This window comes from Rhizobium sp. BK312 (genome assembly GCF_014193605.1).
Lineage (GTDB): Bacteria > Pseudomonadota > Alphaproteobacteria > Rhizobiales > Rhizobiaceae > Rhizobium.
Genome location: NZ_JACHZP010000008.1, coordinates 56,985 through 286,004, shown reverse-complemented (window position 1 = coordinate 286,004; position 229,020 = coordinate 56,985). Strand labels below are relative to the sequence as shown.

The 229,020-nt window shown below is 60.2% G+C and carries 211 protein-coding genes, 3 tRNA genes and 3 pseudogenes (2 of these 217 running past the window's edge); 115 read left to right on the top strand and 102 right to left on the bottom strand.

Features of this window, described 5'->3' with window-relative positions:
• Positions 1–1,085, top strand: the 3' portion of a protein-coding gene (locus FHT85_RS22830; protein ID WP_112410012.1) for an elongation factor G. It extends 853 nt beyond the left edge of the window; the window shows 1,085 of its 1,938 coding nt (coding positions 854–1,938); its start codon lies beyond the left edge, outside the window; its stop codon occupies positions 1,083–1,085.
• 74 nt (positions 1,086–1,159) lie between these two features.
• On the opposite strand, the gene rpmE is transcribed toward FHT85_RS22830, so the two are convergent.
• Positions 1,160–1,381: a 50S ribosomal protein L31 gene (gene rpmE / locus FHT85_RS22825; protein ID WP_015341030.1), complete on the bottom strand. Its 222-nt coding sequence runs from the start codon at positions 1,379–1,381 to the stop codon at positions 1,160–1,162.
• Positions 1,382–1,555: 174 nt separating this feature from the next.
• Here rpmE and FHT85_RS22820 point away from each other — a divergent pair, with 174 nt between their 5' ends.
• The 4 genes from FHT85_RS22820 (at position 1,556) to FHT85_RS22805 (ending at position 5,506) form a co-directional block, all read left to right on the top strand.
• On the top strand, positions 1,556–3,376 hold the full coding sequence (locus tag FHT85_RS22820) for an ABC transporter transmembrane domain-containing protein (protein ID WP_409527347.1): 1,821 nt from the start codon (positions 1,556–1,558) through the stop codon (positions 3,374–3,376).
• Positions 3,377–3,477: 101 nt separating this feature from the next.
• Positions 3,478–3,666, top strand: a complete 189-nt coding sequence (locus FHT85_RS22815; protein WP_015341032.1) for a YegP family protein — start codon at positions 3,478–3,480, stop codon at positions 3,664–3,666.
• A gap of 248 nt (positions 3,667–3,914) precedes the next feature.
• Positions 3,915–4,253, top strand: coding sequence for a YciI family protein (locus FHT85_RS22810; RefSeq protein WP_112335089.1), 339 nt, complete (start codon positions 3,915–3,917; stop codon positions 4,251–4,253).
• 5 nt (positions 4,254–4,258) lie between these two features.
• Positions 4,259–5,506 carry an RNA polymerase sigma factor gene (locus FHT85_RS22805; RefSeq protein WP_112335090.1) on the top strand — a complete coding sequence of 416 codons (1,248 nt, stop codon included), beginning with the start codon at positions 4,259–4,261 and terminating at the stop codon, positions 5,504–5,506.
• A gap of 4 nt (positions 5,507–5,510) precedes the next feature.
• Here the strand turns inward: FHT85_RS22805 and FHT85_RS22800 are convergent, their stop codons facing one another.
• The 5 genes from FHT85_RS22800 to FHT85_RS22780 form a co-directional block, all read right to left on the bottom strand.
• The gene (locus FHT85_RS22800) at positions 5,511–6,542 is read right to left on the bottom strand and encodes a peptidoglycan -binding protein (protein ID WP_112335091.1); all 1,032 of its coding nucleotides are present in this window, start codon (positions 6,540–6,542) and stop codon (positions 5,511–5,513) included.
• 3 nt (positions 6,543–6,545) lie between these two features.
• Entirely contained in the window at positions 6,546–7,589 is a 1,044-nt protein-coding gene (locus FHT85_RS22795; RefSeq protein WP_041677656.1) for a hypothetical protein, read from the bottom strand.
• 133 nt (positions 7,590–7,722) lie between these two features.
• On the bottom strand, positions 7,723–8,523 hold the full coding sequence (locus FHT85_RS22790; RefSeq protein WP_112410014.1) for an inositol monophosphatase family protein: 801 nt from the start codon (positions 8,521–8,523) through the stop codon (positions 7,723–7,725).
• 191 nt (positions 8,524–8,714) lie between these two features.
• Complete coding sequence (locus FHT85_RS22785; protein ID WP_112399748.1) at positions 8,715–9,935, bottom strand: tetratricopeptide repeat protein; 1,221 nt, start codon at positions 9,933–9,935, stop codon at positions 8,715–8,717.
• Between the two features lie 9 nt (positions 9,936–9,944).
• Positions 9,945–10,598 carry a thiamine phosphate synthase gene (locus FHT85_RS22780; RefSeq protein WP_112335297.1) on the bottom strand — a complete coding sequence of 218 codons (654 nt, stop codon included), beginning with the start codon at positions 10,596–10,598 and terminating at the stop codon, positions 9,945–9,947.
• Positions 10,599–10,820: 222 nt separating this feature from the next.
• On the opposite strand from FHT85_RS22780, the gene FHT85_RS22775 reads away from it, so the two are divergent.
• Positions 10,821–11,081 carry an ArsR/SmtB family transcription factor gene (locus FHT85_RS22775; RefSeq protein WP_015341040.1) on the top strand — a complete coding sequence of 87 codons (261 nt, stop codon included), beginning with the start codon at positions 10,821–10,823 and terminating at the stop codon, positions 11,079–11,081.
• A gap of 348 nt (positions 11,082–11,429) precedes the next feature.
• Here FHT85_RS22775 and FHT85_RS22770 read toward each other — a convergent pair whose 3' ends face one another.
• Complete coding sequence (locus FHT85_RS22770) at positions 11,430–11,603, bottom strand: YdcH family protein (RefSeq protein ID WP_015341041.1); 174 nt, start codon at positions 11,601–11,603, stop codon at positions 11,430–11,432.
• A gap of 230 nt (positions 11,604–11,833) precedes the next feature.
• Between FHT85_RS22770 and FHT85_RS22765 the strand changes: the two genes are divergently transcribed.
• From FHT85_RS22765 to FHT85_RS22740, 6 genes are all read left to right on the top strand, one after another.
• On the top strand, positions 11,834–12,037 hold the full coding sequence (locus FHT85_RS22765; protein WP_015341042.1) for a YdcH family protein: 204 nt from the start codon (positions 11,834–11,836) through the stop codon (positions 12,035–12,037).
• Positions 12,038–12,053: 16 nt separating this feature from the next.
• Positions 12,054–12,551, top strand: a complete 498-nt coding sequence (gene purE / locus FHT85_RS22760) for a 5-(carboxyamino)imidazole ribonucleotide mutase (RefSeq protein WP_112335093.1) — start codon at positions 12,054–12,056, stop codon at positions 12,549–12,551.
• The gene (locus FHT85_RS22755) at positions 12,548–13,606 is read left to right on the top strand and encodes a 5-(carboxyamino)imidazole ribonucleotide synthase (protein WP_112410015.1); all 1,059 of its coding nucleotides are present in this window, start codon (positions 12,548–12,550) and stop codon (positions 13,604–13,606) included. Before purE ends, FHT85_RS22755 begins: the two co-directional genes overlap by 4 nt.
• 151 nt (positions 13,607–13,757) lie before the next feature.
• On the top strand, positions 13,758–13,883 hold the full coding sequence (gene ykgO / locus FHT85_RS22750; protein WP_003582204.1) for a type B 50S ribosomal protein L36: 126 nt from the start codon (positions 13,758–13,760) through the stop codon (positions 13,881–13,883).
• A gap of 90 nt (positions 13,884–13,973) precedes the next feature.
• Complete coding sequence (locus FHT85_RS22745) at positions 13,974–14,603, top strand: hypothetical protein (protein WP_112335095.1); 630 nt, start codon at positions 13,974–13,976, stop codon at positions 14,601–14,603.
• 99 nt (positions 14,604–14,702) lie between these two features.
• Positions 14,703–15,752 (top strand): alpha/beta fold hydrolase, encoded by a 1,050-nt coding sequence (locus FHT85_RS22740; protein ID WP_112410016.1) that lies wholly within the window; start codon positions 14,703–14,705, stop codon positions 15,750–15,752.
• On the opposite strand, the gene FHT85_RS22735 is transcribed toward FHT85_RS22740, so the two are convergent.
• Positions 15,731–16,672: a LysR substrate-binding domain-containing protein gene (locus FHT85_RS22735; RefSeq protein ID WP_112410017.1), complete on the bottom strand. Its 942-nt coding sequence runs from the start codon at positions 16,670–16,672 to the stop codon at positions 15,731–15,733. The two genes, FHT85_RS22740 and FHT85_RS22735, sit on opposite strands and share 22 nt — an antisense overlap.
• A 111-nt stretch (positions 16,673–16,783) precedes the next feature.
• On the opposite strand from FHT85_RS22735, the gene FHT85_RS22730 reads away from it, so the two are divergent.
• From FHT85_RS22730 to FHT85_RS22715, 4 genes are all read left to right on the top strand, one after another.
• On the top strand, positions 16,784–17,176 hold the full coding sequence (locus FHT85_RS22730) for a tautomerase family protein (protein WP_112335098.1): 393 nt from the start codon (positions 16,784–16,786) through the stop codon (positions 17,174–17,176).
• A gap of 5 nt (positions 17,177–17,181) precedes the next feature.
• Complete coding sequence (locus FHT85_RS22725) at positions 17,182–17,577, top strand: cupin domain-containing protein (RefSeq protein ID WP_112335099.1); 396 nt, start codon at positions 17,182–17,184, stop codon at positions 17,575–17,577.
• A gap of 3 nt (positions 17,578–17,580) precedes the next feature.
• Positions 17,581–18,153, top strand: a complete 573-nt coding sequence (locus FHT85_RS22720) for a DUF4865 family protein (protein ID WP_112335100.1) — start codon at positions 17,581–17,583, stop codon at positions 18,151–18,153.
• Positions 18,154–18,241: 88 nt separating this feature from the next.
• A complete protein-coding gene (locus tag FHT85_RS22715; protein WP_112335101.1) occupies positions 18,242–19,213 on the top strand; it encodes a threonine/serine dehydratase in 972 nt (323 codons plus the stop codon).
• Positions 19,214–19,216: 3 nt separating this feature from the next.
• On the opposite strand, the gene FHT85_RS22710 is transcribed toward FHT85_RS22715, so the two are convergent.
• The 4 genes from FHT85_RS22710 to FHT85_RS22695 form a co-directional block, all read right to left on the bottom strand.
• Positions 19,217–19,852 carry a LysE family translocator gene (locus FHT85_RS22710; protein ID WP_112335102.1) on the bottom strand — a complete coding sequence of 212 codons (636 nt, stop codon included), beginning with the start codon at positions 19,850–19,852 and terminating at the stop codon, positions 19,217–19,219.
• Between the two features lie 134 nt (positions 19,853–19,986).
• Positions 19,987–20,868: an NAD(P)-dependent oxidoreductase gene (locus FHT85_RS22705; RefSeq protein ID WP_112335103.1), complete on the bottom strand. Its 882-nt coding sequence runs from the start codon at positions 20,866–20,868 to the stop codon at positions 19,987–19,989.
• A gap of 126 nt (positions 20,869–20,994) precedes the next feature.
• Positions 20,995–22,434: a pyruvate kinase gene (gene pyk, locus FHT85_RS22700; protein WP_015341054.1), complete on the bottom strand. Its 1,440-nt coding sequence runs from the start codon at positions 22,432–22,434 to the stop codon at positions 20,995–20,997.
• Positions 22,434–22,922, bottom strand: coding sequence for a DUF1036 domain-containing protein (locus FHT85_RS22695; protein ID WP_069613236.1), 489 nt, complete (start codon positions 22,920–22,922; stop codon positions 22,434–22,436). Before FHT85_RS22695 ends, pyk begins: the two co-directional genes overlap by 1 nt.
• A gap of 204 nt (positions 22,923–23,126) precedes the next feature.
• On the opposite strand from FHT85_RS22695, the gene FHT85_RS22690 reads away from it, so the two are divergent.
• The 3 genes from FHT85_RS22690 (at position 23,127) to FHT85_RS22680 (ending at position 24,678) form a co-directional block, all read left to right on the top strand.
• Positions 23,127–23,921, top strand: coding sequence for an N-formylglutamate amidohydrolase (locus tag FHT85_RS22690; RefSeq protein WP_112335104.1), 795 nt, complete (start codon positions 23,127–23,129; stop codon positions 23,919–23,921).
• Positions 23,922–23,948: 27 nt separating this feature from the next.
• Positions 23,949–24,254 carry a DUF1244 domain-containing protein gene (locus FHT85_RS22685; RefSeq protein WP_112335105.1) on the top strand — a complete coding sequence of 102 codons (306 nt, stop codon included), beginning with the start codon at positions 23,949–23,951 and terminating at the stop codon, positions 24,252–24,254.
• A 172-nt stretch (positions 24,255–24,426) separates the two neighbouring features.
• Positions 24,427–24,678 (top strand): DUF2312 domain-containing protein, encoded by a 252-nt coding sequence (locus tag FHT85_RS22680; protein WP_015341059.1) that lies wholly within the window; start codon positions 24,427–24,429, stop codon positions 24,676–24,678.
• A 66-nt stretch (positions 24,679–24,744) separates the two neighbouring features.
• On the opposite strand, the gene FHT85_RS22675 is transcribed toward FHT85_RS22680, so the two are convergent.
• The 4 genes from FHT85_RS22675 to FHT85_RS22660 all read right to left on the bottom strand — a co-directional run bounded on the left by FHT85_RS22675 (position 24,745) and on the right by FHT85_RS22660 (position 29,573).
• Positions 24,745–25,797 carry a nitronate monooxygenase family protein gene (locus FHT85_RS22675; protein ID WP_183774337.1) on the bottom strand — a complete coding sequence of 351 codons (1,053 nt, stop codon included), beginning with the start codon at positions 25,795–25,797 and terminating at the stop codon, positions 24,745–24,747.
• A gap of 97 nt (positions 25,798–25,894) precedes the next feature.
• Positions 25,895–26,821 (bottom strand): NAD(P)-dependent oxidoreductase, encoded by a 927-nt coding sequence (locus tag FHT85_RS22670; RefSeq protein WP_112410019.1) that lies wholly within the window; start codon positions 26,819–26,821, stop codon positions 25,895–25,897.
• A gap of 200 nt (positions 26,822–27,021) precedes the next feature.
• Complete coding sequence (locus FHT85_RS22665) at positions 27,022–28,119, bottom strand: branched-chain amino acid aminotransferase (RefSeq protein WP_112410020.1); 1,098 nt, start codon at positions 28,117–28,119, stop codon at positions 27,022–27,024.
• Between the two features lie 191 nt (positions 28,120–28,310).
• Positions 28,311–29,573, bottom strand: coding sequence for a flavin monoamine oxidase family protein (locus FHT85_RS22660; protein WP_112410021.1), 1,263 nt, complete (start codon positions 29,571–29,573; stop codon positions 28,311–28,313).
• A 347-nt stretch (positions 29,574–29,920) separates the two neighbouring features.
• Between FHT85_RS22660 and FHT85_RS22655 the strand changes: the two genes are divergently transcribed.
• Positions 29,921–30,115, top strand: a complete 195-nt coding sequence (locus FHT85_RS22655; RefSeq protein ID WP_112410022.1) for a hypothetical protein — start codon at positions 29,921–29,923, stop codon at positions 30,113–30,115.
• A 124-nt stretch (positions 30,116–30,239) separates the two neighbouring features.
• Here the strand turns inward: FHT85_RS22655 and FHT85_RS22650 are convergent, their stop codons facing one another.
• The 6 genes and pseudogenes from FHT85_RS22650 to FHT85_RS22630 form a co-directional block, all read right to left on the bottom strand.
• A complete protein-coding gene (locus FHT85_RS22650) occupies positions 30,240–30,941 on the bottom strand; it encodes a polysaccharide deacetylase family protein (RefSeq protein WP_112410023.1) in 702 nt (233 codons plus the stop codon).
• 11 nt (positions 30,942–30,952) lie between these two features.
• Positions 30,953–31,795 carry a glycosyltransferase family 25 protein gene (locus FHT85_RS22645; RefSeq protein WP_112410024.1) on the bottom strand — a complete coding sequence of 281 codons (843 nt, stop codon included), beginning with the start codon at positions 31,793–31,795 and terminating at the stop codon, positions 30,953–30,955.
• A 124-nt stretch (positions 31,796–31,919) separates the two neighbouring features.
• Positions 31,920–32,537 (bottom strand): hypothetical protein, encoded by a 618-nt coding sequence (locus FHT85_RS22640; RefSeq protein WP_112410025.1) that lies wholly within the window; start codon positions 32,535–32,537, stop codon positions 31,920–31,922.
• A 279-nt stretch (positions 32,538–32,816) separates the two neighbouring features.
• Positions 32,817–34,769 (bottom strand): DUF882 domain-containing protein, encoded by a 1,953-nt coding sequence (locus tag FHT85_RS22635; protein ID WP_112410026.1) that lies wholly within the window; start codon positions 34,767–34,769, stop codon positions 32,817–32,819.
• A gap of 175 nt (positions 34,770–34,944) precedes the next feature.
• Positions 34,945–35,154: pseudogene (locus FHT85_RS31010) on the bottom strand (helix-turn-helix domain-containing protein); the annotation flags it as partial.
• A 119-nt stretch (positions 35,155–35,273) separates the two neighbouring features.
• Positions 35,274–36,525, bottom strand: a pseudogene (locus tag FHT85_RS22630) (sigma-54-dependent transcriptional regulator); the annotation flags it as partial.
• A gap of 220 nt (positions 36,526–36,745) precedes the next feature.
• On the opposite strand from FHT85_RS22630, the gene FHT85_RS22625 reads away from it, so the two are divergent.
• The 9 genes from FHT85_RS22625 to hemH all read left to right on the top strand — a co-directional run bounded on the left by FHT85_RS22625 (position 36,746) and on the right by hemH (position 46,956).
• Positions 36,746–38,590 (top strand): M3 family oligoendopeptidase, encoded by a 1,845-nt coding sequence (locus FHT85_RS22625; protein ID WP_112335116.1) that lies wholly within the window; start codon positions 36,746–36,748, stop codon positions 38,588–38,590.
• 276 nt (positions 38,591–38,866) lie between these two features.
• Complete coding sequence (locus FHT85_RS22620) at positions 38,867–40,027, top strand: aminodeoxychorismate synthase component I (RefSeq protein WP_112410028.1); 1,161 nt, start codon at positions 38,867–38,869, stop codon at positions 40,025–40,027.
• Positions 40,012–40,653, top strand: a complete 642-nt coding sequence (locus FHT85_RS22615) for an aminotransferase class IV family protein (RefSeq protein ID WP_112335118.1) — start codon at positions 40,012–40,014, stop codon at positions 40,651–40,653. Before FHT85_RS22620 ends, FHT85_RS22615 begins: the two co-directional genes overlap by 16 nt.
• A 4-nt stretch (positions 40,654–40,657) precedes the next feature.
• Positions 40,658–40,942 carry a YciI family protein gene (locus tag FHT85_RS22610; RefSeq protein ID WP_112335119.1) on the top strand — a complete coding sequence of 95 codons (285 nt, stop codon included), beginning with the start codon at positions 40,658–40,660 and terminating at the stop codon, positions 40,940–40,942.
• A 266-nt stretch (positions 40,943–41,208) separates the two neighbouring features.
• Complete coding sequence (locus FHT85_RS22605) at positions 41,209–42,660, top strand: homospermidine synthase (RefSeq protein WP_112410029.1); 1,452 nt, start codon at positions 41,209–41,211, stop codon at positions 42,658–42,660.
• A 180-nt stretch (positions 42,661–42,840) separates the two neighbouring features.
• Positions 42,841–43,230 carry a hypothetical protein gene (locus FHT85_RS22600; protein WP_015341076.1) on the top strand — a complete coding sequence of 130 codons (390 nt, stop codon included), beginning with the start codon at positions 42,841–42,843 and terminating at the stop codon, positions 43,228–43,230.
• A 28-nt stretch (positions 43,231–43,258) separates the two neighbouring features.
• Entirely contained in the window at positions 43,259–43,582 is a 324-nt protein-coding gene (locus tag FHT85_RS22595; RefSeq protein WP_112335120.1) for a hypothetical protein, read from the top strand.
• 146 nt (positions 43,583–43,728) lie between these two features.
• Entirely contained in the window at positions 43,729–45,825 is a 2,097-nt protein-coding gene (locus FHT85_RS22590; protein ID WP_112335121.1) for a 5'-nucleotidase C-terminal domain-containing protein, read from the top strand.
• Between the two features lie 96 nt (positions 45,826–45,921).
• The gene (gene hemH, locus FHT85_RS22585; RefSeq protein WP_112335122.1) at positions 45,922–46,956 is read left to right on the top strand and encodes a ferrochelatase; all 1,035 of its coding nucleotides are present in this window, start codon (positions 45,922–45,924) and stop codon (positions 46,954–46,956) included.
• Positions 46,957–46,990: 34 nt separating this feature from the next.
• On the opposite strand, the gene FHT85_RS22580 is transcribed toward hemH, so the two are convergent.
• The gene (locus tag FHT85_RS22580; RefSeq protein ID WP_112335123.1) at positions 46,991–47,899 is read right to left on the bottom strand and encodes a S1C family serine protease; all 909 of its coding nucleotides are present in this window, start codon (positions 47,897–47,899) and stop codon (positions 46,991–46,993) included.
• A gap of 299 nt (positions 47,900–48,198) precedes the next feature.
• On the opposite strand from FHT85_RS22580, the gene FHT85_RS22575 reads away from it, so the two are divergent.
• Both FHT85_RS22575 and FHT85_RS22570 read left to right on the top strand, forming a co-directional pair.
• Positions 48,199–49,215 (top strand): SPFH domain-containing protein, encoded by a 1,017-nt coding sequence (locus FHT85_RS22575; RefSeq protein WP_112335124.1) that lies wholly within the window; start codon positions 48,199–48,201, stop codon positions 49,213–49,215.
• A 1-nt stretch (position 49,216) separates the two neighbouring features.
• Positions 49,217–49,675 (top strand): NfeD family protein, encoded by a 459-nt coding sequence (locus FHT85_RS22570; RefSeq protein WP_112335125.1) that lies wholly within the window; start codon positions 49,217–49,219, stop codon positions 49,673–49,675.
• Here FHT85_RS22570 and FHT85_RS22565 read toward each other — a convergent pair whose 3' ends face one another.
• Positions 49,676–50,671, bottom strand: a complete 996-nt coding sequence (locus tag FHT85_RS22565) for an SIS domain-containing protein (RefSeq protein WP_015341083.1) — start codon at positions 50,669–50,671, stop codon at positions 49,676–49,678.
• A 197-nt stretch (positions 50,672–50,868) separates the two neighbouring features.
• On the opposite strand from FHT85_RS22565, the gene FHT85_RS22560 reads away from it, so the two are divergent.
• Positions 50,869–52,386 (top strand): outer membrane beta-barrel protein, encoded by a 1,518-nt coding sequence (locus FHT85_RS22560; protein ID WP_112335126.1) that lies wholly within the window; start codon positions 50,869–50,871, stop codon positions 52,384–52,386.
• A 90-nt stretch (positions 52,387–52,476) separates the two neighbouring features.
• On the opposite strand, the gene galU is transcribed toward FHT85_RS22560, so the two are convergent.
• The gene (gene galU / locus FHT85_RS22555) at positions 52,477–53,364 is read right to left on the bottom strand and encodes a UTP--glucose-1-phosphate uridylyltransferase GalU (protein ID WP_112335127.1); all 888 of its coding nucleotides are present in this window, start codon (positions 53,362–53,364) and stop codon (positions 52,477–52,479) included.
• Positions 53,365–53,567: 203 nt separating this feature from the next.
• Between galU and FHT85_RS22550 the strand changes: the two genes are divergently transcribed.
• From FHT85_RS22550 to FHT85_RS22540, 3 genes are all read left to right on the top strand, one after another.
• Positions 53,568–54,791, top strand: coding sequence for a lytic murein transglycosylase (locus FHT85_RS22550; protein WP_112335128.1), 1,224 nt, complete (start codon positions 53,568–53,570; stop codon positions 54,789–54,791).
• A gap of 79 nt (positions 54,792–54,870) precedes the next feature.
• The gene (locus FHT85_RS22545) at positions 54,871–56,061 is read left to right on the top strand and encodes a DUF459 domain-containing protein (protein WP_112335129.1); all 1,191 of its coding nucleotides are present in this window, start codon (positions 54,871–54,873) and stop codon (positions 56,059–56,061) included.
• Between the two features lie 239 nt (positions 56,062–56,300).
• Positions 56,301–57,050 (top strand): aminoacyl--tRNA ligase-related protein, encoded by a 750-nt coding sequence (locus FHT85_RS22540; RefSeq protein WP_112410030.1) that lies wholly within the window; start codon positions 56,301–56,303, stop codon positions 57,048–57,050.
• Between the two features lie 64 nt (positions 57,051–57,114).
• Here the strand turns inward: FHT85_RS22540 and FHT85_RS22535 are convergent, their stop codons facing one another.
• Positions 57,115–58,569 (bottom strand): glutamate synthase subunit beta, encoded by a 1,455-nt coding sequence (locus tag FHT85_RS22535; protein WP_112335131.1) that lies wholly within the window; start codon positions 58,567–58,569, stop codon positions 57,115–57,117.
• Between the two features lie 177 nt (positions 58,570–58,746).
• Positions 58,747–63,471 (bottom strand): glutamate synthase large subunit, encoded by a 4,725-nt coding sequence (gene gltB / locus FHT85_RS22530; protein ID WP_112420272.1) that lies wholly within the window; start codon positions 63,469–63,471, stop codon positions 58,747–58,749.
• Positions 63,472–64,038: 567 nt separating this feature from the next.
• Between gltB and FHT85_RS22525 the strand changes: the two genes are divergently transcribed.
• Positions 64,039–65,085, top strand: a complete 1,047-nt coding sequence (locus FHT85_RS22525) for a threonine aldolase family protein (RefSeq protein ID WP_112335133.1) — start codon at positions 64,039–64,041, stop codon at positions 65,083–65,085.
• Positions 65,086–65,452: 367 nt separating this feature from the next.
• On the opposite strand, the gene FHT85_RS22520 is transcribed toward FHT85_RS22525, so the two are convergent.
• A complete protein-coding gene (locus FHT85_RS22520) occupies positions 65,453–66,310 on the bottom strand; it encodes a LysR substrate-binding domain-containing protein (protein ID WP_112335134.1) in 858 nt (285 codons plus the stop codon).
• Positions 66,311–66,416: 106 nt separating this feature from the next.
• Here FHT85_RS22520 and FHT85_RS22515 point away from each other — a divergent pair, with 106 nt between their 5' ends.
• Positions 66,417–67,442, top strand: coding sequence for a bile acid:sodium symporter family protein (locus FHT85_RS22515; RefSeq protein ID WP_112335135.1), 1,026 nt, complete (start codon positions 66,417–66,419; stop codon positions 67,440–67,442).
• Between the two features lie 130 nt (positions 67,443–67,572).
• Here the strand turns inward: FHT85_RS22515 and FHT85_RS22510 are convergent, their stop codons facing one another.
• Positions 67,573–68,037, bottom strand: a complete 465-nt coding sequence (locus FHT85_RS22510) for an Hsp20 family protein (RefSeq protein ID WP_015341097.1) — start codon at positions 68,035–68,037, stop codon at positions 67,573–67,575.
• 355 nt (positions 68,038–68,392) lie between these two features.
• The gene (locus FHT85_RS22505; RefSeq protein WP_112335136.1) at positions 68,393–68,809 is read right to left on the bottom strand and encodes a DUF2000 domain-containing protein; all 417 of its coding nucleotides are present in this window, start codon (positions 68,807–68,809) and stop codon (positions 68,393–68,395) included.
• 130 nt (positions 68,810–68,939) lie between these two features.
• On the opposite strand from FHT85_RS22505, the gene FHT85_RS22500 reads away from it, so the two are divergent.
• From FHT85_RS22500 to FHT85_RS22490, 3 genes are all read left to right on the top strand, one after another.
• Positions 68,940–69,419 carry an Lrp/AsnC family transcriptional regulator gene (locus tag FHT85_RS22500; protein WP_112335298.1) on the top strand — a complete coding sequence of 160 codons (480 nt, stop codon included), beginning with the start codon at positions 68,940–68,942 and terminating at the stop codon, positions 69,417–69,419.
• A gap of 132 nt (positions 69,420–69,551) precedes the next feature.
• The gene (locus FHT85_RS22495) at positions 69,552–70,619 is read left to right on the top strand and encodes a cyclic nucleotide-gated ion channel (protein WP_112335137.1); all 1,068 of its coding nucleotides are present in this window, start codon (positions 69,552–69,554) and stop codon (positions 70,617–70,619) included.
• Positions 70,620–70,791: 172 nt separating this feature from the next.
• Positions 70,792–71,730 (top strand): LysR family transcriptional regulator, encoded by a 939-nt coding sequence (locus FHT85_RS22490; protein WP_112335138.1) that lies wholly within the window; start codon positions 70,792–70,794, stop codon positions 71,728–71,730.
• On the opposite strand, the gene FHT85_RS22485 is transcribed toward FHT85_RS22490, so the two are convergent.
• Positions 71,681–72,415, bottom strand: a complete 735-nt coding sequence (locus FHT85_RS22485; protein ID WP_112335139.1) for an SDR family oxidoreductase — start codon at positions 72,413–72,415, stop codon at positions 71,681–71,683. The two genes, FHT85_RS22490 and FHT85_RS22485, sit on opposite strands and share 50 nt — an antisense overlap.
• 220 nt (positions 72,416–72,635) lie before the next feature.
• Between FHT85_RS22485 and FHT85_RS22480 the strand changes: the two genes are divergently transcribed.
• Positions 72,636–73,610, top strand: a complete 975-nt coding sequence (locus FHT85_RS22480; RefSeq protein WP_112335140.1) for an alpha/beta fold hydrolase — start codon at positions 72,636–72,638, stop codon at positions 73,608–73,610.
• Positions 73,611–73,615: 5 nt separating this feature from the next.
• Here the strand turns inward: FHT85_RS22480 and hisN are convergent, their stop codons facing one another.
• Together hisN and FHT85_RS22470 are read right to left on the bottom strand one after the other, a co-directional pair.
• Positions 73,616–74,389, bottom strand: a complete 774-nt coding sequence (gene hisN / locus FHT85_RS22475) for a histidinol-phosphatase (RefSeq protein WP_112335141.1) — start codon at positions 74,387–74,389, stop codon at positions 73,616–73,618.
• A gap of 340 nt (positions 74,390–74,729) precedes the next feature.
• The gene (locus tag FHT85_RS22470) at positions 74,730–75,629 is read right to left on the bottom strand and encodes an N-formylglutamate amidohydrolase (RefSeq protein ID WP_246780057.1); all 900 of its coding nucleotides are present in this window, start codon (positions 75,627–75,629) and stop codon (positions 74,730–74,732) included.
• A gap of 272 nt (positions 75,630–75,901) precedes the next feature.
• On the opposite strand from FHT85_RS22470, the gene cpdR1 reads away from it, so the two are divergent.
• Together cpdR1 and FHT85_RS22460 are read left to right on the top strand one after the other, a co-directional pair.
• The gene (gene cpdR1, locus FHT85_RS22465; protein WP_004117561.1) at positions 75,902–76,264 is read left to right on the top strand and encodes a response regulator CpdR1; all 363 of its coding nucleotides are present in this window, start codon (positions 75,902–75,904) and stop codon (positions 76,262–76,264) included.
• Positions 76,265–76,348: 84 nt separating this feature from the next.
• A tRNA-Val gene (locus FHT85_RS22460) sits at positions 76,349–76,423 on the top strand.
• A gap of 138 nt (positions 76,424–76,561) precedes the next feature.
• Here the strand turns inward: FHT85_RS22460 and FHT85_RS22455 are convergent.
• On the bottom strand, positions 76,562–76,873 hold the full coding sequence (locus FHT85_RS22455; RefSeq protein WP_041677664.1) for a hypothetical protein: 312 nt from the start codon (positions 76,871–76,873) through the stop codon (positions 76,562–76,564).
• A 214-nt stretch (positions 76,874–77,087) separates the two neighbouring features.
• Here FHT85_RS22455 and FHT85_RS22450 point away from each other — a divergent pair, with 214 nt between their 5' ends.
• Entirely contained in the window at positions 77,088–77,333 is a 246-nt protein-coding gene (locus tag FHT85_RS22450; protein ID WP_112335142.1) for a hypothetical protein, read from the top strand.
• Between the two features lie 177 nt (positions 77,334–77,510).
• The gene (locus tag FHT85_RS22445; RefSeq protein WP_112335143.1) at positions 77,511–77,987 is read left to right on the top strand and encodes a hypothetical protein; all 477 of its coding nucleotides are present in this window, start codon (positions 77,511–77,513) and stop codon (positions 77,985–77,987) included.
• A gap of 30 nt (positions 77,988–78,017) precedes the next feature.
• On the opposite strand, the gene FHT85_RS30595 is transcribed toward FHT85_RS22445, so the two are convergent.
• A complete protein-coding gene (locus FHT85_RS30595) occupies positions 78,018–78,269 on the bottom strand; it encodes a hypothetical protein (protein ID WP_112335144.1) in 252 nt (83 codons plus the stop codon).
• Between the two features lie 414 nt (positions 78,270–78,683).
• Between FHT85_RS30595 and FHT85_RS22440 the strand changes: the two genes are divergently transcribed.
• The 13 genes from FHT85_RS22440 (at position 78,684) to FHT85_RS22380 (ending at position 101,732) form a co-directional block, all read left to right on the top strand.
• Positions 78,684–79,784, top strand: coding sequence for a DUF475 domain-containing protein (locus tag FHT85_RS22440; protein WP_112335145.1), 1,101 nt, complete (start codon positions 78,684–78,686; stop codon positions 79,782–79,784).
• Positions 79,785–80,072: 288 nt separating this feature from the next.
• Complete coding sequence (locus FHT85_RS22435) at positions 80,073–81,500, top strand: mannose-1-phosphate guanylyltransferase/mannose-6-phosphate isomerase (RefSeq protein ID WP_112335146.1); 1,428 nt, start codon at positions 80,073–80,075, stop codon at positions 81,498–81,500.
• 178 nt (positions 81,501–81,678) lie between these two features.
• A complete protein-coding gene (locus FHT85_RS22430; protein ID WP_112335147.1) occupies positions 81,679–84,999 on the top strand; it encodes a DUF2126 domain-containing protein in 3,321 nt (1,106 codons plus the stop codon).
• A 13-nt stretch (positions 85,000–85,012) separates the two neighbouring features.
• Positions 85,013–87,430, top strand: a complete 2,418-nt coding sequence (locus FHT85_RS22425; RefSeq protein WP_112335148.1) for a circularly permuted type 2 ATP-grasp protein — start codon at positions 85,013–85,015, stop codon at positions 87,428–87,430.
• Between the two features lie 5 nt (positions 87,431–87,435).
• Positions 87,436–88,314, top strand: coding sequence for a transglutaminase domain-containing protein (locus tag FHT85_RS22420; RefSeq protein ID WP_112335149.1), 879 nt, complete (start codon positions 87,436–87,438; stop codon positions 88,312–88,314).
• Between the two features lie 148 nt (positions 88,315–88,462).
• Positions 88,463–89,671, top strand: coding sequence for a TadE/TadG family type IV pilus assembly protein (locus FHT85_RS22415; RefSeq protein ID WP_246780056.1), 1,209 nt, complete (start codon positions 88,463–88,465; stop codon positions 89,669–89,671).
• Between the two features lie 287 nt (positions 89,672–89,958).
• A complete protein-coding gene (locus FHT85_RS22410) occupies positions 89,959–92,421 on the top strand; it encodes a glycogen/starch/alpha-glucan phosphorylase (RefSeq protein WP_112410032.1) in 2,463 nt (820 codons plus the stop codon).
• Positions 92,418–94,625 carry a 1,4-alpha-glucan branching protein GlgB gene (gene glgB, locus FHT85_RS22405; protein WP_112335151.1) on the top strand — a complete coding sequence of 736 codons (2,208 nt, stop codon included), beginning with the start codon at positions 92,418–92,420 and terminating at the stop codon, positions 94,623–94,625. Before FHT85_RS22410 ends, glgB begins: the two co-directional genes overlap by 4 nt.
• A gap of 26 nt (positions 94,626–94,651) precedes the next feature.
• The gene (gene glgC / locus FHT85_RS22400) at positions 94,652–95,914 is read left to right on the top strand and encodes a glucose-1-phosphate adenylyltransferase (protein ID WP_015341117.1); all 1,263 of its coding nucleotides are present in this window, start codon (positions 94,652–94,654) and stop codon (positions 95,912–95,914) included.
• A 3-nt stretch (positions 95,915–95,917) separates the two neighbouring features.
• Entirely contained in the window at positions 95,918–97,360 is a 1,443-nt protein-coding gene (gene glgA / locus FHT85_RS22395) for a glycogen synthase GlgA (RefSeq protein WP_112335152.1), read from the top strand.
• Positions 97,361–97,364: 4 nt separating this feature from the next.
• Positions 97,365–98,993: an alpha-D-glucose phosphate-specific phosphoglucomutase gene (locus FHT85_RS22390; RefSeq protein WP_112335153.1), complete on the top strand. Its 1,629-nt coding sequence runs from the start codon at positions 97,365–97,367 to the stop codon at positions 98,991–98,993.
• A 212-nt stretch (positions 98,994–99,205) separates the two neighbouring features.
• Positions 99,206–101,176 (top strand): glycogen debranching protein GlgX, encoded by a 1,971-nt coding sequence (gene glgX / locus FHT85_RS22385; protein WP_112410033.1) that lies wholly within the window; start codon positions 99,206–99,208, stop codon positions 101,174–101,176.
• 67 nt (positions 101,177–101,243) lie between these two features.
• Complete coding sequence (locus FHT85_RS22380; RefSeq protein WP_015341121.1) at positions 101,244–101,732, top strand: MaoC family dehydratase; 489 nt, start codon at positions 101,244–101,246, stop codon at positions 101,730–101,732.
• Here FHT85_RS22380 and FHT85_RS22375 read toward each other — a convergent pair.
• Genes FHT85_RS22375 through FHT85_RS22355 form a run of 5 tightly spaced genes read right to left on the bottom strand, consistent with a single transcriptional unit; the run spans position 101,729 to position 107,316 of the window.
• The gene (locus tag FHT85_RS22375) at positions 101,729–102,277 is read right to left on the bottom strand and encodes a sarcosine oxidase subunit gamma (RefSeq protein WP_112410034.1); all 549 of its coding nucleotides are present in this window, start codon (positions 102,275–102,277) and stop codon (positions 101,729–101,731) included. The genes FHT85_RS22380 and FHT85_RS22375 overlap by 4 nt on opposite strands.
• Complete coding sequence (locus FHT85_RS22370) at positions 102,270–105,266, bottom strand: sarcosine oxidase subunit alpha (RefSeq protein ID WP_112335156.1); 2,997 nt, start codon at positions 105,264–105,266, stop codon at positions 102,270–102,272. The genes FHT85_RS22375 and FHT85_RS22370 overlap by 8 nt, the downstream gene beginning before the upstream one ends.
• Positions 105,263–105,628, bottom strand: coding sequence for a sarcosine oxidase subunit delta (locus FHT85_RS22365; RefSeq protein WP_112400687.1), 366 nt, complete (start codon positions 105,626–105,628; stop codon positions 105,263–105,265). Before FHT85_RS22365 ends, FHT85_RS22370 begins: the two co-directional genes overlap by 4 nt.
• Before the next feature lie 15 nt (positions 105,629–105,643).
• Positions 105,644–106,063, bottom strand: coding sequence for a hypothetical protein (locus FHT85_RS22360; protein WP_112410035.1), 420 nt, complete (start codon positions 106,061–106,063; stop codon positions 105,644–105,646).
• Positions 106,063–107,316: a sarcosine oxidase subunit beta family protein gene (locus tag FHT85_RS22355; RefSeq protein WP_112335159.1), complete on the bottom strand. Its 1,254-nt coding sequence runs from the start codon at positions 107,314–107,316 to the stop codon at positions 106,063–106,065. Before FHT85_RS22355 ends, FHT85_RS22360 begins: the two co-directional genes overlap by 1 nt.
• Before the next feature lie 302 nt (positions 107,317–107,618).
• On the opposite strand from FHT85_RS22355, the gene FHT85_RS22350 reads away from it, so the two are divergent.
• From FHT85_RS22350 to FHT85_RS22330, 5 genes are all read left to right on the top strand, one after another.
• Entirely contained in the window at positions 107,619–107,813 is a 195-nt protein-coding gene (locus FHT85_RS22350) for a hypothetical protein (RefSeq protein ID WP_162705907.1), read from the top strand.
• 286 nt (positions 107,814–108,099) lie between these two features.
• Complete coding sequence (gene rpsU / locus FHT85_RS22345; protein WP_004117638.1) at positions 108,100–108,312, top strand: 30S ribosomal protein S21; 213 nt, start codon at positions 108,100–108,102, stop codon at positions 108,310–108,312.
• 138 nt (positions 108,313–108,450) lie between these two features.
• A complete protein-coding gene (locus FHT85_RS22340) occupies positions 108,451–109,326 on the top strand; it encodes a tetratricopeptide repeat protein (protein ID WP_112335161.1) in 876 nt (291 codons plus the stop codon).
• A 166-nt stretch (positions 109,327–109,492) separates the two neighbouring features.
• Positions 109,493–110,563, top strand: coding sequence for an NAD(P)/FAD-dependent oxidoreductase (locus FHT85_RS22335; RefSeq protein ID WP_112335162.1), 1,071 nt, complete (start codon positions 109,493–109,495; stop codon positions 110,561–110,563).
• Positions 110,564–110,814: 251 nt separating this feature from the next.
• On the top strand, positions 110,815–112,470 hold the full coding sequence (locus FHT85_RS22330) for a sensor histidine kinase (RefSeq protein ID WP_112335301.1): 1,656 nt from the start codon (positions 110,815–110,817) through the stop codon (positions 112,468–112,470).
• A 138-nt stretch (positions 112,471–112,608) separates the two neighbouring features.
• Here FHT85_RS22330 and FHT85_RS22325 read toward each other — a convergent pair whose 3' ends face one another.
• The 6 genes from FHT85_RS22325 to FHT85_RS22300 form a co-directional block, all read right to left on the bottom strand.
• Positions 112,609–114,003: an NAD(P)(+) transhydrogenase (Re/Si-specific) subunit beta gene (locus FHT85_RS22325; protein WP_112335302.1), complete on the bottom strand. Its 1,395-nt coding sequence runs from the start codon at positions 114,001–114,003 to the stop codon at positions 112,609–112,611.
• A gap of 9 nt (positions 114,004–114,012) precedes the next feature.
• Positions 114,013–114,411 carry a proton-translocating transhydrogenase family protein gene (locus tag FHT85_RS22320; RefSeq protein WP_112400689.1) on the bottom strand — a complete coding sequence of 133 codons (399 nt, stop codon included), beginning with the start codon at positions 114,409–114,411 and terminating at the stop codon, positions 114,013–114,015.
• A gap of 1 nt (position 114,412) precedes the next feature.
• Positions 114,413–115,576, bottom strand: coding sequence for a Re/Si-specific NAD(P)(+) transhydrogenase subunit alpha (locus FHT85_RS22315; RefSeq protein ID WP_112335164.1), 1,164 nt, complete (start codon positions 115,574–115,576; stop codon positions 114,413–114,415).
• A 110-nt stretch (positions 115,577–115,686) separates the two neighbouring features.
• Positions 115,687–115,911 carry an aa3-type cytochrome c oxidase subunit IV gene (locus FHT85_RS22310; protein ID WP_041677669.1) on the bottom strand — a complete coding sequence of 75 codons (225 nt, stop codon included), beginning with the start codon at positions 115,909–115,911 and terminating at the stop codon, positions 115,687–115,689.
• Between the two features lie 230 nt (positions 115,912–116,141).
• The gene (locus tag FHT85_RS22305) at positions 116,142–118,457 is read right to left on the bottom strand and encodes a putative bifunctional diguanylate cyclase/phosphodiesterase (RefSeq protein ID WP_112335165.1); all 2,316 of its coding nucleotides are present in this window, start codon (positions 118,455–118,457) and stop codon (positions 116,142–116,144) included.
• Positions 118,458–118,685: 228 nt separating this feature from the next.
• The gene (locus FHT85_RS22300; protein WP_112335166.1) at positions 118,686–119,792 is read right to left on the bottom strand and encodes a TRAP transporter substrate-binding protein; all 1,107 of its coding nucleotides are present in this window, start codon (positions 119,790–119,792) and stop codon (positions 118,686–118,688) included.
• A gap of 295 nt (positions 119,793–120,087) precedes the next feature.
• Between FHT85_RS22300 and FHT85_RS22295 the strand changes: the two genes are divergently transcribed.
• A complete protein-coding gene (locus tag FHT85_RS22295) occupies positions 120,088–120,876 on the top strand; it encodes a gamma-glutamyl-gamma-aminobutyrate hydrolase family protein (protein ID WP_112335167.1) in 789 nt (262 codons plus the stop codon).
• Here the strand turns inward: FHT85_RS22295 and FHT85_RS22290 are convergent, their stop codons facing one another.
• From FHT85_RS22290 to FHT85_RS22280, 3 genes are all read right to left on the bottom strand, one after another.
• The gene (locus tag FHT85_RS22290) at positions 120,877–121,845 is read right to left on the bottom strand and encodes a 2-hydroxyacid dehydrogenase (protein ID WP_112410036.1); all 969 of its coding nucleotides are present in this window, start codon (positions 121,843–121,845) and stop codon (positions 120,877–120,879) included.
• A gap of 42 nt (positions 121,846–121,887) precedes the next feature.
• A complete protein-coding gene (locus FHT85_RS22285) occupies positions 121,888–122,907 on the bottom strand; it encodes a LacI family DNA-binding transcriptional regulator (RefSeq protein WP_112335169.1) in 1,020 nt (339 codons plus the stop codon).
• A 118-nt stretch (positions 122,908–123,025) separates the two neighbouring features.
• A complete protein-coding gene (locus tag FHT85_RS22280) occupies positions 123,026–123,538 on the bottom strand; it encodes a MarR family winged helix-turn-helix transcriptional regulator (RefSeq protein WP_106998929.1) in 513 nt (170 codons plus the stop codon).
• 86 nt (positions 123,539–123,624) lie between these two features.
• Here FHT85_RS22280 and FHT85_RS22275 point away from each other — a divergent pair, with 86 nt between their 5' ends.
• From FHT85_RS22275 to FHT85_RS22250, 6 genes are all read left to right on the top strand, one after another.
• Positions 123,625–124,416 (top strand): creatininase family protein, encoded by a 792-nt coding sequence (locus tag FHT85_RS22275; RefSeq protein ID WP_112410037.1) that lies wholly within the window; start codon positions 123,625–123,627, stop codon positions 124,414–124,416.
• 140 nt (positions 124,417–124,556) lie between these two features.
• A complete protein-coding gene (locus FHT85_RS22270) occupies positions 124,557–125,651 on the top strand; it encodes a CobW family GTP-binding protein (RefSeq protein ID WP_112335171.1) in 1,095 nt (364 codons plus the stop codon).
• Entirely contained in the window at positions 125,651–126,640 is a 990-nt protein-coding gene (locus FHT85_RS22265) for a WD40 repeat domain-containing protein (RefSeq protein ID WP_112335172.1), read from the top strand. The genes FHT85_RS22270 and FHT85_RS22265 overlap by 1 nt, the downstream gene beginning before the upstream one ends.
• Before the next feature lie 77 nt (positions 126,641–126,717).
• On the top strand, positions 126,718–127,533 hold the full coding sequence (cysE, locus tag FHT85_RS22260) for a serine O-acetyltransferase (protein ID WP_112410127.1): 816 nt from the start codon (positions 126,718–126,720) through the stop codon (positions 127,531–127,533).
• A gap of 300 nt (positions 127,534–127,833) precedes the next feature.
• Positions 127,834–129,462 (top strand): phospholipase C, encoded by a 1,629-nt coding sequence (locus tag FHT85_RS22255; protein ID WP_112410128.1) that lies wholly within the window; start codon positions 127,834–127,836, stop codon positions 129,460–129,462.
• 19 nt (positions 129,463–129,481) lie between these two features.
• Positions 129,482–130,861, top strand: coding sequence for a cytochrome-c peroxidase (locus tag FHT85_RS22250; RefSeq protein WP_112410038.1), 1,380 nt, complete (start codon positions 129,482–129,484; stop codon positions 130,859–130,861).
• Positions 130,862–130,918: 57 nt separating this feature from the next.
• Here FHT85_RS22250 and FHT85_RS22245 read toward each other — a convergent pair whose 3' ends face one another.
• Both FHT85_RS22245 and odc2 read right to left on the bottom strand, forming a co-directional pair.
• A complete protein-coding gene (locus FHT85_RS22245; protein WP_112410039.1) occupies positions 130,919–131,509 on the bottom strand; it encodes a GNAT family N-acetyltransferase in 591 nt (196 codons plus the stop codon).
• A 94-nt stretch (positions 131,510–131,603) separates the two neighbouring features.
• Positions 131,604–132,737, bottom strand: coding sequence for an ornithine/lysine decarboxylase (gene odc2, locus FHT85_RS22240; protein WP_112410040.1), 1,134 nt, complete (start codon positions 132,735–132,737; stop codon positions 131,604–131,606).
• A 528-nt stretch (positions 132,738–133,265) separates the two neighbouring features.
• Here odc2 and FHT85_RS22235 point away from each other — a divergent pair.
• The 3 genes from FHT85_RS22235 to FHT85_RS22225 all read left to right on the top strand — a co-directional run bounded on the left by FHT85_RS22235 (position 133,266) and on the right by FHT85_RS22225 (position 136,015).
• Positions 133,266–134,159: a LysR family transcriptional regulator gene (locus tag FHT85_RS22235; protein ID WP_112410041.1), complete on the top strand. Its 894-nt coding sequence runs from the start codon at positions 133,266–133,268 to the stop codon at positions 134,157–134,159.
• A 90-nt stretch (positions 134,160–134,249) separates the two neighbouring features.
• A complete protein-coding gene (locus FHT85_RS22230) occupies positions 134,250–134,909 on the top strand; it encodes a DUF1007 family protein (RefSeq protein WP_183774334.1) in 660 nt (219 codons plus the stop codon).
• The gene (locus FHT85_RS22225; protein WP_112410042.1) at positions 134,903–136,015 is read left to right on the top strand and encodes a nickel/cobalt transporter; all 1,113 of its coding nucleotides are present in this window, start codon (positions 134,903–134,905) and stop codon (positions 136,013–136,015) included. Before FHT85_RS22230 ends, FHT85_RS22225 begins: the two co-directional genes overlap by 7 nt.
• A gap of 43 nt (positions 136,016–136,058) precedes the next feature.
• Here the strand turns inward: FHT85_RS22225 and FHT85_RS22220 are convergent, their stop codons facing one another.
• The 3 genes from FHT85_RS22220 to FHT85_RS22210 all read right to left on the bottom strand — a co-directional run bounded on the left by FHT85_RS22220 (position 136,059) and on the right by FHT85_RS22210 (position 137,841).
• Positions 136,059–136,274 carry a hypothetical protein gene (locus FHT85_RS22220; RefSeq protein WP_183774331.1) on the bottom strand — a complete coding sequence of 72 codons (216 nt, stop codon included), beginning with the start codon at positions 136,272–136,274 and terminating at the stop codon, positions 136,059–136,061.
• A gap of 81 nt (positions 136,275–136,355) precedes the next feature.
• Positions 136,356–137,069 carry a tellurite resistance TerB family protein gene (locus FHT85_RS22215; RefSeq protein WP_112335180.1) on the bottom strand — a complete coding sequence of 238 codons (714 nt, stop codon included), beginning with the start codon at positions 137,067–137,069 and terminating at the stop codon, positions 136,356–136,358.
• Between the two features lie 133 nt (positions 137,070–137,202).
• A complete protein-coding gene (locus FHT85_RS22210; protein WP_069613321.1) occupies positions 137,203–137,841 on the bottom strand; it encodes a 2-dehydro-3-deoxy-phosphogluconate aldolase in 639 nt (212 codons plus the stop codon).
• Positions 137,842–138,001: 160 nt separating this feature from the next.
• On the opposite strand from FHT85_RS22210, the gene FHT85_RS22205 reads away from it, so the two are divergent.
• Together FHT85_RS22205 and FHT85_RS22200 are read left to right on the top strand one after the other, a co-directional pair.
• Positions 138,002–138,487: a CYTH domain-containing protein gene (locus FHT85_RS22205; protein WP_112335181.1), complete on the top strand. Its 486-nt coding sequence runs from the start codon at positions 138,002–138,004 to the stop codon at positions 138,485–138,487.
• Positions 138,465–139,376, top strand: coding sequence for a CHAD domain-containing protein (locus FHT85_RS22200; protein WP_112335182.1), 912 nt, complete (start codon positions 138,465–138,467; stop codon positions 139,374–139,376). The genes FHT85_RS22205 and FHT85_RS22200 overlap by 23 nt, the downstream gene beginning before the upstream one ends.
• Before the next feature lie 53 nt (positions 139,377–139,429).
• Here FHT85_RS22200 and FHT85_RS22195 read toward each other — a convergent pair whose 3' ends face one another.
• Positions 139,430–140,944 (bottom strand): FAD-dependent oxidoreductase, encoded by a 1,515-nt coding sequence (locus tag FHT85_RS22195; protein WP_112410044.1) that lies wholly within the window; start codon positions 140,942–140,944, stop codon positions 139,430–139,432.
• A 49-nt stretch (positions 140,945–140,993) separates the two neighbouring features.
• Between FHT85_RS22195 and FHT85_RS22190 the strand changes: the two genes are divergently transcribed.
• Together FHT85_RS22190 and FHT85_RS22185 are read left to right on the top strand one after the other, a co-directional pair.
• Positions 140,994–141,479, top strand: coding sequence for a MarR family winged helix-turn-helix transcriptional regulator (locus FHT85_RS22190; RefSeq protein ID WP_112335184.1), 486 nt, complete (start codon positions 140,994–140,996; stop codon positions 141,477–141,479).
• A gap of 132 nt (positions 141,480–141,611) precedes the next feature.
• The gene (locus FHT85_RS22185) at positions 141,612–142,544 is read left to right on the top strand and encodes a rhodanese-related sulfurtransferase (RefSeq protein WP_405047989.1); all 933 of its coding nucleotides are present in this window, start codon (positions 141,612–141,614) and stop codon (positions 142,542–142,544) included.
• A gap of 67 nt (positions 142,545–142,611) precedes the next feature.
• On the opposite strand, the gene FHT85_RS22180 is transcribed toward FHT85_RS22185, so the two are convergent.
• The 3 genes from FHT85_RS22180 to FHT85_RS22170 form a co-directional block, all read right to left on the bottom strand.
• The gene (locus tag FHT85_RS22180; RefSeq protein ID WP_112410045.1) at positions 142,612–144,822 is read right to left on the bottom strand and encodes a putative bifunctional diguanylate cyclase/phosphodiesterase; all 2,211 of its coding nucleotides are present in this window, start codon (positions 144,820–144,822) and stop codon (positions 142,612–142,614) included.
• 110 nt (positions 144,823–144,932) lie between these two features.
• Entirely contained in the window at positions 144,933–145,481 is a 549-nt protein-coding gene (locus FHT85_RS22175) for an NADPH-dependent FMN reductase (protein WP_183774328.1), read from the bottom strand.
• 71 nt (positions 145,482–145,552) lie between these two features.
• The gene (locus FHT85_RS22170) at positions 145,553–146,926 is read right to left on the bottom strand and encodes a GH1 family beta-glucosidase (protein WP_112410046.1); all 1,374 of its coding nucleotides are present in this window, start codon (positions 146,924–146,926) and stop codon (positions 145,553–145,555) included.
• 236 nt (positions 146,927–147,162) lie between these two features.
• On the opposite strand from FHT85_RS22170, the gene FHT85_RS22165 reads away from it, so the two are divergent.
• The gene (locus tag FHT85_RS22165; protein ID WP_112410047.1) at positions 147,163–147,567 is read left to right on the top strand and encodes a DoxX family protein; all 405 of its coding nucleotides are present in this window, start codon (positions 147,163–147,165) and stop codon (positions 147,565–147,567) included.
• A gap of 47 nt (positions 147,568–147,614) precedes the next feature.
• Here the strand turns inward: FHT85_RS22165 and FHT85_RS22160 are convergent, their stop codons facing one another.
• The 5 genes from FHT85_RS22160 to FHT85_RS22140 all read right to left on the bottom strand — a co-directional run bounded on the left by FHT85_RS22160 (position 147,615) and on the right by FHT85_RS22140 (position 153,953).
• Complete coding sequence (locus tag FHT85_RS22160) at positions 147,615–148,802, bottom strand: Gfo/Idh/MocA family protein (RefSeq protein ID WP_112335189.1); 1,188 nt, start codon at positions 148,800–148,802, stop codon at positions 147,615–147,617.
• Positions 148,803–149,023: 221 nt separating this feature from the next.
• Positions 149,024–150,076 carry a sugar phosphate isomerase/epimerase family protein gene (locus tag FHT85_RS22155; protein WP_112335190.1) on the bottom strand — a complete coding sequence of 351 codons (1,053 nt, stop codon included), beginning with the start codon at positions 150,074–150,076 and terminating at the stop codon, positions 149,024–149,026.
• A gap of 266 nt (positions 150,077–150,342) precedes the next feature.
• Positions 150,343–151,290 (bottom strand): substrate-binding domain-containing protein, encoded by a 948-nt coding sequence (locus FHT85_RS22150; protein WP_112335191.1) that lies wholly within the window; start codon positions 151,288–151,290, stop codon positions 150,343–150,345.
• Positions 151,291–151,358: 68 nt separating this feature from the next.
• Positions 151,359–152,369: an ABC transporter permease gene (locus tag FHT85_RS22145; protein ID WP_112410048.1), complete on the bottom strand. Its 1,011-nt coding sequence runs from the start codon at positions 152,367–152,369 to the stop codon at positions 151,359–151,361.
• A gap of 60 nt (positions 152,370–152,429) precedes the next feature.
• Positions 152,430–153,953: a sugar ABC transporter ATP-binding protein gene (locus FHT85_RS22140; RefSeq protein ID WP_112410049.1), complete on the bottom strand. Its 1,524-nt coding sequence runs from the start codon at positions 153,951–153,953 to the stop codon at positions 152,430–152,432.
• A gap of 165 nt (positions 153,954–154,118) precedes the next feature.
• Here FHT85_RS22140 and FHT85_RS22135 point away from each other — a divergent pair, with 165 nt between their 5' ends.
• A complete protein-coding gene (locus FHT85_RS22135) occupies positions 154,119–155,144 on the top strand; it encodes a LacI family DNA-binding transcriptional regulator (RefSeq protein WP_112400711.1) in 1,026 nt (341 codons plus the stop codon).
• A 12-nt stretch (positions 155,145–155,156) separates the two neighbouring features.
• Positions 155,157–155,561, top strand: a complete 405-nt coding sequence (locus FHT85_RS22130; RefSeq protein ID WP_112410130.1) for a VOC family protein — start codon at positions 155,157–155,159, stop codon at positions 155,559–155,561.
• On the opposite strand, the gene xylA is transcribed toward FHT85_RS22130, so the two are convergent.
• The 5 genes from xylA to FHT85_RS22105 all read right to left on the bottom strand — a co-directional run bounded on the left by xylA (position 155,552) and on the right by FHT85_RS22105 (position 162,554).
• Positions 155,552–156,862, bottom strand: a complete 1,311-nt coding sequence (gene xylA / locus FHT85_RS22125) for a xylose isomerase (RefSeq protein WP_112410050.1) — start codon at positions 156,860–156,862, stop codon at positions 155,552–155,554. The genes FHT85_RS22130 and xylA overlap by 10 nt on opposite strands.
• Positions 156,863–157,034: 172 nt before the next feature.
• On the bottom strand, positions 157,035–158,492 hold the full coding sequence (gene xylB / locus FHT85_RS22120) for a xylulokinase (RefSeq protein ID WP_112335197.1): 1,458 nt from the start codon (positions 158,490–158,492) through the stop codon (positions 157,035–157,037).
• A 37-nt stretch (positions 158,493–158,529) separates the two neighbouring features.
• A complete protein-coding gene (locus FHT85_RS22115) occupies positions 158,530–159,555 on the bottom strand; it encodes a LacI family DNA-binding transcriptional regulator (protein ID WP_112410051.1) in 1,026 nt (341 codons plus the stop codon).
• Positions 159,556–159,702: 147 nt separating this feature from the next.
• Entirely contained in the window at positions 159,703–161,307 is a 1,605-nt protein-coding gene (locus FHT85_RS22110) for a DHA2 family efflux MFS transporter permease subunit (protein ID WP_112335199.1), read from the bottom strand.
• A gap of 26 nt (positions 161,308–161,333) precedes the next feature.
• On the bottom strand, positions 161,334–162,554 hold the full coding sequence (locus FHT85_RS22105; RefSeq protein WP_112410052.1) for an HlyD family secretion protein: 1,221 nt from the start codon (positions 162,552–162,554) through the stop codon (positions 161,334–161,336).
• Between the two features lie 180 nt (positions 162,555–162,734).
• On the opposite strand from FHT85_RS22105, the gene FHT85_RS22100 reads away from it, so the two are divergent.
• From FHT85_RS22100 to FHT85_RS22090, 3 genes are all read left to right on the top strand, one after another.
• Positions 162,735–163,415, top strand: coding sequence for a TetR/AcrR family transcriptional regulator (locus FHT85_RS22100; RefSeq protein ID WP_041677674.1), 681 nt, complete (start codon positions 162,735–162,737; stop codon positions 163,413–163,415).
• A 116-nt stretch (positions 163,416–163,531) separates the two neighbouring features.
• Complete coding sequence (locus FHT85_RS22095) at positions 163,532–164,371, top strand: GyrI-like domain-containing protein (RefSeq protein ID WP_112410053.1); 840 nt, start codon at positions 163,532–163,534, stop codon at positions 164,369–164,371.
• Between the two features lie 157 nt (positions 164,372–164,528).
• Positions 164,529–165,272: a TerC family protein gene (locus FHT85_RS22090; protein WP_112410054.1), complete on the top strand. Its 744-nt coding sequence runs from the start codon at positions 164,529–164,531 to the stop codon at positions 165,270–165,272.
• A gap of 44 nt (positions 165,273–165,316) precedes the next feature.
• Here the strand turns inward: FHT85_RS22090 and FHT85_RS22085 are convergent, their stop codons facing one another.
• Positions 165,317–165,727, bottom strand: coding sequence for a hypothetical protein (locus FHT85_RS22085; RefSeq protein ID WP_112400719.1), 411 nt, complete (start codon positions 165,725–165,727; stop codon positions 165,317–165,319).
• A gap of 360 nt (positions 165,728–166,087) precedes the next feature.
• Between FHT85_RS22085 and gltX the strand changes: the two genes are divergently transcribed.
• From gltX to FHT85_RS22070, 3 genes are read left to right on the top strand one after another with little or no spacing between them, the layout of a single operon-like run.
• A complete protein-coding gene (gene gltX, locus FHT85_RS22080; RefSeq protein WP_112400720.1) occupies positions 166,088–167,545 on the top strand; it encodes a glutamate--tRNA ligase in 1,458 nt (485 codons plus the stop codon).
• Positions 167,546–167,561: 16 nt separating this feature from the next.
• Positions 167,562–169,058, top strand: coding sequence for a lysine--tRNA ligase (gene lysS / locus FHT85_RS22075; protein WP_112410055.1), 1,497 nt, complete (start codon positions 167,562–167,564; stop codon positions 169,056–169,058).
• A 52-nt stretch (positions 169,059–169,110) separates the two neighbouring features.
• Complete coding sequence (locus FHT85_RS22070) at positions 169,111–169,377, top strand: hypothetical protein (RefSeq protein ID WP_015341182.1); 267 nt, start codon at positions 169,111–169,113, stop codon at positions 169,375–169,377.
• Positions 169,378–169,418: 41 nt separating this feature from the next.
• Here FHT85_RS22070 and FHT85_RS22065 read toward each other — a convergent pair whose 3' ends face one another.
• Positions 169,419–170,255, bottom strand: coding sequence for a hypothetical protein (locus FHT85_RS22065; RefSeq protein ID WP_112410056.1), 837 nt, complete (start codon positions 170,253–170,255; stop codon positions 169,419–169,421).
• 195 nt (positions 170,256–170,450) lie between these two features.
• On the opposite strand from FHT85_RS22065, the gene FHT85_RS22060 reads away from it, so the two are divergent.
• The 7 genes from FHT85_RS22060 to FHT85_RS22030 all read left to right on the top strand — a co-directional run bounded on the left by FHT85_RS22060 (position 170,451) and on the right by FHT85_RS22030 (position 177,465).
• Positions 170,451–171,359 (top strand): LysR family transcriptional regulator, encoded by a 909-nt coding sequence (locus tag FHT85_RS22060; RefSeq protein WP_015341184.1) that lies wholly within the window; start codon positions 170,451–170,453, stop codon positions 171,357–171,359.
• Positions 171,360–171,529: 170 nt separating this feature from the next.
• A complete protein-coding gene (locus FHT85_RS22055; RefSeq protein ID WP_112400723.1) occupies positions 171,530–172,690 on the top strand; it encodes an ABC transporter substrate-binding protein in 1,161 nt (386 codons plus the stop codon).
• A 188-nt stretch (positions 172,691–172,878) separates the two neighbouring features.
• Complete coding sequence (locus FHT85_RS22050; protein ID WP_112410057.1) at positions 172,879–173,865, top strand: ABC transporter ATP-binding protein; 987 nt, start codon at positions 172,879–172,881, stop codon at positions 173,863–173,865.
• Positions 173,862–174,836 (top strand): ABC transporter permease, encoded by a 975-nt coding sequence (locus FHT85_RS22045; protein ID WP_112410058.1) that lies wholly within the window; start codon positions 173,862–173,864, stop codon positions 174,834–174,836. The genes FHT85_RS22050 and FHT85_RS22045 overlap by 4 nt, the downstream gene beginning before the upstream one ends.
• Positions 174,826–175,641 (top strand): ABC transporter permease, encoded by an 816-nt coding sequence (locus FHT85_RS22040; RefSeq protein ID WP_112410059.1) that lies wholly within the window; start codon positions 174,826–174,828, stop codon positions 175,639–175,641. The genes FHT85_RS22045 and FHT85_RS22040 overlap by 11 nt, the downstream gene beginning before the upstream one ends.
• A 13-nt stretch (positions 175,642–175,654) precedes the next feature.
• On the top strand, positions 175,655–177,082 hold the full coding sequence (locus tag FHT85_RS22035) for a gamma-aminobutyraldehyde dehydrogenase (RefSeq protein ID WP_112410060.1): 1,428 nt from the start codon (positions 175,655–175,657) through the stop codon (positions 177,080–177,082).
• Between the two features lie 209 nt (positions 177,083–177,291).
• On the top strand, positions 177,292–177,465 hold the full coding sequence (locus FHT85_RS22030; protein WP_037196276.1) for a DUF1328 domain-containing protein: 174 nt from the start codon (positions 177,292–177,294) through the stop codon (positions 177,463–177,465).
• A gap of 32 nt (positions 177,466–177,497) precedes the next feature.
• Here FHT85_RS22030 and FHT85_RS22025 read toward each other — a convergent pair whose 3' ends face one another.
• Positions 177,498–178,172 carry a DUF1345 domain-containing protein gene (locus tag FHT85_RS22025; RefSeq protein WP_112400725.1) on the bottom strand — a complete coding sequence of 225 codons (675 nt, stop codon included), beginning with the start codon at positions 178,170–178,172 and terminating at the stop codon, positions 177,498–177,500.
• A gap of 106 nt (positions 178,173–178,278) precedes the next feature.
• On the bottom strand, positions 178,279–179,010 hold the full coding sequence (locus FHT85_RS22020) for an SDR family oxidoreductase (protein ID WP_112410131.1): 732 nt from the start codon (positions 179,008–179,010) through the stop codon (positions 178,279–178,281).
• Between the two features lie 367 nt (positions 179,011–179,377).
• Between FHT85_RS22020 and FHT85_RS22015 the strand changes: the two genes are divergently transcribed.
• Both FHT85_RS22015 and FHT85_RS22010 read left to right on the top strand, forming a co-directional pair.
• Complete coding sequence (locus tag FHT85_RS22015) at positions 179,378–180,169, top strand: IclR family transcriptional regulator (RefSeq protein ID WP_112335214.1); 792 nt, start codon at positions 179,378–179,380, stop codon at positions 180,167–180,169.
• A 65-nt stretch (positions 180,170–180,234) separates the two neighbouring features.
• Positions 180,235–181,071 carry an amidohydrolase family protein gene (locus FHT85_RS22010; RefSeq protein WP_112400727.1) on the top strand — a complete coding sequence of 279 codons (837 nt, stop codon included), beginning with the start codon at positions 180,235–180,237 and terminating at the stop codon, positions 181,069–181,071.
• 125 nt (positions 181,072–181,196) lie between these two features.
• Here FHT85_RS22010 and tal read toward each other — a convergent pair whose 3' ends face one another.
• Positions 181,197–182,162 (bottom strand): transaldolase, encoded by a 966-nt coding sequence (gene tal / locus FHT85_RS22005; protein WP_112335216.1) that lies wholly within the window; start codon positions 182,160–182,162, stop codon positions 181,197–181,199.
• Between the two features lie 499 nt (positions 182,163–182,661).
• Here tal and FHT85_RS22000 point away from each other — a divergent pair, with 499 nt between their 5' ends.
• Complete coding sequence (locus FHT85_RS22000; RefSeq protein ID WP_112410061.1) at positions 182,662–183,651, top strand: sugar-binding transcriptional regulator; 990 nt, start codon at positions 182,662–182,664, stop codon at positions 183,649–183,651.
• A 66-nt stretch (positions 183,652–183,717) separates the two neighbouring features.
• Here the strand turns inward: FHT85_RS22000 and FHT85_RS21995 are convergent, their stop codons facing one another.
• Complete coding sequence (locus FHT85_RS21995) at positions 183,718–184,590, bottom strand: methylated-DNA--[protein]-cysteine S-methyltransferase (protein ID WP_112400729.1); 873 nt, start codon at positions 184,588–184,590, stop codon at positions 183,718–183,720.
• Positions 184,591–184,701: 111 nt separating this feature from the next.
• Positions 184,702–185,205, bottom strand: a complete 504-nt coding sequence (locus FHT85_RS21990) for a DUF2244 domain-containing protein (protein WP_112400730.1) — start codon at positions 185,203–185,205, stop codon at positions 184,702–184,704.
• A 22-nt stretch (positions 185,206–185,227) separates the two neighbouring features.
• Here FHT85_RS21990 and nth point away from each other — a divergent pair, with 22 nt between their 5' ends.
• Positions 185,228–186,007 carry an endonuclease III gene (nth, locus tag FHT85_RS21985; protein WP_183774325.1) on the top strand — a complete coding sequence of 260 codons (780 nt, stop codon included), beginning with the start codon at positions 185,228–185,230 and terminating at the stop codon, positions 186,005–186,007.
• On the opposite strand, the gene FHT85_RS21980 is transcribed toward nth, so the two are convergent.
• Complete coding sequence (locus FHT85_RS21980; RefSeq protein WP_112410062.1) at positions 186,004–186,726, bottom strand: sulfate transporter family protein; 723 nt, start codon at positions 186,724–186,726, stop codon at positions 186,004–186,006. The genes nth and FHT85_RS21980 overlap by 4 nt on opposite strands.
• 253 nt (positions 186,727–186,979) lie before the next feature.
• On the opposite strand from FHT85_RS21980, the gene FHT85_RS21975 reads away from it, so the two are divergent.
• Positions 186,980–187,831 (top strand): MurR/RpiR family transcriptional regulator, encoded by an 852-nt coding sequence (locus FHT85_RS21975; RefSeq protein ID WP_183774322.1) that lies wholly within the window; start codon positions 186,980–186,982, stop codon positions 187,829–187,831.
• A gap of 5 nt (positions 187,832–187,836) precedes the next feature.
• Here the strand turns inward: FHT85_RS21975 and FHT85_RS21970 are convergent, their stop codons facing one another.
• The 9 genes from FHT85_RS21970 to FHT85_RS21930 form a co-directional block, all read right to left on the bottom strand.
• A complete protein-coding gene (locus FHT85_RS21970) occupies positions 187,837–189,420 on the bottom strand; it encodes an FGGY-family carbohydrate kinase (protein WP_112410063.1) in 1,584 nt (527 codons plus the stop codon).
• Between the two features lie 20 nt (positions 189,421–189,440).
• On the bottom strand, positions 189,441–190,115 hold the full coding sequence (locus FHT85_RS21965; RefSeq protein WP_112335223.1) for an HAD family hydrolase: 675 nt from the start codon (positions 190,113–190,115) through the stop codon (positions 189,441–189,443).
• 100 nt (positions 190,116–190,215) lie between these two features.
• Positions 190,216–191,697, bottom strand: coding sequence for a mannitol dehydrogenase family protein (locus FHT85_RS21960; RefSeq protein ID WP_112410064.1), 1,482 nt, complete (start codon positions 191,695–191,697; stop codon positions 190,216–190,218).
• A 146-nt stretch (positions 191,698–191,843) separates the two neighbouring features.
• A complete protein-coding gene (locus FHT85_RS21955) occupies positions 191,844–192,848 on the bottom strand; it encodes an ABC transporter ATP-binding protein (RefSeq protein WP_112410065.1) in 1,005 nt (334 codons plus the stop codon).
• Positions 192,849–192,859: 11 nt separating this feature from the next.
• Positions 192,860–193,702, bottom strand: a complete 843-nt coding sequence (locus FHT85_RS21950) for a carbohydrate ABC transporter permease (protein WP_112410066.1) — start codon at positions 193,700–193,702, stop codon at positions 192,860–192,862.
• 1 nt (position 193,703) lies between these two features.
• Positions 193,704–194,576, bottom strand: a complete 873-nt coding sequence (locus FHT85_RS21945; protein ID WP_015341208.1) for a carbohydrate ABC transporter permease — start codon at positions 194,574–194,576, stop codon at positions 193,704–193,706.
• A 145-nt stretch (positions 194,577–194,721) separates the two neighbouring features.
• Positions 194,722–196,038 carry an ABC transporter substrate-binding protein gene (locus FHT85_RS21940; RefSeq protein ID WP_112335307.1) on the bottom strand — a complete coding sequence of 439 codons (1,317 nt, stop codon included), beginning with the start codon at positions 196,036–196,038 and terminating at the stop codon, positions 194,722–194,724.
• Between the two features lie 145 nt (positions 196,039–196,183).
• A complete protein-coding gene (locus tag FHT85_RS21935; RefSeq protein ID WP_015341210.1) occupies positions 196,184–197,137 on the bottom strand; it encodes a sugar-binding transcriptional regulator in 954 nt (317 codons plus the stop codon).
• Between the two features lie 55 nt (positions 197,138–197,192).
• A complete protein-coding gene (locus FHT85_RS21930; RefSeq protein ID WP_015341211.1) occupies positions 197,193–197,648 on the bottom strand; it encodes an RbsD/FucU family protein in 456 nt (151 codons plus the stop codon).
• 216 nt (positions 197,649–197,864) lie between these two features.
• Here FHT85_RS21930 and FHT85_RS21925 point away from each other — a divergent pair, with 216 nt between their 5' ends.
• The 6 genes from FHT85_RS21925 to FHT85_RS21900 all read left to right on the top strand — a co-directional run bounded on the left by FHT85_RS21925 (position 197,865) and on the right by FHT85_RS21900 (position 203,298).
• Positions 197,865–198,524: a response regulator transcription factor gene (locus tag FHT85_RS21925; protein ID WP_112410067.1), complete on the top strand. Its 660-nt coding sequence runs from the start codon at positions 197,865–197,867 to the stop codon at positions 198,522–198,524.
• Complete coding sequence (locus FHT85_RS21920; protein WP_112335228.1) at positions 198,521–199,882, top strand: ATP-binding protein; 1,362 nt, start codon at positions 198,521–198,523, stop codon at positions 199,880–199,882. Before FHT85_RS21925 ends, FHT85_RS21920 begins: the two co-directional genes overlap by 4 nt.
• A gap of 101 nt (positions 199,883–199,983) precedes the next feature.
• Positions 199,984–200,910, top strand: coding sequence for an ROK family protein (locus FHT85_RS21915; protein ID WP_112410069.1), 927 nt, complete (start codon positions 199,984–199,986; stop codon positions 200,908–200,910).
• A complete protein-coding gene (locus tag FHT85_RS21910; RefSeq protein WP_112410070.1) occupies positions 200,900–201,610 on the top strand; it encodes a copper homeostasis protein CutC in 711 nt (236 codons plus the stop codon). The genes FHT85_RS21915 and FHT85_RS21910 overlap by 11 nt, the downstream gene beginning before the upstream one ends.
• A 229-nt stretch (positions 201,611–201,839) precedes the next feature.
• Complete coding sequence (locus FHT85_RS21905; RefSeq protein ID WP_112410071.1) at positions 201,840–202,721, top strand: DUF6030 family protein; 882 nt, start codon at positions 201,840–201,842, stop codon at positions 202,719–202,721.
• Positions 202,722–202,833: 112 nt separating this feature from the next.
• Entirely contained in the window at positions 202,834–203,298 is a 465-nt protein-coding gene (locus tag FHT85_RS21900) for a hypothetical protein (protein WP_112410072.1), read from the top strand.
• 71 nt (positions 203,299–203,369) lie between these two features.
• Here the strand turns inward: FHT85_RS21900 and FHT85_RS21895 are convergent, their stop codons facing one another.
• Entirely contained in the window at positions 203,370–203,510 is a 141-nt protein-coding gene (locus tag FHT85_RS21895; protein ID WP_183774319.1) for a hypothetical protein, read from the bottom strand.
• Positions 203,511–203,565: 55 nt separating this feature from the next.
• On the opposite strand from FHT85_RS21895, the gene FHT85_RS21890 reads away from it, so the two are divergent.
• Positions 203,566–205,011, top strand: coding sequence for a DHA2 family efflux MFS transporter permease subunit (locus tag FHT85_RS21890; RefSeq protein ID WP_112410074.1), 1,446 nt, complete (start codon positions 203,566–203,568; stop codon positions 205,009–205,011).
• 17 nt (positions 205,012–205,028) lie between these two features.
• On the opposite strand, the gene FHT85_RS21885 is transcribed toward FHT85_RS21890, so the two are convergent.
• Genes FHT85_RS21885 through FHT85_RS21875 form a run of 3 tightly spaced genes read right to left on the bottom strand, consistent with a single transcriptional unit; the run spans position 205,029 to position 209,815 of the window.
• Positions 205,029–206,579: a SpoVR family protein gene (locus FHT85_RS21885; protein ID WP_112410133.1), complete on the bottom strand. Its 1,551-nt coding sequence runs from the start codon at positions 206,577–206,579 to the stop codon at positions 205,029–205,031.
• Positions 206,579–207,850, bottom strand: coding sequence for a YeaH/YhbH family protein (locus FHT85_RS21880; protein WP_112335235.1), 1,272 nt, complete (start codon positions 207,848–207,850; stop codon positions 206,579–206,581). Before FHT85_RS21880 ends, FHT85_RS21885 begins: the two co-directional genes overlap by 1 nt.
• An 18-nt stretch (positions 207,851–207,868) precedes the next feature.
• The gene (locus FHT85_RS21875; RefSeq protein ID WP_112335236.1) at positions 207,869–209,815 is read right to left on the bottom strand and encodes a PrkA family serine protein kinase; all 1,947 of its coding nucleotides are present in this window, start codon (positions 209,813–209,815) and stop codon (positions 207,869–207,871) included.
• 441 nt (positions 209,816–210,256) lie between these two features.
• Between FHT85_RS21875 and FHT85_RS21870 the strand changes: the two are divergent.
• A pseudogene (locus FHT85_RS21870) lies at positions 210,257–210,391 on the top strand (IS3 family transposase); the annotation flags it as partial.
• Positions 210,392–211,003: 612 nt separating this feature from the next.
• On the top strand, positions 211,004–211,243 hold the full coding sequence (locus FHT85_RS21865; RefSeq protein WP_183774317.1) for a hypothetical protein: 240 nt from the start codon (positions 211,004–211,006) through the stop codon (positions 211,241–211,243).
• A gap of 210 nt (positions 211,244–211,453) precedes the next feature.
• Here the strand turns inward: FHT85_RS21865 and FHT85_RS21860 are convergent.
• From FHT85_RS21860 to FHT85_RS21815, 10 genes are all read right to left on the bottom strand, one after another.
• Positions 211,454–211,529: transfer RNA gene (locus FHT85_RS21860), tRNA-Phe, on the bottom strand.
• 196 nt (positions 211,530–211,725) lie between these two features.
• Entirely contained in the window at positions 211,726–211,941 is a 216-nt protein-coding gene (gene yacG, locus FHT85_RS21855) for a DNA gyrase inhibitor YacG (protein ID WP_112410076.1), read from the bottom strand.
• 5 nt (positions 211,942–211,946) lie between these two features.
• Positions 211,947–212,567: a Maf-like protein gene (locus FHT85_RS21850; protein ID WP_112410077.1), complete on the bottom strand. Its 621-nt coding sequence runs from the start codon at positions 212,565–212,567 to the stop codon at positions 211,947–211,949.
• 90 nt (positions 212,568–212,657) lie between these two features.
• Positions 212,658–212,876 (bottom strand): translation initiation factor IF-1, encoded by a 219-nt coding sequence (infA, locus tag FHT85_RS21845; RefSeq protein WP_004117876.1) that lies wholly within the window; start codon positions 212,874–212,876, stop codon positions 212,658–212,660.
• Positions 212,877–213,018: 142 nt separating this feature from the next.
• Complete coding sequence (locus tag FHT85_RS21840; protein ID WP_015341223.1) at positions 213,019–213,501, bottom strand: low molecular weight phosphatase family protein; 483 nt, start codon at positions 213,499–213,501, stop codon at positions 213,019–213,021.
• Positions 213,502–213,506: 5 nt separating this feature from the next.
• The gene (locus tag FHT85_RS21835) at positions 213,507–213,980 is read right to left on the bottom strand and encodes a UPF0262 family protein (protein WP_106998999.1); all 474 of its coding nucleotides are present in this window, start codon (positions 213,978–213,980) and stop codon (positions 213,507–213,509) included.
• Between the two features lie 3 nt (positions 213,981–213,983).
• Positions 213,984–215,282, bottom strand: a complete 1,299-nt coding sequence (hisD, locus tag FHT85_RS21830; protein ID WP_112410078.1) for a histidinol dehydrogenase — start codon at positions 215,280–215,282, stop codon at positions 213,984–213,986.
• Positions 215,283–215,340: 58 nt separating this feature from the next.
• Entirely contained in the window at positions 215,341–215,784 is a 444-nt protein-coding gene (locus tag FHT85_RS21825; RefSeq protein ID WP_112410079.1) for a DUF2948 family protein, read from the bottom strand.
• A 333-nt stretch (positions 215,785–216,117) separates the two neighbouring features.
• Entirely contained in the window at positions 216,118–217,410 is a 1,293-nt protein-coding gene (murA, locus tag FHT85_RS21820) for a UDP-N-acetylglucosamine 1-carboxyvinyltransferase (RefSeq protein ID WP_112410080.1), read from the bottom strand.
• A gap of 159 nt (positions 217,411–217,569) precedes the next feature.
• Positions 217,570–217,854 carry a hypothetical protein gene (locus FHT85_RS21815; protein ID WP_409527346.1) on the bottom strand — a complete coding sequence of 95 codons (285 nt, stop codon included), beginning with the start codon at positions 217,852–217,854 and terminating at the stop codon, positions 217,570–217,572.
• 155 nt (positions 217,855–218,009) lie between these two features.
• Here FHT85_RS21815 and FHT85_RS21810 point away from each other — a divergent pair.
• A tRNA-Thr gene (locus FHT85_RS21810) sits at positions 218,010–218,084 on the top strand.
• Between the two features lie 135 nt (positions 218,085–218,219).
• Here the strand turns inward: FHT85_RS21810 and FHT85_RS21805 are convergent.
• Positions 218,220–218,918, bottom strand: coding sequence for a hypothetical protein (locus FHT85_RS21805; protein WP_112410081.1), 699 nt, complete (start codon positions 218,916–218,918; stop codon positions 218,220–218,222).
• A gap of 138 nt (positions 218,919–219,056) precedes the next feature.
• Here FHT85_RS21805 and FHT85_RS21800 point away from each other — a divergent pair, with 138 nt between their 5' ends.
• From FHT85_RS21800 to FHT85_RS21790, 3 genes are all read left to right on the top strand, one after another.
• Positions 219,057–219,623 carry a hypothetical protein gene (locus FHT85_RS21800; protein WP_162709584.1) on the top strand — a complete coding sequence of 189 codons (567 nt, stop codon included), beginning with the start codon at positions 219,057–219,059 and terminating at the stop codon, positions 219,621–219,623.
• A gap of 191 nt (positions 219,624–219,814) precedes the next feature.
• Positions 219,815–220,396, top strand: coding sequence for a hypothetical protein (locus tag FHT85_RS21795; protein WP_162709586.1), 582 nt, complete (start codon positions 219,815–219,817; stop codon positions 220,394–220,396).
• A 229-nt stretch (positions 220,397–220,625) separates the two neighbouring features.
• The gene (locus FHT85_RS21790; RefSeq protein WP_112410084.1) at positions 220,626–221,690 is read left to right on the top strand and encodes a D-alanine--D-alanine ligase family protein; all 1,065 of its coding nucleotides are present in this window, start codon (positions 220,626–220,628) and stop codon (positions 221,688–221,690) included.
• Positions 221,691–221,715: 25 nt separating this feature from the next.
• On the opposite strand, the gene FHT85_RS21785 is transcribed toward FHT85_RS21790, so the two are convergent.
• On the bottom strand, positions 221,716–222,063 hold the full coding sequence (locus FHT85_RS21785; protein WP_112410135.1) for a CAP-Gly domain protein: 348 nt from the start codon (positions 222,061–222,063) through the stop codon (positions 221,716–221,718).
• 458 nt (positions 222,064–222,521) lie between these two features.
• On the opposite strand from FHT85_RS21785, the gene FHT85_RS21780 reads away from it, so the two are divergent.
• The 4 genes from FHT85_RS21780 (at position 222,522) to FHT85_RS21765 (ending at position 226,274) form a co-directional block, all read left to right on the top strand.
• Positions 222,522–223,706 carry a four-carbon acid sugar kinase family protein gene (locus FHT85_RS21780; RefSeq protein ID WP_112410085.1) on the top strand — a complete coding sequence of 395 codons (1,185 nt, stop codon included), beginning with the start codon at positions 222,522–222,524 and terminating at the stop codon, positions 223,704–223,706.
• Complete coding sequence (gene pdxA, locus FHT85_RS21775) at positions 223,703–224,716, top strand: 4-hydroxythreonine-4-phosphate dehydrogenase PdxA (protein WP_112410086.1); 1,014 nt, start codon at positions 223,703–223,705, stop codon at positions 224,714–224,716. The genes FHT85_RS21780 and pdxA overlap by 4 nt, the downstream gene beginning before the upstream one ends.
• 109 nt (positions 224,717–224,825) lie before the next feature.
• A complete protein-coding gene (locus FHT85_RS21770) occupies positions 224,826–225,299 on the top strand; it encodes a VOC family protein (RefSeq protein WP_112410087.1) in 474 nt (157 codons plus the stop codon).
• Positions 225,300–225,530: 231 nt separating this feature from the next.
• Positions 225,531–226,274, top strand: coding sequence for a metallophosphoesterase (locus tag FHT85_RS21765; protein ID WP_112410088.1), 744 nt, complete (start codon positions 225,531–225,533; stop codon positions 226,272–226,274).
• A gap of 56 nt (positions 226,275–226,330) precedes the next feature.
• Here the strand turns inward: FHT85_RS21765 and FHT85_RS21760 are convergent, their stop codons facing one another.
• Positions 226,331–229,020 carry the 3' portion of an efflux RND transporter permease subunit gene (locus FHT85_RS21760; protein ID WP_112410089.1) on the bottom strand. 469 nt of this gene lie beyond the right edge of the window, so only the last 2,690 of its 3,159 coding nucleotides appear in the window; its start codon lies beyond the right edge, outside the window; the stop codon is at positions 226,331–226,333.

The window sequence follows — 229,020 nt, the reverse complement described above, 5'->3', positions numbered from 1 at the left end:
GCCTTCGCGACGATATCGAAACCACGAACGGCCCGGCAAAGATCAGCAGCCTCCAGCTCTTCCGGGATGGCAAGGCGGAAAAGGTCGCGCAGATCAGCGCCGGACAGATCGCCAAGGTCGGCGGTCTTCCGAACGCCCGTATCGGCGATTGGATCGGCATCGAAAGCCGGCCAGGCACGCTTCGCCACTTTGCGCCGCCCACTTTGGAAACCCGCATCCGCCCGATGCGCCCTTCGGAAAATGCAGCACTCTGGCTAGCTCTGGCGCAACTTGCAGAACAGGATCCGCTCATCAACCTGCGCTCCAACGAGGAAACCGGCGAGATATACGTCTCACTCTATGGCGAAGTGCAGAAGGAGGTCATCCAGGCAACGCTCTCCACGGAATTCGGCTTGGATATAGCTTTCGAGGAAAGCACCGTCATCTATGTCGAAAGGCTGGCTGGAACGGGAAGCGCGGTTGAGCACATATTCAAGGAGCCCAATCCGTTTCTCGCAACAGTCGGCTTGCGCGTCGAGCCGCGACCGGAAGGCGCCGGCAACAACTTTGCCCTGGAAGTAGATGTCGGCCAGATGCCCGCAAGCTTCTACCGGGCAGTCGAGGAAGCCACGTTCGAAACACTCAAGGAAGGTCTTTTCGGCTGGCAGATCATCGACTGCCATGTCGCCATGACGGCGGCTCGACAGACTTCGCCGGCGAGCACGGCGGTGGATTTCCGCAAACTGACGCCATTGGTGCTTGCATCAGCGCTTTCATCGGCACAAACGATCCTCTGCGAACCCATCGAGCATTTTCACGTCGAGATACCGGCAACGGCTTTGGCTGGTGTGCACAGCCTGCTCGCAAAATCCGGCGCCTCGATGAGAAAATCGCTGATCGACGAAGGACTGGCCCGGCTGGAAGGCACGGTGGCATCATCGATGATCCAGACGCTCCAAAGGCAATTGCCGGGATTGTCGGGCGGAGCCGGCGTCCTGGAACACGCCTTCGATCACTATGCGCCACTATCGGGTCCGCACCGTGTACGGGAGCGCGCAGCCGTAAATCCGTTCGACCGTGCCGATTACCTGCGGCGTGTGGGATGAGGAACGAGGCTCCGTATCAACGCAAAAAAGCCCGGCAAAACCGGGCTCTTTTCAAGCGGCAAATCGCAATGCGATTAGATGCCGAGACCGCCGAAGCGCTTGTTGAACTTCGAAACACGGCCGGCACGGTCCATCAGCTGCTGGTTGCCGCCGGTCCAAGCCGGATGGGACTTGGAATCGATTTCGAGGTTCATGACAGCGCCTTCAGAACCCCAGGTCGAGCGGGTTTCATATTCGGTACCGTCGGTCATGACTACCTTGATGGTGTGATAGTCGGGATGAATGTTGGCCTTCATAACAATCTTCCTGTCATGCCAGGGTCCATTTGTCGCAAGGCATTGCGGCAACCGAACCGATTGAATAAATGAAGCCGCAGTCCGTTAAAGGCCACGGCTTCCAATTAAGATGGCGTGCCTATACATGAAGGCAGCGGCGATAACAAGGGGCGAAACGCCGAGTCCCTTGCTGATATGGGGATTGGAGACGACTTGTCAGAAACTGGCCAGGCTGAGGAAAAGAAAACCCGTTCAATCCGTCCCCTCGGACGACTGACGCCATACCTCAGGCGATATCGAGGCATGGTGGCCGGGGCAATCATATCGCTCGTCATCGCTGCCGTTACCTCGCTTGCTTTGCCAGTCGCCGTCCGCCGCATGATCGATCACGGCTTCGATCAAGCCGACCGCGCTCTGATCGACAGTTATTTCGTAGCGATCATGATCATGGCGCTGCTGCTCGCGGCTGCGAGCGCGCTGCGCTATTATTTCGTCATCTCCATCGGCGAGCGCATCGTCGCCGACATGCGCCGCGAAGTCTTCGATCACGTGACGCGGCTGTCGCCCTCCTTCTTCGATGTCAATCAATCGGGCGAGATCGTCTCGCGGCTGACGGCCGATACCACGCAGATCAAGTCCGCAGTCGGCGCCACGGCCTCGGTCGCGCTGCGCAACCTGATCCTCTGTCTTGGCGCCGTGATCATGATGATCGTCACCAGCCCGAAACTCTCCAGCATCGTCCTGATCGCGATCCCGATCATCGTCCTGCCGCTGGTCAGTTTCGGCCGTTCCGTACGCAAGCGCTCGCGGGCCGCGCAGGAGACGCTGGCGCAGGCATCGGCCTATGCCAACGAGACCATCGCGGCCAACCGCACCATCCAGGCCTATAATGGCGAGGACGCAGCGGCGCAGCGCTATGGCAGCGCCGTCGAGGATGCCTATCAGGCGGCGCGAGCGGCGATCAAATCCCGTTCGCTGCTGACGGGCTTCGCCATCGCCATGGTTTTCGGTAGCATCGTCGCGGTTCTCTGGGTCGGTGCGCAGAATGTTCTCGCCGGCACGATGTCGGCCGGCACGCTCGGCCAGTTCCTGCTCTATTCCGTCATCGCCGGCTCCTCGCTCGGCTCGCTGTCGGAAGTCTGGGGCGAGCTCTCCCAGGCCGCAGGTGCTGCCGATCGCCTGGGCGAGCTCCTTGCAGAAGTCTCACCCATTGCCGCCCCGGCCAATCCCCTGCCCTTGCCACAGCCGCCGCAGGGCCGGGTGGAATTTTCCGACGTCCATTTCTCTTACCCGTCACGACCGAACAGATCGGCACTGCACGGGCTCTCCTTCTCCGTGAAGCCGGGGGAGACGGTCGCGATCGTCGGCGCATCGGGTGCCGGCAAGAGCACCATCTTTTCGCTACTGCTGCGCTTCTACGATCCGCAGAAGGGCCGCGTTGCCCTGGATGGTGTCGATGCACGCGACGTGCTGCCGGATGCGCTGCGCGAACGCATCGCCATCGTCCCTCAGGATACGACGATCTTCGCCGCCTCCATCCATGACAATATCGCCTTCGGCCGCCCGGGCGCCTCGCGCGACGAAGTACGCGCCGCCGCGATTGCCGCGCAGGCGGACGAGTTCATTTCGCGCCTCGAAATGGGCTATGATACGCAGGTCGGCGAACGCGGCGTCACCCTTTCCGGCGGCCAGCGCCAACGTGTCGCCATCGCCCGCGCCATCTTGAAGAACGCGCCTATCCTGCTGCTCGATGAAGCGACCTCTGCGCTCGATGCCGAAAGCGAGACCCTTGTTCAGAAGGCGCTGGAGGGCTTGATGGAGGCGCGCACGACCCTCGTCATCGCCCATCGCCTGGCGACCGTGCTCAAGGCCGACCGCATTCTGGTGCTGGATCAGGGCCGCATCGTCGAGGAAGGTACGCACCAGAGCCTGATCCGTCACGGCGGCATCTACGCCAAGCTCGCGCGCCTGCAATTCGATGCCGGCATCGAGGACCACATGCTCGTCGCGAAATAGCGGGCAAGTCGTCTCAAATACAACCTTGTGGAAATAGTTTCAAAGTTGAGCTAGATTTTCAGCGTTATCCCGCGCTGACGCGATTCTAGGAGACGTGCACCATGTATAAATTTGAAGTCTACAAGGACAAGGCCGGCGAGTTTCGCTTCCGCTTCAAGGCCTCGAACGGCGAAACCATGTTCGGTTCGGAAGGCTATAAGGCAAAGGCCTCGGCCCTGCATGCTATCGAATCGATCAAGGCTCACGTTGGCGGCGCCGTCATCGACGACCAGACCACCGCTACCGCATAATTTTCGCGTCACGCACTTGCTGCAAAGCCATTAACGGCCGGCTGCCCTTTGGGCATGCCGGTCGTTTTGATTTTTCTGCGGCGAATTTCAAGAAATCTTTTCGCGAGTGTCGAATTCACTCAGGCCCGCGGCTCATTATCTCGAAGCGGCAGGAAGCCGTTTTGCCAGCGGTGTTGTATATTCCGGCATTCAGCTTTCGGGGTACGCCGTCCGGCCATCGTCAAAACTGCAAATGGGAGACCCATCTCATGCAATATGCTTTGATCATCCGTGAATCAGCCGAGGATTTTGGGCGTCGCGCCGATCCGACCTATAAGAACGGCTGGATCGCCTACACCCAGGCGCTTGTCCAGGCCGGCATCATGACGGGAGGCGCGGGATTGACGGCGCCCGAGACGGCAACGGTTGTCCGTCGCCAGGGCGAGGACCATGAAGTAAAGGACGGTCCCTTCCCTGAAGGTAAGGAGCAGCTTGGCGGCTTCTACCTGATCGATGTGCCGGATCTCGATGCCGCGCTGGAATGGGCGCTGCGCGTCCCGATCTCCCAGCAAGGTTCAGTCGAGATACGGCCGCGATTGCAGATGTAGCCATCATGGAGTTGGATGCCGGACGCGCCGCCGAGCAAACGGCGCGTCAATCCTATGGCAAGCTGATCGCCTTTCTCGCCGCGCGCTTCCGCGACGTGCCGGCGGCCGAGGATGCTTTGTCGGATGCGATCGCGGCAGCGTTGAGCACCTGGCCGGAACGCGGCATTCCCGACAATCCGGAGGCCTGGCTGCTGGTTGCAGCCAAGCGTAACCTCCTTCGCCGCGTCAGGCACGAGAACGTCAGGGCCGGAGCGCGCGACAGGATCATGATGGCCTTCGAAGAAGCGGAGGAACGCATGAATGCCGACAATTCCACCTTTCCGGATGAGCGCCTGAAGCTCCTCTTCGTCTGCGCCCATCCGGCTCTGGATCGCTCGGCTCACACCCCGCTGATGCTGCAATCCGTGCTGGCCGTCGATGCCGCAACCATAGCCAAGGCCTTCCTCGTTTCGCCGCAAGCCATGAGCCAGCGGCTGGTACGGGCAAAAATCAAAATCCGCGACGCACATATTCCCTTCATCGTTCCGGAGCGGTCCGCACTGCCGGACCGATTGGAAAGCGTGCTCTCGGCGATATATGCAGCCTATGGCCTCGGCTGGGACGGTGTCGACGGAGAGATCGGCAAGCAAAGATCTTTAGCGGATGAAGCCATCTGGCTCGGCCGCACGCTGCTTGCGACCATGCCCGAGGAACCGGAGGCGGCAGGCTTGTTGTCGCTGATGCTCTACAGCCAATCCCGTCGTGAAGCGCGGCGCGACGCGAATGGACGATATGTCCCTCTCGACCAGCAGGACATGGCCCTTTGGGACGTCGAAATGATCGCGGAAGCCGACAATCTATTACGAAAGACGGGTGCATTCGAGCGCTTCGGCCCCTTCCAGTGTCAGGCTGCGATCCAGTCCGTGCATGCCGACCGGCGACGCTCGGGCATCACTGACTGGGCAGCTCTGGCCAAGCTTTATCAGGCGCTCGTTATGATGAAACCGACCGTCGGCGCCCGCGTCAGCTATGCCGCGGTGACGGGCAAAGTGGAAGGTCCTGCTGCGGGATTGGCTCTCCTTGACCGGATAGCCGAGCGCGAAATCGTCAACTATCAGCCCTATTGGGCCGTGCGCGCCCACCTGCTGACCGAAGCCGAAGATGAAGAAAACGCCTCCCACGCATACCGCACCGCGATCGGCCTCAGCGACAGCGAAGCCGTGCGGCAATTCCTGCAGGCACGCCTCGATGGCATCGCATCGCCGAAGCGATGATCGATTACTTCTCCGTCAGCTTCAGCTCGATGCGGCGGTTGGTGGCGCGAGCATCCGGCGTATCGCCCGGTGCGATCGGCTGGAATTCGCCGAAGCCGGCAGCGACGAGCCTGTCGGCGGGCACACCCTGCGAGATCAGGAACTTGACGACCGCGATGGCGCGCGCCGACGACAGAGCCCAGTTGTCCGGGTAACGGCCATTGCCCGAAAGCGGCACATTGTCGGTGTGGCCATCGACGCGCAGTACCCAATTGATCTCGGGCGGAATTTCCTTGGAAAGATCGATGAGAGCTGTGGCAAGCTTGGTCATCTCCGCCTGGCCCGCCGGATTGAGATCGGCAGCGCCGGACGGGAAAAGCACCTCGGACTGGAACACGAAGCGGTCACCGACGATGCGGATATTATCCCGATCCGAAAGGATCTCGCGCAAGCGGCCGAAGAAGTCGGAACGATAGCGGTTCAGTTCCTGTACGCGCTGTGCCAGCGCCACGTTCAGCCGCCGGCCGAGATCGGCAATCTTCACCTGCGATGACTGATCTTTGGCTTCTGATGCCTGAAGGGCAGCTTCGATAGCGGCGATCTGGTTGCGCAGGGCGGCAATCTGCTGATTGAGGAGATCGACCTGGCTCATCGCCCGTGCGCTCACCTGCTTCTGATCGTCAAGCTCCTGCGAAAGCGATCCAGCCCGCTTTTCCGCAGCCTGGCTGCTGCCGGAGCCTGCTGCGAGAAGGTCTTGCAGCCGCGAGCGCTCAGTCTCCGCCGAGGATAGCGATGCCTGAAGATTGGCGACAGCATCCTCCAGATCCTGTTTGCCGCTTTTTTCCAGTGCCAGCTGCTGCACCAGATCGTTGATGCGGCTGTTGAGGCGATTGAGCACTTCGTCACGCCCGGAAATTTCGCGGCTGAGGATGAATTGGCCAACGACGAATACCGTCAGCAGGAACATGATCGCCATGAGCAGCGTGGACAGCGCATCGACGAAACCGGGCCAATAGTCGACGCTTCTCTGGTGGCGTCGGTTGCGGGCGAGCGCCATGGCTTACTTGCTCCCGGTCTTCTCGGTATGGCTGATCCGGTCGGCGAGGCGGTCGAGCGTGCGGCGCATCGATTTCGCCTCTTCCTGCTGGGCCTCGATCCAGTCGCGCAGCATCTGCTGTTCGTTACGCATGTTCTTGACCAGGCCCTGAATGCCTTCGGCGAGGTTCGCCATCGCGGTCACCGAGCGTTGACCACCACCCTCCTCGGCGATCTTGCGCAGATAGTCGGAAAGCGCACGTACATCCTCGGAGGAGGCGCCGGCGGCATTTTCGATGACCGGCGTGATATCGGAACCGACATCCGTGACCGAGGAAAGCCAGTTCTCGAGCTCGGTGTAGAAACGGTTCTGAGCACGGCCGGCCTGGAGATCGAGGAAGCCGAGGATTAGTGAGCCGGAAAGGCCGAGCAGAGAGGAGGAGAAGGCCGTGCCCATACCCACAAGCGGGCCGGAAAGACCCGATTTCAAGGCGCTCAGAATGTCACCTGAGTCGCCGGTGCCCGCGTCGAGGCCCTGAATGACGTCATTGATCGAGCCGATCGTACCGATCAGACCCCAGAATGTGCCGAGCAGGCCGAGAAAGACGAGGAGGCCGATAAGATAGCGTGAGGTGTCCCGCGATTCGTCGAGGCGTGTGGCGATCGAGTCGAGGATCGAGCGCAGCGTCGCCGTGGAAAGCTGCATCGCACGGCGATTGCCGAGCAGCGCCCGCATCGGCGCCAGCAGCCGCGGGTTACGACCGACCTTGTCCGCATTGCCGACTGCGCGGAAGTGATTGAACCAGCGAACCTCAGGTCTCAGCATCAGCACATGGTTGAATACCAGCAGAATGCCGACGACCAGCACACCGACGATCAGGCCGTTGAGGCCGGGATTGTGCAGGAACGCGACCTGAGCCTGACGGAAAAGGATAGCCACGATAAAGCCGACGATGACGAGGAAAAGCACCATCGTCCAGAAAAAGGCCATCGGGCTCGAGAGCTTATAGGCGTAGCTGCCCGACACATTGTCGGTCGATCCCAGATCCGCCAATTTCACATTTTCCATTGCACGCTCCGCCACCGCATTTTCCGCAGGCGAGACTAGAGCAACATTGTGCCGAATTGAAGAGACGGAAAGCACAAAACAGCCCGTTGGCAACAGACCGTTTTATCCCTCGAAAAGGCGAATGGGGGATGACTTATTTCGTCGGGACCGGCCGCTTGACAACTTCGGCGAGCGCCTTCTGGATAAGCTCGTTGCCACAAATGATCGATTTCGTTGCGAACATCTCGGTACCGCCGTGGAAATCCGATACGAAGCCGCCGGCTTCGCGGATCAGCAGAATGCCGGCTGCGATATCCCAGGAAGACAGGCCGGTTTCCCAGAAGCCGTCGAAGCGACCCGCGGCCACATAGGCAAGATCGAGCGATGCGGAACCGAGACGGCGGACACCGGCGACCTCGCCCATGACATGGCGCAGCTCGACGAGGAACTTGCCGTGATTGCCCCGGCCGAGATGCGGAACGCCGCAGCCGATGACGCTGTCCGACAATACGCGGCGCGAAGCCACGCGCAGGCGGCGGTCATTGAGGAATGCGCCACCACCGCGCTCGGTCGTATAGAGTTCGTCGGTGGCCGGATTGAAGATGACGCCGGCAACGATCTCGTCGTTGCGCTCAAGCGCGATCGAGACCGCAAACAGCGGAATGCCGTGCAGGAAATTGGTGGTGCCGTCGAGCGGATCGACGATCCAGCGATGGGCGCCATCCGTGCCCTTGACCTCTTCGCCTTCCTCGCCGAGGAAACCGTAGGTCGGGCGGGCCTTCAACAGCTCGTCGCGGATGATCTTCTGCGCCTTCAGGTCCGCCTGGCTGACGAAATCGCCCGGTCCCTTCACCGACACCTGCAGGTTCTGCACTTCGCCGAAATCGCGGCTGAGCGACTTGCCTGCCTTGAGGGCAGCCTGAACCATGACATTGAGAAGAGCAGAACGGGCCATCGGGGTTCCTTGGATAATGCAGAAAGCGCTGACCGGGCCCGAAAGCAGGCACCGACGGAGCAGGAGCGTCAGCGGAAATAAAGATTGGCGGCCTCAAGACCATAAAATCGCGGGAATTTCAAGTGGTGAGGCTGTGGCAGACGCAAACTGACTTCAGATCAGCTCCGCCAAGGCTCAATCCGACACCTTTATTATCGCGCGCGCCGATACTTGTTGGCTGCGTCGATGGCCGCCTTCTGCTGGTAGTCCTCGATCCCTTGATAGAAATCCTCAAGCTCGGGGTCTTTCAGGCCGGCACGACGCGAAATGACATACCAGGTGGCGGCAGCCACCGGATCCTGCTTCGTGCCGATGGCGTTGATATAAAGATGCGCCAATTTGTTTTGCGCGACGACGTTGCCGCGATAGGCTGCGACCCGCATCCAGTTAAAGCCGTTTTCGAGGTCCTGCGCGCCGCCGGTGCCGTTGATCAGCCAGATGCCCATGTCGAGCTGTGCAGTATCGAAGCCGGCATTGGCGGCACGCGACAGCCACTCGCGTGCGCGCGCCTTCTTTTCCGGCGGCAGATCGGGAAGGTTCAGATAGAGCTGCGAAACGGCATACTGCGCGTCGGCAATGCCCTGCTGCGCAGACTTTTCATAATAGGGAAGCGCCATCTGCAGACCCTTCGGGCCTGGATTTTCGGCCGTCAGCATCTGGGCGACATTGAATTCCGCCGAAGGCTGACCCGCATCGGCCGCCTTCTTCATCCATTCATCGGCCTTCTTCTGATCGCGGGGCACTTCGCGGCCCTCCATCAGGATCAGCGCGTATTTGAACATCGCCGTGGGATCACCGCCCTCGGCCGCCTTGCTGTACCAGAAGGCGGCGTCCTTCGTATCGCGCTTGACGCCCAGGCCCTGTGCCATCAGCTCCGCGATCAAGGTCTGTGCGGCCGGATCGCCGAGCTGCGCCCGCGGCAATGCTTTCTGAAAAGCTGTCAGGTAATAGCCGCGTTGGAAGGCACCATAGGCATCATCCACCTTGCCGGTGAAAGGCTTTTCCGGCGGCAGGTCCGGCAAATTTGCCCCCATGCGCTCGAAAACGCCAACGCCCTGGGATGGCTTGATGTCGCTATCGGCTTTCGGCTCTGCGCCCGGCTGAATCTTTTCAGTCTTGAAAGTGCCGGCATCGGCGCCCAGGGGCCGGGTCATGACATTATCGTTGTGCTGCGGTGCATCCGGCACGGTTGTGTCGTCATCGGATTGCGCATTGTCTTCCGGTCGCGCGCCCTTCTCCGCCGGCTGCGAAACACCCGGCAGGGACGTACTGTCATTGCCGGATTGCGCCGCGGCCAGCAACGGGAATGCTGCAAGCCCGGCTGCCAGCACGGCAAGGAAGGATCGATGGCGGAATCGAGGCGCTGACGACATGAATCGCTATCAATCCTCAAACCGTGGCGCTTTTTCGTCCAGAAGCGCATTCACTTCCGCAACGATGGACGGGGCGGCGGCGGGATCGGCAAAGACCGCCTTGTGCAGCGCCACGAACTCGGCGCCGGTGAGCGCCACCTCCAGCGCCGACTTCGGATCGGTGCCGCCCATGACGATACAGGGAATTTCGATCATCGAAGCCCACCATTCGCCGAGCGCCAGATTTTTCGGATGCGCCTCGGGCTTGATGTCGCCATCGAGCTTGCCGAAGAAGATATAGTCCGGCCTGAGCTCGCCGACCTCCAGTGCGCTGTGCCTATCGGCCGCGCTGCCGCCACCGACGATCAGCTTCGGCACGAATTTTTCGACGGCTTCCGTAAGCTCGGTAATATTGCCGGCAATGTGCAGCCCGTCGGCCTTGGCACGCCCTGCCACGCGGCTGTCACCGGCGACGAGCGCTGCCGCACCCGCGGCCTGAATGACCGGCACGAGCTTTTCCGCATGTTTCTGGAAGGTACCGTCATCAAGACCATATTGAGGAATGATCACCGAAGCGACGTCCCCACCCCTCAGGGCATCGGCCACTGCCGTCGCCCGCTGCTCGATATCGGCAATGTCGGGAACGATGAGTACGAGGCGGCAACGATCTTCGGGCACGGTCATGCGAGCTTCCATGGTTTCGGCCTCCATCGTCAGCGATGGCGCACCGGTTCGATAATCGTGAGTAAATCCGTTAGCTCTCTCTGACAAGGGGCAGCGGCCGAAACGGGCAGTTCGCGATGAAGGACATCGGGCACGCCACCTCCGCGAGCGGCCATTCGCACAATATATCATGCAGCGCACAATTAACTTGCCGCCCTTGGGCGTTTGACGTAGCTTTCCGCCATGTCGACCATGGATCCTTTCGCAGCCATCGCGGACCCGAACCGGCGTCATCTGCTGGAGGAATTGCGCCGCGCACCCAAGACGGTCAACGAACTGGCGCAGGGCCTGCCAATCAGCCGCCCGGCCGTCTCGCAGCATCTCAAGGCGCTGCTCGACAGCAACCTCGTTTCCGTCACCAATGAAGGCACGAAGCGCATTTATGCGGTCAACAGCCGCGGTTTCGACAAGTTGAATCTATGGCTGGATCAATTCTGGTCCTGAAACGGCTTTTCCGCTTTCATTATACTTGGAAATTTGCGGAATTTGGTAGCTGATAGCGTCAGCTATGACGACGCGCAAAGCGGCTCTTCGAGTTAAGTCCGCGGTCGAAACGACATGACCTCCGGATGAGCGAGTGCCGCGACCACAACGAGCCGAGAGTCGCCAACGACGGCATTTTTTGCATAAGATGGGAAAATTGCGCCAACCTCTACCCCTAACGCTACGAAGCTGGCGCATCCGTTTTTGACGGAAATGCTCATCGATCCTGACTGGGAATTTGCCTCAAGACCTTTCGATCTGCCTCTCTTGCCCCAAGATCGATGGCTTTTTGAACTTTGGAACGTTGCCTCAGTGAACGGAGGAACGCAGACGCTGGATTTCGTCCTTGACGCGCAGTTTCCTGCGTTTGATGTCGGCTATTTCCGTATCATTGCTAGAGGGAGATGAGATTGCCGCATGCAGCGCCTCCTCGAGCGCGACATGTTTCTTTTCGAGCGATTCAAGATGTGCTTGAACAGTCATATGACCCTTCCTTCCTCTGAAGAGCCCTGACCATCCATTCGCCAAGGCTCTAGGTGTCAACCTTCTCACTGTGCCATAAGATCGAGCCTTTGTCGAAGGCGAAAACGTGGCCTGTAGGCGGCAAATTCGTGATGAAGGATAACTTCCCGTTATCGCCATTTGGTGATAGGAGCTTGCGGAATTCAGGAGGCGGAATGAATGCGATTCCGCGATATGCTGGGGAAATGAACATGGCCGATCAGGAACAGGCGGAAATCAGGCTGATCGTGGCGCGGCTGCGCCAGGAACACGAGGATTATGATGCCGCAATCAATGCCATGATCGAGACGGGCTGCGATGCCCTTCGTATCCAGCGCATGAAAAAGAAGAAGCTCGTCATCAAGGACAAGCTGACCAAGCTGGAAGACCAGATCATCCCCGACATCATCGCCTGAGGAGCACAACGCAACGATGCTGACCGAAAGACCGCCTGTCGCCATCATCATGGGAAGCCAGTCTGACTGGGAGACCATGAAGAATGCTGCGGACACCCTGGAAGCGCTTGAGATTACCTATGATGCGCGCATCATTTCCGCGCATCGTACGCCGGACAGGCTGGTGAGCTTCGCCAAGGGCGCGAGGGACGAGGGTTTCAAGGTCATTATCGCGGGCGCCGGCGGCGCAGCGCATCTGCCGGGCATGGCGGCTTCTATGACGCCTCTTCCGGTCTTCGGCGTGCCGGTTCAGTCACGCGCGCTCTCCGGTCAGGACAGCCTTCTTTCGATCGTGCAGATGCCGGCCGGCATTCCCGTCGGCACGCTCGCGATCGGTAAGGCCGGCGCGGTCAATGCCGCCCTTCTCGCTGCCGCCGTCCTGGCGCTCGGCGACGAAGAGATTGCCGACCGGCTCGACGAATGGCGCACGCGCCAGAGCGCCGCCGTTGCCGAATATCCGATGGACGACCTATGAACGCGAAGACAATTGGTATCATCGGCGGCGGCCAGCTCGGCCGCATGCTGGCCATGGCGGCTGCGCGCCTGAATTTTCGCACCGTCGTCCTCGAGCCCCAAGCCGACTGTCCGGCAGCCCACGTTGCCAACGAACAGATCACAGCCGCCTATGACGATGCGGCCGCCCTTGCCGAGCTGGCGAAGCGCTGCGATGTCGTGACCTATGAGTTCGAAAACGTGCCCGTAACCGCCGCCGAGGATCTTGCCTTGCAGGTAACGGTCTATCCGCCGCCCAAGGCGCTTGAAATGGCGCAGGACCGACTGACCGAAAAGAGCTTCATCAACGGCTGCGGCATTCCGACGGCCCGCTTCCATGCCGTCGACAGCCAAGAGGATCTGGAAAAGGCGCTAGCGGATTTCGGCGGTCAGGGCGTGCTGAAGACGCGCCGCCTCGGCTATGACGGCAAAGGCCAGCGCGTCTATCGCTCCGCCGCCGACAGCCCCGAAGGCGGCTACGCGGCCTTGGGCAGCGTTCCGTTGATTCTGGAAAGCTTCGTATCCTTCGAGCGCGAGGTTTCCATCATCGCCGCCCGCGGCAGCGACGGAAAGGTCGCCTGCTACGATCCGGCAGAGAACGTCCATCGCAACGGCATTCTCCACACCTCCACGCTGCCGGCGAGCATTTCGCAAGAGACGGCGAACGCCGCTCGCGATGCTGCGGAGAAGATATTGACGGCGCTCGGCTATGTCGGCGTCATCGGCATCGAGTTCTTCGTGCTTGCCGATGGCAGTCTGATCGCCAACGAAATGGCGCCGCGCGTCCACAATTCCGGCCACTGGACGGAGGCCGCCTGCGTCATCTCGCAATTCGAGCAGCATATCCGCGCCGTCGCCGGCCTGCCGCTCGGAAATCCCGATCGTCATTCGGACTGCGTCATGACGAATCTGATCGGCGACGACATCCTGGCACTGCCGGAATGGCTGCGCCTTGACGACACGCTGGTGCATCTCTATGGCAAGACCGAAGCCCGGCCGGGCCGCAAGATGGGGCATGTTACACAGCTTCTGCGCTGAGATCAGCGGGAAAAAGCCCTGACATGGTTGACAGCGCACGGCCGACAGGTTATTTGCTCCCCACCCTAAAGAGCGCGCCCTGAGCGCGCTTTTGATTGTTAAAGACCCGGGCGAATGTGACATTCCCCCTCAGAGATCGCGGATCAGAAAAATGAAGATCAAGAATTCGCTCAAGTCGCTCAAGGCGCGCCACCGTGACAACCGTCTCGTCCGCCGCAAGGGCCGCATCTACATCATCAACAAGCTGAACCCGCGCTACAAGGCTCGCCAGGGCTGATACAGCGCGCGGCTCCGGTCCCATGGATCGGGCCTCAGTTTTAGTTGATCGCATCAAATTTGTTTTGATCTTCGACATTGGCGGGCTACTATGCCCGCCATGCGCGTTTTTGCTTTGTCATATCTAGCCCTGCCGATTCTGTTTGCTCTGACTGCCTCTGCACCCCATGCGGCGCCGGCTGATGAACCAAACCCTGTGGAAAAGCAGCATCAGGGCAATTCCTCCGGCACCCTGTCGTCCAAGCAGCAGCTCGACAATCTGTTCATGGCGCTGAGGCGGCAGCGCGATCCCGACCAGGCAAGCCTGATTGCGGACCAGATCAATGCCCAGTTCGCCGATTCCGGCAGCGCCACCATCAATCTCCTGATGCAATGGGCCGACAAGGCCATTCAGGACAAGCGCAATGCCGCCGCGATGGATTATCTCGATCAGGTGATCTCGCTGAAGCCTGACTATGTCGAAGGCTGGAACCGACGCGCCACGCTCAATTTCGCGATCGGCGACTATCGCAAGTCGATGGAAGACATCAATCAGGTGCTGCGCATCGAGCCGCGCCATTTCGGAGCGCTGGCCGGCATGGCGGCGATGCTGACCGAACGCGGCAACGATGCTCTCGCCCTTAAGGCCTGGCAGCGCTTTCTCGAAGTCTATCCTGCGAATCGATCGGCCCAGGAGGAAGCGGACAAGCTCTCGGAAAAGATTGCCGGCAGCCGCACCTGATTTTCCGCCCCGGTTTCCCGGCGGAAATCGCATTTGGAGGGATGAAAAGCAGCCATATCGCGCTAGATTAGCGCCTTAAGATATTTGATCCGTGCCGCAATGATCGATTCTCTGTTCATCGTCATCATTCTCCTTATCGTTCTCGCCGCGGGCTTTTCCGCCTACAAGACCCGCGCCATCGAGCAGGCCTATCCCAATATTGGCGAACTTACCGATATTGGCGGCTACCGCCTCAACGCGGTCCATTTGCCGCGCCCGGCAACGGCTGATCTGCCGGCTCTGGTCTTTATCCATGGGGCCAGCGGCAATCTGCGCGACCAGTTCGAGGCCTTTGCGGCACCTTTATCTGGCCGCGCCGAAATGCTGTTCGTCGACCGCCCCGGTCACGGCTATTCCGAACGCGGGCCGGCCGAAAACGCGGTGCCCTCCGGCCAAGCCGATGCGATCGCGAAGCTGATGGACAAGCGCGGCATCAAGAGCGCCATCATCGTCGGTCACTCCTTCGGTGGTGCGATCGCAACCGCCTTCGGCATGCGGCACCCCGAAAAGACGAAGGGACTACTGTTTCTGGCGCCAGCCACCCATCCTTGGCCCGGTGGCATCGACTGGTATTATACGCTCGCCGCCCTGCCCGTTCTGGGCTGGCTTTTTACTCAAATCCTTGTCATTCCACTCGGCTTACGTCGAGTGGAAAGCGGCACGCTCAGCATCTTCCGCCCCAACGAACGGCCGGCGGATTATATAATGAAGACGGCACCGGAGCTGGTGCTGCGGCCGCAAACCTTTCGCAACAATGCGATCGACGTGGTCAATCTCTTTGCCTATGTCTCGGCCCATGCGCCGCGCTATAGCGAGATCAAGGCGCCTACGGTCATCATCACCGGCGACAGTGACGATATCGTGCTCGAGGAATTGCATTCGCGCGGCCTTGCCCGGGATATCCCTGGCGCCGAACTCGTCACCATCCGCAATCTTGGCCACAAGCCGGATTATGTCACGACGGACGTCGCAATCGCCGCCATGGAACGGCTGGCAGGCCAGCCGCGCGATCTGCAAGTGCTTGCCGCACAGGCGGAAATCCGCATCAGCGACCTCGGCAGCGAAGTTTCCACGCGACAGCCCTCTTCTCAGGCCATGACGACATCCTGACCAGACACATCCTCGAATATGCGGCTCTGCGGCACCGCCTCGATGGTCTGCCGCACCGCCTGCAGCATGATCGACGCCAAGCGCTCCGTTGCCGGGCTCCCTTCCGCCTCGGCACGATGGAGCACGAGATCGAGCGTCGGCAAAGCCGGCAAGCCCACCTCTCCCGGCGTCAATTGCCGTACCTTTGGCGGCAGGCCGAGCGGCGTGCGCAGCGTCAGGCCAAGACCTGCCGCCGTCGCAGCCCAAAGCCCGCCGAGGCTCGGGCTGACAAAGGATATTCGCCAGCCAATGCCGGCGCGATCGAGCGTCTTCGTGGCGATGTTGCGCAGCAAACAAGGCGCCTCAAGCGAGGCGAGCGGCATGGCCTCGCCGCCATCGGCGTGCCATTGCATGTCGCCACCGGCCGGGCCGACCCAGCAGAGCGGGACTTCAGCTATACGGTCCGTATAAGCCGTGCGGAAACCATCGCTCCAGGCAAGCGCCAGATCGAGCTTGCCTGACGTCACCCGCTCCACAAGTTCCGCGTTGCGCACGACACGCGCCTCGATACGCACCTTGGGATGTGCACGGGCGAAGCGGCCCAATACGTCCGGCAGCAGCGTCTCGCCGAAATCCTCTTGCAGCCCCAGGCGCACCCAGCCTTCAAGCTCGGTCCCATGCAGCGCCGTGGCGGCCTCGTCGTTCAGATCCAGCAGCCGCCGTGCATAGCCAAGCATCGTCTCGCCGGCCTCCGTCAGCGCCAGTCCCCGGCCCGCCTTGCGGAAGATCGGCGTGCCCGCCTGCTCCTCCAGCTTTTTCAGCTGGGCACTGATCGCCGAGGTGGAACGCCCGAGCCGGTCTGCCGCCTTGGCATAGCTGCCGAGATCCATGCCAGTGACGAAGCTGCGCAGCACATCGAGATCGAAGATGATTTTTCGCATCGATAATCATCCATATTTTTGGGACTATACATCCATAATTATCTGATTTTCAGGATGATTATCCACTGGCATTCTATGCTCGTCAAGTGACACGGAAACAGGAGCAATCCCATGCCATTCACCCGCATCACCCTTCTGCGCGGCAAGTCGCCTGAATATCTCAAGGCACTTTCGGATAATTTCCACCGCGCTCTGATCGAAGCCTTCGAGGTGCCGCCGACCGATCGCTTCCAGTCCATTCACCAGCTGGAGCCGCATGAGCTCATCTTCGATCGCACCTATTTCGCCAGCACTCCGCGTTCGGACGATTACGTCTTCTTCGACGTCACCATCGGCAAGCCGCGCAGCACCGAGGTCAAGAAAGCCTTCTATCGCCGGGTCGCCGAACTGCTTGCCGATGCACCAGGCGTTCGCCCCGAGGACATCATGATCACCATCACGACTGCGACGCGCGAGGATTGGTCCTTCTCCGATGGTCGCGCGCAAATGATCGAACAGGTCTGAGAGCCATGCCGCAGACCACATCAACCCAATCGCCGACCATACATCGCGCCGGCACGAATATGCGCGCATCGCCCGAGGGCATCGCTACCGCCTCTTTCCTGGTGGAGTCCCTTGTGGAGAACGCTGAAAACGGCGGGCTCACCGCCATGCGCTGCGCGCTCGAGCCCGGCGTGATGACGCGTTGGCACACGCATCCGCATGGGCAGATCCTCTATGTTCTGTCCGGCGTCGGACTTGCAGAACGCTTCGGCGGCCCGGCCGAGGAACTGCGCGCCGGCGACTGCATCAGCTTCGCGCCGAACGAACGCCATCGCCACGGTGCGGCGCCGGAAAATGCCTTCTCCTATATCAGCATCCAGGCGGCGCAAGATGGAAGCGCCGTAACCTGGCTGGAGGAATGACCGATGATCGCCATGCAATATAACTTCCCCCTACCCGCGGATTACGACATGGCGATCATCGATCACCGTATCCGTGAAAAAGGTCCCCTGCTCGACAATCTCCCGGGCCTGAAGTTCAAGGCCTACCTGACGGCGAGAAAGGGCGATGCCGTCACGGGGAGCCGACAGAACTTCTACTCGCCCTTCTATGTTTGGCAGCAAGAAGAAGGACTGAGCGACTTCGTCTCTGGCCCAGGCTTCTCAGCCCTGACCGAGAACTTCGGCCGCCCTCAGGTCGATACCTGGATCGCATGGCACACCGAGACATCTGCGGATATTCGCAGCGCCAAGTTCGCAACGCGCGAGGTGGTCGCGATCGACGCCGAAACATCGCTTGCCGAACTCCGCGCAAACGAGACTGAGGCAGCAGCGCAGGCCATATCGAACGGTGAAGCCCTCGCCTCGGTCGCCGCCTTCGAGCCGACCCACTGGACGCTGGTGCGCTTCCGCCTGCTGGCCGAGCCGCCGAAAGACCCGGGCCTATCCGGGGTCCAAGCCTACAATGTCGGACATCTTTCGCTGCCTGGCGTCGCCTGAAGTGTCATGGAGACAATCTCCTTGTTTTAAAGGAAAGGCCGGAGCTTTATGGATGGAAAGTCTTTCTGAATCCGAAGAGTGATCCCCCATGGTCGATATCGCAATGATCGAAGCCGCCCGCGCTCGCCTCGGCGGCCGGGCGCGCCGCACGCCGCTGCTCTCCTCGCCCTTTCTCGATGAGATTGCCGGACGCCGCCTGTTCGTGAAGGCGGAATGCCTGCAGCATTCCGGTTCCTTCAAGTTCCGCGGCGGCTGGTCGGCTGTTTCGGCGCTGGAGCCAACCGTGCGCGCCAGAGGCGTTATCGCCTTCTCCTCCGGCAACCACGCACAGGGCGTGGCGCTGGCTGCAAAGCTGCACGGCGTTCCGGCTGTCATCATCATGCCAACCGACGCCCCGAAGCTGAAGATCGCCAACACCCGCGCCTTCGGCGCCGAGGTCGTGCTCTATGACCGCATCAAGGAAGATCGCGACGAGATCGGTGCCCGTATTTCCAAGGAGCGAGGCCTGACGCTCATCAAGCCCTTCGACGAGCCGCAGGTGATCGCCGGCCAGGGAACAACCGGGCTGGAGATCGCAGAGCAGGCTGCCGAGGAAGGCATCGAAACTGCCGACGTGCTGGTCCCCTGCGGTGGCGGTGGCCTGACCTCGGGAATCGCACTGGCGCTCGAATCCCGCGCTCCGGGCCTGAAGGCGCGCCCATGCGAGCCCGAAAATTTCGATGATACCACCCGTTCACTCGCCTCGGGCAAGATCGAGCACAACGCCGCGCTGCAAGGCTCGATCTGCGACGCCATCATCACGCCGCAGCCGGGCAACATTACTTTTCCGATCCTGAAGCGCCTCTGCGGCCCCGGCCTCGTCGTGACGGATGAAGAGGCGCAAAAGGCCATGGCCCTCGCCTTCACCCGCCTGAAGATCGTCGTGGAACCAGGCGGCGCCGTCGCGCTTGCAGCAGCGCTTTTCCACGGCAAGGGCATCGACGGTGATACGGTGATCGCCGTCACCTCTGGCGGCAATGTCGATCAGGATGTTTTCGAGGCGGCGTTGAGCCGCCACTAGTCCTCAGTTGACGGCGCGACGATAGAGCGCCAGCGAGCCGGCAAGAGCCAAAAGCGCGCCGCCGCAGGCGCGCTCAAGCCATTTCGCCCCTTCCGACTTCAGGACGCGGACGGCATGAGAGCCGAACACCGCATAGCCGAGCATGATCATGAAATCGAGCGCGGCGAAGATCGCGCCGAGCACGATATATTGCTGCATCTGCGGCGCCGAAGGGTCGATGAACTGCGGCAGGAACGCCGAGAAGAAGAGATAGCCCTTCGGATTGGTCACGGCGACCAGGAAGCTCTTCAGCCCAATGGAGAAAGCGGTTCCCTTAGATTGGCTCGCACTCGCCTGCAATGCGCCGTCGATGCTCCCCTTCGAGCGCAGCATCATGATACCGAGAAAGGCGAGATAGGCCGCACCCACCCATTTCAGAGCCGAAAACCAGAATTCGGAGGCAGCCAGCAAGGCGCCGAGGCCGATGGCGACGGCACTGATTAGCACCGCGTCGGAAAGAACGGCTCCCACCATGCCGGGCAAGGCGCGCCTGATGCCGAAGCGCGAGCCATTGGTCAGCGCCAGAAGCACAGTCGGCCCTGGCGTCGCGATACCGATAAAGGAGACGGCGGCAAAGGCGAGCAGCGTGGTGAGATGCATGATGTCCCTCCTCTGGAAGAGAGGAAGATTGCATGTGGTGTGGTGGTTAGCAAGTGTTTGCTTGCTTCCGGCTGCCGCACCTCTGATATTCCTACCTCTCTCCGCAAAATCGAGTGTGGATGGGACGCCTCGATTTACTCCACCAAACCCGCATCTTTCGCCGCCAGCGCGCCAATCGCCGACCAGTCCAGTTCCTCTCCGCCATGCGCCAGCAGGTTGAGGAACCGATCACGCAGCAGGCTCGCCAGCGGCAGCGGCACGTTCAGCGCCTCACCGGCAGCCAAAGCCAGCCGAATATCCTTTTGACCGAGCGGCGCGGTGAAACCCGCCGGCTTGAACTTGCGATCCGCAATTAGCCCGCCATAGGTCTTGTAAACAGGCGCGTTGAACAGCGTCGAGGTCAAGAGATCGAGATAGGCATGCCGGTCGACACCACCCTTTTCGACCAACGCCATGGCCTCGCCCAGCGACTCGATGACCGAAGCGATGAGGAAATTGCCGCTGAGTTTGACGAGATTGGCCGCCTTCGGCTCCTCGCCGAGGACGAAGGTGCGCTGACCGATGGCGTCGAAAAGCGGCGTGACCGTTTGAATCGCATCAGGCGCACCCGCGGCTGCAACGAAGAGCTTTGCCGCAGCCGCCGCTTCCGGGCGGCCGAAGACGGGCGCTGCCACGAAGTGCTGACCTGCCGCGGCATGTTCCCTCGTCAGCCTTTCCGACATGGCGACGCTGATCGTGCTGGCGGAAATGTGAACTGCACCCTTGCCAAGGCTTGCCAGAACGCCGCCATCGCCATGGACGACCGCCGACAGCGCATCGTCATGCGCGAGCATGGTGAAGACAGCCTCGCCGCCGCACGCTTCCGCCACGGTCGCCGCAACCTTGGCGCCCTCGGCGGCCAGAGCCTCGGCCTTGTCGCGCGAACGATTGTAGACGGTCACGTCATGCCCGGCCTTGATGAGATTAGTGGCCATGGCGCTGCCCATCTGGCCCAATCCGATAAATCCGACTTTCATTGGCATATTTCCTTCTCAATCCGCCTGCTTGGAGATTGCAGGCGCTTCGGCTTCAAGAAAAAACCCGCCGTCTTTCGACAGCGGGTTTCGGATGTTTGAGGTGCTGCCGCAATCGGATGTCGGCAATCACACGCCCGACTGGCCGTCCGAACCGATATAGGCAATGCGCAACATGTTGGTGGCGCCCGGCGTGCCGAGCGGCACACCGGCCGAAATGATGATGCGGTCGCCCGGCTTGCCGAAGCCTTCTTCGGCGACGATACGGCAGGCATTGTTGACCATGTCGTCGAGGTCGGTCGCATCGTGCGTGACGACGCAATGCATGCCCCAGACGACGGACAGACGGCGTGCCGTCTGGATGATCGGCGAAAGCGCCAGGATCGGAACCTGCGGACGCTCGCGCGAGGCGCGAAGGCCGGTCGTACCGGAGGACGTGTAGCAGACGATGGCGGCGAGCTTTAGCGTCTCGGCGATCTGGCGGGCAGCGAGCGAGATCGCGTCGGCGCCAGTTGCCTCAGGCAAAGCGCGCTGGGCATAGATAATGCCAGGATAATGCGGCTCGCGCTCGATGGTGCCGGCAATCGAGGCCATCATGGAAACGGCTTCGACCGGATAGTCACCGGACGCGGATTCGGCCGAGAGCATAACGGCATCGGCGCCTTCGAAAACGGCGGTCGCGACGTCGGAGACTTCGGCGCGGGTCGGGACCGGCGCGGAGATCATCGATTCCAGCATCTGCGTGGCGACGACCACCGGCTTGCCGGAGCGGCGGCAGGCGCGGATCAGCTGCTTCTGGATACCCGGAACGGCTTCCAGCGGCATTTCAACGCCGAGGTCGCCACGGGCCACCATCAGTGCGTCGGAAAGCTCGATGATTTCCTCGATGCGCTCGACAGCCTGCGGCTTCTCGATCTTCGACATCAGCCCAACGCGGCCGTGCGAGATCTTGCGAACTTCCGTCAGGTCTTCCGGGCGCTGGATGAAGGAGAGCGCGACCCAGTCGACTTCATTGGTCGCGAGAACGGCGTCGAGGTCGGCGCGGTCCTTGTCGGTCAGCGCGCCGACGCCGAGCAGGGTATCGGGCAGGCTGACGCCCTTGCGGTCGGAAATCTTGGTGCCCGAAATGACAGTCGTGACGATGCTCTTGCCGTCGCACTTTTCGGCACGCAGCGCCAGCTTGCCGTCATCAATCAGCAGGCGGTGGCCGGGTTGAACCGATTCCAGGATTTCCGGATGCGGCAGGTAGACACGCGTGTTGTCGCCGGGGATATCCTGATTGTCGAGCGTGAAAGTCTGACCGGGCTTAAGATCGACCTTGGTGTCAGCAAACTTGCCAACGCGCAGCTTGGGACCCTGCAAGTCAGCGAGAATGCCGATCGGCCGACCACAGCGAGCTTCGACGGCGCGAATGCGCTGGATCAGCGTGCGCATCACATCATGGCTGGCGTGGCTCATGTTGATGCGGAACAGGTCCGCGCCGGCCTCGTGAAGCTTCTGGATCATTTCCTCCGAAGAGGAAGCCGGACCGAGCGTTGCGAGGATTTTGACTTTTCGGTTTCGTCTCATCAATTCTGGCTTTCTTGGCTGCCCGAGGGCTCGGAAAGCTGAACCATCCAGCTCGCCTGGCGCCCGGTGTCGTATTCCTTGAATCCCATCTTCTGATAGCCACGAGCGTAGCAATCCTTGACACCTGGGATTTTGAATTCATTTTCCGCCACGCACATTTCGACGTCGCCCGTCCAGCGGCCGCCGCGGGCCGCATCTTCTGCGTAGAGATAATAATAGCGGGATTGAAGCGGCCCCTCGATCAAAGTCGCGCAGGTATTGGCCGGAATTTGCCACCAACCCTCCGTCACCCAGCCGTCCTTGGCGCGATAGCCGATCGCAACGCCGACAAGATTCTGCGTACCGTTGCACGTTCGGAAATCGGCATGGGCCGCATTCGGCATGAAGAAGAACGGCGCTGCCGCAGCGAGAATGAGGAAGGCGATTCGGGCGAGCGGGCCTGACCGCTTAACGAAACGTGGCGCGACTTGGCTGGACACGGCTTCCAATTGGCTCCCGGTTATTCGTTGTTGCGTCTTCTTGCGCTGCCATCCCATGAATGTCAACGCAACTCTAATCGATTATATTTTCTTCACGGGATGGTGGCGGCACCATGCGCCGCCCCTCATCCGATCGAAGCTGCAAACCTTGCACCTTCCATCCGCACATGCAATCAAACAAAGAGTTGAAAATTTCAATAATCGACAATCCGCATGACTGATTTCAGACCGTTTGAATTTATACCCGGCAATCGTGACAAAGGCATGGTCATTCTCGGCGATCACGCCATGCGGCGCCTGCCCGAGCGTTATGGCAGCCTCGGCCTGCCGGAGACCGCCTTCTCCCGCCACATCGCCTACGACATCGGCATCGAAGGCCTCTGCCGTCATCTCTGCGCGCGGCTGGACGTGCCGGGCGTGCTTGGCGGCTTTTCCCGTCTGCTGATCGATCCGAACCGCGGCGAAGACGACCCGACGCTCATCATGAAAATATCGGATGGCGCGATCATCCCAGGTAATCATCCAATCACGGATGAAGAATGGAACTACCGTATAGAAGCCTTCCATCGGCCCTATCATGAAGCGGTCGACGAAACGATCTCCGCCGTGGCCGCGGCAACGGGCAAGGCACCCCTGGTTTTCTCGATGCACTCCTTCACGCCGGCTTGGAAAGGTGTGCCGCGTCCCTGGCATGCAAGCGTACTCTGGGACAGCGACGATCGTGCCGTCGTGCCGCTCCTTGCAAAGCTCGGCGCCGATACCGATCTCGTTATCGGAGACAATGAACCGTATGACGGTGCGCTGCGCAACGACACCATGTTCCGCCATTGCATGATGAAGGGCATTGCGCATGCGCTGCTGGAGGTCCGGCAGGATCTGATCGGCGACGAGGCCGGCATTGTCGAATGGGCCGATCGCCTGGCGCCGATCTTCGCGGAGATCAATGCCGATCCGTCGCTCCATGAATATAGGCGATACCCTTCGCGCACCGGCCCCTATGAGGCGTGAACCGGCAAGCGAATTGAGGAGAAAGAGATGACCACGCTCACCAAGGAACAAGAGACCGAGCTTGAGGCCGCTGCCTTCCGCCGCCTCGTTGCGCATTTGCGCGAACGCAGCGACGTTCAGAACATCGACCTGATGAACCTCGCCGGCTTCTGCCGCAACTGCCTCTCGAACTGGTATCGCGAAGCGGCCGAAGAGGCGGGCCTGCCCGTCAGCAAGGACGAGTCGCGCGAAGTGATCTATGGCATGCCCTACGAGGATTGGAAGAACCTGCACCAGAAAGAAGCCTCTCCTGTGCAAAAAGCCGCTTTCGAGCAAAACAAGCCGAAAGATTAACGCTCCCTTCACCAATTCGGCTTGACCTTGCGCGCCATTCGCGGCACGTCAACTGCCCGATCGAATTCGAAATCCCGCGCAAGCCCTGAAGCGATGTGCCCCTATCGGTGACCGACCGATCTCATCTGCGACGGGCTGCAAGCGACCCTTTGAGACCCTTTAGGAGAAGTGCATGGAAGAGAACAGCGTCGAGAACGTGGCCGCGGCGGAACTGCGTCAATTCATCGAGCGCATCGAGCGCCTCGAAGAAGAAAAGGCCGCGATTGGCAGCGACATCAAGGATGTCATGGGCGAGGCCAAGGGCCGCGGCTACGACACCAAGGCAATCCGCACCATCATTCGCCTTCGCAAAAAGGACGCGAACGAACGCCTGGAAGAAGAATCCATCCTGCAGACCTACATGGCCGCACTCGGCATGGAATAATCGAGACTTCTGAGCCTCGCAGAACGATCAGGAGCCGGCTTGCCGGCTCCTTTCTTTTTGAGCGCATCACTCGGCGAAAAGACGACCGATCAATTCGGCGGCACTCCCCTGCCACAGCTCGCCCTTGCCGGTTCCCGACCAGAGAGACAGGAAATCCGGTAATCCCTTCGCCGTCGACGCAGCGCGTATGTCCCGCGTAAACTTGTTTTGCGCCGGAAAGGGAAGAATGGCATCAGGTTTTCCATCCATCTCATCCATGAAGCGGTTCTCGATCCCTCGCGCAAAGCGGCCCGAAAAGGCGCGCGTCGTTCGCGTCCTTCGCTCCGGCGTTTCCAGCAGCTTCCTGCGATAGGGTGCCGAGGTTCCGGCTTCCACGCAGGTGAGGAAGGCCGTGCCCATCTGCACGGCCCGCGCTCCCGCCTGCAGCGCCGCCCGGATATCGCTGGGGGTCATGATGCCGCCGGCTGCGATCAACGGCAAACGAATGGTGCCGACGCATTGCACCAGAAGATCGCGCATCCCGATTTCCGGGTCTGCTGCCTTGGCATCGAAAATGCCGCGATGACCGCCCGCTTCGAAACCCTGCAGCACGACCGCATCCACGCCGCTCTCTTCCAACGCCCTCGCCTCGTCGAGTGTCGTCGCCGTGCCGATCAGCGGAATACCAGCCTTCTTCGCTTCCCGTACATAGCCGGCCGGCAACACGCCGAAGACGAAACTGAAACAAGCCGGCTTGATGCGCAAAACCGCTTCGAACTGCGCATCGAAATCCTCTTCATAGGGAGGCACAAGCTGCGGTGAAGGCAGCTCCAACTCCCGGCGATATCGTGCGGTCGCCGCAGCCGCGCGCTCGACCCGATCAGTGGCAACTTCCGGGATTGAGTGCGGAATGAAGAGATTGATCGAAAACGGCCTGTCGGTCCGTTGACGCACCTGAGCTGCAAAGGCTTCGATCGCCGCGGCGTTTAGATAGGCGCCGCCCATGGCGCCGAGCGAGCCTGCGGCAGAAGCCGCCGCCACCAGCTCCACCGACGAAGGACCGCCCGCCATCGGCGCGACGATCAACGGATGCTTCAAACCGAGTTGTTGAAAAAGATTGCTGTCCATAGGGGCAGACATGTCCGGCGTCCTTTCAGAAATGTCTGTTCAGGTCTCCATGCAAAATAGGTGCCGCAAGACGGCTTCCCAAGCGTGAGCTTGACGAAATTTAGGTCTATCAGCTCCGCCTGAGCGCTTCGGTGCGGGCCTCGATGGCCGCAACCACCGACACCATGTCGAGCCGGCCGTTGCCAAGTTCGACGCTCTCGCCATAAAGAGTACGGCAGACATCAAGGACCGGCGATGCCATGCTGACGGCACGAGCCGCCTCGACAATCAGTTTCGTGCTGTTGAACGCATCGGCTGTCGCCGCTTGCACTGAAAAATCCCGCGCAACAAGCTTCGGAATTTTCACGCGCGTCAGATCGCTGGCCATCGGGCCGGAATCGATCGCAGCCTGAAAAGTTTCGAGATCGAGGCCGTTCCGCTCGGCGAAATGCGAGGCTTCGGCGAGACCCGCCAGCATCGTGCAAAGGTAGAGGTTGACGGTCAGCTTCATCAGCAGCGCATTGCCGACCGGACCGCACAGGATCGTTTCGCGGCACATAGGCGCAAGCAGCGGCCGCACCTCGACAACCGTGTCCGCATCGCCGCCGAGCAGCGCGACCAGCTGTGCTGTCTCGGCAGGCTTCCGCGAGCCCGAAACCGGGGCTTCGACATAGCGCCCACCGGCTGCGAGAATATCGGTGGCAAGCGCGCGCGAATAGTCGGGCGGATTGGAGCCCATCGACACGACGATATGGCCGGCAACCAGCTTGGCGAAGTCCGGTGTCCCGCGCCGCAGCACCTCGTCCAGCACAGTTTCGTTGACTAGCATCAGGATGACGATGCGCGTGCGTTCGAACACCTCTTCTACACTTACGGCGACCGTCGCACCTGCCTCGCGCAACGGATCAACCGCTGCCGGCGATCTGTTCCAAACGACAAGCCTGGTGCCTGCCTTTGCGAGATTGAGGGCCATCGGCTGGCCCATGACGCCGAGACCGACAAAGCCGATCTCCTCGCCCGGCTCGACGCCGGGACGCTCGCTGACGTTGCTCATCATAACAACTCCGATGGTTCGGGTGACTATGCGAACTCTGGAGCAATTCCAGGAAAAGTGCGCAGCGGTTTTCCATCCGGAATTGCGTGAAACAAAGAGATCGAGCGGTTCAGATATTTCACGAAAAGCTGAACCGCTCTTGAGTCAGAAGCCGGCGGGAGAGCTCACATGCCTTCTCCCGCCGAATATCGGTCATTCTTCGCTTAGAACAGGCGGTCCAGCCACTCGTTCTTGTCGGGCGCGCGGCCGAACTGAATATCGGTCAGCGCTGCCTTCAGGCGCTGCGTCGTAGCACCGGCATTGCCGTCGCCGATGGTGAAGCTGTGCTTGCGGCCCTTCACCTTGCCGATCGGAGTCACGACAGCCGCCGTGCCGCAGGCGAAGGATTCGCGCAGGCGCCCGCTCGCGGCATCCGCCTGCCATTGCTCGATCGAATAGGGCTCTTCGCGTACCGTCAAACCCATGTCGCGGCCGAGCTTGATCAGCGAATCGCGGGTAATGCCCGGCAGAATCGTGCCGGTGAGCGGCGGCGTCTGCAGCGATCCGTCATCGAAGACGAAGAAGACGTTCATGCCGCCAAGCTCCTCGATCCAGCGCTTTTCGACGGCATCGAGGAAGACGACCTGATCGCAGCCTTCGCGCTGGCCCTCAGCCAATGCGGCAAGACTTGCGGCGTAGTTGCCGCCACACTTGGCCGCACCCGTGCCGCCCGGCGCGGCGCGGGTGAAATTCTCGGAGACCCAGAGCGTGACGGCCGATCCGCCGCCCTTAAAAAAGGAGGCGACGGGGGAGGCAATGACGCAATAGATATATTCTGCCGACGGTTTTGTGCCGAGAGCGACTTCGGTGCCGATCAGGAACGGCCGGAGATAGAGCGATGCCCCTTCCGCGGTCGGGATCCATTCGCGCTCGATCTTGACCAGCTCGCGTACGGACTCGACAAAAAGCTCTTCCGGCAAGCGCGGCATCGCCAGCCGTTCGGCCGAATTCTGGAAACGGCGCGCATTGGCGCTCGGGCGGAAAAGGGCGGCCCCGCCATCCGGCAGGTGATAGGCCTTCATGCCTTCGAAGATTTCCTGGGCATAATGAAGCACCACGGTTGCCGGATCGAGAGCAAGCGCCTTGCGCGGCTCGATCTTGGCGCTGTGCCAGCCACGGTCCTGCGAGTAGCGGATCGTTACCATGTGATCGGTGAAGATGCGGCCGAAGCCCGGGTTCTGCAACAGCGCTTCCCGCTCGCTCGCCGTCGCGGGATTGGGGTTTTTCTGGATGTCGAAGGTTAATGTTTCGCCGGTGCTCATGGCTCCTCCAATGCTTCTTTTGCTGCGGCCTTCGCCGCCCATCTCCCGAAGGATGGTGTAAATCAAATCGGGTGGTATTTGATTGCGTTTACGCCTGTTCTCACGCAAGTTTAAGAGCGATTTGCATAAAATTACGAGGCGAATCGCTATTTCTCGCCTGGAAGCTGGCTATCGGTCTCATGGGGCTTCCATCACAGCGTTTTCGCGATGGCTTCGGCGGCAGCCGCGCCGGTTTCATAGGCGCCGTGCGCGGTAGAATAACGCGTCTTCGAACAGGCTTCTCCGGCGAAGAACAAGTGCTCGTTGTGAGGAGCGGCAAGGACGCTGCGCAGGTCGGAAGCGCCGGGCGTCGCATAGGAATAAGAACCACCGAAGAAAGGCTCACCCGCCCAGGCTGACGCAGCCAGCGGCGACAGCGTCTTGCCGACATCGGCACCGAAGACGCGCTTTAACTGCTCCACCGAAAAATCAAACATCGCATCGACGCCCTGGCGCTCCAGATCGAGCGCGAGGTCGGCAGCGAAATAGGCCTCGATGACCGGCGCACCGAATGGCTTCAGCTGATAGGCGCCCGTCCGGCGGCTATGCTGCGATCCCGTCACATGCGTGTCCTCCGGAAACATCGCCGGCTCGGCAACACGAAGGAAAAGCTTGTTTGCCAGGCCGAGCGGCAGGCGGGACGCCGCCTCGATCTTTTCCGGCAAAGGCGGCCAGAAGGCGATGCGTTCGGCCGCAAGCACATTGGTTGAAACTGTGACGATGACAGCCTTCGCCCGCAGCTCACCCTTGCCTGTCGAAAGCACGATATGGCCGGCGCCGCTGTGGTCGATGCGGCGGACCTCGGCGCCGACAACGGTCGGCATCGGCAGACCGTAGGTGGCGATCAAGGTGCCGTAGCCCTGTCGCACGCGCCAGTCAGGACCGGGGCCGGGATCGTAGCGGCCAAGATCGATCACCGAAGACTTGTCGAGCTCTCCCCCGGTCATGAAGGCGCCGACGGCGTAAATCCTTTCATTCCACGGATCATCAGGAGACAACATGGCCGAGAGATCGGCGTCCGCATCGCCCTCATACTCATAGACCCGCCCGAAAAAGTCGTTGACGGCGGCAGCGGCGGCTTTTGCATCGGGATCGTTCTGTTCCAACCGATGGCCGCCATCGCTCCAGGGCGCAGGCGTGCGATCGACGGTCAGGCCTACTTCCTCGGCAATATCAGTCCAGGCATTGGTGCGCGCGCCATGCAGCCAGCCGCAGCCAAGATCGAGCGCGGCGGCGTCGGTGCCGAACGGATGGATTGAGCGGGCGCGGCCGCCGACGCGATCGGAGGCTTCGAGCAAGACGATCGAGAGATCCGGCCGAAGCAATTGCAGCTGCCGGGCTGCAGCTACGCCGGCTGCGCCGGCGCCGATCACGGCAACGTCGACCTCGCCGCCTCTCCAGGATTCGATGGGCATTCCAATTCCCCTTCGCGCAAGCACCGGAGCGTGACCGAGCCTCGCGACTTGGTGATGTGAGGCTCGCCAATCCGCCGGCGCGAGCCCTGTCAATCATCTGTAGCCGACCTCGGCGCGGCCTGTAAACGGTGACAATGGTGGGCATACCAAATTGCCGCATTGAGCCCAAATGACGAATGTCGTACGTGCTTCATCGAGGCAGATAATGAGGAAGATCGTGCGGAAACCGACCTTCACAACAACACTTTCGACCGCGACGCGTAATATTGGAGGCGCTTGTGCCAACACAGCTCAATAAGACGGCAGCCGGACGTCGGGCTTCTTTCAAGTCGCGTCAGGAAACACCGATGTTCACGAAGGAGTGGTCCATCCCCGCGATCCTCACCGTCTTCCTGCTCGGCGTCTGCGGTCTGATCGCCTATTTCACCTGGACCCTCATGCCGCCGGCGGCGACAGCACAGAATCATGTCGGTGGAGCTGCCATACTCAGCGACAGCAGTGCTCATCCGACGGCCAATTCCGCGCCCCAAAAACAGAAGTAGCAGGCGCAGCGGCCGATAAGGCAGAAATGAAGACTAAGATGCGTGGGCGCCGTACTTTCTGCCGCCGGCCATAAGACCGACGGCAGTTACAGCTTTACGGTAGCACCCTGATTACAGAGACTCGTTATCCGAGGGCACATTTCCTGACGAAATGCAGCCAGCTGTCGTTGCGCCGGATAGTGGCGCGCGGCAAGCCGAAGGGATCGTCGCTTGATCGCGCCCGACCGCGTCGTGTCGTCGTTGCGGCGCTGTAACCGGCTTCATAGGCAAGCACGCGGTCGAGCGGTGTTTCGTCGCCATAGGGGAAGCAGAAGGACGAGATTCCCTCATCCAGCAAATCTTCGAGCAGCTCGCGCGAATGCGTGATCTGACGGCGTGCCTCTTCCATGGGCAATTGCGGCAGGCGGACGTGATCGAGCGTGTGCGATCCCACCTCGTGCCCCAGACTGTGCCAGCGCTTCAGCTGCTCGACCGACATGCAAGGCGCCTGCGCCACGCCAAGGGGGACGTCCCAGACATTGCTGCCGCCGATCTGGTTTGCCACGACGAAATTCGTGGCGGTAAAGCCGAACTCCTGCAGCACGGGCAAGGCATTCTCATAAACATTGGCATAGCTGTCATCGAAGGTGATGGCGGCGACTTTGCCGGTCTTCTCGCCGCGGATGTAAGGCATTGCCTCGCGCAGCGATACACCCTTAATTCCAAGCCTTTTCAGCCATTCCATCTGACGATGGAAAGCTTCTGGGTGGACGACCATGCTTCTGAACGGTGCCTTGCGCGACGGCGGCACCGCAATCTGATGATATGCGAGGATCGGAACGGCCACGATGGATGATCTCAGATGATGCGGCGCGAGCGAAGCGCGATCTTGGCACGATAGAGTGGCCGCAACACCTCTCTGGAGAGTGTTTCCGTCAATGTCTTGCGGCTTTTGATCGTGCTACCGCCGAGCTCGGGAGAGATTTCACGCACACCGCCGGGCAAGACCGAAAGCGGCGACACGCGGGTAAACCAGCTCATCTGCACGGTGGTATCGACGGGCCGATCGAAAATGGCGGTCGCCTCCAGTAGGCGGATGGCAGCATCGCGGCTGACAAGCTGTGCCACCATGCCAAGCCCAATCCGCGTCGGCTGAATGACATTGGTCGCTCCCTGGGACAGAACACATCTGCCATGCTCCTTGCCCATGCGAAACGGGAAGCGAATAAACGAACCTGGCTTCAGGCAGGCCTTGGCGGCGGCAAAAGCGGCATGGAACGCATCGTCGATCTCGACGTCGTCTTCGAAGACAAGGCCGGCATCGATGCCCTGCTCGACGATGGCGGCCCAAGCCTTACGGTGCGACAGAAAGCAGGCGATCTCGCCCGCGCTCATGGCAAACGGATAATATGGCTTCTGGAGCCGAGGACGGTAGACATTGTCGATCTCGGCGAAACTCAGAGCGCGGCCATCGACTGCCTCAATGACCTCACTCTGCACCGGAAGCTTTGCAACAAGCCTTTCAACCTGGGGCATGCGATCGCGGGCGCGAGCGAGATGGATGATGAAGCCACGAATGACAGGTTGGCCGGGCGTGTCCAGAACGGTACCGACCGAATTGGGCGCAGGAGCGAACTCGAATCCCGTGTGAGATCTTTCGAGCGGCATCGCCGAAGACGGGTTGAATTCGTGGGCTTGCATGAATGAATACCTCGAGGTCATATTTCGCGAGGCTCTAGCAACCCTGAATGAAAGCGAGCTTAGGCAAACCTGAGGCCAAACTGAAAATGGTTGTTTTCAACTGGTCTGAACAACTGAAGGAAGGCTAAACGAGCACGCTGATGCGGCCGCTCGCCATTTTGTCTTCAACCCAGCGGCGCTCGTCCAGCCAGGCATGGCGTTTCCACCCTTCCCAGCTGAAACCGCACAGCTTCACCTCCCACTCGTCGGCAGGCAATCGTGACAGCACATATCGGATGCCGAAGAAGCCGGTGCTCGGAAAGAGCTGGTGCATGCGGCATTGGCTCACGCCGAGTTCCTCGCAGCCCTCGATGTAGAATTGCGGCGGCATGATGCGGATTTCCTTGCCGGCCGCGCCGACCAATTCGATCGTCCGCATCGTCCAATCGCTTCTCCTGCCTTTGAGGCGCGAGAGAAGATTGGGCTTGGGGTGATATTTGCGGATGATATCGGGATGATAGGCCAGCACGACCTCTTTGGCGGCCGTGAAAGTCGGGCTTGTCAGAAAGGCCGGGTCCGTCAATCGGCGCTGCATCGGCTTGCTGGAAGCTGCAAGCATGAGAATATCCGTGCGTGAGCCGCTCATCCCGATCGAGGCTTTCGGCTCGTTGAAGCGCATTGCGAATTCAGCATTGTCCACGACCTCGGAAAGGTCGCGCTGCAGCTTGCCATTGCCGATGATGATTGCCGTCTTTCGGGTCAAATATGAGTATCCATCAGATCTGAAATCGTCGACCTAACGAAGCCAAATGAAGCCAAACTGAAGACGGATGAGGGGAAGGATGCATAAAAGCTGACACGAACCTGAAAGCCATCGCGATGTCACCCACACGCAACAGCAGCGCCAGAGGACCATGCGTCAGCTCAGATTTGTGTGGGGCTTGAGAGTGCAAGAAACCGATTGCGAACGCAAAGAGGTCACATCTTGCCGAATCAAAAAGGAGCCCAAACGGGCTCCCGAAACAATGACGGTTTGTCTGGTCTATTCGACCGAATTAAATTTCTTAACCTGAAGGAAATTCACTGCGCTTCCGCTGAAGCGTTCGGGATCGATCGACGCGGTCTGTACCTTGAAGCCATCCGTGTAAACGGCAGTCGGCTGGGCACGAAGCGTCGGGCTCACGAAGCGCGGAGCCTTGACCGGGCGGTTCACGATCTCGACCCGAGCCTTTGCGATCGCCCATTGCGAGATCATCTTATCCGTCAGCGTCGGCGCAGTTGTCACAGTTGCACGGCCCGAATCGGCCACGACGGCATCCTGCTTGTTCGGCCGGCCGCCCTTGGTCGCAATGCCAGCGGCAATCGGGCGTTCCTGCGGCGTTGTCGGCTCGAAACCGTCGTTGAAGCGACGGCTGCTGGCCTTCACCTCACTGCGAACCGGCGCGAGTGCGGCCACCTGCATCGGCATTTGCTGGGTCGGCCTCTGCTGCGGCAGGACGGAGGCAATTGCCTGCACCGCATCGTTACCGGCAGCCAGACCATTGTCTGCCGCGGGCAGCTGATCCTTAGACGCGACGTTGTTCGACGGTTGGGTCATCGCAACCGCATTGTTGGCATCCGATCGATCCGGACGGCTCTGCTCCAGAGCCGCAATGACCGAAGGCGAAAGTGCGCCTGCATCGGCTTGGTCGTCGGCAGCCTCCTGATCCGCATCGGCTGATGCCAGCAGGCTTTCGGCCAATTCCGGACGCTGCGCCGGCACCGGAACGGCAGCCAACTGGCCTTTCATGTCAGCCTCGGCCGATGCCACTTCGGCATCGCCGGGTGAGCGGCGGTCAAGCAAGGACGGCACCGGCACATGATAGGAGCGAAGATCGGCATATTGCGGCTGATCTCCCGTATCCGGCATGGCGGCGGCAAGCGCATCCTGAGCAGCGTTGCGAGACGGCGAAACGAGAGCGGAAGCAACATCGCTGCCGGCAGGCTGACTACCGAATGCCGGGCGAACCTGCGGAACGGGCGCGTTTACGCTGGCGACCTGAACCTGGGCAGGAGCCGGAGCAGCGCCATCGTCACCATCATCGCTGGCGGCTGGAGCGGGCTGGCCTTTGCGAACAGCCGAAGCGACAGCCACCGGTGCTGCCGCCGTGCCGGTATCCGCGTTATCCTCTTCCTCATCCGCACCACCGCCCCCGAACAGACGGGCAAAGAAGCCGCGGCGCGACGAAGAGGAGCTGGCGATCTGGATATCGTCGGACGACATGCGGCGCTTATAATCGGCGACTGCCTGCTGGTAACCCGGCAGCGGCCGGCCGTCGGCCGGAATATGCATCGTCTTGCCATCCGGGAAGAGGCGGACGAGATCCTGGCGATCCATGCGCGGCCATGCACGCACGCCGCCGACGTCCATATGGACGAAAGGCGAACCCGAAGTCGGATAATAGCCGACACCGCCCACCTGTAGCTTCATGCCGATTTCGCGCAGCTTGGAAAGCTTGACGTCCGGAAGATAGAAATCCATCGCGTTGCCGAGCATGTGCTGGCTCTTCTTGGCAACGCCGGTGTGGGCCGAACGCGTGCGCAGCATCTCGTTGGTGCCAGGCGAACGGAACCCGCAGATCACATAGATGAATTCGTGCGAACCGCTTTCGCGGTAGGCCTCCCAGATCAGATCGAACAGGCGCGGGTTCATCTTGGTGGGCTGATTCTTGCGCCAATCGCGCAGGATGCGGTTCAGCTTCTCCAGGCCGTCCGGATCGAACCTGCCGTTGCGCTTGTAGGTAATGACGGCCTTTTCGCCGGTGTGGACATAATAGATCTTCAGGCTGCGGGTTTCACCACCAGCCTGCGAGGGAGTACCGACGAAAACAGGAGTAGAAACGGCCAAAGCAAGGAGGCCAATGGCTGCTACCTTGGCCACCTTGCTAAATAGGTTAGAGCACGCAGAATGCCAGCTCAAGCTATTAGGCTTGGTATTTGCACTCAAATTCGGCAATTCGATCCCCGTCCGACAGACAATGTCGCATCGTGTTCCAAATGGCTGTCAATTGCGGTGACACGATGGCAAAAATGCCACACATGGTCGCCCCCTTCATACATGGTGAACGATGCACTAACAAGTGCTTTACGACGGGTAACAAAATATGCTTGCCTAAACGTTAAGCTTTTTCTCATGCCGCGCTTTTTTGCGGATCATCCGGGTCGATGCCATAGTCTTTCAACTTACGGTAGAGAGTTGAGCGCCCGATACCGAGCTTTCTCGCCACCTGACTCATCTGCCCGCGATAGAATTTAAGGGCGAATCGGATCAATTCTTCCTCTACATCCGCCAGTTTTCTTACATCGCCCAAGGTGTTCGTGCTGACGATGACGTTGTCGGAAGTACCGGCCGAGGCATCGGCGGAAGCAAGCGGAGGAGTTGCAGGCGATGCCTGCGCAACCCCGTAAGGGATCCGCTCGCTTCTTTCAGCCGCCAGAAGTCCAGCCGACGAGGCATGCGAATTATCCACAACCAAAGTCGGATGCTCGACGGCGAAATAACCCGGCAGCTGCGCGGCGATCTGCGGAAAATCCGTATCGAGCAATTCCGGTCCTTCGGACAGAACGACTGCGCGGAAGATCGCGTTTTCGAGCTGGCGGATATTGCCCGGCCAGTCATAGGCCGTCAGCAGGGCTAGAGCATCATTGCTGATACCAAGCGGGCGATCGAGCTTCTGCTCCAGTGCAAACCGGTCGGCGAAAGCGCGCGCCAGATGCGGGATGTCCTCCTTGCGGCGGCGCAGGGCCGGCATCGTAATCGGGAAGACATTGAGGCGATAGTAGAGATCCTCGCGGAATCGCCCTGCCTTGACCTCTTCGATCAGATCCTTGTTGGTGGCCGAGATCAGCCGGACATTGACCTTCTGAGCGACACGTGCGCCGACGGTCTCGATTTCGCCCTGCTGCACGGCGCGCAAAAGCTTGACCTGGACTTCCAGCGGCAGATCGCCGATTTCGTCGAGGAACAGCGTGCCACCATCGGCTTCCATGAATTTGCCGACATGGCGCTCGGTCGCCCCCGTGAATGCGCCTTTCTCGTGTCCGAAAAGGATGCTTTCGACGAGATTATGCGGGATCGCACCGCAATTGACGATCACGAACGGCTTGCCGGCACGATCGCTGGCGGCCTGAATGGCGCGAGCCACCAGTTCCTTGCCGACGCCCGATTCGCCTTCCAGCACCACCGGAATGCTCGATTGCGCCGCCCGATGGGCGAGATCGATCACGCGCATCATCGCCGGACTTGCCGAGACGATGTCGTCGAAGGAGATGCTGCTCGAGCGCGACTTGCGCCCGGCGCGGGCCTTCGCCTCGCGCTGGTCGAGCTTCAGGGCGTTGGCGATCGACGCAGCGATACGCTCTGGCGACACAGGCTTGACAACGAAATCGAAGGCGCCGGCGCGCATGGCCTGCACCACGGTATCGATGCCGCCCTGCCCGGTCTGCACGATGACGGGCAGGTCGATGCCCATATCGTTCAGAGCGCCCAGGAACTCGATGCCGTTCATTTCCGGCATCATGAGATCGAGCACGATCACATTAATCTGATCGTGGCCACGCTTCAGGAACTCCAGGCCGAGACGGCCATTTTCTGCCAAATGGGCAACGTGTCCGTGCCGCTCGATGGCATTCTTCAGCAGACGGCGTTGAATCGGATCATCCTCAACAACGAGAATCTGCGCGCCTCCCTTGGCGCTATTGTAAACGGTCATTGGTGCCTCACTTCATGCGAAACCTGACGCGGACATTCGCAGAAAGGCTTGAACATGAAGTTTTGCCAAACCATCGCATTTTAATCATTATGACGAATATAAAATCGCTTATGAATCAACGGCCGGCGCTGGAAAATCAGGCCTTGCGGTGGCCTTTCCAGCCCACTAGACACGAATGGATCGGACGATCCGAAAGATAAAAGCAGAGGAAATTTCGCCCATGAGCCCGACCTCGCTCCGCCACTCTCTTAACTTCTCCGCAAGCTCGGCCGCCGGCCAGGCGCTTGGCGAGCTGCCCGCCTGGAAGCTCAGCGATCTCTATCCGTCCGCGACCTCGCCGGAATTTCTTGGAGACATCGAAAAGGCCCGCAAGCTGGCCATTGCCTTCGAGGAAAAGTGGAAAGGCAAGCTGACCGAAGCCGCCGCCAAATCGGGTGATGCCGGCATCGGCGCCGCCATCAAGGAGTATGAGGCGCTTGACGATATCATGGGCCGCCTCGGCTCCTATGCCGGGCTCACCTATTTCACGAACACCATCGATCCGGCCAACGGCAAGCTCTATGGCGACGTCCAGGCAAAACTGACGGACTACGCCGCGCACCTGCTGTTCTTTCCGCTGGAATTGAACCGCATCGACGACGCAATCATGGATGCCTGCATGGTGAACGACGCCACCGCCGGTCACTACCGCCCGTGGATCGTCGATCTGCGCAAGGACAAGCCGCATCAGCTCGACGACAAGCTCGAGCAGTTGTTCCTGGAAAAGTCGATGACGAGCGCTGCCGCCTTCAACCGACTGTTCGACGAGACGATGGCAGAACTGCGCTTCGAGATCGACGGCGAGAAGCAGCCGTTGGAAGTGGCCTTGAACATGCTGCAGGAGCAGGACCCTGAAGTGCGTCGCAAGGCGGCCATGGCACTTGCCGAAACCTTCAAGGCGAACCTGCGCACCTTCACGCTGATCACCAATACGCTCGCCAAGGATAAGGAAATTTCCGACCGTTGGCGCGGTTTCGAGGATATTGCCGATAGCAGGCATCTCGCCAACCGCGTCGAGCGCGAGGTCGTCGATGCCTTGGCAGCCGCCGTGCGCGACGCCTATCCGCGCCTGTCGCATCGTTATTACAAGATGAAAGCCAAATGGCTCGGCATGGAGCAGATGAATTTCTGGGATCGTAACGCGCCGCTGCCGGAAACGCCAAATGCACTGATCCCCTGGACCGATGCGAAGGACACGGTTCTTTCGGCCTACGGCAATTTCGCGCCTGAAATGGCTGCGATCGCCAAGCGCTTTTTCGATGAGGAATGGATCGACGCGCCGGTACGTCCCGGCAAGGCGCCCGGTGCGTTCGCGCATCCGACCGTCCCGTCAGCCCATCCCTATGTCCTCGTCAATTACATGGGCAAGCCACGCGATGTCATGACGCTGGCGCATGAGCTCGGCCACGGCGTGCATCAGGTGCTGGCCGGCGGCCAGGGGGCGCTGATGTGCCAGACGCCGCTGACATTGGCGGAAACCGCATCCGTCTTCGGCGAGATGCTGACCTTCCGCGCGCTCCTCGACAAGACTACCGACAAGCGCGAACGCAAGGCCATGCTCGCCCAGAAGGTCGAGGACATGATCAATACGGTCGTGCGCCAGATCGCCTTCTACGAATTCGAGCGCAAGGTGCATACCGCCCGCAAGAATGGCGAACTGACATCGGACAATATCGGCGAGCTGTGGCTCTCCGTGCAGGAAGAGAGCCTAGGCCCGGCGATCAAGATCTCCGAGGGCTATGAGACCTATTGGGCCTATATCCCCCACTTCATCCACTCGCCTTTCTACGTCTATGCCTATGCCTTTGGCGATTGCCTGGTAAACTCGCTCTATGCGGTCTACCAGAACGCCGAAAAGGGCTTCCAGGACAAGTATTTCGAGCTCCTGAAGGCCGGCGGCACCAAGCACCACTCTGAGCTTCTGAAGCCTTTTGGCCTCGACGCGACCGATCCGTCGTTCTGGAGCAAGGGCCTGTCGATGATCGAAGGGCTGATCGATGAGTTGGAAGCGTTAGATAAGAACTGAAATCCCGTCTGCTCGTAGGAGCAGGTCAGGCATGTCTGCCATTGCCGCAACCGCGCGCATGGCCCCTCACCCCAACCCACTCCCCGCCTATGCGGGGAGAAGGAGCCGCGGCTCAGCCTTCGCATCATTTGGGCGCGAATGGCGCGGCAATGTCGGATCGATCCCCTCTCCCCGCCTGCGGGGAGAGGGCTAGGGTGAGGGGCCATACGCCTGGTTGCGGTAGGCACAACTAAAGCCTGACAATCAATATAACGAGAACCTGATCGAAATCCGCGCATGGTCGATGCCATACCCTACGTCCTCTTCAGGGACGACAGCACAGGACAGATGATGATCTTCGCCGAACCGGCCGAGATCATTATCGCCCATACACGCGCGCAATTTTTCGATGCCCTCGATCGGATGGAGGAGGCCAAGCGGCAAGGACAATGGCTTGCCGGCTATATCGCCTATGACGCCGGCCATCTCTTCGAGGAAAAACTCGTCCCTTTCGCCGAGGAGAACAGGGAAACGCCCCTGCTCTGCTTCGGCGTTTTCGACGGCCCTGCTGCGGGCGACCACCCGCTCTGCCAACCAGCCAAGCGCATGGAAAACCAGGAATTACTGACAGAGCCGAAAGCGGCCTGGAATTTCGAGACCTATCAGGAGCGCTTCGACAGGCTGCATCTGCATTTGCGCCTTGGCGACTGCTATCAAGCAAACCTTACCATGCCGATCCATGCGCGATGGAACGGTGATCCCCGCGCCGCCTTCTGGTCGCTGATCGAACGGCAGCCGGTGAAATACGGCGCACTCGTCGATCTCGGCGGTCCGATCATCCTGTCGCGCTCGCCGGAGCTTTTCTTCCGCACGGACGAGAACGGCTGGATCGAGACGCATCCGATGAAAGGCACGGCCAAGCGCGGTGCGAATGCCGCCGAGGACGAGCGCATTATCGCCGCCATGCTTGCCGACGAAAAGACGCAGGCCGAAAACCGTATGATCGTCGACCTCCTGCGCAACGATATCTCGCGCATCACCGAGGTCGGCACACTTGACGTGCCGAAGCTCTTCGAGATCGAGACCTATCCCACGCTCCATCAGATGGTCAGCCATGTCCAGGCGAAGCTGCGTCCGGGCATATCGATCCGCGATATCCTTACCGCACTTTTTCCCTGCGGCTCGATCACCGGTGCGCCGAAAATACGGGCGATGGAAATCCTGCACGATCTCGAAGACGGCCCGCGCGACGCCTATTGCGGCGCGATCGGCCTGATCTCGCCCGATGGAGCCATGCGCTTTTCGGTGGCGATCCGCACGATCACGCTTTTCGAAGACGGCCGCGCGGTGTTCAATGTCGGTGGGGGCATCGTCTTCGATTCGACGGCGGAAGCGGAATATGAGGAGTGCCTCCTCAAGGCGCGCTTCGCCGTGGGGGATAGATGGATCGACCGGTAGAGAATTTTTCCCTCATCGAGACGCTGCGCTTCGAGCCGGAAACCGGTTTCGTGCGCCTGCGCCTGCATCTTGCGCGGCTGCAGCGTTCCATCCGCCGTTTAGGCTTTGCAGCCCCGAAGAACGTGCTTGGAAAACTGGAACAGGCGGTTGCCGGCGCTGCCGCACCTTTGAGAGTTCGCCTCACTCTGGACCGCGAAGGGCAAGCGGAAGTGACGACGGCGCCGTTTGTCCCGCTTTTGCCTGACACCGTCTGGCGCTTGCGCATCGCTGCGACCCGGCTCGATTCCTCCGACAAGCTGCTGCGTTTTAAAACCACGCGACGTGGCATCTATGAAGCAGCCCGCGCGGAATGCCGGCCAGACGAGGCCGATGAAGTCCTGCTCCTGAATGAGAAGGACGAGGTGTGCGAGGGAACGATCACCTCGGTCTTCCTTGAGGACAGCGCGGACCTGCTCAGAACCCCTCCAATATCGGCCGGTCTGCTTGCCGGCGTCCTGCGCACCGAACTCATCTGCCAGCGCAAGGCCCGCGTCGGCCGCATCCGGCTCGACGACCTGAAAGATCGCCCCCTTTATGTCGGAAACTCCCTGCGCGGCCTGATCCGCGCACAACTCCTATGGAATTGATTGCATGTTCATTCTCTCGCTCACCTACCTCAAGGGCAATGACGAAGCCGACAAGCACATGCAGCCGCATATGGCCTGGGTGCAGGAGGGCTATGCCAGGGGCTGGTTCCTCGCTTCCGGCCGCAAGGTACCGCGCACAGGCGGCGTCATCTTCGCTCGTGGCGAGCGGGTGGAACTTGAAGCCTATGTCGCGGCCGACCCCTTCACGATCCACGGTGTCGCCATTTACGAAGTCCAGGAAATCGCCCTCACCACCGTCGTCGACGGGTTGGAAGGCCTGAAGGCCTAAGCGGCGGAAGGCGCTTGCCTGCTGCCCCATTCCGTTTATGTCAGCGAAAACCAACCTTGAGGGCAACAAACTCGTCGCATATGGCGTGTATGTTGCCCTCCACTTGACTTTGCCCGGCTAACCCTCAACAGCTCTTTATTGTGACATCAAATTATGATTAGAGCCGCTCACCTCGCGTTTTCGCGCAAACTCTGCCAGCGCTTTCGCGTAAACTCTAATTGAATTTCGTGAACCGAACGGCGTCCCGCCTTTCGAAGGAGAAAAGAATGACGAAACACAACTATCCGGTATATGCCGAAATTACCGGTCCGATCGTGATGATCGGCTTTGGCTCCATTGGCCGTGGCACCCTGCCCCTGATCGAGCGCCATTTCAAATTCGACAAGAGCCGGATGGTCGTCATTGACCCGCAGATGGATGCCGAGCACCTGGCGATCCTGGAAAAGCATGGCGTCCGCCATATCCAGGCCCATGTCACCAAGGACAATTACAAGGATCTCCTGAAGCCGCTTCTTACGGAAGGCGGCGGCCAGGGCTTCTGCGTCAACCTCTCGGTCGATACCGGCTCACTCGACCTGGTCAAGCTGTGCCGCAAGCTCGACGTTCTGTATATCGACACCGTTGTCGAGCCCTGGCTCGGCTTCTACTTCGACAAGGGCCTGAAGAACGCCGACCGCACCAACTATGCCCTGCGCGAAACCATGCGCAAGGAGAAGGAAAAGAACCCAGGTGGCGCGACGGCCGTTTCTACCTGCGGCGCCAATCCGGGCATGGTCTCCTGGTTCGTCAAGCAGGCGCTCGTCAATCTCGCCAAGGATATCGGCCTGAAGTTCGAAGAGCCGGATCAGCACGATCGCGAAGGCTGGGCAAAGCTGATGAAGAAGGTCGGCGTCAAGGGCGTTCACATCGCCGAGCGCGACACGCAGCGCACCAAGCATCCGAAGCCGCTCAACGTCTTCTGGAACACCTGGTCCGTAGAAGGCTTCATTTCCGAAGGTCTGCAGCCGGCCGAACTCGGCTGGGGCACCCATGAAGAATGGATGCCGAAGAACGCCAAGAAGCACAAGAAGGGCTGCAAGGCCGCCATCTATCTGGAGCAGCCGGGCGCCAATACCCGTGTGCGCACGTGGTGCCCGACCCCCGGCCCGCAATACGGCTTCCTCGTCACCCATAACGAGTCGATCTCGATCGCCGACTATTTCACCGTCCGCGACAAGGACAGCGAAGTCACTTTCCGCCCGACCTGCCATTACGCCTATCATCCGGCCAATGACGCCGTGCTCTCGCTCCACGAGATGTTCGGCAATGGCGGCACGCCGCAGCCGGTCCATCACGTTCTCGACGAGGACGAGCTGGAAGACGGCATCGACGAACTCGGCGTGCTGCTTTACGGCCATGCCAAGAATGCCTACTGGTACGGCTCGCGCCTGTCTCTCGAAGAGACCCGCCGCATCGCTCCCTACCAGAACGCCACCGGTCTGCAGGTGACGTCAGCCGTGCTCGCCGGCATGGTCTGGGCGCTGGAAAACCCGAAGGCCGGCATCGTGGAAGCCGACGAAATCGATTACAAGCGCTGCCTCGAAGTGCAGCTGCCCTATCTCGGCCCGGTCGAAGGTCACTACACCGACTGGACCCCGCTCGACGGCCGTCCGGGCCTCTTCCCGGAAGACATCGACACCAAAGACCCCTGGCAGTTCCGGAACATTCTAGTTCGCTGAGGGTATCGTGTCAGCTTGATGCCAGACCCGAATGCCCGCACAAGTCGTGCGGGCATTTTTGTTACGCAAGCCAGATAAATCAAGCAGATCGCCTGGAGCGTCTTGCTTTAGCCCGATGGTCGCGGCATCTTCCTTGCAACCGATACGCCTTTAGACCGCCTTCATTCGCGGGAGATATTTATGAAGATGAGAACCGTTCTTGCCCTCGTTGCCGCCGCCGCGGCCCTCTCCGCCTGCGTCGATTTCGGCGGCTCCAGACCGCCGCCGATGGGGATGAACCCGGGTGGCTCCCAGCCGCGCATGAATTCGGTGGAAGGAAGCTGGGCTGATTCGAACGGCCTGAATTCGACCTTCAATGGCGGCCGATTCGAAACGCATACCACTGATGGCACGAACCAGCAGATGGCCTCGGGAACCTATACGACCGATCCATCCGGCGTGATCCAGATCAACCTCTATTCGAACATCAAGCGCACATCATCGAAGGTGAATTGCTTCCTGGCCAATCCCAGCCAGCTCAATTGCACCTCCGAAACCGGTGGGCACTTCTCGCTCAATCGCCAGGGCTGATAGAGACCCGATGGACGGATAAGACATCATGCGCGGCATGCTGATCCTCTATCTGGCACTTGTCGCGGCATTGCCCGTCGCCATTATGGCGACGGTCCTCCCTGTAAACAGCTATCGGGCTCAGGGCATCGACGCCCTTGATTGCGACGGCCCAGCAAGCGTCCTCCTCTTCGCCATACCGGCTTTGCTCGTCTACGGGGTCGGCGCCATCCTGCTTTACCGGAGGCGGAATCGGCGCCTGCATCTTGTCGCCTTCCTCTGTTGTGCGCTCGTCTTCTGCTCCGTTGGCTGGAATGCCGCTGCGGCGCTGCGCGAATCCTATGGTGCAGCCTCCGTCGAAGCCTGCGCCTGATCTGGCGGGCCATTTCGCTTCTTTGTAAAATCCGAATGAAGCCAACAGCTTTTACTTGCGCTCGCTCCGCCGGGATGGAAACATCGGCATGGGGGACCGCCTCGGGCATTGGCGGGCCGGATTGCAATGACCAACAGGAGAAACAGATGAAGCAGCCCTTCGGAGTGGGTCTTTTGGCCGCCACGCTGCTGGCGCTGAGCACCAGCGCCGCCTTCGCGGACTATCAGCTCAACATCCTGCACTTCAACGATTTCCATTCGCGCGTGGAGTCGATCAACAAGTTCGACGCGACGTGCTCCGCAGAAGAAGAAGCCAAGAATGAGTGCTTCGGCGGCGCAGCCCGGCTGAAGACCATCATCGACCAGCGCCGCGCCGCGCTTGCCGGCCAGAACGTCCTCGTCCTCGATGCCGGCGACAACTTCCAGGGCTCCCTATTCTACACGACCTACAAGGGCGCTGCCGAAGTCGAATTCCTCAATGACATGAAGATCGATGCCATGACGGTCGGCAATCATGAGTTCGACGATGGCGAAGGCCCGCTTGCCGCTTTCCTCGACAAGGCGCAGTTCCCCGTCGTGACGGCCAATCTGGTGGTCGACGACCAGTCGAAGCTCGGCGAACGCATCAAGAAGTCGATCGTGCTCGATATCGGCGGCCAGAAGATCGGTATCGTCGGTGCGGTGACGACCGAAACACCGGAACTTGCCTCTCCAGGCCCGCATGTGAAGATCACCGACGATGCCGCCGCCATTAGCGCCGAAGTCGATGCCCTGAAATCGCAAGGCGTCAACAAGATCATCGCGCTCACTCATGTCGGCTATCCGCGCGATGTCGAGAAGATCGCCAAGATCGCCGGCGTCAGCGTCGTTGTCGGCGGCCACTCGCATACGCTCCTGTCGAATACCGATCCGAAGGCAGCCGGCCCCTACCCGACCATGGTCGACAATCCGGCCGGCTATAAAGTGCCTGTCGTACAGGCCGCGTCCTACAGCAAATATCTCGGCGACATCGTCGTCACCTTCGACGACAATGGCGCCGTCAAGGAAGCCAAGGGTGATCCGATCCTGCTTGATTCCTCCATCAAGCCCGATCCGATGATCCTTGCACGCGTGCAGGAGATGGCGAAACCGATCCAGGAACTGCGCAAGAAGATCATCGGCAATTCGCAGGAGCCGATCGAAGGCGCGCGTGAAGTCTGCCGCGTTCGGGAATGCTCGATGGGCAATCTCGTCGCCGATGCGATGCTCGACCGCACCAAGGCGCAAGGAATCTCCATTGCCATCCAGAACGGCGGCGGCTTGCGCGCCTCGATCGGCGCCGGCGACGTCAGCATGGGCGACGTGCTGACCGTGCTGCCTTTCCAGAACACGGTTGCGACCTTCCAGCTCACGGGAGCCGACGTGAAAGCGGCGCTCGAAAACGGCCTCAGCCAGATCGACGACGGCGCCGGCCGCTTCCCGCAGGTTGCCGGCCTCAAATACAGCTTCGACAAATCGAAGCCGCCGGGCAACCGTTTGGTCTCAGTCGAGGTGCAGGAAGGCACCGAGTTCAAGCCGATCGACCCGGAAAAGACCTACGGCGTTGTCAGCAACAACTATATGCGCGCCGGAGGTGACGGCTATACAGTCTTCGCCAAGGACGGCAAGAACGCCTATGACTTCGGCCCCAATCTGGAATCGGTGGTCGCCGACTATCTCGGCGCGCATAATCCCTACAAGCCCTACACGGACGGCCGCATAACCCAGATAACCGCGGCAGCGCCAGCTGCGCAGCCGGAACCCGCAAAGCCCGCCGATACCACGCAGACAGCACCGGAGCAGAAGCCGGCAGCAGCAGCTACGGGTGGCGGCGCCTCATCCACGACCACCCCTCCGGCCTCCTCACCTCCCACGGTGACAACGCCAACTACCACCATGCCGGCAAACCCGACCGCGACACCGTCCGCTCCGGCAAAATCGGATCCGGCAGCCTCGACACCCGCCACCTCAGCTCCAGCGGCGGAAACCCCGGCGACCTCCGCACCCACGGCCACAGCTCCGGCAACAGCGACGCCGGAGGCAAAGGGCAACGAACCGCCAAAGACACCCACAACCCACGTCGTCGTCGCCGGCGACACGCTCTGGGATCTCGCCAAGACCTATTATGGCAGCGCCAGCCGGTGGCACAAACTCGTGGCGGCCAACCGCAACATCAAGCCGCATCACCTGTCGGTCGGCGAAAAGTTGAAGATTCCGGCCAAGTAAGACGATTTGTCTCGCTTACTCCAGCCGGTCCGGGCTTTCCCGGACCGGCTTTTATTCTTATGTGAAGTGCTTCGTATCTTGAGAGGAATTCAATCGATGACAGCAGACCTGACCACGCTTTCACCCGGTCACCCCAGCGTGAAATACGGCAAGGTCGGCGTGCTGCTCGTCAATCTCGGAACGCCCGACGGCACCGATTATTCTTCGATGCGCCGCTACCTGCGCGAATTCCTGACCGACCGCCGCGTCATCGAGTGGTCGCGCTGGAAATGGTACCCGATCCTGTTCGGCATCGTGCTCAACACCCGGCCGCAGAAGGTCGGCAAGGCCTATGAGACGATCTGGAACAAGGACAAGAACGAGAGCTATCTGCGCACCTATACCCGTAACCAGTCAGACCTGATGGCCGAGCGCCTGCGCGACCTGCCCAACGTCAAGGTCGATTGGGCCATGCGCTATGGTCAGCCTTCGATCGCCGATCGCATTCAGGCGCTGAAGGACGACGGCTGCGAGCGCATCGTGCTCTTTCCGCTCTATCCGCAATATGCGGCTGCAACGACAGCGACGGTCAACGACAAGGCCTTCGAGAAGCTGCAGAAGATGCGCTGGCAGCCGGCCATCCGCACCGTGCCGCAATATCACGACGACGAGACCTATATCGAGGCGCTCGCCAATTCGGTCACCCGCCATCTATCGACGCTGGACTGGCAGCCCGAAAAGATCATCGCGTCCTTCCACGGCATACCAATGTCCTACTTCAAGCTCGGCGATCCCTATTACTGTTTCTGTCAGAAGACCGGCCGGTTGCTGCGCGAGAAGCTCGGCCTATCGGAAGACCAGTTCATGGTTACGTTCCAGTCCCGCTTCGGACCTGAGGAATGGCTGCAGCCATATACCGACAAGACCGTGGAAGAGCTTGCAAGAAACGGCACCAAGCGGATTGCCGTCCTCAATCCAGGCTTCGTCTCCGACTGCCTGGAGACGCTGGAAGAGATCGCCGAGCAGGCGGCTGAATCCTTCCACCACAATGGCGGCGATAAATTCACCCATATCCCCTGTCTCAACGACAGCGAAGACGGCATGAACGTGCTGGAGAAGGTGGTGCGGCGGGAGCTGCTCGGCTGGGCTTGAACGAAGCGCCGGGATTGATCCCGGCGACGCAATCCTACTGGAGCTGCGGCTTTCTGAGGAAGCTGCCGCGGTCGGCGGATTTGACGCGCAGCCAGGCCTCTCTTCCATCGCGCAATATACGCATGGGGATCTCGGAACCCGCCGGGCCGCTTTCCCAGATCTTGCGATAGAAATCGGCGAGCCCGTCGACCTCGCCATCGCGGATTTCGGAAATGACGTCGCCGCGACGCAAGCCCGCCTTGGCCGCCGGGCCGCCCTCCGCGACGCTCATGACGACGACTTCGCCATTGCTTTCGGCTGAGAAGGCACCGAGCCAGGGCCGCGGAGGCTTGTTGACCCGACCGCGCTTGATCAGATCGTCCAGGATCGGCATCAGCAGATTGATCGGCACGATCATGTTGATATCCGCGCTATCGCCCTTCTCCGTCGCCATCTGCAAGTGCAACGAGCCGATACCGAGAAGCTTGCCGTCTTCGTCAACAAGAGCCGCGCCGCCCCAGGAGGGATGGGCGGGCGCCGTGAAGATTGCCTCATCAAGCAGATATTCCCAATAGCCGGCAAATTCCTGCTTTGCGACGATCTTCGCCTCGACGAACTGACCGATCCCGTCAGCAACAACGACTTCATCACCGATCTCGGCCTTGTCGGCGTCGCCGAATTCGAGGGCGGGCACATCGAGAGGCCCGAGCGCTTGCACAAGACCAAATCCCGTTTCCTGATCGTAAGCGAGCGCATGGCCAGGCACGACACGGCCACTATTGGTCGTGAGCCAGACCTCTTCCGCTTCGGTAATCAGATAGCCGATCGTCAATACCAGGCCGTTACCGCGGATGACAACGCCACTGCCTTCCCTGCGGATGCCGAGCGTTGCCGCCGTAAAGGCGTCTTCCGGAATTGAGGCGTGCACGGCCACAACCGACCGCAAGGTCCTATCTAAGTTCATAGCTTCACCCTGATGATGCGCGATGGCTTGGCCCGAAAAGGCTGCGAGGCAGCGGAGCCGGAAATTCCATATAAGGTATGAATATCAATCGCCGGGCGCAAGACCCGGACGACGATTGCTTGATCGGCTCGCAGCAAAACGTCCGCTGTAGCCCCATTCCTCACTTGCTGAGAACATGCTAACCCACCACATCTGATTGAGCTGCCGCCTCATAAGCTCGACCGAGCATAGGGAGGCCGAATGGCAGCGGTTTGGGCGACGCGAACCTGTTGAGGCGGGTGCGTCCATGGAGGAGTTCGATGGTAGTCGGTGGTTTCAGCATCGTTGTGATCGCCTTGGTGATCTTCGTCGTTCTGGTGCTGTTCGCAGGCATCAAGACCGTACCACAAGGCTATCGGTACACAGTTCAGCGCTTCGGACGCTATATCCGAACGCTGGAACCGGGGCTCAATCTGATCGTACCCTTCATCGAAACAATCGGGGTGCGAATGAACGTGATGGAACAGGTGTTGGCCGTGCCGACCCAGGAAGTCATCACGAAGGACAATGCGAGCGTTTCCGCGGATGCGGTAGCATTCTTCCAGGTGTTGAATGCGGCGCAGGCTGCCTATCAGATCACCAATCTGGAAACCGCGATCCTCAACCTCACCAAGACGAATATCCGCTCCGTCATGGGCTCCATGGATCTTGATGAGCTCTTGTCTAATCGCGATGCCATCAACGAACGACTGCTGCGCGTGGTCGACGAGGCGGTGGAGCCCTGGGGCATCAAGGTAACGCGCGTCGAAATCAAGGACATTCAACCACCAAAAGACCTGGTTGACGCTATGGGCCGGCAGATGAAGGCGGAACGCGAAAAGCGCGCCCAGGTCCTGGAGGCGGAAGGTCTGCGCAACGCGCAAATTCTCCGCGCCGAGGGCGCGAAGCAGGCGGCCGTTTTGCAAGCCGAAGGTCAGCGCGAAGCAGCATTTCGCAATGCCGAAGCGCGCGAACGACTGGCCGAGGCCGAAGCCAAGGCGACCCGCGTGGTGTCCGAAGCGATTGCAGAAGGTAATGTGCAGGCAATCAACTACTTCATCGCCCAGAAATATACCGAAGCGCTGACTGCGATCGGCTCCGCGGGCAATTCCAAGATCGTGCTGATGCCGATGGAGGCAAGCTCCATTATCGGTTCTCTTGGTGGCATCGGCGCTATCGCCCGCGAAGTCTTCGGCGACAATGGCGATGGCAGCGGCACGCCGCAGCCACCCCGCCCGCGTTCCGGCCCTACCCGCACGACGCCTTCGATTAATCCGCTGACGCCGAAGGAGAGCTGACATGTTCGACAATCTCATCGTCGAACTCGGGCCTTGGAGCTGGTGGCTCGTGGGTTTGGTGCTGCTTGCCGCCGAACTGATCCTGCCCGGCTTCTTCCTGGTATGGATCGGGCTCGCCGCGATTATCGTCGGCGCCTTGTCGCTTCTGTTTTGGGAAAGCAGCTTCTGGGCCTGGCAGGTACAAGGATTGGTCTTCGCCGCCACAGCGGTGATCGTCGCCCTCATCGGCCGCCGCTATTTCTATAACAACAACCAGGCGACCGACGAGCCATTCCTGAACCAGCGCGGCGCCAGCCTGGTTGGCCGCACGGCAACACTCGACCAGCCGATTGCCGAAGGCCGCGGGCGCATTCGCCTGAACGATACCTATTGGACCGTCAGCGGGCCGGACCTGCCGGTCGGCACCCGCGTCAAAGTGGTCGCCAGCAACGGCCGCGACCTCACGGTCGAACCTGTCTGATTAGGCGACGCCGATCCGCAGCAGATCGTGGAAATGCACGACGCCGATCGGCCGGCGCGCTTCATCGATGACCATCAGAGCCGAGATATTGTGGCGGTTGAGCACGGCCATGGCACTCGTCGCCAGCGTCGTTTCCTTCACCGTTTTCGGATTGGGGGTCATCACCTCGTCGACCAGCTTCTCCGCAAGGCTGGTGCCGAGATTGCGGGCGATATCGCCATCGGTGACGATGCCGCACAGGCAACCATCATCATCGATCACGCCCACGCAGCCGAACCGCATCTTCGACAGCGTCATCGCCGCTTCCGGCATGCCGGTTCCAAGCTTAACGAGCGGCACGCTGTCGCCCTTGTGCATAATGTCGGCAACATGCGAGAGGCTGGCACCGAGCTTGCCGCCCGGATGAAAGGTACGGAAATCTTCGGCCGTAAAACCGCGCGCCTCCAGCAAGGCGACGGTCAGCGCATCGCCGATGGCAAGCTGCAGCAGCGTCGATGTCGTCGGCGCCAGCCCATGCGGGCAGGCCTCCTGCTCCTTGGGAAGCAGCAGCACCACATCCGATTCGCGCGCAAGCGTAGAAGTCTCGCCGGCAGTGATCGCAATCATGGGGATTGAGAAACGGCGTGAATAGCTGATGATGCCACGCAGTTCGGCGCTCTCGCCGCCCCACGATATGGCGATGATGACATCGTGCTGCGTGATCATGCCGAGATCGCCGTGATTGGCTTCGACCGGGTGCACGAAGAATGCCGGCGTACCCGTGGACGCCAGGCTTGCGGCGAGCTTGTTGCCGATATGGCCGCTCTTGCCGACGCCGGTGATCACCACACGGCCGGAAATATCGCCTATGATCTCCACCGCGCGGCTGAAAGGCTCGGCCAGACCGTTGGTCAGTGCGCGTTCCAGCGCTTCCATGCCCCGTCTCTCGGTCTCGATCGTTCGCATCGCGGATTCGATCGCACCATTCTCGATGAGTCTTACAGCTCTCTTGTTCATGAGCGAGGCCTAACGCTTTTCGGCAAATCTGTCCACCAAAGATCGACTTATAGCGATGCGACAGCCTGCAACATCTTCCCGACAAATATTCTCGAACCCGTTCTTGTTGCCATCGCTTGGCAACCAACCGTTAACCACGCGCCTTTACACTTGAGTAAGAATTTAGGTCATTTCCAGCAGGGTCAGATATAAACAACATGGGCATCGGCAAGGACAAGGCGGGTCATGGTGCCCTCCGGCTGACGGCATGGGCGAGTTCCGCCCTGCTCGGCTGGGGTATCGCATTTGCCCTTCCACTGCCGATCCATGCGCAATCATTGCCGCCAGATCAGAACCTCGACGATACCTTGCCTGCCCCGACATCGGCTTCCTCGACGGATCCGAGCGTCGCATCCACCGCCGACAGCCAGGCAACCGCACCGGCAAACCAGACATCGACCTCCAGCGACGCGCCATTGAACGCGCCGCTGCGCCTCACCGGCATCGACCCCACGACCACCGGCTCGACGCTGGATAACGACCTGCGCCGCGTGAATCAGCGGGAATCTGCCGTCGACGGTCTGAAGGCTCGCCAATATCGAGATCGCGCAGACGCCCAGGGTATACCGCTCGGCACCTTTACCCTGCGCCCCTCGATCAATCAGTCGGTCAATATCGAGCGGGATCGCACCGGCGACGTCAAGAACAACCGCACTTTCCTGCAGACCGACCTGCGCAGCACCCTGACATCGGATTGGGATCGCCACGCGCTGACCATCACCGGCGAAGGCGTCTGGCAGAGGAACGTCGGCGGCACGGGCGAAGAGAAACCGACAGTCAACCTCAATGCCGACCTGCGCCTGGATCTTCCCGCCGACACGACAGCACATGTCACCGCCGGCTATCAATTCTACCGCGAGGACACCAGCGATCCGAATGCGATCGCCGGCGCCTCGAAACAATCCGCCGTCAACCAATATACGGCCGGTCTCTCACTGGAACGCGATTTCGGCCTGCTGCGCGGCACGACGGCCGTGGCGCTGACACGCAGTGTCTATTCCAACGCCGTGCTTTCGGATGGGACGACGGTTACCCTTAGCGACCGCAACCAGACGGCCGGAACCTGGCGCGGCCGCATCGGGTACGAGCTATCGCCCGCCATCATTCCCTTCGTCGAAGTGGATCTCGGGCGCGCCGTCTACGACCAGACGCGCGACAGCAACGGTTATGCCCGCTCTAATCAGAGCTATGGCGGCAAGGGCGGCGTCGAAGTCGACCTCGGTGAAAAATTCAAGGGCGAGCTCGGCTTCGGCTACCAACACACGGAATTCGACGATTCGCGCCTGAGTTCGGTCGACTCGCCGACGATCGACGGCAGCCTCGCCTGGTCGCCACAGCGCGGCACCGATATCAGTGTCGGCCTTTCGACGACGGTCCAGCCTTCAACGACGGCCGGTCTCAGCGGCTACACCGCTTACCAACTGACGAGCACCGTGGCCCATCAGCTGCGCGACGATCTCACCGCCAAGCTGACGGGCGGAACGATCTGGCGCGACTACCCCTCCAATGGCAACGCGGCCGATGAAACCGAATATGACGCCGCCTTCGGCCTGACCTGGGGAATCAACCGTTACCTCGATCTCACCGGCAATGTCGGCTATCAACTGACGACCAGAGACGTTGGCGACAGCACCCGTCAACTCCAGGCGGGCATCGGTCTGACTGCGAAGCGTTGACGACCGCCCTCGCTTTTTGATGATTCTTCCGTTCAAACGAATTGAGGCCCGGCATGTGCCGGGCCTCAGCATATTCGGAAGTTCGATCACTTATTTCAGAGCAGCAACGAGCGCCTTAAAGTCTTCCTCGATGGTGGGGCGGATGTCGTCACGCGCCAAGGCAAAGGCGACGTTCGCGAGGATGAAGCCGTCCTTTGCACCGCAGTCGAACGTCTGGCCCCGGAAGTGATAGCCGGCGAAGTCCTGCATCTTGGCAAGCTTCAGCATGCCGTCCGTCAGCTGGATCTCGTTGCCGGCACCGCGCTCCTGGCTTTCCAGGATACGGAAGATTTCCGGCTGCAGGATGTAGCGGCCATTGATGAAGAAGTTGGAAGGAGCCGTACCCTTGGCCGGCTTCTCGACCATTTCGGTGATGCGGAAACCGCTGCCGATCGTCTCGCCGACGCCGACGATGCCGTATTTATGAGCCTGATCGGGCGCGCATTCTTCGACGGCGATGACATTGCCGCCGCTCTGCTCGTAAAGCTCGATCATGCCCTTCATGCAGCCCTTTTCGGCGCGCATGACCATGTCGGGCAGCAGCAGCGCAAAGGGTTCGTCACCGACGATCTCGCGGGCGCACCAGACGGCGTGGCCGAGACCGAGCGGCTCCTGCTGGCGCGTGAAGCTTGCCGTACCGGCCTTCGGCAGCAGGCCGCTCAGAAGCGACAGTTCGGCATTCTTGTTACGCTGACGCAACGTCTGCTCGAGCTCGAACTGGATGTCGAAATAATCCTCGATGACGTGCTTGCTGCGGCCGGTCACGAATACGAAATGCTCGATGCCTGCTTCCATCGCCTCGTCGACGACATACTGGATCACCGGCTTATCAACGACGGTCAGCATTTCCTTCGGCACCGCCTTGGTCGCCGGCAAGAACCGCGTCCCTAGTCCGGCGACCGGAAATACTGCCTTACGAACCTTCTTATGCTGTCCCACGCATACCTCCTGGGCATTAAATCAGTTGGCACAAAGCCATTCTAAAGGTCAGTAGATTAGATTTGCTACCGTTTTGCAAATAATGACTGACGCAAGCTTCCATGGTAAAGAATTTGTTGACTTCGTTCGTTTAGCGTCACGCATGGGCCGATGCCACACGCATCGCCGCACCGAAATCCAACGATTGATGGACAAGGCTGTAGATGACCGTAAACCGCAAACACTCCCTTCGTGGTCTCGCTCTGGCGCTCGCGCTCGGCGCCTTTGCGGGATTCCTTCCCGTTAACGCCAGCGCTGACCCTGGGTTCCAGAAATGGATCGCGGGCTTCTACGCTACCGCGGCAAAGAGCGGCATCACGCAATCCACGTATCGCAATGCATTTGCCGGCGTAACCGACCCGGACCCCACGGTGCTTGAAAAGGCGCAGTACCAGCCGGAATTCAAGTCCCAAATCTGGGATTACCTCGACTCCCGTGTCAATCCCTATACGGTCGATATTGGCCGCAAGATGGCGGTTAAGTACGGATCCACACTGCGCACGCTCGAACAGCATTTCGGCGTCGATCGCAATATCATACTAGCCATCTGGTCGATGGAGTCGAATTACGGCGAGGTTCTCGCCAAGAACGATCGGCTGCATTATGTGCCCCGCGCGCTGGCGACCCTTGCTTATGCCGATCCGAAGCGCGCGAATTATGCCAAGAAGCAGCTCATCGCCGCCCTGAAAATCCTGCAGAAGGGCGACATCTCCCGCAAGGACCTGAACGGATCCTGGGCCGGCGCCATGGGCCACACGCAGTTCATCCCGACGAGCTATCTGCTCTATGCAGTCGATGCCGACGGCAGTGGCCATGCCGATATCTGGAATTCCATTCCGGACGCATTGGCGACAACCGCCAACCTCCTCGCCAAGAACGGCTGGGATACCGGCCGTACCTGGGGTTATGAAGTCGTCGTACCACCCGGCGGCAGCGCCCAAGCCGGCAAGACGCACACGATCGCACAATGGGCGGCTCTCGGCTTCGTGCGTCCCAACGGCAAGGGTTTCCGCAGCACCTCCGACCGCGCGCAGCTGAAGATGCCCGGCGGATCGAACGGCCCCGGCTTCCTGATGACCGGTAACTTCTTCACCATCAAGCGCTACAACGCCTCCGACAGTTACGCCTTGGCAGTCGGGCTGCTCGCGGATCAGATCGCCGGCTATGGCGGCATGCAGCAATCCTGGCCCCGTCCGAGCGGCACGCTCGACGTCAAGCAGAAATTCGAGCTGCAGACGCGTCTGAAGGAACTCGGCTATTATGACGGCGTGGTCGACGGCAATTTCGGCTCGGGCTCGAAGGCCGCCATATCAGCCGTCCAGCAGCGCATGGGCATGGATGCGGACGGCGAGCCGTCAATGAACCTGCTGAAAGCATTGCGTAAGTAGGCCGCCTCGAGCGAATCCGGGACCACCGGACGATGGAATCGTCCTTGTGCGGCCCGGACTCGTCAGCGGAAAAGAAGCGATGATGAAACACCCTGCGCGCGCGACCAAGGCAACTCTAAGGATTGTTCTGACGGCATTCCTCGCCGCCGTCATCGCGCTTGGCTGCTTGCCGAACATGGCCGAAGCGCAGGAGCGGCCGCGGCGGAACCTGTTCGACATGCTGTTTGGCACCCGCGAGCCCGATTATCCGGACCAGCCCATGGAGCAGCCGCCACCACGGCGCAAAGTGCAGCCGAGAAAGCGTCCGACCCCGCCGCCGCGCCAGCCGGTCGCGCAGCCGGAAACGCCGCCGCCCGCCGAAAAGCTTTCTGACGCCAAAACCATCCTCGTCGTCGGCGATTTTCTGGCGAGCGGCCTGGCAACCGGGCTGGAAGATGCCTTCTCTACCTCCCCCGGCGTCGTCGTCCAGTCCCGCGGCAACGTCGCCTCCGGTCTCGTGCGGCAGGATTATTACAATTGGCCGCAGCAATTACCCGGAATGATCGACCAGCTGAAACCGGCCATGGTCGTCGTCATGATCGGCGCCAATGACCGCCAGCAGATGATCGGCGATGGGCTCAACGAGAAATACGGCACCGATCCATGGTTCCTCGCCTATGAAGAACGCGTACAGCAATTCGCCAAACTGGTAACGAGCCGTCATATTCCGCTGCTCTGGGTCGGGCTGCCCTCCTTCGGCTCGGATCAGCTGACCGCCAGCGCGGTCAAGCTCAACCAGATCTACCAAAGCCAGACCACCAGCGTCGGCGGCGAGTTCATCGACATATGGGATGGATTTACCGACCAGAACGGCGAATTCATCGTGACCGGTTCCGATATCAACGGCCAGCAGGTTCGACTGAGAACGGCCGACGGCGTCAATCTGACGGCGGCCGGCAAGCGCAAGGTCGCCTTCTATCTGGAGAAATCCGCACGCCGAATCCTGGGCGATCAGGCAAGTCCCGACATTACGCGTCTCGACACCAATAATCCGTTGCCGGCGCAGCAAGCCAATCTTCCGGGCACAGAGCCGGAAAAGATCACCCGCACCCAGCCGATGAGCCTCTCCGATCCCGATCTCGACGGCGGCTCGCAGCTTCTCGGCAGCAACCCTGCCCCTGCCGCAACGACTTCATCACCGCGCGATCTTCTGGTCGAGAAGGGTCTGATGGACCCGGCGCCTGTCGGCCGTGTGGACGACTACAGATTGCCCGGATCAGTCGCGCGGTAGGTGTTGCGGAGGCGGTTTGACAACGCAGCGCCCCGCCAATAGAAGAACTGCATGAGCACCAAGAGCGCAGATCAGATCAATCGTTACCGCACCTGCCCGCAGGCTGCGGTTTTGCGCGCCTTCTCCGGCCGAGGTCTCCGCGTCCAGTCGTGACGGCCGGAGCGATTGGCGTGTCCGGCGGCTGCTGGACGTAAAGCCCTCCACCTCAAGACATCAACGTTGCCCATGGAGAAAGGCACGTGCTCAATATCTATAACGTCAATTCGCTCGTTCATTGGGAAGAGCGGGACATTAGACTGCGCGACGATTTCGTCCGCTTCTTTTCCGATGAAGTGGCAAGCTTCCTGCGATCCACAAACCCCGCTTGGGATATACGAAGGGTCGAGGCTCCAACCCTGATGCCGCGAAATCTCGTCTCGGATGCCTATTCCAACTCGGACATATGGGTGCAGAAGCGAATGTCGAACACCGAAGCCGAACTTGTGCTCCGGCCCGAAACGACGCCGTCAACCTACGCCTACATGCAGCATCTTCTCGGAAATCATTCGAGAACGAGGCTGCCGCTATGCGTTTGGCAGGCGGGCAAATCCTACCGCCGGGAACAGGACCAGTCGAGCAAACATGTAAGGCTCAAGGAATTCTGGCAGCTCGAATTCCAATGCGCCTTCACCGCCGATAGCGGCAACGATTATCACGCCGCAGCATTGGAACCCGTCCGCCGGATGATCGCCTCGGTCATCCACCTGCCGACACGGATTGTGCCGTCCGATCGCCTTCCGGCCTATTCCGAGGTCACCATGGATATCGAGGTCGACAATGGCGACAAATGGATGGAGGTCTGCTCGATTTCGAGACGAACGGACTTTCCGCAGCGCTACCGCAGCCACCCGAAGAAGGGGCCGGCGATAGACCATGACGTCGCGGTGCTCGAAATCGCCATCGGCCTCGACCGCTGCCTCTACAACTGGAACATCGCCGCAAGCCGGTAACGACAAAGGCCGGGTTTGTAACGAACCCGGCCTTCAATAACTTTGCGCGAGAGGACAGCGAAACTTAGTTCGGCAGGACCGTCGAACCCATCAACGCCTCGTCGATCGCGCGCGCGGCCTGACGGCCCTCGCGGATCGCCCAGACCACCAGCGACTGGCCGCGGCGAATGTCCCCGGCCGTCCAGAGCTTGTCGACGGACGTCTTGTAGTCCTTGTCGTTGGCAACGACGTTGGTCGAGCCGCGGCGGTCGGTATTCAACGTTAGCTTGCCGTCCATTTCCTTGAGAACGCCGTCGGTGAACGGGCCGCGGAAGCCGATGGCGATGAAGGCGAGATCGGCGCGGATGACAAACTCTGTCCCGGCAATCGGCTTGCGGCGATCGTCGACTTCGCAGCACTTCACGCCCGTCAGCACGCCGTCTTCGCCGATGAACTCGAGCGTTGCCACCTGGAATTCGCGAACCGCACCTTCGGCCTGCGAGGAAGAGGTGCGCATCTTCGTTGCCCAGAAGGGCCATACGGCGAGCTTGTCTTCCTTCTCCGGCGGCTGCGGACGAATGTCGAGCTGGGTCACCTTCACCGCACCCTGACGGAATGCCGTGCCGACGCAGTCGGATGCCGTGTCGCCACCACCGACGACGACGATATGCTTGCCGCCCGCCAGAATCGGATCGGCGGGCCAGCCGACGCTGTCGATGTTTTCGCGACCGACGCGGCGGTTCTGCTGCACCAGATAGGGCATGGCGTCATGGACGCCGGCGAGCGTCGTGCCGGGAATGCCCGCTTCGCGCGGGGTTTCCGAGCCGCCGCAATAAAGCACGGCATCATGGTCGGCCAGAAGCTGCTCGACCTTGACATCGACGCCAACATTGACGCCGCAATGGAAGGTGACGCCTTCGCCCTTCATCTGCTCGACGCGGCGATCGATGAAGTTCTTCTCCATCTTGAAGTCCGGGATACCATAGCGCAGCAGGCCGCCCGGCTTGCTTTCGCGCTCGTAGACGTGGACGTCGTGACCTGCGCGGCCAAGCTGCTGAGCGGCAGCCATGCCGGCAGGGCCGGAGCCGATGATTGCGACCTTCTTGCCGGTGTGAACCGTTGCCGGCTGCGGCCGGATGAAGCCGAGCTCATAGGCCTTGTCGGCAATCGCCTGCTCGACGGTCTTGATCGCGACCGGGGCATCTTCCAGGTTCAGCGTGCAGGCTTCCTCGCAGGGTGCGGGGCAGACGCGGCCGGTGAATTCCGGGAAGTTGTTGGTCGAATGCAGGTTGTGGACCGCCTGCTCCCAATTGTTGTTGTAGACGAGGTCGTTCCAATCGGGGATCTGGTTGTGCACCGGGCAGCCGGTCGGGCCGTGGCAATAGGGAATGCCACAGTCCATGCAGCGGGCTGCCTGCTTCTGCACTTCCTGGTCCGACATGGGGATCGTGAATTCACGGAAATGCCGGATGCGATCCGACGCCGGCTGATACTTCGCCACCTGCCGGTCGATTTCCAAGAAGCCTGTTACCTTGCCCATGCTTTCGTTTCCTCACTCAAAAAGAGGAGCTCACGGCTCCCGTGCCTGGGGGTCATCTCGGTTTCCCTGTCCGGCACTTTAATTCAAATCCGATTCCGCTGTTCGACAGTCGCGACCGCCATGACGGCGATCGCAATGCGAGGCGAAACCCTCGACTGGTTTCAGAACCGGGGCGGATTACTCCGCCGCCACGCTCATCCGGCTGCGCTCCATTTCCTCAAGGGCGCGGCGGTATTCGACCGGCATGACCTTGCGGAATTTCGGGCGGTAATCGGCCCAGTGATCGAGGATCTCCTTGGCTCGTGTCGAGCCCGTATAGTGGAAGTGGTTCGAAATCAGCTGGAAGAGACGCTCTTCGTCGTGGCGCGTCATGTCATCGGAGACGTCGACGCGTCCCTTGTGCATGATGTCGCCACCGTGATGATGCAGCTTCTCCAGCAGCTCGTCTTCCTCGGGAACCGGCTCCAGCTCGACCATCGCCATGTTGCAGCGGCGCGCGAAATCGCCCTTCTCATCAAGAACATAGGCCACGCCGCCCGACATTCCGGCCGCAAAGTTGCGTCCGGTTTCCCCGAGCACGACGACGACGCCGCCGGTCATGTATTCGCAGCCATGATCGCCCACGCCTTCGACGACGGCGATCGCGCCCGAGTTTCTGACCGCGAAGCGCTCGCCCGCGACACCGCGGAAGTAGCACTCGCCCTCGGTCGCACCGTAGAGCACGGTATTGCCGACGATGATCGAGTGCTCAGCAACGATCTTCGAGTTCTCCGGCGGGCGGATGATGATGCGGCCGCCCGAAAGGCCCTTACCGACATAGTCGTTGCCGTCACCGATCAGATTGAAGGTGACGCCCCGTGCCAGGAAGGCCGCGAAGGACTGGCCCGCCGTCCCCTTCAGGGTGACATTGATCGTGTCATCCTTCAGGCCACGATGACCATAGCGCTTGGCAACCGCGCCCGACAGCATGGCGCCGGCCGAACGATCGACATTCCTGATGTCGACTTCGAAGGCGACGGGCGTCTTTGAAGAAAGCGCCGGCTCTGCCTTCTCGATCAGCTTGCGGTCGAGAATGTCGTCGATCGGGTGCTTCTGCACTGTCGTCCAGTAGGTCTCTTCCTTCGGCGCATCGACCTTGTGGAAGATGCGGCTGAAGTCGAGGCCCCTCGCCTTCCAGTGAGCGAGCATCTCGTCCTTTTCCAGAAGCTCGGAAGCGCCGATGATCTCGTCCAGCTTGGCAACGCCAAGCGAGGCGAGGATCTCGCGTACTTCTTCGGCCACGAAGAAGAAGTAGTTGATGACATGCTCCGGCGCGCCCTTGAAGCGCTTGCGCAGCACCGGATCCTGGGTGGCGACGCCAACCGGACAGGTGTTGAGGTGGCACTTGCGCATCATGATGCAGCCGGCCGCAATCAGCGGCGCGGTGGCGAAGCCGAATTCGTCGGCGCCGAGCAGCGCGCCGATGATGACGTCACGGCCGGTCTTGAGACCACCATCCACCTGCAGGGCGATGCGCGAGCGCAGCCCGTTCAGGACAAGCGTCTGCTGGGTTTCGGCAAGGCCGATTTCCCAGGGCGAACCGGCGTGCTTCAGCGAGGTCAGCGGCGAAGCGCCGGTGCCGCCATCATAGCCCGAGACGGTGATGTGATCGGCGCGCGCCTTGGCAACGCCGGCGGCAACCGTGCCGACGCCGACTTCCGAAACGAGCTTGACCGAGACATCCGAGGTCGGGTTGACATTCTTCAGGTCGTAGATCAGCTGCGCCAGATCTTCGATCGAGTAGATGTCATGATGCGGCGGCGGCGAGATCAGGCCGACGCCCGGCGTCGAGTGCCGGGTCTTGGCAACCGTAGCATCGACCTTGTGGCCGGGCAGCTGGCCGCCTTCGCCGGGCTTGGCGCCCTGCGCCACCTTGATCTGCAGCACGTCGGCATTGACCAGATATTCGGTCGTCACGCCGAAGCGGCCGGAGGCGATCTGCTTGATGGCGGAACGTTCCGGGTTCGGCGAGCCGTCGAAGAGCGGCATGTAGCGGTCGGATTCCTCGCCGCCTTCGCCGGTGTTCGACTTGCCGCCGATGCGGTTCATGGCAATCGCCAGCGTCGTATGCGCCTCGCGGCTGATGGAGCCGAAGGACATGGCGCCCGTCGAGAAGCGCTTGACGATATCGGCAGCGGGTTCGACCTCATCGATCGAGATCGGCTTGCGGCCGAGCGCTTCCGCACCTTTGATCTTGAAGAGGCCACGGATGGTGTTCATCCGGAGCGCCGACTCGTTGACCATTTCAGAGAATTCGCGATAGCGATCCTCGGCATTCCCGCGCACGGCATGCTGCAGGGCAGCCACAGCATCGGGCGTCCAGGCATGGCTTTCGCCACGCATGCGGTAGGCATATTCGCCACCGATGTCGAGCGTGCTTGCGAGCAGCGGATCGCGGCCGAAAGCAGCCTTGTGACGGGCAACGGTTTCCTCGGCGATCGTTTCGAGGCCGATGCCTTCGATCATGGTCGCCGTGCCGAAGAAGTACTTGTCGACCAGCTCCTGCTGCAAGCCCACGGCATCGAAAATCTGCGCGCCGCAATAGGACTGATAGGTCGAGATGCCCATCTTCGACATGACCTTGAGGATGCCCTTGCCAACCGCCTTGATGTAGCGGTAGACGACTTCGGTCGCATCCACTTCCTTCGGGAATTCGCCGCGCTGATGCATATCAAGCAGCGTGTCGAACGCCATATACGGGTTGATCGCCTCGGCGCCGTAACCGGCGAGCAGGCAGAAGTGATGCACTTCACGCGGCTCGCCGGTTTCGACAACGATACCGACCGAGGTGCGCAGGCCCTTGCGGATCAGGTGATGGTGCACGGCTGCCGTCGCCAGCAGCGCCGGGATCGCGATGCGGTCCGGTCCGATCTGACGGTCGGAAAGCACGATGATGTTGTAGCCGCCGCGAACGGCCGCTTCCGCCCGCTCGCAGAGGCGGTCGAGCATCTCGGGCATGCCTTCGGCGCCGCGTTCGACATCATAGGTGAAGTCGAGCGTCTTGGTGTCGAAGCGATCCTCAGTGTGACCGATCGAGCGGATCTTTTCGAGATCACCGTTGGTCAGGATCGGCTGGCGCACTTCCAGACGCTTGGCGTTGGCCATGCCGGTATGATCGAGCAGATTCGGGCGCGGGCCGATGAACGACACGAGGCTCATGACGAGTTCCTCGCGGATCGGATCGATCGGCGGGTTCGTCACCTGCGCGAAGTTCTGCTTGAAGTAGGTGTAAAGCAGCTTCGGCTTGTCGGACATGGCCGAGATCGGCGTATCCGTGCCCATGGAGCCGACGGCTTCCTGACCCGTCGTCGCCATCGGCGACATCAGGAGCTTGGTGTCCTCGGTCGTATAGCCGAAAGCCTGCTGGCGATCGAGCAGCGACACGTCGCGGCGCAGCGCGCGCGGCTCGACCGGCTTCAGGTCTTCCAGGATCAGCTGCGTGCGGTTCAGCCAGCTGCGATAGGGATGCTTGCTGGCAAGTTCCGACTTCACCTCGTCGTCGGAGATGATGCGGCCCTTTTCCATGTCGATCAGCAGCATCTTGCCCGGCTGCAGGCGCCACTTCTGGATGATCTTCTCTTCCTCGACAGGCAGAACGCCGGCTTCGGACGCCATGATGATGCGGTCATCATTGGTGACGAGATAGCGGGCCGGACGCAGGCCGTTACGGTCGAGCGTCGCGCCGATCTGCTTGCCGTCTGTGAAAGCGACGGCGGCAGGACCATCCCATGGCTCCATCAAGGCGGCGTGATACTCGTAAAATGCCTTGCGTTCCGGAGCCATCAGCTGGTTGCCGGCCCACGCCTCGGGGATAAGCATCATCATGGCGTGCGCAAGGGAGTATCCACCACGCACGAGGAATTCGAGCGCGTTGTCGAAACAGGCCGTATCGGACTGACCCTCATAGGAGATCGGCCAGAGCTTGGAGATATCGTCACCGAACAGCGGCGAGGACACCGATGCCTGGCGCGCTGCCATCCAGTTGACGTTACCACGCAGCGTGTTGATTTCGCCGTTATGCGCGACCATGCGGTAGGGATGCGCAAGCTTCCACGACGGGAAGGTGTTCGTCGAGAAACGCTGGTGCACGAGAGCAACCGCCGTCTCGAAACGCGGGTCGGAGAGGTCCTTATAATAGGCGCCCACCTGATAGGCGAGGAACATGCCCTTATAGACAATGGTCGAGCTCGACAGCGAGACGGGGTAGAAGCTGCTCTCCTCGCCCTCGTATTCCGCATAGATGCGGTTGGAGATCACCTTGCGCAGGGTAAAGAGACGACGCTCGAACTCCTCGTTCGTGCCGGCATCGCGGCCGGCTCCGATGAAGACCTGTACATGGTGCGGCTCGGTGGCGGCAATGTCAGGCGCCTTCGACAGCGAAGAGTTATCGACGGGCACGTCGCGGAAGCCGAGCAACACCTGACCCTCTTCGGCCACGACCTGCTTGATCGCGGTCTTGAAGTGCTCGATCAGCGCTTCGTCGCGCGGCAGGAAGAAATGGCCGACGCCATACTCGCCAGCCTTCGGCAGGACGACGCCCTGCTTGGCCATCTCCTCGCGGAAGAAGCGGTCGGGAATCTGTACGAGAATGCCGGCCCCATCGCCCATCAGCGGATCGGCGCCGACAGCACCGCGATGCGTCAGGTTTTCGAGAATGAACAAGCCGTCGCGCACGATCTGGTGCGACTTCTGACCCTTCATATGCGCAACGAAGCCGACGCCGCAGGCGTCATGCTCGTTGCGGGGATCATAAAGGCCCTGTTTCGGCGGGAAGCCGACAGCGCGTTTCGACGTCTTGGCCGTCACGGCAGCATTCACTGCAGCGGTCTGGTCAAAACTCGTCAACGTCGTCCTGTTCGTCATGGTCTTCCCTCCGATAAGGCCCGCATCGCGGGCGCTCCTTCGTCCCGCGCGGTCCGTTTCCGAGGCCGACGCGCGACTGCGCTGTTGCATTGTGAAGATCCGGCCGCGAACCGCGGCTCCTTTAAGTGGAGCCCGTCGTCAGCGTTTCGCGTCCTGCCATTCCACCGCCGCATTGCCCACTGCCCGAAAGGCTGGAAGGGACATGCTCCCGGTAACTATAGCTCGAAATCCCGACATCGTCAGGACCCTTAGCGCATCTTCGGCCTTGGCGGCCAAAATAGGACAGCAACCCTGTCCTAATTCATCAGCTCTATGCCAGAAAGCTTCTGCCTTCGCAAGAGCAAAACGGCAAAATTTCGTCAACCGAAGACGTAAGATTGCCTTTGTTGCATAAATCAAGCAATAAAGTTTCGCTGCAGCGCATCATTTTATTTGTTGATTGCGTAGATCAATTTCTGTGATGCATTCTTCAAACTCATGCGCTTGATAGGTTTTTGCATTGGCGTAATGTCCGCCCCGCACTATTTATCTCTCCCGCAATTCACTCCTTATAATTGGTGTACCTTCATGTTTTTTGCCTCCGATAATTGGGCCGGCGCCCATTCCAAGATCGCTGAACGTCTTCTCGCAGAGGCGGGAGGCTTTGCGACAGCATATGGCTTGAGCGAACTGGATCAGAAGGTCGAGGCAAAGTTTTCAGAGATATTCGAGCGCGAAGTCTCCGTATTCTTCGTTGCCACGGGCTCCGCCGCCAACTCCCTGTCGCTCGCCAGCGTCCAGAAGCCGGGTGGCATCACCTTTTGCCACAGCGAGGCGCATGTAGCCGAGGACGAATGCGGTTCACCGGACTTCTTCAGCAGCGCGCGGCTGGCAACCGTCAAGGGTGACGCGGGCAAGATCGACCCCGAGGCCCTTGCTGCAAAAATTGCACGCTTCCCGCAGGATGCCGTGCATCACGGCCGCGCCGCCGCCGTGACGATCACGCAAGCGACGGAAATCGGCACGGTCTATTCGCTGGATGAGATCGACGCCATCGCCGCCATCGCCAAGGCGAACAGCCTGCCGCTGCATATGGATGGCGCGCGCTTCGCCAACGCCCTCGTCGCGCTCGGCACGACGCCGGCCGAGATGACATGGAAGCGCGGCGTCGATATCCTCTCCTTCGGCGGCACCAAAAACGGCTGCTGGTGCGCCGAGGCGATCGTGGTCTTCGATCCTGAGAAGGCGAAGGAGATGCATTTCATCCGCAAGCGCGCCGCCCAGCTCTTCTCCAAATCGCGCTTCATCGCCGCCCAGTTCGACGGCTATTTCCAGGACGGCCTCTGGCTCGATCTCGCCCGCCATTCCAATGAGATGGCCGATCGGCTGCGCGCTGGTCTCGAAAAGGTTCACGGCGCCCGTCTCGCGTGGCCGACTGCCTCGAACGAGGTTTTTGCGATCATCCCAAAATCCGCAGCCAAGGCGGCCGAAGACAAGGGAGCGAAGTTCTACGAATGGCCGATCCCGGAATCGCAGCCGGATCTCGTCGGCAGCGATGAAACGCTGATCCGCCTCGTGACCAGCTTCGCCACCACCGAGGCCGATGTGGGAAATTTCCTTGCTTGCCTGGGTTGACCGCATGAAAAGAGCGCCGGAGCCGACTTCATGGCCGGACGGCGCTCACAATGCCAGAAAGGGTCAGTTTTGATTCCGATGGGCGATCATTGCGAAGTTCGATAGATCGTCGCGATCGGATGCCGGTGCGTTGTGTATAGTCATCGTCATTGCCACGACGCAGGCGACAAGCCCGGAAATGAAGATGGCACCGTATATCATCGGACGGCTATTCCTCCGCAACTCCCCCATCACCACCTGAGATAGCAGAGGAAGCTGACTTCCGCCTGAAAACGGGCGCAGAATAAATCAGCCGGCAAAATAAATCCGGATCCCTTCTGCATGATGGGAAACGACTTTCCATGATCGCTGATAGGCGATTTCGTCGTTAGTTTGATCGGGGGCCCCGGACCTTGGAGAGAATGTCGTCAGAGAGCGCGTTAACCAGAAGTTGGTCCGCACCCTTGCGCGGCACGAGGACGAATTCGACATCTTCGAGGACGGGCAGCCAGCCCGGCGCGATCTCCAGCAATCCCGCCGGCGCCATGCTTTTCGGCTGCACGAGAACACCCATGCCCGCGCGCGCCGCCGCTGTCAGGCCGCTCAGGCTGCCGCAGGTGCAGACGATGCGCCAGGGCATCTGCTGCCGGCGTAGTGCCTCCAGCGCGACCGCGCGCGTAACGCTCGGTGTGGGAAAGGCGATCAGCGGCAACGGTCCCGCAAGCTTGCGGATGCGATCCGGGTCGCGCGCCAGCCAGACCAGCGGCTCGCGGTAGACGAGCTTGCCCCTCGCATCGCCGAGCCGGCGCTTGGCGAGCACCAGATCGAGATCGCCATTATCCTGCATTTCATAGAGCACGCCACTGAGCGCGACCGTCAGCTCGAGATCGACGGAGGGATGCGAACGCACGAACTCCTCCAATACGTCCGGGAGCTGGCTGGTGACGAAATCCTCGGAAACCCCGAACCGGAGACTGCCGCGCAGGCTGTTGCCGGCAAAAAGCTGCTGCACCTCCGCTTCGATCGACAGCATCTGGCGCGCATGGCCGAGTAGCGCCTCGCCATCACCAGTCAGGACGACACGATGCGTATCGCGCGCCAAAAGCTTTCGCCCGAGCTCTGCTTCCAGCCGCTGTATATGCTGGCTGACGGTCGATTGCCCGAGCCCCAACCGCTCCGCGGCAAGCGTGAAGCTGCCCATCTGCTCGACGGCGACGAAGCTGCGTAGCTGTGTGAGATCAAGCATGGCTTATCCTGTATTACGATAACTGTTATTCCTTGCATCGTGTATCGCAATAGGTCTATCTGCAAGGAGTAATCCTAAAAACTGCAATGCGATCGGGGTAGGCACGATGCGCCGCTTTCTTCCAGACACCTTCACCATGCTGCTGGTGCTCACCGTCCTGACGGCATCCTTCTTTCCGGTGCAGGGGACCAGCGCTCATTATTTCGGCATTGCCACCAACGTCGCCATCGGCCTTTTGTTCTTCCTGCATGGCGCGCGCCTGTCGCGCGATGTCGTCATCGCCGGCATGCTGCACTGGCGGCTGCATCTCGTCATTCTTTTGACGACCTTCGGCATCTTTCCGCTGCTGGTGCTGGCCATGGGTCAAATCGTTCCGAACAGCATCCTGCCCGTATCGCTCTATACCGGCATGCTGTTTTTGAGCGTGCTGCCGTCGACCGTGCAGTCCTCTATTGCCTTCACGTCCATCGCCGGCGGCAATGTGCCAGCAGCCATCTGCTCGGCGTCGGCCTCCAACATCTTCGGCATGTTCCTGACGCCGCTGCTCGTCGGCGTCCTGTTTTCGGTCGGCGGCCAGGGTGGGGGCTTTTCCTGGGATGTTTTGTGGCAGATCATGCTGCAGCTGCTCGCCCCCTTCATCGCCGGCCAGCTGCTGCAGCCATGGATCGGCGACTGGATCCGTTCGAAGAAGAAGATCCTGATGCCGGTCGATCGCGGCTCGATCCTCATGGTCGTCTATTCAGCCTTCAGCGAGGCCGTGGTGGAAGGACTGTGGCATACCTTCTCCGTCCTCGATATCGTCACAGTCATCATCGCAAACACGGTGCTCCTGGCGATGGTGATTTGTATCACCATGTTCGGCAGCCGTGCCCTGGGTTTTGAAAAATCCGATGAGATCACCATCACCTTCTGCGGCTCGAAGAAGTCGCTGGCAAGCGGCGTGCCTATGGCCAACGTTATCTTCGCCGGCCAAAGTATCGGCGCCATCGTGCTGCCACTCATGCTGTTCCATCAGATCCAGCTGATGACGTGCGCGGTGCTCGCCCAGAAATATGCCGACGCCGCCAAGCGGCGCGAGGCTGCAAAGGCTCAGGCGGGAACGAAAACGGGCGAAGCGACAAACGCAGCCTGAGTTCTCCGATAACATACAAAACGAAAGCGGCGCCCCGATGGAGCGCCGCTTCTTTGATCTTGGGAGGATCAGGAGCTGGGCGGCCAGAGACCGCCAGCCCAGCATGACGGTCCAAGACCGTCAGCCGCACTTAGTTGATGTGGGCCTCGATGGCCTTCGGGGTTTCCACGGGCTCGGCCGCGATGGAGATACGGCGGGGCTTCATGGCTTCGGGAATGTTGCGCAGCAGATCGATGTGCAACAGACCGTTCTTCAGTGAAGCAGCCTGAACCTCGACATGGTCGGCAAGCTGGAAACGACGCTCGAAGGCACGCTTGGCGATACCGCGATAGAGATATTCGCTGGTTTCAGCCGGCTCTTCGCTCTTTTCGCCCTTGACCTGAAGGACATGGGCGTGGGCCTCGATGCTCAGTTCCTTTTCATCGAAACCGGCAACGGCCATGGTGATGCGATAGGTGTTTTCACCCGTGCGCTCGATATTATAGGGCGGATAGGTTTGAGCCTGATCCGGCTGGCCAAGGCTGTCGAGCATGGTGAACAGACGGTCGAAACCGACAGTGGAGCGGTAAAGGGGAGAGAAGTCTACGTGACGCATGGAAGTCCTCCTGTGAGCGACAATTGCGATTTCAATTCTTGTCCCATGACCCCACTCAGGGCGACCTCGGGACGGTTCTGCGAGCCCGTTTGGCACCCGCGAAAAAGAGATGGGGATCACTTTTCCGGAGTTCAAGCCCCCAGTGCCGCAACCCTCATTTTGCAGAAAATCACCGCGTGAACCGCAGATGAACGGATGGTTCGGAACCCGTTCAGGCTGGCTGGCCTAATCTCCAAACCATCGGAAGACCATCGTCCGATGACTGAAGTGTATCGTCCCTTCTTCTTCAGTCCTTGCTCGGCCGGCGAAGCGGATCTCTCTATCTCCGCAAGCCGGCCTTTTTTCTTTGCGGACACTACCGCAGCAACTTCAGCGACCCAGTAAGCGACTTCACCCATTTCGAAGGCCCCGCCAGCCCGAGGCCGTCGATCGCCTCATCAGCAAGATCGCGATTTGGAAACGTCACCTCATACTCCCTGTAATCGTGCAGCGAGCGGGCAAAGGCAGGAAAGGGAACGATCGCGCGGTCGTTTTCCACCGGCAAGGTCTTCAGCAACAGAGATCGTATGGTTTCCGCATCCGCCTGCAGTATCGGGACGGGCATGTTCGAACTGATGTCGATGGTACGAGCCTCCCTGTCGGTCAATTGCCTTGCCGCGAGCGAGGGAAACTTTGCGCCCAACCCGATAGAGATAGCGCCGACGGTGTTGGCGATCAGCCCAAGCGGCAGTGCCGGATTGATGACGATGGCAAGACGGATATCGGGAAGCATGGAGACCTGCTGCTGTTGACGAATGGGATCGAAGGATATCTCTCTCGCCAAGGATAATCTTGCCTTTCATTGCCGTACATTCGAAGACTATGGTAGAATCTGCCTCACATTTGCAGATAAGAGGTTAGATATGCCAGACACCCTTGAACCCATCGATTTGAAGATTCTCGGCGCCCTTCAGAAGGATGGGCGCCTGACGAACCAAGCGCTTTCATCCGAAGTCGGGCTCTCGACATCTCCGTGCTGGCGACGCGTGCGCCAGCTGGAAGAAACTGGCGTGATCCAGGGTTATACGGCCGCGCTCGACAGGCGCCAGATCGGCCTCGGCGTCCTTGCCTTCATCAGGGTCAAGATCGACAGCCACAGTGAGGCGGAAGCCGAGGAGTTCTCCCATGACGTGCTGAAACTCAACGAGGTCGTGGCCTGCTACAGCATCGCCGGTGACGCGGATTTCCTGCTGCAGGTGGTGGCCGCCGATCTCGACAGCTATGCCGATTTCGCCATGTCTGTGGTGCGTCGCCTGCCACGTATCAAGGAGATGCAGACCACCTTCGTGCTGAAGGAAATCAAGCCTTTCAAGGGCTTTCCGCTTGGGGTCGGCCAGCGATAACAGCGCAAGGCACGGATGCCAGGTGCGCTATGGAGGAAATAGCGCGCCCATGTGCCTCTTTACGTTTGGATCGAAGCCATCCTATTCTCGGGCAAGTGGCTGCCCACCCTAGGGTATTGCCCGGGGTATAAAATGTCGGCGCTCTCTTTCTCGAAGATTTCCTCATCGCTGAATACGCTTCTGGCTGCAATCGGTCTGTTGACGGTGGCGGTGCTTACGACGCCTGATATCGTCGGACAAACGAGGCTCATTCTAGAACTCGTGCTTGCCGGCATCTGGGCCGTCTATGTCCTGCAATTGATCGAGACGCTGGTCATGCACCGCGCAAGGGACGTTCGCGGCAGGATACCGGAAATCGCCGTTGATATGCTTGCCGTTCTGGTCCCTTTGGCCGCTTTCCTTCTCATTCGCGGGCGCGATCAAAGCCTCTATTGCACCATCTGGCTTTTGAAACCGCTGCGCGGTTCGACCTTCTTCCGGCTGCTGGGCAGGGTCCTGACCAAGGAGGCACGCAACCTGATCGGCGTCACCTCGATTTTCGGCATCGTTCTGTTCGCCGCAGCGCTTGCCGCTTACATCATCGAACGCGACGTCCAGCCTGACAAGTTCGGCAGCATTCCCCTCGCAATGTGGTGGGCCGTGACGACGCTGTCGACCACGGGCTATGGCGACGAGATCCCGCAAAGTCTCGCCGGCCGCACCCTTGCCGGGCTGGTCATGATGTGCGGTATCGGCATCTTTGCTTTGTGGGCCGGCATTCTCGCCACCGGCTTCTACGAAGAGGTTCGCCGCCAGGACTTCGTGCGCAACTGGCAGCTGGTGGCGGGAGTGCCGTTGTTCCAGAAGCTCGGTTCAGGCGCCCTCATCGAGATCGTACGGGCGCTGAGACCTCGCGTCGTGCCGGCGGGCGGTATCATCTGCCGCAAGGGCGAAGCCGGCGATCAGATGTATTTCATCGTCGAGGGCCGCGTCAGCGTCGCCACACCGAACCCGGTGGAGCTTGGCTCCGGCAGCTTCTTCGGCGAGATGGCGTTGATCACCGGCGAGCCCCGCTCGGCAACCGTCAGCGCTGCGACCGAGGTCTCGCTGCTATCGCTCTACTCATCGGATTTCCAGATGCTCTCGAGCAGCAGCCCCGAGATTGCCGAGATCATCCGCCAGACCGCGCTGGAGCGACGGGGCGCGGCGCCGAAGGCTTGACGCGATCGACATCACGCAGCAGGCGCCTTCGAGGGCACAATAAAATTGCGCATACCGCTGGCCATCCCGTAGCGAATTGACGTCGATACAAGGGATGTGGCAGCCTGACTCGTATTGGCGTCGTCTCGCATTAGATGACGCTTGTCACACTCGTTTGGCACGGCACGGCTCGATGCACCCCCGATTACTCAAGACATTCCTGGCGGTCGCGCGGAACCGGAACTTCACCCGCGCAGCCGAAGAGGTCCATCTCGCGCAATCGAGCGTGAGTGATCAGATCCAGTCGCTCGAAGCCGAATTGGGCACGGCGCTTTTTATCCGGTCGCGATCGGGCCTGGAGCTGACGGCAGCTGGCGAGGCATTGCGACCCTATGCCGAAGAAATATTGACAATCGCCAGCGAGGCGCGCACGGCCGTTGAAGCAGTCTCGGCAGCGGCGGCTGGGACGGTGACGATCGGCGCGCTCGAGACCATTGCTTCCATCAAGCTTCCGCAATGGTTGCCGGCCTTTCAGCGTGATCATCCCGATATCGATCTGCGGGTGAAGATTGCCGGCAGCGGCGATCTATTGCGCAAGCTCGAAACCGGTGAGATCGATATCGCCTTCTGCTTTGACAGGGGCGAGGTCGATGAACGCCTCGCAAAGCGAGCGATATCGACGGAGCCCCTGATCCTCATTACCCCTCCTGCACAGAAGCCATCATCGAAGACAAGCGATCTGGCAGCACTTGCTTCGATGAACTTCGTGGCAACCGAGGTCGGCTGCGTCTATCGGCACCTCTTCGACAAGGCATTCCAAGCGGCAGGAACGGCGGCACCGAAGCTCGCCGCCGAAGTCGGCAGCATCGGCACCATTGCGCGGCTCGTGGCAGCCGGTACGGGCTCGAGCTTGGTTCCGCGGTTTGCCGTTGCGGACGCACTCCATCGTGGCGAAATCGGTGAAATGCCCTGGCCAGGGCCGATGCGGACAGCCTCGCTTGTAATGATCTGGCGGCGCAGGCGTGTTCAACCACCAGCTTTGAAGCTTGTACTGGCGTTCGCAAGCACCGGCTTTGCATCCGCTAAATCAGCCGATGTCCGCCTTCGACATGCAGTATCGTTCCCGTTGTGAAGGCGTTACCCATCAGGAAGCTTATAGCATCGGCGATGTCCTCCGGTTGTCCCACTCGTCCGACCAACAGCCGTTTTGCCATGGCGCCCAATGTTTCTTCTTTCCGATCACCGGCAACGAACGTCCAGATGGGCGTATCGACCCAGCCAGGTGAAACGGCGTTTACACGAATGGGCGCCAACTCGACGGCGAGTGCGCGAACCAATCCTTCCAGCCCAGCATTGACGGCGGCGACCACCGACCCCCGTGCGGCCGGACGATAAGCGGCAATGCCTGACGTGAACGTAATGGAGCCCGTGGCAGAGAGTAAGGGCGACCCATATTTCGCAAGCAGCAGCGGACCGTAGAATTTACTTTCCACGACCCTCTGCGCAGCCCTGAGATCCAGCGAAGGCAGCAGCTCGTAAGCACCCTCAATATCGGCGGCGGTGCTTACGATATGGTCGAGTCGGCCGATGCGCTCAAACAGACCGGCGACTTGGCATTCTTGCGTGATATCGACTGTTTCAACTGAAACCGATGGGCTTTGGAGTTCTGCGCAAGCGCGCTTCAGCCTATCTGGATCGCGCCCAGCAATGATGACCTCGGCTCCGGCGGCAAGCGCGCGTTGCGCCAGCGCCAGTCCCATTCCGGAGCTGCCGCCGACAATAAGAATTCTCGAATTCGCAATTTCAGTGATTGGCATGTCTTTCCAGTAGGTGATGACCACGCCCGAACATTCGCAAAGCTGCTCAAGAAGATGAAACGGAGAAAAACGATGGCACCATCGGAATCTCCGATGCAGGATTATCGTCTTTAGGCACACCGGATTCGATTGGCGAAACCGCCAACAAAGCTGTTGCAATTCTATGAGGCTGCGCTATCCCCTTGAGGTGAGACATTGGTCAGCGAGGCGCGACACCGTCATGGATTCGATCCTCTATTCCACGGCAGACAATCCGGTGCCGGAAAACCGCACCGAAGGTTTCTTCGAAAGTTTCGACGGCCGCAAGCTGCGCTATGCCGTCTTCCGTTGCGAGCAGCCGGTTGCCAAGGGAACCGTTGTGCTGCTGCAGGGCCGTAACGAATTCATCGAGAAATATTTCGAGACAATCCGCGACCTCACAGCTAAGGGCCTGTGGGTCGCGACCTTCGATCTGCGCGGCCAGGGCGGATCCGAGCGGCTGCTGAAAGACCCGCTGCGCGGCCATATCCGCCATTTTTCCGATTATGAGCGGGATCTGACCGCCTTCCTCGACAAGATTGTCCTGCCGGATACACGCCTGCCCTTCTTTCTGCTTGCCCATTCGACGGGCGGACTAATTGCCCTGTCTGCCGCGCCAAGGCTTACAAGCCGAATTGAGCGCATGGTGCTGTCCGCCCCCTTCATCGGCCTGACCGGCCACGGCGCCTCCCCCGGCTTTATCCGCTTCCTCTCCGGGGCGGTCAGCGGCGTTGGCCTGGGCCGCATGCAGTTCAGCAAGAAGTTCAAGGAAAGACCGTTTGCCGAAAACCCGTTGACCACGGACGAGCAGCGCTACCGGCGCAACATCGGCATCGGCACCGCCTTTCCGCAACTTTCCCTGGGACCGCCGACGGCACGCTGGCTGTCGCAGGCCTTGCGGGCGATCGAAAGGGTCGATAGGCCCGAACATCTGTTTTCGATCCAGATTCCGACCGTCCTGATCGCGCCGACGCGCGACGGCGTCGTGCCTTATGCCGATCAGGAGCGGCTGTCGCGCTATTTCCGCGCCGCACAGCTGGTACCGATTCACGGCGCCAAGCATGAAATCCTGCAGGAACGGGATGTCTATCGCAATCAGGCACTTGCCGCGATCCACGCCTTCATCCCCGGCAGCGATGCCGAGAACAATGCCTATGAGATTGAGGCCGAAGCCTGAAGGACTTAGCGGGATAAAACTGCCAGGGCCTGCTCGTAAACGGCGCGGCTGCCGGCTGCGATGATCGTTCCGCCCATTTCCGGACGGCCGCCATCCCAGGTGGTCATGATGCCGCCGGCCTGCTCGATGACCGGAATGATGCCGCCGACATCATACGGTTTCAGCGAATTCTCGATGACGAGATCGATATGACCTGCCGCCAGCAGCGCATAGGCATAGCAATCGCAGCCGTAGCGGAAGAGGCGCACCTGACTTTCGATCTCGCGATATTTGGCAAGCTCGTCGCCGGCGAAAAGATGCGGCGAGGTGGTAAAAAGGATCGCATTGGAGAGGCTGCCGCAATCGCGGACCCGCAACCGCCTCTCGCCGTCCGGACCGGAATAGGTAGCGCCATTGCCATCGGCAAAATAGCGCTCGCCCGTGAAGGGCTGATCGATCAAACCCATGACGGCGCGGCCGTTCTTCTGCAGGCCGATCAGCGTTCCCCAGACTGGGACGCCCGAGATGAAGGCGCGCGTGCCGTCGATCGGATCGATGACCCAGACATGCTCGCGATCGAGCCCGACATTGCCATGCTCCTCGCCTAGAATGCCATGTTCGGGGAATTCGGCCTCGATCAGCGCGCGAATCGCCTCTTCAGCGGCACGGTCCCCTTCCGTCACGGGATCAAAGCCCGTGGCTTCCTTGTTGACCACATCGATGCCGGCACGAAAACGCGGCAGGGTTTCGGCCTTGGCCGCTTCAGCCAGACGATAGAAGAACGAGCGATCGGGGAGCATGGTCAATCCGATTAGGTGATGGGATGAGCGATCCATAGCGCATATAGCCGATGAAGCAAACCGCATGATGACGCAATGGGCGCAATGCCTGCCGATCAGGCAGAGTTTTCAAACTTGCCTAAATATTTTGCACCGCAATAAAATGCTTGACATTTGTGCAGTGCGAGATCAATATCCAGCTACAGTCTTCTGACTGTAAATACCCTCCTTGGGTGTTTCCTCCCTAGACTTAGCCGCGCCACGAGCGCGGTTCTTTTTTGCTGGGTCTGGAGTTAAGGCGCGGCGAAACAGCCAGCGCAGAACCGCGGCCTTCCACGCTTGCTAGAGAGAATGGTGATCGCTATTCGGCAGCCAGCGCCGGATCGCCCGTGTAGGATTCCACATGTTCGGCCATGCGCTTCATGAAGAGCGTGATGGCGGCGGCGACCTTGTCGAAATCCGGGCGCTTCTCGAGCGTCGTCTCGTCGACATAGAGAGAGCGATTGACCTCAATCTGCAGGGCATGCAGCCCGCGCGACGGGCGGCCATAATGCTCGGTGATGAAACCGCCGGCATAGGGCTTGTTGCGCACGGCGTTGAAGCCCATCTCCTCGAGGATCTGCATGGCGGCGCGCGAAAGCTCGGCCGAGGCGCTGGTGCCGTAGCGATCGCCGAGGATGAAATCCGGCCGCGTGTTACTGCCAGCAATACGGATATTGCCCGGCATCGAATGACAATCGACCAGCACACCGAAGCCGAATTTGACATGGGTGCGTGCGATCAGCCGCCGCAACGTGGCGTGGTAAGGCTTATAGATCGTGTCGATTCGCTTCAGCGCGTCCTCGACCGGCACGCGGCGCGCATAGATCTCCATGTTTTCGGCGACGATTCGCGGAATCGTGCCAAGGCCACCGGCGACCCGCAGCGAATTGATGTTGGCATAGGCGGGTAACGCGCCATCGAACATGCGCGGATCGAGCTCATAGGGCTCGCGATTCACGTCGATATAGGCGCGCGGGAAATTGGCGAGCAGCAACGGCGCCCCAAGCGCGCTCGCCGCACAGAAGAGCTCGTCAACATAGTGATCTTCCGAGCGGCGGATAGCGATGCCCTGCAGGCGGGACTGGGCGATGAAATCGGGAGGGTAGATGCGACCGCTGTGAGGTGAACTGTAGACAAACGGTATCGTCTGGGAAGCGGGTTCCAATACCTCGAAAATCTCGAAACTACGCATTTCCGCGGACATCAACGTCTTTACCATGTCAACAACTTGTCGCAGTAATCATGTTGCCAGTTGCATGACCGCAAGTCCATAGTAACTTGAGCGAAATGGCCTTAATCTAAAACACCGTATTCGGATTCTCGGATGCCCGGTCAGCGAAAACGCAGGACGTTTTCGTGGAATGCACCTATGCTTCGAACAAATGCTGGAACGGCGCGTTTTGGCTGACCATTCACGGCTTGTTTACGGCGCCGCGGTACCCTAAACGCTGGACGAGTCCAACAAGACAAAGTTGATTAGCGATAGAGATGATGACCCAGAAGATACTTCTTGCCGAAGACGACAACGACATGCGTCGCTTTCTCGTGAAGGCACTCGAAAAAGCCGGCTACAAGGTCTTGTCCTTTGACAATGGAGCCAGCGCTTACGACCGGCTGCGCGAAGAGCCGTTCTCGCTGCTTTTGACTGACATCGTCATGCCTGAGATGGACGGTATCGAGCTGGCGCGGCGCGCCACCGAACTCGATCCGGACCTGAAGGTGATGTTCATCACCGGCTTTGCCGCCGTCGCGCTGAACCCCGATTCGAAGGCGCCGAAGGATGCCAAGGTCCTTTCCAAGCCTTTCCACCTCCGCGAACTCGTCGATGAAGTCAACAAACTCCTTGCCGCGTAAGGCTTTCGGCGGCAACGTCACAAAACCGAAAAAAAGCCTATTGACGGCCACCAAGGTTTTGTGATCTATGCGCCGCCATCGGATGGGCGTGTAGCTCAGCGGGAGAGCACTACGTTGACATCGTAGGGGTCACAGGTTCAATCCCTGTCACGCCCACCATCCTAATTCGCTGAAAAGCAAGGCCTTTCGAGAAATCGAAAGGCCTTTTTCATTTCTTATCGGTTGACAGAGTCCGGTTATCCCCAAAGCGGATCAAGCCGAAAAATACCCCTCGACCTGAAGCGAATTGCAGCCCGGTCAGCGATCCAGGAAATGCCGCAAAACCGCCGTCGTCGGATAGGCGTAGACGCCACGATCGACAAAGCCGTGACGATAGAGGCAATTTCGCAGAGCCAGCCAGTAAGGGGTACTGTTGGGATCCGGAGAGCCACGGCGCCAGGAATAAGCCTCAGGCTCGCAGCGATCGAGAACCCTCTCATATGTCGCCAGCACCACCGGATCGCTATCGGCACGAATGCCGCCATGGTAGGTCTGGTAATTCGAAGGCGCCTCGCCGGCAGAGACGCATGCCAGGCTCAAAATTGCTCCCAACGCTAACATCATTCTCATGTGCTTCGATCTCCAACTAGCCGCGTCCCGAAAAATTCGAGCGCAGGTCGAGAATAGTAGTCTTTTGGAAGATAGCCAATCACATGCTGATGTTCGCGGCGATTGCGGGGGCGAACGGAGCCTGCGACACAAGTTCCCGCTACAAGCCGCTTGACTTCCGGCCGCGCCGTCATCCTACTGTCATATCAGCGTATCGATCATACGGGAGGATGAGATGACGGTGATGAAGCGGCAGTTCTACAAGAACCACAAGCCCAATGGCGATGAGTACATGTTCCATCTCGCCCGCGACACCGAGAGCGGTGAGGTCTACGTCATCCGCCAGGCGGATTATGTCGTCGATGGCGGCAGCGAGAAAACCATGACCCTCTATGAATTCCTGGCCGGAGGCGGCGATCGCCAGAATGCCCTGCTGCAGTTGATCGGCGAGCTTGTTCCGGAATCCGCACAACAACACTGAAACGCGTCGCCTAACGGCCGCGGTGACTTTACGACAGTGGCATTCCTGCCATCGGACTCCGACGTGCCCGGCCTTGGATCCGGGCGCCGTCTGTTGGCTTTGGACTTGTGCACCGCTTCGGGTTGACTGCCACATTTTGATCGGCGAATCTGCATGGGCTTGAAAGGAGCCTCTCTTATGCGATTCGCAGGCATTGCTTTTGGATTGACGGCGCTGGTCGCCACACAGACCGCAGCTGCTACCGTCGAGAATTTTCCGGCACAGGGCGCCACCGTGGTCAGCGGAAAATGTTCCAAGCTCGTGGTCGGCAAACTCGATGCCTCCAAGGGATGCAAGGCAGAACTCGCCAGCGTCACCGCACCTGACGGCTCCGTGACTTTCATTTTCACATCCGGCGGCAAAATGCTCGGCTTCCGTGGCAATGGAAAAGGCATCAAGCCCGGCAACCAGAAAGGCACCGCACAATTGCCGATCGACGTTATCGCGACGGGTGCCGGCAACGATATGTCAAATCAAGTCCCAGCAAAGGGCGCCTGCACCTTCGCAAATCCTTACGCTGGCAAGCCGGTCGCCATCGAATGTACGGCCAAATCGCCGGAAATGAGCTTCAACGGCAGCTTTACATCCGATGGCAAAGCGCCTCGCCACAAGTAGCCATCATCATCGCGCCGCCGTCATCTTGTGTTAGTGCGGCAGCGCATTTTTCTGTTTTCTGCCATGATTTGCATCGCCTGGCGCTTCCCGGGATAGGTCCGAACCGTTGACGTGGGCGGGAACGTGCACGTCCTCATGGGTTACAGGATGCAGTGTCAGATCCACTTGATGAGGCGGCAAGACCTGGGCTTGGCGAAGCGTATTCGGCCTTGCCTTTTTCTGCCGTTCCGTCAGCTCCGGTTTTGACGCCTCCGGCGCGCGGTGAATGGGTGCTGGACTCATCGGAGTTCCTCCTGTTGAACGCTGTTGTTAGGGGTAAAGACCCCGCCGCGGCGGCGGATGGTCACAAAGACACCCGAAAGCCAAACGCAGCCTTTTCCGTTTGGTTCCCCGAATTTCTCAATTATCGAGGGCAAGGACAGCCATCATCATTTCAACTCTTGACCTGCATGCTAACTTCACTAACTATGGAGCATCTCCGCGCCTTCCTGACATCGGCAGCGGATTGAACTTTGGTGCCGGGCCCCTCTGGCGAGAGTTTTCACGGCGCTCTCGCGATGTCGGTACCGCCTGCAGATGAGCCGGCGGATTTCTTTCCATGATGAGCTTGACCATGCCTGACCCGCATGCCGTCTTCGGTATGCGGCTATGCGCGCAATCCGGGTATATCCACTCCATTTCCAGCGAGGCGCATCCATGAAATCGCCCGCCGCCTCAAAATCCGTTCTCGGTTATTTCGGCTGGGCCTTTGCCGTAACCGTCGGCGGCCTTACGCTCGGTGCGCTGTTGGGTTGGAACACCACCGGCACCTTCAGCGGCCTTGCCACAGCCTTCTTCATCTGTGCCGTCCTGGCTGTGCTGGAAATCTCGCTTTCCTTCGACAATGCCATCGTCAATGCCAACAAGCTGAAGGAGATGACGCCGGTCTGGCAGCATCGGTTTCTGACCTGGGGCATCGTCATCGCTGTCTTCGGCATGCGGATCGTCTTTCCGCTGGTGATCGTCGCCATCGCCGCCTGGATCAACCCATGGGAAGCGCTGAAACTCGCCGCTGCGAAGCCCGAGCAATATGCCGAGATCATGCAGGCAGCGCATCTGCCGATCGCCGCCTTCGGCGGCACCTTCCTGATGATGGTGGGCCTGACCTATTTCTTCAACCATGAAAAGGACGTGCACTGGATAGGCTTCATCGAGAAGCGGATGGCACATTTTGCGACCGTCAAGGGCGTCGAAATCGCCTTTGTGCTGGTCCTGGTCCTCATCTTCACCTCGGTGCTCGACGGTGATGACGCGACGACCTTCCTGCACGCCGCGATCTATGGCCTCCTGACCTTCCTGCTCGTCGAGGTCCTAGCCGGCTTTCTGGACGCCTCGCAGCGAACGATGAGCGCTGCGGCGAAGGGCGGCTTCGGCGCTTTCCTCTATCTGGAAATCCTCGATGCCAGCTTCTCCTTTGACGGCGTCATCGGCGCCTTCGCCCTCACGCAAAACCTATTCATCATCGCCATCGGCCTGGGCATCGGCGCCATGTATGTCCGCTCCATGACGATCATGCTGGTGGAAAAGGGCACGCTCGCCCACTACCGCTACCTCGAACACGGTGCTTTCTACGCCATACTGATCCTCTCGGTGATCATGTACGTGCAGACGCTGACGCATATCCCCGAAGTCATCACCGGCCTTGGCGGCGCAGCCCTGATCGGCATCTCGCTTTGGTCTTCGATCCGGTACAACAGACGCAACGGCCCCGACCACGCGCCGGCGCAGGATGAGCGGCAAGACCGGGCGGAAGCTTGATCCATGTAGCATTGAAATTATTACTCACAAGCAATGCTATCTTAATCTGTAGTGAAAGCAGTCTTTCCATGACTTATGCTTTTTTTAAGCAGAGTGGTGCCTGCGACACACTTTCAGTGGATCTTGTGGACTAAAGTCGTCGAATGTTTAGGATCTCGACGTATCAGAGCTAGCGCTTTAAGAAAAAACATCGCAATGGCGATGGAAATTGTCGAAGGAGCATGGTCGGCGCACAATGGTTGTGCGTCGTCAGACGGCTTCAATTGAGATGGCCAGGAGAGGCAAAGCATGGCGGCAAAAATCGTCCCGGTGATCATGGCAGGCGGCAAAGGTACACGGCTGTGGCCGCTATCGCGCGCTTCCGCCCCGAAACAATTCATCCAGTTCATCGGCGACAGGACGCTGTTTCAGAACACTTTGGAGCGGGTGGCCGACCCCGAGCTCTATGAAGCGGCGATCGTTCTCACCAATGAGGAATTCCGCTTCCTGGTCGCAGAACAGGCCCGCGAACTCGACCTGAAACTGGCAGCGGTGCTGCTGGAGCCGGTGGCCCGCAACACGGCTGCCGCCGTTGCCGCCGCCGCCGCGCTCGTCACCGAGCTTTTCGGCAAGGACGCTATCATGCACGTCCTCGGCTCCGATTACGAGATCGACGCCAACGCGACCTATTATGATTGCGTACGCCTGGCACGCGATACGGCACTGCAGGGCAAGCTCGTCACCTTCGGCATCAAGCCGACGGAACCGGCGACCGGCTATGGCTATATCGAAAGCGGCAAGGCGCTCTCGACCGGTGCACATGCCGTCAAGCGTTTCGTTGAGAAGCCCGTCCTGGAAAAGGCAAAGGAGATGGTGGCAAGCGGCAGCTTCTACTGGAACTCCGGCATGTTCATGTTCTCGGCCGCCCAGCTTCTCGCCGAGATGAAGGAATTTGCGCCTGATATAGAAAAGGCTGCCAGCAAGGCGGTCTCCAAATCGACGCGCGACCTCGATTTCACCCGCCTGGACGCCGATAATTTCGCAAAAAGCCCGGACATCTCCATCGACTACGCGCTGATGGAAAAGACGGCCAATGCCGCAGTCGTTCCCTCGCCCTTCACCTGGTCCGATCTCGGCAGCTGGGATGCGGTGTGGAAAGTCGGCAGCCGTGACGAAAGCGGCAACGTGTCGACGGGTGCCACGACGCTGGTCAACACGAAGAATTCGCTCGTCATGTCGCACAGCCTGCACGTCGCCGTGCAGGGCCTTGAGGACGTCGCCGTCATCGCGAGCGAAGACGCCGTCTATGTCGGCCACCTCAAGGACAGCCAGGAAGTCGGCAAGCTCGTCAAGCTGCTCGCAAGCGAGAAGAAGACGGCCAAGCTCACCGAGACGCATCCGACCTCTTACCGCCCCTGGGGCGGCTATACCTCGGTGCTGAACGGCGAGCGCTTCCAGGTGAAGCGCATCTTCGTGCTGCCGGGCAAGAAGCTGTCGCTGCAGAAGCATCACCACCGCTCCGAGCACTGGATCGTCGTCAAGGGCACAGCTGAGGTGACGGTCGGCGAAAACGTACAGATGCTGCGCGAAAACGAATCGATCTATATCCCGCTCGGCGAAGTGCATCGCCTTGCCAACCCAGGCAAGATCCTGCTGGAGCTCATCGAAGTACAAACCGGCTCCTATCTTGGCGAAGACGACATCATCCGCCTCGTCGACGAGTTCGGCAGAAGCTGAGATCTTCGACGGTATCGATTACAAAGCGGCGGGCGAAAGCTCGCCGCTTTTGTTTGGCATGCCACTGCAGGACTTTCCGAAGTGCCTGGAGACACCTTGCTTTCTTTCGCTGCATTGCACACACTGCCTATGGGAACAGCAATCACCGCACAATGATGCGGGCTAGGCAAAGAGACATATGGCGATTAAGGCAAGCATCTATCATCTCACCCATTATAAATACGACAATCCGGTTCGCCTCGGTCCCCAGATCATCCGTCTGAAACCCGCCTCGCATTCCAAGACGCGCGTGCTGAGCCACGCGCTCAAGGTCACCCCGGCAAACCATTTCGTGAACCTGCAACAAGACCCCTACGGCAACTATCTCGCCCGCTTCGTCTTTCCCGATCCGGTGACCGAACTGAAGATCGAGGTCGACCTCGTCGCCGATATGACGGTCTACAATCCCTTCGACTTCTTCGTCGAAGAGGAAGCGACGAAGTGGCCTTTCGAGTATCCCGAGACGATCCGAGAGGATTTGTCGATCTATATGAAGCCGGAGGAGCCTGGTCCTCGGCTGAAAGACTTCCTCGCCACGCTCGACCGCTCTGAACAAAAGACCGTCGACATGATCGTTGGCCTCAATGCACGGCTGCAGCAGGAGATCGGCTATGTCATCCGCATGGAAGCCGGCGTCCAGGCGCCTGAGGAGACTTTGGAAAAAGCCAAAGGCTCCTGCCGTGACACGAGCTGGCTGCTCGTTCAGGTGCTGCGCCATCTCGGCCTCGCCACCCGCTTCGTCTCCGGCTACCTCATCCAGCTGACACCCGACCTGAAGGCGCTCGACGGTCCCTCCGGCACCGAAGTCGACTTCACCGATCTGCATGCCTGGGCAGAAGTCTATCTTCCCGGCGCCGGCTGGGTCGGCCTCGATCCGACCTCCGGCCTTCTGACGGGCGAGAGCCATATCCCGCTTGCCGCCACGCCGCATTACCGCAACGCCGCACCGATCTCGGGCGGATATTTCGGCGAAGCCAATACCGAATTCGATTTCGACATGAAGGTCGCCCGCGTCGCCGAGCATCCGCGCATCACCAAGCCCTTTTCCGACGAAAGCTGGGATGCCTTGAACGAACTCGGCGAAAAGGTTGACGCGATCCTCAAGGAAGACGACGTGCGCCTGACCATGGGCGGCGAACCGACCTTCGTGTCGATCGACGATTTCCAGTCTGAAGAATGGAACACCGCCGCCGTCGGCCCGACCAAACGCGACCTTGCCGATCAGTTGATCAGGCGCCTGCGCGAGCGCTTCGCGCCCGGCGGCTTCCTGCATTATGGTCAGGGCAAATGGTATCCCGGCGAAAGCCTGCCCCGCTGGACCTTCTCGCTTTACTGGCGCAAGGACGGACGGCCGATCTGGCAGAACCCCGCTCTGATCGCCGAAGAAACGGCACAGACCGGTGCGGACTCGGAGAGCGCCAGCAAGCTTCTGAATGCGATTGCCAAGGAACTGGCGATCGAGCCTGACATGGTGCAACCGGCTTACGAGGACCCGGCGGAATGGATCGTCAAGGAAGGGAGCCTGCCGGAGAACGTTGATCCTTCCAATTCGAAGCTCAAGGATCCCGAGGAGCGCAGCCGTATCGCTCGTGTTTTCGAGCGTGGTCTGACGACTCCAACCGGCTACATATTGCCCATACAGGCATGGAACGCGCGCGCTGGCGGTACGCGCTGGGTCAGCGAAAAATGGCGCACACGCCGCGGCAAGATTTTCCTTGTGCCCGGCGATTCTCCGGTCGGCTATCGCCTGCCGCTCGGCACGCTGCCTTATGTGCCGCCGTCACGCTATCCCTATATCCACACGGCCGATCCCTCCATTCCGCGCATGCCTCTGCCTGACGTCATCGTGCCAGCTGGCCGCACCATGCCGGAAGCCTCGTTCCAGGTGGATGAAAGCTCGCAATCGCGGGTCGAACAGACGCTCGGCGAAATCGGCGGCGCCGTCCGCACCGCGATCTCTGTCGAACCGCGTGACGGTCGGCTGTGTGTCTTCATGCCTCCGGTCGAAAAGATCGAACATTATCTCGAACTGCTGGCAGCGGCCGAGAATGCGGCGGCTGAGCTTGCGCTGCCGATTCACATCGAAGGCTATTCGCCGCCACAAGACGAACGCATCAACGTCATTCGCGTCGCGCCTGACCCGGGCGTTATCGAAGTCAATATCCATCCCGCGTCGAACTGGCAGGACTGCGTCGACATCACGACGGCGGTTTACGAAGAGGCGCGACAGACGCGCCTCGGCACGGACAAATTCCTGATCGACGGGCGTCATACCGGCACCGGTGGCGGCAATCATGTCGTCGTTGGCGGCGCCAATCCGAACGACAGCCCGTTTCTTCGTCGTCCCGACCTGTTGAAGAGCCTGGTGCTGCACTGGCAGCGCCATCCCTCGCTCTCCTACCTCTTCTCCGGCCTGTTCGTCGGGCCGACAAGCCAGGCGCCGCGCATCGATGAAGCCCGTCACGACAGCCTCTACGAGTTGGAAATCGCGCTGGCTCAGGTGCCGGCGCCAGGTCGCGGCATCCAGCCGCTCCCCTGGCTGGTGGACCGGCTCTTCCGCAATCTTCTAACCGATGTCACCGGCAACACGCACCGCTCGGAAATCTGCATCGACAAGCTGTTTTCGCCGGATGGACCGACGGGACGCCTCGGCCTCGTCGAATTCCGCGGTTTCGAAATGCCACCGAATGCCCGCATGAGCCTTGCCCAGCAATTGCTGGTGCGCGCACTGATCGCCCGCTTCTGGCGCAACCCGATCGATGGCAAGTTCGTGCGCTGGGGCACGACGCTGCATGATCGCTTCATGCTGCCACATTATATCTGGCAGGATTTCCTCGACGTTCTCGGCGATCTTCGCGAAAACGGTTTCGACCTCAGACCGGAATGGTTCCAGGCGCAGCTCGAATTCCGCTTCCCTTTCTGCGGCGAAGTCGAATACGAGGGCAGCAAGCTGGAGCTGCGCCAGGCGCTGGAACCATGGCATGTCATGGGCGAAGAAGGTGCGATCGGCGGCACCGTGCGCTACGTCGATTCGTCGGTCGAGCGCCTGCAGGTGCGGTTCGAAACCTCCAATCCGTCGCGTTATACGGTGACCTGCAACGGCCGTCCCGTACCGCTGACGCCGACGGGAATGGCGGGCGTCTCGGTCGCTGGCGTGCGCTACAAGGCATGGCATCCGGCCTCCGGTCTGCATCCTGTGCTCCCCATTGATACGCCGCTGACCTTCGACATCTACGATACCTGGTCACAGCGCTCGATCGGCGGATGTATCTATCATGTTGCCCATCCGGGCGGCCGCAACTACGACACCTTCCCCGTCAATGGCAACGAGGCAGAAGCGCGACGTCTTGCGCGTTTCGAGCCTTGGGGGCATACAGCAGGTGGTTATGCCGTAAGACCGGAGACTGCATCGGTGGAATTCCCGCTGACGCTCGACCTCAGGCGTCCGGCGGGAATTTGAAACGAGACTTTGCATGGGTAGAAAACGGGCGACGGAACGACGGGACGAGGTAAAGACCGGCACTGCCAAGGCGCCGGTCTTTGCCTATCGTCCGCTGCCCGGCGTCGCCGACGAAATGGTCGACAATACCGGCGCGGTGCGCCCGGTCTGGCAAAACTTCCTCTCGGCGCTGACGCGTATGACGGAAGAGGGATTGACCGAGCGCTTCGCCCGCGCCGACCGCTATTTGCGCGATGCAGGTGTCTTCTATCGCGCTTATGGGACAGCGGGTGTCAGCGAACGCAACTGGCCGATCTCCCATATCCCTGTGCTCATCGACGAACGCGAATGGCAGGCTCTCTCCGAAGGCCTGCAGCAGCGCGCCGATCTGTTGGAATCGGTCATCGCCGATATCTATGGCGACAGCCGACTGGTGAGCGAAGGGCTGCTGCCGCCGGCCTTGATTGCCGCCAATCCGGAGTTCTTGCGCCCGCTTGTGGGCGTCAAGCCCGCAAGCGGCCATTACCTGCATTTCCTGGCTTTCGAGGTCGGCCGCGGTCCTGACGGCAATTGGTGGGTGCTGGCTGACCGCGCGCAGGCGCCATCCGGCGCCGGCTTCGCGCTGGAAACCCGCGTCGCCACAACCCGCGCCTTCTCCGATATCTACGCCGAAACCAAGGTCCATCGCCTCGCCTCCTTCTTCGGCGCGTTCCGCGACGCCCTGCTCGGCGGCAAGCGCGGCGCCGAAGGCCGCGTCGCCGTCCTGACGCCGGGGCCTGCCAACGAAACCTATTACGAACACGCCTATATCGCCCGCTACCTCGGCTTCATGCTGCTCGAAGGCGAGGACATCACCGTCGTCAACGATCAGTTGATGGTGCGCACTGTCGCAGGGCTGCGGCCGATCAGTGTGCTATGGCGCCGCCTCGATGCGTCCTACGCCGATCCGTTGGAGCTCAATCAGCGTTCCCATATCGGCACGCCCGGCCTGGTCGAAGCCCTGCGGGCGCAGACGGTGACCATCGTCAATGCGCTCGGCTCCGGCATTCTCGAAACCCGAGCGCTGCTCGCCTTCATGCCGACCATCTGCCGGCATCTGCGCGGCGAGGAACTGAAGCTGCCCTCGATCGCGACCTGGTGGTGCGGCCAGAAGAGCGAGCGTGAACATGTCGCCGCCAATATCGAAAAGATGGTCATCGGCCCGGCCTATTCCTGCATGCCCTTCTTCGACGATAACGGCCAATCCGTGCTGGGCTCGACGCTGCGCAGCACCGCCCGCGATTCGATCGCAGACTGGCTGGCGACCGAGGGTAACAAGCTGGTGGGCCAGGAGGTCGTAACACTTTCGACGACTCCGGCCTGGGTCAATGGCAAGCTCACGCCGCGGCCGATGAGCTTGCGCGTCTTCGCTGCCCGCACCGAGAACGGCTGGCAGATCATGCCCGGCGGCTTTGCCCGCATCGGCAGCGGTGACGATGTCGCCGCGATTGCCATGCAGTCCGGCGGCTCGGCTGCCGATGTCTGGATCGTCTCCGACAAGCCAGTCGAGGCACACACGCTTCTGCCGGCTGAAGAAACTTTCACCCGCAACATGCCGGGCAGCCTGCCCAGTCGGGCGGCCGACAACCTCTTCTGGCTCGGCCGCTATATCGAGCGCGCCGAAGGTGCGCTGCGCATCCTGCGCGCCTGGCACGGGCGTTTTGCCGAAGCCGCCGATCCGAACCAGCCACTGCTTGCCGATGTCAGCGCCTATCTTGCCGCCATCGACATCGATACCAAGCAAGCGGTGCCAGAAAACCTGCTGCGCAACATCGATAGCGCCGTCTATTCGGCCAGCAACATCCGCGATCGCTTCTCTCCCGATGGCTGGCTTGCGCTGAACGATCTCGCCAAGACGGCACGCCGCTTCAAGGAAGGGGTAAAGCCTGGCGACGATGCCAGCCATGCCATGACGATCCTGCTGCGCAAGCTCGCGGGCTTCGCCGGTCTCGTGCATGAAAACATGTACCGCTTCACCGGCTGGCGCTTCCTGTCGCTCGGCCGCTATATCGAGCGCGGCCTGCACATGACCCGGCTGCTCGGCCATATGTCCGGCCCCGATGCGCCCGACGGCGCGCTCGACATGCTGCTTGAAATCGGCGACAGCGTCATGACCCATCGCCGCCGCTACAACGTCAATACCGCTCGGCTGACAGTGACGGATCTGCTCGCACTCGATCCGCTTAATCCGCGCTCGATCCTTTTCCAGATGAACGAGATCCACCGCGAGGTCGAACAATTGCCGAATGCCTACGTCAACGGCCAGATGTCACCCTTCTTCCGCGAAGCCATGCGTCTGCATTCGGGGTTGGCAGTGATGACGCCTGAAGCAATGACGGGCGAAGTCTACCAGCAGCTGGCGCGCGAACTGGAGCGGCTGTCTGACCTGCTGGCACGCACCTACCTCGGATGATGTGAATGCTCTACGATCTCTCGCTTCACATGGGCTACATCTACGACGTGCCGGCAAGCGGCGCGCGGCATATATTGCGCCTCATGCCGCTCTCCCTGCCCAACCGGCAGAGGCTGATAGCGGGCTCGGTGAAGATAACGCCGGGACCGGACGAGCAATCCCACTTCACGGATTTCTTCCAGCATCCTGCAACCTCGATCCTCGTGCGCGAGCCCCATGAAAGGCTCGATATCCGCATGCAGGCGCGTGTTCAGGTGGAGAGCCAGCCCGTAGGGGCGGACTTCTCGCCGCTGCTCGCCAAGCTGCCAGAGGAGATCAATGATTGCTGGTCGATCGATCCGTCTTCGCCCCACCATTTTCTCGGCAGCAGCCCGCGTCTGCCGGACACCAGGGAAATCGCGGATTACAGCAGACAATGGAAATCAGCCAATCTGACGACCCTGCAGATCGCCCATGCAGTCTGCGCGCAGGTACACAAGGACTTCGTCTATGATACCGAGGCGACGACGGTGGACACCACGCCGAGGGAAGCCTTCCGCCTCAAGCGCGGCGTCTGCCAGGATTTCTCGCATGTCATGATCATCGCGCTTCGCAGCCTCGGCATTCCCGCCGGCTATGTCAGCGGCTTCCTGCGCACCATTCCGCCGCCCGGCAAGGAAAGGCTGGAGGGCGCCGACGCCATGCACGCCTGGGTGCGCATCTGGTGCGGCGAGACGGCGGGCTGGATCGAACTCGACCCGACCAACAATATTCCCGCCGGCACCGATCATATCGTCGTTGCCTATGGCCGCGATTATTCGGACGTTGCGCCCGTTATCGGCGTTCTGAAGAGCTATGGCAATCAGGAAGCCGTTCAGGCGGTAGATGTAATTCCACTAAAATAGAATATACTTAAAGTAGTAAAAAGTTGAAGCAAATCGTGTCAGATTATATGGTTTGTTAAAAATCAACTGACCGATTAAACCTTCAACTAATATTTGTATTCGATAGTCCCGCCGTTCTTGAGAAGCTAACTCTTTCCAATAGGCGGACATGATGATTGCCGGCTCTGATATACTTTGGGCATTGAAACAACTTATACGCGATAGAGCCGGAAATTTTGGCATCCTGACGGCGATTGCCGTGCCCGTGCTGGCCGTAGCGGGTGGTGTGGCGGTCGATGTCACGAACATGTCGCTGACACGCAGTCAGCTTCAGGAATCCACGGATGCCGCCGCGCTCACTGCGGCAACCGCGCTTGCGGACGGCAGTGCAACCACGACGACCGCCAAGGATCTCGCCAACAATTTCGTCCTCGGCCAGATGTCGAATTATCTCGCCGGTGATACGGATGCTACGAATTCACTGAAAGCGGGCACCAGCACGACGGTAACAAAAACGACCGATTCCTCCGGGAATTCGGGCTACACGGTGGTGGTAAATTCATCCTATTCGATGCCCGTGAACAGCATGACCCGCTTGATAGGGCAGAGTTCGCTGAACATTTCTGCGTCCAGCACATCAACCAGCGGAAAGACTACCGAAACCCAGAAGAATGCGCTGTCGATGGAGATCGCACTCGATAAGTCCGGCTCGATGTTGCTGAACACAGATGTTGTCGACGCCACCCAGAAAAGCTGCGTTCAATATTATACTGACGGGAATTATCTATATCAGTATCCAAAGGCTAAGAGCCCCTGCTACATCAAAAAGATTGCAGCACTAAAAACAGCGGTCGGTAGTCTTCTGGACCAGTTGGATGCGGCCGATCCTACCTCGCAATACGTTCGCACAGCGGCCATCGCTTGGAGCAGCGAAGTCGACAGCTACAGCAATCTCGATTGGGGAACAAAATCGACTCGCACCAACGTCGTCAGCGGATTGAACGCCGAGGGTGGTACCGAGTCTAGTGCACCGATGACCATGGCTTTCAACAACGTTACGTCGGCTTCCGAAGCAGCCGCGCAGGCCAAAAAGAATAACAATACTTTCCAGAAGTACATCATTCTAATGACAGATGGAGAAAACAACGACACCAGTTCGGATAAGAAGACGTTGGCGACCTGCAATTCTGCAAAGGCGGCTGGTGTCAAAATCTACACTGTTGCATTCATGGCTCCGGCGCGCGGACAAAATCTGCTTCAGGCTTGCGCATCGAGTTCATCAAACTACTTTGCTGCACAGCAGATGTCGGATCTGGTCGGCGCCTTTAAGACGATTGCCACGGAAACATCTAAGCAGATGACACTTCTGACCAAGTGATCGTATCACGCCAGCAACCATGAGTCGCCATAAAAGAAAAAGCCCGCAATACTCGTATTGCAGGGCTTTTTGTTTGAACGATGCGCGAATAGAAGTTCGAAACATCATCGGAATCAAGTCTTTTCCCGGAAATGGGAACGAATAGGCGGCATTTTTCGCATCCGCCAAACTCGCTTGTTGCAACTGCTTTACATCGGTGCGTAAACTGATAGTGAAACGGAAAGGCAAATCGATTTAATTGGCCGTAACACGCTGAATATAAATCACAAATGGCGAGAGTTGATAGTATGAATAACTTGACGAAGGCCGATCTCCCCGTTCCAGCCCCGCGCAGTTCCCGCCCCGAAATCCTTGCCGAAGAAATCATCGAGCGCCTGACATACCGCATCGGCAAGGACGCGAAGGTCGCCAAGCCGCATGATTGGCTGACGGCAACGATCCTCGTCATTCGCGACCGCGTCATCGACAAATGGATCGAATCGACCCGCAAGACCTACGAGACGAACGCCAAGCGCGTCTACTATCTATCGCTCGAATTCCTGATCGGCCGCCTGATGCGCGACGCCATCTCCAATCTCGGTCTGATGGAGGAGATCACCAACGCTCTCGCTTCGCTGGGCGTCGATATTCGTGTCATCGCGGGTCTCGAACCCGATGCAGCGCTCGGCAACGGCGGTCTTGGCCGCCTTGCCGCCTGCTTCATGGAATCCATGGCAACCGTCGACGTGCCGGCCTACGGCTATGGCATTCGCTACGTCCACGGCCTCTTCCGCCAGCAGATGGCCGATGGCTGGCAGGTGGAATTGCCCGAAACCTGGCTGGCGCACGGCAACCCGTGGGAATTCGAACGCCAGGAAAGCTCCTATGAAATCGGTTTTGGCGGCGCCGTCGAGACCATCAGCAGCCACGACGATCAGCCGCGTTACGTCTGGAAGCCGGCCGAGCGCGTCATCGCCACCGCATTTGATACACCTGTCGTCGGCTGGCGCGGCAGGCGCGTCAACACGCTGCGCCTCTGGTCGGCGCAACCGATCGACCCGATCCTGCTCGATGCCTTCAATGCGGGCGACCACATCGGCGCGCTGCGTGAAAGCAATAAGGCCGAAAGTCTGACGCGCGTTCTCTATCCCGCCGATGCGACGCCCGCCGGCCAGGAGCTGCGCCTGCGCCAGGAATTCTTCTTCTCGTCCGCCTCGCTACAGGACATCCTGCGCCGTCACCTGCAGCAATATGACGATCTGACCAATCTCGCCGACAAGGTCGCGATCCAGCTGAACGACACACATCCGGCCGTCTCCGTTACGGAAATGATGCGCCTGCTGGTCGATGTCCATGGCTTCGATTTCGACAAGGCCTGGGACATCACCAAAAACACCTTCGGATACACCAATCACACCCTGCTGCCGGAAGCTTTGGAAAGCTGGCCCGTGCCGCTGCTCGAGCGGCTTTTGCCGCGCCACATGCAGATCGTTTATGCCATCAACGCCAAGGTTCTGGTGGAAGCGCGCAAGCTGCGCAATTTCAGCGACACTGAAATCCGCTCGATCTCGCTCATCGACGAAAACGGCGATCGGCGCGTGCGCATGGGCAATCTCGCCTTTGTCGGCTCGCATTCGATCAACGGCGTTTCCGCACTTCATACCGACCTGATGAAGGTCACGGTTTTTGCCGACCTGCACAAACTCTATCCGGACCGCATCAACAACAAGACGAACGGCATCACACCGCGGCGCTGGCTGATGCAGTGCAATCCCGGCCTGACCAATCTCGTACGCGAAACCATTGGCGACGCCTTCCTCGACGATGCCGAGCAGCTGAAGCCGCTGGATCAGTTTGCACACGATAGCGCCTTCCAGGAGAAGTTCGCCGCCGTCAAGCGCGCCAACAAGGTGCAGCTCTCCAATCTCGTCGCCAGCCGCATGGGCATCAAGCTCGATCCGAACGCGATGTTCGATATCCAGATCAAGCGCATCCACGAGTACAAGCGCCAGCTTCTGAACGTCATCGAAGCGGTGGCACTTTATGACCAGATCCGCTCGCATCCCGAGCTCGACTGGCAACCGCGCGTCAAGCTCTTTGCCGGCAAGGCGGCGCCGAGCTATCACAATGCGAAGCTTATCATCAAGCTGATCAACGACGTCGCCCGCGTCATCAATAATGACCCATCGGTGCGCGGCTTGCTGAAGGTCGTCTTCGTGCCAAACTACAACGTCTCGCTGGCGGAAGTCATGGTTCCAGCCGCCGATCTTTCCGAGCAGATTTCGACCGCCGGCATGGAAGCCTCGGGCACCGGCAACATGAAGTTCGGCCTCAACGGCGCGCTGACCATCGGCACGCTTGATGGCGCCAATGTCGAAATGCGCGACAATGTCGGCGAGGACAATATCGTCATCTTCGGATTGCGGGCCGATGAGGTCGCAAACCTGCGCAGCGACGGTCATAACCCTCGTGCCATCATCGAGCGCTCGCGCGAATTGGCTCAGGCTCTGTCAGCCATCGCCTCCGGCGTCTTTTCTCCCGACGACCGCAATCGCTATGCCAGCCTGATCGACGGCATCTATAGTCACGACTGGTTCATGGTCGCCGCCGATTTCGATGCCTATGCCTCGGCACAGCGCGAGGTCGATATTCTTTGGGCCAATCCATCCGAGTGGTATGCGAAGACGATCAACAATACCGCTCGCATGGGCTGGTTCTCCTCCGACCGGACGATCCGTCAGTATGCCAAGGAAATCTGGAGAGCCGGATGAAAAAGCCGAAAAAACCCGCTGACGGCACAAGCTTGAGGGATATTTCGGCAGGGGATATTGCTGCAATTCTCGCAGGCACGCATTCCAATCCGTTCGCCGTTCTCGGCGTACACAAGACGGATGAAGGCTATGTGGCCCGCTGTTTCATCCTTGGCGCGGAAGCTGTCACCGCCACGGCGCTCGACGGTTCTGTCATCGGCGAGCTCGAATGCCTCGATCCGGCAGGCTTCTTTTCCGGCGATGTCAAACTCGCCAAGCAGCAGCCGGTCCGCTATCGCGCCAGACGCGGCGATGTCGAATGGGCCGTGACAGACCCTTACAGCTTCGGCCCGGTCCTCGGCCCGATGGACGATTATTTCGCGCGTCAGGGCACGCATTTGCGCCTCTTCGACAAGATGGGCGCTCATCCGCTGAAGCACGAGGGCGTGCAGGGATTTCATTTCGCCGTCTGGGCACCGAATGCACAGCGTGTTTCCGTCGTCGGCGATTTTAACAATTGGGATGGCCGCCGCCACGTCATGCGATTTCGCTCCGATAGCGGCATCTGGGAGATCTTCGCCCCGGATGTGCCGGCCGGTGTCGCCTATAAGTTCGAGATCCGTGGCCATGACGGCGTAGTGCTGCCGCTGAAGGCCGATCCATTTGCTCGACGCAGCGAACTGCGCCCGAAGACGGCGTCGGTCACCGCCAACGAACTGGTTCAGGTCTGGGACGATTCCGCCCACCGCGAACATTGGGCGAGCGTCGATCAGCGCCGCCAGCCGATTTCCATTTACGAAGTCCATGCCGCTTCCTGGCAGCGCCGGGACGACGGCTCGATGCTGTCATGGGATGAACTCGCCTCGCGCCTCATCCCCTATTGCGTCGACATGGGCTTCACCCATATCGAATTTCTGCCGATCACCGAACACCCCTACGATCCGTCCTGGGGCTATCAGACCACGGGTCTTTACGCCCCGACCGCCCGCTTCGGTGAGCCGGAAGGCTTTGCCCGCTTCGTCAACGGCTGCCACAAGGTCGGGATCGGCGTCATCCTCGATTGGGTACCGGCGCATTTCCCGACCGACGAGCATGGCCTACGCTGGTTCGATGGAACCGCCCTTTACGAACATGAAGACCCGCGCAAGGGCTTTCATCCTGACTGGAATACGGCGATCTACAATTTCGGCCGCACCGAGGTTCTCGCCTATTTGCTGAACAACGCGCTCTACTGGGCGGAAAAATACCATCTGGACGGTTTGCGCGTCGATGCCGTCGCTTCCATGCTCTACCTCGACTATTCCCGCAAGCATGGCGAATGGATCCCCAATGAATATGGCGGCAACGAAAACCTGGAAGCCGTCCGTTTTCTGCAGTCCATGAACACCCGGCTCTATGGCGCTCACCCCGGCGTCATGACCATCGCCGAGGAATCTACCTCTTGGCCGAAAGTGTCACAGCCTGTCCATGAAGGCGGCCTCGGCTTCGGCTTCAAGTGGAACATGGGCTTCATGCACGACACGCTGAGCTACCTCGCCCGCGAGCCGGTGTACCGCAAATATCACCACAACGAGCTGACCTTCGGCCTCATCTACGCCTTCTCGGAAAACTTCGTGCTGCCGCTCTCCCATGATGAAGTGGTTCACGGCAAGGGGTCCCTGATCGCCAAGATGGCCGGTGACGACTGGCAGAAATTCGCCAATCTGCGTGCCTACTATGCCTTCATGTGGGGCTATCCCGGCAAGAAGCTGCTCTTTATGGGCCAGGAATTCGCCCAGTGGAGCGAGTGGAGCGAAGAACGCGCGCTGGACTGGAACCTGCTGCAGTACCGCATGCACGAAGGCATGCGCCGCCTCGTTCGCGATCTCAATTTCACCTATCGCAGCAAGCCGGCGCTTCATGCCCGCGACTGCGAGGGCGACGGCTTCGAATGGCTTGTGGTCGATGATTTCGAAAACTCGGTCTTTGCTTGGCTGCGCAAGGCGCCGGGCGAAAAGCCGGTTGCCGTCATCACCAATTTCACGCCAGTCTATCGTGAGAACTACACCTTGCGTCTGCCAGCGGAGGGGCGGTGGCGCGAGATATTGAATACCGATGCCGATATCTATGGCGGCAGCGGCAAAGGGAATGGCGGGCGTGTCCAAGCCGTCAATGCAGGCGGAGGCGTACAGGCGGTGATAACGCTGCCTCCGCTGGCAACCATCATGCTCGAACCGGAATTCTGAGATCACTACGGACAGGGAGGAATAAAATGGTAGAAAAACGTTTCCAGCCGCTGGCGCGCGATGCCATGGCCTACGTTCTTGCCGGCGGACGAGGCAGCCGCCTGAAAGAACTGACCGACCGCCGTGCCAAGCCAGCGGTCTATTTCGGCGGCAAGACCAGAATCATCGATTTTGCGCTGTCAAACGCGCTCAATTCCGGCATCCGCCGCATCGGCGTCGCGACGCAGTATAAGGCGCACTCGCTGATCCGCCATATGCAGCGCGGCTGGAACTTCTTCCGCCCAGAGCGAAACGAAAGCTTCGATATCCTGCCGGCCTCGCAGCGCGTCTCGGAAACGCAATGGTATGAAGGCACCGCGGACGCCGTCTACCAGAACATCGACATCATCGAGCCCTACGGCCCGGAATATATGGTCATCCTCGCCGGCGACCATATCTACAAGATGGACTACGAATGGATGCTGCAGCAGCACGTCGATTCCGGTGCAGACGTCACCATCGGCTGCCTGGAAGTGCCGCGCATGGAGGCCGTCGGCTTCGGCGTCATGCATGTCGATGACAAGGACCGGATCATAGATTTCGTCGAGAAGCCGGCCGATCCGCCGGGCATCCCCGGCAATCCCGATTTCGCGCTCGCCTCGATGGGCATCTACGTCTTCCATACGAAGTTCCTGATCGAATGCCTGAAGCGCGATGCAGCCGACCCGAATTCCAGCCGCGACTTCGGCAAGGACATCATTCCCCATATCGTCAAGAACGGTAAGGCGGTCGCCCATCGCTTCACCCAGTCCTGCGTTCGCTCGGATTTCGAACGTGAAGCCTACTGGCGCGACGTCGGCACGATCGATGCCTACTGGCAAGCCAATATCGACCTGACCGCCGTGGTGCCGGAACTCGACATCTACGACAAATCCTGGCCGATATGGACCTATGCGGAAATCAGCCCGCCGGCCAAATTTGTCCATGACGACGAAGACCGCCGCGGTTCGGCAGTCTCCTCCGTCGTTGCCGGCGATTGCATCATTTCCGGTGCCAGCCTCTACAACAGCCTGCTTTTTACCGGCGTGCGCGCCAATTCCTACTCCAAGCTGGAAGGTGCTGTCGTGCTGCCGAGCGTCAAGGTTGGCCGCCGAGCACAGCTCAAGAATGTCGTCATCGACCATGGCGTGACCATTCCCGAAGGTCTGGTGGTCGGTGAAGATCCGGAACTGGATGCCAAACGCTGGCGCCGCACGGAAAGCGGCATCTGCCTCATCACCCAATCGATGATCGACAAGCTGGATCTGTAACCTATGAAGGTTCTCTCGGTTTCGTCCGAAGTCTTCCCCTTGATCAAGACAGGGGGTCTGGCCGATGTGGTCGGCGCCCTGCCTATTGCACTGAAGCCCTATGGCGTCGAAACCAAGACCCTCATCCCAGGCTATCCTGCGGTCATGAAAGCCATTCGCGATCCGGTTGCCCGTCTGGAGCTTCCGGATCTTCTTGGCGAGGCAGCCACCATTCTGGAAGTCGAGCACGCGGGCATTTCCTTCCTCGTGCTCGACGCACCGGCCTATTATAGCCGCACAGGCGGCCCCTATGTCGATGCGACGGGCAAGGACTACCCCGACAATTGGCGGCGTTTCGCGGCGCTGTCGCTGGTCGGCGCGGAAATTGCAGCTGGTCTCCTGCCCGGCTGGCGACCGGATCTCGTTCATGCGCACGATTGGCAGTCGGCCATGGTGCCGGTCTACATGCGCTATTATCCGACGCCGGAATTGCCGAGCGTCCTCACCATCCATAACATCGCATTCCAGGGCCAGTTCGGCGCCGATATCTTCCCCGGCCTTCGTCTGCCGGCACATGCTTTCTCGGTGGAAGGCATCGAATATTACGGCGATGTCGGCTTCCTGAAAGGCGGGCTGCAGACGGCACATGCCCTGACCACCGTCAGCCCTTCCTATGCCGAGGAAATCCTGACGCCGGAATTCGGCATGGGCCTCGAAGGCGTCATCGCCAGCAAGGCCTACAATCTCTACGGCATCGTCAACGGCATCGACGACGACATCTGGAATCCGGCGACCGATCCGATGATCGCGCAAACCTATAGCGCGGCGACGCTGAAGGATCGCGCCATCAATCGCCATCGGGTCGTCGAGCATTTCGGCCTCGACGAGGATGATGGTCCTATCTTCTGCGTCGTCAGCCGCCTCACCTGGCAGAAGGGCATGGATATTCTGGCGGAGGTTGCGAGCGAGATCGTCCACATGGGCGGCAAGCTTGCCATTCTCGGTGCAGGCGACGCGGCGCTGGAGGGCGCGCTCTTTGCCGCAGCCGGCCGCCACCGCGGTCGCGTCGGCGTTTCGGCAGGCTACAACGAGCCCATGTCGCATCTGATGCAGGCCGGCTGCGACGCGATTATCATCCCCTCGCGTTTCGAACCCTGTGGCCTCACGCAGCTTTATGGCTTACGCTATGGCTGCCTGCCGATCGTTGCGCGAACGGGCGGGCTGAACGATACGATTATCGACGCCAACCACGCCGCGCTGCAGGCAAAAGTCGCGACCGGCATTCAATTTTCACCCGTCACCGCGGAGGGGCTGTTGCAGGCCATGCGCCGCGCGATGCAGCTCTTCCAGGATCGAAAGGTCTGGACGCAGATGCAAAAGCAGGGCATGAAATCCGACGTATCCTGGGGCAGGAGCGCAGAACGCTATGTCGCTCTCTACTCCAGTCTAGTCTCGAGAGGCGCTTAACCCGATGATTAAAACCGTACCGACCACCCCCTACGCGGATCAGAAACCCGGCACTTCGGGCTTGCGAAAGAAGGTTCCCGTATTCCAGCAGCCGAACTACGCGGAAAACTTCATCCAGTCGATTTTCGATTCGCTCGAAGGCTATCAGGGCAAGTGCCTGGTCATCGGCGGCGACGGCCGCTACTACAATCGCGAAGTCATTCAGAAGGCCATCAAAATGGCCGCCGCCAACGGCTTCGGCAAGGTGATGGTCGGCAAGGGCGGCATCCTCTCGACGCCCGCAGCTTCCAACATCATCCGCAAGTATAAGGCCTTCGGCGGCATCATCCTGTCGGCCAGCCACAATCCCGGCGGCCCGACCGAAGACTTCGGCATCAAGTACAACATCAGCAATGGCGGCCCGGCGCCCGAAAAGATCACCGACGCCATCTATGAGCGCTCCAAGGTGATCGACAGCTACAAGATCGCTGACTTCCCGGACATCAACCTCGACCGCATTGCCCGCGAGGATGTCGGCGGCATGATCGTCTCGGTCATCGACCCCGTCGAAGACTATGCGGCTCTCATGGAGGAGCTGTTCGACTTCGGTGCGATCCGCAACCTGATCAGCCTGGGCTTCCGCATCTGCTTCGACGCGATGAGTGCCGTCACCGGCCCCTATGCCAAGGAAATCTTCGAAATCCGTCTCGGCGCGCCGGACGGATCGGTGCGCAACTTCCTGCCGCTGCCGGATTTCGGCGGTCATCACCCGGATCCGAACCTTGTCTACTGCAAAGAGCTCTACGACGACATGATGAGCGACGATGCGCCCGATTTCGGCGCAGCATCGGACGGCGACGGCGACCGCAATCTCATCATCGGCAAAGGCATCTACGTCACACCGTCCGACAGCCTGGCGATCCTGGCGGCCAACGCCAATCTCGCTCCCGGCTATTCGCATGGCATCGCCGGCATTGCCCGTTCGATGCCAACAAGCGGCGCGGCCGATCGCGTTGCCGAAAAGCGCGGCGTCGGCATCTATGAAACGCCGACCGGCTGGAAGTTCTTCGGCAACCTGCTCGACGCGGGCATGGCGACGATCTGTGGCGAGGAAAGCTCTGGCACCGGCTCCAACCATGTTCGCGAAAAGGACGGCCTTTGGGCCGTGCTGCTCTGGTTGAACATCCTGGCCGTACGCGGCGAAAGCGTCATCGATATCGTCACCCAGCATTGGGCCACCTATGGCCGCAACTATTATTCCCGCCACGATTATGAAGGTGTCGACACAGACGCTGCCAACGGCCTGATTGCAGCGCTGCGCGAAAAGCTGCCGACCCTGCCGGGCACGAAAATCGGCGATCTCACCGTTTCCGCCGCCGACGACTTCGCCTACCACGACCCGGTCGACAAGTCGGTCAGCCAGCATCAGGGCATCCGCATCCTCTTCGAAGGCGGCTCCCGCGTGGTCTTCCGCCTTTCCGGCACCGGCACCACCGGCGCCACGCTGCGCGTCTATATCGAGCGCTACGAGCCTGATCCGACCCGTCACAATATCGAAACCCAGGAAGCGCTGGCCGATCTCATCACGGCTGCCCAGGATATCGCCGACATCAAGGGCCGCACCGGCCGTGACGCGCCGACTGTGATTACCTGAGTTTTAGGTTTTAAGCTCCTTCTCCCCGCAATGCGGGGAGAAGGCGGCCAGGAGCAGCTGAACGAAGTGAAGCAGCGACTGGTCGGATGAGGGGCCTTCTCGAAATTCACCGCGACTGCATAATATGCCGAACGCTCTGCCCCTCACCCTAGCCCTCTCCCCGTAAGCGGGGAGAGGGAACAATCTCCAGCGATCCGGAAAGCCCGCGAGACATGTCAGAACCGACAACCCGCAGCCTTGGCGCGACCCTCACCGACTCGGGTGTTGAATTTGCTGTCTATTCCAGGCATGCCGAGCAGATAGACCTCTGTCTGTTCGACGCTGAGGGCCACAAGGAAATCGCGCAGCTTCCGCTCGCACGCGATGGCGATGAGCATCGACTCTTTTTTAAAGATGCCGGGGAAGGCACGCGCTACGGCCTGCGAGCCTATGGTTCATACGATCCCGACCAAGGCCTGTGGTTCGACCCCTCCAAACTGCTGGTCGATCCTTACGCCAAGGAAATAGACCGGCCATTTCGCTACGATCCCCGCCTCGGCATCTTCGGTGCGGACACGCAGGATCTGATGCCCAAGGCGATCGTCTCGCGCGATATCGCGGTCAAGCCCGCCAAGCCATTGTTTCAGCCCGGCGGTCTGATCTATGAAATCGCCGTGAAGCCCTTCACCATGCTGCATCCCGATGTGCCGGCGAAGCAGCGCGGCACGCTCGGCGCCCTCGCCCATCCCTCCATCATCGCGCATCTCAAGCGCCTGCGGGTGAACGCCGTCGAACTGATGCCGATCACCGCATGGATCGATGAACGACATCTGCCGCCGCTCGGCCTCACCAATGGCTGGGGTTACAATCCGGTCGCCTTCATGGCGCTCGACCCGCGCCTCGTCCCCGGCGGCATGAAGGAGCTGCGCGAGACGGTCGCTGCCCTTCACGCCGAAGGCATCGCCGTCATCCTTGATCTCGTCTTCAATCATACCGGCGAGAGCGACCGCCAGGGCCCGACGCTATCCCTGCGCGGCCTCGACAACCCCACTTATTTCCGTCATTTGCCGGACCAGCCCGGAACGCTGGTCAACGATACCGGCACGGGAAACACCGTCGCCTGCGATCAACCGGCAACGCGAAAGCTCATTGTCGACAGCCTCAGCCATTTTGTCCGCAACGCCGGCATCGACGGCTTCCGCTTCGATCTCGCCACCGTGCTGGGACGCAACGGCAAGGGCTTCGATCCGGAAAGCATGACGCTTCGCACCATGCTGGCGGACGAGATGCTGCAGGATCGCATCATGATCGCCGAACCCTGGGACATCGGTCCCGGTGGCTATCAGCTCGGGAACTTCCCAGCACCTTTCCTCGAATGGAACGACCGCGCTCGCGACGACCTGCGCCGCTTCTGGCGCGGCGATGCCGGCATCGGCGATCTGGCAACGATCCTTGCCGGCTCCTCCTCCATCTTCGGCCGTGACGGGCGCACGCAGACGCGCAGCGTCAACTTCCTCGCCGCCCATGACGGCTTCACGCTGATGGATCTCGTTTCCTACGAGAACAAGCACAATGAGGCCAATGGCGAGAACAATCGCGACGGTCACAACGAAAACTTCTCCTGGAACAACGGCTTCGAAGGAAAAACGGGCGGTCAGGTAATACAGTCCAAGCGCCGCGCCGATATCGAAGCCATGCTGTCGACGCTTTTTGCCGCGCGTGGCACGATCATGCTGACCGCGGGCGATGAAGGCGGACGCAGCCAGCAGGGCAACAACAATGCCTATTGCCAGGACAACGCCATCACCTGGGTGGACTGGAAGCTGCTGGACGAGGAACTGATCGGCCATACCGCCTGGCTCGCCGGCCGCCGCCGCCGCTTCACGGCCTTTGGCGACATGAATTTCTTCCGCGGCGATGGCGACGTGCTTTGGTTCTCAAGCGCAGGGACGCCGATGACGGTGCCGGATTGGGAGGCGCCGGGAGCGGCCGTGCTCGGCATGGCGCTACAGACAGAGGATCGCGCCACCGGCCGATCGACGCGGCTCGCCATAGTCTTCAATCGCGCCGCAGACGAGCGCTCCGTTACATTGCCGGCGTCCGAGAGCGGCGGCTGGTCTCTGCTGACGGTGGCAGGCGAAAAGCCAGCCGGGGAGCAGATCGCCATTCCCGCCCGCTCCGTCGCTTTCTTTGTCGAAAACTGATCCCGGTTGCACTTTCAGTCTCGATTCGCCAGAAAGAGTTTTGACGATACAGACTGACGAGGATGGAATGCCCGGCGAAATTTCGCTTGTTGAGATCATGAAGCTTGCGGGAACTGAGATCGGCGTTTCCGACTGGATCACCGTCGACCAGACGATGATCGACACCTTTGCCGACGCGACGCTCGATCACCAGTTCATCCACGTCGATCCCGAACGCGCCAAAGCGGAAACGCCCTATGGCGGCACCATCGCCCACGGCTTCCTGACACTCTCGCTGCTCTCAGCGATGAACTACAGCGCATTGCCGAAAATCCGCGAACAGACCATGGGCATCAACTACGGCTTCGAGAAGATCCGCTTCATGTCGCCGGTCAAGTGCGGAGCGCGGGTGCGCGGCCGTTTTACGCTCGCCGAAACCCGGCTGCGCGGCGCCAACATGCTGATGCTGACCTATGACGTGACCGTCGAGATCGAAAACGAACGCAAACCAGCGCTAACTGCGACATGGACCACTATATCGCAGTTCGACCCGAAGGATCGGCCGGAAGAGGGTTAAAGCCCAGCATCCTCCGCACCTTCGGCGAGAAGGCCGAAGGCATAGTCGGAGAAGGAGCGCCAGACCTCGACGCGGAATGTCTCCTCGTCGAGCCGCAAGATCACCACTTCCGCCTTGCCGAGCAGCGTGCGCGAGCAGGCGCCGATGGGGAATGCGCTCAACGAAACATCCTGTGGGCAGCCGGCGGCAAGCGTCGCTTCCGCGCCAGGACCGGAGATGATGACCGCGGTATTGCGATGCGAGACATCGGTCGCTGAATGCAGCACGCCAGACGATGCAGCCACGCCGACCAGCTCGGCACCGTTTTCATCGATGACGAGCCATTCGTCCGGGCCGAGCCACAGGACATGACGGCCATTGCCACTGGTCGAGGTCTTCGGGCGGGTCGGCAGCTGAAGACCGAGCGCCTGCGAAAGACCATGAACTGAATCCGCAGACGCTCGCAGCGAAATGCGGCTTGCAGGAGCGGCTGGCGTCAGCCGGACGGTCGAGGAACCGCCGTGGCGGCCGGCGAGCGGCAGTTTGCGGGTAGCGAGATCAGCCATTGATCCGGCCTCCTTCCTTGTCAAAGAACACCAGATCCGTCACCTCGACGGCAATCGTCTTGTCGGGCATCGGCACATAGAGCGTCTTGCCCATGCGCTCACGACCGCCGGCCACCAGCGCGAAGGCGATGGAGCGGCCGAGATTTTCGGACCAATAGGAAGAGGTGACATGGCCGAGCATGGTCATCGGTTTCGGCTCATTCGGATCGGCAACGATCTGTGCGCCCTCCTCCAGCACCACCTTCGGATCGCGGGTGACGAGACCGACGAGCTGCTTGCGGCCTTCCTTGACTAGATCCTGCCGTTTCAGACCGCGAATACCGACGAAATCGGTCTTCTTCTTGGAAACGGCCCAGGCAAGGCCGGCATCGTCAGGAGTCACCGTGCCGTCGGTATCCTGGCCGACGATGATATAGCCCTTCTCGGCGCGCAGCACGTGCATGGTCTCGGTGCCGTAGGCGCAGGCGCCCAGCGGCTCGGCACGAGCCCAGACGGCTTCCCAGACGGGCTGGCCATAATCGGCTGGCACGTTGATTTCGTAGCCGACTTCACCGGTGAAGGAAACGCGGAACAGCCGCGCCGGTACGCCGCAGACCTTGCACTCGGCCACGCTCATATGCGGGAAGGCCTCATTAGAAAGATCCTGTCCCTCGACGAGCGGCTCGATGATCTCGCGCGCCTTCGGTCCCTGGACGGCGATGACGGCCCATTGCTCCGTGGTCGAGGTCAGCCATACCTTCAGATGCGGGAACTCGGTCTGCAGATAGTCTTCCATATGGTGCAGCACGCGCGGCGCGCCGCCGGTGGTCGTCGTCACATGGAAACGATCATCAGCCAAACGCCCGACGACGCCGTCGTCATAAACGAAGCCGTCCTCGCGGGTCATGATGCCGTAGCGGCAGCGGCCGGGCTTCAGCGTATCCCAGGCGTTGGTGTAGAGGAGGTTCAAAAACTCAGCCGCATCCGGCCCGACCACTTCTATCTTGCCGAGCGTCGAGGCATCGAACACGCCAGCCACTTCGCGCGCCGTACGGCATTCGCGATTGACGGCCTGATGCATGGTCTCGCCGGCACGCGGATAGAACCAGGCGCGCTTCCAGTTGCCGACATCCTCGAAGATCGCGCCATGCGCCTCTTCCCAGGCATGCATCGGCGTCTTGCGGGCGGGATCGAAGAGAGCCCCGCGCGAATGGCTGATCAGCGTGCCGTAGGTAACGGGCGTATAGGGTGCGCGGAAGGTGGTGAGACCGACCTGCGGGATATCTTTGCCGAGCATTTCGGCAGCGATCGCCAGGCCATGCATGTTGGATAGTTTGCCCTGGTCGGACGCCATGCCGTTGGTGGTGAAGCGCTTGATATGCTCAATGGAATGCATGCCCTCGCGCACGGCAAGGCGGATATCCTTGGCGCAGACATCGTGCTGGAAATCGACGAAAGCCTTGGCATTCGTATCCGGTCCCGCGCCTTCGGCAGCACCGATCATCCCGCCTGTCCACTCGAAAGCCTGCTCGGCCTGGAGCTGGATCTTCTCGCCGCCATTGGTGCTGCCAGTCGCGCGCGCCATCAGCTCGCCGGCGGCAAGCGATTCCTCGATCGCGGCTTGCAGCCCGTCCGTGCCATTGCAGGCGCCGACCGAAAGGCAATCCTGAACATAGGTGCCAGGCAGGAAGCGCTGCTTCTCCGTATCGAATTTCAGCTTGCCGCGCGATTGCGAGAAGAGATGAACGGAGGGCGTCCAGCCCGCCGAAACCAGCAGGGCATCCACCGGGATCTTGCGGGTGGCCGAGCTGCCGTTGCGCGAGACGGTCATCGAGGAGACGCGCAGCTTGCCTGATGTATCGACAACGGCATAGTCGGTCATCACCTCGATGCCGAGCCGCTTTGCTTCGGCGAGAACCGCCTCGCCGGGCCGCGCGCGGCTGTCGACGATGGCAGCGATGGAAACGCCGGCGCGCTTGAGATCGAAGGCGGCCTCATAGGCCGAATCATGCGCCGTGTAGACGCCGATCTTCGCACCGACGGCGACGCCATAGTGGTTGAGATAGGCACGCGCCGCCGAAGCGAGCATGATGCCCGGGCGGTCGTTGTTCGGAAACACCATGTGGCGCTCGATCGCACCTGTCGCCAGGATCACGCGCTTGGCGCGGACCTGCCACAGGCGTTCGCGCGGCAGGTCGCGGCCGGGTTTCGCCAAATGGTCGGTCACTCGTTCGGCAAGGCCGAAGAAATTGTGGTTGTAATAGCCAAAGGCGGTCGTCCGGGTCAGCACCTGCACATTCGGCATCGCCTTGAGCTTGGCGACGGTAGCCTGCGCCCACTCATAGCCTCCGACACCGTCGATCTTGATGCCGGTGTCGAAGCGGAGCGCGCCGCCGACCTCCGGCTGCTCATCACAGAGGATGACCTTGGCGCCGGTTTCAGCAGCCGCGAGCGCCGCGGAAAGACCGGCAACGCCGGCACCGACGACAAGAACGTCGCAATGGGCGTAACGGCCGGCATAGTGATCCGGATCCTCTTCCGTCGGCGCAACGCCGAGGCCGGCGGCACGGCGGATGAAGGGCTCGTAAATATGCTTCCAGGCCGACTTCGGCCACATGAAAGTCTTGTAGTAGAAGCCGGCGGCAAAGAAGGGCGACATCAGATTGTTGACGCCACCGATATCGAAGGCGAGCGACGGCCAGCGGTTCTGCGACTGAGCCTTCATGCCGTCGAAAACTTCCTGCACGCTGGCACGTACGTTCGGCTGTCGCCGCGCCGCATCGCGCGAGATATCGAGCAGTGCGTTCGGCTCTTCGGCTCCAGCCGAGAGGATACCGCGCGGCCGGTGATACTTGAAGGACCGGCCGACGAGATGAACGCCATTGGCAAGCAGCGCCGAGGCGACGGTATCGCCTTCGAGCGCGGTATAGGTCTTGCCGTCAAAAGTGAAGCGAGCGGTTCTGGCCGGCGTCAAACGCCCCTTGCCCGCGATACGATTGGCGCCGCTCATTCAGCAAATCCCTCTGTTGGTGCCGTCTTTTCTTGTTCGTTCTGTTGCTGCGCCACCGGTTCGGCCGCGCCAGGCTTGAGCGTCGCCGGATCCGGCTTCGGTTCGCCGGCCTTGTAAGTTCGGTAGAAGTGATCGCTCACCGTATCGCGCGCCGCATTGAAAAAGCGGCCACAGCCATGGATATGCCGCCAGCGCTCGAAGATCAGCCCCTTCGGGTTGTCCCGCAGGAAGAAATATTCCTCGAATTCCTCGTCCGAGATCCCGGCAATATTGGCCGGCCGCACGATATGCGCGTCACCGGCGTTGCGGAATTCGAGTTCCGAACGCTCTTCCTCGCAATAGGGGCAGTAAATCAGCAGCATCGTTTTCTACCTGTGTTAAAGCTCGGAGCCTGTAAGGCTTGTGCCGGGAGGCTGCGCGCAAAGCTGCCGCCCCATGATGATGAAAGGTGTTATGCGCTTCAGCAGCGCCTCCAGCGATCCATAGGGCTTCAGCACGTTGGTCATCCCCAGATTGACCAGGCTCATGCCCAGCAGATCGGTGTCGATCGCAAACGCCCTCGTCGCCTCGGGCGTCTGGTCCGGCACGAAATAGACCGTCGGCTTGTTCAGCACCTTGGCGCAGGCGATCACACCGCTTTCGGCCACGAAGGGCCAGTCGGCCTCGTTCTTTGCCTTGTGGATCACCTGCATGCGAAAATCCTTGACCCCCGGAATAAGATCGCTGACCTCGGTCGCGATCGCTCCGACCGGCAGGGAAAGCCCTGCAGCAAGAGCGATCCCGACCGCGGCCGACATCAGTGTGCCACGGCGGCTGCCGCCGCCTCATCGATCAGACGGCCGGTGCGGAAGCGATCCAGCGTCAGGCCGGCATTGAACTTATGCGGCTCGTCGCGGGCAATCAGATGGGCAAAGAGATTGGCCGAACCCGGCGTCGCCTTGAAACCGCCCGTGCCCCAGCCGCAATTGACATAGAGCCCAGGCACCGGCGTCTTCGACTGGATTGCCGAACGATCCGGCGTATTGTCGACGATACCGCCCCAGGAGCGCATCATTTTCACGCGGCGGAACATCGGGAAGAGCTCGCAGATCGCATCCAGCGTATGGGTGATGATCTGCAGGCCACCCGTCTGGCTGTAGGAATTATATTGATCCGTGCCGGCGCCGATGACGAGCTCGCCCTTGTCGGACTGCGAGATATAGGCGTGCACCGTGTTCGACATAACGACGCAGGGGAAGATCGGCTTCAGCGGCTCGGAGACCAACGCCTGCAGCGGGCTCGATTGCAGCGGCACGCGCACGCCAGCCATTTGCATGACGACGGTGGTGTGGCCGGCTGCGGACACGCCGATCTTCTTGGCGCCGATGAAGCCCTTGCTCGTGTCGACGCCGGTGACGCGGCCATCAGGCCCGCGGCGAATGCCGGTCACTTCGCAATTCTGGATGATGTGCACGCCGCGATCGGAAGCGGCGCGGGCAAAGCCCCAGGCGACCGCATCGTGGCGCGCCGTGCCGCCGCGACGCTGCAGGGCGGCACCGTTGATCGGATAGCGCGCCGTCTTCGAAATATCGAGCGGCGGGCAATACGCCTTGGCTTGCTCGGGCGTCAGCCATTCATTGTCGATGCCATAGAGACGGTTGGCGTGGATGTGACGCTTGAAGGACTGCTGGTCATGCACATTGTGCGACAGCATCATCACGCCGCGCGGCGAATACATGACATTGTAATTGAGATCCTGAGACAGCCCTTCCCAGAGCTTCATCGAATGCTCGTAGATGTGCATGCTCTCTTCATAGAGATAGTTCGAGCGGATGATGGTCGTGTTACGGCCGGTATTGCCGCCGCCGAGCCAGCCCTTTTCGATCACCGCGACATTGGTGATGCCGTGCTCCTTGGCGAGATAGTAGGCCGCACCCAGGCCATGACCGCCGCCGCCGACGATGATGACGTCATACTCCTTGCGCGGCTCCGGCGAGGTCCATTGAGCCTCCCAGCCCTTGTGAGCCCGCATCGCTTCCCGTGCCACGGCAAAAACCGAGTATTTACGCATTCGCCATCAACTCCTTCAGGCAAGACGCCCTTTTTCTGGGTCATACAAATCGCAAATCAAAAACCGACACAACGGCTCTTTTGCGACGCATTCAGGACCGTCTTTCGACACGGTTAAGATTGCCGCCTTCCCGCCTGCCCCGCTTGCGACCTCTTAGCCGATTATTTGCGCTGCAGATGGCAGACCTTCACGCGCCCGCCATGACCGTCCTTGCGCCAGACGCATCCCTCTTTTCGTGGCTTCCCATTGTAGAGATAAATTCTCGCACGATGTTTGCTGTCGTAGGTCTGATTGGAAAAATCATGGCCACCGATGCGCACATTCTTACCAAAACGCACTTCGCCGGCTGCGGCAGGCGCAAACATCGCAGTGAGTACTACAAGGCTGAGCGCGAGCGCAGCAAGCGCTTTCCCAACAGCGATAAAGCGATGCGATTGCATAAATTGATTCCCTCTCGTTTCGGACGGCTGCTCGAATCCCCCGCAGCTCACGAATGATTCTGATCCGAAATGCTCACATAAGCATGTCAGTGTCGCAAAGATCGGGATCTGCCAATCCCTCTTTCAAGCGCCTTCGTGAAAGCGCAGCAGGTATCGCCGGCTCAATTCAACCCTCGACAACTAGCTTTTTCCTCTGCAAACTCACGATCTGGCTAGACTTTGACAAACCGATCTGCTATCCCGCCTCCCAATCGCAAGGCTGTGGCCGCGCGAACGTTATATTTTTGCCTCCTGGCGCTGCCGTCGCCGCTGGCATCAACCAAACCAAAGGAACGTGATTCTCGTGCAGGTACTTGTCCGCGATAACAATGTCGACCAGGCTCTCCGCGCTCTCAAGAAGAAGATGCAGCGCGAAGGTATTTTCCGCGAAATGAAGATGCGCGACTACTATGAAAAGCCGTCGCAGAAGCGTGCTCGCGAGAAGGCTGAAGCTGTTCGTCGCGTTCGCAAGCTTGCTCGCAAGCGCGCTCAGCGCGAAGGCCTTGTTGCCAAGTAATCGCCGTTTTTTCGACGTTTTCAGATGCATGTGTGGCGGGGGCGAGTCGTTCGCCGCCGCCTTTTTGATTTATTCTCTACGCAAATCGGATTAAATCAGAACAGCCTGATATGACGCATGGGGAAAGCGAACCCGATAATGGCAATGACGACTTCCGTAAAGTTCCGCACTTCGAACCTCTCCTTACCCGTTTCGAAGCGCGCCGCGGTGCTGCCTGCTTTGGCGATACTTGCCGCGATCAGCCTTTCCGGCTGCCAGACGGCTACGACAGATAATGTGATCCAGATCGACAAGGCTCAGGGCTCGTCCGAAAATATCGCCTCGCTGACGTCAGTCATCAATGCCAATCCGCAGGATCCGGAAGGCTACAATGTGCGCGGCACGGCCTATGGCCGCGGCGGCGATTTCAATCGCGCTCTTGCCGATTTCAATCAGGCGATCCAGCTCAATCCGAAATTCTACCAGGCCTATGCCAACCGCGCGCTCATCTATCGCAACATGGGCAAGCTGCCGGAAGCGGTCGCGGACTATAATGCGGCACTGCAAATCAACTCGAACTACGACGTCGCCTATATCGGCCGCGGCAACCTCTACCGTCAGTCCGGCCGCGACAACGACGCCTTCAACGATTATTCGAAGGCCATCAGCCTCGGGACGACGGACGGCCGCGCCTATAACGGCCGAGGTGTGATCTACCAGAAGCGCAATCAGCAGGATAAGGCGATCGACGATTTCTCCAAGGCGATCTCGCTGTCGCCGAACTCGCCGGAACCTTACAACAGCCGCGGCATCTCCTATCTTGCCCAGAACGACGACGACAACGCGTTTGCCGATTTCAACCATGCGATCGAGCTGAACAACAAGCTCGCCGAATCCTGGGCAAACCAGGCATTCGTCTATGAGCGAAAAGGCGACAAGGCGAAAGCCCGCCGCTCCTATCAGCACGCGGTCAACCTCGATCCCAACTATCAGCCGGCCAGAGACGGCCTGGCTCGCGTCGGCGCCGGCGCCTGACACGGGGCATATCGCAGTAAAGATATCCAGCCGCCGGCAATCCCTGCCCCGCGGCTTTTCTTTGCCCTGGTCTTCGATTTTGCGCATGTCGTTATCGCAAAACCGCTGCCCACTTTTGCGCGACATGCTGTAGTCTCGGGCTCATCCGTTCAAGCGAGACAAAGACATGCCCTCCCCGCAGAAAATCATCGTCATCGGCGCCGGCATCATCGGGGCTTCCATCGCCTGGCATCTGTGCCGCAGGGGGGCGTCCGTAACGGTGGTCGCACAGCAGATCGGCGGCGTTGCCACCCCGAACTCCTTCGCCTGGATCAATGCCAGCTGGGGCAATCCGGAATTCTACTTCCGTGTCCGTCATCGCTCGATGGCCGAGTGGTCGAGACTTAAGACAGATCTGCCTGACATCCCTCTATCCTGGTGCGGTGGCCTCAGCTGGGATCTTCCCGAGCCGGAGCTGGATGCCTATGCGGCGCAGCACCATGGCTGGGGCTATGGCATACAGCCGGTCAACCGGGCGACGGTTGCGATGCTCGAACCGAATCTGGCCAATCCGCCCGACTATGCTCTGCACGTCGCGGAAGAGGGTGCGGTCGAACCCGTTGCGGCCGCCAAACTGCTGCTCGAAGATGCCCGCCGTCGGGGAGCGATCCTGTCATCCAGTGTCGAAGTCAAAGGTCTGCTGAGGCAGGGCGAGCGGATCGTCGGTATCGAAACGAGCGAAGGGCCGATGCACGCCGATCATGTCGTTCTGGCTGCCGGTGCAGGCGCGGCAGCACTTGCCGCCTCGGCGGATATTCTCGTGCCGCTTGAAACACCTCCGGGGCTCATCGTTCATTCCCGACCCGTAGGGAAAATGTTGAACGGCTTGGTGATGGCACCGGAGCTGCATCTGCGCCAAACGGCAGAAGGACGAATCATAGCCGGCGGCGACTTCGGCGGCACCGATCCCGGCGATAATCCTCAAGCGGCTGCCGACGCGCTCTTCGCCAAGGTCAGAGCAACATTGAAAGGCGGCGAGGCGCTGGAGCTCGATTTCCACACCGTCGGTTATCGCCCGACGCCGAAAGACGGCCTGCCGATCTTGGGTAGCACCGGTGCGGCACCCGGCCTCTACCTCGCAGTTCTGCATTCCGGCGTTACGCTCGCACCGCTCGTCGGCCTGCTCGCCGCGCAGGAAATCGTCGATGGCAGCGAAGCACACGAGCTTGCGCCGTTCCGGCTCTCTCGCTTTTCCTAGCTTGAGAATGAGGCAGTCAGCGCAACTGCAGGGATGCGTTGCCACAGTCGTAAATACCCGAGATCGCTTACGATTTCGCAATAATGACTTTTCAGATGTTGCAAGGAAAATTACCGAGCCCTAACATGGCGCTTCTGGAGCATGTAGCTCGGATCGGGGCACGGGGGCGCTTGGCATGATGACCAATACCATTCTATTTGCGTTTGCCGGCGCGTCGTATCTTCATCGAGGCACGATCGGTTGATCGCTTCATGAGAAAGCCGCATTTTCCGAAAGCGTCGATTGGTGCCTATCTGATCGCAATCGCTCTGGCGATTGCCTTGCCCATTCTCGCCTTCGTCGCGCTGCTTTTGGTTCAGCTCGAAAATAATGAGCGCGATGTGCTGAAGGGGGACACCGTTCAGGATGCGCAGGCGCTTTCGCGCGTCATCGATCGCCAATTGCAGGACATGGCGACGACATTGCGTCTCCTGTCTTCCTCGCCGGAACTCGAACGCAACGACATCGCGACCTTCTTCGCCCGCACGGAAACGGTCCTGCGCACTGATTCGCTCTTCGTGCTGCTCATGGAAAAGGATGGCCAACTCCGGCTGAATACCCGTTGGCCGCTTGGAAAACCACTCGGCAAGACCGGTAACATTGCAGCGCTGCAATCGGCGCTGAACTCCGGCCGCATTGAGGCATCCGACGTCTTCATGGGCCCTAACGCCCGCCGCTGGGTCTATAACGTCACCCTGCCCCTCGAACATTCGCCAGCCGGCGCCGCTTTGGCTGTAACCCAGGATGCCGACGAGCTCGCCAAGCTCGTGACGACGCAAGCCCTGCCGCCCGGCTGGTCCGCGGCGGTTGTGGATAAATCCGGCCATGTCGTTGCCGCTGGCGGCCCGACGACCCTTGCTCCGGGAGACACGTTCAACAAGGATATTCTGCCGAAACTGATCGCATCCAGCGGTGTCTACCAGGATGAAAAGACCCTCCCGAATGCGGTGCTCGGCTATGCCCAGATCTCCGGCTGGTCCTGGAAGGCCGTCGTCTGGGGACCGATAGCGTCCGCACAGCAGTCGCTGATGAGCACTTGGCGATTCCTGATCTATGGCGGGGTGACGCTGCTGCTGATCGCGCTGATCGCCGTCTATGCTCTGGCGCGCCAGGTGCGCACAACCATCCAGAGTATAGCCGACATGGCAGACCGCATGGGTAGGGGCGAAATCGTGTCGCCCGTTGACACCAGCGTTATCGAGGCAAACCAGGTGGCCGTTGCGCTTTCCAACGCATCCTTCGACCGCAGCGTCACGGAGGACCGGCTGCATTTCGTCATGCACGAGCTCGTCCACCGCACCAAGAATCTGTTGGCACTCGCCCAGGCAATGACGCGCCAGCTCGCACGGCAGGCGGACAGCGTCGATACATTCCAGCGGGCGGTCGCCGACCGCCTGGAAGGCCTGGCACGCTCGATCGAGGTCCTGACCAGCGAACAATGGTCCGGCGTGTCGCTGCGCCGCGTGATCGACATTCATCTCGCGACCTTCCTGCAGGGACCTCAGCAGCTCGACGTCCTCGGCAACGACTTCCTCTTGAAGCCGGAAGCGGTGCAGAATCTCGGCCTGATCCTGCATGAGCTTGCCACCAATTCGGTCAAATATGGTGCGCTTTCTGCGCCGGAGGGCAAGATCACCATCGAATGGACGAATGAAGTCGCTGAAACTGGCACCATGATCCGCTTCGTCTGGAGCGAAACCGGCGGTCCCACAGTCAAACCGCCCAGCGTGACCGGCTTCGGCACCACCGTCACGAAAACCCATGCCGCGGCATCCTTCAGCGGCCATGTCGAGGTCGATTTCCGTCCGGCCGGACTTGTCTGGATACTGACTGCACCGCGCAACATGATGGAGCGTCAAAGGACCTAGAGCAATTCCAGGAAAAGTGCGCAGCGGTTTTCCGTCCGGAATTGCGAGACAACAAAGAGATAGAGCGGTTTAGAGATTCCGTGAAAAGCTGAACCGCTCTAAGAGCGGAAACACCGCCCTTGCGCGCACAGTGGCAGCCTACTCGTTCATTGCCTTGACGATGTCCTCGGTCACCTTCTTGGCGTCGCCCAGAAGCATCATCGTGCCATCCTTATAGAACAGCGTGTTGTCGATGCCGGCATAGCCGGAGCCGAGCGAACGCTTGACGAAGAGGCAGGTCTTCGCCTTGTCGACGTCGAGGATCGGCATGCCGTAGATCGGCGAGGTCTTGTCGTCTCGCGCCGCCGGATTGGTGACGTCGTTGGCGCCGATGACATAGGCGACATCGGCCTGGGCGAATTCCGAATTGATGTCCTCAAGCTCGAAGACTTCATCATAGGGCACGTTGGCTTCGGCGAGCAGCACGTTCATATGCCCCGGCATGCGGCCGGCAACGGGATGAATGGCATATTTGACCTCGACGCCATGTGCCTTCAGCCTATCAGCCATTTCGCGCAGCGCATGCTGGGCCTGCGCCACCGCCATGCCGTAACCGGGCACGATGATGACCTTGGAGGCATTCGCCATCAGATATGCGGCATCCTCAGCCGAGCCGAGCTTCACGGTCTTGTCGGAATTATCAGCTCCGCCCGAGGCCGTCTCGCCGCCGAAACCACCGAGAATGACGGAGATGAAAGAGCGGTTCATGCCCTTGCACATGATGTAGGACAGGATCGCACCCGAGGATCCCACAAGCGCGCCGGTGATGATGAGCGCGAGATTACCGAGCGTGAAGCCGATGCCGGCGGCGGCCCAGCCGGAATAGGAGTTCAGCATCGACACGACGACGGGCATATCGGCGCCGCCGATCGGCACGATCAAAAGTACGCCCAGCGCCAGCGACAGCAGCACGACGGCCCAAAAAGCGAAATGGCTCTCGTTCGCCGCCAAGCTGATGACGAAGAACACGATGAGTACGAGCAGAGCAGCATTGATGACATGCCGGTTCGGCAGCAGGATCGGCTTGCCGGACATGCGCCCGTCGAGTTTCAGGAAGGCGATGATCGAGCCGGTGAAGGTCAGCGCGCCGATCGCTACACCGATCGCCATCTCGATGCGAGCCTCGGTGTGAATGTACCCGATCTCGCCGATGCCGAAGGAGGATGGCGTATAGAGCGCCGAAGCAGCGACGAGGACAGCCGCAAGACCGACCAGCGAATGGAAACCTGCCACGAGCTGCGGCATCGAGGTCATCGGAATGACGCGGGCGATATAGGCGCCCGCACCGCCGCCGATGGCAAGGCCAAGGATGATCAGCACGAAGCCGCCGAAGGATGGCGTCGCCAGCACAAGCGTGGTGGCAATGGCAATGCCCATGCCGATCATACCGTAGAGATTGCCGCGCCGGCTGGTGGCTGGATGCGATAGCCCGCGCAGCGCCAGGATGAAGAGCACACCGGAGACGAGATAGAGGAAAGCCGCGATATTGCTCAGCATGCCGCCTCACTTGTCCTTCTTCTTGTACATCGCCAGCATGCGCTGGGTGACAAGGAAGCCGCCGACGATATTGACCGAAACGAGAACCAGCGCCACGAAACCGAAGCCGGTGGCGAGACCGCTCGCGGAGATGCCCACGGCCAGCAGCGCACCGACGACGATGACCGAGGAGATGGCGTTCGTGACCGCCATCAGCGGCGTATGCAGGGCCGGCGTCACCGACCAGACGACATAGTAGCCGACGAAGATCGCCAGCACGAAAATCGCGAACTGGAAGACGAAGGGATCGATTGCTCCGCCTGTTGCCGCGCTCACAGTCTCCGGGGCCTGCGCTGCGGCGGTCGTGACGGCGTTAACGGCATCATGCAGTTGCTGCAGTGCCTGATCCATCGCTTGACTGGCCATCTCAGAGATCTCCCTTCTTGATCGTCGGCTGGTCGGGATCGACGAAGTTCGGGTTCACGACCTCGCCGCCATCGGTCAGCATCGTCGCCTTGATCAGCTCATCGGTCCGGTTGACGGCGAGGCTCTTCATGTCCTTGTCGACCATCGTCTCCAGAAAGGTGACGAGGTTCTTCGCATAGAGAGCCGATGCGCTGGCCGCGATCCGGCCGGCCATGTTGGGATAGCCGACCACGCGGACGCCTTCGACCTCGGCGACCTTGCCATACTCAGCGCCTTCGATATTGCCGCCGCGTTCGACCGCGAGGTCGACGGCCACGGCGCCGGGACGCATCGCCTTTAGCATGTCGCGGCTGATAAGGCGCGGCGCCGGCCGTCCGGGGATCAGCGCCGTGGTAATGATGATGTCCTGTTTGGCGATATGATCGGCGACGAGAGCTGCCTGCTTCGCCTGATACTCCTTCGACATTTCCTTGGCATAGCCGCCGGCGGTCTCCGCCGCCTTGAATTCCTCGTCCTCGACCGCGATGAATTTTGCTCCGAGCGAGGCGACCTGTTCCTTCGCAGCCGGACGAACGTCGGTCGCCGAGACCTGTGCGCCGAGACGCCGCGCGGTCGCAATCGCCTGCAGGCCGGCAACCCCTGCCCCCATGACGAACACTTTCGCCGCAGGCACCGTCCCCGCCGCCGTCATCATCATCGGCAGCGCCCGATCATAGACGGCTGCGGCCTCGATGACGGCTTGATATCCTGCAAGATTGGCCTGCGACGATAGGACGTCCATCGACTGCGCACGGGTGATGCGCGGCATCAGTTCCATGGCGAAACTCGTCAGCCCGCGACGCGCCATCTCGGCAAGCGCTGCCTCATTGCCATAAGGATCCATGATGGCGATGACGATGGCGCCGTTCTTGTAACCGGAAATCTCCTTGCTCGTCGGCCGCCTGACCTTGAGCACAACATCGGCGGCCTTCGCATCCTTGATGGAGCCGATCCGCGCACCGACGGCTTCATATTCGGCATCCAGGATACGCGACAAGGCGCCTGCGCCCGCCTCGACCACCACGTCGAAACCGAGGCTCCGCATCTTCTTTACCGTTTCAACAGAAGCCGCAACACGCGTCTCCTCCGCCACGCTTTCCTTGGCCACGAAAACCAGATTGCTCAATGACGACACCTCGCATCAGACGGCGCCGCTCCTGGATGCGGCGGCGCTGTAGCCTGCAGAATCATGGGAAAGCGCGGGAGATCGGCCCGCCATCTGTCAGCGCTGTTATATCAGCGCAACAGGACGACGCTGGCGATGGTCAGAACGATGAATATGAGGACGCCGCCGAGGAAACCGGCATGGCCAAAGAAACCGGCCGCCATGGCGATCAACAATGCGGCAACGATCGCAGACCCGACCTTGGCGCCCGAGATGAAAAGATTGTAGGTCTTCTCATGCTCCTTGTAGTCCATGGGAGCACCCACTTCAGCAGGTCCAGTGTGATGTTCGGCCATTCAGAAATCTCCCCTCAATCCTCTCCCCGACAGATGATCTAGACTGCCGGCCGGAGTTCATCCTCAAAAGTTGCAATATCTTGTAAGAGAGATATCGCAACCAATTTTCCTCTACCGAGGCGTTACACAAAGCGAGGAAAAATGCAATGCACGAGAAGGTCGCAGATGGCGCAGGCCGATCGAATTGACGGAGGATTCCAAATGCCTGCGGACCACAGCGCCGCCGCCGGCTATCGGACGACCTCGGGCGAGAAGAGCCTGCCGGCTCCCAGCCGCCGTCTGTCGAGGCTGGCGACCTTCTCGGCGACTTGCTCTGGCGCTATCGGAGGGGAAAATACATAGCCCTGGATGATATCCGCTAGGTTCCGCTCGACGACCAATGCCAGCTGCTCCAGCGTCTCGACACCTTCGATCACGACATTCAGGCTGAGGGCGCGGGAGAGATCGACGATGCCGCATAGCAGCTTGAAACGTCGGCTATCCGTCGTGATATCGCGAACGAAAGACCGGTCGATCTTCACGACATCCACCGGTAGCGTATCGAGGTAACTGAGGCTGGAAAATCCCGTTCCGAAATCGTCGATCGCGATTGTGATACCCCTAGCCCGGAAATCCGCGAGAATGGAGCGTACGGTTGCTACCTCGTCCATCAGGCAGCTTTCGGTAACTTCGAGATGAAGGCGGGAGGGCTCAAGTCCCGACGTCTCGAGCGCCGCGATCACGATTTTGACAATCTCGTCATTGCGCAGATCCTGCGCCGAGAGATTGACTGAAACGGCGAGTGGCGCAGGCCATGAAGCACAATCTTTGCAAGCACGATCGACCATGAAGCGAGTGATGCCGGCAACGATGCCCATCTCCTCGGCAAGCTGTACGAAAAGATCGGGCGGAATTGAGCCCTTTTCCGGGTGAATCCAGCGCGCGAGCGCCTCGCAGCATTCGATGCGGGAGCCATCCGGCGTGTACATCGGTTGGTAGACGGCTTGAAGCCTGCCGGCCTCCACCGCCTCGCGCAGGTCGTCCTTCAGCGTCTGCCGCTCGACATAGCGTGCGTCCATCTCCTGCTCGAAGGCACTGCAGCCGCCCTTCATCCGTGATTTTGCCTCGAAGAGCGCGAGATCGACCTTGATCTGCCACTCCTCCGGGCGAAATTCCCGGCCGGGCATGGTCATATACCCGCCACTGACGGAAACCCGAAAGCTGCTGTCCTCCGCATCATAGGTGCCGGCCATTGCCGCATGCAAAGCGCGGATGCGGCCATCGATATCCGGAACATCGTCCTCATTCGGAAAGAACAGCACGAATTGATCGCCGACGAGACGAGCGACAAGCGCTGTCGTGCCGGCAAGCGCCTTCAAACGCTCGGCTACGGCAACCAGCAGACGGTCCCCGGCAACATGCCCCTTGGTATCGTTGACATGCTTGAAATCGTCGATATCCAGAACAAGGATGCCGATGCGGCTTTCCCGGTTGCGCGCAGCCAGCTTTTCCTTGACCTGGTCCACGAAATATTCACGGTTCGGTAGTCCGGTCAAAGGGTCGTACCGCACCATATGCAGGATCTTGCGTTCAGCGCGAATACGCACCGTCACGTCTTCAAAGATCAGGATGACGATCCCATCGGCACGCCGGCTGGCCGAAAATTCCAAAAACTGATCCTCATTGAATTGAATGAGGGTTCGGGAAAGCGTGCCGCTGACGAGTTGGGCCAACTGGCGTTGAATGAGCCCGGGAAGCGATCCGTCGATGAAGGCGTGACGGGCGCCATAACGTAGAACGACGTCGAACTCGCAGTCCTTGAGCCGCTGCGGATCGGCAAAATTGAGGAGCTCGCAGGCTTTGCGATTGACGATCAGAATCCGGTTTTGGGCGTCCAGCATGAACAGCCCGTGGGGCATGTTGTTGAGCGCGGTGTCGAACCTGTCGGCCATCAACGATATCTCGCGGGAGGCGACAATGTTCCTGTAGAGGAATTCGCGCATGCCCTTTGCCATCGCACGCGTCGTCAGCCCGAACGGGATGAGCATGAGGGAGGCGATTCCCTTGTAGAGTTCCTGCGACAGCAGGCAGGCGATGACAATCGGCACGCAGCAGGCCAGAATCTGAAGATCGACCGCACGAGGTGAGCCGTAGTTACGGCCGACGATCGACACCATGGACGCCATGGTGACGGCGACGCAGATGAATTCCGCCAGCGGATCGCGCAGGATGAGGATGGCATAGCCGCTTCCGATGCCAAGAATGGCGGCGGTGGCCGCGGCGCCGACGACATAACGTGTTTCCCAGCTGGCTATATCGGCGCGCGTAAAGCCATTCTTGTCGGCTGCGTCGAACTGCCGGAAAAAATTGATCCGTAAGCCGAAGACGATGGCAAACGCCACGCAAAAGGCCAGATAGATGCTGGCATATGTGCTCAGAAAAACGAGGACATATATGAGGATATGAACGAATACGCCTGTAACGAGCGTTTTCCGGTTTCCGAAAAGCGAACTGACAAACGACAGATAAATATCCGTCGGCACGGTGTCCGGGCTTGGAGGCTTCATTCAGACTTCCCCTGATGCGGCGGACACCGTAGTGGAAACCCTTTAAAATTTACTTGCCCGAACTGGGCCCGTCCGGAAAGATTTTCCACTCAAAGCGGCAGTTTAAATGGAAGCTCGACTGTGCCCAGCATCACGCTGGCATAATGATTCTCGGTACACGTTCACGTTGATATGATGTTAGATCACTAATAAAGGAACGATATATCGCCGAAGACTTATGAAATACGATTACAACTTGCCTGCCCGCTGTTGGATCATCATGAAGGTATCGAAGGTATACTCAGAAAGCTGCATCCACAGATAGGCATCCTTCTTATAGGCGACCTGGTCCTCGTAAATGCGCTTGAAATAATCGTTGGATTTCGAGAGATCGGCATAGAGCGCGCCGGCTGCCTGGAAACAGGCTTCCATGATCTCCTGGCTGAAGGGCCTGAGCGTCACGCCTTGTGTCACGATTTCCTTCAGCGCCTGCGGATTTTTGACGTCGTATTTCGCCAGCATGTTGGTGTTGGCGAAGGCGCATGCATCGCCGAGAATTGTCTGATAAGACTTCGGCAGGGCATTCCATTTTTCCAGGTTGAAAAAGGCATGCACCACGGCGCCGCCCTCCCACCAGCCAGGATAATAATAATACTTCGCGATCTTTTGCAGCCCGAGCTTCAGGTCGTCATAGGGTCCGACCCATTCGGCCGCATCGACGGTGCCCTTGTTCAGCGCGTCGTAAACGCCGTTGACCGCGATATCCTGCTGCGGCACGACGCCGATCTTCTCGATCACCTTGCCGGCCAGGCCGGCGATGCGCATTTTCAGACCCTTGAGATCGTCGAGCGTATTGATTTCCTTGCGAAACCAGCCACCCATCTGCGCGCCGGTGTTGCCTGCAGGAAGCCCCAAGATACCCTGTGTGGCATAGAATTCGTTCATCAGCCTGTTGCCGTTGCCCTGGTAGAACCAGGCGTTGGTCAGCCGGGCATTGAGGCCGAAGGGCAGCGCGGTGCCGATGGCATAGGTCGGATCCTTTTGCCAGAAATAATAGGAGCAGGTGTGCGCGGCATCGACGGCGCCGGCGCTGACCGCATCGGCCGCCTGTGCGCCGGGAATGATCTCACCGGCCTCATAGGTCTGGATGAGGAAATTGCCATTGGTCGCGTCTGAAACATGCGCGGCAATATCCTCCGCGCCGCCATAGATCGTGTCCAGGCTCTTGGGGAAGGAGGAGGTCATCCTCCAGGTGATCTTCGGATATTCCTGGGCAAGGGCCGGGGTCGCAAGCGCAGAAGCGGCGGCACCTGCGCCAACGGCTCCTGCCCGCCTGATGAAGGAACGGCGATCCATCGAATTCTCCCATACGGACGGCATTGCTGAGGAGCGGCACGCTCCCCGTCACGGCGCAAGCGATGGAACTAACCACGCCGCACCCAGTCTTTCAAGTTAGCTCTCTTACACCGCATTATGGCGATTCCTGTACATCCGCATGACGAAGGGAAACAAAGCCTTTGGACGCCGCTGCACGTTGCTGCCTGCGCCGTCTTCGCGTAGATTCGTGACGTGGATAACATGCCTTTGGATTGACATCGTGATCGTCCAGAGGTCCTACCATACAACCGTTTCGCCCTTGCCGGAGCCTCGAATGCCCAGACCGATCATCGCCATTCCCGCCGATATCCGCGAGTTCGATGGCACCAGCTGGCATGCGGTGCAGCTGCAATATGTACGCGCTGCCGTGAAGGCTGCGGGATTGATGGCACTGATCGTTCCCGCGCTGGAGGACGGCAACGAGGCGGACGCCATTCTCGACCGGGTGGACGGGCTGCTCGTTTCCGGTTCGGCGACCAATGTGCATCCGTCTCTCTATGGAAAAGAGGCAAAGGACAGCGACGGCCCCTTCGATCCGGCGCGCGACGCGACATCGCTGCCGCTCATCCGCCGCGCGATCGACCGCGCCATTCCGATGCTTGCTATCTGCCGCGGCATTCAGGAGCTGAACGTCGCGCTCGGCGGCACGCTTGCCAGCGAAATCCAGGACCAGCCGGGCATCTGGGATCACCGCAAGCCGCCGAATGTCGATCGCGATACCATGTATTCGATCCGCCAGAGCGTTTTCGTCAAGGAAGGCTCCTGCATCGCCCGTGCCGTTGGGTCGGGTGAAGTGCGCGTCAATTCGCTGCATCGCCAGGCGATCGCCGATACGGCACCGAGACTGCAGGTGGAGGCACTCGCGGAAGACGGCACGATCGAGGCCGTCTCCGTTATCGGCGCCAAGGCCTTTGCCGTCGGCGTGCAATGGCACCCGGAATATTGGGCGGAGACGGATTCCCCATCATTGAAGCTCTTCACCGCCTTCGGCGATGCGGTGCGCGACTATGCTGCGAGCAAGGAGCGACCTGCGGCCGCTCCGTATCAGCAAAAAGCCGTCTGATCAGCCTCGCGGCTTGACCGGCGTTTCCGGCACCGGCGTCACAGGCTCACCCTTAGCGAACCATTCGATGACGTTGTCGGCAACAAGATCGGCCATGGCATCGCGCGTCGGCACCGAGGCCGAGGCCACATGCGGCAGCAGCGAAACATTGGTCAGCGAGAGATATCCGGCTGGGACATTCGGTTCGTCGTAGAAGACGTCGAGACCGGCAGCGCCAAGTGTTCCATTGCCGAGGGCCGTTATCAGCGCATCGTCATCGACGGACCAGCCGCGGCCGACATTGATGAACACACCTTGCGGCCCAAGCGCCGAGAGGATGTCCGCATTGATGACCTTGTGCGTCTCCGGCGTCTTCGGCACGATCGAAATCAGCGTGTCCACCGACTGCGCCATCTCCAGCAGCGTTGGATAGTAGTCATAGGGTAGCGAATCGCGCGGCGTGCGGGTGTGATAGCCGATCTTCACCTTGAACGGCTCCAGCCTTCTCGCGATTTCCAGGCCGATGCGGCCGAGACCGTTGATGCCGATGCGGCGTCCCTTCATGGAAAAGGGCGAGAGCGGGAAGGCTCCCTCCTTTGCCCAGCGCCCCTCGCGCAGCCAGGTCTCCGCCTTCGGAAACTGTCGCAGCGTGTTCAGCAGCAGGGCGATCGCGGTATCGGCGACCTCGTCGTTCAGGACGTCAGGCGTATTGGTAACGACGATCCCCTTCGAGGCGGCGTGCTTGACGTCTACGCCATCATAGCCGACGCCGAAATTGGCGATGACTTCGACATTCGGAAAGGCATCGATCCAGCCGGCATCGAAGCTGCCTGCAACGGCAACGCCGCGGATGCGGGCCGCGGTTTCCGCATCAACCTTCGGACCGCCATCGCGTTCGACGGAAACGATATCGAACTGTTTTCCGAGCCTTTCGAGGACACGCGGGTGTATCTTCCCCGGAACGAGGACGGCGATGCGACTATCTGACATGGATTCTTTCCTCTTGAGAGACAGTTCGGCGCCGAACCGCTGCTAGCGAGCTTTATAAGGCGCCGTCGATTGGCGGATACGCATTTCCGGCTTGATCAGATGAATACCGTCCGGTTCATGGCTTCCCGCCAGCCTATCCAAAAGCGCGCGCGCTGCAAGCCTTCCGACCTCGGCCTGACCATTCCAGACGGTGGTCAGCGCCGGCGTTGCGATCGCCGCCTCCTCCAGATCGTCGTAGCCGGTGACCGAAATGTCTCGCCCGGGAACGAGGCCAGCGCGCGAAATGCCGTTCATGAGACCGATGGCGACCAGGTCATTCCAGCAGACGGCCGCCGTCGGCTTCTGCGGCAGCGACAGGAAATGCACTGCCGCCTCGAAGCCGCCCTGCTTGGAACGTGCGCCGGGAATACGCAGATTGGGATCGACCTCGATGGCCGCCTTGCGCAGCGCATTCACATAGCCCTGATAGCGGTCGCGCCCCGTCGAAGTCTGATCGGTGCCGCCGATCATCGCTATAGAGCGGTGGCCAAGGCTGATCAGGTGATTGGTCGCAAGGGAGATCCCGTAGCTGTCGTCGCCGCGAAAAGTCGGCAGATCCAGTGCTTCGATCTGTCGCGCGACGAGGATAGCCGGCATGCCGTTTTCTTCCGCCAACTCGAAATCTTCCGGCGGCGTCCCAATCGCCGGCGACATGATGACGCCGTCACCGCCGAGCTGCAGCAGCGTCTCGATGAAGGTCCGCTGCTTTTCGACGGAATCATAGTGATTGGAAAGGATGAAGGTGTGGCGACTGCGATCGAGCTCGCTTTCGATCGCCTTCAGGATTTCCCCATAGAAAGGATTCATGATGTCATGAACAACGACACCGATGATGCCCGATCGGGATGTCCTCAGACTCGCCGCGCGGCGATTGTAGATATAGCCCAGCGCGCGGGCCTGGTCTTTGATCTTCTCGCGGGTATTGACCGCAACCAATGGGCTGTCGCGTAAGGCCAGAGATACCGTTGCCGTTGAAATGCCCAGCGTTTCCGCAATTGTAGAAAGCTTTATCTTTTGCGCCACGCGCGCCCTCCCCGTGAAACGCAGCCGTAACATATCCCGTTCGTTTTACGATTCCGGAATTTAAAATCTTTAATTAAAAGCTTTAATCACGCCGCGCAACACGAATTCTCGAGGATTCTCAGAATTCGTCTTCATCCTCGCCATCGTCGCCGGCCTGGAGATTATGCTCGATCGTCTTAAGCAGGCGCACAAGCGAGCGGATGTCTTTTTCCGAGAAGCCGCGGGTCGCAAGCTCATCGCAGCTTGCCGCCGAACTTTCGATCTCACTGACGCTGTTTCGCCCTGCTTCCGTCAGATAGACCTTGGTCAGGCGGGCATCGTCGGCATCCGGCCGCCGTTCGACAAAGCCTTGCGCCTCCATGCGGCCAATCGTGCGCGTCATCGTCGGCGCCTTGACGCCGAGCTTCTGGGCCAGCGTACCGGCCGGAAGACCATCGCTTGCCGCCAGGGCAAGAATGACACCGTCCTGTCCGGCATAGAGGCCGCTCGCCGTCAGGCTGCGCGTCATCACCGTGCGCATGGACCGCGCCGCCTGCGTCAAGGCCGGCGACAGATCGGCAAGCGTGTAGTCCCGGTGATCCTTCTTCTTACCTGACTTACTTTTCTTCCCGACCTTGTTCTTTTTGCCCATCGTGATTCCGTTGACCTTTTCGCCGCTAAGTCATCACGCTATGACATTGCGCAGGTTACTGACATAAACAAGAGGTACACCCTCAGATGGCGCATCCTTTGCCATGTTTCGATGACAATGATGAAACATTGACGCCCGAAGAGCGAAGAAAATGGATCGCCGTACTGCCACTTGGCGCCTATGAGCAACACGGCCCACATTTGCCGTTCGAAACCGACGCGCTCATCGCGGGAGGAATCGTCTCGCGTCTCAAGGTTGCCTTGCCGGCAAACCTGCCGGTCACCTTTCTCGCCGTCGAGCCGGTTGGCTATTCCATCGAGCATATGGATGTCGCCGGTACGCGGACGTTGGCTTTTGACGAAGCTGTTCGACGGTGGCTCGGCATTGCCGAGAAGATGAACAATCTCGGCATTCGTAAATTCGTCATGCTGAACGCCCATGGCGGCAACTCGCCGCTGATGACCATCGTGGCGACGGAAGCGCGCGTGCGCTTCGACATGCTGGCGGTCGCCACCAGCTGGACGCGTTTCGGCGTGCCGGACGGGCTGATCTCGCCGGACGACAAGGCCATCGACATTCACGGCGGCGATATCGAGACATCGGTCATGCTCGCCCTCCATCCGGAGAAGGTGGACATGTCGAAGGCGGCGAATTTCCCATCGCGTCAATCCGAGTTTATCAAGGGCTTCAAACATCTGCGCGCCTACGGCCCTCACGCTTTCGGCTGGAAGATGTCCGATCTGAGCGCACAAGGTGTCGCCGGCAATGCCGGCGTCGCAACGGCGGAGAAGGGTGAACGGCTGATCTCGCACTCTGTCAAAGGTCTCGTCGAACTGCTTGAAGATGTCGACCGCTTCGATGTGTCGACGCTGTCGTGACTATGCCGTCAAATCGCCTCTCCGCAATCCAATGTGATCTTATAACATACAAAAGCCTTTGAACTGACGTCTCCAACTCCTTATATGGAACCCGACCAATATCTGCTCCCCGGGGCAACCTTCCATATTTCGAGGCTCCCATGACCGAAACAGCCACGCAAAAGCCCGTTCCCGTCACCGTTCTCACCGGCTATCTCGGCGCCGGCAAGACGACGCTGCTGAACCGCATCCTTTCGGAAAATCACGGCAAGAAATACGCCGTCATCGTCAACGAGTTCGGCGAGATCGGCATCGACAACGACCTGATCGTCGAGTCGGACGAAGAAATTTACGAAATGAACAATGGCTGCGTCTGCTGCACCGTTCGCGGCGACCTGATCCGCGTCGTCGAAGGCCTGATGCGCCGTCCCGGCCGCTTTGACGGCATCATCGTCGAAACGACAGGCCTTGCCGATCCGGTTCCGGTCGCCCAGACCTTTTTCATGGACGACGATGTCCGCGCCAAGACCGAGCTTGATGCCGTCGTCGCGCTCGTCGACGCCAAGCACCTGCCGCTGCGACTAAAGGACAGCCGCGAAGCCGAAGACCAGATCGCCTTTGCCGACGTCGTCGTCATCAACAAGTCGGATCTCGTAACGCCGGAAGAGCTGGCCCAGATCGAGGACATCGTCCACGCGATCAACCCGGCCGCCCGCGTCTACAAGACGACCCGCTCCGGCGTCGATCTTGCCCGTGTCCTGAACCAGGGCGCCTTCAACCTGGAACGCGCGCTCGAGAACGACCCGCATTTCCTCGAGCACGGCCATGAGGATCATGTCTGCGGCCCGGATTGCGATCATGATCACCACCACCATCATGATCATGACCACGATCATCACCACCATGATCACGATCACGACCATCATCACCACCACGCGCCTTCGCCGATCCACGATGTCACCGTGCAGTCGGTTTCGCTGCGCGGCGGCGAAATGAATGCCGAGCGCTTCTTCCCCTGGATCCAGAAGGTCACGCAGACCCAAGGCCCGAATATCCTCCGCCTCAAGGGCATCATCGCCTTCAAGGACGATCCGGAACGCTACGTCGTTCAGGGCGTCCACATGATCATCGAAGGCGATCACCAGCGCCCCTGGAAGGACGGCGAGAAGCATGAAAGCCGCCTCGTCTTCATCGGCCGCGAGCTCGACCGCGAAAAGCTGGAAGCCAGCTTCAAGGCGTGCGAGGCGTCTGCCTGATGCCGACTGTCGCTCCGCTTGATATCGACGGCCACGTTCTGGCCGTCGAATTTTTAGGTGACACCCCCTTCTTCGCCAGCGCTGCCGGCGCAGTCCACCGCCTCGAAGGCGGCGAGAAGATAACCGAAGCCCATCAGGGGATGCTGACCTGCATCCGCGATCCCTATAGCGAGAGCCTGATTTCCGGCGGCGAGGACGGCAAGGTTCTCCGGATTGCCGCGGACGGCAGCACGACGGTGCTCGCCGAAGCGCCGCGCAAATGGATCAGCCAGCTTGCAGCCGGCCCGCAAGGCGCCGTCGCCTATTCCTATGGCAAGAGTACTTTCGTACGGCTCTCTGACGGGACGACGAAAGAGTTCCCGGAAGAGCGCACGGTCGAAGGCATCGCCTTCGCGCCCAAGGGCCTGAGGATCGCCGTCGCCCGCTATAACGGCGTATCCCTGCATTGGGTGGGCATGAGCGCCCCGCCGGTCAATCTCGAATGGAAGGGTGCCCACACCAGCGTCACCTTCTCGCCCGATGGCCAGTTCATCGTCACGACCATGCAGGAAAATGCCCTGCACGGCTGGAAGATGGATGCGAAGCCCGGCGCTGAAGCCCGACACATGCGCATGACCGGCTATCCCGCCAAGGTGAAGTCGCTCTCCTGGTCAAACAAAGGCAAGTGGCTCGCCTCGTCGGGCGCACCGGCCGCGATCGTCTGGCCCTTCCAGGGCAAGGATGGCCCGATGGGCAAGGCGCCGCTGGAGCTCGGCACACGCGCCAACATCATGGCGACCTCGGTGAAATTCCATCCCGTCGAGGATATTCTCGCCATCGGCTTCATCGATGGTATGATCCTCGCGGTCCGCATCGGCGACGCCAAGGAAGCGCTTCTGCGCCGGCCCGGCAAGGGTGCGATCACATCGATGAGCTGGAGCAAGTCCGGCAAGTTGCTCGCCTTCGCCTCCGAAGCCGGCGACTGCGGCGTCGTGGATATCTCCGGTTAAAGCGATTCCAGGAAAAGTGCGCAGCGGTTTTCCGTCCGGTATTGCGTGAAAACAATGAGATGCAGAAAGACAGGATCATGCCCCAGCCAGGAACGGCAATCGCCGGCGATATACCTGCCCCAGCCGAAAACGTCTGGGATGTGATCCGCTGCGAAGCAGCCGAGCTTGCTGCGCGCGAGCCGACGCTCGCTCCTTTGCTGCAGGCGCAATTGCTTGGCGGAATCTCTGATGCTGAAAGCCTTGCCAACGTACTGGCGGCACGGCTCTGCGTTGTCAGGATCGAGCATGGCGACATGCTTTCGCTGCTGTCCGACGTGCTGGCGCGATATCCTGCCATCCTGCAGGCGACCGAAGCGGATCTCGTTGCCGTGCGAACCCGCGACCCGGCCTGCACCACCTACCTGCATGCGCTTCTGAACCTGAAGGGCTTCCATGCCCTGCAGACACACCGCATCGCCCATGCGCTCTGGACGGAGGGCCGCAAGGAAATCGCAAGCTGGCTCTCCAATCTCGCCTCGCTCGTCTTCGGCCCGGATATTCACCCGGCCGCGAAGATCGGCACCTCGATCATGCTCGACCACGGCTCGGGCATCGTCATCGGCGAAACCGCCGTCATCGAGGATGAGGTCTCCATCCTGCAGAACGTCACGCTTGGGGGCACCGGCAAGGAAAGCGGCGACCGTCACCCGAAGATCCGCCACGGCGTCATGATCGGCGCCGGCGCGAAGATCCTCGGCAACATCGAAGTCGGCGCCTTCAGCAAGGTTGCCGCGGGCAGCGTCGTGGTCAAACCCGTGCCGCCGCATTGCACTGTCGCCGGCGTCCCGGCCGTGGTCGTGCGCATCCATCGTGCCGACGAGATTCCGGCCGAAACGATGGACCAGAATATCTAGATCATCGAGAGACGGTGGCCGCCTTGAGGCTTATCGGGCCGTCTCGAACCGTGAGCGCGTGGTGGCCCCTACCCGTGGCATAAGGTAGCATCCTAGACACGAGGCCTGGCACCTTCCCCATTCTCTCTGCCCGACACAGCAGAATCAATCGATTGCCGGAAACAAGGCAGCGAGAGCGGTATTCCCTCTCCCCACCCTTCATGGAACTGTCATACTCGATTGATAGCTCGAAAGGGTTCTCTATGCCCGGCGTGGCGCAAATGCGCCGGAGCAATGCCCCCACTCGAAGAGGATATGAAGATGACCAGTCTTTCACGTCGCGCCGCCCTTATAGCCGGCAGCGCGCTTGGCCTTGTTCTGCGCTGTTCCGCCGCCGGTGCCGCTGACGTGAGTCCAGCACCGAATACTGCGACTCCCATCAAGCATCTTGTCGTGATCTTCCAGGAAAACGTCTCCTTCGACCATTATTTCGCGACCTACCCCAAGGCAGCGAATGTCGACGGCGAACCGGCGTTCAAGGCGGCCGACAACACGCCGACAGATATCAACACGCTCGCCAATGCCGGTCTTCTCGACAACAATCCGAACAAGACCAACACGGCAAACGGCGCCGATGCGGCTGCCCCCTTCCGGCTTGATCGTACGCAGGCGGCAACCCAGTCACAGAACCATGGCTATACCGCCGAACAGGCCGCCTACAACAACTTCGCCATGGACCTTTTCCCGGCCAACACCGGCCGCGGCACCAAGGGTGCAGCCGGCGCCTTCGGCACCAAGGGGCAGGTCATGGGCTATTACGACGGCAACACCGTCACGGCCCTTTGGAATTATGCCCAGCACTATGCGCTGAGCGACAATTCCTACTCCACCAATTTCGGCCCCTCGACCCCCGGCGCGCTGAACCTCATCTCCGGCCAGACCAACGGCGCCATCCTGCCGCCCGGCTATACGCTGGAAAGTGACGGCACCTATTCCAAGGGCCGCATCGTGCCCGACGGCAATGGCGGCTGGACCGCAATCAGCGACTTCGATCCGACCGGCGACGTCTGCTCGGTCGGCCAGACGGCACTGATGTATGGCAAGAACATCGGCGATATGCTGAACGAGCACAAGATCACCTGGGGCTTCTTCGAGGGCGGTTTCGATCTGACGGCGACCAACCCGGACGGCACGACAGGTTGCAAGCGCGCGACCACGTCGACCATCACCAAGGTCAATTACACCGACTACATTCCGCATCACCAGCCATTCCAGTACTATGCCTCTACCGCCAACCCGACGCATGCGCGCCCCTCTTCGGTAGCGGCGATCGGGACGACCGATGCGGCCAATCACCAGTATGACATGACCGACTTCTATGCGGCGCTGAAGAACGGCAACATGCCGACGATCAGCTTCCTGAAGGCACCTGCCTATCAGGACGGCCATGCTGGCTATTCCGACCCTCTCGACGAACAGGAGTTCGTCACTCAAGTGGTCAACAGCGTGCAGAATTCGCTGGATTGGAAGGACACAGCCATCGTCATCCTCTATGACGATTCCGACGGCTGGTATGACCATGCCCATGCGGTCGTCAATCCATCGAAAATCCCCGTCAAAGGCTACGACGTGCTGAGCGGCGACAGCTGTTCCACCGGCACTGCCCTGCCCGGCGTCAACGGCCAGCCGGCACAGGGACGCTGCGGCTACGGCACACGCCAGCCGCTACTCGTGATTTCGCCTTATGCCAAGGTCAACTTTGTCGACCACACGCTGACCGATCAGACCTCCGTTATGCGCTTCATTGAGGACAACTGGATGGCCGGCGCCCGCCTCGGCGGCGGCTCCTTCGATGTGCTCTCGGGCTCGCTGAACACCATGTTCGACTGGTCCAAGGGTGACGTGCCGAAGCTGCTCCTCGATCCGAAAACCGGCAATCCGGCATCGTAAAACCATAAGGGAGACGGAAATGTCCCTGACCTATCGCCGTCTCCCGCCGCTCCTCGCACTCGCGGGCCTCTCGCTCGCGGGTGCGGCTGTGGGCATGGCAAGCGAGTCGGCCATAAACGTCACAGCGACTGACGGCTATGATGACCAAGCACCGCTGAGCGCGGTTGCGCAACTTGGCAAGAAACTGTTTTTCGATCCGTCGCTCTCGGGCGGCGGCCAGATGTCCTGCGCGACTTGCCACGATCCGGCCAATCACTATGCGCCGGCCAATGGCCTCGCCGTCCAGCTCGGTGGCCCGCATCTCGATCAGCCGGGCATCCGTGCGGTGCCCAGCCTCGCCTACAAGATTTCGACGCCTTCCTTCTCGATCGGAGAAGAGAGCGCTGCCGACGAAGCGGCGGAAGCCTCGCCGATGACCGAGGCATCGGGCGTGGCTCTCGCCAATGCCCCCGCCGCCGTTGTTGGTCCGCTAACGGCACAGGCCGTTGTCAAGGCCGATGCAGCTGCGACAAACCTCGTGCCGCAGGGCGGCATGTTCTGGGATGGGCGCGTCGATTCGCTGGAGGAACAAGCCCTGCAGCCAATGATCTCGCCTTTCGAAATGGCGAATGCCGATACGGCCACCGTCTATGCCAAGCTGAAGAAGGGATACGGCAAGGATATTTCGGCGCTCTTCGGCGACAATATCCTCAACGATCAGGACATGACGATCTCCGAGATCGGCTTTGCGCTCGCCCGCTACCAGATCGAGGAAAACTCCTTCCATCCCTATACCAGCAAGTATGACTACTATCTGCGCGGCAAGGCGGTGCTGACGGATGTGGAAGCGCGGGGTCTGAAGTTGTTCGACGACGCGAACAAGGGCAATTGCGCCTCCTGCCATCTCGACAAGATGACCGGCGACGGGCAGATGCCGAATTTCACCGATTTCGAATTCGAGGCTTTGGGCGTGCCTCGCAACCCAGCCATTCCGGCCAATGCCGATGCGCATTACTATGACACCGGCATTTGCGGCCCGCTACGCAACGATACCCACTCCGCCGAGCAGCAGAATTGCGGGCTCTTCAAGACGCCGACGCTGCGCAATGTCGCCACCCGCCACGTCTTCTTCCACAATGGCGTCTACCGCACACTGGAGGATGTCACCCGCTTCTACGTCAAGCGCGATACCAATCCGAAGGAAATCTATCCGAAGGATGCAAGCGGCAAGGTGCTAAAATATGATGACTTGCCGGCGCGGTATCAGGCCAATATCGATGTCATCGACGCGCCGATGAACCGCAAGCTCGGCGATGCCCCTGCGCTGACTAATGCCGAGATCGCCGATGTCGTCGCCTTCCTGAAAACGCTGACGGATGGATACGACCCGGCGAAAGACAGCGTGAAGGCAGCCAAATAAAAGGGCCTCCGTCCGGACGGGCGGAAGCCTTATGATACTTCGGGACGTTTGGGCGCTTTATGCGGCTTTTGCTATCGGCGGCTGGGCCAGTTTGCGGCCGCTGGCGACGATCATGCCGGCGGCACTATCGAGCCAGCCTTCCTTGAGCTCGAGAGCCAGGAAGCGCTCGCGCTGGAATGGACCCGGCATGACAAGATGGCGGGTCTTTGCGGCAAAGAAGCCGAAACGCTCGTAATAAGGCGCATCGCCGACGAGCAGGATCGCGCCGTGGCCACGCTTCTTGGCTTCCATGATGGCTGCGCGCATCAGCGCCGAGCCGATGCCCTTGCCTTCATAGGCGGGATCGATCGCCAGCGGGCCGAGCAGCAGCGCATCGACCGGACGGGTTTCGCGATCGACGCCGGCTTCGACGTTCCAGAGGCGAACCGTGCCGATAACATGGCCGGCGCGATCGCGCGCGACCAGTGCCAGGCCCTCAGCCGGCACGCGGCCCTGACGGAGCTTCTCGGACGACTTCTTGCGGCGGTCGGGACCCATGGCGCGATCCAGAAGGTTTTCGCGCGCAACGACATCGCCTGCATTTTCCAGGTCGAGGGTGAAAGTGGACGGCGCAAAGAATGCGCGGACAGAATCAAGAACAGCGGCCATCTCGGCCTCCCGTGCCCAATACCGTTATCAGCGGTGCTAAAGGGAATTGTGAGTGGGCCGCCCCGGCTGGCTACGGGGGCGGCTATGTCAGACCTCAGATGATATAGGCCTTCAGCGGATCGAAACCGTTGAATGCCACAGCCGAGTAGGTCGTGGTGTAGGCGCCGGTGCCTTCGATCAGGACCTCGTCGCCGATGGTGAGCGACACCGGCAGCGGATAGAGGTTCTTCTCGTAGAGCACGTCGGCCGAATCGCAGGTCGGGCCGGCGATGACGCAAGGCTCCATTTCGTCGCTATCGCGCGTCGTACGGATCGGATAGCGGATCGCCTCATCCATGGTTTCAGCCAGACCGCCGAACTTGCCGATGTCGAGGAAGACCCAGCGAGCGGCGTCGTTGTCCGACTTCTTGGAAATCAGGACGACTTCAGCCTTGATCACGCCGGCATTGCCGACCATGCCGCGACCCGGCTCGATGATCGTGTGCGGGATCTGGTTGCCGAAATGGGCGCGCAGAGACGCAAAGATCGCCTTGCCATAGGCTTCGGCGGAGGGAACGTCGCGCAGGTACTTGGTCGGGAAACCGCCGCCCATATTGACCATCTGCAGGTGGATGCCCTGCTTGGCGAGCGAGACGAAAACGCGCTTGGCATCGGCGAGAGCATCGTCCCAGGCATCAACCTTGGTCATCTGCGAGCCGACGTGGAAAGACACGCCGTAGGATTCCAGACCCAGCTGATGGGCATAGACGAGAACGTCGACGGCCATCTGCGGAACGCAGCCGAACTTGCGTGACAGCGGCCACTCGGCGCCTTCGCCATCCGTCAGCACGCGGCAGAACACGCGGGCGCCGGGGGCGGCACGGGAAATCTTTTCGACTTCCTCATGGCTGTCGACGGCGAAGAGGTTGATACCGAGTGCATGCGCACGGGCGATATCGCGCTCCTTCTTGATGGTGTTACCAAAAGAAATGCGGGCCGCAGTCGCGCCGGCATCGAGCGCCATTTCGATTTCAGCGACGGACGCGCAATCGAAGTTGGAGCCGAGGCTTGCGAGCAGGCGCAGCACTTCCGGAGCCGGATTGGCCTTGACGGCGTAGTAGATGGCGCTGTCCGGCATGGCATGGCGGAAGGCGTGAAAATTGTCGCGGACGACATCGAGATCGACCACCAGGCAAGGACCGTCCGGACGTCGGGTAGCGAGGAAATCGCGAATACGTTGCGTGGTCATGTCAATTCCCTTTCAATTCCAAAGGCTCCGGGGAAAACCCAGAGGACAAAGGGCGACGCTCACTCGCTCAGGAACCAGCCGGTGGAGACCCCGGTACCGTGCAAATGCGCGAAGCGCGGATGATGAACGAGTGCCGCAAGCGGCGCTAATTCGCTTTGTCTGCCATGGATTGGAGGGAGTATCCCAACCGCACTTCCGGCAATGAAGGTGTGCCTCTTCAGTATCCCCGGCTGATGGAAAGCCGGGAGAGAACAAAAAGGCCCGCACCGTCGTTGCTTCAGATGTCCTCGCATTTTTCGGTTGGCCGAAATAGCGACTGGAGGGGTTAGTTCCAGGTACCTTACCGATTTTCTCACCACATCGAGGATCGGCGGACACCCACGGGCACGTGCGACTTTGGGCTGATCGGGAAATAGGAATATTCGCCGTAATAATCAAGAAAATTTTTCAGCCATGCCCGAAAAAAATAATTGAACAAATCAAAGCATTTTGTTCAACATCCGGAAACAGTTAGCGGGAGGCTTCAGCATGGACACTTTGACCCGGATTCGCGCCTTTATCGACGTGGTCGAAGCCGAGGGATTTTCGGCGGCTGCGCGCAAGACCGGCCGCTCCAAGGCACTGCTGTCGAAATATGTCCGCGAACTGGAAGACGAGCTGGGCGCGCTGCTCTTGAATCGCACCACGCGTCAGTTCTCCATGACAGAGGCCGGTCATACCTATTATCGCACCGCCTCCGATATCCTGAAGGAGATCGACAATCTCGCCGATCTCGTGCGCGAGAACAATCAGCAGCTCAAAGGTCGGCTGCGCGTTTCCGTGCCGCGCACCTTCGTCGACGCCGATGTCGGACAGTCGCTGATCGACTTCGCCAAGGAGAATCCCGATCTCTCGCTGGAAATCGCCGCCGACGACCGTTTCGTCGACCTCATCGAGGAAGGCTTCGATGTCGCCGTCCGCATCACCAAGCTCGAAGACTCCGGCATGATCGCCCGCAAGATTTCCGATTTCCGCGTCCATCTCTGCGCGACGCAAGAGTTCCTCGACCGCTATCCGACGCTGGAACATCCGACTGACCTTACGCGCATTCCCTTCATCATCGACACCAACACCCGCTCGCAGGGCAACATCCGCTTCGTCGATGCCGACAGCACGACCTTCAACGTCGCCATCAACGGCACGCTCGAGGTCAATAGCCCGCATGCGACGCTGCGTGCAGCACTCGCCGATCTCGGCGTTGCTATTGTCCCGGATTTCATCGGCCGCAAGGCGATCGAAAGCGGACAGTTGCTGACGCTGTTCAACGACTACCTGCCGACGGATCGCGGCATCTATGCCGTCTATCCGCATCGCCGCTACCTACCCGCCAAGGTGCGCATCTTTGTGGATTACCTGCACAACTGGTTCCGCAAGAACGGCTGAACGGCCGAGGTTGGTTGGCCGGTCCCAATTCCGTCTCATTTCCTGACCAGAAAACGAAGTGAATCAATGCTCGCGAAATCTATCGGACGCATGAGAAAATCCACGACCGCCTACGCTGTTGCCCTGACCGGCGGCCTGTTGCTCGTGCCGGCCACAGCATCGGCGCATCCACATATTTTCGTGGAAGCCCGCCTGGAAGTGCTGGCCGGCGCGGATGGCAATGTGCAGGAACTGCGCAATGTCTGGCGTTTCGACGAAGTGTTCTCCTCCTCCGTCCTCATGGATTTCGACAAGAACACAAACCTCAAGCTCGATCCCGACGAGCTGAAAGAGGTTGGCAAGACGGTGCGCGAGTCTCTGGCGGACTACGATTATTATGCGAACCTGACGCTCAATGGCAAAGCAATCAAGGTGAACAAGCCCGATGTCATCAATGTCGACTTCCGCGACGGCCAGCTCCTGATGTTCTTCGCCGTCAAGCCGGCCGAGCCGATGCCGCTCGCCAAGGGCAACACGCTGAGCTTCGGCATCTACGACCCGACGCTCTATACCTCGGTCGATTTCCCGAGCGACAATGAATTGGTGACGGAGGGCGACGCCTTCAAAAGCTGCACGCATAAGGTCGTCCGGCCCAATCCGGATGAAGTCATTGCCGAGAACAAGTCCACCTTGACGGATGCCTTCTTCAACGATCCGACGGGAACGACCATGTCGAAACTCTTTGCAACGCGGATAGATGTGCAATGCTGATTTCGCGACCAGGAAAGCTCGTTCCGGCTGTAATGCTCGCGCTTCTCGCGGCAGCCAGCTTCGCCCATGCCGCCGGCTCGCCACTTGGCATCGGCACGGCCGAGCCGAGCTTCCAGCCGATGGGCGGGCCGCTTGCGCCGATCTTCCTCTATGTGAACTACGAGCAGCAGGCTTTCTACCGTGCGCTCACCAAGTCCATCGAAGCCATGCGCCAGGACCCATGGCAGCTCTGGACGCTGATCGGCCTCTCCTTCGCCTATGGCATCTTCCATGCCGCCGGCCCCGGCCACGGCAAGGCGGTGATTTCTTCCTACATGGTCGCCAACGAGATCGAGCTGAAGCGCGGCATCGGCATCTCCTTCGTCTCCGCCCTCATCCAGGGCCTCGTCGCCGTCCTTGTCGTTGGCGCCGCCTATTTTGTCCTGCGCGGTTCAGGCATCACCATGACGATGGCGACCAATGCCATGGAGATCACCAGCTTTGTCATGGTCATCCTGTTCGGCAGCTGGCTTTTGTTCCGCAAGCTGCGGGCGATGATGCAGAGCCGGGCGCAGCATCAGGAAATGCAGCTTGCGACATCGGCGGGTCCAATCAGCCTCTCGCTGTTCGAGGGAGCCGCAACGGGCACGGATTCGGCAAGAGGTTTTGCGCGCAGCAGCGCCGCGATACGCGCTGGCGGCGGCTATCAATGCTATGATCCCGCCCATACGACCGGCGACGGCGCTTACTGCGAGACCTGCGGCCACGCCCATCTTCCCGATCCGAAGATGTTGTCGAACGAAAAGTTCAGTGCCCGCGAGGCCTGGTCCGCGATCGCCGCCGTCGGACTGCGCCCGTGCTCCGGCGCGCTGCTGGTCATGACCTTTTCGATGCTGAACGGGCTCTATCTCGGCGGTCTGCTATCGGTCCTCGCCATGTCCATCGGCACGGCGCTCACCGTCTCGCTGCTTGCCATCATCGCCGTCTTCGCGAAAGGCACCGCCGTCCGCTTCACCGGCAAGGGCTCGAGACTTTCGGTTTTGGTCGGCAACGGCATCGAGATTCTGGGCGCACTGCTCGTCATCTGCACGGGCATCATTCTACTCGGGGCCTCGCTGCAGAACTGAGCGATTTTCCGAAAGAATTCAGAAGAGAGCCTTGCCTCGGAGCTTACGGCCCATTGCGCCGCTGATAGCGCGCTCGCATCCAGAACACGAAGAAGAAGGCCAGGATGACCAGCACGCCAAAACCAGTGCCGAGCCATGGCGAGATCGAGCCGAGCCAGACGATGACATTCGGCATCAGGTAAAGCACGGCTGTTGCGACCAACAGAATAACGCCGGCTGCAATTGCCGCCGAGCGGGTTTCGCTTTTCTTGTCCGTCAATGTAGCCATCCTTGACGCCCTGACATGAGTTCCGGCGAAGGCTTAGGCCAGCTGCCAATCAAAGGCAACCGGCCCTATCAATCACAGCTGAACTTTGGCGCCCGCAACCGTCGCTTCGATATGATCGACCAGCGCATCGGCTAGGCCGAGCCTTCCAGCCAGCAGATCGAGATAACCGCGCTCGGCCCGTGAATCCGGCTCGATCGCCAGTCGCGACGCGGTATAGACCTGCACGCGCTGTTCTTCGGTCTTCGCCGAAGCGACGATGGCATCGAGATCGACGGGATTGGCGAGCTCGCGCTGGAAGAAAGCTTCCGCCTCGGCCCCGACGCCGGCCTCCTGAACCTTGCCGAGAATACGCTGACGTTCGGTATCATCGATATGTCCATCGGCGCGGGCAGCCGCGATCATGGCGCGCACCAGGGAAAGCGTAAAATCATTGCTGGCAACCGCCGGCGATGTGCTGAAACCTGAATCTGTCGGCGGCGGCAGAAATTGCGGCTCGGCCTGAGGCGTGGATTGCGGCGCCGGCTGAGGCTGGTTGCCATCGCGATAATTCTTGTAGGCCTGATAGCCGAGGCCTGCGATGGCAGCGAGGCCACCGAGCGCCAGCGCATTGCCGGCGACCTGACGCCCGGTCTTCGTGCCGAGCAGCACACCGGCAATCGCGCTCGTCGCCATGGGATTGTCCCTGGCGAGATTGATGGCCTGGGTTGCCCTGTCTTTCACCGTTCCTTGCATTCCTGGAACCTGTGATCCCAGGAATTGGTCAAGAAGCTTGCGGGCGTCGATCATATGGATGGTCCTCCGTCCTTGTGATGGTGAAGGGGAGATAGGAAGCGCAACCGCAAATACCAATCCACATCATGCAAAAAGGCACGCGGAAAGCTCCACGCGCCTTTCAAATCGAATTCGACAGGCTCCCGTCTCAGCCTTTGAGTGCTGCTGCCTCTGCGGCGAGCTTGGTGATCCCGGCCCAATCGCCTGACGCAACGAGTTCCTTCGGCGCAACCCAGGAGCCGCCGACGCAGATGACGTTCGGCAGTGACAGGTAGTCGTGAGCGTTCTTCAGCGAGATGCCGCCGGTCGGGCAGAAGACCGTGCCAGCGAGCGGCGACGACAGAGCCTTGAGATAGGAAGCACCGCCGGCCTGCTCGGCCGGGAAGAACTTGAGCACCGTATAGCCCTCTTCGCGCAGCGCCATGACTTCGCTTGCGGTAGCGGCACCCGGCAGCAGCGGCACATGCGAGCCGCGCGCAGCATCGAGCAGCTCTTGCGTCGTGCCGGGGCTGACGATGAACTTGGAACCGGCTTCGACGGCCGCGTCCCATTGTTTGACATTGAGGATCGTGCCGGCGCCGACTTCGGCACCCTCGACTTCTTCGGCAACAGCACGGATCGCATCGAGCGCGCCGGCGGTGCGAAGCGTGATCTCGATGGCCTTCAGGCCTCCGGCGACGAGCGCCCGGGCGAGCGGCACGGCCGATTTCGCATCATCGACGATCAGCACAGGAACGACGGGCTGCAGTTTCAGAATGGAAAGAAGCTTCTCGGTTTTCTCGCCCATGGTCGGTGCGCTCCTTTTAAAACGATTGAAATCCGGCTTTCGAATAGCCTTCCCGAAGGTGCTTGTCGAGACAAAAGCTCGCTTTAAATACGACGGGTAGGAAATCCCGGCAACTTGCTATAGGCTGTTCCAGTCTGTGCCAGTGGAGCATGTCAAACGCATGGCAAAAGAGATCGAGCGAAAGTTTCTGGTGCGCGGCGATCATTGGCGTGATTCCGTTTCGGAGCGGCTGATCCTGCGACAGGGATATATTGCCTCCATGGCGGACCGTTCCGTGCGCATACGGCTGACGAACGACACCAAGGCAACCTTGACGATCAAGATCGGCAAGGCAATGACCAGGGACGAATTCGAATATGAGATCCCCGTCGACGATGCGGAGGAGTTGCTGGAAACGGCGATCGGCCTCGTCATCGAGAAAACCCGCCACAAGGTGCAGTTCAAGGGCTTTACCTGGGAAGTGGATGTCTTCCGCGGCGCCCATCGCGGCCTCGTCATTGCCGAAGTGGAAATGGACGACGAAAGCGACAATCCGGAACTGCCGGACTGGATCGGACGTGAGGTGACAGGCGAATACCGCTATTCCAACCAGGCCCTCGCGACGCAGTTCGAGCAGGAGTACGATGAGCTATCGCATACGGCCTGACCGAGCCCTTGATGACGAGGTGCACAAGGCAGCCGCGCATCAACTCGGCAAGGCAATGGCCGTACTGACGGACAGACCGCAGGGCCTGCACGAAGCTGTTCACGCCGCCCGCAAGAATATCAAGCGCGTGCGGGCGCTCTACCGGTTGATAGCTCCGGTCGCGCGCGAATTTCAGCAGCGGGAAAATGACCGGCTTCGGAATGTAGCGCTCACACTTTCCGGGGTGCGCGACGCAACCGCGTTGATCGAGATCAGCCATTATCTGCAGGCAACCGCTGCATCGGCGGAGGAACTGCATGCGCTGGCTCGCGTGAGCGATCTACTGACCGCGAGACGCGACCGTATGGCGGAAGCCGAAACAGATCTCGAAGACAAGGCACGAGCAGCAGTCGCCACATGTGCGGAGGCACGTGAGGCGTTGAAGGAAATATCCTTCAACTGCGGCCGCCGCGACACGGCCCGTCTCTTTCAAAAAAGTTGGCGCAAGAACGTCCGCAAGGCGATAGAGGCGCTGTCCGACTGCCATGCCGAAGCGGCGCACGTCGAGAGCTTTCATGATCTGCGCAAACGCAGCCAGGACTACTGGATGCATCACATGCTGCTGCGCGATGTCTGGCCGGCCGCCATGCATGCCAAGCAGCTGGAGGCCAAGGCCTTGGTCGACGTGCTCGGCCGCTATCTCGACATGTCGATATTGGCCGATGTCGCGGACCGCGAGCCGCATCTCTTCGAAAGAAACGACGATCACGCCCGCCTGCTGGAAGCGATCATTTCCCGGCAGCAGACCGCGCGCGAGGAGGCGCTGGACCGAGCCCGCTGGGTCTTCGCCGACAAGCCGGGGAACGAGGCGCGGACTATCAAGCACCTTTGGCTGGAGGCGGCGGACTGACCGGGCCACGCGCCCGGCTCAGGCAGTTCAATCGGCATAACCCGGCCGTTGCGTTAGGCACGCCACGCATCCGCCGAACCAAGCCCCACTTGCGCGAAATAGCCTTCCAGCATCGCAATGTCGTCGGCCGCAGCGATCGCGCCAATATATCCGTCCGGCCGCACAAGCACCCATTCGCCGCAGGATAGCGCGTAGATGTCGCGAAGATGGCCCTCGGCGTCGACCATGTCGCCTGACGAGCCGAAAGTATGAATATGCAGGCCCGCGCGCGGCGGCACCGATCCCCGCTGCACCCCGTAGCCGAGCAATGTCCAATGCGCGCCTTGGAATAGATCGAACAGCCGTTTCGGCTGGCCGGCAACGCCGCGGATCGGCGCATCCGGGGCTCGGTCGCCGGCGGACAGGCGACCGCTGCGCCCCAGCGTTTCGAGCGCGAGCGAGGACGAAGGATAACCTATATCGAGCTGACGCACCTCGCGACCGCGCCGCATCTTGCCCTGTTTCTGGTCATCGAGAAGCCTTGTCGACAGACCGAGCATCGCTGCCGCGATGGGCTGACGCTCCTCCTCATAGCTGTCGAGCAGCTTATCGTCGGCTCCATTGGCGGCCGCAGCCAGCTTCCATCCAAGATTATAGGCATCCTGCACGCTGGTATTGAGACCCTGGCCGCCGGTCGGTGGATGAATATGGGCGGCATCACCGATGAGAAACACGCGACCGACACGGTATCGATCGGCCAGACGCGCATTCATGTTGTAGGCCGACGACCACGACACGGATTGTATATGGATATCGTCGCGCCGGGTGCGCTCCGCCACCATGGCTTCGAGCCCTTCGGCAGAGAGGTCGATATCACCGTCAAGAGGGATCGGCCCCTGTATCTGGAACATCTCGGTCCCGGCGAGCGGGCAGAACATGATCTGCCGCGACATGTCGCCGTCGTTGAAGCGATGCCAGGCATCGCGCGTGAGACCGGTCAAAATGACATCGGCCACGATCGCACGGACGCCGAGGGTCTTGCCCGGAAAGTCGATATCGACGGCATGGCGAACGAAACTGCGGCCGCCATCGGCGCCGACGAGCCAGCGCACGCGGAGAGTTTCCTCTCCAGCCTTGCCCGAGAGACGCGCCGTCACGCCTCTCGGGTCCTGCTCGAAACCAACCAGTTCGCAGCCGAATTGCGGCCTATGGCCAAGCTCAAGCAACCTCTCGCGCATCACCTTTTCGGTTAGGAATTGCGGTATCATCAGCGGCAGATGATAAGGTTCTGCTGGTGTGGGGTCCTCATGCTCGGTGATGTCGGACTCGGTAAAACTGCCGTCGTCGCGATATCGCCGCTCGGGTGGATAGAGGCCGCCGGCCGCGACGACCCGGTCGAGAATGCCGAGATCCTCGAAGATTTCCTGGGTTCGCGGCTGAATACCCTTGCCGCGCGAACCACGGAAAGGCCCTTCCATCTTTTCGATCAGGCGGAAGGAAATTCCCCTCCTTGCCAAATCGATGGCCAGCGCTAGGCCGGCCGCACCCGCACCGCAAATCAGCACATCGGCTGCAAATTGCTCTGTCATTTCTATCTCCATATGTGTAATATGCACATATTAAAAGAAGGGCGATGCGGTGTCAACAAAAAGCTTGCAAAATACACATATCAGCAGTCAGCTACGCGAACTCCATAGCGCGCTGGTCGAAATCGTTGGCGTCATGAACCGGCCACAGCGCGATGAGGCGATGATCAAGGAGGCGGGCATCTCTCTCGACCGCGCACTGTTTTCCCTGTTGGTTTTGGTGGAACGGCTCGGCCCCATCGGCGTCGTCGAACTGGCCGATCGCGTCGGGCGCGACTACACCACCGTCAGCCGCCAGGTTGCGAAGATGGAGGGGCTTGGGCTTATCAGCCGACGGGAGAACGCGATCGATCGCCGCCTTCGCGAGGCCGTCATCACCGAACAGGGAAAGATGATGACCGATCGCATCGATGAGGCGCGCGAGAGGATCGCCCGGTCCATTTTCGCCAAATGGGATGACCAGGATATCGAGGACCTTGTGCGGCTCATGCGCAGGTTTGCAGACGACATCAAGGATGATGCGCCAGTTGCACGATAAGCTCATCTTGAAATGCCTTCCTTTGACGTCGTATGTGACACCGATCGTGCAGAATGGCGAGGGCGCGGAGCTGCGGCGCGAATCCCGATTGCTTGAAAGCTCACAAAATTGTATTTCACCGGCATGACCGACATGCTTCCAGATCCACGGCGCGACGCGACCGGCGCATTCCTCGTTGCCGCGCTTTATCATTTCGTTTCCTTTCAGCGCTTCGAAAGCCTGCGCGAGCCGCTGCTTGCGCTCTGTGAGGAAAAGGGCGTCAAGGGCACGCTGCTGCTGGCACATGAAGGAATCAACGGCACGATTGCCGGCACGGATGCCGCCATCGGCGCCGTGCTCGCCTTCCTGCGCGCCCAGCCGGAATTTGCCGGCCTTGAACACAAGGAAAGCCGAGCGTCGAAAATGCCGTTCGTGCGCATGAAGGTGAAGCTGAAGAAAGAGATCGTCACCATGGGCGTCGAGGATATCGACCCCACCAGGGTCGTCGGCACCTATGTCGCGCCGAAGGACTGGAACGCGCTGATCTCCGACCCCGACACCATTGTCATCGATACGCGCAACGATTACGAGACCGCCATCGGCGTCTTCAAGGGCGCGGTCGACCCGAAGACCAAGACCTTCCGCGAGTTTCCGGAATGGGTGCGCGACAATACCGGCCTACACAACAAGCCGAAGATCGCCATGTACTGCACCGGCGGCATCCGCTGCGAGAAGGCAACCGCCTTCATGAAGCAGCAGGGCTTCGACGAGGTCTATCACCTCAAGGGCGGCATCCTGAAATATCTCGAGGAAGTGCCGGCAGAAGAGAGCCTATGGGAAGGCGCCTGCTTCGTCTTCGACGAGCGTGTCTCCGTCGAACATGGCCTGAAGGAGGGCAATCACAAGCTCTGCCACGCCTGCCGCAATCCCATCACGGCTGAGGAAGTGACCTCCCCCTTTTACGAGGCCGGCGTCTCCTGCAGCCATTGCTATCATGAGCGCAGCGAAGAGGATCGCGAGCGTTACCGCGAAAGGCAGCGCCAGATCGCGCTCGCTCGCAAGCGCGGCCACGAGCATATCGGCTAAAGCATTTTCGGAGGAACTGTGCTGCGGCCTTCCCTTCCCTGGGGAATGCGCCAGGGCTCCACGCGTATCAGGCAGCGGCGTGTTCTTCGTCCGGCGCGGTTGCCATCTGTACCGCAAGCCGCCTGCTGATCTCGGCTTCCGGCATCGGCTTGCCGTAGAAATAGCCCTGCAGCTCGTCGCAACCGAAGCCCGCAAGCGCCGTTCCCTGTTCCTCGGTCTCTATACCCTCGGCCGTGACGGGAATATCGAGCGATCGGGCCAGTGCCACGGTCGCCTTCACCATCTCGCGGGCGCGGTTGTCTTCCAGCACATTCATCGTCAGCGAGCGATCGATCTTGATGCGGTTGAACCCGAACTGACGCAGATAGCCGATGGAGGAGAAACCCGATCCGAAGTCGTCGAGCGCCACCTTGACGCCGAGCCTCTTCAACCGCTCGATCGATTGACGGGTACGCTCCGGATTTTGAATGATATAGCCTTCGGTGATTTCCAGCGTCACACGCTCGGCTTCGATTTCAGTAATGTTAAGCACGCTGCGGACATAATCGGCAAAGGCGGGATTGCGGAACTGGCCCGGCGAAACGTTGACGGCGACACGCAGATCCGGCCAGTGTCTTGCCGCCTCGCAGGCCTTGCGCAGGACGAGCAGGCCCAACGCCTCGATCAGGCCGCTGGTTTCGGCAATCGGAATGAAGGCCTCTGGCGAAATCGGCCCGTGGCCGGGACGGTTCCACCGCACCAGCGCCTCGACGCCGATCATCTCGCAGCTCGATGCATCGACCAGCGGCTGATAGGCGAGCGTCAGTTCCTCCAACTCGATCGCGTGACGCAGATCGAGCTCCAGCGCGTTGCGTTCCTCGCGATGGGCATCCATGGCGGTGTCGTAGCAGGTCATGCGAGCACGACCGGCTTCCTTGGCCTTGTACATGGCAAGATCGGCACGCCGCACCAGTTCCTCACGGTCGATACGGCCTTCGGGCGAGCTTGCGATGCCGATGCTGGCACCGACAACGACCACCCGGCGGCCGATCTCCAGAGGTTCGGCAAGGAAATCCAGGATCTGCTCCGCAAGGCGCAAGGCGGGAGCATCATTAAGCTCCTTCGTCGGGAAGGCGATGGCGAACTCATCGCCACCAAGGCGCGCCAAGGCTGCCTGCGGCGGCACGAGCACCTTGAGCCCGGCGGCTACCGCGCGGATCAGCTGGTCGCCGGTGCCATGCCCATAGGCGTCGTTGATTTCCTTGAAACCATCGAGATCGAGGTAGAGAAGCAGGACATTGGTGCCATCGGAGCGCGCCCGCTCGACCAGGCGATCCACATCGAGCCGCAATCCCTCGCGGTTGAGGAGCCCGCTCAGCCGATCGCGAAGAGAAACCTGGCGCGCCTGAACCTCTTCCGCCCGCAGCCGGCGCCCCGCCATCAATCCCAGGATCAAAAGCACGATGAAGAACAGACCCACCAGACCGAGCGCTCCGAGAACCAGCGGGCGGACCTGCTGATAGCTCATGTCCCCCGGCTGGCGCGAACTCCACACCAGCCGCCCCAGCGACTTGCCGAGCGGATCGACGATGGAGACGGCATAGCGGGCCACGGTTTCCGGCGGCACCAGCCTCAAGCCGCTGATGACATAGGTATTCGAGAGCATCTTGATCCGGTCGGCATCGAGGTAGCGGACGAGGATCAGATAGCGCCGATGCCCTTCTGGCACCGGAATGCGACCGGATCTTTCGCGGATCGTCGCGGCACCGGCCGCCGCGATACCATCCCTGGTCATGATATAGCTCGAGGCTTCCGGCACCCCGGTCACACGTGTCGCGCGCGCCTGATCGACGAGCGCCCAGACCGCGGTGCCAAGGACCTCCTCTATGTTGCCAGTCAATGGTTCACCGTCATGATAAGCAACGATCGGCTTGTTGTTGTCGTCGACGATAACGGCAGTATCGAACAGGGCACCATTGGAGGAAATGTCGCCGTAATTGCCGGCGATCCAGCCTTGATTGTCCGTTCCGTAAATGCTTCGCACCGCGTCATTGCGGGCGGAATGGTCGTGCAGCGTCGCTTCCAGTTGTCCCTGAAAAGTCTTCAGTGCACCGACGGTCGTCTCCCAGGAGCGCTCGTCATCCAGCTTGTTGGAATAATCGGCGACGCGGCCGATCGCGGTAAGAACCATCAAGGTCACGACGGCAACGATCAATGCAAAGCAAACCAAAACGGCCGTCACGATGGAATGACGACCGATCTGTGTATTTTTGCGCAATGACCTGAAAGCTGCTCCCAACGCCTTTTCTCCTTGGCGAAGAAGTCTGCCGTCAGGTCTTCAATAAACGGTTAAGGCGAGTTGGAGATTCCTACAGGAAAGAGTTGTAGATCTGCCGAAACCGGAAGAATTCATGCCTTGGTGGCTATAGCTTGCGCGAAGCGGCTGAGACTTGCGGAGAAAAGGCCGCTTTCGCGCGCCTGCAGCAGCATTGCGGCCTGTATCTCATCGCTCTTGCCAGCAACCGGCAGACGCAAGAAGCCGTCTTCAACGATATGCAGCGACATGGTCTGCAAGACATCGGTGAGCTGTGCCAATACGAGATCACCGCGATGCGAGGCATGCGCGAACATCAGCGGCTTGAACGGCACCTCGTCACGCGACACCAGCCAGTCCAACGCATTCTTGAAGCCGCCGGGTATGCCATGGGCATATTCCGGACAAGCGACGATCAAACCGTCTGCCTTGCGGATCTCGGCCGCAAATCTCTCAACGATAACTGGAGTTCGCTCACCCTCATTATCCGGATTGAAGACCGGCAGGTCGCCGATCAGATCGCAAATCGCAATGGTGATGCCTTCGGGGCAGCCGAGCTGCAGCGCCTCCAGCAGCCTGCGGTTGGTTGAGGCCCGCCGCTGGCTGCCGCAAAGCGCATAAAGAAAAATCGGCCGCTGAATCATACATGCTGTCTATCAGGCCTCGCCCATTCGGGCGACAGACACCTTCCCCTTGAGAGCGAGGCCGAACCGCGTCAGACCGCTTTGTGGTTGCCCTTCGGAAACTGCGAGGCAAGCTCACTGTACCACTTGCCGCTCTTCTTGAGCGTGCGCACCTGGGTCTCGTAATCAACATGGACGAGGCCGAAACGCATACGGTAGCCCTCCGCCCACTCGAAATTGTCCATCAGGCTCCAGGCGAAGTAGCCGCGCATCGGGTAGCCGTCCTTGATGAGATCCGCGACGACGCCGAGATGCTCCATATAATAATCGAGGCGCGGCTGGTCATCGACCTCGCCGTTGACGACGCCCATGTTGTAGCAGGCGCCGTTCTCGGTGATGTAGCACTCCGGCAGCTCGTAGCGCTTGTTGAGGTCCTCGACGACATGCTTCAGGCCGGGCGAATAAACCTCCCAGCCGATATCCGTCCTTACATCACTGACCGGCGGCGCTTCCTTCGTCCAGGGGAAATCGCCGCTCTTGGAGGCGTCATCGGAGACGCGCATTGGCATATAATAGTTCAAACCCCACCAATCGAGCTTCTGGTTGATGGTCTTGAGATCGCCGTCCTCGATGACAGGCATGCGATCGCCGAGCGCCTCGACGAACTCCTTCGGATACTCGCCCTTGAAGATCGGATCGAAGAAGGCGCCGTTGTGGAACTGATGCGCACGCTCGACCGCGGCCAGATCTTCCGGACTATCGGAGCCCGGCAGGATCGAAGCGGCATTGAGCACGATGCCGACAGGCACCTTCGGCGCCACGGAGCGGATAGCCTCGACGCCGAGACCATGCGCAAGGTTCATATAGTGCATGGCGTAAAGGGCAGCCTGCATATTGCGTTCGCCCGGCGCATGAACGCCATAAAGATGGCTCAGCCAGACGATGCACCATGGCTCGTTGAAGGTGGCGACGGAGTCCAGACGGTCGCCAAGGCGGGCCACGACGGTCTTGGCATAGCGCTGGAAGGCATGCGCCGTCGAGCGCGCCGTCCAGCCGCCATCGCCGGCGAGCGCCAGCGGCAGATCCCAATGGTAGAGCGTCGCAAAGGTCTTGATCCCCCGCGCCTTGCAGCCATCGACCAGACGATCGTAGAAATCGAGGCCGGCTTCGTTCACCGGACCAGTGCCTTCGGGAATGATGCGCGGCCAGGCGATCGAGAAGCGATAGGCCTCGACGCCCATATCCTTGATCAGATCGAGATCCTGCTCCAGGCGGTTATAGTGATCGCAAGCGACATCGCCATTATCGCGCTGATAGACGCGGCCGGGCATGTTGGCGAAGGCATCCCATATGGATGGCTTGCGGCCATCGGCCTTGGTGGCGCCTTCGATCTGGAAAGCGGCGGTGGCAACACCGAATGTGAAATCGCCGGGGAAGCGATCGGCAAGAAGCTTCGGATCGATCATGATGAAAATCCCGTCTATTTTGGCTTCGTTGGCTGCGGTTTAGCCAACCGCGTTGGCAAAGTACAGTGTCGAATTGACGAAACTGCAACGTTGCAGATGCCGAGAAACGCAGCCGGCTAACGGCTCTGTGCAGGGAGACTCGCGGTGCGATAACATCAATGTCAACAGTCGTGACTTGTCTTTCGACTTTGGATCAATTGAGGGTAGCATCCAAACTTGACGACGAAAGGACACAAATGCTCCCTGCGATCCACGCCCTCCATCCTCATCTGCTGAGCCTCCTGCGCATCGTCGCCTCGCTTGTGCTCTTCAGCTACGGAACGCAAAAAGTGCTGCATTTCCCGGCGGCCGAAAATGTGCCCGCCGTTGGATCGCTGCCGTGGGTCGCCGGCCTGCTCGAACTCACTCTCGGCTTCCTCGTCCTGATCGGCTTCAAGACGCGGATTGCTTCGTTCATCCTGTCAGGCCTGATGGCCTTCGCCTATTTCCTTCGCCACGCGCCGCAAAGCTTCTACCCCGCACAAAACGGCGGCACCGCTGCCATCCTCTTCTGCTTCATCTTCCTGTTTCTCGCCAGCGCCGGCGGCGGCCCGCTGAGCGTCGATGCACTGACGAAGCGCCAGCAGCAAACTGCGGCCTGAACCAGCAGGTCCGAGGCGGGCTCACCGCCTCGGACCTCACGTGAAGCTTAGAGCTTGACCCAGGCGCCGTTGCGCTTGGACGAGGCGACACAAGCCTCGACGAAAGCCACACCTTTCACGCCGTCATCGACGGTCGGATAGATCACAGCCGGATCGACCGCCACGCCCTTCTTGCGGGCATTGATGGCGCGCGCAGCCTCGGTATAGATGGTCGCGAAAGCTTCCAGATAACCTTCCGGATGGCCCGAAGGGATGCGCGAGACGCGCGCCGCTGCGGCACCGGAGCCGGCACCGTTGCGGGTGATCAGCCGCTTCGGCTCGCCGAACGGCGTGTACCACAGATAGTTCGGATCGGCCTGCGTCCACTCGATCCCCCCCTTGGTGCCGTAGACGCGGAGCTTGAGGCCGTTCTCATGGCCGGGCGCCACCTGGCTGCACCAGAGCATGCCCTTCGCCGGCTTTTCCTTGCCCTTCGCCTTGAAGCGCAGCAGCACATGGCCGTTATCGTCGAGACGACGTCCCTCGACGAAGCTATCGAGATCGGCAGCAAGGCTGTCGAGCTCGAGGCCGGTCACGAAGGAAGCAAGATTATACGCATGCGTGCCGATGTCGCCGGTGGAGCCGCCGACGCCCGACTGGGCCGGGTCGGTACGCCAAGCCGCCTGCTTCTGGCCTGACTGCTCGATATTTTCGGTCAGCCAATCCTGCGGATATTCTGCCTGCACGATGCGGATATCGCCGAGTTCGCCATTCTCGATCATCTCGCGCGCCTGGCGGATCATCGGATAGCCGGTGTAATTATGCGTGAGGATGAAGAGCGCACCGCTTTCATCGGCCACCCTCTTGAGCTTCTTGGCGTCGGCAAGATTGGAGGTCAGCGGCTTGTCGCAGATGACATGGATGCCGCGCCGCAGGAATTCCTTGGCGGCGTCATAGTGGACATGGTTCGGCGTGACGATTGAAACGGCCTCGATGCCGTTCTTCAGCTTGGCTTCCCGAATCGCCATGTCGCGGTAGCTGGAATAGGTGCGCGAGGGATCGAGACCGAGATCGCGGCCGGATGCCACGGCCTTTTCCGGCGAAGACGAGAGCGCACCGGCAACAAGATCGAACTGATCGTCAATACGTGCCGCGATGCGATGTACCGCGCCGATGAATGCGCCAGCGCCACCGCCCACCATGCCAAGCCGGATGCGCGGCTCCCGCGTCTGTTCCGATGATCCTTCGATTGCCATTTTGTCCTCCTGAGAATGGAATTGTTTGAACGCGATTGCCTGCCGCAATCGTCCCCTCTCCCCGCCTGCGGGGAGAGGGTTAGGGTGAGGGGCCGAGCCTTCTGCAAGCTCTGAATTGGTGAAAATAGCGAGAAGGCCCCTCATCCGTCCTCAAACGATTTCGCTCCGCTCAATCGTTTGAGTCCACCTTTTCCCCGCACTTGCGGGGCGAAGGATTCGGATTACAGCCCCAGCATGCGCCGGTTTGCCGCCTGGTCCGTACCGCTGCCGGCGAAATCGTCGAAGGCCTTTTCCGTGACGCGGATGATGTGCGCCTTGACGAATTCGGAGCCTTCGCGAGCGCCGTCTTCGGGATGCTTCAACGCGCACTCCCATTCGACCACGGCCCAGCCGTCGAAATTGTTCGCAGTCATCTTGGAGAAGACGGCCCCAAAATCGACCTGGCCGTCGCCAAGCGACCGGAAGCGGCCGGCGCGCTCGACCCAGCCCTGATAACCGCCATAGACGCCCTGGCGGCCGGTCGGATTGAACTCCGCATCCTTGACGTGAAACATCTTGATGCGGTCCTTGTAGATATCGATGTTCTCGAGATAATCGAGGCACTGCAGGACATAGTGCGAGGGATCGTAGAGCATGTTGGCGCGCGGATGGTTCTTCACGCGCTCCAGGAACATCTCGAAGGTGATGCCGTCGTGCAGGTCTTCGCCCGGATGGATCTCGTAGCAGACGTCGACGCCATTTTCGTCGGCATGGTTGAGGATCGGCGTCCAGCGGCGGGCAAGTTCTTCGAAAGCGGTCTCGACGAGGCCGGCCGGGCGCTGCGGCCAGGGATAGATGAAGGGCCAGGCGAGCGCGCCTGAGAAAGTCGCGTGCGCCTTGATGCCGAGATGCTTCGACGCCGTTAGCGCCATCTTCACCTGCTCGACGGCCCATTCCTGCCGCGCCTTCGGATTCCCACGCACTTCCGGCGCCGCAAAACCGTCGAAGGCTTCGTCATAGGCCGGATGCACGGCGACGAGCTGGCCCTGAAGATGGGTGGAAAGCTCGGTGACTTCGACGCCGTTGGCGCGGGCGACACCGGCGAATTCATCGCAATAATCCTTCGAGGAGGCTGCCTTCTTCAGGTCGATGAGCTGGCTTGCCCAGGTCGGAACCTGCACGCCGATATAGCCGGCATCGGCAGCCCATTTCGTGATCGAATCCCACGAGTTGAACGGTGCCGTATCGCCCGCGAACTGACCGAGAAACAGGCCTGGTCCCTTGATCGTCTTCATCTGTATTTCCTCCCTAATCGCGTTCTGTAAACGTTTCCGATGCCTTTCGGACCCATATCCGAGGCGGTTTTGATGCCGTAGCCTCCAAAAACTATAGGGTCGTCGGGCTGAAAGTCGAATGCCTTGCGACCTAATCACGGCACGCTCCAGACGGCAAGAGGTACGTGCCGCAAAATTTCCATCCGCCGCAAAACGGGGCTGATGGAACACTTAAAAAACGCCCGCCGAAACCGGCGGGCGCCCTGGAAGATCAACCGAAAAACCGATCAGAACGGTGAATCGGGGAAGTAGAAGTCCTTGGCGTTGTCCTTGGTGACGAGCGTCGCATCCAGGATGTAGTTGCCGCGAATCGGAACCTGATCATAGAAATTGGCAGCCGTCAGCTCCATGGCGGTGCCGACCATTGCTGGCGGATAGAGCACGTCGACCGGGATCAGCTTATCGCCATCCATCACCTTCTTGATCATGTCCTTCGAACCGGCGCCGGCGACGATATACTTGATATCGGTGCGCTTGGCCTGCTCGATCGCCTGCAGAACGCCAACGGCCATGTCGTCATCCTGGCACCAGACGACATCGATCTTCGGGAATTTGGTCAGGTAGTCCTGCATGACCTTGAAGGCATCGTCGCGGTTCCAGTTGCCGTACTGGCGGTCGAGAACCTTGACGTTCGAGCCGGCGATACCCTTGTCGAAGCCGTCCTGGCGCTGCTGATCGATCGGGATCGGCAGACCACGGATGACGACGACCTGTGCATCCGGCGTGTTCTTCTTGATGTATTCGCCCGCGACCTGGCCAAGCGCCGGATTGTTGCCGGCGACATAGAGGTCACGGACGGAATTGTCGTTGTTGCTCGGCGCACGGTCGACGAGCGCCACGAACTTGCCCTTGTCCTTGACTTCCTTGATGGCGTTGACGAGCGGATCCGGATCCGACGGCAGGATCACCAGAGCATCGATGCCCTGTGTTTCAAGATCCTGCACGGCGTTTGCCTGGCTGGCGGCATCCGGCGAGGTCTTGACGATGACGTTCAGTCCCGGATGCTCCGCCATCAAGAGCTTGGCGACGCGCTCGGCATGGAACACCACGCCCGAGGTCCAGCCGTGGTCGGCGGCCGGAATGGAAACGCCGATCGTCACCTTCTTATCGGCGGCATGTACTGTGCCGGCCAGAGCCGCCATCACGACAGCCAAGCCTATGAATCTTTTTCGCATGTTTCTTCCTCCCAGATAGAGACAGGGCCTTAGCATGACGACCGGGCGCCCCCTGACCCGGTTATTCACTATTTGCGGGCAAGCGAACGCTGAACCAGCATGGCGATGATGATGATCGCACCCTGGATGGCGCTCAGCAGATACTCGCTGATGAAATTGGAAAGCAGCATGATATTGCCGACGAGCTCGAGGATGAACGCGCCGCAGATCGTGCCCCACACCCTGCCCGCGCCGCCCTTCAGCGCCGTGCCACCGACGACCACGGCGGTGATCGCCTGCAATTCCCACAGGCTGCCCGTCGTCGCCGATGTCGAACCGAGCCGCGGCACATAGAGAAGCACGGCGATGGCAACGCAAAATCCCTGGATGACGAAGGCGACGGTACGCACGCGATTGACCGCCACACCGGAATAGCGGGCAACGTCACGGTTGGAGCCAACCGCAATCACATGCCGCCCATAACGGGTGCGGTAGAGAATGAAAGCCGCAATGCCGGTGACGACGAGGATGACCACGATCGGCACCGGCACACCGAGCACGGAGCCATAATAGACAGGCTTGTAGAGCGCCTGAATATCCGCCGGTCGCAAGGTGATGGCACCGCCCTGCGACAGCCAGGTCGTCAGGCCGCGATAGACGCCCATGGTGCCGAGCGTCGCGATGAACGGCTCGATCTTGCCCATGGTCGTAATCAACCCGTTGGCAAGGCCGCATAGCAGGCCGGCAACGATCGAAAACAGCACCGCCGCCGCCAGCATCGTAGAGGGATCGGCAATGACGCCCGAATTCATGAAAAGGATCATCAGGCTGGCAACGAAGGCGACCATCGCGCCGACGGACAGATCGAGATCGCCGGCCGAAATGACGAAGGTCGCCCCAACGGCGATGATGGCTATGAAGGCGCATCTCGTCGCAACATTGGTGAGATTGGTGATGCCAATGAAGTTCGGGTTGACCAGTGCGCCCACGATCAGAAGCAGCACCAGCGCCGCAAACGGCGCAACCGCCCTAAGATCGACATCCCGCCAGGAACGTCCTCGCCGGCCTGTCTTGCCGCTGCTGTCTTCACCCACGCTCATAACCAAAACCAACCTCCCGTCCCATGATTGCTGGGAATTCGCCCTGCACTCCGCCGCCCCTCAGGCAGCCGTCTTTTTCTTCAGGCCCGCCGCATAACGCATGATTTCCTGCTCGGTGATCTCTTCTCCTTCGAGCACGCCGACGATCCGACCCTCTCGCATCACCGCAACCCGCGTGCAAAGCCCGATGACCTCGGGCATTTCCGAAGAGATCACGATGATCGAATGACCATCGCGCGCCAGCGCGGAAATGAAATGATAGATCTGCTGCTTCGTCCCCACATCGATGCCGCGCGTCGGCTCGTCGATAATGATGATCTGCGGCTCGGTCTCCATGATCTTCGCCAGAAGCAGCTTCTGCTGGTTGCCGCCGGACATGCGGCCGGCAACGATGTTTCCGTCACGCACACGTATATCAAAACGGCGGCGCGCCCGCGTCAGCGCATCCGCCTCGCTGGAGGCGCTCAGATAGCCGAACTTGCCATGCCGATCGAGCGACTGCAGGGTCAGATTGACGACCATGCCCGAATTCAGAAGCAGGCCCTTCGATTTACGGTCCTTGGTCATGTAGGCAAGCCCGGCATCGATGGTCGCATGCACGTCATGCGGCGGCACCGTCTGGCCGTTGGCGACGACCTCGCCGGATGCACGAGCGCGCAGGCCGACGATCGCTTCCATCAGCTCCGTGCGCCCCGAGCCGATCATGCCGGAAAAGCCCAGTATCTCGCCCTTGCGCAGCTCAAAGCTCGCATCGTGGACGTAGCCGGTGGAAACCGAGGCAACTTTGAGCACGACCTTCTCGTCGACATCAGGCTCGTTCTTGGCCGGATAGAGGCTGGAAAGCTCGCGCCCGACCATCAGCTGGGCGATCGATTCGCCATCGAGCAGCGAGGTCGGCGATGTCTTCACCCATTGACCGTCGCGCAGCACCGTGACCCGGTCCGTCAGCTCCATGACCTCGTCGAGCTTATGGGAGACGAAGACGAAGCTTGTTCCCTGATCACGCAGCTTACGCACCTGCTTGAACAGGAAATTGGTCTCCTCGCGGGAGAGAACGGCGGTCGGCTCGTCCATGAAGACGATGCGCGCATCGCGGCTGATCGCCTTGGCGATCTCCACCATCTGCTTGTCGGCAATGGAAAGCGAGCTGATCACGGCATTCTCGTCGACATGCGAGCCGAGGAGATCGAGCACGCGCCGCGTTTCGGCACGCATATGCTTGCGATCGAGCACACCGAGTCGTGTAACTTCGCGCCCGAGAAACAGGCTCTCGGTAACGGTCAGATGCTCAGCGAGATTGAATTCCTGATGGATGATGACGATGCCGAGCGCTTCCGCTGCGCCGTTCGGCGGCAGCTTTACCGGCTTGCCATCGAGCAAAATCTCACCGGAGGTCGGCTGCTCGAAGCCGGACAGGACCTTGACGAGCGTCGACTTTCCGGCGCCGTTTTCGCCCATGAGCGCATGGATTTCGCCGGCCCGAAGATCGAAGTTGACGCTGAACAGCACTTGTACGCCACTGAAGGCCTTGGAAATCCCTCTCGCAGACAGCACGACCGCACCGTCGACGGTTTCCGAACCCATTGCATCCTCCCTGCGGTCCCACCCGCTTCCACGGTATGTAAACCTTTACATACGTCGTGTAAAGGTTTACATCGTTGGATATCGTACAAAATTTCGCGGTTACCTTTGACCTCCACGTAAGTCTGTGTAGTCTCCAGCCCGAGACGAGACCCAAGGCAGAGCGCAGTGTCGAATTCCACGCCCGCAACTATCGAAGACGTCGCCCGAATTGCCAATGTTTCGATAGCAACGGTTTCGCGGGCCATCCATACACCGGAGAAAGTCGCCAATTCGACGCGGCTGAAAGTCAATCAGGCTATCGCCGTCACCGGTTATACCACCAATGCCATGGCGCGCAGCCTCCGGCTCGGCCGCTCGAACATGATTCTGGTCGTGGCGCCCGATATCGGCGATCCCAATTTCTCGAATATCCTGATCGGCCTGGAAAACGAGGCGCGTTCGCACGGTTACGGCATCCTGATCGGACACACGCAGAACGACGCGCAGCGTGGCCTGGAATATCTGAAATTCCTCAATTCCAACCAGGCGGCGGGTCTGATCCTCTTCACCGGTATCCTGCCCTTCGGTCATCAGACCATGACAGCGCGGCTGCCGCCGAGCGTCGGCGTTTTCGAGCCAGTTTTCAACGGCGGCATTCCCTATGTCGGCGTCGACGATATTGCCGGCGCCCGCAAGGCCATCGACCTACTGATTGCCGAGGGCCACCGCAAGATCGCCTTCATCGGCGATTCCCGCACGCGCCTCGCCTACAGCAGGCGGCGCATGGGCTACGAGGCCGGGCTGGATGCGGCCGGCATCGGACAGGACCTGCGCATCGTGCTGGAAGGCGATGGCACCATCGAGAGCGGTCGGCTCGCCGTCGAGCAGCTCTTCATGCGCGACACCCTGCCGACAGCCTTCATGTGCGTCAACGATCAGACCGCGATCGGCGTGATGATCGGTCTGAAGGCACGCGGCTATGATATACCCGAGGATTTTTCGGTGACCGGTTTCGATGACGTCCCGCAAGCCGTCTTTATGACGCCGTCGCTGACGACGATCCGGCAGCCGCGCACCGCCATCGGCAAGCATGCGATGGCGCTTTTGCTGGAACTGCTTTCGGATGGCGAGCCGCCCGAGACGGAGATCCTGTTGCGGCCGGATCTCGTGGTGCGAAATTCGGTCTCCCCACCGCCGCGCCTCCGGCGATAGGTGGACACAACGATGCCGCTCGGCAGAATCACCCTCTATGTCCGGGATGTCGGAGCGACGATCAGCTTTTACGAGAAGCATTTCGGGTTCAAGCCGCTCTATCTGGAGGGCGATCGGATTGTTGAGCTGCTCGCGCAGGATGGCGGCGCCAATCTGCTGATCCATCCGGCGGGCAAGGCGCAGAAAATGGGCCAGGTGCTGGTAAAGCTGGTCTTCGACGTCGAGAATGTCGAAGCTTTCCGCACTAAGTGTGCGGAGGAGGGACTGGAGTTCGGCCCCCTGCACCAGGCCGACGGCTATGTTTTCGCCAATGCGAAGGATCCCTCAGGGAATCCCATAGCCATTTCCAGCCGCGCGTTTCGGCTGAAATCGGGAGGCGATGAACCACCGCCTCCCGAAGCTGTCGATCAAACGTAACGGTTGACGATGTTTTCCAGCAGTTCCTGCTTGCCGGACTTCGGCTGCGGGTTGACGTCCTTGGTTTCGACCCACTGAGCGATCTGATCGAGCGAATATTCACCGCGCAGCAGCTTCTGGCCTTCGGCCGAATCCCAGCCGGCGTAACGGTCGGCGAGCGGCTTGGAGAGCGCCTTGTCCTCGATCATCTTGGCAGCAGCCTTCAGGCCGCGGGCGCAGCAATCCATGCCGCCGATATGGCCGATGAGCAGATCTTCCGGGTCGAGCGACTGGCGGCGCAGCTTGGCGTCGAAGTTCGTGCCGCCGGACTTGAAGCCGCCGCCTGCCAGAACCTGGTAATAGGCCAGCGTCATTTCCGGAACGTTGTTCGGGAACTGGTCGGTATCCCAGCCGGATTGGTAGTCGTTGCGGTTCATGTCGATCGAGCCGAAAATGCCGAGCGCATTGGCAAGCGCCAGTTCGTGCTCGAAGGAATGGCCGGCAAGGATCGCATGGCCCTGCTCGATATTGACCTTCACTTCGTTTTCGAGGCCGTACTTCTTGAGGAAGCCGTAAACCGTGGCGACGTCGTAGTCATACTGATGCTTGGTCGGCTCCTGCGGCTTCGGCTCGATGAGGATCGTGCCCTTGAAGCCGATCTTGTGCTTGTATTCGACGACGAGATTGAGGAAGCGGCCCAACTGATCCAGCTCCCGCTTCAGGTCGGTGTTGAGCAGCGTCTCGTAGCCTTCGCGGCCGCCCCAGAGAACGTAGTTTTCGCCGCCGAGTTTATGGGTGGCATCCATGCAGGTCTTCACGGTCGCAGCCGAGAAGGCGAAGACATCCGGATCAGGATTGGTCGCGGCGCCCGACATGAAACGGCGGTTGGAGAAGAGGTTTGCCGTGCCCCAGAGCAGCTTTACGCCAGTATCGGCCTGCTTCTTGGCGAAGTAGTCGACGATCTCGTTGAGGTTCTTGGTGTTCTCGGCGAAATTCTTGCCTTCCGGCCGTACGTCGGCATCGTGGAAGCAGTAATAGGGAGCGCCGAGCAGGGTGAAGAATTCGAAGGCGACATCGGCCTTCAGCTTGGCGGCTTCCATCGTCTCGTTGAACCAGGGGCGAAGGAAGGTCTGGCCACCAAAGGGATCGCCGCCCGGCCAGGTGAAGGTGTGCCAATAGGCGACGGCAAAGCGCAGATGGTCTTCCATGCGCTTGCCGGCAACGACTTCGTCCTTGTTGTAATAGCGGAAGGCCAGCGGATTGGTGCTGTCAGGCCCTTCGTATTTTACCTTGCTGATGTCACCAAAAAATCCGGTGCTCATATCTCATCTCCTTGGGTTTGGTGTTTCGGTAGTGTTGTTCACCTGTCGGCAAAGCCCCCTCATCCGACCCTTCGGGCCACCTTCTCCCCGAGAGGAGAAGGTATGGGCGGCTGCCGCAAACTCGGTCTCACCCTCTCCCCTCGGGGAGAGGGCAGGGTGAGGGGGTTTCACCTCAAGCTATGCCCAGCGGCTTGATCGCCGGATAAACCGCGCGGTAGCGCTTGTAGGCATCCGCATAGGCATCCGTCAGCGACGCAACCGGATCGATCGTGCCGGCCGTCTGCGGCGGGGTGCAGACCGCGACCGGATCGGCGCCCGTCGCGGCAATCAGGCCGAGACGGGCGGCACCGAAAGCGGCGCCGAAATCACCGTCCGCCGGCAGGTCGACGGGCACGCCGAGCGCGGTGGCGATCGAGGCCAGCCAGTAACGCGAACGCGAGCCGCCACCGATAGCGGTTACGCGCGCAATATCCGTGCCGGCGGAGCGCAGCGCTTCCAGATTGTCGCGGATGGCGAAGGACACGCCTTCGAGCACGGCCTGCGTCAGCACGGCGCGACCGCTTTCATGGCCGAGACCGATGAAGGCGCCGCGGATCGTCGCGTCGTTGTGCGGCGTGCGCTCGCCCGAGAGATAGGGAAGGAAGGTGACGCTGGTCGGCGCCTTCAACATCTCGCCAAGCTCGGCGGTGAGTTCGGCAGCGGACTTGCCTGTCACATGCGAATGCCAGTTCAGCGCATCGGTTGCCGAGAGAATGACGCCCATCTGATGCCAGGTGTTGGGCAGCGCGTGGCAGAAGGCGTGAACGGCGCTTTCAGGCTTCGGCAGATAGGAGCCGTTGGCCGCGAAGAGCACGCCAGACGTCCCGAGCGAAACGAAGGCCGCACCATGGCTGACTGTGCCCATCCCGCAGGCCGAAGCTGCGTTATCCCCTGCCCCGCCGGCAACGACGACATCGCCGCCGATACCCCATTTCGAGGCCAGTTCGCCGCGCAGCTTGCCGGCAACTTCGGTGCCTTCCACCAGCGTCGGCATCTGCTTCTCGTCAAGATTGGTCGCGGCCAGCAGCTCTGAGGACCATTTGCGTTTGCCGGTATCGAGCCAGGAGGTGCCGGCCGAGTCAGACATTTCCGACATGTGCTCGCCGGTCAGCCACAGGCGCAGATAGTCCTTCGGCAGCAGCACCCAGCGTACCCTAGCGAAAATCTCCGGCTCATGCTTGGCGACCCAAGCGAGCTTCGGCGCCGTGAAGCCGGGGAAGACGATGTTGCCGGTCAATGCCCGGAAGCGCGGATCGGCATCGAGCGCGGCGGCCTCGTGATAGCTGCGCGTGTCGTTCCAGAGAATGCAGGGACGTAGCACCTTGTCGTCGGCATCGAGCAGCGTTGCGCCATGCATCTGGCCGGAAAGGCCGATGCCACGCACAGCCGCGAGTTCCTTCGGATGCGCAGCCTTCAATCCGGCCACAGCCTCTTCGGTCGCTCGGATCCAGTGGGCCGGATCCTGCTCGGACCAGCCGGGATGCGGGCGCGAGACATCAAGCCCGCCATTGGCGGAGCCGATGATCTTCTGATTGCCGTCGATCAGCATCGCTTTGACGCCGGACGTTCCGAGATCGAGACCCAAATACATCAGATATTACTCCCTATGCTCTGCCGCGTTCGAATGCTCAGGGCAGATTATCCTTCAAGAAAATGTCGAGGCGTATGCGCTCCTGGTCGGCGATGACGGCTTGGCCGTCGGCGGTCGCCTTCATGACGCGGATGGCGCTGCGGACTTCATGACCGGCATCCTGATTGAGGACGGCGTCGATCGTGCCGTCCAACAGCGCCGCCCGCGTATGCCGCGTCAGCTCGTGCACGACCACGGTCAACTCCCGCTCGGGCCGTACGGCCTTCAGCGCCGCTATCAGACCGCGGTTGCCGGCGCCGAGGCTGTAGATGCCGATAATGTCCTTGTTTTCGGACAGCGCCTTGGAGACAAGCGATTTGGCCCGCTCGGGATCGTCACGTCCTTCCAGCACGGGCAGCAGCCGGAGCTTGGGAAACTCTTCTGCCATCACGACGGAAAAGCCCTGCAGGCGTTCGCGATGGTCGCGCACCAGCATCGAGCCGGCGAGAACGGTAAGATCACCTTCACGACCGCCAAGGAAGCGCCCGAGCAGCCGCGCGGCAGTCCGTCCGGCAGCAATATTGTCGATACCGGCATAGTGATGGCGGGTGGAATCGGTGAGATCCGAGACCAGCGTTATGACGGGAATACGCTCCGACACGAGACGGTCGACGGCGGCCCTGACTTCCGGCGCGTCGGTTGCCACGAGAGCGACACCGGCGATATCCTGCCCCTGCAAGGCGTCCAGCGCCGCGACCAGCGCCGGCACATCGAATGGTGGCACCTCGACGATGCGGATGTCCGTGCGCTCTATGCTGGCCCGCAAGGTTGCCTGATGCACTTCGAATCGCAGCCCGTGCATGAAGGAATTATCCCCCGTCGGCACGATGAAAACGAGAGGATAGACCCGGCTCTTGGCCAGATTGGCAGCTGCGACATCGCGGATATAGCCGATTTGCCGGATAGCGGCTTCCACCTTCTCCCGCGTTACCAGCCGGACACCCGGCCGCTGGTTCAAAACGCGGTCCACCGTGGCGAGGCTGACGCCCGCGGCGGCGGCGATGTCATGCACGGTCGGTCTCATGGGTCCTCCTGCAGAAAGCCTTACTGCGATTTTTGATGTACGTAAATCAAAAATTTCGGACCGACGAATTTTTCCGATAGATACCACAAACAAAAAAGGCCCCTCGCGAGGAGGGGCCATGCCTTGGGAGCATTTATAAGAGCCGGATCAGTGGCCTCCGCCGCCACCGCCACCTGCGGTATTCGGCTTGCTGATCATCAGAACGCCGAGGATCATCGCGAGGAACAGCACAGTCAGCATCAGGAAAATATCCCCGAAGGACATGACGACCGCCTGCCGCGTCGCCATGTTGACCATTTGCTTCAGGGCGGCCTGGTCGCCGTCCAGACCCGCTGCATTGAAGCTGGCGGCCATGTTGTTCAATTGGGTAACGGCCGCATGGCTGCCCCAATGAACATGGTCGCGCAGGTTGAAATAATGCTGGTCCTGCCTGTTCGTCAAAAGCGTATTGATGATCGCGAGTCCGACGGCCCCGCCGAGATTGCGCGTCAGATTGAACAGGCCGGACGCACCGCGCATGCGGGCGGGCGGCATGGTTCCGAGCGCGATATTGTTGATCGGCACCATGCACAGCATTAGACCGAAACCGCGCAGGATCTGCGGGATGAGCAGCTCCCAGAAATCCCAGTCCACCGTCAGGTGCATCATGATGTAGGTGCCGGCCGAGAAGCTGGTGAAGCCGATGATCATCAGGATGCGCAGATCGACCTTGCTCGACAGGAAGCCGGCCAGCGGCGCGGTGAAGAACATCGTGAGGCCGGAGACGAACATCGTCTCGCCGATCTGCAGCGAATCGTAGCCACGAATCCGCGCGAGATAGAGCGGATAGATATAGGTCAGGCCGTAGAGGCCGATGCCCATAACGAAGGAGAACACGGACCCGAAGGAGAAGTTCTTGTTCGTGAAGGCCCTGAGATCGACGACGGGGAAATCGACCGTGAAGGCGCGGTAGAAGAAGATCACGGCACCGATGGCGGAGGCGATGGCGCCCGCAACGATATAATTGTCGTTGAACCAGTCGTTCGTATTGCCTTCCTCAAGCACATATTCGAGCGCGCCGAGGAAAACACCCATCGAAATCAGGCCCCACCAGTCGAACTTCTTGAAAAGCGACAGCTCGGGCTTGTCGAAATCGATGAAATTCCAGGTGACGATGGCAACGATGATACCGGGTGGAATGTTGACCAGAAACAGCCAATGCCAGGAAAACGCGTTGGACAGATAGCCGCCGACCGTCGGGCCGATGGTCGGCGCCAGCGTGGCGATCAGGCCGATGATCGGCGAGACGACATTGCGCTTGGACGGCGGGAAGATCGTGAATGCCGCCGCAAAGACCGAGGGGATCATGCCGCCACCGATGAAGCCCTGCAAGGCGCGGTAGATGATCATCTGATCGATGTTGGTGGCGGTCGCGGCAAGCGCGCTCGCGGCTGTAAAACCGGCAGCCGAGATGGCGAACAGGTAGCGCGTCGAGATAATGCGCGCCAGCGTTCCCGACAGCGGGATCATGATGACTTCAGCTATCAGATAGGCGGTCTGCACCCAGCCGATTTCATCCGAGCCGGCGCTGAGGCCGGCTTGGATTTCGCTGAGCGAGGCCGAGACGATCTGAATGTCGAGGATCGACATAAACATGCCGAGCACCATCGCCAGGAAGGCGATGAGCTTTCTCGGCTCGATATGATCAGCCGCGGGCGCGGCGGGGCCGGCCGCGCGTGGGGGCGACCCGGCTGTAGTGCTGGCGGACGACATGGCGCGTCTCTCCCGAGCTCGATCGTTTACTTGTCCGGCGCCGTGCGGGTATCGACGTCGACGACGACGCTGAGGCCTGCGCGCAGACGGCCGGTATTGAGCGCATCCTGCGGCAATGCGATGCGGACAGGCACGCGCTGGATGATCTTAGTGAAGTTACCCGTCGCGTTTTCCGGCGGCAGCAGCGAGAAGACCGAGCCGGAAGCCGGCGAGATCGACTCGACGGTGCCGACGATCGGATGATCGCTGAAAGCATCGACGTGAACATCGACCTTGGAGCCGGGAACCAGATGTTGGATCTGCGTTTCCTTGAAATTCGCGTCGATATAAAGCTGTTTGGTCGGTACGATCGCCATCAGCTTCTGGCCGGGAGAGACGAGATCGCCTTCCTGCACCGAGCGATTGCCGACGATACCGTCATAAGGCGCCTTCAGTACGGTAAAGGACAGGTCGCGAGCGGCTTTGTCACGAGCGGCTTCCAGGCCCTTGATCGTGCTCTCGGCCTGACGGCGCTGAGCCTGCAGCAGGTTGATATTGGCCTGCGCGGATGCGATGGCGGCGTCGCCGCCGACCAGGTTGGCCTTGGCCTGATCAAGCGCGATATTGGCGCTGTCCAAAGCGGCCGTGGTGCCGACCGACTTCGATTGCAGTTCGGCAGCGCGCGTCTGGGTGATCTGGGCGCCGCGGACCGTGGCTTCCAGGGCAACCTTCTGTGCCTGCGACTGGGCAAGGGCTGCCTGGCCGGCAGCGATCTGTGCATCGATGGTATGGAGCGAAAGCTGTTCGGTATCGAGCGAGGCCTGAGCCTGGCCAAGCGCCAGCTTGTAGTCGCCGTCATCGAGCGTTACGAGCACGTCGCCGGCCTTGACCTGCTGGTTGGCCACAACGTTTACCTTGGCGACATAGCCCGTCACCTTCGGCGAGATCGTGGCGATATCGCCGCCAATATAGGCATCGTCGGTGGAGACCATGAAGCGGCCGTTCGTCCACCAGTCATAGCCATACCAGCCACCGGCCGCGAGTGCCGCGACGATGACGATGGGGAAAACCAGGCTGCGCCGCTTCTTCTCCGGCGGCGGTGGGGCCGCAGGGGCCGGAGCGGCAGGCGCAGCCTGGGCGGGAGCAGGATTGCCGCGCGTCTCGGCAAGAGGAGCATCCGCAGGTGCACCGGCTTGCCGAGCTTCCGCAGCTGCATCAGCGGGCTCGTTCACGATACGCGCTACATTGTTTCCATGACTTGACGACATTTCCTACCACCGAAAATCTGGCAAATTAATCGAACCGAACGGTTCGGTTCAATTGACATAAAGCCTTTTTCACTCCATATCAAGAGACATCGAACTGAGCGGTTCGATTTATTTCGCGAATCTGTTTAAGATTCAGAAAAAATGATCGAGTATCGCGTAAAGGAGACAGTGAAAGAGCCAATGAAACACGAATCCCAAAATGCCGCTGTGTTGAACGCGCCCGCACCGGGCTCCGGTGGACGTTGGGCAGCCGGCGAGGACCCAGCCAAGCGCCATCAGATTCTCGAAGGCGCCAAGCGTGTCTTTATGAAAATGGGCTTCGATGCGGCGAGCATGAACGATGTCACCCGCGAGGCGGGCGTTTCCAAGGGCACTCTCTACGTCTATTTCGCCAACAAGGAAGATCTGTTCGCCGCCATGATGGAGAGCGAGCGGACCCATTTCGTCAATCTCGTGCGCAATGCCCTTTCAGACGAAGCGGATGTCACCACCTCGCTTTATGATTTCGGTATCGTCTTCGTCACGCACGTCACCTCGGATAAGACCATCAGCGCCATGCGCACGGTCATCGGCGTGCGCGAACGCATGCCCTCGCTCTGTCAACGCTTTTTCACCGGTCCGGAAAATCTGCGCACGGTGCTGCGCGGCTTCCTCGAGCGGCAGGCTGCCATAGGCCATCTCAAGATCGACGACTTCGACATGGCTGCCCGCCACTTCCTGGAAATGGCCAGCGGCGGCTATTTCAAGCTGCGGCTCTTCGGCGACATGGAAGAGCCGCCGTCTAAGGAAGAGATCGACTATGTCGTGCGCGGCGCCGTGCGGGTTTTCCTGGCGGGCTACGGTCCGGATCGCAGGGATTAGGATGATCAGGCCTCTCCTGCTGTCCGCGGGCGTGTAGTAATTCAACTCCGCAATGGCGATCAAGCATCGCCACCGCCACAGGCCTATGAGTGGCCCGGCAACCAGGGGAGTTGAAAATGAGCGCGATCGGCAGAGCGATATGGTTCATCGAAAGCCATTTTAAATCCGACATCTCGCTCGACGAGATCGCCGAGACGGCCGGGCTGTCGCGCTTTCATCTTTCGCGGGTCTTTGGCATGACGACGGGTCACTCGATCAGCAGCTATATCCGGGGCCGCCGCCTCAGCGAAGCGGCTCTCGCACTGACCGACGGCTCCTCCTCCATTCTCCAGGTTGCCCTCGATGCCGGCTACGGCTCGCACGAGGCTTTCACCCGTGCCTTCCGCGAGCAATTCGGCATGACGCCGGAAAATCTGCGCAAGCAAGGGCACGTTCGCAACCTCGCTCTACAGGAACCGATCAGAATGGACGACACCCGCCTTCCCAAGCTCGAGGCACCGCGCTTCGAGACCCATCCCGCCATGCTGCTTGCCGGCCTTGCGGAAACCTATGCCTATGAGGCGACACAGGCCATCCCCTCGCTCTGGCAGAAATTCAACCAGTATTTCGGCCATATTCCCGGCCAGATCGGCAATGTCGCCTATGGCGTCTGCACTCAGGCGGAAGAAGGTAGCGAAAGCTTCCGTTACATGTCGGCAGCCGAAGTTTCCGCCGCGGACGGCCTGCCCGAAGGCTTCGTGACGACGAAACTGCCGCAACAGCGCTACGCGATCTTCACGCATCGCGGCCATATCTCCGGCATTTCTGCGACGGTGCATCAGATCTTCGGAGACTGGCTGCCGCAATCGGGTCAACAGCATACCGGCACCCCCGACATGATGGAACGCTATGACGACCGCTTCGACCCGCGCGCGGGCACGGGCGTTACGGAGATATGGATCCCCCTCAAAGACTAGAAACCATGCCTGGGAACAAGACCCGGAAACAAGGCCGCCGCCATGAAAATGGCGGCGGCGCTTGTACGAACCATGACACTCCTTACATTACGGCCATTCTGGAGAGGCCGGGCTGGGGGTCAGCATCGGCGAATGCTGATCAAAGGGGGCATCGTCAATGGATATTATGGGGCTGATACAGGACCCAGCCGCGTGGGTGGCGCTCATTACCCTTGTCGTCATGGAGGTGGTCCTCGGTATCGACAACCTAATCTTCATCTCGATCCTCACCAACAAGCTGCCGTCGGAACATCGCGACAGAGCCCGTAAGATCGGCATCGGCCTCGCCCTTATCATGCGCCTTGCGCTGCTCGGAACCGTCGCCTGGATCGTGCAGCTGACCCAGCCCATCTTCGAAATCTTCGGCCAGGACTTCTCCTGGAAGGACGTGATCCTCATCGGCGGAGGTCTCTTCCTTGTCTGGAAGGCGACGAAGGAGATCCATCACAATGTCGATCCGCAGGAGCAGGGCGAGGATTTCATCGCCAAATCGACGACCACGACCTTCGCGTCGGCGATCGGCCAGATCTTGCTGCTCGACCTGGTCTTCTCGATCGACAGCATCATCACCGCCGTCGGCATGACGCCGCACCTGCCGATCATGTTCGTCGCCGTCATCGCCGCTGTTACGGTCATGCTGGTCGCAGCAAATCCGCTCGCCAATTTCATCGAGAAAAACCCGAGCATCGTCATGCTGGCACTCGCCTTCCTGCTGATGATCGGCACGACGCTGATCGCCGAAGGCATGGGCGTGCATGTTCCCAAGGGCTACATCTACGCCGCCATGGCCTTCTCCGCTCTGGTCGAAGCGCTGAACATGATGGCGCGGAACCGTCGGAAAAAGACCTCAGGCGGTCACTAATCGGGAAGCCGCACCCATGATGAGGTGCGGCTTCATCACATCGATCAATCCTGGACGTGCACGTCGACCCATTCGCCGATATCGCCGCGGCCATAAATGTCGACCTTGATCCAGACGTTGCCGCGAACGATATAATTACCGGCATCGTCGGCGATATTGCCGTTGGCCAGCATGGCTTCCAGCTTCTGGCGATTGGAGGGCAGTGAGAAGAAGCTGTCACCCTCGTCGCCACGGTCACGGCGGCGATAGGCGTGATAGTTGGCGCGGTCCTGGCGGATGATCTGCCAGGGTGCGGTCAGGCGCTCGCCCTTGGAATTATAGAGATCGTCGTTGCCAATATAGGCGCGATAGGATTCGATCAGTTTCGCCGAACCATCGCGCGTAATAGTCGATTGGGCAGCGGCGGCGTCGGCCATCGAGACCGCCAATAGCAAGCTCAAAATTAGTTTCTTCATGGGATCCCCGGAATGAACGATTGAAAACCTATTTCGCCACTGCCGCGAAAATTGCAAATCAAATTGGGCAAGCGTAAGGCTTTTCTCCTGAAACACTTACGAAGTGTAAAGACGCTTCGTGAAATTGGAAGGCAGGCCCTTTTCGATGCATCACGGCGTCCTCGGTGCCTCTGCCTGCCGTCGCGGCGCAGTTTCCCTTGACGTCACCCCTTGAATATGGCCTAAGGCCAGCCATACGGAAAACGCTGATAGAAGCGGCAAGACGCCCTTTTCCGGCCGGTTTCCTGATCCAGATAGACATTTTCGGCTGGACGGCGCTTGTCCCAAGCGCGGCCCGGCCTTTTATGACGGGCAAACAAGATGACCACTTCAGGCGTTCGCGTCCGCATCGCACCCTCCCCCACCGGCGAGCCGCATGTCGGCACCGCTTACATCGCGCTGTTCAACTATCTCTTCGCCAAGAAACACGGCGGCGAGTTCATCCTGCGCATCGAGGATACCGACGCGACCCGCTCTACCCCGGAATTCGAGACGAAGGTGCTCGACGCGCTGAAATGGTGCGGCCTGAAATGGTCCGAAGGTCCGGATATCGGCGGCCCTTACGGCCCCTACCGCCAGAGCGACCGAAAGGACCTCTACAAGCCCTACGTCGAGCAGATCGTCACGGCCGGTCACGGCTTCCGCTGCTTCTGCACGCCGGAGCGCCTGGAAAAGATGCGCGAGGCGCAGCGCGCCGCCGGCCTGCCGCCGAAGTATGACGGCCACTGTCTGAACCTCTCCGCCGAGGAAGTGACCTCACGCGTTGCCGCCGGTGAACCGCATGTCGTACGTATGAAGATCCCGACCGAAGGCTCGTGCAAGTTCCATGACGGCGTCTACGGCGATGTGGAAATCCCGTGGGATGCCGTCGATATGCAGGTCCTGCTCAAGGCCGACGGCATGCCCACCTATCACATGGCCAACGTCGTCGACGACCATCTGATGAAGATCACCCATGTCGCGCGCGGCGAGGAATGGCTCGCCTCGGTGCCGAAGCATATCCTTATCTATCAGTATCTCGGCTGGGAGCCGCCGGTGTTCATGCACCTGTCGCTGATGCGCAATGCAGACAAGTCGAAACTGTCGAAGCGCAAGAACCCGACCTCGATCTCCTATTATACGGCCCTCGGCTATATCCCCGAAGCGCTGATGAACTTCCTCGGCCTGTTCTTCATCCAGATCGCCGAAGGTGAAGAGCTCTTGAGCATGGACGAGCTTGCCGCAAAGTTCGATCCGGAAAACCTCTCCAAGGCCGGCGCGATCTTCGACATCCAGAAGCTCGATTGGCTGAACGGCCGCTGGATCCGCGAGAAGCTGTCAGAAGAAGAGTTCCAGCATCGGGTACTGACCTGGGCGATGGAAAATGATCGCCTGAAGGAAGGCCTAAAGCTGTCGCAGTCGCGCATCACCAAGCTTGGCGAACTGCCCGACTTGACCGGCTTCCTGTTCAAGTCCGACCTCAACCTCGATCCTTCCGCCTTCGCGAAGATCAAGTCGACGCCGGAAGAACTGCTTGAGATCCTGAACACCGTGCAGCCGGATCTGGAAAAGATCCTCGAATGGAATGTCGAGACGATCGAAGCCGAGCTGCGCGCCATCGCCGACCGCATGGGCAAGAAGCTGAAGGTCATCGTCGCGCCGCTTTTCGTCGCCGTATCGGGCTCCTCGCGCTCCCTCCCACTTTTCGATAGCATGGCGATCCTCGGCCGGTCCGTCGTCCGCCAGCGACTGAAACTTGCCGCGCAGACCGTTGCGACCCTCGTCGGCCCGAAGAACTGAACCGGACTTTAAAACCATGAACGACAAGACCGAAGCCTCCGCCCTCTCCTCCGACGCAACGGAAGTTCGCGCGCAGAAGCTGAAGCTGCTGCGCGAGCAGATCGGCGACGTCTATCCGGCGCATTTCCACCGGACCATGACCAATGCCGAGCTCGCTGCGAAATACGAAGGCCTGGAGCCGGATACCGAAACCGGCGATGTCGTCACCGTTGCTGGCCGCGTCTATTCCTCGCGCAACTCCGGCATGTTCATGGACATCCACGACGCCTCGGCCAAGATCCAGATCTTCAGCCATAAGGACGTGACCTCGGAAGAAGCTCGCGCGTTGCTGCCGATGATCGATATCGGCGACATCATCGGCGTCACCGGCGTCGTGCGCCGCACCAAGCGCGGCGAACTGACGATCAATGCCCAGCAGATCACCATGCTGACAAAGTCGTTGTTGCCGATGCCGGAAAAGTGGCACGGCCTCTCCGATATCGAGCTGCGCTACCGCAAGCGTCATCTCGACATCATGACCAACGAGGAATCGAAGCTCCGCTTCCAGCAGCGCAGCCGCATCGTCTCCGGCATCCGCCGTTTCATGGAAAATGACGGCTTCATGGAAGTCGAGACGCCAATGCTGCATTCGGTCTATGGCGGCGCGACGGCCGAGCCGTTCAAGACGCATCACAACACGCTGAAGCTCGACATGTACTTGCGGATTGCGCCGGAACTGTTCCTGAAGCGCACGCTGGTTTCCGGCCTCACCGACAAAGTCTTCGAGATCAACCGCAACTTCCGTAACGAAGGCGTCTCCACCCGGCACAATCCTGAATTCACGATGATGGAGTGCTATTGGGCCTATGCCGACTACGAGGACATCATGGACCTCGTCGAGCGTCTGTTCTCGACGCTCGCCATGTCGATCCATGGCAGCACCGAATTCGCGTTCGGCGACAAGCAGATCTCCTTCAAGGGCCCGTTCCGCCGCGTGCCGATGCCCGATGCCGTCAAGGAAGCGACCGGCATCGACTTCCTGGCGATCAAGACCGACGAAGAAGCCCGCGCCGCCTCCAAGGCTGCCGGCTTCGCCGTCGAGAAGGATGCGACCTGGGGTGAATGCCTTGCCTTCATCTTCGAAGAGAAGGTCGAGGGCTCACTGATCCAGCCGGCACACGTCACGCATTTCCCGAAGGACATCTCGCCCTTCGCCAAGGAAGTGCCGGGCGAGCCGCGCCTCGTCGAACGTTTCGAGACCTATTGCAACGCCTGGGAACTCGGCAACGCCTTCTCGGAACTCAACGATCCGGAAGAGCAGCGCGCCCGCATGGTCGAGCAGCTCCAGCAGGCGCATGCACGCGGTGAGAAGGAAAAGCAGCTGGACGAGGAATTCCTCGATGCCATCGACCAGGGCATGCCTCCGGCAGGCGGTCTCGGCATTGGTGTGGACCGCCTCATCATGCTGTTGACCAACTCGCCATCGATCCGCGACATCATTCTTTTCCCGGCCCGTCGCAACAAGGCCGATTGAGACCGGTTTGGTCCTTCGAACATCAAAGGTGCGTATTATGACGGATAAAGAGATGCCAGCCGCAGACGATAGCGAGCATCAGCGGCTGGCCGATCTCGCTGAGATCGGCGACATCGATCTCTCGCAATACGCACCGGGAACGTTCGGTTGCCACGAGGCGATGCACACGGTATCGATCATGCTCGACATGACCGACGACCTGCTGCTTCAGCACCCCGCCATCCTGGCGAATCCGGACTTCTATCGTCTTGCAGGTGAGGTTCACGAGGCGCTTTTCGCGCTCTACCAGGCTATCGGCGAAAAACATCTGGCGGAATAAGACTGTTACTTGTCCGCCGGATGGCGCGAAGCCAGTTTTGATCAGTTGGTGACGGGCGAGCGACGGTCGGCTGCACCCGTCATGGTCGGGTCCAATCCCGGTGATGGGCTCTTGTCTTTGGAACCGGCATCAGCCCCGATGAACTCGCCGTTCTCATCATAGCCCGGCCGCACATTGCCGGTCGATTTCGGCTCCGGCAGCGGCGGCTTGGCATCGCGGCTCTCGCCCTGTTTTGCGGCCGTTTTCTCTTCCGCAGCGATCGCTGCCTTCATCTTATCCTTCTTGGCGTCGCCGCCATTGTCCGCTGCCAGCGCATTGCCGCAATCGGACAGATCCTTCAATCCAGCGATCGCCGCATCGATATCCTGCGGCAGCATGGTAATCTGCTCGCCGTAAAACAGGCCAGCATTGCTGGCGCCACCGTCGTAATAGCGCGCCGTCAGCGGTGCTTCGGAGCTGCCATCGACCAGCCGGTCGGGATGGGCCACATAGACGACATCGGCGCCAAGGGCCCGGCCGCGCAGGTCGGAGCGCAACGTCGGTCCGTTCCGGTCGAGAACCACAACCTGTACGAGATCCGGCTTCTGTTCCTGATAGACGGCCTTGGCAACGCGGAGCGCGGTTCTGACCCGCGTCAACCCATCGGTCGGTTCGGTGCGAATATATTTGCGAACCCAGAAGCGGTTGTCCTTGCGGATTGTGATGAGATTGACGTCGGTGCACTGGAGCCCGTCGGGGGAAGCAGATACAAGACCAAGCAGCCTGTCCTTGCCAACATAAAGCGCAAAAACGCCGGAGGACCCCACGAGAAGGGCCACTCCGCCGATCAGTACGACAAGTTTCCGGGGTACCCGGAAAATGTGCAGTAAGGCGCTCACGCCAACTGCTCCCTCATAGACCACTCCAAGGCGACAAAAATGATCAACCCTCACGTTAGGGAACTGGCGTTTCGGAATACTTAAAACCGAGGCGAAACTTGCATCGTGTTCGACATCGTTACCAAAAAAGGTCCAAACTTTCACAGCTATGACGAGCACTTGCCTTTCTCTGCGCGAACATGCTCTAACCGGAGCATGGCCTTCACGCTGAGACAGCTGCAATACTTCGTCGCCGTGGCGGAACAGGGCTCCGTGACGCGGGCCGCGCAGAACCTGTCGATCTCGCAATCCTCTGTGACCGAAGCCCTCAAGGAGCTGGAAAGCGACCTCGGCGTCGAGCTATTCGAGCGCCATCCGCGCGGTCTGTCGATCACCCACAACGGCCACCAATTCCTGCGTCACGCAACGAAGATCCTCGCAACCGTTTCCGACGCGCGCACCAGCTTTTCCGGCAAGCGGAACGAAGCCGGCGGCACGCTGAATATCGGCGTGACGTCGCTTGTCGCCGGCTATGTTCTGTCAGATCTTCTGGCACGCTATCGCCGTGCCTGCCCCGGCGTCGAGGTCAGCGCCATCGAGGATAATGGCGGCTATCTGGAACATCTTCTGGTGGGTGGCGAACTCGACGTCGCCGTCATGGTCATTTCCAACCTGCGCGACCGCATGGCCCTGCAGGCGGAGATCCTCGAAACTTCGCCCTACCGGCTCTGGCTGCCGATGGGCCACCCCCTCGTCTCGGCCGATATCATCAGTGTCGCCGACATTACCCGTGAGCCGCTGATCATGCTGACCATCGACGAAATCGAGGAAAACACCGGCAAGCTTTTGACCGCGCTCGGCGCCCGCCCGCATGTCGCCTTCCGCACCCGCTCTGTCGAAGCGGTGCGCAGCCTGGTTGCGACGGGCGCCGGTGTCGCACTGCTGCCGGACCTCGTCTATCGCCCCTGGTCGCTGGAAGGCGATCGCATCGAAAGCCGCGACGTCTCCGGCTCTTTGCCGGTCGTGCAGGTCGGCATGGTCTGGCGCAAGGGCTCCAGCCTACCGCAAGCGGCCCGCGATTTCGTCGGCGTCGCCGAAAGCATGCGCTCGGGCCGGCAGCGGTAGCAGAGGCCCGCTACCAGCTCATGCGTATACGCTAGGAATCGGAATTTCCGATATCGCCTTTCTGATAAATGAATTTGCGAATGCGGCAAAATCGCGTCACCTTTCCTTCCGGGAACAAGAAGCCAGCCACTGGCTCCACGCCATCAAGGCTCAAAAACCGGGAGAGTCCGATGAAGCATCTGCTGAAATCATGCACGGCCGTGCTCGCATGCCTTAGTTTCGCAACACAGGTCATCGCCGCCGAGCCATTGAAGACGCTCGGCAAGGGCGAAGGTGCGGTCAGCATCGTCGCATGGGCCGGCTATATCGAGCGCGGCGAAAGCGACAAGAATTACGATTGGGTCACCGGCTTCGAGAAGGAGACCGGCTGCAAGGTCAGCGTCAAGACGGCGGCGACATCGGACGAAATGGTCGCCCTGATGAACGAAGGCGGCTTCGACCTCGTGACCGCATCCGGCGATGCCTCGCTGAGACTCGTCGCCGGCAAGCGCGTGCAGCCGATCAACACCGACCTCATCCCGAGCTGGAAGAACCTCGACGAACGCCTGAAGAATGCCCCATGGCATACCGTCAACGGCGTTCACTACGGCGTTCCCTATCTCTGGGGACCGAACGTGCTGATGTACAACACCGCCGCCTTCAAGGACCAGGCGCCGAAGAGCTGGAATGTCGTCTTCGAAGAAACGACGCTGCCGGATGGTAAGTCCAACAAGGGCCGCGTTCAGGCCTATGACGGCCCGATCTACATTGCCGATGCCGCCCTCTACCTCATGGCGCACAAGCCAGAACTCGGCATCAAGGACCCCTACGAGCTCAACGAAGATCAGTACAAGGCCGCACTCGAATTGCTGCGCGGCCAGCGCAAGCTCGTCAGCCGCTACTGGCATGATGCCATGATCCAGACCGACGACTTCAAGAACGAAGGCGTCGTTGCCTCCGGCTCCTGGCCGTTCCAGGTGAACCTGCTGCAGGCCGACAAGCAGAAGATCGCCTCCACCTTCCCGGATGAGGGAACGACCGGCTGGGCCGATACCACCATGCTGCATGCCGACAGCGAGCATCCGAACTGCGCCTATATGTGGATGGAACACTCGCTGCAGGCCAAGGTTCAGGGCGATGCCGCCGCCTGGTTCGGCGCCGTACCTTCCGTTCCGGCCGCCTGCAAGGGCGATGAGCTGCTCACCGACAGCGGTTGCGCCACCAATGGCTATGACCACTTCGACAAGATCAAGTTCTGGAAGACGCCGGTCGCGAAATGCAGCACGCAGAGCGAATGCGTGCCCTATCATCGCTGGGTCTCCGACTATATCGGCGTGATCGGCGGGCGGTGATCTCTATCTTCTCCCCAGCGGGGAGAAGATGCCTGACAAGGCAGATGAGGGGGATGAGGAACGAAGTGACGAATGTCCTGAGCGGCTAGCGAAGGACAGTCTATGCCGCACCGCTCCCTCATCCGACCCTTCAGGCCACCTTCTCCCCAAGGGGAGAAGGAAAAACAACCTCTTCCCTGGAGAAACCAATGAACGCCGTTCGTTTCCAGCAGGTGTCGCGCCATTTCGGCCAGGTCCGCGCTGTGGACCGCGTCGATCTGGAGATCGCGCCCGGCGAATTCTTCGCCATGCTCGGCCCTTCCGGTTCCGGCAAGACCACCTGCCTCAGGCTGATCGCGGGTTTCGAGCAGCCGACGGGCGGCCATATCGAGATCTTCGGCGAAACTGCCGAAGGCGTGCCGCCCTACCGGCGTAACGTCAACACGGTGTTCCAGGATTATGCGCTCTTTCCGCATCTCAATATCCTCGACAACGTCGCCTACGGGTTGATGGTCAAGGGTGTCGGCAAGGCCGAACGGCTGAAGGCCGCCGAACAGGCGCTGGAGCTGGTCAAGCTACCTGGCTATGGCGCCCGCCGTCCCGGCCAGCTCTCCGGCGGCCAGCGACAGCGCGTGGCGCTCGCTCGCGCTCTGGTCAACAAGCCGAAGGTATTGCTGCTTGATGAGCCGCTCGGCGCGCTCGACCTGAAACTGCGCGAGCAGATGCAGGAGGAGTTGAAGAGCCTGCAGCGCGCGCTCGGCATCACCTTCGTCTTCGTCACTCATGATCAGGGCGAGGCCCTATCCATGGCCGATCGCGTCGCCGTTTTCAATGACGGCCGCATCGTGCAGCAGGGCTCGCCGCACGACATCTATCAGCGGCCGAAGACCCGCTTCGTTGCCGATTTCGTCGGCTCCTCCAATGTCATTGCCCCCGACACCATGTCGTCGCTCGGCGGCGAACGGCGTTGGGCGAGCCTGCGCCCCGAAGCCATCCGGTTGACTGAGGAGAGCGGCGTGGCGGCGACCGTGAAAGCGACGAGCTTTCTCGGTGCCGCTACCCGCCTCTCCGTCGAAGCAAACGGCACCCGGCTGCATGTGACAGTACCCGCCGGACAACTAGCCCCGGATACCGGTGCGTCCGTTCGCCTCGCATGGCTGCCTGCCGATATCCATTACATGGATGACGCCGCATGAACGCTGCAGCCTTCCCCACCTCGGCCAAGCAAGCGCCGGCCTCGATCCTGCCGCGGCGCGGCGGCGTCTTCGGCCACCTCTCCGATCTCTTCTGGCGCCGCCCGAAGCTTTTGCTATTCCTGATGCTGACGCCGCCGCTGCTCTGGCTCGGCATCATCTATATCGGCTCGCTGATCGCGCTGCTGCTGCAGAGCTTCTTCTCGATCGACGACTTCTCGGGAATGGTGAATTACGAATTCACGCTCTCGACCTATGCGCAGCTGCTGAATAGCGCGAACTTCGACATCATCGTGCGCACGGTCGTCATGGCAGCTCTCGTCACCCTTGCCTCCGCCTTCGTCGCCTTCCCCATCGCCTATTATGCGGCGCGCTACGCGCAAGGGAAATGGAAGGCACTATTCTATCTCGGCGTCATGCTGCCGCTCTGGTCGAGCTATCTGGTGAAAGTCTATGCCTGGAAGCTCATCCTCGCCAAGGAAGGCATTCTCACCTGGATCTTTGACAACCTGCATCTCGGCTGGCTGCTCGACGGCGTGCTTGCTTTGCCCGTCATCGGCGGCAACTCGCTCTCGGTCAGCTATATCGGCACTTTCCTCGTTTTCGTCTATATCTGGTTGCCCTATATGATCCTGCCGACGCAGGCCGCTCTCGAACGCGTACCGGCCAATCTGCTGGAAGCCTCCTCGGATCTCGGCGCGACGCCGAACCAGACTTTCCGCACGGTTCTATTACCGCTCGCCCTGCCGGGTGTCGTCGCCGGCTCCATCTTCACCTTCTCGCTGACCTTGGGCGATTACATCATCCCACAGATCATCGGCTCCTCCCGCCTCTTCATCGGCCAGGCCGTCTATGCGCAGCAGGGAACCGCCGGCAACGTGCCGCTTGCCGCCGCCTTCTCGGTCGTGCCGATCGTCATCATGGCCATCTATCTCTGGATCGCCAAGAAACAGGGAGCCTTCGATGCGCTCTGATCGCGGCCAACGCGCCTCCTTGCCTCTGAAGATCGCAGCCGCCGGAGGCCTGCTCTTCCTGCATCTGCCGATCCTCCTGATCTTCGTCTATGCCTTCACGACCGAGGAGAAGAGTTATCAGTGGCCGCCGCCGGGCCTCACCCTGCAATGGTTCGGCATCGCCTGGAACAGGCCGGATGTCTGGTCGGCGCTCGCGTTGTCCGTTCAGGTGGCAACCATCGCCACCATTATCGCGCTCCTGCTCGGCACGCTCTGCGCCGCAGCCGTCAGCCAGACGAAATTCTTCGGCCGCGAAGCGATCTCGCTGCTGGTCATCTTGCCGATCGCGCTGCCCGGCATCATCACCGGCATCGCGCTGCGCTCCGCCTTCAGCCTGTTCGATATCCCCTTCTCGGTCTGGACCATCGTTCTCGGCCATGCCACCTTCTGCGTCGTCGTTGTTTATAACAACGCTGCCGCCCGTTTCCGCCGCACCTCCGGTTCGCTGATCGAGGCGTCGATGGATCTGGGCGCAGATGGCTTCCAGACCTTCCGTCATGTCGTCCTGCCGAACATCGGCACGGCGCTGCTTGCCGGCGGCATGCTCGCCTTCGCGCTGTCCTTCGATGAAGTCATCGTCACCACCTTCACGGGCGGCCAGCAGATGACGCTGCCGATCTGGATGCTGGAGGAACTCATTCGTCCGCGCCAGCGACCAGTGACCAACGTCGTCGCCATGGTCGTCGTGCTTGTCACCTTCCTGCCGATCCTGGCAGCCTACTATCTTACCCGCGACGGCGATCAGATCGCCGGCGGCGGCAAATGAAAGGGAGAGAATAATGGATACCCAAATGCTGATCGGCTCCCGCTTCGAAGCCGGCACGGAAACGGAAGAACGCGTTCTCAACCCGAAGACGGGCGAGACCGTTCTCAACTTGCCCGAGGCGTCACTCGGCCAGATCGATGCCGCCGTCGACGCTGCCGAAAAAGCCTTCACGAGCTGGTCGCAGACGACGCCGAGCCAGCGTTCGGCCTATCTCCTCAAGATCGCCGATGCCATCGAGAAGGACGCCGAAGGTTTCGCCGCGTTGGAAGCGTTGAACTGCGGCAAGCCGATCAATGCCGTGCTCAACGATGAAATCCCGGCGATTGTCGACTGCTACCGTTTCTTTGCCGGCGCGGTTCGCAACCTACACGGCCCGGTCGCCGGCGAATATCTGCCCGGCCACACCTCGATGATCCGCCGCGACCCGATCGGCATCGTCGGCTCGATTGCACCGTGGAACTATCCGCTGATGATGATGGCCTGGAAGCTGGCGCCAGCCATTGCCGGCGGCAACACCGTCGTTTTCAAGCCTTCGGAGCAGACGCCGCTGACGGCGCTGAAGATGGCAAAGCTGCTCGCGGATGTGCTGCCGGAGGGCGTCATCAACGTCATCCTCGGCCGCGGCGAGAGCGTCGGCAACGCGTTGATCAACCATCCGAAGATCGGCATGGTGTCCATCACCGGCGATGTCGCGACCGGCAAGAAGGTCTTGCAGGCGGCCGCCAAGACGGTCAAGCGCACGCATCTCGAACTCGGCGGCAAGGCCCCCGTCATCATCTTCGATGACGCCGATATCGACGCCGTCGTCGCCGGTATCCGCACCTTCGGCTACTACAATGCCGGCCAGGACTGCACCGCCGCCTGCCGTATCTATGCCGACGCCAAGGTCTACGACAACTTCGTCGCCGACCTGACGTCTGCCGTTTCCAGCATCAAGTTCAACCTCGCTGACGATACCGAGAACGAAATCGGCCCGCTGATCTCCAAGCGTCAGCGCGACCGCGTCGAAAGCTTCGTCACCCGCGCCGCCGAACACAAGCATATGGAGATCACAACAGGCGGCAAGATCTCCGGCGAACGCGGCTTCTTCTATGCGCCGACGGTCGTTGCCGGCGCGACGCAGGATGACGAGATCGTCCGGCGCGAAGTTTTCGGCCCTGTCGTCTCCGTCACCCGCTTCACCAATCCCAACGACGCCGTCGCCTGGGCCAACGACAGTGACTACGGGCTTGCCTCCTCGGTCTGGACGAAGGACATCAGCCGAGGCATGCAGACGGCTGCCCGCCTGCAATATGGCTGCACCTGGATCAACACCCACTTCATGCTGGTCAACGAGATGCCGCATGGCGGCTTGAAGCAATCCGGCTACGGCAAGGATATGTCGGTCTACGCTATCGAAGACTATACAGCCGTGCGGCATGTGATGATCAATCATGGGTGAGGCGCGGTTCGGCGTAGCCGAAGTAATCGATCCAGTGGATCGATTACAGCGCCGAACGCCCTGAGCCATGCGAAGGGCCGGCAAGCCCCAATATGAACGAGGCCCGATCCAGCCTTAACCAGCAGAATCGGGCGTTAATCGAAACGCCCTCGGAACAAATCACCCTCCTCCCGCGTCTTTATGAAGTACAACGCAGAGGAGACAGCTAAATGCTGAAATGGGCTCTCATTTTCTTTGTGATTTCGCTGATCAGCGGCTTTTTCGGCTTTTCCGGCGTGTCCGCCGCAACCGCAACCATTGCGCGCGTTCTCTTCGCCATCTTCCTGATCATCTTCCTGGTGTTCCTGGTTCTTGCCGTCATGGCCGGCAATGCGGTCGTCTAGCAATATAAGCCGCGACTATCGAAGGGGCGGGCCTAGATCAGGCTCGCCCCGACATTTATGGCGAGCGCCAGGATCGTCGTGTTGAACAGGAACGACAGGATTGCATGGAGGAGCGCCAGCTTACGCATCGAGACGGTGGAAATACCGATATCGGCGGTCTGCGCCGCAACGCCGATCGTGAAAGAGAAGTAGAGGAAATCCCAATAGATCGGTTCCTCCAAAGGCTCGGCGAATTTCAGCCCCTGCCCCTTGCCCGGAATGCTGTAAAACCGGTGCGCATAGTGGATGGTGAACAGCGTGTGCAGGAAAGTCCATGATATCAGGATCGTCACGATCGCCATCATCACGCGGTAGAAGGCGATTTCGGGCGAGGCGTCCTTGACGCCAAGCAGATCAAGCGCGATGCCGCCGATGCTTGCGAGCGCTGCCGCAATCGACAGGAACAGCAGGAAACCATCCGAGAAATCGAGATCAGCCGAGCGCTTGCGGATGCGCTGCGGGTCGGCCGTCAGCATGCGGTAAAGGCTATAGACGATGAAGACGACGGCGGTCGTATCCCAGGCGATCAGCAGATTGCTGGCATTAAAGTCTCTGGAGGTCAGGAGCAGGAAAACGGCAAGACCAGCAAGCACCGAGATCACGATCACATGGTGCTTGCGCCACAGAACGAGGCCTCTTGAACGATGCAACAATCCGTTCGCATCCATGCCGCTCTCCCGATCGCAAACCGTCTGTTACAAACCGATTCGCAAACGAGAGTGGCAAATAAAAGGAAGCCCCGCAACACGAAGCCTCCGATAGCGAAAAACGGCTTCAGCCCGTCCAGCCGCCGTCGATGACGTGGATCTGGCCTGTGGTGAAACCCGCCTCGTCGCCGGCAAGGTAAGTCACCAGCGCGGCGATCTCCTCGGCGGTCGCGATTCGGCCCATCGGCTGGCGGGCGATGAAATCCTTGAGCGCCTTGTCATAGTCACCGGTTGCCTTCAGCCGCTCATGCAGCGAAGGGCTATCGACCGTGCCAGGGCAAATCGCATTGGCACGGATGCCCTTGGCAACAAAATCGGCAGCGATCGACTTGGTAAGACCGATTACGGCAGCCTTCGAAGCGCAATAGGCGAAACGGTTGGGCACGCCCTTCACGCTGGAAGCGACCGAGGCCATATTGACGATCGAACCCTTGCCCTTTTCCAGCATGCCCGGCAGGAAGGCGCGGCAGGTCGTGTACATTGCCTTGGCATTGAGGTTGAAGGAGAAATCCCAATCCTTTTCCTCGCAGTCCAGGATCGTGCCGGCATGCACGAAACCGGCGCAGTTGAAGAGCACGTCGATCGGGCCAAGCTCTTCCGCGTAGGCCTTGACGGCAGCGCTATCGAGCACGTTCAACACATGCTTGGTCGCACCGTCCAGCGTAGAGAGTGTCTGCTCGTTGATATCGGTGGCGTAGACATGCGCACCAAGCGAGATGAAGCGCTCCGCCGACGCCCGGCCGATGCCCTGTCCCGCCGCCGTGATGACGACCTTCCTGCCTTCCAATCCATGACCCATAATCCTGATCCTTTCCTCCGGGACCATGATCCTATCCAGTTCCACCAGCTGCATCGCCGGCACCAGGGATAAGATCATGCAATAACAATCAGTTAGCGTAGCCTTGCGCTACCTTCTGAGGACCGCACGAAGCGGCCGCTCAGCCTGTCAACGAGGACTGTATGTTGTTCGCCACTTGGCAGTCCATCGCTAATCACTCCCCTCCAGGCTGGGACCAATCGTCCGATTGCCCTCTGGACCCTTTACAGGCCGATAATTTATAAGCAAACATCTTATTCACTGATCGTCAAGTCGCGTTCACTCACTTGTAAAATTCCATCATTCATATATGAATGATTGATATATTTTATCGCATGAGGGCTTGTTCATGAGCATAGAAGACGACAGTGATCGTTATCGCGCACCGGCCTTGGACAAGGGGCTCGACATTCTCGAATTGCTGGCGAGGATCGATGGCGGGCTGACGCAGGCGGAAATCGCCAAGGCGCTCAACAAGAGTCCCAACGAATTCTATCGCATGCTCGATCGTCTCGTGCGGCGCGGCTATGTGCAGCGGCAGGACGGCGATCGCTTCTATCTGACCCTGAAGCTTTTCGGCCTCGCGCATTACCATGCGCCGGTGCGCCGCCTCGTCTCCTTCGCCACGCCCCTGATGCGCGAATTTTCCAATCGAGCCGAGCAGGCCTGTCATCTGGCGATATACGATCGCGGCTCCGTCGTCGTCATTGCCCAGCAGGATTCGCCGACCTATTGGGGCATCTCGATCCGTGTCGGTGCCCAGCTCAATCTCTATAATACCGGCTCAGGTCACATTCTCCTGGCATTCAAGGATGAAAAGCAGCGCCAGATGATGATCAACGAGCAAAGGCGCCAGGAACCGGACCCTGAGGAGCCACCTGCGGATCTCGAAGAGAAGCTCTCGGCAATCCGCGAGAACGGCTTCGAAACCATGGACAGCCTGCAGACGAGTGGCGTTCACAATATTTCCGCGCCCGTTCTGGCGATGGACGGTAATGCGCTGGCCGCGTTGACCTGCCCCTATATCCAGGCCGTGAACCCGAAGGCGCCGACGCGTCAGCAAGTAGTCGAATATGTGCGGCAAACAGCCAAGGCGATCTCCGAAATCGTCGCGGGGACTGTGGACCAGGCCGAGCTATAATTTTTATTTGAATGAATAATTCTTCTGTGAGTATGTAGAGAGCTAGCAGCTCGGGGAGGAACGCCATGCTTTTCGACAGCCATCTTCACATCGTTGACCGCAAGCGGCTGGGCTATCCTTGGCTGGCGGATGCCGGCGCACTCAATCGTGACAGTCTTTATGAAGATTATGCGCGAGAGGCCAAACGCCTTGGGATCACCGACACGCTGCACATGGAAGTCGATGTCGCCGAAGAGGATATCGAGCGCGAGACCGAATATGTCAAAGGCCTGAGCCGCGAGCCCGACAGCCTGCTGCGCGGCGCCATCGCCGCCTGCCGTCCCGAAAGCCCCAACTTTCCCGCATATCTCGAGCGAGCGCTCGCCGACCCCTTCGTCAAAGGCTTCCGCCGCGTGCTGCATGTCGTGCCGGATGACGTCTCAGAGGGTGTCCTCTTCCGCGAAAACCTGAAGCGGCTAAGCGATACCCGCCTTACCTTCGATCTCTGCGTCCTGCCGCATCAGATATCCAAGGCGATCGCGCTCATCGACCTCAATCCAAATATTCGCTTCATCCTCGACCATTGTGGCGTGCCTGCGGTGAAGGATGGGCTGAGCGAAAGCTGGTCGTTGGGCATCAGCGAGGTGGCGAAACGGCCGAATGCCATCGTGAAGATTTCCGGCGTTGTCGCCTATGCCGATCCGGACAACTGGTCGCCGGAAACGTTACGGCCATTCGTCGAACATTGCATCGCAAGCTTCGGCTGGGACCGCGTCATCTGGGGCAGCGATTGGCCCGTCTGCACGCTTGGCGGCAATCTCTCCACCTGGGTCGCCGCCACTCATGCCCTGATGCATGGTGTCAGTGCCGACGAACGCAATCGGCTCTATCGCCTCAATGCAAAGCGCCTCTGGTCTCTCTAAGGCTGCGCCCATGCCGTCTAACTGCGGCGACCTCAAAGCCCTGTCTACAAACAAAAAGGGCGCCGCATCCCTGCGACACCCTGTCGAATCATAGCTCCCCCCGACGGAGAGACGCCCGATCACCGTCAAGCGGCTGCGAGCTGCAGTTCCTTGCTGACCATGGCGCGCAGCGTGCCGAGATCCTTGGCGAAGGCGCGGATGCCTTCGGAGAGCTTCTCAGTAGCCATCGCATCTTCGTTCATCATCCAGCGGAAGGTCTTTTCGTCGACCGCGATCTTCTCGACCGAGCCCTTAGGCTCCGGCGAGAGCTTGCGCTCCAGCTTGCCTTCATCCTTGGAAAGTTCGTCAAGCAGGTTCGGGCTGATCGTCAGGCGATCGCAGCCGGCCAGCGCTTCGATTTCGCCGGTATTGCGGAAGGAAGCGCCCATGACGATCGTCTTGATGTCGTTGGCCTTGTAATAGTGGTAGATGTCACGCACCGAGACGACGCCCGGATCTTCCTCTGCCGTGTAGTCCTTGCCGGTCGACTTCTTGTACCAGTCGAGGATGCGGCCGACGAAGGGCGAAATGAGGAATGCCTTGGCGTCGGCGCAGGCAATCGCCTGGGCCTTGCTGAAGAGCAGCGTCAGATTGCAGTCGATGCCTTCCTTTTGCAGCACTTCGGCGGCGCGGATGCCTTCCCAGGTGGAAGCGAGCTTGATCAGGATGCGGTCACGCTCGATGCCGCGCTCTTTGTAGGCGGCGATGATGGCGCGGGCCTTGGCAAGCGAAGCTTCCGTGTTGAAGGAGAGGTCGGCATCGACTTCGGTCGAGACACGACCGGGAACGAGGCCGGAAAGCGCTGCACCGACGGAAATTGCCAGGCGGTCGGCAACGGCGGCAACCACGGCCTCGGAGGCACCGCCCTGTTTCTTGCCCCAGGCAACGGCTTCCTTGATCGCGTCGGCGAACATCGGCGTGCCCAGTGCCTTCAACACGATCGTCGGGTTGGTGGTGCAATCCACCGGCTTCAGGCGGGCAACTGCCTCGATATCGCCGGTGTCGGCCACGACCGTGGTCATGGCGCGGAGTTGGTCAAGCTTGGAAGTCATAACAGGTATCCTTGTTGAATGAAGCCCATCGGGATGGGAGATGTTGGCAGCAGATCCGGTCTTTTCGCCGGACGGGACCGAAGGCGTCAGGGTGTAGCCTTCCTTCTCCTATGTGTCGGTAACGGGATAAAACGCGCTGGAGTTCCATTTCCGGTGAACGGCCGAGCAGTGAAGAAACAACCTTCCGAAAGCAGGCTTTTCACCGGCACCGGGCGCCCTATATGGCTCCCTGTCCGGTCTGGCACTTGCTTGCAGCAGCACTCGCACATTGTCCTCCTCGGTTGGACAAGACCGAATTCCTCATCACCGACTATCAGCAATCTCGCATCGAAAAGTCAAGGACATTTGTGCAATTCGATTGACATAAGTTTCATGTCATAGAATATCGGCAGCAGAAGAGCCGATCTCGCCTGCTCCAGTCATCCGCCATCATTCCTTTTCGCATCTCAGGCGGATCATGACGTTAAACGGCGCATGCGACAATCTCGCCGGAGGACCTGTGGCCAAACTGAGACGCGGAACCCACACCGCCTATTCGGAGACCTCCTCCCTGAGGCTTCGCGCCGCCTGGCTTTATTACAACCAGGGCCTGACGCAAAAAGATGTCGCCGAACAGCTGGGTATCAGCCGCACCACCGTCATCCGCCTGCTGGATGAGGCCATGCGCCGGGCCGAGGTGCAGATCTGGATCACTGAAGGCATCGATGACTGCGTTGAACTGGCGATCAAGCTCGAGCGCACCTTTGGCCTCGATGAAGCGATCGTCGTTCCCGAGCCGGCCAATGGAGATGTGAACGCACAGGCAAAGAGCGTCGGCCTGGCGCTCGGCCAGTTCCTGACCGAAGCCATCCCCGACAACTATACGATCGGCGTCGGCTGGGGCCGGACGATGACCGCGTCGCTTGCAAGCTTCCGCCCGACCCGCCGTGACAATTGCAAGGTGGTTTCCCTGCTCGGCGGCATCGTCGCCGTCCATCAGACCAATCCGATCGATTACACTTGGCGTCTGGCAAGCCAGCTCGGCGCGGAGTGCTACATGTTCCTGGCGCCGCTTCTCGTCGACTCCGTCGAGACCAAGCGCAATCTCATCGAGAAATGCGGGCTGGAAGCCATCTACCGCCTCGCGGAGAATCTCGATCTCGCTATCGTCAGCTGCGGCGACATCGGACCGCACTCGACATCGCTGTCGGAAGGTTTCATTTCGAAACGCGAGCTGGAAGAGCTGATCGAAATGGGCTGCGTCTGCGACACCATGTTCAACTTCCTCGACGCCGAGGGCAATTCCGTCGATCACCCGATCAACAAGCGCGTCATGTCCGTCGATCTCGATACGCTGAAAAAGGCCAAGCACATCGTGATCTCCTCCGGCGGCGCCCACCGCGCCCGGGCGATCAGCGCCACCATCAAGCGCATCGGCTGCAATACTTTGATTACGGATGAAAGTGCTGCGAAGGTGCTGCTGCAGATGGCTATGGCGAAGGCGGCTTGAGAAGCTTGATACAAGTTTACGGAGAGTGCGCACCCTCCTCCGCAAACTTCAGAGCCTCAGCCTCCCTCAAGCATCCCCGGCTTCCCATCCCAGCATCGCCCGCTTGCGCGTCAGCCCCCAGTGATACCCCGTAAGCTGCCCGTTCTTCCCGAGCGCACGATGGCAGGGCACGACAAAAGAGATCGGATTGCGGCCGACAGCCGCACCCACGGCCCGCATGGCGGTCGGCTGACCGATATCCCTTGCGATGTCGGAATAGGTCACCGCGCGGCCCATCGGGATCTTCAAAAGGCTCTCCCAGACGCGGAGTTGGAAATCCGAACCGATCAGCACGACCCGCAGCGGCTGATCACTCGACCAGTTCCCTCGCTCGAAGATGCGGGCCGCATAAGGTGCCGTCGCATGCGGATCTTCGATGAACTCTGCATTCGGCCAGCGGCAGGTCATGTCGGCGAGGCACGCCTTCTCATTGCCGGAATCGCTGAAAGCGAGACCCGCAAGGCCGCGATCGGTGACCATGATCAAGGCAAGGCCAAAGGGCGAGATGTGAAACGCATAGCGCATCACCAGACCGCTGCCCCTCGCCTTCCATTCGCCCGGAGACATCGCCTCATGCGTGACGAAGAGATCGTGCAGTCGGCTTGGTCCGGAAAGGCCGACCTCGAAAGAGGTCTCCAGCAGCGGCAGATCCTCCTTGCGCAGGAGCCGCTTGGCATGGTCGAGCGTGACGGCCTGAAGGAAAGCCTTGGGTGACAGCCCGGCCCAGCGTGTAAACGTCTTCTGCAGCTGGGTCGGCGACTGGCCGAGCCTTTCGGCCAGCATCTCCAGCGACGGTTGGTCGCGATATTCCTCAGTGATGAGCTCGATGACCTCCCGCACGGTGTCGTAATCCTGACCTTCCGGGGTGATGTCTTTCTTCAGCTGTGCAATCGCATTCATGATCTTTCTCCTTGAAAAGGAGAAAACCACGGCAAGACGGCTAAAACCACCCGTTTCTTGCGCCAGTGGTCTCTCTGCAAAAATGTGATATCGCCGGTCTGTAAAGGCCGCTCATATCCGTTGCGTCACGCTCGCCAAGGCACGCTTGAAGGCCTTGGCAAAGCTCTCACGATCTTCCGGATTGAGGAAGGAACCGACATCGGTGTCGTGGCTTCTGTCGCGGACATGCATGGAAACAACGCCGATCTCGCTGTGACGGCGAACCAGGAACCGCGTCCAAAACGGATTGAAATCATGCTCCACCATGCGGCCCGTCGGCGAGAATTTGCGGATGGAAACGTTGGTGCGCGATACCGTCACCTCTTCGCGCACACGGCCCGAGCGGTAATTCAGCCAGAAGGCGCCATAGAGCAGGAAGAAATCGGCGCCGAAGAAAATGCCGATCGGCCAGGCGCCGCGCGTGACGAAGAGAATGCTGTAGAAGAGAGAGAAGATGCCTGCCAAGGCCAGCATAACCCTGAACCCCTTTCGCGACAGCGAGCGATGGGGAAACAATTCGGCAGCGAAAACCGGCCTGTTGCCGTCTCCAGCCGTATCGGCGTTGCGTTTCGTCATAGGACTTGAGTATAGGTCGCTTATGGCAAATCCAAAGATCAAATCCAGCGCCCAAACCGCGAAAAAGTCAAATGCGACCGCAGGCCGCAAGCCGGCGGGAAAGAGCCTTTATTCCAAAGCGGACTTGGAAGAGATCTTCCGGCGTTTCTCCATCCAGCGGCCGGAACCCAAGGGCGAGCTGGAGCACGTCAATCCTTTCACGCTGGTCGTTGCCGTGGCGCTTTCAGCGCAGGCGACCGACGCCGGCGTCAACAAGGCGACGCGTGCCCTCTTTGCCGTTGCCGATACCCCGCAGAAGATGCTCGATCTCGGCGAGGAGCGCATCCGCGAATATATCAAGACGATCGGCCTTTACCGTAATAAGGCGAAAAACGTCGTGGCTCTGTCGGAAAAGCTGATCACGGATTTCGGTGGCGAGGTGCCGCGCACCCGCGAAGAATTGATCACCCTACCCGGCGTCGGCCGCAAGACCGCGAATGTCGTGCTTTCCATGGCTTTCGGTCAGGCGACGATGGCCGTCGACACGCATATCTTCCGCATCGCCAACCGGCTGCTATTGGCTCCGGGCAAGACGCCCGACGAAGTCGAGCAGCGGTTGATGAAGATCATTCCCGACCAGTATCTCTACCACGCACACCATTGGCTGATCTTGCATGGCCGCTATGTCTGCAAGGCGCGCAAGCCCGAATGCGAACGCTGCGTCATTGCCGACCTCTGTCGCTCGCCGGAAAAGACCTGGGACATACCTGCTCCTCTGGTCGAACTTCCGCCTCAGATCATCGGAGCGGAAGCGGCGAGCTAAGTCTGCCCTGACCGCAGGCTGGTCTCCCTGTGCGAGATCAGCTTGTGCAGATGTACCATCATGCCGGCAGCAAAGAGCGGCGTCAGCAGATTGAGCAGCGGGATCGCCAGAAACGCCGCGATCACCAGGCCGGCCAGGAAGACCATGAGGGCGTGCTTGACGCGGAATTCCCGCGCCTCGTCCGGCGAGCGGAAACGCATGGCGGCAAATTCGAAGAATTCCCGCCCCAGCAGATAGCCGTTCACCAGAAAGAAGGCGACGAGATTGACGCCCGGAATGAACAGCAGGAACAGCGCCATGATGTTGCCGACGATGACGACGCCGAGAAAGCGTAGGGAACTCTTCATCGCCGCGACGATTGGCATTGCCGTTCCCGGCGCATCACCCGGATAGTCGCGCTTTTCCACCACTTCGGCGACATCGTCGAGAAACAGGCCGGCAATCAGCGCCGTGACCGGTGAAATCAGCAGCGCCATCGCCAATGCCAATGCAATCCCGGCAAAGATGGCAAGAAGGAATGTGAGCCAACCCGTCCAATCCGAGGTGAATGGCATGAAGCCCTGCAGCCAAGGCAATACGAGGAAATTAAAGACGCCCCGCAGGACGAACCACAGCACGAGGAGCGCCAGCAATGTAAGGCCGAGTACCTTCCAGAAAACTTTGCGCGTTTCAGGCGCAAAAAGATTCTCGAAGGAGCGGCGGGCGGCAAGGCCAATCATTCGTTCTACCTCTCTTAGTGGCAAATGGACACTTAAGAAGCGGTTGTATCGATATCAATATCCCGCAGAGATATATGAATGTGACAATTAAAAATTTGAATTATTGTAATACATTTTGCACTAATATATTCTGTACGCCACATTAGGAACAACAACCGCAACAAGAACGGCGGCCAGATCAAAATTGAATAGCCAATGGGCGTAGAAATTGGCGCAACATAACATCGAAAAGACCATCAAAGAGGCGCAAAACTTGGAAGACCTTAGCCAGAAACTTAGACAATATATAAAGATCGGCACTCCGGCCGAACGAAGAATTGCTAAGTATTTCTCCGAGCATTTGAATGAACTACCCTTCGAGACGGCCTCCTCCGTTGCCGACAGGCTGGAATTGAGCCCGATGACGGTAGGTAGGTTTCTGCGGTCGCTCGGCTACCACGGTCTCGATGGGATAAAGGTGCACCTCAAGGAAAATGCGCCCGGTATCACATCGCAATTGCCCAATATCCTGGAACAGTTGCAGAAAGATGCGAGCGAAGGGCGCCCGCTTGCGACGCAGATTGCCGAACAGATCGAGATGCTGCAGCATATCTACAACCTCGCCGGCCAGCCGCAATGGCGCGACGCGGTTTCGACAATTCTGTCCTCCGGACATGTCTTTGTCACCTCTCACCCGAGTCTCGCAGGGATCGGTCGTTATTTTCGCGATCGCCTGACCTTCGCCCGCGATCAGGTCCTTTTCCTTGACGGCGCCAATGGCAGCTACATCGAGCTGTTCGGTGAGCCCGCCGAAGACGGATTACTTGTCGTCATCGACTCCCCGAACTTTGTCACCTCACGGCTTCTGGCTCGCTCGGCTCGTCGGGCAGGCTACAAGGTATTGCTGTTAACTGGACAATTCACGGAATGGGCGCATGAATTCGCAAACATCACGCTATCCCTGCCGCCGCAGCGCGCCAACAGCCGCGAAAATCTTTCAGCCATAATGGCGCTGCTGGAATATCTGGCGACTTCAGTTGCTCACGCCGCGGGCGAAGCGGCGGAAACGAGGACGCGCCGCATAGAAGAGCTTCAGGGCATGTTCGCCCAGGCACCGCTCCGGTAAGCCGCCTATTCCATGGCGTCCAGCTCCGCGCGATGGCGATACATGGCGAGGAAACGCCGGTAGTCGCGATCATAGAGTTTCGTTTTTTCGGCATTCGGCAGCCGCTCATGACCGCCCGGATACATGGCGGCGCCGGCAACGCCGAGGCTTTCGTGAATCCCGCAGGAGACGGAAGCTGCGATTGCCGTGCCAAGCAGCACGGTTTCGTTCATCTTCGGGATGACCACCTTGCAGCCGGTCACGTCCGAGTAGAGTTCCATCAGCACCGAATTCTTCACATGGCCGCCGGCGACGTGCAGCGTGTCGGGCACATAGCCATAATCCCGCATTCGCTCCAGGATATGGCGAATGCCGAGCGCAATACCGACGCTGGTGCGCCAGTACAGCCGGCAGAGGCCATCGAAGGACGCATCCAGCGTCATGCCGCTGATGACGCCCAACGCATGCGGATCGGCAAGGGGCGAGCGATTGCCGTGAAAATCGGGCAGCACATGGATACGCCCGCCAAGGGAATCGCCCTCCGCACGCCTAAGCTCCGCAATCCGCCGGACGATACGATCGTGCAACGCCGCTGTCGGCGGCCCACCGGCCGCATGCATGCTGACGATATGATCGAGCAGCGCGCCCGTCGCCGACTGCCCGGCCTCGGCGAGCCACATCCCCGGGAAGACAGCCTCGTAATATGGCCCCCACATGCCTGTGCTGCGCTTGCGCTCGCGCGCAAAGGAAACCACGCAGCTCGAGGTTCCCGCAATCAGCGCCAGTTGATGTTCCAACGTGGTGGCGTCGCCGGCATGGGCTGCAAGCGCGCCAAGCGCGCCCGCGTAGGCGTCGATCATGCCCGCACCGACATGGCATTTACGGTCGAGACCCAGCGCTTGCGCCGCCTCGGCCGTCAGTGTGCCGATAGACCGTCCAACGGCAACGCTCTCGTCAGGCAGGCTGCCGCGTTCGCGCAGATCGCCAAGGCCGATCACATTGAGGAAATCGGCCTGCCAGCCCGGCTCGCGATGCGCAAGATAGTTCCATTTCGCCACCAGCGTCGAACGCGACCGTGCAAGTGAACCGGTCGCCTTCCATGTCATGAAATCGGCGAGGTCGAAAAAATAGCCGGCCTCAGCCCAGGTTTCCGGCAGGTTTTCCTTCAGCCACATCAGCTTCGGCATTTCCATTTCGGGCGACATGAACGCGCCGGAATATTCAAGAACCGCGTGCTTCGTCGCCGTGCAGTAATCCGCCTCAGCCAACGCCCGATGATCGAGCCAGACGATGGTGTCGAACCTTTTCTCGCCGCCGGTGGAAACGGTGAGCTGCCCGCCATCGCGGTCACGCACGACCAGCGAGCAGGTCGCATCGAAGCCGATCGCGCCGATGACGGAGGAGTCGACGCCGGCAGCCTTTACCGCTGCGCGAACGACGGTGCAGACGGCAGTCCATATGTCTTCAGAATCATGCTCGGCGTGGTTTTCACGCGGGCGATTCATCAGGATCGGATGTTCGCTTTTACCCAGCAGTGAACCGCTCGCGGTGAAGACACCAGCGCGCGCGCTGCCTGTGCCGATATCGACCGCAACCACGTGATCACGCATGCAAAAGAGGTCCCGCCCACTTATCTCTTGTTGCGGACAAGTTGTATCAATTCCGGCATCGCGTCAAACACGACTTCCGGCGAAAGCTGCTCCAACTCCGCCCGGTAACTCGGCGAATGGGCATGCGAACCACCGGTGAAGGCAAAGACCGTCATGCCGGCGGCGCGCGCTGCCGTGATGCCCGCCGGGCTATCTTCCACGACGATGCAATCCTTCGGCGCCACGCCCATCTTTTCGGCCGCATAGAGGAAAAGATCCGGCGCCGGCTTGCCGCGTTTCACCATACTGGCACTGAATATATTCGGCTCCAGTCTGTCCAGCAGTCCGGTCACGCCGAGCGAGAGGCGGATGCGCTCCAGCTGGCTGGACGAGGCGACGCAGCGCGGCAGCGAAAGCGCATCCAGCGTCGCGCCAATACCGTCGATCGGCTTCAGCTCATGCTTGAAGCGTTCATAGAGATCGTTGCGGATGCGGTCGAGAAATGCCTGATCGATAAAGACGTCGAATTCCGTCTGCATCGTATCAACGAGCGTCGCCAGGCTCTTGCCGAGGAAGCGGCTATAGACATCCTCTTCGCTCATCTCGACGCCGACATCATGCATCGCCTGAATGAGCACGCCGACCGACAGCGGCTCGCTGTCGACAAGCACACCATCGCAATCGAAGATTACGAGCCCTGTTCCCGCATCCGCCATCACAGATCCAACCTGAATTCTATTCGTAGCCCTGTCATGCCCGAAATACCGGCGGGACAATGGAAAACGGCCGGAACAGGAGAAGTCCGACCGTTCGAAATTATTCCGCGAGTTTGTTGTCCAAGTATAGCTGCAGGGTGACGCGGGTACCCTTTTCCCACAGCGTTTTCAGTGCATGCGCAAAGCGCTTGCGGAAAAGATCGGATTTGGCGACATCTCCGAAGATGTCGTCGAACACGAGGAAGGCATTCGGATCGTCCTTCGCCTTGAGGGCCGCCTCATGCAGTCGATCGGCGCTGGCATCGTTGAAGACGATCTCCTTGCCGCTGTCGCTCTTGCCGGCGAAGTAACGGCACCACAACGCTGAAACGAGCGATAGGCCGACAATATCCTCGCCGCGGCGGAGACGATCGGCCGTCGATGGCAGGATGAATTTCGGCTGGCGGTTCGAGCCGTCCTGCGCCAGGCGCGGGATGGTATCGGCGATCTTTGGATTGGCGAAGCGGTGTTCGATCAGCTTGAAGTAATCCGCAAGCACGGTATTTGGCACCGGCGGGATGACGGGGATGATCTCGTCATTTTCGAGCTTGGCCAGAAAGGCGCGGATCAGCGGCTCTTCCATAGCTTCATGCACGAAATGAATATCCATCAGCGCCGCCGGATAGGCGATGGCCGCATGGCCGCCATTGAGGATGCGGATCTTCATGTGCTCATAGGGAGTGACGTCGGGCACGAAGGTGACGCCGACCTTTTCAAGCGGCGGGCGACCGGCCGGGAAATTGTCCTCCAGCACCCATTGCTTGAACTCTTCGCAATAGACCGGCCAGTTGTCTTCGATATCGAAAGCTTCTTTAAGCAAGTCGATCTCACGCGCACCCGTTGCCGGCGTGATGCGGTCGACCATGCCGTTCGGAAAGGCGACGTTCGCGGCGATCCAATCGGCAAAGGCCGGGTCGGAAAGCTTTGCCGTGCCGACGACGGCGGCTTTGGTGACGCCGCCATTATGGGGGATATTGTCGCAGGACATGACGGTGAAGGGTGGCAGGCCGGCAGCGCGACGCGCCTTCAGACCGGCGACGATCAGGCCGAACACCGTCTTCGCCGCATCCGGGTTCTGCCCATCGGCCACGATTGCCGGATGGGCGGGATTGAACTTGCCCGAAGCATCGATGAAGTAGCCACCCTCGGTAATCGTCATCGAGACGATGCGGATTGTCGGGTCAGCGAGCTTGGCAATGATCGCCCTGGCGTCGCCGACCGGCAGGATGTCGATCATGGGCGCGGTGACACGCGCAGCCGTGCGGTTGTTGTCCTGCTCGACAACGGTCGTCAGGAAGTCCTGGGCGGCCAGCTTTTCACGCATGGCTGCATCCGACGGCAATACGCCGGCGCCGATGATTGCCCAGTCATGCGCCTCGCCCGTATTGAAAAGGTCATCGAGATAGATTGCCTGATGGGCACGATGGAAATTGCCGACACCGAAATGCACGATACCAGCCGAAAGCGACTTCCGGTCATAGGCAGGAATGGCCACCTTTGCAGCCGCCTGCTGGAGAGTTGCGAGCGATAATTTGCACGTCATGTCTCTGGTCCTTCTGAAAGGTCTTGGCTCCGGGCGGCTGGGAAACCCGCGCCGGCTGGTATGCTTGACCGGTGCACGCAGATCGATGATGCGAACCGGAACAGATGCGTCGGCCGTGCCCGCTCCAGCGCACACGGCCTTGGCTTTTAGGCTGAAATCGCAAGCCCTTCGGCGTTGAACCGGTGAATATGCGCCTTGTCCGGTGTCAGGTAGACGGTATCGCCGGCCCGGGCCGGGAAATCGCCCGAGCCGCGCGCAGTCACCGTGCCGATCCCGTCAACGTCGATGTGCAGGAAAGTGTCGGAACCGAGATGTTCGGCCACGAGCACCTTGCCCTGCCAGTCGCCTGCGGTAGTCGACAGCAGGGTATGTTCCGGCCTGACGCCGATCGTGTCGCCGCCGAGGCTCTGGGCATAGGCGCCCTTGACGAAATTCATCTTCGGCGAGCCGATGAAGCCGGCGACGAAGAGGTTGCGCGGGCTGCGGTAGAGCTCCAGCGGCGAGCCGACCTGTTCGATATTGCCGCGGTTGAGCACGACGATCTTGTCGGCCATGGTCATGGCCTCGACCTGGTCGTGCGTCACATAGACCATCGTCGTCTTCAGCTGCTGATGCAGCTCGCTGATCTCAAGGCGCATGTTGACGCGCAGCGCTGCATCGAGGTTCGACAAGGGCTCGTCGAATAGGAAGGCGGCCGGCTGGCGCACGATGGCGCGGCCGATGGCGACACGCTGGCGCTGACCGCCGGAAAGCTGGCGCGGCTTGCGCTCCAGATAGTCAGTCAGGTTGAGGACCCGCGCGGCATCCGCAACCTTCTTGTCGATTTCCGCCTGCGGCATGTTCGCCATCTTCAGCGGAAAGGCGATGTTCTTGCGCACGCTCATATGCGGATAAAGCGCGTAGGACTGGAACACCATGGCAAGGCCGCGATCGGACGGCTTCAGATTGGTGCCGTCCTTACCGTCGATCATGATCTGACCGCCGGAGACGTCTTCGAGGCCGGCGATCAGACGCAGCAGCGTCGACTTGCCACAGCCCGACGGGCCGACGAATACCACGAACTCGCCGTTGTCGATCTCGAGGTCGATGGAAGGAATGACCTTGGCTTCGCCGAAGACCTTGGAGACTTGTTTGAGAACAATACTACCCATGTTTCTCTTCCTTACTTAACCGCGCCGAAGGTCAGGCCGCGAACGAGTTGCTTCTGGCTGAACCAGCCAAGGATCAGGATCGGAGCGATCGCCATGGTCGATGCCGCCGAAAGCTTGGCATAGAACAGGCCCTCGGGACTGGAATAGGAGGCGATGAAGGTGCTCAGCGGCGCCGCATCGACCGCGGAGAGGTTGAGCGTCCAGAAGGCCTCGTTCCAGGCGAGGATGATGTTGAGCAGCATCGTCGAGGCAAGGCCGGGAATCGCCATCGGCGTCAGGACATAGATGATCTCTTTTGCCAGCGTCGCACCGTCCATGCGGGCCGCTTCGAGGATTTCGCCAGGAATTTCCTTGAAGTAGGTGTAGAGCATCCAGACGATGATCGGCAGGTTGATGAGCATCAGCACGACGACCATGCCCACCCGGCTGGCGAACTGGTTGTTCAGGAGACCGAAGCTCTGGAACAACAGGTAGATCGGGATGAAGGCGCCGACCGGCGGCATCATTTTCGTCGACAGCATCCACATCAGGACGTCCTTGGTCCGCTTGGTCGGCGAGAATGCCATGGCCCAGGCGGCGGGTACTGCGACGAGCAGGCCGAGAAAGGTCGAACCAAAGGCGATGATGACCGAGTTGCCGAAGTGGAGGAAGTAGTCCGAGCGCGACTGCACCTCGAAATAGTTCTCCAGCGTCCAGTGGAAGAAGAGGAACTGCGGCGGCGAGGCAATCGCATCGCCTTCCGTCTTGAAGCTCGTCAGGATCGTCCACAGGATCGGGAAGAAGATAAGGATTGCCACGATCCAGGCGGCGATCGATACAACGATCTTGCGTTGCGTGGTGACTTTGCGTGCCATCTCAAGCCTCCAGATTCTTGCCGACTGCGCGCATCAGGAAGATCGCGACGATATTGGCGAGGATGACGGCGATGATGCCGCCCGCCGATGCGCCGCCGACGTCCTGCGACAGAACGATCTGCGAATAGACGAGATAAGTGAGGTTCGTCGTCGCCGTGCCCGGACCGCCGTTGGTGGTGACGAGGATCTCGGCGAAGGCCGACAGCATGAAGATCGTCTCGATCAGGATGACGACGGTGATGGCCCGCGCCAGATGCGGCAGGATGATATGGATGAACTTCGAAACCGGTCCGGCGCCATCCATCTCGGCAGCTTCCTTCTGCTCCTCATCCAGCGACTGCAGGGCAGTCAGCAGGATAAGTGTCGCGAAAGGCAGCCACTGCCAGGCGATGATGATGATGATCGACAGCAGCGGAACCGTCTCCAGCCAGGTCAGCGGATCAAGCCCGAAGAACCGGAAGAGATGTGCCAGGAGCCCGTTCACCGGGTTCATGAACATATGCTTCCAGATGAGGGCTGCGACCGTCGGCATCACGAAGAAGGGCGCAAGCACCAACATGCGCACGATGCCCTGGCCGAAGATCGGCTGATCAAGAAGGAGTGCCAGCGCAATGCCGCCGACGACCGTGATCAGCAACGCACCGCCGACAAGCAGCAACGTCACGATCAGCGAGCTGAGGAAGGCCGGATCGGTGATGAAGTATTCGTAGTTGAGAAACCCGAGGAAATCGTGCGTGCCGGGATTCAGCAGATTGTAGTTCAGCGTCGAGAAATAGATCGTCATCACGAGCGGGACGATCATCCAAGCAAAGAGGAGCAGAACCGAAGGCGCCATCATGACGCGTGCGGTGGAACGGGTGTGCAACGTTGCCATGGCAAGTACCGACCTATCTTTAAAGGAGGGGGTGGCCGCGGACCGGCTGAAACAAAAGGGCCGCCAAGGGCAGTTCGGCGCTCGGCGGCCTAGAGGAAAGCAGTGCTCGAGAGGGGGCCGCTGCTTTCCTTAGCTTCGAAGGCCCTTACTTCGGATAGCCGGCCTTCTTCATTTCGCGTTCCGTCAGTTGCTGGGCAGCCTTCAGAGCCTGATCGACCGAGATCTGGCCGGCGAGAGCGGCCGAGAACTGCTGACCGACAGCAGTGCCGATACCCTGGAATTCAGGGATGGCGACGAACTGGACGCCAACATAGGGCACAGGCTTGACGGTCGGATGTGTCGGATCAGCCGAGTTGATCGAGTCGAGCGTCATCTTGGCGAAAGGCGCTGCCTTCTGGTAGTCCGCACTCGCATAGAGCGACGTACGGGTGCCGGGAGGTGCATTCAGCCAGCCTTCTTTCTGAGCGACAAGGTTGGTGTATTCCTTGCTGGTTGCCCAGGAGATGAACTTTTCTGCGATTTCAGCCTTCTTCGACGAAGCCGGGATGGCGAGGTTCCATGCCCAGAGCCAGTTGCCGCGCTTGCCGAGGCCCTTATCCGGAGCCAGAGCGAAGCCGACCTTGTCGGCGACCTTCGATTCCTTCGGATCGGAAACGAAGGAAGCAGCAACGGTGGCGTCGATCCACATGCCGCACTTGCCGGACTGGAACAGGGCCAGGTTCTCATTGAAGCCGTTGGAAGAAGCACCCGGAGGGCCGGCATCCTTCATCAGCTTGACGTAGAAGTCGAGCGTGTCCTTCCATTCCGGCTGGTCGAACTGTGCCTTCCACTTCTCATCGAACCAGCGAGCGCCGAACGAATTCGACATCGCCGTCAAGAACGCCATGTTCTCGCCCCAGCCAGCCTTGCCGCGAAGGCAGATGCCGTAGACTTCATGGTCCTTGTCGGTGATCTTACGGGCCGCATCGGCAACGAAGTCCCAGGTCGGTGCGTCCGGCATCTTAAGACCGGCCTTTTCGAACAGGTCCTTGCGGTACATCACCATCGAGCTTTCGCCGTAGAACGGTGCTGCATAGAGCTTGCCGTCGGTTGTCAGACCGCTGCGAATGGCCGGGAGAAGGTCATCCACCGCATAGTCCTTGTCGGCGGAAAGCTTGTCGAGCGAGGCAAGCCAGCCGAGCTTGCTCCAGATCGGCACTTCGTAGGTGCCGATGGTCAGCACGTCGTACTGGCCGGCCTTGGTAGCGATGTCGGTCGTAACCTTCTGGCGCAATACGTTTTCTTCGAGCGTGACCCATTGAAGGTCGATGCCGGGGTTCTTGGCTTTGAAATCGTCCGTAAGCTTCTGCATACGGACCATGTCGCCGTTATTGACCGTCGCAATCGTGAGGGTTTCGGCAGATGCCAGGCCGGCGAACATCAAGGCCGAGCAGGCGCTCAGCAGTAAAGTTTTCAATTTCATATCTTCCTCCCAGAAGATTAAAATGAGCATTCGCTTTGCTCGTGGGCAATTACTCACTTCTTGCGACAAAATGTCAATGCAGATTCGTTGCTGCATTGCCGAGCAAGCAGCCTATCCTTTTGTTTTTATGAGTTAAATTTTTTGCTCACGCCTTGAGCAAAAATTCGGCAACTGCCTCGTCGGTGATCAAACCATTGATCTGCTGACCGACGACGGCCGCCTTGATTGCCTCGAATTTGCGTCGGCCCTTGGCGATTCCGATGACGCTGCAGGTATCGCGCGACGGCAAGGGCGCACTGGCGACACGCTCGTTGACATCATCGGGCATGAGCTTGCCATTGCCATCGAAAACCCATCCGCAGATCTCGCCGGCAGCGCCCCGGTCCATCAGGGCAAGCATCTCATCTCTTTCAAGGAAACCGTCGAGGCAGAGCGGCGCCTCGACACCCATCTCGCCGATGCCGACGAAGGTCACGTCGGCCTGCGCGCTGATATCGAGCGTCGAGCGCACCAGCGCCTGCGCATGCAATAGTTCGCGCTCCTCGGCGGAAGACACCAGCACCGGCAGCGGCATCGGAAAATGCCGCGCCTTGACGACATCGGCCATGCTGAAGATGACGTTGTAATAGGCGGCCGAACCGTCGGGGCCGATATTGCCCGTCAGCGACACAACCCGGTGCTGCAGACATTCGATCGCCGGCAGCTGATCGACCGCAGCCTTCAGCGTGCGCCCCGTGCCGATCGCCAGCACGATCGGGTCGGGCCGCCGCAGCCAGCGCTCGATTTCGGCAGCACCCGCTTCGGCAATGCCAATGGTGGAGGATGTGCTGTCTGAATCGCTCGGCACAATATCGACATGCCGTAGATTGAATTTCTTCTTGAGCTCTGCCGCATATTCCAGACACGCGGCGATCGGATGGTCCAGCCGGACCTTGATCAGCCGCTCGGCGACGGCAAGCGACACCAGCCGCTGGGCCGACTGCCTGGATACTCCCATCGCGACGGCGATTTCGTCCTGCGTGCGGCCGGCAACATAATAGAGCCAACCGGCTCGCGCCGCATCATCAAGCCGTCCCTGGGAATCCAGCTTTCTCGCCATCGCCTTCCTTTATCGAAACAGCGCCCTTGCCGCCATCCGGATCAAGCGTGCCTGATCACTCAGCTTCCGGCGGGATGACGCCCTTGGTCAAGGTAAAACAACCGTAGAAACGGCGCTCGCCGGTCTGAATGACGCAAAAGGCATCCTTGGCACGCTCATAGAAGGCAAAACGCTCGACCGGCGTCAGCGGCCAATGCTTGCCCTCGGCCTTGTCGATCACAGCCTGAACTTCACGCTGCACCTGCGGCACCTCATCCGGCGCACCAACCACTTCCATGCGTGCCGCCGCATCATCGATGAAGGTATCGAGCGGCATCAGCGACAGGATCGCCGCAACCGCTTCGGCAGACGACACGTTGTCGATACGCAGCAGTTCGCCCAGAACGGTCTGGCTTGCGACCGATTCGGCGGGGAAATTCGTGTCGACGACAGCGAGCATATCGCCATGCCCCATGGATTTGAGTGCGTAGAGCACATCCGCATTCAACAGCGGGGAAATTCCCTTCAGCATGACCGAGATCCTCCAATAGCCTCCGGCGGCACCCGTGCCGCCTCATTCTCCGCACAAGTAACCATCGCGTTTCTGTCTGTCCATAGGTACCGGGAACGTTTTCGCTGTGTTAGCGAGCCATGAACTGTGCATCCAGCCATGGCTTATTTCAGCCGTTATTGACCCGATAGGTCCGTCGGCATTAACTGAAGTACGTTCAACGGTTGAGAGGTGCAGGTGCGCATTCTTGTGGTGGAGGACGACGACACGATCGGCGGTGCGGTTCGCGACCATATCGCGGCAGGGCCTCACGCCGTGGATTGGGTCAAGAACCTAGCCGATGCGGAAGAGGTCACCAGCGCCGTGCAATACGGCCTCGTCCTGCTGGATCTGCAACTTCCGGACGGCAGCGGCATCGATTTCTTGAAGCGGCTGCGCCGCAGGCCGGATGAAACCCCCGTCATCATCCTGACGGCACGCGACCAGATTTCCGACCGGATAGAGGGCCTGAACAGCGGTGCCGACGATTATCTCGTCAAGCCGTTCAATCTCGGCGAACTCACGGCCCGCATCCTGGCGGTTGCCCGACGGTATGCGGGCAGCCCGCAGCCGACCCTGCGCTTCGACGACCTGGAAATCGATCAACCGCAGCGCCGCGTCAAGCTGGCAGGCAAGGATATCATCCTGACCGGCCGGGAATGGGCCGTGCTCGACCTATTGATCACGCGGCCGGGCGCCATCGTCTCCAAGGACAAGATAGAGGAAGCGCTCTATGCCTTCGGCTCCGAGATCGAGAGCAACACGGTGGAAGTCTATGTCAGCCGCCTGCGCAAGAAGATCGGCAAGGATCGCATAAAGACGGCCCGCGGTGTCGGCTATTGCCTGGGCGAACGATGAGTGAGGCCAAAACCGCGAGCCGCGCCAGCATCACCCGGCGTCTGATCACTGCGCTGACCGGCACGGTCGTCATCTTCTGGCTGATCGCGGTCGGCATTGGCGTTTATGTCGTCAACAAGGAACTCTCGGAAACCTTCGACGGCGCATTGCAGGAAACCGCCGAGCGTCTACTGCCGCTGGTGCTCGACGATCTCGCCAACCGCGACCATTCCGGCGATCCCCAGAGCCTGGAAGCGCTCAACAAGGGGCTGAACCGCGAATATCTGACCTACCAAGTGCTCGATGGGAACGGCAAGGTCATCCTGCATTCCCACGATGCCCCTCCAACCGCCTATGAGGTGCCGCTGGCAATCGGCTTCCACAATACATCACGATACCGGATCTATACCGAATCCTCGGCTGATGGGACGATCTTCCTGCATGTCGCCGATGCCTTCAAGAATCGCCGCGAGGCATTGCGCGAGAGCGGCGTCGCGCTGCTCTGGCCGCTGCTGGCGCTCATTCCGGCGAGCATCATTGCCATCGGCATCATCGTTGGCCGATCGCTGCGGCCGATCGACCGCTTGCGCTCCGAGATCGCCACCAAGGACGGCGGCAACATGGCGCCCCTCGAGAGCGAAACGCTGCCGCTCGAACTGCAGCCGATCGCCCGTTCCGTCAACCTGCTGCTCGAACGCCTGCGGCTCGCCCTTGAAGCGGAGCGGGAATTCACCGCCAACAGCGCCCATGAGCTGCGCACTCCGATTGCGGGAGCGCTTGCCCAGACGCAGCGGCTGATCGCCGAATTGCCGCAAGGGCAACTGGCGGAACGCGCCGGCCGCATCGAAACATCTCTCTCCAATCTCAGCCGGTTGGCGGAAAAGCTGCTGCAGCTTTCTCGTGCTCAGGCCGGTATCGGCACCGGCGACAAACCGGCCGATCTTACGGCCGTCATCGAAACCGTCATCGGCGATTACGACCGCGATACCGGCACGGCGGGCCGCGTCCTGTTGGAAAACGAGACTTCGGGAAAATTGCTCCGCAATGTCGATATCGACGCCTTTGCGATCGTGATACGCAATCTGATCGAAAACGCTTTGATCCACGGCCCGGCCGATGAGGAAGTGACGGTCAGCGTCGACGACCGCACCGTCCGGGTCGTCAATGGCGGCGCCGTGCTGTCCGCCAATGAGCTTGCGGGCCTAAAGAAGCGTTTCTGGCGCGGCAAGACGAAAGCGGCGGGCTCAGGCCTGGGATTGTCGATCGTCGAGCGCATCGTTGGCCAGATCGGCGGTCATCTCGATCTGCTCTCGCCGGCGGCCGGCAGGACCGATGGCTTCGAAGCAAGAATCACCTTGCCGCTTCCGACAACGGATTGACGACTGCCCGCCCGGGAAGGATTGGCCCGCACCGGATTGATCTTGCAAAGACCGGCAAAGGGTGCGAGCAAGTGCGCCATGTTTCCAGCAGGTCGGCATTCATGATCGTTTCCTTCGACATCGGCGGCAGCGCCATCAAAGGCGGCATTGCCCGCTCCATGACGGATATCGTGCCGCTGGCGCGGCGCCCGACGCCCAGGCACGATTTCGCCGAATTCGTTGGCGCCCTGCGCGAGGTGATAGCGGAGGCGCAAGGCAAGCCGGATTGCCTCTCCTTCTCCATCGCCGGTGTGGTCGACCCCGATACGCAGGCACTCACCTGCGCCAATATTCCCTGCATTCACGGCCGACACCTTGCCGCCGATCTGGAAGCGGAACTCGGCTATCCCGTGCTGATTGCCAACGATGCCGATTGCTTCGCCATGGCCGAAGCCATGTCGGGCGCAGGCCGCGGCCATCGCATCGTGTTCGGCGCCATTCTTGGCACCGGGGTCGGTGGTGGCCTTGTCGCTGATGGCCGGCTGGTCAATGCAGCCGGCGGCTTTGCCGGGGAATGGGGCCACGGCCCGATCATCGCCTCCCTTGCCGGCAATCCGCCGGTTGCCATTCCCGCCTATCCCTGCGGCTGCGGCCAAAAGGGCTGCGTCGACACGGTCGGTGGCGCCCGCGGTATCGAACGCCTGCACAAGACGCTTCACGGACTGGAACTTTCCAGCGAAGAGATCATCGGCGACTGGCTGAAGGGCGAAAGCCGCGCGGAACGCACGATCGACGTGATGGTCGATCTGGTCGCCTCGCCGCTGGCGCTGACCATCAACATAACCGGCGCGACCATCGTGCCCGTCGGCGGCGGCCTTTCCAACGTCGAACCGCTCCTGGTGCGGCTCGACGAGGCTGTGCGTGCCCGCATCCTGCGCAAGTTCGGCCGGCCTCTCGTCGTGCCGAGCGAGTGCAAGCTGGAACCGGGCCTCATCGGTGCCGCCCTGCTGGGCCTGCGATATGCCGGAGAGCCTATCCATGCTGCTTGAGGTCTGCGTCGAAGATATTGCCGGCCTCAAGGCCGCCGTCGAGGGCGGCGGCGATCGTATTGAGCTTTGCAGCGCGCTTCCCCTTGGTGGGCTGACGCCGAGTGCCGGGCTGATGGCCGCAGCGGCGAGGATGCCCGTCCCGGCATACGCCATTATCCGTCCGCGCGCCGGCGGCTTCGTCTATTCGGCGGATGAACTTGACATTATGAAGCGCGACATCGATGCGACGCGGACCCTCGGTCTGGCGGGCGTCGTGCTCGGTGCCTCCCTGCCCGATGGGCGACTTGATGTTGACACGCTCTCGGCTCTCACCACCTATGCGGAAGGCCTCGGCAAGACGCTGCACCGCGCCTTCGATCTGGTGCCCGACGTCGAGGAAGCCGTCGATGTCGCGATCTCCCTCGGCTTCGAACGCATCCTGACATCCGGCGGCGCAAAGACCGCGGCGGAAGGGCTCGCCGTGCTCGAACAGGCGATTGCAGCCGCCGCTGGTCGCATCTCCGTCATGCCTGGCTCCGGCGTGACGCTTGCGACGGTCGGCCAGTTATGGCCGCGCCTGCAGATCAGCGAGATCCATGCCTCTTGCTCGGCACCCGTCTCCGAGATGGATGAGCGAGCCGTCACCCTTGGCTTCTCGGCGCCATCGGCCCGCCGCACGGATGCCGCCACCATCAAGGCACTCAAGGCATATTTCGTCTAGAACAGATTGCACAGGAGCGGGCAGCAGCTTTGCGACAAGACACGCAAAAAGCCGGAAAAACCGATTGCCCAAGATCGTGATCTGCTTTGAGCAACATCATGAATTGACAAAGAAACATTAGAATGATCAATCGTTCATAAACGCATATGCTGTAGCCATGAACATGGCTGCTCAACATACAGTTATTGCAGCAAGGTAAGTTTCCTCGGGAGTAGCTGTGATCTGAACCATGTCGGTGGCGCCACCTCGCAAGAAAAGCAGAGCTGTCTTTTGGATTGCCGCCGTTGTCATCGGTTCGATCATTCTCGCAACCGCGCTCCTGGCTAACGATATGCGCAATCTGCGGGCGCTGGATGATCGTTATCATCTCAATCTGTTTCCGAAACCGGAACAACACGCAGCAGTGCCGACGGCGCCCGCGCAGGAACCGCAGCCATCTCATGCAGCCACGCCTCCGGCAGCGGCGCCAAAGACATCAGCCCCGGCATCAAGCAGCGTCCGCGTCAAGCCAGCGACCGTCACTGCCAAGCCATTCGTCAAGAAAAGATCCCATCTGCTGGACGAGCCTATCGACGCGCTGCTGAGTGCCTTCGTGCGAAGCTGGCGGATATCGGGCCAGACGCTTTGCGCTGATCTCCAGAAATTCGGCCTATCCGTAGGCGAATGGCGGCAAAGCGAGCTGGGCGCCGGCACTTCGGAGTGCAGCTATGCCGTTCAGAAGGGCGCCTATGGCGATCCCAAGGCGGCTTCCTTCTTCATCATCGCCAGGGGCAAACCATCAGGTGAAATCGATGCCATCCGCATCAAGGTCATCATGCCGGACAATGACGACGGAAAGGCCGTTGCCGGCACCTTTGTCGATACTGTCGTCCTATTGCTGAACGAGACCCATTGGTTGGACTTTCAGGCCGCGCTCGAGACAATCGGCAAGCTGCAGGACGTGACGCTGCAAGCCTTCGGCGCCAAGCTTGCCTTCTTCAAGGAATTCCAGAGCAACAACAATTTCAATCTGCAGCTGGAGTTGCGCAGAACCTCGCCGGAGCAGCTCCGAACCGCGATCGTCTTCGACAAGGCACGCTGGACATTGCCCTCTCCCCCGTCGACCAATTAGATCTCGGCGCACGCACGTATTTGCCGCTCTTTCATGGTGTATGTTACGAATACAACCAATGAGCAAGCACTCAGGGGGCTACGCGCCATCATGTGATGAAACGGAGATAGAGATGGAGCCAAAAGCAGCCAAATCAAACATCAAGAAGATGATTTTCATGAATATCTTCGCTCTGCTGGTTGCTGAATATTTCGCTATCGTTTCGTATTCTTTGATTTCATTCGCCTCTGATTTTAACTCAATCGCTGAGGGAGTATCTGTGCCGCTGGCATTGGTCAGCCTTAGCTTCGCTATGGTACCGATGGCTCTCCTGATCACGTGGAAGGCCGCTCTAGTGGCGATCTGCGTCGGCGAATTGCTCGGGCGACCCTCCTATTATTATCCGATAGCTGGAGCTATTGCTGGATACTGGACAGCTCATTCATGGGGCTTTCAAAGCGGCTCCAATAGGTTTGATGTCCTTGTGCTTACTATAAGCGGCGGTATCGCGGGCTATGCTTTCTGGTACGTGGCTGTCCGAAGTTTAGATTTTGATTTGCAAGCGTCGCCTTCACCGAGGGTCGATGACAATGTCTGAGGCGCGAAGGTGGGACGGAAAGAAATGAATCCGCTGTCCACACCGCGAAGCGCCCGATTTTACAAACGGTGTCAAATATTCATGCGCGTCGGTTTTTGTTGCGCTGCGCCATCGGTAGTGCTCATATAGGCGACGATTCCGATGGCCGGCGGATCACCGGCCGCCAGCACCATGTTTCCCGAGAGCACGAGGCGGTTTCCGAAGGGATCCATGCAAATCGTCAAACGCGCCGGTCCCCAGCCGGGCGTTGGAAAGCCGTTACATTCCATGGATTCGATAGATCCCAATCCGCAGGGTCAGACTTTTGCGGTCGAACGCAATCCCCGCCTGCGCTACATCATCCCCGCCGTGGTCGCCGTCGCCTTCCTGATGGAGCAGCTGGATTCGACCATTCTCATTACCGCCGTTCCCGATATCGCCAAGAGCCTCGATACGACGCCGCTTCGCATGAATCTGGCTGTCACGACCTATATTCTGACGCTCGCCATGTTCATTCCGGTGAGCGGCTGGTTTGCGGATCGCTTCGGCGCCCGGCGCATCTTCACGCTTTCCCTCTTCATCTTCACGATCGGCTCGATCCTCTGCGGGCTGGCGACCAGCCTGCCGATGCTCATCGCTACGCGCGCGCTGCAGGGCTTCGGCGGCGCGATGATGACGCCGGTCGGGCGCCTCATCCTCATCCGCAGTTTCCCGCGCAGCCAGCTCGTGACTGCCATGACCTACATGACCCTGCCCGCCGTCATCGGACCAGTGATCGGGCCGGTGCTCGGTGGCTTTCTGACGACCTATCTGTCCTGGCGCTGGATTTTCTGGGTAAACCTGCCCTTCGGGATGATCGGCATGGCCATGGCGCTGCGCTATGTCGAGGATACCGAACGCGACGCTACGATCAAATTCGATTTTCCCGGCTTCGTCATGGTCGGCCTCGGCTGCGTGCTGCTACAATACGGCATCGAAAATATCGGCCGGCCGACGATCCCCGGCTGGGCTATTGTCCTCACGCTTGCTGCAGCAGGCCTGCTGCTCGTCGGTTTCATCCGCTACGCAAAAACGGCGGCGTCGCCAGCCGTGGATCTTACCCTCTTCAAGCTGCGCACCTTCCGCATCGGCACCCTTGCCGGCGGCATCTGTCGTGTCGGGCTGAATGGCGTGCCCTTCCTGCTACCGCTGATGCTGCAGGTCGGCTTCGGCTTGAGCCCGATCGTCTCGGGCACGCTGACTTTCGTCAGCGCCCTGAGCGCGCTTGTCGTGCGGCCGGTCTCGGCAAAACTGCTGAAGCTCTATGGCTTCGATCGCATGCTCACCTGGAGCGCCGTATTCGGTGCCGCCGTCGTCGCGGGCTTCGCATTGATCACGCCCGACACGCCGCACTGGTTCATCATCGTCTATGTTTTCATCTTCGGGCTGGCGCGGGCCGGTCAGTTCATGACGTCCAATACGCTGTCCTATTCCGATACCCCGGCGGCACAGCTCAGCCGCGCCACCAGCTTGGGCGGCGTGCTGCAGCAATTGAGCGTCAGCTTCGGCGTCTCCGTCGCCGCCATGCTACTGGGGCTGGTGACCTTGGATGGATCGCCGCTGACGCCGGAGAAATTCCACATTGCATTTTTGCTGATGGCGGTCATCCCGCTGCTCGGCATACCCGGCTTTCTGAAGTTGCAGCCTGAGGATGGCATGCAGGTGAGCGGCCACCACCGGCTGCCGAAGACATAAAACGGGGATAGAGGTGTTTACGCCGCAAGCGCCGAAGACCGTGGATGCACAAGATGATCGCGCAGCACCGCGCCCGAGCGATCGACCTCTTGCATCAGCACGTCATAGCTCCAGAGATCGGCCAGATGCTGCAGCACGCGCTTGGCATCCATGTCGTCGAGCATCGCGCCGTTCAGCACCGTATGCTTGACCAGCAGCCGCCTATCGCCGGCAAGATCGACATCGACGATCTCGATATGCGGATCGATCCAGCCGACATCATATTGCCGTGACAGCTCGCGGCGGATACGCCGGTAGCCACGCTCATCATGAATGGCTGCAACCCTCAGCCCCTCTTCCTCCTCCGGATCGTCCGTCAGCTGGAACATGCGCATCTTGCGCATCAGGTGCGGGCTGAGGAACTGTGCAATGAAACTCTCGTCGCGATAATTGGCCCAGAGATCGCGCAGCACCGCCATGGCATCGCCTGTGCCGGCGATTTCCGGGAACCATTGGCGATCCTCTTCCTCCGGCTTCGTCACGATGCGCTCGATATCCTGCATCATGGCAAAACCGATCGCGTACGGGTTGAGGCCGGAATAACGGGGATCGTTGAAGGTCGGCTGGAAAACCACATTGGTATGCGATTTCAGAAATTCCAGAAAATCGCCGTCGCCGATGCCGCCAAGCTCGTGCAGCCGCGTCATGATGCGATAGTGCACATAGGTCGCCGTGCCCTCGTTCATCACCTTGGTCTGGCTCTGCGGATAGAAATATTGCGCGACATGCCGCACGATGCGGATGATCTCGCGTTGCCAGGGTTTCAGCCGCGGCGCCATCTTTTCCAGGAAATAGAGAATGTTCTCCTGCGGCAGACCGGCCAGCGCACGCCGGCGCTCCAGATCGAGATCCTGTGTCTTCTTGCCCGACCCGGCCGGAACCGTGCGCCAGAGATCGTTGAAGATCTTCTCGTCATATTCGCGCCGCTCGCGCTCGCGCTTCTCCTCGTCGCGCAGGTCCGGCGTCTTCTTGCCCGCATAGCGATGCACGCCATGCGACATCAGCGCATGCGCGGCATCCAGCGTGCGCTCGACCGCGGCGTGACCGTAGCGCTCCTCGCAGCGCGCGATATAGCTCTTGGCGAAGTTGAGATAATCGAGAATGCCTTCGGCATCGGTCCAGAGCTTGAAAAGATAATTGTTCTTGAAGAAATGATTATGGCCGAAGGCGGCATGCGCGATGACGAGCGCCTGCATCGTCGCCGTATTCTCCTCCATCAGGTAGGAGATACAGGGCGAGCTGTTGATGACGATCTCATAGGCGAGGCCGCGCAGGCCCTTGCGATAGAAAGCTTCGTGATGGGCGAAATGCTTGCCGAAGGACCAATGCTTGTAGAATAGCGGCATGCCGATCGAGGAATAGACGTCGAGCATCTGCTCGGCAGTGATGATCTCGATCTGATTGGGGTAGACATCGAGACCAAGCTCGCCAACGGCGATCTTCTCGCAGGCATCGTGAATTCGCTGGATGGTGGCGAAATCCCAGTCCGCGCCTTCGAAAAGCCGCTCCATCGATGCCTTCTTTGCCATCATCCGCTCCTTGTTTCCGCCGTCCGGCGCTGGAAGAGATCGTGGAAGACCGGATAGATCTGGCTGCGATCGCTGACACGCCGCATGGAAAGCACCGGCCATCCCGCCTGCAGCCGTTCGTAGAGCGACCAGATCGCCGAGCCGGACGAGATTGCGACGCTGCGCGATTCCCCCACTTCGAGATAGGCGAAATATTGGCAGACGGGCAGGATCTCGCTCGTCATCAGCGCTGCCGTCGTCGCATTGTCTGAATAGGCGTTGTCGCCGTCCGACGCCTGGGCGGCGTAGATGTTCCAGTCGGACGCCGGGAAGCGGTCACGCACGATCCGCCGCATCGCCTCGAGCGCGCTCGAAACCTGGGTGCCGCCGGTTGCAGGGCTGCGGAAGAAGGTCTCCTCGTCCACCTCCTCGGCGACGTCAGTGTGGCGGATGAAGACGATCTCCACACGGCGATACTGCCGGGTCAGGAAAATATAGAGGAGCATGTAGAAACGCTTGGCGAGATCCTTCATATGCTCGGTCATCGAACCGGAGACGTCCATCAGACAGAACATGACGGCCTGTGCCACCGGTTTCGGCTCGTTCTCGAAACGACGATAGCGGATGTCGATCGGGTCGATATAGGGAATGCGCCGGACCTTCGATTCCAGCCTCTTGATCTCTTCTTCGAGCTGTGCGCGGCGCTTCTCGTCCGTGCACTCCTCGGCCTCCTCGATGAGCTTTTCGACCGTTTCCGGCTTCGGGCGATGCAGCGCGACACGGCGCATCATCGCAAGCCGCATCGTACGGTTGATGGCGAGATTGGCGGGAGATCCCGTCACCGAATAGCCTGAGCGCACCGGGTTGATCTGATCCGCCGACATCAACCGCCGCTTGGCAAGATCGGGCAATTCGAGATCATCGAGGAAGAGATCGAGGAACTCATCCCGCGTCAGGATGAAGCGGAAGGCATCCTCCCCGGAGCCGTCACCACCGGCGCGACCCTTGCCGCCGCCACCTTCTGGCCGCGGCAGAACATCACCTTCGATGAAGTCCTTATTACCGGGAAGAATATGTTCCTTCAGGCCCTCTGGGCCACGATGGAACCGAGGTTCCTCGGTTCCATCCAGGGGAATGCTGACTTCGCCACCCTTCAGAATGTCCTGAATGTCGCGATTTTGAGAGGATTCATAGACCGCTCTCTGCACCAGCGCTTTTGCTCTTCGCAAAAATCGTTGACGATTTTCCAGACTTTTTCCGCCTGGGTTCAGGCGTCTGTCAACAATGTGCATTCCTTCTTCCTTGGTGGCTCATCCCGCCTGTTTCACACGCATGTACCATTCCACAAGGCGCCGGACCTGCCGTTCGGTGTAACCCCGCGCGACCATCCGCTCGACGAATTCGCCATGTTTCTTCTCCGTCTCGCCATCCTTCTTGGAACCGAACGAGATGACGGGCAGAAGGTCCTCGACCTGGGAGAACATCCGCTTTTCGATGACCTCACGGATCTTCTCGTAGCTGGTCCAGGACGGGTTCTTGCCGCCGTGGCTCGCTCGCGCCCGCAGGCAGAACTTGACGACCTCGTTGCGGAAATCCTTCGGATTGGCGATGCCGGCCGGCTTCTCGATTTTGGTGAGCTCCTGGTTGAGAAGCTCGCGGTCCAGAAGCTGGCCTGTATCGGGATCCTTGAAGTCCACATCCTCGATCCAGGCGTCGGCATAGTCGACGTAGCGATCAAAGAGGTTCTGTCCGTAATCCGAATAGGATTCCAGATAGGCCTTCTGGATCTCGTTGCCGATGAACTCCGCGTAGCGTGGTCCGAGTTCGCTCTTGATAAACTCGATATAGAGCTTCTCGGTTTCAAGCGGCAGCTGTTCCCTGCGGATTGCCTGCTCCAGCATGTACATCAGATGCACCGGATCGGCACCGACTTCTGTCGTATCGTAGTTGAAGGTCGCCGCCAGCACTTTGAAGGCAAAACGGGTAGAGGCCCCATCCATGCCTTCATCGACACCGGCCGTATCGCGATATTCCTGCACGCTGCGCGCTCTCGGATCGGTCTCCTTGAGGCTCTCGCCGTCATAGACCCGAAGCTTGGAGAACGCGGTCGAATTCTCGTGCTTGGAAAGCCGCGTCAGAACCGTGAAGCGGGCGAGCGTTTCCAGGGTCGACGGCGCGCAGGGCGCGTCGCTGAGCTCGGATTCCTCGATCAGCTTCTCGTAGATCTTCTGCTCTTCGGTGACCCTGAGGCAATAAGGCACTTTCACCACGCAGATACGGTCGATGAATGCCTCATTGTTCTTGTTCGCCTTGAATGTCTGCCATTCCGACTCGTTTGAGTGCGCCAGGATAATGCCGGAGAAGGGTATCGCACCGATATTTTCCGTACCAATGTAATTGCCTTCCTGCGTCGCCGTCAGCAACGGGTGCAGCATCTTGATGGGCGCCTTGAACATTTCGACGAACTCGAGAATGCCCTGGTTGGCACGGTTCAATGCGCCGGAGTAGCTATAGGCATCCGGATCATTCTGCGCGAGACTTTCGAGCTTGCGGATATCCACCTTGCCGACCAGCGAGGAAATGTCCTGGTTGTTCTCGTCGCCCGGTTCCGTCTTGGCGACGGCAATTTGCCGCAGCCTTGAGGGCTGTATCCTGACGACGCGGAAGCGGGAAATATCGCCTTCGAACTCTTCCAGCCGCTTGAGGCACCAGGGGCTCATAAGCCCGGTCAGACGCCGACGCGGAATGCCGTAGCGCTCCTCGATCATCGGCCCCATGGTGACGGGATCGAACAGGCTGAGCGGGCTTTCGAAGACCGGGCTCAGCTCGTTTCCGGCCTTCAGCACATAGATGGGATGAACTTCCATCAAGGATTTCAGCCGCTCGGCAAGCGATGACTTGCCGCCGCCGACAGGCCCGAGCAGATAGAGGATCTGCTTGCGCTCCTCCAGCCCCTGGGCCGCATGTCGGAAGAAGGCGACGATGCGTTCGATCGTCTCTTCCATGCCGAAAAAGCCCGAAAAAGCTGGATAAGTCCGGATGGTCCGGTTCATGAAAATACGCCCAAGCCTTGTATCCTTGGCCGTATCGATCAGCAGTGGTTCGCCCATGGCTGCCAGTAGCCGCTCTGCCGCATTTGCGTACATGAGCGGGTCGTCCCGGCAGGCTTCCAGGTATTCTGAGAATGACATCTCGACTTCGCGCCGTGCTTCAAAAGTACGGGCGAACGTGTTGAACAGAACATCGTTGTTTAACATGGCGCCTCGGTAGCTTGCTATTGCAATTAACGCCGGCTTTTACGAGATCACTTTATCCCGCCGTATCTAAAGTGCGGTATGACTCGCTTCGAATCAATAGGTGATCTGTCAATAATTCGTACGCTTGATTCCGAATGTCATCAATATCTTGATGGGATCATGCACCGAATTAATGAAACACAACCATAAGATGGTTGCGATCAAAACACCGCACGCAAAAATCTTCACTTCAATGACCAAGCATGCACGGCGGGCACTCATCCGAAAACGCGATCTGAACGAAGAATTGGTCGAAGCCAGCGTCGCGCTTCATTGTCCGCATGATTTGGGAGAAAAGATGGTGCCCAGCGCCGGAATCGAACCATTCTACCATTCGTAGACATTCTAGCATGTCATGTCGCAATTGTATCGATATCGCAGCCGCGCAGTTCCGATGCAGGCAGGGTCTACCGATCACGCAATGAAGCACGTCGGGACGTGTTCGATTACATCGAGATGTTCCACAAGCCGAAACGCAAACACGTCAGGAACGGGATGCTATCGCCTGTCGAGTTCGAGAAGCAGCAGAAAATCTGACACGAGATCTCTGCGAAACTCGGGGCTATTCAATCTCTCCCAATGACAGAGCCAAAACAGTAAGTTACCGCTAAAATTAACAATCAAAAATATTATGAAAATTTTCTAAAAAATGTGATAGTATGCCTAAATCCTAGAAAATAATTATAACAAGGAGCCGAAATGCAAAACGTTCTTATTGCCAACACAGTACGACGCTCGATGCGCATGCTGATAGAGACCTCTGTCTTAATCGCTGGTGCGGCGGCTATTCTCAGCCTCAGCCTTCCGTCAGTTCATCTTTGGTTGTGATCATGTCAAAACGTTCAAAGCGGTTCCAATGCCCCATCAGAGAGAAAACCGACACGGTCTTCCGTCCCATTACAACGGGTGACGTTGCCGCCCGGATCGAGAAGGCTGCAATGCTTAAGGCCCTACGGATCGAGCGCGATCGGCCAACGCGTCCTCAAACTGTACTTTAGCCGCCCCCTGAATCCGGAAGCATTCAATAGTTCTTTTAGGCGCTTCCAGCGCTAGGCTGGTTGAAAGGGATACCATGGAGCGTTTGCAACGCCTCTCCAATGGCACTCTGATGCCGAACGATTTGGCAAAGTTCGAATAGTGTTTAATGAGGTGGCAAAGCAGACATGGTTCGATCCCAATGACTATAGTAAGGAAGATTTTGCATCAAAGCTGATCGTTTTGTTTCAATGCGGCGGCATAGTCCGCCCTGATCAACTGACCAAGGTCGCCTTTCTTTTGGCGCTGAACGATTTCTGTCATGACATGCCGAACGTTCAGCGAGCGAAGCTGAAAGCTGCTTACAAACACTCTCCCTCCATCGGACGAGCGCCGTTGGCTATTCGGTTTTGAGCTGCGAGCCATGATCCTGATGATCGCGGAGGAGCTGGCCTCCGCCGCGCCCATCGAACCGCCGAAGGACCTGACCCCGAAGAGAGCATCGTTTGATAATTCTTCCGACTTGATAGTCGTATGGACGCAGAAGCGTACTCCACCCTCGTTCGGAGGTCGCCAGGACCGACCAGGCATCCGACAGAAGTGAAAAATTTCGAAAGTTGGTAGTGGTGCCCAGAGCCGGAATCGAACCAGCGACACGCGGATTTTCAATCCGCTGCTCTACCAACTGAGCTATCTGGGCATCCGTGCTTCGCGTCGAGAGAAGAGCCGTGAAAGGCGCTGGGCGGTTGGTTCACCCCGGAAGCGAGCGGGGTTATAGCATCTTGTTCGGCCATGTCCAGCCGCAAATGACTCTTTTTTGACAGGAAATCGAATTTTGCCAATTCGCGAACAAAATGAGGAGGTTCGCAACATCGAACCTCTTTGGAAAACCTCATTCAGTCCTGATCGGAGCCGTCGGCCTTCGTCTCGTCTTCGGTCACTGGGATGGCATAGGAGCCGTTGAGCCAGCGCGAAAGATCGACGGAACGGCAGCGATCCGAGCAGAAGGGATAGTGCTCGCGCACCGACTGGCGGCCGCATTCCGGACAGGGACGCGTCTTGCGCAGCGGCTCGACCTTCGAGCCAACCTTGATCTCTTCAGCCTTCGTCATCAGCTTTATCCTTCCTGCCATCCGGCGTGGACGTCGAATCCCTCGCCCGCGAGCAACAGCATGGTCTCATAAAGCGGCAATCCGACGACATTGGTGTAGGAACCGACGAGCTTTTGCACGAAGGAGCCTGCAAGCCCCTGTATGCCATAGGCCCCTGCCTTGCCCCGCCATTGTCCGGAGGCGAGATACATATCGATGTCGCGGCCGGAGAGCCGCTTGAAACGCACCTTGGTCTCGACGACCTTCTGGCGGGCCTTGCGGTCCGGCGTGATCAGGCAGATGCCGGTGTAGACGACATGGCCGCGGCCGGAGAGCAGATGCAGGGCTGCAGCCGCCTCGTCGACAAACTCCGCCTTCGGCAGGATGCGCCGTCCGACGGCAACGACCGTATCGGCCGAAAGGATATAGCTCCCCTGCCAGGCGGCATCGCTCTTGATAGCCGCAAAGGCTGCATCACCCTTCTCCGCCGAAAGCCGCCGCGCCAGCGAGCGCGGATGCTCCGCCTTCTTCGGCGTCTCGTCGATGTCCATGGGCATAAGGCGCGCGGGCTCGATGCCTGACTGATGCAGGAGCTCGACGCGACGCGGCGATCCGGAGGCCAGTATCAGCTTGTGTTTCAACGCCATCAGATCTCGACCTGTCATGCGGGAATGAGAGCCGGCTCCGGAGCATGATGCCGAAAAATGTCGGGGCATCCGGCTCCAGCGAGCGGCGCACTATTTGAAACGATAGGTGATGCGGCCCTTGGTCAGGTCGTAAGGGGTCATTTCCACCAGCACCTTGTCGCCGGCCAGAACGCGGATGCGGTTCTTGCGCATGCGGCCCGCGGTGTGGGCGATGATCTCATGCTCGTTTTCCAGCTTCACGCGAAAGGTTGCGTTCGGCAGGAGTTCGGTAACGACACCGGGAAATTCGAGGACTTCTTCTTTCGGCATTAAAGCTTCTTTTCCTGTCGGTTGAGGTCGGCGCCCGTGACAAAAAGGCTGGGTCGCCGGAAATTTGGGCGGAAACTACACAATCGCCGCGGTTTTGTGAACCACGTTGATAAGGGTTTCTGCATTTGTTTCACTTGCGGCTCTAAAGCGAACCACGATGTTCCACAAGCCTGCTCTCGATGAGACCGAGAAGATAGTCCCTTACGCCGCGATAGGCATCGAGAATCTGCTCGCGCGTTCCGTCCGTGGCGGAGGGGTCTATCGTCGGCCAATAGATAACGTCGACGGCATTGGCTCGCGTCAGTTCCAGCGCGGCGTGATGCGCCTCGGGAGAGAGCGTGATGATGACATCGAAGAAATCGTCCTCCAGCTCCTCCATGGTCTGCGGCTGGCGCCGGCCGAGCGAAAGCCCCATCTCGGAAAGCACGACATCGACGAAGGGATTGCGCTCGCCGGCACGCACGCCGGCCGAGGCGATATAGGTGCCCTGCGGCAGCATCTGCCGAGCGATCGCTTCGGCCATCGGCGAACGGATGGTATTCAGACCGCACATGAAGAGGATGGCACCGGGGGATTTGCCCCCGGACGACCTGCCATTGTGCTCGATCGCCTGCGGCTCGTCCATGGCAATCACCCGCGCCAATAGAGCACGCAGACGAGCGTGAAGAGCCGGCGCGCCGTGTCGAAATCCACGCTGATCTTGCCGTTCAGCCGGTCCATCAGCGTCTGCGAGCCTTCGTTGTGGATGCCGCGCCGGCCCATGTCGATCGCTTCGATACGGCTTGGCGTGGCCGAGCGGATCGCCTCGTAATAGCTCTCGCAGATCATGAAATAATCCTTCACGATCCGGCGAAACGGCGTCAGCGACAGAATATGGGTGGCGACAACGCCGCCATCTTCCATGCGGATGTCAAACACCAGCTTCTGGTCGACCAGCGAAAGATTGAGCAGATAGGGCCCGCCCTCATGCCCGACGGGCGTGAAGCTGTTTTCCTCGATCAGGTCGAAAATGGCGACCGCGCGCTCGTGCTCGACATCGGGCGTCGAACGGCCGATCGTGTCGTCGAGGACCACATCGCTCAGCCGGAAGACGCCCTTGGCCATGCCTTACCCCTCGAGATTGAGGCGGATCGCGACCGATCGCGCATGTGCATCCAGCCCCTCGGAATTGGCAAGCGCGATCGCCGCCGGCCCGAGTACACGAAGCTGATCCGGCCCAAGCCGGAGGATCGAGGTGCGCTTGACGAAATCGAGCACGGAAAGACCCGAGGAAAAGCGCGCGGAGCGGGCCGTCGGCAGCACATGGTTCGAGCCGCCAACATAATCGCCGATCACCTCCGGCGTATGACGGCCGACGAAGATCGCGCCGGCATTGCGCACGCCGGCAAGCAGCGGCTCGGGGTCGTCGACCGCGAGTTCCAGATGCTCGGCGGCGATCCGGTTGGCAAGCGGAATGGCCTCCTTCAGATCGGAGACCAGAATGACCGCGCCGAAATCCCGCCAGCTCGCTGCCGCCGTCTGCGAGCGGCTGAGCTGCTTCAGCTGCCGCTCGACCGCCGCTTCCACGGCTCTGCCGAACTCGGCATCGTCGGTAATCAGGATCGATTGAGCACTTTCGTCATGCTCGGCTTGCGCCAGCAGGTCGGCGGCGATCCAATCCGGATCGTTGTTCTTGTCGGCAATGACGAGTACTTCGGAAGGGCCGGCGATCATGTCGATGCCGACGGTGCCGAAGACCTGGCGTTTGGCTGCGGCAACATAGGCATTGCCCGGGCCGGTGATCTTATAGACCGGCTCGATCGTCTCGGTACCGTAGGCAAGGGCCGCGATCGCCTGCGCGCCGCCGATACGGTAGATTTCCTCGACGCCGGCCATGCGGGCGGCGGCAAGCACGGCCGGATTGACGGCGCCATCCTTGGTCGGCACGGCAATGACGACGCGGTCGACACCGGCGACCTTGGCCGGCACGGCATTCATCAGCACCGAGCTCGGATAGCTAGCCGTACCGCCGGGCACATAGAGGCCGACGGCCTCGATCGCCGTCCAGCGCGATCCCAAGCCGACGCCGAGATCGTCCTCATAGATATCGTCCTTCGGCATTTGCCGGCGGTGATGCGATTCGATGCGCGTGGCGGCGACCTTCAGCGCGCCCAGGACCTCGGCCGGAACGGCGGCAACGGCCGCATCGATCTCGGCTTCGGTGACGCGCATCGGTGTCACGGCGAAATCGATGCCCTCGAATTTCTTGGAATAGTGAGCAAGGGCGGCATCGCCCCGCGCCCGCACATCGTCGATGATGCTGCGCACCACCGCATTCACATCCTCGGACACTTCCCGCTTGGTCGTCAGGAATGCGGCGAACTGCTGCTCGAACCCTTCCGACGCCTGATCCAGCCAGATAGCCAAACTGATATTCCTCTTTCACTGCGGCCGCCTGCGGCGGCAAAAATCCAACCGTCGCTGCCTATTTGCCCGCGTCGGGATGTCGAGGCTTATGGGCCGTTTCCCATGCGCCGCCGATATCCGCAAGCTGGGCCTCGATGCATTCGACATCAAGCGCAATCGTGGCGTTGGCAGCAAGGGCAAGCTCGATCGTGCCGTCAGGCCCCTCGCCCTTCTGCTCGAAGCGGATGGCAAGCAGCGACAACACCTCATCATGCTTGCGCCGGTCGATGCCGCTGGAGCGGACTGCCTTGACGCGCTTGAACACCAGCGCGGAACGATGGCGTTCGTAAGGCTTGCTGCGCTGATCCGACTGCTCCCACGCGAAACGGTTGGCCGCGAGCGAAAACTGCTCCTGCTTCGGCGCAAAGGACATGTCGCCGACCTTGAAGACGCTATCCTGCATATAGGCAGAGATGACATCCAGGTCCTCGGTGTCGAGTGCCATTAGCTTGAGATCGCTCATTCGTCCTTTTATCCCTAATCGCGCCAATAGAGCGTTTCTGCTTTTCTTCGAATCGCGAAAACGCTCTATCCTTTGTACTTACGCAATTCCGGACGGAAAACCGCTACGCACTTTTCCTGGAATTGCTCTAGACCGCCCGGCAAGCACGATTGCCGAAGTTTCTCCATTCTGGACATAAAATGCGAGCGCAAAAGACGCAACCGAAGAAAGCGGGGTTGTCCGCTCTCTTCTCGCCGATGGATGGAAATAGGCTGGATCCCGCAAAATGCTGTCGCGCTTTTGCGACAGCGGGATGCAAAAACCGGAGCGCTGCTCGGGGGGAGCGCGACGATCTTAGTCGCTGATGCGCTCGACCACCGCTCCGCAGCGCGTTAGCTTGTCTTCGAGCCGCTCGAAACCGCGATCGAGGTGATAGATGCGCGACACCAGCGTCTCGCCTTCAGCGGCAAGGCCGGCAATCACGAGCGAGACGGAGGCCCGAAGGTCGGTCGCCATCACAGGCGCGCCCTTCAGCTTCTCGACGCCTTCGACGCGGGCGGTCTGACCGGAAAGCGAAATCTTGGCGCCGAGGCGGGCGAGTTCCTGCACATGCATGAAGCGGTTTTCGAAGATGGTCTCGGTGATATGCGAAATGCCCGAAGAGCGGGTCATCAGCGCCATGAACTGCGCCTGCAAGTCTGTCGGGAAGCCGGGGAACGGATCGGTGACGACGTCGACCGGCTGGATACCGCCGCCATTGCGCATGACGCGGATGCCGTTATTGGTCGGCGAAACCGTGGCGCCGGCGCGGCGCAGGCTTTCGAGCGCGGTGTCGAGCAGGGCGACATCGGTGTTTTCGAGCGTGACGTCGCCGCCGGCCATGGCGACGGCCATCGCATAGGTGCCGGTTTCGATACGGTCGGGCAGCACGCGGTGACGCGCGCCGGAGAGCGAGGTGACGCCCTCGATGGTGATCGTGCTGGTGCCGGCGCCGGAAATCTTGGCGCCCATGACGATCAGGCAGTTGGCGAGATCGACGATTTCAGGCTCGCGGGCGGCATTGCCGATGATCGTGGTGCCGCGGGCAAGCGTGGCGGCCATCATCAGCACATGCGTCGCACCGACGGAAACCTTCGGGAAGTCATAACGCGCGCCGATGAGGCCGCCCTTCGGCGCGGTGGCGTTGATATAGCCGCCGTCGATTTCCATGGTGGCGCCGAGCGCCTGCAGGCCTTCGATGAAGAGATCGACCGGACGCGTGCCGATGGCGCAGCCGCCCGGCAGCGACACACGCGCCTGGCCCTCGCGGGCGAGCAGCGGCCCGATGACCCAGAAGCTCGCGCGCATCTTGGCGACCAGCTCATAGGGTGCGGTCGTATCGACGATGGTGCGGCAGGTGAAATGGATCGTACGGGAATAGCCGTCTTCCTGGCGCTCACGCCGGCCGTTGACAGCGACATCGACACCGTGATTGCCGAGGATGCGCATCAGCAGCTCGACATCGGCCAGATGCGGCACGTTTTCAAGCGTCAGGGTATCGCTGGTCAGAAGCGAGGCGATCATCAGCGGCAGCGCGGCATTCTTGGCGCCGGAGATCGGAATGATACCGTTGAGCTCGTTGCCGCCGACAATCCTGATACGATCCATATAAGCAATACGGGCGAGGCCCGCCTTTCCTGATAGTTCCGAGCGCCCAGGTTGCGGGCGCCGAGTTTTGCGCACCTAAGTTTCGTGCACCTTGGTAAAAGGCGCTCTTTAGACGAAATAGATTAACGCATCAATTCGTTTGATGATGGACGACATCAATCATTGCGATTCGTCCCTTTTTGCGGCGGTTTCAGCATTATCCCCAGCCTTTGCAGCCGGCAGCCCATCGGTCTCGTCGGCCTGGCCGGCGCGCCGCGCCCGGACCTGCTGCTTGCGGCGGGACAGATTCTCCCGCAGCTTCTGCGCCGCGCGCTCGCGCCGCCGATCGGCCTCCGTGACCTGCCTGCCGCTCACGGGCTCGCCCGCCTCGCCGCTGGCCCCGCTTGGAGCAGAACCGCCCTGCAAAGCCTGCCCTTCATCGATTTTCGTCTTGTCCGCACCCATGTCTTCCTCATAGCGGAAAACCTTAGGCGCCAAAAGACCGACACATTTTTTCCAACGATCTTTCACAGAACTTGCAATTTGCGGCTTGCACTCCGCCCCGACCTATGGCAATAGCCGCCTCGCCCAATACGGCGCACCAAGCGGCGCCACGGATTGCTGCTATAGCTCAGGGGTAGAGCACTCCCTTGGTAAGGGAGAGGCCGAGAGTTCAAATCTCTCTAGCAGCACCATCTTATCCCCCGGAAATCGTTCATTTATTGAGCTTTACGGCTATTCTAGCTGCTGTCTCGGACACCGGAGCGACAGAACGACCATCGTTTTGAAAAATAGGCGAGCCCTACTTTAACCGAGAGGCTTGGCGGCTGTTACATAGCTTGGCTCACCGACTGTTTGAACATCAACAGCAGAGGAAGTGCACGAAACCAACCTATGGAAGTGTAAATTTCTAAATTACAAGGCATCTGATGATCGTCATTGGCGGCAAAACCAACGCTTCCAGAATTGTCGCAGGAAAATAGACCCAAGGCAACAAACCGAGACAAAGTAAAATTTAGCGACTGTTCCGAAATTTGGAAATCGGTCGCCTTCATACGCAATGCCTCCCGTCGCATTTCTGCAAGGTCTAGGTCAAACAACTTATCCAAAATGCGTTTGTCTTCTGGCTCAAGTTTACTTATTGCATTGGTAATGATCGCTGTGACGCCAATTGCCGTGTTCTGTGGATCAACCGCATTGGCGATGTAAGACGCCCATAAATCCTGTAACCCGTCATCGCTTTCAACTGACAAGGCTTCGATAAGCGGCACAGCGGCCCGTTCTTCAATTTTGAGGAAGCTCGCATCTAGTCCTAACGATTGAAGATACTTTTCCGTTTTGACCGCAACTGAAGCACGGTTACGAATACGATAGCCGACGGCCGAGTCGGCAGCAGCACCGGCATAAGCGGTAATCGCATCTTTAAATATCTCAGCAAGATAGCGCGTGCCTTTCTCGCTAGCATCGATTGCTTTACTGGTAGTCTTGGCGACTTCACTCACGGCCTTGAAGGCTTCTTCAGTAACCATCTACATTCTCCTAATAAAAGACGTTCGTGAAGGTTATCATCGATAGAATAACGTGAAGCATCTGATTCGGGGATATGTATGTGGCGAGCAAGTAGAATTGCGGGCGGTATCGCGTGCATGCTTTTCGTTGGATGGGCGGTGGACAGCTATCATGACGGGGAGAGTATCTGGGAGCCTATATCTTGTCTGGTTGTCGCGTTCGCCGGATGGGCGTTCGCGGAATGCAAGGCGGATGCAAGCGCGCCCGCGCCCGCCATCCTGCACCCTCATGATATCGAATTGGGCAATGCGTTGAGAGGCATTTTGAACGAGCGCCTTAAGGGCTACTTAAAGGGCCATCCAGTTAGCACCACATTCTTGCTTGCGAGCTTCGACCCGGTGAGCGAGTTGAGTAGGTGGAATGGGCCGGAAAGAGAATTTGAGAATCAAGAACTCGACAATCTGGCATCCGAGGCCGTGCGTCTTGCGCACGAACTTGACGGTCAAATAGGCGAACACGCTAATATCGTCGAGCACAACTTGGACTTTGCTTCTCTCGCCCCCGATCAAGAGCGAGCGAGCGACTGGTACACCAGGGAAACTTCTGTGAAAATACAGAAGGTAAACACCATAGCGACGCGGCTTGCGGAAGCCGGAGATAATTTTGAACGCGCATTTCGTAGGCTATCGCCGGAAAGCTACCGACGGAATATTGAAGATATTTAAGCCGCCATTAGATGAGATGATCCGCGCAAAGTTCATGCTTATTTCAGTGAGGGATGCATGTCTGAAAGTAGAATGTCTTATCCCGATTTCCGGAACGAACTGCTTTTCGCCTTCGCTCTGATAGTGGAAGGTGATTTTGAGAAGCGAGCGCTCGCAGCCGACGCTGCTGGACTGATACAGCGGCCTCGTCTTTGACTGCAGACGATCTCCTGCAGGTTAGATCAGCTCCGACGCCCAATGATCCGTTTTCGATTTACGCGACGTCAAATGCCGTTGACCGCCTCCGCGAGATGGGAAACCGCAGCGGATTCCAGCCAAACCATTATTCACTGACAGAGAAGGGCTATTACGAAGCTTCACGGATCGGGCGACACAATGGCCGCGATCTTGAAGACGAGATGGACGCTTTGATCGCCTCCGGTCAACTTGATCCATCAACCTCCGAAGTTCTTCGCGACGCAACGGTAACGGTCGACATTGATAGTAAGTCGCCGGAAATTGAGAAAGTCGAGACCGCCTTAACTGATGCGATCGCGAAGGTTGGTGCGAGCAACGCGCTCATGGAAGATAAGGAAGGATCGCGAAGACATGCGGAATTGAAGGCCGGCAAAGCCCTTTTATCTGGAAAGAGGCTAGATGTCCGCCTATTCAAATCGACAGTTATTCCAGCCTTGCGGTGGCTGGCATCTAAAGTGACTGATGAATCTGCGAGCATGGCAATTCAGGCTGCAATTACCGCCATTCTGACGTGGATTTTATCGCACGGGGGATGACCAAATCTCTCACAAATTTTTGCTCGTTGCGCCGTTACAAAATACATCATAAATTCCTGATTTTATTTATATAATTCAGATTTAAAATCTCTCTCCCAGCAACTGTCTTTCTCAGAATCTAGCTGATTCTTAAAAGCGCGTTGCCAGCCACCCCTCCCCAATTCCGCTGCAATCCCTCATTTAAACCCTTCTCCCATCACATCCATCCTGGCCCGGGAGAAAAGCCTCAATGTCGAAACTACGCGTCGCCGTTCTGTTTGGCGGTCAGTCCAGTGAGCATGAGGTTTCCGTCATGTCGGCCCGCAATGTCGTCAGGGCGATCGATGGCGCGAAATATGAGATCGTGCCGATCCTGATCGATCGCGCCGGGCGCTGGCTGCTGGTGGAGGAAAAGGGCGGCGTGCTGGCCGAGCCGGTTGTCTATGAAGGCGCGGAGGTCTGCCTGTTGCCGGGGGCGAAGGGGCGGCTGCTGGCGCTGGAAGGCGCCGGCGCGCGGGAGATCGCGGCGGTCGATGTGCTGTTTCCGGTGCTGCATGGGCTTTATGGCGAGGATGGCTCCATTCAGGGCCTTGCCCAGATGGTCGGCATTCCCCTTGTCGGCTGCGGCATAGTGGGTTCGGCCATCGCGATCGACAAGGATATCGCCAAGAGGCTGCTGCGCGAGGCGAGCCTGCCGGTTGCGCGCTCCGTCACGCTCACGCGTGGCGAAAAGCCGGATTTCGATGCGATCGTGAGCGCGCTCGGCTCGCCCGTCTTCGTCAAGCCCACGCGCCAGGGCTCGTCGGTCGGGGTCAGCAAGGTGCAGGATGCCGCAGCGTTCGAGGCAGCACTGGCCGAGGCTTTCCGGCATGACCGCAAGGTGCTGGTGGAAGAATTCGTGCGTGCCCGCGAGATCGAATATGCGGTGCTGGAGCAGCCGGATGGCACGCTCTTCGTCTCCGTGCCGGGCGAAATCGCCACGGCCGCGAGCCACGGCTTCTATTCCTACGAGGCGAAATATCTCGATCAGAACGGCGCCGTCGTCACCGTGCCGGCGGATATTCCGGCTGACACGGCAGAGGCGATGAAGCGCATGGCGGCGGATGGTTTTCGCGCGCTCGGATGCGAAGGGCTGGCGCGCGTCGATTTCTTTTTGCGGCCGGACGGCAGCGCTGTCATCAACGAGATCAACACCATGCCCGGCTTCACCAATATCAGCATGTATCCCAAGGCCATGGACGCCTCGGGTATTTCCTATCCGGAACTCATCAGCCGGCTGATCGAGCACGGGCTTGCGCGGGCGCGGCAGGGCTAATCGAGGCCATCCCGCTTTCCTGCCGTCAGACCTTTTCCTTCTTCTTGGTCTTCACCTTCGGCTCGGCGGGCGCATCCGGCGTCGGCGCGAGCAGCTTTCTGAGCGAGGCGATCTTGTCCTCCACCAGCGGGCGGAAGCGGCTGGCGCGATAGGGCATGTCGGCGGCGCCATAGCCCTCCGGCCCATCATCATTGCCGCGATGGATCTCTTCCAGCTTCACGCCGATGAAGGTGCCGTCGACATAATGCGTGTACTCGCCGACCCAGCGGATGGTGTAGATCGTCCCCTTGCGGATCAGCTGATCGATGCTGACATGCTTGAATTTGTCGTCGATGCAGACGACCTTCTGGCCCACATGGAAATCGTAACTCACCCTGCCCTCCTTGAAGCGACTGAAGCGATCTGCCGCGCCGTTCACTTACAAGCATATCCGCATATGCGCCAGTGGGTAAACGCGGGCAGACGTCGCAGCCTGGGTGGATGAAATGGCAGGCAGTTGCATAGAGACAGAAGAACCCCTCATCCGTCCTCTCACAGTCTCGCTTCGCTCGATTGTTCGAGTCCACCTTCTCCCCGCCCCTTCGACAGGCTCAGGACGGGGCGAAGGGGTTTGACTGGATCGCCCCCTCTCCCCGTCAAAACGGGGAGAGGGCTGGGGTGAGGGGCATTTTTATATTTCATATCCAGCGGCCCGACATGACTCGGTGACAAAGCAACCCGTTGACATCCTTCATGGAAGGCTGGAGATTGCGCTTTGTCCGAGCCGCCGCAAGGCCTCACGTCCATTTCCATATCCGATACCCGCAAGGCCCGCTGAAGGCTTTTCCGCCAATGCCCACTCTCCGCCTCATTGCCGATGATTTGACCGGCGCGCTCGATACCGCCGTCGAATTCGTCGGTGTCTACGGGCCGATCGCGGTCGAGCGCAGCGATGCGCTTTCCACGACGCTGCCGGATTGCCTGGCGATCGACAGCGGCACCCGAGAGAAAACGGCCGCCGAAGCAGCTGATATCGTCGCCGGCATTGCGCCGTTGCTGCAAGGTGCCGATCTCGCCTTCAAGAAGGTGGACAGCCTGTTTCGCGGCCCCTGGGCGGCGGAATTGGCCGCCTGTTTCCGGCTCGGCCACTGGCGGCATTGCATTCTCGCGCCGGCTTTTCCGCATCACGGGCGGCACACACGCGGCGGCCGGCAAGTGCTATTTGCCGGCAAGGACGCCTGGCGCGACATCAGCGGCGATCTCGTCGCGCATCTGCGAGCCGAGGGTTTGCCGGCTTTCAACACGCCACTCGATGGCCTCGAAGGCAAGCCGCTTCCAGATGGCATCCATGTTTTCGATGCGCATACGGATGACGATCTGGATGCCATCATCGCATGGGTATCGTCGCAGCTGGAAGGGCCGGTTCTCTGGAGCGGCACCGGCGGCCTTGCCCGCGCTCTGGCACGTAATATCGACCGGGCAACGCACCACCGCTCTCCCGCCAGGAAGAACGAGGGCAAACGCTACCCAACGCCATCGGTCCCCATCTCGCGCAAGCTACAAAGGCCGGTGCTCGGTCTGTTCGGCTCGGACCAGCCGATCACGCTGGCGCAGCTCCAGGCCTGCGGTCCTAACTGGCTGAAGCTTGCGGAAGGCGCTGATGCCGATGCCATCGATCATCAAATCCGGCAAAGCGGCGTCGCCATGGTCAGCCTCGACTTGCCGACCGGACTTGAACGCGATGATGCTGCAAGGCGGATCGCGGCGAGCTTCGGCGGCATGGCCAAGGCGCTGCCGGCCCCGGGCACGCTGATCGTCGCCGGCGGCGAGACCTTGCGCAATCTCTGCTCGGCGCTTGACGTGACCGCCCTCAGCATCACCGGCCAGGCCGCACCCGGCCTCCCCCGCTCGACGATCGTTGGCGGCACTTGGGAAGGTACCACGGTCATCTCCAAGTCTGGGGCCTTCGGCGGCCCGACCCTGTGGCGCGACCTCTTGAATGAAAACGGGCTGATTGCCGGAGGAGAAGAACCATGACGCGGCATCTGGCGATCACCATGGGCGACCCCGCCGGCATTGGCCCGGAAATCATCGTTAAGGCTGCAGCACGGCTAAAGGATCGGCTTACTAAAGGTAAGTTAAAACTTACAATTATCGGCAGCGGCCCGGCCCTTCGGCTTGCCGAGCAGCAGCTTGGCCTCGATATCGAGATTCCCGAGACCGAGATGGAGGGCGACTGGCCGAACCTCTGCTTCATCCAGGCTGATGCCGAGGGAGAACCGATCCTGCCGGGCCGGCTTTCCGCCGATGGTGGACGCATGGCGTTCAAGGCGATCGAAAAGGGCGTCCAGCTGGCGCTATCGGGCAAAGTCGGCGGCATCGTCACGGCGCCGCTCAACAAGGAAGCGCTGAACAAGGCCGGCTTCCATTATGCCGGCCATACCGAGCTGTTGGCGGAACTGACCGGCGCGCGCGGTTCTGTCATGATGCTCGCCCATGGCAATATGCGCGTCAGCCACGTCACCACCCATGTCGCGCTGGAGGATGTGCCGAAGCGCCTGACGCCAGAGCGGCTGCGCCTCGTCATCGACCTCACGCACAAGGCTCTCAAAAACCTCGGCATCGTCAGGCCGAAGATCGCCGTTGCCGCGCTCAATCCGCATGCCGGCGAAGGCGGTCTCTTCGGCCGGCAGGATATCGACATCTCCGCGCCGACCATCGCCAAGGCCGTCTCCGATGGCCTCGATATCGTCGGTCCTGTTCCCGGCGACACGGTTTTCGTCAAGCTCCGCGCCGGCCAGTATGACGCCGTTATTGCCATGTATCACGACCAAGGGCATATTCCGGTCAAGCTGCTGGGTTTCGAGATCGATCCCGCGACGGGCAAATGGATGGATCTTTCCGGCGTCAACATCACCCTCGGCCTGCCGATCGTGCGCACCTCGGTCGATCACGGCACCGCCTTCGACATCGCCGGCAAGGGCATCGCCAACGAGCGAAGCCTGATCGAAGCGATCGAATTCGCTGAAAGGTTGGCAGCCGGCTGACATTTTGGTTTCGGCTCGACCGAGGTCGCCGAAAAATTTTCAAAAGCTTTGTCGGCCCTGCCGCTCCTCCTTCGTCCTAAGGGCATCCAATCGGAGAGAGGAGTACCAAATGTCCAAGATTGCCCCATGCCTGTGGTTTGCGCGAGAAGCGGAGGAAGCAGCGAACTTCTATGTCTCGCTTTTCCCGGATTCCCGGATCGATCATGTGCAGAAGAACGTCGTCGATACGCCCGCCGGCAAACCCGACGAGGTTCTGGTCGTCAACTTCACGCTTGCCGGCCAGCGCTTCATGGCACTGAACGGCGGCGACCGCATCGAATACAATCATGCGATCTCGCTGGAGGTGGATTGCGCCGACCAGGCTGAGGTCGACCGCCTTTGGGACGGTCTTGTTGATGGCGGCAGGCCGGTGGAATGCGGTTGGGTGGCGGATCGCTACGGTGTCTACTGGCAGGTCGTTCCGACGGTGCTCAGCAAGTATATCGCCGATCCGGATCCGACCAAGGCGGCCCGCGTCATGCGAGCCCTTATGGGGATGGTCAAACTCGACATTGCCGGCCTCGAAGCCGCCTATCGCGGCTGAGCGGGGTAACCCTTCGGGAGGTTACACAAGGTGCGACCTCCCGAAGATGATCCCGAATCTTTCTGCAATTTCAGCGGTTCAGACCAATGCCGGCGCCCGTAAGACTTGCAGCAACTCGATGCTTGGAATACCGTTCGCTATAGGCTCGTCAAAGGCGGGTTTCTCGATACCATTCAAGCGATTGGACTGCCGCGCCGTTGAGGCACGCCCCGGCAGGAAACGGCGGATTCCATGCAGCAGCAAAGAGACCGCATCGATCTCACCGGACGCGATTATACCGCGATCTATGCGCTCAGCGACATCCACGGCTGCCATGACGAAATGGTGGAGGCGGAAAGGCGCATTGTTGCGGACGCCCGCAATCTTCCCGGCCGAAAGCTCCTGATGTACCTCGGCGATTATGTCGATCGCGGCCCGCGCTCCGGCGATGTGCTCGCGCATCTCAGCGCGCCGCCGCCCGAGGGCTTCGACCGCTATGCGCTTTGCGGCAATCACGACGATGTATTCCTGCGCTTTCTCGATGACCCGGAAACCAATAGCCACTGGCTTGAATTCGGCGCACTGCCGACACTCGCCTCTTATGGCGTCGATGCCAGACATCTTCTCTTCGACCTTGGCTATGACGTCCGGCAATTGCGCGACGTGATACTGAACGCCATGCCGCCGACGCATGTCGATCTGCTGCGTTCACTGGCTATAGCCGTCAGTTTCGGCTCGACGCTCTTTGTCCATGCTGGCATCAAGCCCGGCATCCCCTTGAGCGATCAGACAGATGAGGATCTGATGTGGATCCGCGAACCCTTCCTGTCGGAAGGACCGCAGCTGCCGCTGCTGGTGGTCCACGGTCACACGCCGCATTCGCACCCCACTTTCGGCTTGGGCCGCATTGGCATCGACACCGCCGTTTCCATGGGCGGAAGCCTGACGATCCTCAAGATCGCCGATGGCAGACCGACAATCCTGCAGTCGATCTGAACGGTTCAAACAAATATCCCGGCTCGAAGCCGGGATATTTGTTTCTTTCAGGCGTCCTATTCCGCCGCCACCGCCGGCGGCAGCTGAACCGTATTGCCCTCTTCCTCGTCAGCCTGCTCGCTGGCAACCGGCTCCGCCGACTTGCTCTTGGGATCGCGGCCGAAGAACAGGGCATAGCCGGCAGGCAGCACGAAGATCGTCAGCACGGTCGCAACCAGGATACCGCCCATCATGGCGTAGGCGAGCGGCCCCCAGAAGACACCGCGCGAGATCGGGATCAGCGCCAGCACAGCCGTCAGCGCCGTCAGCATGATCGGCCGGAAACGACGCACGGCCGAGCCGATGATCGCTTCCTTCCGGTCCATGCCCGCCGCGATATCCTGGTCGATCTGGTCGACGAGGATGATCGAGTTGCGGATGATGATGCCGAGCAGCGCGATGACGCCGAGGATCGCGACGAAGCCGAAGGGCGCACCGCTGATCAGGAGGGCACCGGCCGCGCCGATGATGCCGAGCGGGCCTGTTGCCAACACCAGCATTGCCTTGCCGAAGTGCTGCAGCTGCGCCATCAGGAGCACGACGATGATGACGAGCATGATCGGCGCCTTGGCGGCGATCGAAGCCTGGCTTTCAGCGCTGTCTTCAGCACCGCCCTGGATCTCGATCTTGTAGCCGGCCGGCAGGCTGTTCCTGAGATCGGCCATGTCGTTGTAGAGCTTGGCCGTCACATCGTTCGACTGCACATTGTCGGGTAGGGTTGCCCGTACGCTGATGGTCGGCAGGCGATCACGGCGCCATTCTATGCCCTGCTCCATGACAGGCACGATCTTGGCGACCTGCGACAGCGGCACGAACCCGCCGCTATCGGTCGGAATATAGACCGAGTTCACCGAGGTCAGCAGATGGCGGCTCGCATCAGGCTCGCGGGCGACGATCCCGACGGTTTCCTCGCCCTCGCGATAATTATCGAGGGTGAAGCCGGACATCGAGGCCTGCAGCATCTGGCGGATACGCTGTGAGGTGACGCCGAGCGCGCGGGCGCGGTCCTGATCGATCACCAGCTTCATGGCCGGCACCGGCTCCAGCCAGTCGTCATGGATGGCGCCGAGCAGCGGGTTTTGGGTAAAGCGCTGCTTCACCTCGTCGGCAATACGGCGAACCTCCTGCCGGTCCGGACCCATGACGCGCAGCTGCACGGGCCAGCCTGTCGGCGGACCAAGGAACAGACGGTCGACCTTGCCGCGCACGGATGGGAAATCGGCCGCCAGAATGCCACGTAGCTTGGTGATCAGCCGCTCGCGAGCCGGCTCGTCCTTCGCCATGACCAGCATCTGGGCATAATTCGGGTTCGTCAGCTGCTGGTCGAGCGGGAGGAAGAAGCGCGGCGCACCTTGGCCGACATAGGTGGCGATGAAGCGCTTGTCCGGATCATCGGCCATGCGTGCCTCGAGCGCCTGCGCCTGCCGCTCGACTTCCTTAATGCTGGTGCCTTCAGGCAGCCACAAGTCCACAAGGATTTCCGGACGCGACGACTGCGGGAAGAAGTTCTGCGGTATGAACTGGAAGGACCATAGGCTGCCGACGAAGGCGGCAAGCGTCAGAAGCAGAACGATAACGCGGTGGCGCACGGCCCAGGCAACCGAGGAGTGCAGGCGCCGATAAAAGCGGGTGTCGAACACGTCATGGTGCTCGCCGGCATGATGGCGCTGCTTGAGGATCATGTAGCCGAGCCACGGGGTGAAATAGACCGCCACGAACCAGGAGACGACCAGTGCGATGCCGACGACATAGAAGAGCGAGCGGACATATTCGCCTGCTGTCGATGCCGCAAATCCCACGGGGATGAAGCCGGCCGTGGTAATCAGCGTACCCGTCAGCATCGGGAAGGCGGTGGAGGAATAGGCGAAGCTGGCAGCATCGAGCTTTACAAGCCCCTCTTCCAGCTTGCGCTCCATGAGCTCGACCACGATCATGGCGTCGTCGACCAGCAGGCCGAGCGCGATGATGAGCGCGCCGAGCGAAATGCGCTGCAGGTCGATGCCCAACTCGTACATGATGGCAAAGGTCGCAGCTAGTACCAGCGGGATGGCAATGGCGATCACGAGGCCGGAACGCCAGCCGATCGACAGGAACGAGACGATCAGCACGATGACGAGAGCTTCGCCGAGCGCATGCATGAATTCGCTGATGGCATCGGTGACGACGTCAGGCTGGTTGGCAATCTGATCGACCTGAACGCCGACCGGCAGCGAGGCTTCGAAGCGCTTGTAGGTTTCTTCCACCGACGTACCGACATCGGTCACCTTGAAGCCTGGAGCCATGACGACCCCGAGCTGCACGCTTGGATGGCCGTTGTAGAGGAACTTGGCCGTATAGGGGTCCTGTAGCCCCGCGGTGACGGTGGCGATATCGCCGAGACGGGTCACCTGGCCGCCGGCGTTGAGCCGCAGGTTCTTGATATCCTCTATCTTGTTGACATCGCCCTCGACCGAGATGCGCACGGAGCGCGTGCTGGTATCGACATTACCGGCCGGATCGACATTGTTCTGGCCGACAATGGCGTTCTTCAGGTCATTGAGCGTCAGTCCGCGTTCGGCCAGAACCTTGGAGGAGACATCGATATAGATCTGTTCCGCCTGGTCGCCGATGATGGTGGCCTTCTCGACACCCGGTGTCGAAAGCAGCATGTCGCGCGCCTGGATGGCGAATTTCTTCAGCTCCGGATAGGTGTAGCCGTCGCCGCTGA

Coding starts and splice junctions, on each gene's coding strand:
- FHT85_RS21770 (WP_112410087.1), top strand. CDS start 224,826: ATGTCCAAGATTGCCCCATGCCTGTGGTTTGCGCGAGAAGCGGAGGAA.
- FHT85_RS22015 (WP_112335214.1), top strand. CDS start 179,378: ATGAGCATAGAAGACGACAGTGATCGTTATCGCGCACCGGCCTTGGAC.
- FHT85_RS22680 (WP_015341059.1), top strand. CDS start 24,427: ATGGAAGAGAACAGCGTCGAGAACGTGGCCGCGGCGGAACTGCGTCAA.
- FHT85_RS22430 (WP_112335147.1), top strand. CDS start 81,679: ATGGCGATTAAGGCAAGCATCTATCATCTCACCCATTATAAATACGAC.
- FHT85_RS22740 (WP_112410016.1), top strand. CDS start 14,703: ATGATCGATTCTCTGTTCATCGTCATCATTCTCCTTATCGTTCTCGCC.
- FHT85_RS22820 (WP_409527347.1), top strand. CDS start 1,556: ATGGGGATTGGAGACGACTTGTCAGAAACTGGCCAGGCTGAGGAAAAG.
- FHT85_RS22270 (WP_112335171.1), top strand. CDS start 124,557: ATGACCGAAACAGCCACGCAAAAGCCCGTTCCCGTCACCGTTCTCACC.
- FHT85_RS22170 (WP_112410046.1), bottom strand. CDS start 146,926: ATGATCGATCCGAAGCTTCTTGCCGATCGCTTCCCCGGCGATTTCACA.
- FHT85_RS21850 (WP_112410077.1), bottom strand. CDS start 212,567: ATGGCGTTGAAACACAAGCTGATACTGGCCTCCGGATCGCCGCGTCGC.
- FHT85_RS22140 (WP_112410049.1), bottom strand. CDS start 153,953: ATGGGTTCGGAAACCGTCGACGGTGCGGTCGTGCTGTCTGCGAGAGGG.
- FHT85_RS22045 (WP_112410058.1), top strand. CDS start 173,862: ATGAACGCTGCAGCCTTCCCCACCTCGGCCAAGCAAGCGCCGGCCTCG.
- FHT85_RS22805 (WP_112335090.1), top strand. CDS start 4,259: ATGGAGTTGGATGCCGGACGCGCCGCCGAGCAAACGGCGCGTCAATCC.
- gltB (WP_112420272.1), bottom strand. CDS start 63,471: ATGACGAACAGGACGACGTTGACGAGTTTTGACCAGACCGCTGCAGTG.
- FHT85_RS22305 (WP_112335165.1), bottom strand. CDS start 118,457: ATGAAGCCTCCAAGCCCGGACACCGTGCCGACGGATATTTATCTGTCG.
- FHT85_RS22605 (WP_112410029.1), top strand. CDS start 41,209: ATGACGAAACACAACTATCCGGTATATGCCGAAATTACCGGTCCGATC.
- FHT85_RS22810 (WP_112335089.1), top strand. CDS start 3,915: ATGCAATATGCTTTGATCATCCGTGAATCAGCCGAGGATTTTGGGCGT.
- FHT85_RS22815 (WP_015341032.1), top strand. CDS start 3,478: ATGTATAAATTTGAAGTCTACAAGGACAAGGCCGGCGAGTTTCGCTTC.
- glgB (WP_112335151.1), top strand. CDS start 92,418: ATGAAAAAGCCGAAAAAACCCGCTGACGGCACAAGCTTGAGGGATATT.
- lysS (WP_112410055.1), top strand. CDS start 167,562: ATGAACGACAAGACCGAAGCCTCCGCCCTCTCCTCCGACGCAACGGAA.
- FHT85_RS22455 (WP_041677664.1), bottom strand. CDS start 76,873: ATGAGAATGATGTTAGCGTTGGGAGCAATTTTGAGCCTGGCATGCGTC.
- FHT85_RS21875 (WP_112335236.1), bottom strand. CDS start 209,815: ATGTTAAACAACGATGTTCTGTTCAACACGTTCGCCCGTACTTTTGAA.
- FHT85_RS22375 (WP_112410034.1), bottom strand. CDS start 102,277: ATGGCTGATCTCGCTACCCGCAAACTGCCGCTCGCCGGCCGCCACGGC.
- FHT85_RS22480 (WP_112335140.1), top strand. CDS start 72,636: ATGGATTCGATCCTCTATTCCACGGCAGACAATCCGGTGCCGGAAAAC.
- FHT85_RS21840 (WP_015341223.1), bottom strand. CDS start 213,501: ATGGACGAGCCGCAGGCGATCGAGCACAATGGCAGGTCGTCCGGGGGC.
- glgC (WP_015341117.1), top strand. CDS start 94,652: ATGGTAGAAAAACGTTTCCAGCCGCTGGCGCGCGATGCCATGGCCTAC.
- FHT85_RS22090 (WP_112410054.1), top strand. CDS start 164,529: ATGGATATTATGGGGCTGATACAGGACCCAGCCGCGTGGGTGGCGCTC.
- FHT85_RS22265 (WP_112335172.1), top strand. CDS start 125,651: ATGCCGACTGTCGCTCCGCTTGATATCGACGGCCACGTTCTGGCCGTC.
- FHT85_RS22055 (WP_112400723.1), top strand. CDS start 171,530: ATGAAGCATCTGCTGAAATCATGCACGGCCGTGCTCGCATGCCTTAGT.
- FHT85_RS22470 (WP_246780057.1), bottom strand. CDS start 75,629: ATGGTAAAGACGTTGATGTCCGCGGAAATGCGTAGTTTCGAGATTTTC.
- FHT85_RS21765 (WP_112410088.1), top strand. CDS start 225,531: ATGCAGCAGCAAAGAGACCGCATCGATCTCACCGGACGCGATTATACC.
- FHT85_RS22195 (WP_112410044.1), bottom strand. CDS start 140,944: ATGACAGAGCAATTTGCAGCCGATGTGCTGATTTGCGGTGCGGGTGCG.
- FHT85_RS22675 (WP_183774337.1), bottom strand. CDS start 25,797: ATGTCTGCCCCTATGGACAGCAATCTTTTTCAACAACTCGGTTTGAAG.
- FHT85_RS22590 (WP_112335121.1), top strand. CDS start 43,729: ATGAAGCAGCCCTTCGGAGTGGGTCTTTTGGCCGCCACGCTGCTGGCG.
- FHT85_RS22670 (WP_112410019.1), bottom strand. CDS start 26,821: ATGATGAGCAACGTCAGCGAGCGTCCCGGCGTCGAGCCGGGCGAGGAG.
- FHT85_RS21935 (WP_015341210.1), bottom strand. CDS start 197,137: ATGGCGAGAAAGCTGGATTCCCAGGGACGGCTTGATGATGCGGCGCGA.
- FHT85_RS22020 (WP_112410131.1), bottom strand. CDS start 179,010: ATGGGTCATGGATTGGAAGGCAGGAAGGTCGTCATCACGGCGGCGGGA.
- FHT85_RS22205 (WP_112335181.1), top strand. CDS start 138,002: ATGGCAAAAGAGATCGAGCGAAAGTTTCTGGTGCGCGGCGATCATTGG.
- FHT85_RS22025 (WP_112400725.1), bottom strand. CDS start 178,172: ATGGATGCGAACGGATTGTTGCATCGTTCAAGAGGCCTCGTTCTGTGG.
- cysE (WP_112410127.1), top strand. CDS start 126,718: ATGCCCCAGCCAGGAACGGCAATCGCCGGCGATATACCTGCCCCAGCC.
- FHT85_RS22450 (WP_112335142.1), top strand. CDS start 77,088: ATGACGGTGATGAAGCGGCAGTTCTACAAGAACCACAAGCCCAATGGC.
- FHT85_RS22200 (WP_112335182.1), top strand. CDS start 138,465: ATGAGCTATCGCATACGGCCTGACCGAGCCCTTGATGACGAGGTGCAC.
- purE (WP_112335093.1), top strand. CDS start 12,054: ATGCTGACCGAAAGACCGCCTGTCGCCATCATCATGGGAAGCCAGTCT.
- FHT85_RS22735 (WP_112410017.1), bottom strand. CDS start 16,672: ATGCGAAAAATCATCTTCGATCTCGATGTGCTGCGCAGCTTCGTCACT.
- FHT85_RS22050 (WP_112410057.1), top strand. CDS start 172,879: ATGAACGCCGTTCGTTTCCAGCAGGTGTCGCGCCATTTCGGCCAGGTC.
- FHT85_RS22485 (WP_112335139.1), bottom strand. CDS start 72,415: ATGCCAATCACTGAAATTGCGAATTCGAGAATTCTTATTGTCGGCGGC.
- FHT85_RS22210 (WP_069613321.1), bottom strand. CDS start 137,841: ATGGGCGAGAAAACCGAGAAGCTTCTTTCCATTCTGAAACTGCAGCCC.
- FHT85_RS21950 (WP_112410066.1), bottom strand. CDS start 193,702: ATGGCACGCAAAGTCACCACGCAACGCAAGATCGTTGTATCGATCGCC.
- FHT85_RS22280 (WP_106998929.1), bottom strand. CDS start 123,538: ATGGGCAAAAAGAACAAGGTCGGGAAGAAAAGTAAGTCAGGTAAGAAG.
- FHT85_RS21955 (WP_112410065.1), bottom strand. CDS start 192,848: ATGGGTAGTATTGTTCTCAAACAAGTCTCCAAGGTCTTCGGCGAAGCC.
- FHT85_RS22445 (WP_112335143.1), top strand. CDS start 77,511: ATGCGATTCGCAGGCATTGCTTTTGGATTGACGGCGCTGGTCGCCACA.
- cpdR1 (WP_004117561.1), top strand. CDS start 75,902: ATGACCCAGAAGATACTTCTTGCCGAAGACGACAACGACATGCGTCGC.
- FHT85_RS22330 (WP_112335301.1), top strand. CDS start 110,815: ATGAGAAAGCCGCATTTTCCGAAAGCGTCGATTGGTGCCTATCTGATC.
- FHT85_RS22100 (WP_041677674.1), top strand. CDS start 162,735: ATGAAACACGAATCCCAAAATGCCGCTGTGTTGAACGCGCCCGCACCG.
- FHT85_RS22665 (WP_112410020.1), bottom strand. CDS start 28,119: ATGAGCACCGGCGAAACATTAACCTTCGACATCCAGAAAAACCCCAAT.
- FHT85_RS22725 (WP_112335099.1), top strand. CDS start 17,182: ATGCCGCAGACCACATCAACCCAATCGCCGACCATACATCGCGCCGGC.
- FHT85_RS22755 (WP_112410015.1), top strand. CDS start 12,548: ATGAACGCGAAGACAATTGGTATCATCGGCGGCGGCCAGCTCGGCCGC.
- FHT85_RS22245 (WP_112410039.1), bottom strand. CDS start 131,509: ATGGCCGCTGTTCTTGATTCTGTCCGCGCATTCTTTGCGCCGTCCACT.
- FHT85_RS22410 (WP_112410032.1), top strand. CDS start 89,959: ATGAATAACTTGACGAAGGCCGATCTCCCCGTTCCAGCCCCGCGCAGT.
- pyk (WP_015341054.1), bottom strand. CDS start 22,434: ATGAGACGAAACCGAAAAGTCAAAATCCTCGCAACGCTCGGTCCGGCT.
- FHT85_RS22685 (WP_112335105.1), top strand. CDS start 23,949: ATGACCACGCTCACCAAGGAACAAGAGACCGAGCTTGAGGCCGCTGCC.
- FHT85_RS22720 (WP_112335100.1), top strand. CDS start 17,581: ATGATCGCCATGCAATATAACTTCCCCCTACCCGCGGATTACGACATG.
- FHT85_RS21920 (WP_112335228.1), top strand. CDS start 198,521: ATGAGTGAGGCCAAAACCGCGAGCCGCGCCAGCATCACCCGGCGTCTG.
- FHT85_RS22625 (WP_112335116.1), top strand. CDS start 36,746: ATGAGCCCGACCTCGCTCCGCCACTCTCTTAACTTCTCCGCAAGCTCG.
- xylB (WP_112335197.1), bottom strand. CDS start 158,492: ATGTATTTGGGTCTCGATCTCGGAACGTCCGGCGTCAAAGCGATGCTG.
- FHT85_RS22795 (WP_041677656.1), bottom strand. CDS start 7,589: ATGGAAAATGTGAAATTGGCGGATCTGGGATCGACCGACAATGTGTCG.
- FHT85_RS22130 (WP_112410130.1), top strand. CDS start 155,157: ATGCCGCTCGGCAGAATCACCCTCTATGTCCGGGATGTCGGAGCGACG.
- FHT85_RS21905 (WP_112410071.1), top strand. CDS start 201,840: ATGTCGGTGGCGCCACCTCGCAAGAAAAGCAGAGCTGTCTTTTGGATT.
- FHT85_RS22225 (WP_112410042.1), top strand. CDS start 134,903: ATGCTGATTTCGCGACCAGGAAAGCTCGTTCCGGCTGTAATGCTCGCG.
- FHT85_RS30595 (WP_112335144.1), bottom strand. CDS start 78,269: ATGAGTCCAGCACCCATTCACCGCGCGCCGGAGGCGTCAAAACCGGAG.
- FHT85_RS22645 (WP_112410024.1), bottom strand. CDS start 31,795: ATGCAAGCCCACGAATTCAACCCGTCTTCGGCGATGCCGCTCGAAAGA.
- FHT85_RS22105 (WP_112410052.1), bottom strand. CDS start 162,554: ATGTCGTCAAGTCATGGAAACAATGTAGCGCGTATCGTGAACGAGCCC.
- FHT85_RS22690 (WP_112335104.1), top strand. CDS start 23,127: ATGACTGATTTCAGACCGTTTGAATTTATACCCGGCAATCGTGACAAA.
- FHT85_RS22250 (WP_112410038.1), top strand. CDS start 129,482: ATGTCCCTGACCTATCGCCGTCTCCCGCCGCTCCTCGCACTCGCGGGC.
- FHT85_RS21790 (WP_112410084.1), top strand. CDS start 220,626: ATGTCGAAACTACGCGTCGCCGTTCTGTTTGGCGGTCAGTCCAGTGAG.
- FHT85_RS22715 (WP_112335101.1), top strand. CDS start 18,242: ATGGTCGATATCGCAATGATCGAAGCCGCCCGCGCTCGCCTCGGCGGC.
- FHT85_RS22035 (WP_112410060.1), top strand. CDS start 175,655: ATGGATACCCAAATGCTGATCGGCTCCCGCTTCGAAGCCGGCACGGAA.
- FHT85_RS21815 (WP_409527346.1), bottom strand. CDS start 217,854: ATGGGTGCGGACAAGACGAAAATCGATGAAGGGCAGGCTTTGCAGGGC.
- FHT85_RS22380 (WP_015341121.1), top strand. CDS start 101,244: ATGCCCGGCGAAATTTCGCTTGTTGAGATCATGAAGCTTGCGGGAACT.
- FHT85_RS21970 (WP_112410063.1), bottom strand. CDS start 189,420: ATGCGTGATCACGTGGTTGCGGTCGATATCGGCACAGGCAGCGCGCGC.
- FHT85_RS22175 (WP_183774328.1), bottom strand. CDS start 145,481: ATGATTCAGCGGCCGATTTTTCTTTATGCGCTTTGCGGCAGCCAGCGG.
- FHT85_RS22710 (WP_112335102.1), bottom strand. CDS start 19,852: ATGCATCTCACCACGCTGCTCGCCTTTGCCGCCGTCTCCTTTATCGGT.
- FHT85_RS22505 (WP_112335136.1), bottom strand. CDS start 68,809: ATGCTTCCCGATATCCGTCTTGCCATCGTCATCAATCCGGCACTGCCG.
- FHT85_RS22370 (WP_112335156.1), bottom strand. CDS start 105,266: ATGAGCGGCGCCAATCGTATCGCGGGCAAGGGGCGTTTGACGCCGGCC.
- FHT85_RS22160 (WP_112335189.1), bottom strand. CDS start 148,802: ATGGCAATCGAAGGATCATCGGAACAGACGCGGGAGCCGCGCATCCGG.
- FHT85_RS21900 (WP_112410072.1), top strand. CDS start 202,834: ATGGAGCCAAAAGCAGCCAAATCAAACATCAAGAAGATGATTTTCATG.
- FHT85_RS22185 (WP_405047989.1), top strand. CDS start 141,612: ATGCTTCCAGATCCACGGCGCGACGCGACCGGCGCATTCCTCGTTGCC.
- FHT85_RS22440 (WP_112335145.1), top strand. CDS start 78,684: ATGAAATCGCCCGCCGCCTCAAAATCCGTTCTCGGTTATTTCGGCTGG.
- FHT85_RS22030 (WP_037196276.1), top strand. CDS start 177,292: ATGCTGAAATGGGCTCTCATTTTCTTTGTGATTTCGCTGATCAGCGGC.
- FHT85_RS21910 (WP_112410070.1), top strand. CDS start 200,900: ATGCTGCTTGAGGTCTGCGTCGAAGATATTGCCGGCCTCAAGGCCGCC.
- FHT85_RS22275 (WP_112410037.1), top strand. CDS start 123,625: ATGGCGCATCCTTTGCCATGTTTCGATGACAATGATGAAACATTGACG.
- FHT85_RS21895 (WP_183774319.1), bottom strand. CDS start 203,510: ATGGATCCCTTCGGAAACCGCCTCGTGCTCTCGGGAAACATGGTGCTG.
- FHT85_RS22545 (WP_112335129.1), top strand. CDS start 54,871: ATGATGAAACACCCTGCGCGCGCGACCAAGGCAACTCTAAGGATTGTT.
- FHT85_RS22500 (WP_112335298.1), top strand. CDS start 68,940: ATGCCAGACACCCTTGAACCCATCGATTTGAAGATTCTCGGCGCCCTT.
- FHT85_RS22350 (WP_162705907.1), top strand. CDS start 107,619: ATGGCCACCGATGCGCACATTCTTACCAAAACGCACTTCGCCGGCTGC.
- FHT85_RS22040 (WP_112410059.1), top strand. CDS start 174,826: ATGCGCTCTGATCGCGGCCAACGCGCCTCCTTGCCTCTGAAGATCGCA.
- FHT85_RS21965 (WP_112335223.1), bottom strand. CDS start 190,115: ATGGCGGATGCGGGAACAGGGCTCGTAATCTTCGATTGCGATGGTGTG.
- FHT85_RS22415 (WP_246780056.1), top strand. CDS start 88,463: ATGATGATTGCCGGCTCTGATATACTTTGGGCATTGAAACAACTTATA.
- FHT85_RS22425 (WP_112335148.1), top strand. CDS start 85,013: ATGGGTAGAAAACGGGCGACGGAACGACGGGACGAGGTAAAGACCGGC.
- FHT85_RS21880 (WP_112335235.1), bottom strand. CDS start 207,850: ATGCACATTGTTGACAGACGCCTGAACCCAGGCGGAAAAAGTCTGGAA.
- FHT85_RS22085 (WP_112400719.1), bottom strand. CDS start 165,727: ATGAAGAAACTAATTTTGAGCTTGCTATTGGCGGTCTCGATGGCCGAC.
- FHT85_RS22310 (WP_041677669.1), bottom strand. CDS start 115,911: ATGGCCGAACATCACACTGGACCTGCTGAAGTGGGTGCTCCCATGGAC.
- FHT85_RS22515 (WP_112335135.1), top strand. CDS start 66,417: ATGCGCCGCTTTCTTCCAGACACCTTCACCATGCTGCTGGTGCTCACC.
- FHT85_RS21995 (WP_112400729.1), bottom strand. CDS start 184,590: ATGAATGCGATTGCACAGCTGAAGAAAGACATCACCCCGGAAGGTCAG.
- FHT85_RS22290 (WP_112410036.1), bottom strand. CDS start 121,845: ATGTCAGATAGTCGCATCGCCGTCCTCGTTCCGGGGAAGATACACCCG.
- FHT85_RS21825 (WP_112410079.1), bottom strand. CDS start 215,784: ATGAGCGATCTCAAGCTAATGGCACTCGACACCGAGGACCTGGATGTC.
- FHT85_RS22615 (WP_112335118.1), top strand. CDS start 40,012: ATGGATCGACCGGTAGAGAATTTTTCCCTCATCGAGACGCTGCGCTTC.
- FHT85_RS22550 (WP_112335128.1), top strand. CDS start 53,568: ATGACCGTAAACCGCAAACACTCCCTTCGTGGTCTCGCTCTGGCGCTC.
- FHT85_RS22780 (WP_112335297.1), bottom strand. CDS start 10,598: ATGACCGTGCCCGAAGATCGTTGCCGCCTCGTACTCATCGTTCCCGAC.
- FHT85_RS22145 (WP_112410048.1), bottom strand. CDS start 152,369: ATGAGCGTGGGTGAAGACAGCAGCGGCAAGACAGGCCGGCGAGGACGT.
- FHT85_RS22355 (WP_112335159.1), bottom strand. CDS start 107,316: ATGCGTAAATACTCGGTTTTTGCCGTGGCACGGGAAGCGATGCGGGCT.
- FHT85_RS22790 (WP_112410014.1), bottom strand. CDS start 8,523: ATGGCCCGTTCTGCTCTTCTCAATGTCATGGTTCAGGCTGCCCTCAAG.
- FHT85_RS22775 (WP_015341040.1), top strand. CDS start 10,821: ATGTCGACCATGGATCCTTTCGCAGCCATCGCGGACCCGAACCGGCGT.
- FHT85_RS22150 (WP_112335191.1), bottom strand. CDS start 151,290: ATGCGAAAAAGATTCATAGGCTTGGCTGTCGTGATGGCGGCTCTGGCC.
- odc2 (WP_112410040.1), bottom strand. CDS start 132,737: ATGACCACGCAACGTATTCGCGATTTCCTCGCTACCCGACGTCCGGAC.
- FHT85_RS22010 (WP_112400727.1), top strand. CDS start 180,235: ATGCTTTTCGACAGCCATCTTCACATCGTTGACCGCAAGCGGCTGGGC.
- FHT85_RS21945 (WP_015341208.1), bottom strand. CDS start 194,576: ATGGCAACGTTGCACACCCGTTCCACCGCACGCGTCATGATGGCGCCT.
- FHT85_RS22575 (WP_112335124.1), top strand. CDS start 48,199: ATGGTAGTCGGTGGTTTCAGCATCGTTGTGATCGCCTTGGTGATCTTC.
- FHT85_RS22060 (WP_015341184.1), top strand. CDS start 170,451: ATGGCCTTCACGCTGAGACAGCTGCAATACTTCGTCGCCGTGGCGGAA.
- FHT85_RS22070 (WP_015341182.1), top strand. CDS start 169,111: ATGCCAGCCGCAGACGATAGCGAGCATCAGCGGCTGGCCGATCTCGCT.
- FHT85_RS22620 (WP_112410028.1), top strand. CDS start 38,867: ATGGTCGATGCCATACCCTACGTCCTCTTCAGGGACGACAGCACAGGA.
- FHT85_RS22335 (WP_112335162.1), top strand. CDS start 109,493: ATGCCCTCCCCGCAGAAAATCATCGTCATCGGCGCCGGCATCATCGGG.
- FHT85_RS22300 (WP_112335166.1), bottom strand. CDS start 119,792: ATGGATCGCCGTTCCTTCATCAGGCGGGCAGGAGCCGTTGGCGCAGGT.
- FHT85_RS22730 (WP_112335098.1), top strand. CDS start 16,784: ATGCCATTCACCCGCATCACCCTTCTGCGCGGCAAGTCGCCTGAATAT.
- FHT85_RS21990 (WP_112400730.1), bottom strand. CDS start 185,205: ATGACGAAACGCAACGCCGATACGGCTGGAGACGGCAACAGGCCGGTT.
- tal (WP_112335216.1), bottom strand. CDS start 182,162: ATGACTTCCAAGCTTGACCAACTCCGCGCCATGACCACGGTCGTGGCC.
- FHT85_RS21780 (WP_112410085.1), top strand. CDS start 222,522: ATGCCCACTCTCCGCCTCATTGCCGATGATTTGACCGGCGCGCTCGAT.
- rpmE (WP_015341030.1), bottom strand. CDS start 1,381: ATGAAGGCCAACATTCATCCCGACTATCACACCATCAAGGTAGTCATG.
- FHT85_RS22655 (WP_112410022.1), top strand. CDS start 29,921: ATGTTCACGAAGGAGTGGTCCATCCCCGCGATCCTCACCGTCTTCCTG.
- FHT85_RS22235 (WP_112410041.1), top strand. CDS start 133,266: ATGGACACTTTGACCCGGATTCGCGCCTTTATCGACGTGGTCGAAGCC.
- FHT85_RS22110 (WP_112335199.1), bottom strand. CDS start 161,307: ATGTCGTCCGCCAGCACTACAGCCGGGTCGCCCCCACGCGCGGCCGGC.
- FHT85_RS22580 (WP_112335123.1), bottom strand. CDS start 47,899: ATGAACTTAGATAGGACCTTGCGGTCGGTTGTGGCCGTGCACGCCTCA.
- murA (WP_112410080.1), bottom strand. CDS start 217,410: ATGGATCGTATCAGGATTGTCGGCGGCAACGAGCTCAACGGTATCATT.
- FHT85_RS21805 (WP_112410081.1), bottom strand. CDS start 218,918: ATGGTTACTGAAGAAGCCTTCAAGGCCGTGAGTGAAGTCGCCAAGACT.
- pdxA (WP_112410086.1), top strand. CDS start 223,703: ATGACGCGGCATCTGGCGATCACCATGGGCGACCCCGCCGGCATTGGC.
- nth (WP_183774325.1), top strand. CDS start 185,228: ATGGCAAATCCAAAGATCAAATCCAGCGCCCAAACCGCGAAAAAGTCA.
- FHT85_RS22095 (WP_112410053.1), top strand. CDS start 163,532: ATGAGCGCGATCGGCAGAGCGATATGGTTCATCGAAAGCCATTTTAAA.
- glgX (WP_112410033.1), top strand. CDS start 99,206: ATGTCAGAACCGACAACCCGCAGCCTTGGCGCGACCCTCACCGACTCG.
- FHT85_RS22340 (WP_112335161.1), top strand. CDS start 108,451: ATGGCAATGACGACTTCCGTAAAGTTCCGCACTTCGAACCTCTCCTTA.
- FHT85_RS22155 (WP_112335190.1), bottom strand. CDS start 150,076: ATGAAGACGATCAAGGGACCAGGCCTGTTTCTCGGTCAGTTCGCGGGC.
- FHT85_RS22565 (WP_015341083.1), bottom strand. CDS start 50,671: ATGAACAAGAGAGCTGTAAGACTCATCGAGAATGGTGCGATCGAATCC.
- FHT85_RS21835 (WP_106998999.1), bottom strand. CDS start 213,980: ATGGCCAAGGGCGTCTTCCGGCTGAGCGATGTGGTCCTCGACGACACG.
- FHT85_RS22360 (WP_112410035.1), bottom strand. CDS start 106,063: ATGTCGGCCGCGGTCGGGATCGCTCTTGCTGCAGGGCTTTCCCTGCCG.
- FHT85_RS21960 (WP_112410064.1), bottom strand. CDS start 191,697: ATGACGTGCAAATTATCGCTCGCAACTCTCCAGCAGGCGGCTGCAAAG.
- FHT85_RS22595 (WP_112335120.1), top strand. CDS start 43,259: ATGCGCGGCATGCTGATCCTCTATCTGGCACTTGTCGCGGCATTGCCC.
- FHT85_RS22390 (WP_112335153.1), top strand. CDS start 97,365: ATGATTAAAACCGTACCGACCACCCCCTACGCGGATCAGAAACCCGGC.
- FHT85_RS21940 (WP_112335307.1), bottom strand. CDS start 196,038: ATGAAATTGAAAACTTTACTGCTGAGCGCCTGCTCGGCCTTGATGTTC.
- FHT85_RS22770 (WP_015341041.1), bottom strand. CDS start 11,603: ATGACTGTTCAAGCACATCTTGAATCGCTCGAAAAGAAACATGTCGCG.
- hisN (WP_112335141.1), bottom strand. CDS start 74,389: ATGCTCCCCGATCGCTCGTTCTTCTATCGTCTGGCTGAAGCGGCCAAG.
- FHT85_RS22765 (WP_015341042.1), top strand. CDS start 11,834: ATGGCCGATCAGGAACAGGCGGAAATCAGGCTGATCGTGGCGCGGCTG.
- FHT85_RS22510 (WP_015341097.1), bottom strand. CDS start 68,037: ATGCGTCACGTAGACTTCTCTCCCCTTTACCGCTCCACTGTCGGTTTC.
- FHT85_RS22600 (WP_015341076.1), top strand. CDS start 42,841: ATGAAGATGAGAACCGTTCTTGCCCTCGTTGCCGCCGCCGCGGCCCTC.
- FHT85_RS22215 (WP_112335180.1), bottom strand. CDS start 137,069: ATGATCGACGCCCGCAAGCTTCTTGACCAATTCCTGGGATCACAGGTT.
- FHT85_RS22115 (WP_112410051.1), bottom strand. CDS start 159,555: ATGAGACCGACCGTGCATGACATCGCCGCCGCCGCGGGCGTCAGCCTC.
- FHT85_RS21980 (WP_112410062.1), bottom strand. CDS start 186,726: ATGATTGGCCTTGCCGCCCGCCGCTCCTTCGAGAATCTTTTTGCGCCT.
- FHT85_RS22660 (WP_112410021.1), bottom strand. CDS start 29,573: ATGCCCATCGAATCCTGGAGAGGCGGCGAGGTCGACGTTGCCGTGATC.
- yacG (WP_112410076.1), bottom strand. CDS start 211,941: ATGACGAAGGCTGAAGAGATCAAGGTTGGCTCGAAGGTCGAGCCGCTG.
- ykgO (WP_003582204.1), top strand. CDS start 13,758: ATGAAGATCAAGAATTCGCTCAAGTCGCTCAAGGCGCGCCACCGTGAC.
- infA (WP_004117876.1), bottom strand. CDS start 212,876: ATGCCGAAAGAAGAAGTCCTCGAATTTCCCGGTGTCGTTACCGAACTC.
- FHT85_RS22570 (WP_112335125.1), top strand. CDS start 49,217: ATGTTCGACAATCTCATCGTCGAACTCGGGCCTTGGAGCTGGTGGCTC.
- glgA (WP_112335152.1), top strand. CDS start 95,918: ATGAAGGTTCTCTCGGTTTCGTCCGAAGTCTTCCCCTTGATCAAGACA.
- FHT85_RS22320 (WP_112400689.1), bottom strand. CDS start 114,411: ATGGCCAGTCAAGCGATGGATCAGGCACTGCAGCAACTGCATGATGCC.
- FHT85_RS22535 (WP_112335131.1), bottom strand. CDS start 58,569: ATGGGCAAGGTAACAGGCTTCTTGGAAATCGACCGGCAGGTGGCGAAG.
- FHT85_RS22785 (WP_112399748.1), bottom strand. CDS start 9,935: ATGTCGTCAGCGCCTCGATTCCGCCATCGATCCTTCCTTGCCGTGCTG.
- FHT85_RS22490 (WP_112335138.1), top strand. CDS start 70,792: ATGCACCCCCGATTACTCAAGACATTCCTGGCGGTCGCGCGGAACCGG.
- FHT85_RS21915 (WP_112410069.1), top strand. CDS start 199,984: ATGATCGTTTCCTTCGACATCGGCGGCAGCGCCATCAAAGGCGGCATT.
- gltX (WP_112400720.1), top strand. CDS start 166,088: ATGACCACTTCAGGCGTTCGCGTCCGCATCGCACCCTCCCCCACCGGC.
- FHT85_RS22435 (WP_112335146.1), top strand. CDS start 80,073: ATGGCGGCAAAAATCGTCCCGGTGATCATGGCAGGCGGCAAAGGTACA.
- FHT85_RS22165 (WP_112410047.1), top strand. CDS start 147,163: ATGCTCCCTGCGATCCACGCCCTCCATCCTCATCTGCTGAGCCTCCTG.
- FHT85_RS22230 (WP_183774334.1), top strand. CDS start 134,250: ATGAGAAAATCCACGACCGCCTACGCTGTTGCCCTGACCGGCGGCCTG.
- FHT85_RS22255 (WP_112410128.1), top strand. CDS start 127,834: ATGACCAGTCTTTCACGTCGCGCCGCCCTTATAGCCGGCAGCGCGCTT.
- FHT85_RS22420 (WP_112335149.1), top strand. CDS start 87,436: ATGCTCTACGATCTCTCGCTTCACATGGGCTACATCTACGACGTGCCG.
- FHT85_RS22365 (WP_112400687.1), bottom strand. CDS start 105,628: ATGCTGCTGATTTACTGCCCCTATTGCGAGGAAGAGCGTTCGGAACTC.
- hemH (WP_112335122.1), top strand. CDS start 45,922: ATGACAGCAGACCTGACCACGCTTTCACCCGGTCACCCCAGCGTGAAA.
- FHT85_RS22560 (WP_112335126.1), top strand. CDS start 50,869: ATGGGCATCGGCAAGGACAAGGCGGGTCATGGTGCCCTCCGGCTGACG.
- xylA (WP_112410050.1), bottom strand. CDS start 156,862: ATGAGCACCGGATTTTTTGGTGACATCAGCAAGGTAAAATACGAAGGG.
- FHT85_RS22525 (WP_112335133.1), top strand. CDS start 64,039: ATGTTTTTTGCCTCCGATAATTGGGCCGGCGCCCATTCCAAGATCGCT.
- FHT85_RS22745 (WP_112335095.1), top strand. CDS start 13,974: ATGCCCGCCATGCGCGTTTTTGCTTTGTCATATCTAGCCCTGCCGATT.
- FHT85_RS21890 (WP_112410074.1), top strand. CDS start 203,566: ATGGATTCGATAGATCCCAATCCGCAGGGTCAGACTTTTGCGGTCGAA.
- FHT85_RS22610 (WP_112335119.1), top strand. CDS start 40,658: ATGTTCATTCTCTCGCTCACCTACCTCAAGGGCAATGACGAAGCCGAC.
- FHT85_RS22520 (WP_112335134.1), bottom strand. CDS start 66,310: ATGCTTGATCTCACACAGCTACGCAGCTTCGTCGCCGTCGAGCAGATG.
- FHT85_RS21930 (WP_015341211.1), bottom strand. CDS start 197,648: ATGCTGAAGGGAATTTCCCCGCTGTTGAATGCGGATGTGCTCTACGCA.
- FHT85_RS21885 (WP_112410133.1), bottom strand. CDS start 206,579: ATGGCAAAGAAGGCATCGATGGAGCGGCTTTTCGAAGGCGCGGACTGG.
- FHT85_RS22705 (WP_112335103.1), bottom strand. CDS start 20,868: ATGAAAGTCGGATTTATCGGATTGGGCCAGATGGGCAGCGCCATGGCC.
- FHT85_RS22495 (WP_112335137.1), top strand. CDS start 69,552: ATGTCGGCGCTCTCTTTCTCGAAGATTTCCTCATCGCTGAATACGCTT.
- FHT85_RS22295 (WP_112335167.1), top strand. CDS start 120,088: ATGCCCAGACCGATCATCGCCATTCCCGCCGATATCCGCGAGTTCGAT.
- FHT85_RS22800 (WP_112335091.1), bottom strand. CDS start 6,542: ATGGCGCTCGCCCGCAACCGACGCCACCAGAGAAGCGTCGACTATTGG.